Source organism: Pseudomonas sp. LPB4.O, assembly GCF_038383825.1.
Classification (GTDB): Bacteria; Pseudomonadota; Gammaproteobacteria; order Pseudomonadales; family Pseudomonadaceae; genus Aquipseudomonas; species Aquipseudomonas putida.
Genome location: NZ_CP151298.1, coordinates 2,064,442 through 2,294,251 on the forward strand (window position 1 = coordinate 2,064,442; position 229,810 = coordinate 2,294,251).

At 63.2% G+C, this 229,810-nt stretch carries 179 protein-coding genes, 2 pseudogenes and 2 riboswitches (2 of these 183 running past the window's edge); of the genes and pseudogenes, 81 read left to right on the forward strand and 100 right to left on the reverse strand.

The window, feature by feature from the left end; all coding sequences use genetic code 11:
- A protein-coding gene (locus tag MRBLPB4O_RS09360; protein ID WP_341798179.1) for an aliphatic sulfonate ABC transporter substrate-binding protein crosses the window boundary here: on the forward strand, positions 1-306 show its end. It extends 657 nt beyond the left edge of the window; the window shows 306 of its 963 coding nt (coding positions 658-963); its start codon lies beyond the left edge, outside the window; the stop codon is at positions 304-306.
- Between the two features lie 83 nt (positions 307-389).
- On the opposite strand, the gene MRBLPB4O_RS09365 is transcribed toward MRBLPB4O_RS09360, so the two are convergent.
- Positions 390-620, reverse strand: a complete 231-nt coding sequence (locus tag MRBLPB4O_RS09365; protein ID WP_016500501.1) for a hypothetical protein — start codon at positions 618-620, stop codon at positions 390-392.
- Positions 613-1,395, reverse strand: coding sequence for a VacJ family lipoprotein (locus tag MRBLPB4O_RS09370; RefSeq protein WP_341798180.1), 783 nt, complete (start codon positions 1,393-1,395; stop codon positions 613-615). Before MRBLPB4O_RS09370 ends, MRBLPB4O_RS09365 begins: the two co-directional genes overlap by 8 nt.
- A 167-nt stretch (positions 1,396-1,562) precedes the next feature.
- Between MRBLPB4O_RS09370 and MRBLPB4O_RS09375 the strand changes: the two genes are divergently transcribed.
- On the forward strand, positions 1,563-2,273 hold the full coding sequence (locus MRBLPB4O_RS09375; protein ID WP_341798181.1) for a response regulator: 711 nt from the start codon (positions 1,563-1,565) through the stop codon (positions 2,271-2,273).
- Entirely contained in the window at positions 2,270-3,625 is a 1,356-nt protein-coding gene (locus MRBLPB4O_RS09380; RefSeq protein ID WP_341798182.1) for an ATP-binding protein, read from the forward strand. The genes MRBLPB4O_RS09375 and MRBLPB4O_RS09380 overlap by 4 nt, the downstream gene beginning before the upstream one ends.
- A gap of 63 nt (positions 3,626-3,688) precedes the next feature.
- On the opposite strand, the gene dkgB is transcribed toward MRBLPB4O_RS09380, so the two are convergent.
- Entirely contained in the window at positions 3,689-4,492 is an 804-nt protein-coding gene (gene dkgB / locus MRBLPB4O_RS09385) for a 2,5-didehydrogluconate reductase DkgB (RefSeq protein WP_341798183.1), read from the reverse strand.
- Between the two features lie 203 nt (positions 4,493-4,695).
- Between dkgB and MRBLPB4O_RS09390 the strand changes: the two genes are divergently transcribed.
- Positions 4,696-8,730 carry an NEL-type E3 ubiquitin ligase domain-containing protein gene (locus tag MRBLPB4O_RS09390; RefSeq protein ID WP_341798184.1) on the forward strand — a complete coding sequence of 1,345 codons (4,035 nt, stop codon included), beginning with the start codon at positions 4,696-4,698 and terminating at the stop codon, positions 8,728-8,730.
- Positions 8,731-8,776: 46 nt separating this feature from the next.
- Here MRBLPB4O_RS09390 and MRBLPB4O_RS09395 read toward each other — a convergent pair whose 3' ends face one another.
- Complete coding sequence (locus MRBLPB4O_RS09395; RefSeq protein WP_016485947.1) at positions 8,777-9,271, reverse strand: DUF934 domain-containing protein; 495 nt, start codon at positions 9,269-9,271, stop codon at positions 8,777-8,779.
- The gene (locus tag MRBLPB4O_RS09400; RefSeq protein ID WP_341798185.1) at positions 9,255-10,907 is read right to left on the reverse strand and encodes a nitrite/sulfite reductase; all 1,653 of its coding nucleotides are present in this window, start codon (positions 10,905-10,907) and stop codon (positions 9,255-9,257) included. Before MRBLPB4O_RS09400 ends, MRBLPB4O_RS09395 begins: the two co-directional genes overlap by 17 nt.
- Before the next feature lie 213 nt (positions 10,908-11,120).
- On the opposite strand from MRBLPB4O_RS09400, the gene MRBLPB4O_RS09405 reads away from it, so the two are divergent.
- Positions 11,121-12,197 (forward strand): ABC transporter substrate-binding protein, encoded by a 1,077-nt coding sequence (locus MRBLPB4O_RS09405; RefSeq protein WP_341798186.1) that lies wholly within the window; start codon positions 11,121-11,123, stop codon positions 12,195-12,197.
- 266 nt (positions 12,198-12,463) lie between these two features.
- On the opposite strand, the gene MRBLPB4O_RS09410 is transcribed toward MRBLPB4O_RS09405, so the two are convergent.
- Together MRBLPB4O_RS09410 and metH are read right to left on the reverse strand one after the other, a co-directional pair.
- Entirely contained in the window at positions 12,464-12,682 is a 219-nt protein-coding gene (locus MRBLPB4O_RS09410) for a DUF2970 domain-containing protein (protein WP_086976649.1), read from the reverse strand.
- Between the two features lie 76 nt (positions 12,683-12,758).
- The gene (gene metH / locus MRBLPB4O_RS09415) at positions 12,759-16,466 is read right to left on the reverse strand and encodes a methionine synthase (protein ID WP_016500491.1); all 3,708 of its coding nucleotides are present in this window, start codon (positions 16,464-16,466) and stop codon (positions 12,759-12,761) included.
- A 175-nt stretch (positions 16,467-16,641) separates the two neighbouring features.
- Between metH and MRBLPB4O_RS09420 the strand changes: the two genes are divergently transcribed.
- From MRBLPB4O_RS09420 to MRBLPB4O_RS09440, 5 genes are all read left to right on the forward strand, one after another.
- Positions 16,642-18,942, forward strand: coding sequence for a fatty acid cis/trans isomerase (locus MRBLPB4O_RS09420; RefSeq protein ID WP_341798187.1), 2,301 nt, complete (start codon positions 16,642-16,644; stop codon positions 18,940-18,942).
- 172 nt (positions 18,943-19,114) lie between these two features.
- The gene (locus tag MRBLPB4O_RS09425; protein ID WP_341798188.1) at positions 19,115-20,149 is read left to right on the forward strand and encodes an acyltransferase; all 1,035 of its coding nucleotides are present in this window, start codon (positions 19,115-19,117) and stop codon (positions 20,147-20,149) included.
- A 58-nt stretch (positions 20,150-20,207) separates the two neighbouring features.
- Complete coding sequence (gene nfuA / locus MRBLPB4O_RS09430) at positions 20,208-20,792, forward strand: Fe-S biogenesis protein NfuA (protein WP_016500488.1); 585 nt, start codon at positions 20,208-20,210, stop codon at positions 20,790-20,792.
- A 219-nt stretch (positions 20,793-21,011) separates the two neighbouring features.
- Positions 21,012-21,620 (forward strand): SCO family protein, encoded by a 609-nt coding sequence (locus tag MRBLPB4O_RS09435; protein ID WP_016500487.1) that lies wholly within the window; start codon positions 21,012-21,014, stop codon positions 21,618-21,620.
- Positions 21,621-22,103 carry a copper chaperone PCu(A)C gene (locus MRBLPB4O_RS09440; RefSeq protein ID WP_341798189.1) on the forward strand — a complete coding sequence of 161 codons (483 nt, stop codon included), beginning with the start codon at positions 21,621-21,623 and terminating at the stop codon, positions 22,101-22,103. It abuts the gene before it with no gap.
- 50 nt (positions 22,104-22,153) lie between these two features.
- Here MRBLPB4O_RS09440 and MRBLPB4O_RS09445 read toward each other — a convergent pair whose 3' ends face one another.
- Positions 22,154-22,381: a hypothetical protein gene (locus tag MRBLPB4O_RS09445; protein ID WP_016500485.1), complete on the reverse strand. Its 228-nt coding sequence runs from the start codon at positions 22,379-22,381 to the stop codon at positions 22,154-22,156.
- 399 nt (positions 22,382-22,780) lie between these two features.
- Here MRBLPB4O_RS09445 and MRBLPB4O_RS09450 point away from each other — a divergent pair, with 399 nt between their 5' ends.
- Entirely contained in the window at positions 22,781-23,998 is a 1,218-nt protein-coding gene (locus tag MRBLPB4O_RS09450; protein ID WP_341798190.1) for an MFS transporter, read from the forward strand.
- A gap of 42 nt (positions 23,999-24,040) precedes the next feature.
- Here the strand turns inward: MRBLPB4O_RS09450 and MRBLPB4O_RS09455 are convergent, their stop codons facing one another.
- From MRBLPB4O_RS09455 to MRBLPB4O_RS09485, 7 genes are all read right to left on the reverse strand, one after another.
- Entirely contained in the window at positions 24,041-24,886 is an 846-nt protein-coding gene (locus tag MRBLPB4O_RS09455; protein ID WP_341798191.1) for an AraC family transcriptional regulator, read from the reverse strand.
- Positions 24,883-25,197: an AzlD domain-containing protein gene (locus MRBLPB4O_RS09460; RefSeq protein ID WP_010953340.1), complete on the reverse strand. Its 315-nt coding sequence runs from the start codon at positions 25,195-25,197 to the stop codon at positions 24,883-24,885. Before MRBLPB4O_RS09460 ends, MRBLPB4O_RS09455 begins: the two co-directional genes overlap by 4 nt.
- Positions 25,194-25,886, reverse strand: a complete 693-nt coding sequence (locus MRBLPB4O_RS09465; RefSeq protein ID WP_049275400.1) for an AzlC family ABC transporter permease — start codon at positions 25,884-25,886, stop codon at positions 25,194-25,196. Before MRBLPB4O_RS09465 ends, MRBLPB4O_RS09460 begins: the two co-directional genes overlap by 4 nt.
- Before the next feature lie 264 nt (positions 25,887-26,150).
- A complete protein-coding gene (locus MRBLPB4O_RS09470; RefSeq protein ID WP_065426116.1) occupies positions 26,151-26,837 on the reverse strand; it encodes a sel1 repeat family protein in 687 nt (228 codons plus the stop codon).
- A 147-nt stretch (positions 26,838-26,984) separates the two neighbouring features.
- Entirely contained in the window at positions 26,985-28,067 is a 1,083-nt protein-coding gene (locus MRBLPB4O_RS09475) for a hypothetical protein (RefSeq protein WP_341798192.1), read from the reverse strand.
- A 39-nt stretch (positions 28,068-28,106) separates the two neighbouring features.
- The gene (locus MRBLPB4O_RS09480) at positions 28,107-28,733 is read right to left on the reverse strand and encodes a LysE family translocator (protein ID WP_341798193.1); all 627 of its coding nucleotides are present in this window, start codon (positions 28,731-28,733) and stop codon (positions 28,107-28,109) included.
- A gap of 2 nt (positions 28,734-28,735) precedes the next feature.
- A complete protein-coding gene (locus MRBLPB4O_RS09485; RefSeq protein WP_341798194.1) occupies positions 28,736-29,524 on the reverse strand; it encodes a YqcI/YcgG family protein in 789 nt (262 codons plus the stop codon).
- 159 nt (positions 29,525-29,683) lie between these two features.
- Here MRBLPB4O_RS09485 and MRBLPB4O_RS09490 point away from each other — a divergent pair, with 159 nt between their 5' ends.
- Complete coding sequence (locus MRBLPB4O_RS09490) at positions 29,684-30,604, forward strand: LysR substrate-binding domain-containing protein (RefSeq protein ID WP_019471102.1); 921 nt, start codon at positions 29,684-29,686, stop codon at positions 30,602-30,604.
- Here MRBLPB4O_RS09490 and MRBLPB4O_RS09495 read toward each other — a convergent pair.
- Entirely contained in the window at positions 30,585-31,481 is an 897-nt protein-coding gene (locus tag MRBLPB4O_RS09495; protein WP_341798195.1) for a LysR family transcriptional regulator, read from the reverse strand. The genes MRBLPB4O_RS09490 and MRBLPB4O_RS09495 overlap by 20 nt on opposite strands.
- 117 nt (positions 31,482-31,598) lie before the next feature.
- Here MRBLPB4O_RS09495 and MRBLPB4O_RS09500 point away from each other — a divergent pair, with 117 nt between their 5' ends.
- The 8 genes from MRBLPB4O_RS09500 (at position 31,599) to MRBLPB4O_RS09535 (ending at position 47,326) form a co-directional block, all read left to right on the forward strand.
- Positions 31,599-32,789 (forward strand): MFS transporter, encoded by a 1,191-nt coding sequence (locus MRBLPB4O_RS09500; RefSeq protein ID WP_341798196.1) that lies wholly within the window; start codon positions 31,599-31,601, stop codon positions 32,787-32,789.
- 34 nt (positions 32,790-32,823) lie between these two features.
- Positions 32,824-35,184 carry a DNA polymerase II gene (locus MRBLPB4O_RS09505; protein WP_341798197.1) on the forward strand — a complete coding sequence of 787 codons (2,361 nt, stop codon included), beginning with the start codon at positions 32,824-32,826 and terminating at the stop codon, positions 35,182-35,184.
- A 78-nt stretch (positions 35,185-35,262) separates the two neighbouring features.
- On the forward strand, positions 35,263-39,684 hold the full coding sequence (locus MRBLPB4O_RS09510) for an NEL-type E3 ubiquitin ligase domain-containing protein (RefSeq protein ID WP_341798198.1): 4,422 nt from the start codon (positions 35,263-35,265) through the stop codon (positions 39,682-39,684).
- A 98-nt stretch (positions 39,685-39,782) separates the two neighbouring features.
- The gene (locus MRBLPB4O_RS09515) at positions 39,783-44,276 is read left to right on the forward strand and encodes an NEL-type E3 ubiquitin ligase domain-containing protein (protein WP_341798199.1); all 4,494 of its coding nucleotides are present in this window, start codon (positions 39,783-39,785) and stop codon (positions 44,274-44,276) included.
- A gap of 227 nt (positions 44,277-44,503) precedes the next feature.
- The gene (locus MRBLPB4O_RS09520) at positions 44,504-45,064 is read left to right on the forward strand and encodes a DUF4174 domain-containing protein (protein WP_341798200.1); all 561 of its coding nucleotides are present in this window, start codon (positions 44,504-44,506) and stop codon (positions 45,062-45,064) included.
- Between the two features lie 174 nt (positions 45,065-45,238).
- Positions 45,239-45,730, forward strand: a complete 492-nt coding sequence (locus tag MRBLPB4O_RS09525) for an EF-hand domain-containing protein (RefSeq protein WP_341798201.1) — start codon at positions 45,239-45,241, stop codon at positions 45,728-45,730.
- A 74-nt stretch (positions 45,731-45,804) separates the two neighbouring features.
- A complete protein-coding gene (locus MRBLPB4O_RS09530) occupies positions 45,805-46,638 on the forward strand; it encodes a DUF692 domain-containing protein (RefSeq protein ID WP_341798202.1) in 834 nt (277 codons plus the stop codon).
- Positions 46,631-47,326 (forward strand): putative DNA-binding domain-containing protein, encoded by a 696-nt coding sequence (locus MRBLPB4O_RS09535; protein ID WP_341798203.1) that lies wholly within the window; start codon positions 46,631-46,633, stop codon positions 47,324-47,326. The genes MRBLPB4O_RS09530 and MRBLPB4O_RS09535 overlap by 8 nt, the downstream gene beginning before the upstream one ends.
- A gap of 34 nt (positions 47,327-47,360) precedes the next feature.
- Here the strand turns inward: MRBLPB4O_RS09535 and MRBLPB4O_RS09540 are convergent, their stop codons facing one another.
- From MRBLPB4O_RS09540 to MRBLPB4O_RS09555, 4 genes are all read right to left on the reverse strand, one after another.
- The gene (locus MRBLPB4O_RS09540) at positions 47,361-47,849 is read right to left on the reverse strand and encodes a DoxX family protein (protein ID WP_341798204.1); all 489 of its coding nucleotides are present in this window, start codon (positions 47,847-47,849) and stop codon (positions 47,361-47,363) included.
- 14 nt (positions 47,850-47,863) lie between these two features.
- A complete protein-coding gene (locus tag MRBLPB4O_RS09545) occupies positions 47,864-48,481 on the reverse strand; it encodes a ferric reductase-like transmembrane domain-containing protein (protein ID WP_174371138.1) in 618 nt (205 codons plus the stop codon).
- 169 nt (positions 48,482-48,650) lie between these two features.
- Entirely contained in the window at positions 48,651-49,937 is a 1,287-nt protein-coding gene (locus tag MRBLPB4O_RS09550) for a HAMP domain-containing sensor histidine kinase (protein ID WP_063427071.1), read from the reverse strand.
- A complete protein-coding gene (locus MRBLPB4O_RS09555; protein WP_016500464.1) occupies positions 49,934-50,674 on the reverse strand; it encodes a response regulator in 741 nt (246 codons plus the stop codon). The genes MRBLPB4O_RS09550 and MRBLPB4O_RS09555 overlap by 4 nt, the downstream gene beginning before the upstream one ends.
- Positions 50,675-51,193: 519 nt before the next feature.
- Here MRBLPB4O_RS09555 and MRBLPB4O_RS09560 point away from each other — a divergent pair.
- The 3 genes from MRBLPB4O_RS09560 (at position 51,194) to MRBLPB4O_RS09570 (ending at position 53,174) form a co-directional block, all read left to right on the forward strand.
- Positions 51,194-51,427, forward strand: coding sequence for a hypothetical protein (locus MRBLPB4O_RS09560; protein ID WP_341798205.1), 234 nt, complete (start codon positions 51,194-51,196; stop codon positions 51,425-51,427).
- Between the two features lie 945 nt (positions 51,428-52,372).
- On the forward strand, positions 52,373-52,648 hold the full coding sequence (locus tag MRBLPB4O_RS09565; protein ID WP_063427068.1) for a DUF2790 domain-containing protein: 276 nt from the start codon (positions 52,373-52,375) through the stop codon (positions 52,646-52,648).
- A gap of 10 nt (positions 52,649-52,658) precedes the next feature.
- Entirely contained in the window at positions 52,659-53,174 is a 516-nt protein-coding gene (locus MRBLPB4O_RS09570; protein ID WP_341798869.1) for a redoxin domain-containing protein, read from the forward strand.
- Positions 53,175-53,234: 60 nt separating this feature from the next.
- Here MRBLPB4O_RS09570 and MRBLPB4O_RS09575 read toward each other — a convergent pair whose 3' ends face one another.
- Positions 53,235-54,083, reverse strand: coding sequence for a shikimate dehydrogenase (locus MRBLPB4O_RS09575; RefSeq protein ID WP_041167787.1), 849 nt, complete (start codon positions 54,081-54,083; stop codon positions 53,235-53,237).
- A complete protein-coding gene (gene aroQ, locus MRBLPB4O_RS09580; protein WP_049275278.1) occupies positions 54,080-54,529 on the reverse strand; it encodes a type II 3-dehydroquinate dehydratase in 450 nt (149 codons plus the stop codon). Before aroQ ends, MRBLPB4O_RS09575 begins: the two co-directional genes overlap by 4 nt.
- Before the next feature lie 328 nt (positions 54,530-54,857).
- Here aroQ and MRBLPB4O_RS09585 point away from each other — a divergent pair, with 328 nt between their 5' ends.
- Genes MRBLPB4O_RS09585 through MRBLPB4O_RS09595 form a run of 3 tightly spaced genes read left to right on the forward strand, consistent with a single transcriptional unit; the run spans position 54,858 to position 60,481 of the window.
- The gene (locus tag MRBLPB4O_RS09585) at positions 54,858-56,111 is read left to right on the forward strand and encodes a TolC family protein (RefSeq protein ID WP_341798206.1); all 1,254 of its coding nucleotides are present in this window, start codon (positions 54,858-54,860) and stop codon (positions 56,109-56,111) included.
- Positions 56,104-57,318 (forward strand): efflux RND transporter periplasmic adaptor subunit, encoded by a 1,215-nt coding sequence (locus tag MRBLPB4O_RS09590; RefSeq protein ID WP_341798207.1) that lies wholly within the window; start codon positions 56,104-56,106, stop codon positions 57,316-57,318. The genes MRBLPB4O_RS09585 and MRBLPB4O_RS09590 overlap by 8 nt, the downstream gene beginning before the upstream one ends.
- A gap of 16 nt (positions 57,319-57,334) precedes the next feature.
- On the forward strand, positions 57,335-60,481 hold the full coding sequence (locus MRBLPB4O_RS09595) for a CusA/CzcA family heavy metal efflux RND transporter (protein WP_341798208.1): 3,147 nt from the start codon (positions 57,335-57,337) through the stop codon (positions 60,479-60,481).
- 134 nt (positions 60,482-60,615) lie between these two features.
- Here MRBLPB4O_RS09595 and MRBLPB4O_RS09600 read toward each other — a convergent pair whose 3' ends face one another.
- From MRBLPB4O_RS09600 to MRBLPB4O_RS09630, 7 genes are all read right to left on the reverse strand, one after another.
- The gene (locus tag MRBLPB4O_RS09600) at positions 60,616-61,953 is read right to left on the reverse strand and encodes an MFS transporter (RefSeq protein ID WP_341798209.1); all 1,338 of its coding nucleotides are present in this window, start codon (positions 61,951-61,953) and stop codon (positions 60,616-60,618) included.
- A 151-nt stretch (positions 61,954-62,104) separates the two neighbouring features.
- Complete coding sequence (locus tag MRBLPB4O_RS09605) at positions 62,105-62,863, reverse strand: hypothetical protein (RefSeq protein WP_341798210.1); 759 nt, start codon at positions 62,861-62,863, stop codon at positions 62,105-62,107.
- A gap of 281 nt (positions 62,864-63,144) precedes the next feature.
- Entirely contained in the window at positions 63,145-65,295 is a 2,151-nt protein-coding gene (locus MRBLPB4O_RS09610; protein WP_341798211.1) for a TonB-dependent receptor, read from the reverse strand.
- A 68-nt stretch (positions 65,296-65,363) separates the two neighbouring features.
- Positions 65,364-65,774 (reverse strand): DUF2946 family protein, encoded by a 411-nt coding sequence (locus tag MRBLPB4O_RS09615; RefSeq protein WP_341798212.1) that lies wholly within the window; start codon positions 65,772-65,774, stop codon positions 65,364-65,366.
- 82 nt (positions 65,775-65,856) lie between these two features.
- Positions 65,857-66,633, reverse strand: coding sequence for a ParA family protein (locus tag MRBLPB4O_RS09620; protein WP_341798213.1), 777 nt, complete (start codon positions 66,631-66,633; stop codon positions 65,857-65,859).
- A gap of 128 nt (positions 66,634-66,761) precedes the next feature.
- Entirely contained in the window at positions 66,762-68,333 is a 1,572-nt protein-coding gene (locus tag MRBLPB4O_RS09625) for a diguanylate cyclase (protein ID WP_341798214.1), read from the reverse strand.
- Between the two features lie 64 nt (positions 68,334-68,397).
- A complete protein-coding gene (locus tag MRBLPB4O_RS09630) occupies positions 68,398-68,877 on the reverse strand; it encodes a hypothetical protein (protein WP_016500449.1) in 480 nt (159 codons plus the stop codon).
- A 130-nt stretch (positions 68,878-69,007) separates the two neighbouring features.
- On the opposite strand from MRBLPB4O_RS09630, the gene MRBLPB4O_RS09635 reads away from it, so the two are divergent.
- Positions 69,008-69,505, forward strand: a complete 498-nt coding sequence (locus tag MRBLPB4O_RS09635) for a GNAT family N-acetyltransferase (protein WP_341798215.1) — start codon at positions 69,008-69,010, stop codon at positions 69,503-69,505.
- Between the two features lie 131 nt (positions 69,506-69,636).
- On the forward strand, positions 69,637-69,951 hold the full coding sequence (locus tag MRBLPB4O_RS09640; protein WP_341798216.1) for a hypothetical protein: 315 nt from the start codon (positions 69,637-69,639) through the stop codon (positions 69,949-69,951).
- A 122-nt stretch (positions 69,952-70,073) separates the two neighbouring features.
- Here MRBLPB4O_RS09640 and MRBLPB4O_RS09645 read toward each other — a convergent pair whose 3' ends face one another.
- From MRBLPB4O_RS09645 to MRBLPB4O_RS09675, 7 genes are all read right to left on the reverse strand, one after another.
- Positions 70,074-71,411, reverse strand: a complete 1,338-nt coding sequence (locus MRBLPB4O_RS09645) for an OprD family porin (RefSeq protein ID WP_341798217.1) — start codon at positions 71,409-71,411, stop codon at positions 70,074-70,076.
- Positions 71,408-71,842 (reverse strand): pseudoazurin, encoded by a 435-nt coding sequence (locus MRBLPB4O_RS09650; RefSeq protein WP_341798218.1) that lies wholly within the window; start codon positions 71,840-71,842, stop codon positions 71,408-71,410. Before MRBLPB4O_RS09650 ends, MRBLPB4O_RS09645 begins: the two co-directional genes overlap by 4 nt.
- A 17-nt stretch (positions 71,843-71,859) precedes the next feature.
- A complete protein-coding gene (locus tag MRBLPB4O_RS09655) occupies positions 71,860-72,648 on the reverse strand; it encodes an ABC transporter ATP-binding protein (protein WP_341798219.1) in 789 nt (262 codons plus the stop codon).
- Complete coding sequence (locus MRBLPB4O_RS09660; protein ID WP_016500443.1) at positions 72,645-73,661, reverse strand: iron ABC transporter permease; 1,017 nt, start codon at positions 73,659-73,661, stop codon at positions 72,645-72,647. Before MRBLPB4O_RS09660 ends, MRBLPB4O_RS09655 begins: the two co-directional genes overlap by 4 nt.
- Complete coding sequence (locus MRBLPB4O_RS09665) at positions 73,661-74,671, reverse strand: ABC transporter substrate-binding protein (RefSeq protein WP_063427039.1); 1,011 nt, start codon at positions 74,669-74,671, stop codon at positions 73,661-73,663. Before MRBLPB4O_RS09665 ends, MRBLPB4O_RS09660 begins: the two co-directional genes overlap by 1 nt.
- 109 nt (positions 74,672-74,780) lie before the next feature.
- A riboswitch (cobalamin riboswitch) is annotated at positions 74,781-74,979 on the reverse strand.
- A 28-nt stretch (positions 74,980-75,007) separates the two neighbouring features.
- A complete protein-coding gene (locus MRBLPB4O_RS09670) occupies positions 75,008-76,174 on the reverse strand; it encodes a DUF1624 domain-containing protein (RefSeq protein ID WP_341798220.1) in 1,167 nt (388 codons plus the stop codon).
- A gap of 184 nt (positions 76,175-76,358) precedes the next feature.
- The gene (locus tag MRBLPB4O_RS09675; RefSeq protein WP_341798221.1) at positions 76,359-78,485 is read right to left on the reverse strand and encodes a TonB-dependent receptor; all 2,127 of its coding nucleotides are present in this window, start codon (positions 78,483-78,485) and stop codon (positions 76,359-76,361) included.
- Positions 78,486-78,593: 108 nt separating this feature from the next.
- Positions 78,594-78,802: riboswitch (cobalamin riboswitch) on the reverse strand.
- 160 nt (positions 78,803-78,962) lie between these two features.
- Between MRBLPB4O_RS09675 and MRBLPB4O_RS09680 the strand changes: the two genes are divergently transcribed.
- Positions 78,963-79,709: an outer membrane beta-barrel protein gene (locus MRBLPB4O_RS09680; RefSeq protein WP_341798222.1), complete on the forward strand. Its 747-nt coding sequence runs from the start codon at positions 78,963-78,965 to the stop codon at positions 79,707-79,709.
- A 70-nt stretch (positions 79,710-79,779) separates the two neighbouring features.
- Here MRBLPB4O_RS09680 and MRBLPB4O_RS09685 read toward each other — a convergent pair whose 3' ends face one another.
- The 3 genes from MRBLPB4O_RS09685 to lpxO all read right to left on the reverse strand — a co-directional run bounded on the left by MRBLPB4O_RS09685 (position 79,780) and on the right by lpxO (position 81,926).
- Positions 79,780-80,349 (reverse strand): GNAT family N-acetyltransferase, encoded by a 570-nt coding sequence (locus MRBLPB4O_RS09685; RefSeq protein ID WP_138736766.1) that lies wholly within the window; start codon positions 80,347-80,349, stop codon positions 79,780-79,782.
- 78 nt (positions 80,350-80,427) lie between these two features.
- The gene (locus tag MRBLPB4O_RS09690; protein ID WP_027919898.1) at positions 80,428-80,772 is read right to left on the reverse strand and encodes a carboxymuconolactone decarboxylase family protein; all 345 of its coding nucleotides are present in this window, start codon (positions 80,770-80,772) and stop codon (positions 80,428-80,430) included.
- A gap of 254 nt (positions 80,773-81,026) precedes the next feature.
- Entirely contained in the window at positions 81,027-81,926 is a 900-nt protein-coding gene (gene lpxO, locus MRBLPB4O_RS09695; RefSeq protein WP_049275535.1) for a lipid A hydroxylase LpxO, read from the reverse strand.
- A 158-nt stretch (positions 81,927-82,084) separates the two neighbouring features.
- Between lpxO and thpR the strand changes: the two genes are divergently transcribed.
- Positions 82,085-82,630 (forward strand): RNA 2',3'-cyclic phosphodiesterase, encoded by a 546-nt coding sequence (gene thpR, locus MRBLPB4O_RS09700; RefSeq protein ID WP_341798223.1) that lies wholly within the window; start codon positions 82,085-82,087, stop codon positions 82,628-82,630.
- Between the two features lie 7 nt (positions 82,631-82,637).
- Here thpR and MRBLPB4O_RS09705 read toward each other — a convergent pair whose 3' ends face one another.
- From MRBLPB4O_RS09705 to MRBLPB4O_RS09720, 4 genes are all read right to left on the reverse strand, one after another.
- Positions 82,638-85,070 carry a TonB-dependent siderophore receptor gene (locus MRBLPB4O_RS09705; RefSeq protein ID WP_341798224.1) on the reverse strand — a complete coding sequence of 811 codons (2,433 nt, stop codon included), beginning with the start codon at positions 85,068-85,070 and terminating at the stop codon, positions 82,638-82,640.
- Between the two features lie 93 nt (positions 85,071-85,163).
- Positions 85,164-86,138 carry a FecR family protein gene (locus MRBLPB4O_RS09710; RefSeq protein ID WP_341798225.1) on the reverse strand — a complete coding sequence of 325 codons (975 nt, stop codon included), beginning with the start codon at positions 86,136-86,138 and terminating at the stop codon, positions 85,164-85,166.
- Positions 86,135-86,641, reverse strand: a complete 507-nt coding sequence (locus tag MRBLPB4O_RS09715; RefSeq protein ID WP_016500433.1) for a sigma-70 family RNA polymerase sigma factor — start codon at positions 86,639-86,641, stop codon at positions 86,135-86,137. The genes MRBLPB4O_RS09710 and MRBLPB4O_RS09715 overlap by 4 nt, the downstream gene beginning before the upstream one ends.
- Before the next feature lie 121 nt (positions 86,642-86,762).
- Positions 86,763-87,359, reverse strand: a complete 597-nt coding sequence (locus MRBLPB4O_RS09720; protein ID WP_341798226.1) for an NAD(P)H-dependent oxidoreductase — start codon at positions 87,357-87,359, stop codon at positions 86,763-86,765.
- A gap of 91 nt (positions 87,360-87,450) precedes the next feature.
- Between MRBLPB4O_RS09720 and MRBLPB4O_RS09725 the strand changes: the two genes are divergently transcribed.
- Positions 87,451-88,050 (forward strand): TetR/AcrR family transcriptional regulator, encoded by a 600-nt coding sequence (locus MRBLPB4O_RS09725; protein ID WP_341798227.1) that lies wholly within the window; start codon positions 87,451-87,453, stop codon positions 88,048-88,050.
- Between the two features lie 37 nt (positions 88,051-88,087).
- Here the strand turns inward: MRBLPB4O_RS09725 and MRBLPB4O_RS09730 are convergent, their stop codons facing one another.
- Positions 88,088-88,993 (reverse strand): AraC family transcriptional regulator, encoded by a 906-nt coding sequence (locus tag MRBLPB4O_RS09730; RefSeq protein WP_049275529.1) that lies wholly within the window; start codon positions 88,991-88,993, stop codon positions 88,088-88,090.
- A gap of 181 nt (positions 88,994-89,174) precedes the next feature.
- On the opposite strand from MRBLPB4O_RS09730, the gene calA reads away from it, so the two are divergent.
- The gene (gene calA, locus MRBLPB4O_RS09735) at positions 89,175-90,227 is read left to right on the forward strand and encodes a vanillin reductase (protein WP_341798228.1); all 1,053 of its coding nucleotides are present in this window, start codon (positions 89,175-89,177) and stop codon (positions 90,225-90,227) included.
- A gap of 80 nt (positions 90,228-90,307) precedes the next feature.
- Here calA and MRBLPB4O_RS09740 read toward each other — a convergent pair whose 3' ends face one another.
- Positions 90,308-91,624, reverse strand: coding sequence for a hypothetical protein (locus tag MRBLPB4O_RS09740; RefSeq protein WP_341798229.1), 1,317 nt, complete (start codon positions 91,622-91,624; stop codon positions 90,308-90,310).
- 204 nt (positions 91,625-91,828) lie between these two features.
- Here MRBLPB4O_RS09740 and MRBLPB4O_RS09745 point away from each other — a divergent pair, with 204 nt between their 5' ends.
- A complete protein-coding gene (locus MRBLPB4O_RS09745) occupies positions 91,829-93,028 on the forward strand; it encodes a sugar transporter (protein WP_341798230.1) in 1,200 nt (399 codons plus the stop codon).
- A 46-nt stretch (positions 93,029-93,074) separates the two neighbouring features.
- Here the strand turns inward: MRBLPB4O_RS09745 and MRBLPB4O_RS09750 are convergent, their stop codons facing one another.
- From MRBLPB4O_RS09750 to MRBLPB4O_RS09760, 3 genes are read right to left on the reverse strand one after another with little or no spacing between them, the layout of a single operon-like run.
- Positions 93,075-93,659, reverse strand: coding sequence for a LysE family translocator (locus MRBLPB4O_RS09750; RefSeq protein WP_341798231.1), 585 nt, complete (start codon positions 93,657-93,659; stop codon positions 93,075-93,077).
- A gap of 50 nt (positions 93,660-93,709) precedes the next feature.
- Positions 93,710-94,540, reverse strand: coding sequence for an AraC family transcriptional regulator (locus MRBLPB4O_RS09755; RefSeq protein WP_341798232.1), 831 nt, complete (start codon positions 94,538-94,540; stop codon positions 93,710-93,712).
- Between the two features lie 48 nt (positions 94,541-94,588).
- On the reverse strand, positions 94,589-95,512 hold the full coding sequence (locus MRBLPB4O_RS09760; RefSeq protein ID WP_341798233.1) for a LysR family transcriptional regulator: 924 nt from the start codon (positions 95,510-95,512) through the stop codon (positions 94,589-94,591).
- A gap of 104 nt (positions 95,513-95,616) precedes the next feature.
- Here MRBLPB4O_RS09760 and nfsB point away from each other — a divergent pair, with 104 nt between their 5' ends.
- Entirely contained in the window at positions 95,617-96,270 is a 654-nt protein-coding gene (nfsB, locus tag MRBLPB4O_RS09765; protein WP_341798234.1) for an oxygen-insensitive NAD(P)H nitroreductase, read from the forward strand.
- A 52-nt stretch (positions 96,271-96,322) separates the two neighbouring features.
- On the opposite strand, the gene MRBLPB4O_RS09770 is transcribed toward nfsB, so the two are convergent.
- Positions 96,323-97,258: a cyclase family protein gene (locus tag MRBLPB4O_RS09770; RefSeq protein WP_341798235.1), complete on the reverse strand. Its 936-nt coding sequence runs from the start codon at positions 97,256-97,258 to the stop codon at positions 96,323-96,325.
- A 96-nt stretch (positions 97,259-97,354) separates the two neighbouring features.
- Positions 97,355-97,897, reverse strand: a complete 543-nt coding sequence (locus tag MRBLPB4O_RS09775) for a WYL domain-containing protein (protein WP_341798236.1) — start codon at positions 97,895-97,897, stop codon at positions 97,355-97,357.
- A gap of 233 nt (positions 97,898-98,130) precedes the next feature.
- Here MRBLPB4O_RS09775 and MRBLPB4O_RS09780 point away from each other — a divergent pair, with 233 nt between their 5' ends.
- Positions 98,131-98,376 carry a type II toxin-antitoxin system Phd/YefM family antitoxin gene (locus tag MRBLPB4O_RS09780; RefSeq protein WP_341798237.1) on the forward strand — a complete coding sequence of 82 codons (246 nt, stop codon included), beginning with the start codon at positions 98,131-98,133 and terminating at the stop codon, positions 98,374-98,376.
- A 42-nt stretch (positions 98,377-98,418) separates the two neighbouring features.
- On the opposite strand, the gene MRBLPB4O_RS09785 is transcribed toward MRBLPB4O_RS09780, so the two are convergent.
- Complete coding sequence (locus MRBLPB4O_RS09785; RefSeq protein ID WP_341798238.1) at positions 98,419-99,327, reverse strand: LysR family transcriptional regulator; 909 nt, start codon at positions 99,325-99,327, stop codon at positions 98,419-98,421.
- A gap of 289 nt (positions 99,328-99,616) precedes the next feature.
- Here MRBLPB4O_RS09785 and MRBLPB4O_RS09790 point away from each other — a divergent pair, with 289 nt between their 5' ends.
- Positions 99,617-100,921, forward strand: coding sequence for an MFS transporter (locus tag MRBLPB4O_RS09790; RefSeq protein ID WP_341798239.1), 1,305 nt, complete (start codon positions 99,617-99,619; stop codon positions 100,919-100,921).
- A 31-nt stretch (positions 100,922-100,952) separates the two neighbouring features.
- Entirely contained in the window at positions 100,953-102,194 is a 1,242-nt protein-coding gene (locus MRBLPB4O_RS09795; protein ID WP_341798240.1) for a Zn-dependent hydrolase, read from the forward strand.
- Between the two features lie 132 nt (positions 102,195-102,326).
- Here MRBLPB4O_RS09795 and MRBLPB4O_RS09800 read toward each other — a convergent pair whose 3' ends face one another.
- Together MRBLPB4O_RS09800 and MRBLPB4O_RS09805 are read right to left on the reverse strand one after the other, a co-directional pair.
- Entirely contained in the window at positions 102,327-102,602 is a 276-nt protein-coding gene (locus MRBLPB4O_RS09800; RefSeq protein ID WP_063427003.1) for a hypothetical protein, read from the reverse strand.
- Positions 102,599-104,236, reverse strand: coding sequence for an S-type pyocin domain-containing protein (locus MRBLPB4O_RS09805; protein ID WP_341798241.1), 1,638 nt, complete (start codon positions 104,234-104,236; stop codon positions 102,599-102,601). The genes MRBLPB4O_RS09800 and MRBLPB4O_RS09805 overlap by 4 nt, the downstream gene beginning before the upstream one ends.
- 412 nt (positions 104,237-104,648) lie before the next feature.
- Here MRBLPB4O_RS09805 and MRBLPB4O_RS09810 point away from each other — a divergent pair.
- Positions 104,649-105,491 (forward strand): annotated as a pseudogene (locus MRBLPB4O_RS09810) (IS5 family transposase).
- A 131-nt stretch (positions 105,492-105,622) separates the two neighbouring features.
- On the opposite strand, the gene MRBLPB4O_RS09815 reads toward MRBLPB4O_RS09810, so the two are convergent.
- Entirely contained in the window at positions 105,623-107,047 is a 1,425-nt protein-coding gene (locus tag MRBLPB4O_RS09815; RefSeq protein ID WP_341798242.1) for a PLP-dependent aminotransferase family protein, read from the reverse strand.
- A 325-nt stretch (positions 107,048-107,372) separates the two neighbouring features.
- Here MRBLPB4O_RS09815 and MRBLPB4O_RS09820 point away from each other — a divergent pair, with 325 nt between their 5' ends.
- Positions 107,373-108,788 (forward strand): amino acid permease, encoded by a 1,416-nt coding sequence (locus tag MRBLPB4O_RS09820; RefSeq protein ID WP_016500412.1) that lies wholly within the window; start codon positions 107,373-107,375, stop codon positions 108,786-108,788.
- Between the two features lie 3 nt (positions 108,789-108,791).
- Here the strand turns inward: MRBLPB4O_RS09820 and MRBLPB4O_RS09825 are convergent, their stop codons facing one another.
- The gene (locus MRBLPB4O_RS09825) at positions 108,792-108,971 is read right to left on the reverse strand and encodes a hypothetical protein (RefSeq protein ID WP_341798243.1); all 180 of its coding nucleotides are present in this window, start codon (positions 108,969-108,971) and stop codon (positions 108,792-108,794) included.
- A 111-nt stretch (positions 108,972-109,082) separates the two neighbouring features.
- Between MRBLPB4O_RS09825 and MRBLPB4O_RS09830 the strand changes: the two genes are divergently transcribed.
- From MRBLPB4O_RS09830 to tam, 4 genes are all read left to right on the forward strand, one after another.
- Positions 109,083-109,619 (forward strand): RNA polymerase sigma factor, encoded by a 537-nt coding sequence (locus tag MRBLPB4O_RS09830; RefSeq protein ID WP_341798244.1) that lies wholly within the window; start codon positions 109,083-109,085, stop codon positions 109,617-109,619.
- Positions 109,616-110,458, forward strand: coding sequence for a FecR domain-containing protein (locus MRBLPB4O_RS09835; protein ID WP_341798245.1), 843 nt, complete (start codon positions 109,616-109,618; stop codon positions 110,456-110,458). Before MRBLPB4O_RS09830 ends, MRBLPB4O_RS09835 begins: the two co-directional genes overlap by 4 nt.
- A gap of 140 nt (positions 110,459-110,598) precedes the next feature.
- Complete coding sequence (locus MRBLPB4O_RS09840; RefSeq protein ID WP_341798246.1) at positions 110,599-113,004, forward strand: TonB-dependent siderophore receptor; 2,406 nt, start codon at positions 110,599-110,601, stop codon at positions 113,002-113,004.
- 162 nt (positions 113,005-113,166) lie between these two features.
- Entirely contained in the window at positions 113,167-113,943 is a 777-nt protein-coding gene (gene tam, locus MRBLPB4O_RS09845) for a trans-aconitate 2-methyltransferase (RefSeq protein WP_341798247.1), read from the forward strand.
- Here tam and MRBLPB4O_RS09850 read toward each other — a convergent pair.
- Positions 113,933-114,304: a DUF2784 domain-containing protein gene (locus MRBLPB4O_RS09850; protein ID WP_341798248.1), complete on the reverse strand. Its 372-nt coding sequence runs from the start codon at positions 114,302-114,304 to the stop codon at positions 113,933-113,935. The genes tam and MRBLPB4O_RS09850 overlap by 11 nt on opposite strands.
- A 140-nt stretch (positions 114,305-114,444) precedes the next feature.
- Positions 114,445-115,314, reverse strand: coding sequence for a LysR substrate-binding domain-containing protein (locus MRBLPB4O_RS09855; RefSeq protein WP_016500405.1), 870 nt, complete (start codon positions 115,312-115,314; stop codon positions 114,445-114,447).
- 244 nt (positions 115,315-115,558) lie between these two features.
- Here MRBLPB4O_RS09855 and MRBLPB4O_RS09860 point away from each other — a divergent pair, with 244 nt between their 5' ends.
- From MRBLPB4O_RS09860 to MRBLPB4O_RS09880, 5 genes are all read left to right on the forward strand, one after another.
- Positions 115,559-116,875, forward strand: coding sequence for an MFS transporter (locus tag MRBLPB4O_RS09860; protein WP_341798249.1), 1,317 nt, complete (start codon positions 115,559-115,561; stop codon positions 116,873-116,875).
- Between the two features lie 15 nt (positions 116,876-116,890).
- Positions 116,891-118,282, forward strand: coding sequence for an FAD-dependent oxidoreductase (locus MRBLPB4O_RS09865; RefSeq protein WP_341798250.1), 1,392 nt, complete (start codon positions 116,891-116,893; stop codon positions 118,280-118,282).
- A 97-nt stretch (positions 118,283-118,379) separates the two neighbouring features.
- Positions 118,380-119,090, forward strand: a complete 711-nt coding sequence (locus tag MRBLPB4O_RS09870) for a YebC/PmpR family DNA-binding transcriptional regulator (protein WP_016500402.1) — start codon at positions 118,380-118,382, stop codon at positions 119,088-119,090.
- Between the two features lie 136 nt (positions 119,091-119,226).
- Complete coding sequence (locus MRBLPB4O_RS09875; protein WP_341798251.1) at positions 119,227-120,171, forward strand: LysR family transcriptional regulator; 945 nt, start codon at positions 119,227-119,229, stop codon at positions 120,169-120,171.
- A gap of 139 nt (positions 120,172-120,310) precedes the next feature.
- Positions 120,311-121,723, forward strand: a complete 1,413-nt coding sequence (locus MRBLPB4O_RS09880) for a DOPA decarboxylase (RefSeq protein ID WP_341798252.1) — start codon at positions 120,311-120,313, stop codon at positions 121,721-121,723.
- Positions 121,724-121,863: 140 nt separating this feature from the next.
- Here MRBLPB4O_RS09880 and MRBLPB4O_RS09885 read toward each other — a convergent pair whose 3' ends face one another.
- A complete protein-coding gene (locus tag MRBLPB4O_RS09885) occupies positions 121,864-123,237 on the reverse strand; it encodes an MFS transporter (RefSeq protein WP_341798253.1) in 1,374 nt (457 codons plus the stop codon).
- A 287-nt stretch (positions 123,238-123,524) separates the two neighbouring features.
- Here MRBLPB4O_RS09885 and quiC point away from each other — a divergent pair, with 287 nt between their 5' ends.
- Positions 123,525-125,432, forward strand: a complete 1,908-nt coding sequence (gene quiC / locus MRBLPB4O_RS09890) for a 3-dehydroshikimate dehydratase QuiC (protein WP_016500398.1) — start codon at positions 123,525-123,527, stop codon at positions 125,430-125,432.
- A gap of 145 nt (positions 125,433-125,577) precedes the next feature.
- Here quiC and MRBLPB4O_RS09895 read toward each other — a convergent pair whose 3' ends face one another.
- The 5 genes from MRBLPB4O_RS09895 to MRBLPB4O_RS09915 form a co-directional block, all read right to left on the reverse strand.
- Positions 125,578-126,246, reverse strand: coding sequence for a class I SAM-dependent methyltransferase (locus tag MRBLPB4O_RS09895; protein ID WP_341798254.1), 669 nt, complete (start codon positions 126,244-126,246; stop codon positions 125,578-125,580).
- 109 nt (positions 126,247-126,355) lie between these two features.
- Complete coding sequence (locus tag MRBLPB4O_RS09900; RefSeq protein ID WP_341798255.1) at positions 126,356-127,219, reverse strand: sensor domain-containing diguanylate cyclase; 864 nt, start codon at positions 127,217-127,219, stop codon at positions 126,356-126,358.
- Between the two features lie 133 nt (positions 127,220-127,352).
- The gene (locus MRBLPB4O_RS09905; protein WP_341798256.1) at positions 127,353-128,681 is read right to left on the reverse strand and encodes a TolC family outer membrane protein; all 1,329 of its coding nucleotides are present in this window, start codon (positions 128,679-128,681) and stop codon (positions 127,353-127,355) included.
- A gap of 1 nt (position 128,682) precedes the next feature.
- Positions 128,683-130,023 (reverse strand): HlyD family type I secretion periplasmic adaptor subunit, encoded by a 1,341-nt coding sequence (locus MRBLPB4O_RS09910; RefSeq protein WP_341798257.1) that lies wholly within the window; start codon positions 130,021-130,023, stop codon positions 128,683-128,685.
- Positions 130,024-130,029: 6 nt separating this feature from the next.
- A complete protein-coding gene (locus MRBLPB4O_RS09915) occupies positions 130,030-131,766 on the reverse strand; it encodes a type I secretion system permease/ATPase (RefSeq protein ID WP_341798258.1) in 1,737 nt (578 codons plus the stop codon).
- A gap of 547 nt (positions 131,767-132,313) precedes the next feature.
- Between MRBLPB4O_RS09915 and MRBLPB4O_RS09920 the strand changes: the two genes are divergently transcribed.
- Positions 132,314-144,145 (forward strand): peroxidase family protein, encoded by an 11,832-nt coding sequence (locus tag MRBLPB4O_RS09920; RefSeq protein WP_341798259.1) that lies wholly within the window; start codon positions 132,314-132,316, stop codon positions 144,143-144,145.
- Positions 144,146-144,327: 182 nt separating this feature from the next.
- On the opposite strand, the gene MRBLPB4O_RS09925 is transcribed toward MRBLPB4O_RS09920, so the two are convergent.
- From MRBLPB4O_RS09925 to MRBLPB4O_RS09975, 11 genes are all read right to left on the reverse strand, one after another.
- Positions 144,328-145,137, reverse strand: coding sequence for an ABC transporter ATP-binding protein (locus MRBLPB4O_RS09925; RefSeq protein WP_341798260.1), 810 nt, complete (start codon positions 145,135-145,137; stop codon positions 144,328-144,330).
- Positions 145,138-145,148: 11 nt separating this feature from the next.
- On the reverse strand, positions 145,149-145,904 hold the full coding sequence (locus MRBLPB4O_RS09930; protein WP_341798261.1) for an ABC transporter permease: 756 nt from the start codon (positions 145,902-145,904) through the stop codon (positions 145,149-145,151).
- Positions 145,905-145,914: 10 nt separating this feature from the next.
- Positions 145,915-146,667: an ABC transporter permease gene (locus MRBLPB4O_RS09935; RefSeq protein ID WP_341798262.1), complete on the reverse strand. Its 753-nt coding sequence runs from the start codon at positions 146,665-146,667 to the stop codon at positions 145,915-145,917.
- A gap of 258 nt (positions 146,668-146,925) precedes the next feature.
- Complete coding sequence (locus tag MRBLPB4O_RS09940; protein WP_341798263.1) at positions 146,926-149,373, reverse strand: TonB-dependent receptor; 2,448 nt, start codon at positions 149,371-149,373, stop codon at positions 146,926-146,928.
- Between the two features lie 58 nt (positions 149,374-149,431).
- On the reverse strand, positions 149,432-151,675 hold the full coding sequence (locus tag MRBLPB4O_RS09945) for a TonB-dependent receptor (RefSeq protein ID WP_341798264.1): 2,244 nt from the start codon (positions 151,673-151,675) through the stop codon (positions 149,432-149,434).
- A gap of 298 nt (positions 151,676-151,973) precedes the next feature.
- Complete coding sequence (locus MRBLPB4O_RS09950; RefSeq protein WP_341798265.1) at positions 151,974-153,032, reverse strand: ABC transporter substrate-binding protein; 1,059 nt, start codon at positions 153,030-153,032, stop codon at positions 151,974-151,976.
- Positions 153,029-154,093: an ABC transporter substrate-binding protein gene (locus MRBLPB4O_RS09955; protein WP_341798266.1), complete on the reverse strand. Its 1,065-nt coding sequence runs from the start codon at positions 154,091-154,093 to the stop codon at positions 153,029-153,031. Before MRBLPB4O_RS09955 ends, MRBLPB4O_RS09950 begins: the two co-directional genes overlap by 4 nt.
- Before the next feature lie 17 nt (positions 154,094-154,110).
- Entirely contained in the window at positions 154,111-155,262 is a 1,152-nt protein-coding gene (locus MRBLPB4O_RS09960; protein WP_341798267.1) for an LLM class flavin-dependent oxidoreductase, read from the reverse strand.
- Positions 155,263-155,533: 271 nt separating this feature from the next.
- The gene (locus MRBLPB4O_RS09965) at positions 155,534-157,384 is read right to left on the reverse strand and encodes an ABC transporter ATP-binding protein (protein ID WP_341798268.1); all 1,851 of its coding nucleotides are present in this window, start codon (positions 157,382-157,384) and stop codon (positions 155,534-155,536) included.
- Complete coding sequence (locus MRBLPB4O_RS09970; RefSeq protein ID WP_341798269.1) at positions 157,377-159,152, reverse strand: ABC transporter ATP-binding protein; 1,776 nt, start codon at positions 159,150-159,152, stop codon at positions 157,377-157,379. The genes MRBLPB4O_RS09965 and MRBLPB4O_RS09970 overlap by 8 nt, the downstream gene beginning before the upstream one ends.
- Before the next feature lie 91 nt (positions 159,153-159,243).
- Positions 159,244-160,476, reverse strand: a complete 1,233-nt coding sequence (locus MRBLPB4O_RS09975; RefSeq protein WP_341798270.1) for an acyl-CoA dehydrogenase family protein — start codon at positions 160,474-160,476, stop codon at positions 159,244-159,246.
- Positions 160,477-160,814: 338 nt separating this feature from the next.
- Between MRBLPB4O_RS09975 and MRBLPB4O_RS09980 the strand changes: the two genes are divergently transcribed.
- The 7 genes from MRBLPB4O_RS09980 to MRBLPB4O_RS10010 all read left to right on the forward strand — a co-directional run bounded on the left by MRBLPB4O_RS09980 (position 160,815) and on the right by MRBLPB4O_RS10010 (position 169,238).
- A complete protein-coding gene (locus MRBLPB4O_RS09980; RefSeq protein ID WP_341798271.1) occupies positions 160,815-161,876 on the forward strand; it encodes an ABC transporter substrate-binding protein in 1,062 nt (353 codons plus the stop codon).
- An 18-nt stretch (positions 161,877-161,894) separates the two neighbouring features.
- Complete coding sequence (locus MRBLPB4O_RS09985; protein ID WP_341798272.1) at positions 161,895-162,626, forward strand: class II aldolase/adducin family protein; 732 nt, start codon at positions 161,895-161,897, stop codon at positions 162,624-162,626.
- A gap of 169 nt (positions 162,627-162,795) precedes the next feature.
- Positions 162,796-163,983 carry an LLM class flavin-dependent oxidoreductase gene (locus MRBLPB4O_RS09990; protein ID WP_341798273.1) on the forward strand — a complete coding sequence of 396 codons (1,188 nt, stop codon included), beginning with the start codon at positions 162,796-162,798 and terminating at the stop codon, positions 163,981-163,983.
- 10 nt (positions 163,984-163,993) lie between these two features.
- A complete protein-coding gene (locus tag MRBLPB4O_RS09995) occupies positions 163,994-165,568 on the forward strand; it encodes an ABC transporter substrate-binding protein (RefSeq protein ID WP_341798274.1) in 1,575 nt (524 codons plus the stop codon).
- Positions 165,561-166,637: an ABC transporter permease gene (locus tag MRBLPB4O_RS10000; protein ID WP_341798275.1), complete on the forward strand. Its 1,077-nt coding sequence runs from the start codon at positions 165,561-165,563 to the stop codon at positions 166,635-166,637. The genes MRBLPB4O_RS09995 and MRBLPB4O_RS10000 overlap by 8 nt, the downstream gene beginning before the upstream one ends.
- On the forward strand, positions 166,630-167,457 hold the full coding sequence (locus MRBLPB4O_RS10005) for an ABC transporter permease (protein ID WP_341798276.1): 828 nt from the start codon (positions 166,630-166,632) through the stop codon (positions 167,455-167,457). The genes MRBLPB4O_RS10000 and MRBLPB4O_RS10005 overlap by 8 nt, the downstream gene beginning before the upstream one ends.
- Positions 167,454-169,238 (forward strand): ABC transporter ATP-binding protein, encoded by a 1,785-nt coding sequence (locus tag MRBLPB4O_RS10010; protein WP_341798277.1) that lies wholly within the window; start codon positions 167,454-167,456, stop codon positions 169,236-169,238. Before MRBLPB4O_RS10005 ends, MRBLPB4O_RS10010 begins: the two co-directional genes overlap by 4 nt.
- Before the next feature lie 323 nt (positions 169,239-169,561).
- Here MRBLPB4O_RS10010 and MRBLPB4O_RS10015 read toward each other — a convergent pair whose 3' ends face one another.
- From MRBLPB4O_RS10015 to MRBLPB4O_RS10040, 6 genes are all read right to left on the reverse strand, one after another.
- On the reverse strand, positions 169,562-170,650 hold the full coding sequence (locus MRBLPB4O_RS10015; RefSeq protein ID WP_016500375.1) for an LLM class flavin-dependent oxidoreductase: 1,089 nt from the start codon (positions 170,648-170,650) through the stop codon (positions 169,562-169,564).
- 27 nt (positions 170,651-170,677) lie between these two features.
- Entirely contained in the window at positions 170,678-173,254 is a 2,577-nt protein-coding gene (locus MRBLPB4O_RS10020; RefSeq protein ID WP_341798278.1) for a TonB-dependent receptor plug domain-containing protein, read from the reverse strand.
- 127 nt (positions 173,255-173,381) lie between these two features.
- The gene (locus MRBLPB4O_RS10025) at positions 173,382-174,935 is read right to left on the reverse strand and encodes an ABC transporter substrate-binding protein (RefSeq protein ID WP_341798279.1); all 1,554 of its coding nucleotides are present in this window, start codon (positions 174,933-174,935) and stop codon (positions 173,382-173,384) included.
- A 4-nt stretch (positions 174,936-174,939) separates the two neighbouring features.
- On the reverse strand, positions 174,940-176,139 hold the full coding sequence (locus MRBLPB4O_RS10030) for an LLM class flavin-dependent oxidoreductase (RefSeq protein ID WP_341798280.1): 1,200 nt from the start codon (positions 176,137-176,139) through the stop codon (positions 174,940-174,942).
- A 12-nt stretch (positions 176,140-176,151) separates the two neighbouring features.
- On the reverse strand, positions 176,152-177,375 hold the full coding sequence (locus tag MRBLPB4O_RS10035) for a lipase family protein (protein WP_174371186.1): 1,224 nt from the start codon (positions 177,373-177,375) through the stop codon (positions 176,152-176,154).
- An 11-nt stretch (positions 177,376-177,386) separates the two neighbouring features.
- A complete protein-coding gene (locus tag MRBLPB4O_RS10040) occupies positions 177,387-178,460 on the reverse strand; it encodes an ABC transporter substrate-binding protein (RefSeq protein ID WP_341798281.1) in 1,074 nt (357 codons plus the stop codon).
- A 292-nt stretch (positions 178,461-178,752) separates the two neighbouring features.
- Between MRBLPB4O_RS10040 and MRBLPB4O_RS10045 the strand changes: the two genes are divergently transcribed.
- Positions 178,753-179,811: a sigma-54 dependent transcriptional regulator gene (locus tag MRBLPB4O_RS10045; RefSeq protein WP_341798282.1), complete on the forward strand. Its 1,059-nt coding sequence runs from the start codon at positions 178,753-178,755 to the stop codon at positions 179,809-179,811.
- A gap of 170 nt (positions 179,812-179,981) precedes the next feature.
- Here the strand turns inward: MRBLPB4O_RS10045 and ttdB are convergent, their stop codons facing one another.
- The 3 genes from ttdB to MRBLPB4O_RS10060 are packed head-to-tail and all read right to left on the reverse strand — an operon-like array spanning position 179,982 to position 182,871.
- A complete protein-coding gene (gene ttdB, locus MRBLPB4O_RS10050; RefSeq protein WP_003259286.1) occupies positions 179,982-180,590 on the reverse strand; it encodes a L(+)-tartrate dehydratase subunit beta in 609 nt (202 codons plus the stop codon).
- Positions 180,587-181,486 carry a L(+)-tartrate dehydratase subunit alpha gene (ttdA, locus tag MRBLPB4O_RS10055; protein ID WP_016500367.1) on the reverse strand — a complete coding sequence of 300 codons (900 nt, stop codon included), beginning with the start codon at positions 181,484-181,486 and terminating at the stop codon, positions 180,587-180,589. The genes ttdB and ttdA overlap by 4 nt, the downstream gene beginning before the upstream one ends.
- A 53-nt stretch (positions 181,487-181,539) precedes the next feature.
- A complete protein-coding gene (locus MRBLPB4O_RS10060; RefSeq protein WP_016500366.1) occupies positions 181,540-182,871 on the reverse strand; it encodes a dicarboxylate/amino acid:cation symporter in 1,332 nt (443 codons plus the stop codon).
- A 194-nt stretch (positions 182,872-183,065) separates the two neighbouring features.
- Between MRBLPB4O_RS10060 and MRBLPB4O_RS10065 the strand changes: the two genes are divergently transcribed.
- A complete protein-coding gene (locus MRBLPB4O_RS10065; RefSeq protein WP_341798283.1) occupies positions 183,066-183,977 on the forward strand; it encodes a LysR substrate-binding domain-containing protein in 912 nt (303 codons plus the stop codon).
- 113 nt (positions 183,978-184,090) lie between these two features.
- On the opposite strand, the gene MRBLPB4O_RS10070 is transcribed toward MRBLPB4O_RS10065, so the two are convergent.
- Entirely contained in the window at positions 184,091-185,134 is a 1,044-nt protein-coding gene (locus MRBLPB4O_RS10070) for an RHS repeat-associated core domain-containing protein (RefSeq protein WP_341798284.1), read from the reverse strand.
- 154 nt (positions 185,135-185,288) lie between these two features.
- Positions 185,289-185,395 (reverse strand): annotated as a pseudogene (locus tag MRBLPB4O_RS10075) (IS5/IS1182 family transposase); the annotation flags it as partial.
- A gap of 67 nt (positions 185,396-185,462) precedes the next feature.
- Here MRBLPB4O_RS10075 and MRBLPB4O_RS10080 point away from each other — a divergent pair.
- The 5 genes from MRBLPB4O_RS10080 to MRBLPB4O_RS10100 all read left to right on the forward strand — a co-directional run bounded on the left by MRBLPB4O_RS10080 (position 185,463) and on the right by MRBLPB4O_RS10100 (position 192,061).
- Positions 185,463-185,972, forward strand: coding sequence for a sigma-70 family RNA polymerase sigma factor (locus tag MRBLPB4O_RS10080; RefSeq protein WP_341798870.1), 510 nt, complete (start codon positions 185,463-185,465; stop codon positions 185,970-185,972).
- A gap of 3 nt (positions 185,973-185,975) precedes the next feature.
- The gene (locus MRBLPB4O_RS10085; RefSeq protein WP_341798285.1) at positions 185,976-186,923 is read left to right on the forward strand and encodes a FecR domain-containing protein; all 948 of its coding nucleotides are present in this window, start codon (positions 185,976-185,978) and stop codon (positions 186,921-186,923) included.
- A 176-nt stretch (positions 186,924-187,099) separates the two neighbouring features.
- Positions 187,100-189,586: a TonB-dependent siderophore receptor gene (locus tag MRBLPB4O_RS10090; protein ID WP_341798286.1), complete on the forward strand. Its 2,487-nt coding sequence runs from the start codon at positions 187,100-187,102 to the stop codon at positions 189,584-189,586.
- Positions 189,587-189,645: 59 nt separating this feature from the next.
- Entirely contained in the window at positions 189,646-190,131 is a 486-nt protein-coding gene (locus MRBLPB4O_RS10095) for an isochorismatase family protein (RefSeq protein WP_341798287.1), read from the forward strand.
- 79 nt (positions 190,132-190,210) lie between these two features.
- Positions 190,211-192,061, forward strand: a complete 1,851-nt coding sequence (locus tag MRBLPB4O_RS10100) for a DUF3857 and transglutaminase domain-containing protein (RefSeq protein WP_341798288.1) — start codon at positions 190,211-190,213, stop codon at positions 192,059-192,061.
- 70 nt (positions 192,062-192,131) lie between these two features.
- On the opposite strand, the gene MRBLPB4O_RS10105 is transcribed toward MRBLPB4O_RS10100, so the two are convergent.
- The 4 genes from MRBLPB4O_RS10105 to MRBLPB4O_RS10120 form a co-directional block, all read right to left on the reverse strand.
- Positions 192,132-194,582 carry a TonB-dependent siderophore receptor gene (locus tag MRBLPB4O_RS10105; protein WP_341798289.1) on the reverse strand — a complete coding sequence of 817 codons (2,451 nt, stop codon included), beginning with the start codon at positions 194,580-194,582 and terminating at the stop codon, positions 192,132-192,134.
- A gap of 84 nt (positions 194,583-194,666) precedes the next feature.
- Positions 194,667-195,614, reverse strand: coding sequence for a FecR domain-containing protein (locus MRBLPB4O_RS10110; protein ID WP_341798290.1), 948 nt, complete (start codon positions 195,612-195,614; stop codon positions 194,667-194,669).
- A 2-nt stretch (positions 195,615-195,616) separates the two neighbouring features.
- Positions 195,617-196,147 (reverse strand): sigma-70 family RNA polymerase sigma factor, encoded by a 531-nt coding sequence (locus MRBLPB4O_RS10115; RefSeq protein ID WP_341798291.1) that lies wholly within the window; start codon positions 196,145-196,147, stop codon positions 195,617-195,619.
- A gap of 97 nt (positions 196,148-196,244) precedes the next feature.
- Entirely contained in the window at positions 196,245-199,016 is a 2,772-nt protein-coding gene (locus MRBLPB4O_RS10120) for an amino acid adenylation domain-containing protein (protein ID WP_341798292.1), read from the reverse strand.
- Positions 199,017-199,255: 239 nt separating this feature from the next.
- Between MRBLPB4O_RS10120 and MRBLPB4O_RS10125 the strand changes: the two genes are divergently transcribed.
- Positions 199,256-200,616 (forward strand): IS3 family transposase gene (locus MRBLPB4O_RS10125; RefSeq protein ID WP_341796297.1). Its coding sequence is split into 2 segments (ribosomal slippage): positions 199,256-199,724 and positions 199,724-200,616, totalling 1,362 coding nucleotides; the frame shifts between segments, so codons are not numbered across the junction.
- 101 nt (positions 200,617-200,717) lie between these two features.
- Here MRBLPB4O_RS10125 and MRBLPB4O_RS10130 read toward each other — a convergent pair.
- Positions 200,718-201,416 (reverse strand): pirin family protein, encoded by a 699-nt coding sequence (locus MRBLPB4O_RS10130; protein ID WP_049275402.1) that lies wholly within the window; start codon positions 201,414-201,416, stop codon positions 200,718-200,720.
- A gap of 175 nt (positions 201,417-201,591) precedes the next feature.
- On the opposite strand from MRBLPB4O_RS10130, the gene MRBLPB4O_RS10135 reads away from it, so the two are divergent.
- Positions 201,592-204,108, forward strand: a complete 2,517-nt coding sequence (locus tag MRBLPB4O_RS10135; RefSeq protein WP_341798293.1) for a UvrD-helicase domain-containing protein — start codon at positions 201,592-201,594, stop codon at positions 204,106-204,108.
- Between the two features lie 6 nt (positions 204,109-204,114).
- Here the strand turns inward: MRBLPB4O_RS10135 and MRBLPB4O_RS10140 are convergent, their stop codons facing one another.
- Positions 204,115-208,911: an NEL-type E3 ubiquitin ligase domain-containing protein gene (locus MRBLPB4O_RS10140; protein ID WP_341798294.1), complete on the reverse strand. Its 4,797-nt coding sequence runs from the start codon at positions 208,909-208,911 to the stop codon at positions 204,115-204,117.
- Positions 208,912-209,186: 275 nt separating this feature from the next.
- Between MRBLPB4O_RS10140 and MRBLPB4O_RS10145 the strand changes: the two genes are divergently transcribed.
- The 4 genes from MRBLPB4O_RS10145 (at position 209,187) to MRBLPB4O_RS10160 (ending at position 213,417) form a co-directional block, all read left to right on the forward strand.
- Complete coding sequence (locus MRBLPB4O_RS10145; RefSeq protein ID WP_016500352.1) at positions 209,187-210,113, forward strand: alpha/beta fold hydrolase; 927 nt, start codon at positions 209,187-209,189, stop codon at positions 210,111-210,113.
- A gap of 75 nt (positions 210,114-210,188) precedes the next feature.
- Positions 210,189-210,608 carry a VOC family protein gene (locus tag MRBLPB4O_RS10150; RefSeq protein WP_341798295.1) on the forward strand — a complete coding sequence of 140 codons (420 nt, stop codon included), beginning with the start codon at positions 210,189-210,191 and terminating at the stop codon, positions 210,606-210,608.
- Positions 210,605-211,384 (forward strand): alpha/beta hydrolase, encoded by a 780-nt coding sequence (locus MRBLPB4O_RS10155; protein ID WP_341798296.1) that lies wholly within the window; start codon positions 210,605-210,607, stop codon positions 211,382-211,384. The genes MRBLPB4O_RS10150 and MRBLPB4O_RS10155 overlap by 4 nt, the downstream gene beginning before the upstream one ends.
- A 359-nt stretch (positions 211,385-211,743) precedes the next feature.
- Positions 211,744-213,417 (forward strand): MFS transporter, encoded by a 1,674-nt coding sequence (locus MRBLPB4O_RS10160; RefSeq protein WP_341798297.1) that lies wholly within the window; start codon positions 211,744-211,746, stop codon positions 213,415-213,417.
- A 124-nt stretch (positions 213,418-213,541) separates the two neighbouring features.
- Here MRBLPB4O_RS10160 and MRBLPB4O_RS10165 read toward each other — a convergent pair whose 3' ends face one another.
- Both MRBLPB4O_RS10165 and MRBLPB4O_RS10170 read right to left on the reverse strand, forming a co-directional pair.
- The gene (locus tag MRBLPB4O_RS10165; RefSeq protein WP_341798298.1) at positions 213,542-214,111 is read right to left on the reverse strand and encodes a hypothetical protein; all 570 of its coding nucleotides are present in this window, start codon (positions 214,109-214,111) and stop codon (positions 213,542-213,544) included.
- A 9-nt stretch (positions 214,112-214,120) separates the two neighbouring features.
- Positions 214,121-214,528: a VOC family protein gene (locus MRBLPB4O_RS10170; RefSeq protein ID WP_063422911.1), complete on the reverse strand. Its 408-nt coding sequence runs from the start codon at positions 214,526-214,528 to the stop codon at positions 214,121-214,123.
- Positions 214,529-214,743: 215 nt separating this feature from the next.
- On the opposite strand from MRBLPB4O_RS10170, the gene MRBLPB4O_RS10175 reads away from it, so the two are divergent.
- Positions 214,744-215,649, forward strand: a complete 906-nt coding sequence (locus MRBLPB4O_RS10175; protein WP_016500346.1) for a LysR family transcriptional regulator — start codon at positions 214,744-214,746, stop codon at positions 215,647-215,649.
- A 47-nt stretch (positions 215,650-215,696) separates the two neighbouring features.
- Here the strand turns inward: MRBLPB4O_RS10175 and MRBLPB4O_RS10180 are convergent, their stop codons facing one another.
- Complete coding sequence (locus MRBLPB4O_RS10180; protein WP_341798299.1) at positions 215,697-216,170, reverse strand: hypothetical protein; 474 nt, start codon at positions 216,168-216,170, stop codon at positions 215,697-215,699.
- Positions 216,171-216,315: 145 nt separating this feature from the next.
- Between MRBLPB4O_RS10180 and MRBLPB4O_RS10185 the strand changes: the two genes are divergently transcribed.
- From MRBLPB4O_RS10185 to MRBLPB4O_RS10200, 4 genes are read left to right on the forward strand one after another with little or no spacing between them, the layout of a single operon-like run.
- Positions 216,316-216,912, forward strand: coding sequence for a paraquat-inducible protein A (locus MRBLPB4O_RS10185; protein ID WP_341798300.1), 597 nt, complete (start codon positions 216,316-216,318; stop codon positions 216,910-216,912).
- Positions 216,909-217,538 (forward strand): paraquat-inducible protein A, encoded by a 630-nt coding sequence (locus tag MRBLPB4O_RS10190; RefSeq protein ID WP_341798301.1) that lies wholly within the window; start codon positions 216,909-216,911, stop codon positions 217,536-217,538. The genes MRBLPB4O_RS10185 and MRBLPB4O_RS10190 overlap by 4 nt, the downstream gene beginning before the upstream one ends.
- The gene (locus MRBLPB4O_RS10195; RefSeq protein WP_341798302.1) at positions 217,538-219,178 is read left to right on the forward strand and encodes an MlaD family protein; all 1,641 of its coding nucleotides are present in this window, start codon (positions 217,538-217,540) and stop codon (positions 219,176-219,178) included. The genes MRBLPB4O_RS10190 and MRBLPB4O_RS10195 overlap by 1 nt, the downstream gene beginning before the upstream one ends.
- Positions 219,179-219,189: 11 nt before the next feature.
- Positions 219,190-219,726 (forward strand): PqiC family protein, encoded by a 537-nt coding sequence (locus tag MRBLPB4O_RS10200; RefSeq protein ID WP_341798303.1) that lies wholly within the window; start codon positions 219,190-219,192, stop codon positions 219,724-219,726.
- Between the two features lie 18 nt (positions 219,727-219,744).
- Here MRBLPB4O_RS10200 and MRBLPB4O_RS10205 read toward each other — a convergent pair whose 3' ends face one another.
- The 3 genes from MRBLPB4O_RS10205 to MRBLPB4O_RS10215 form a co-directional block, all read right to left on the reverse strand.
- Positions 219,745-221,259 carry an MDR family MFS transporter gene (locus tag MRBLPB4O_RS10205; protein WP_341798304.1) on the reverse strand — a complete coding sequence of 505 codons (1,515 nt, stop codon included), beginning with the start codon at positions 221,257-221,259 and terminating at the stop codon, positions 219,745-219,747.
- Positions 221,260-221,269: 10 nt separating this feature from the next.
- The gene (locus MRBLPB4O_RS10210; RefSeq protein ID WP_341798305.1) at positions 221,270-221,938 is read right to left on the reverse strand and encodes a TetR/AcrR family transcriptional regulator; all 669 of its coding nucleotides are present in this window, start codon (positions 221,936-221,938) and stop codon (positions 221,270-221,272) included.
- 209 nt (positions 221,939-222,147) lie between these two features.
- A complete protein-coding gene (locus tag MRBLPB4O_RS10215; RefSeq protein ID WP_341798306.1) occupies positions 222,148-223,902 on the reverse strand; it encodes a phosphoethanolamine transferase CptA in 1,755 nt (584 codons plus the stop codon).
- A 204-nt stretch (positions 223,903-224,106) separates the two neighbouring features.
- Between MRBLPB4O_RS10215 and MRBLPB4O_RS10220 the strand changes: the two genes are divergently transcribed.
- Complete coding sequence (locus MRBLPB4O_RS10220) at positions 224,107-224,265, forward strand: DUF2986 domain-containing protein (protein ID WP_341798307.1); 159 nt, start codon at positions 224,107-224,109, stop codon at positions 224,263-224,265.
- A gap of 99 nt (positions 224,266-224,364) precedes the next feature.
- Here MRBLPB4O_RS10220 and MRBLPB4O_RS10225 read toward each other — a convergent pair whose 3' ends face one another.
- Complete coding sequence (locus MRBLPB4O_RS10225) at positions 224,365-224,739, reverse strand: hypothetical protein (RefSeq protein WP_341798308.1); 375 nt, start codon at positions 224,737-224,739, stop codon at positions 224,365-224,367.
- A gap of 180 nt (positions 224,740-224,919) precedes the next feature.
- The gene (locus tag MRBLPB4O_RS10230; protein ID WP_341798309.1) at positions 224,920-225,510 is read right to left on the reverse strand and encodes a biliverdin-producing heme oxygenase; all 591 of its coding nucleotides are present in this window, start codon (positions 225,508-225,510) and stop codon (positions 224,920-224,922) included.
- Between the two features lie 119 nt (positions 225,511-225,629).
- Here MRBLPB4O_RS10230 and MRBLPB4O_RS10235 point away from each other — a divergent pair, with 119 nt between their 5' ends.
- On the forward strand, positions 225,630-226,121 hold the full coding sequence (locus tag MRBLPB4O_RS10235; RefSeq protein ID WP_341798310.1) for a GNAT family N-acetyltransferase: 492 nt from the start codon (positions 225,630-225,632) through the stop codon (positions 226,119-226,121).
- Here MRBLPB4O_RS10235 and MRBLPB4O_RS10240 read toward each other — a convergent pair.
- Positions 226,108-227,043: a LysR family transcriptional regulator gene (locus MRBLPB4O_RS10240; protein WP_341798311.1), complete on the reverse strand. Its 936-nt coding sequence runs from the start codon at positions 227,041-227,043 to the stop codon at positions 226,108-226,110. The two genes, MRBLPB4O_RS10235 and MRBLPB4O_RS10240, sit on opposite strands and share 14 nt — an antisense overlap.
- A 93-nt stretch (positions 227,044-227,136) precedes the next feature.
- Between MRBLPB4O_RS10240 and MRBLPB4O_RS10245 the strand changes: the two genes are divergently transcribed.
- The 4 genes in view from MRBLPB4O_RS10245 to MRBLPB4O_RS10260 are tightly spaced (each overlapping or abutting the next) and all read left to right on the forward strand, a layout consistent with a single transcriptional unit that may run on beyond the window.
- Positions 227,137-228,084: a ketopantoate reductase family protein gene (locus MRBLPB4O_RS10245; protein WP_341798312.1), complete on the forward strand. Its 948-nt coding sequence runs from the start codon at positions 227,137-227,139 to the stop codon at positions 228,082-228,084.
- Positions 228,081-228,479: a VOC family protein gene (locus MRBLPB4O_RS10250; RefSeq protein WP_341798313.1), complete on the forward strand. Its 399-nt coding sequence runs from the start codon at positions 228,081-228,083 to the stop codon at positions 228,477-228,479. The genes MRBLPB4O_RS10245 and MRBLPB4O_RS10250 overlap by 4 nt, the downstream gene beginning before the upstream one ends.
- On the forward strand, positions 228,476-228,931 hold the full coding sequence (locus MRBLPB4O_RS10255; protein ID WP_341798314.1) for a MaoC family dehydratase: 456 nt from the start codon (positions 228,476-228,478) through the stop codon (positions 228,929-228,931). The genes MRBLPB4O_RS10250 and MRBLPB4O_RS10255 overlap by 4 nt, the downstream gene beginning before the upstream one ends.
- Positions 228,928-229,810: the 5' portion of a CoA transferase gene (locus MRBLPB4O_RS10260; RefSeq protein ID WP_341798315.1), read on the forward strand. Its footprint extends 350 nt past the window's final position; only the first 883 of its 1,233 coding nucleotides appear in the window; it begins with the start codon at positions 228,928-228,930; its stop codon lies beyond the right edge, outside the window. The genes MRBLPB4O_RS10255 and MRBLPB4O_RS10260 overlap by 4 nt, the downstream gene beginning before the upstream one ends.

A 229,810-nucleotide genomic window follows, 5' to 3' on the forward strand; every position in this document is an offset into this window, starting at 1 on the left:
AGCGATTACGCCAAGGCGCACCCTGAAGTGCTGCAGCAGGTGTACCAGGCGCTGCGCGAGATCGGTGCCTGGACCAAAGCCAACCCCGCAGCGGCTGCCCGGGTGCTGGGGCCGCTCTGGGGCAACCTGGACAGCGCCACGGTGCAGCAGGCCAATGGCCGACGCAGCTATGACGTGCAGCCGGTGCAGTTGGACAACCTTGGTGAACAACAACGCATTGCCGATGCCTTCTACCGCGAAGGGTTGCTGCCCAAACCGGTGGATGCGCGAGCGGTGACTGTATTCGAGCCCAAGGCTGCTGACTAAGGCTGCCCTGCAGCCCTTTCGCGACGCAAGGCCGCTCTTACAGTTGATCGCGGTGAAAGATCAATACCCGGCTCGCTTCAGAATCATCGCTCGTGCCTGGCCATCCAGCGCAGCAATGCAGCGATCGGCACGCTGCGGTGAGCCTCGTGCCGGTACGGTTTGCCTTCGGCGGTGTAGCGTTCGCGATAGCGGCTGAGGACCAGATTGCGGCCGTCGGCGGACACCCGAGCCTCCAGTTCGTGCAGCAACAACGGTTGCCGGGCGGCGCCTTCCAGGCGCCGGAACAGCAGCATGGCCGCTTGCGCATCATTCATGGCCGGTTACCTGCGGGCAATTGGCTTGCCACGTTCCGGGCTTGCCTGCCTTGCCTTCTGCTACGAGGTTGTTGCGTTGCTGCGCGGTGTAGTCGCGCAGCGCCAGGTAATAATCGGGCCAGGTTTGCAGCCAGGCCGTCAACGGTAGCGCGGCGGCGCGGCTGTCCACGACATGCCCGGCAGTGGCCACGGTACTGAGGGTGTCGACCGTATCGCTATTGTCGCCGAACGGGTCCACCGCCAGGCTCAACACGCTGCCCGTTGCGTCGCGCAGGTTGTGCGTACCCAACAGCGGCAGTTCGACGGTGGGGCCATTGGCGATGCCCCAAACCCCGAAGGTCTGGCCAAAGTCTGACCTGTGCTGGCTCAAGCCCATTTTGCCCGCCACATCGATTACGCCCGCCACACCCAGGGTGGTGTTGAAGATGACGCGTGCGAGGCTGGTCATCGCCCGATCGCCATTACCCTGCAGCAGGTCATTGACGAATACCTTGGGCTCGCCAAAGTTGTTGGCAAAGTTGTGCACGCCTTGCCGGGCAAAGCCGGGGAGCATGCCATAGCCCCGGGCGACAGGCGCCAGCAGGTAGTCGTCGACCGTGCGGTTGAAGGCGAATACCGCGCGGTTGGCCGGCTCCAGCGGGTCACTGACCTGATAGGCGAGGTTGCCGCAGGCGCTGGTGGCGTGAGCGCGTTGGCTGCAGGCTCCGGCCGCGAGCAGCGATAACACCAGCGCAGCAGAGCGCGCCGTACGGGAGGTGGATGATGAACGGGACATAGAAACATTCCTGGCAAGAACTGGCGGCGATGCTGCGCAATGTTCGTTGCCCGGTAATGTCCGGATCGTCTCGGCACTGACACTTTGTTTCCGGGTTGAAATATATGACGACCGCAGGGGCATGGCCTTAAAGTACGGCTTGTTTACCTTGTCTGTGGTGCGTGTTCGTGAGCCATTTGCTGATAGTCGACGATGATGTCGAGGTGCTTGACCTGCTGCAGAAGTTTCTTCGCCAGCATGGTTACGAAGTGGACGTGGCCCAGGATGGCCAGGGGCTGTGGCAGGCGCTTGATCGGCGGGTGCCTGACCTGGTCATCCTCGATGTAATGTTGCCCGGCGACAGCGGCCTGGTGTTGTGCCAGCGGCTGCTGGCCGAACACAAGGTGGCGGTGATCATGCTCACGGCCATGGGCGAGTTGAGCGACCGGGTTGTGGGCCTGGAACTGGGGGCTGACGACTACGTGACCAAGCCGTTTGCTGCCCGTGAACTGCTGGCGCGGGTGAGGGCAGTCTTGCGTCGGGCCGGCGAAAAGGCAGTGGGCACGGCGGGCCACACCAGTAATAGCCTTGAGTTTGCCGGCTGGCAGCTGGACGTGGTGCGGCGCGAATTGCGCTCGCCGGACAACGTCATGATCCCCTTGTCCAATGGCGAATTCGAACTGCTGCTGGTGTTTGCCGAACACCCGCGTCGGGTGCTCAGCCGCCAGCAATTGCTGGACATGGCCCGTGGTGATGCCTACGACGCTTATGACCGCAGCATTGACGTGCAAGTAAGCCGGCTGCGCCGCAAGCTTGAAACCGACAATGGGCATGAGCCCCTGATCCGTACACTGCGCAACGCCGGTTACCTGTTCACCCCCATGGTCGCGAAGCGATGAGCCTGGTTGCCCGGTTTCGCCAGGCCCTGCCGCAGCCCAGAATCACCATTGCCCGATGGATTGCGTTGACCACGCTGACAGCGATGCTGTTCCTGCTGCTGCTCAAGGGGCTGTTCAGCCTGCTGCTGAGTGTGTGGGCGCAACCACCGCTGCTGGAGAGCGGGGTGATCGAGAAGGTTGCAGCGGTGACCCGCATCCTCGATGCCGCGCCCATGGCGCAGCGTGCCAATATCGCCATTGCGGCAGGTGACGGCTCCTATTCCGTGCGATGGTTGCGACGCCATGACGAGGCGGGAGTGCCTGCGTTGGTCGATGCCGAGTTCCGCGAGGGCACGCCTATCCTGCGTGCGCTGCTCAAGCGCCCGGATGCCAGGGTCGAGGCGTTCGAGCCGTCCGATATGCCGGAATACACCTCTGAGCGTGGTTATGCCTTGATGATCGAGCTGGCCGACAAGTCTTGGGTGCTGTTTCGAGCCACAGACCGCAGCTGGGGCCTGGAGGAGCTGCCGCGCAACCTGATCGTCCTAGTGTTGATGCTGGTTTCCAGCCTGGTCGTCGCACTGTTGGCTACACGCTATCTGGCCAAGCCGCTGGAGCGCTTTGCCCAGGGGGTGCGGCGTTTTGGCAAGGACTTCAACGCCCCGCCGATTCCGGTGGTTGGCCCGCACGACCTGCGCCAGGCCATTCTTGCGTTCAATGCCACCCAGGCCCAGCTCAAGCATTACCTGAACGACCGTACCCAGATGCTGGCGGCAATCTCCCACGACTTGCGCGCACCGCTGACGCGCATGCGCTTGCGTGCCGAGTTCATCGACGATGCCCAGCTACAGGCCAAGTTGTTCAAGGACGTGGATGAGATGCAGGCGATGGTCGACGCCGCGCTGGCGTTTTTCCGTGATGATGCGCGGCTGGAGCAGACGACCGTGTTCGACCTGGGCGAGTTGCTGCTCACGGTGGTGGACGATTTCAAGGATGCGGGTGTCGAGGTCGGCCTCAGCGGGCCGCGCCGTTGTGTGTATACAGGGCGGCCGGTGGGTATCAAGCGGGTGTTGGTCAACTTGATCGACAATGCCGCCAAGTACGGTCGCGAGCCATCGGTGGTGTTGGCGCTAAGTGCCAGGCAGATCGAGATAACCGTGCAAGACCGCGGCCCGGGCATCGCGCCGGCGCTGCTGGAGCAGGTATTTGTGCCGTTTTACCGTATCGAAGGTTCGCGCAATCGGGACACGGGTGGAGTGGGGCTGGGCCTGCCCGCAGCACGGGCCATCGTGCTGGAACAAGGCGGCAGCCTGACCCTGAGCAACCGCCCCGGTGGCGGTTTGCAAGCAAGGGTCGTGCTGCCGCTGGGTTGATCAGAGGCCCAGTTAGGGGTATAGGCGAGTGCATCTTTGGCCGGGTTGCGGCCGTTCCAGCCATCAGTCCCAGGCAGGCGCCAGGCCGTCAGGGCTGACCTCGCGGCCATTGCGTTCCAGCGTGGCGATGCGTGCCATGTCGTCGGTGTCCAGCTTCAGGTCGCGGGCAAGCAGGTTGCTGGCCAGGTTTTCGCGTTTGGTCGAAGACGGGATTACCGCGTAGCCCAGTTGCAGGGCCCAGGCCAGGGCAACCTGGGCGACGGTGGCCTTGTGCTTGGCCGCGATGTCGGCCAGCACCGGGTCTTTCAGGACCTTGCCATAGGCCAGGGTCATGTACGAGGTGACGGTGACGCCTTGGTCCTTGAGAAACGCGGCCAGCTTGCTGTTCTGCAGGTACGGGCTGAGCTCGATCTGGTTGGTGGCAATTTCGCCCTTGCCAACGATTTCGATGGCCTGGCGAGTCAGTGCGATGTTGAAATTGGACACACCAATCTGTCGGGTCAGGCCCAGCTTTTTCGCTTCGGCCAGTGCGGTCATGTATTCCGGCAACGCTACGCCGTTGCCTGGGGCTGGCCAGTGGATCAGCAGCAGGTCGACGTAGTCGGTGCGCAGTTGCTTCAGGCTTTCGCGCAGGCTTGGGACCAGCTTGTCCGCCGCGTAGTTGTCGACCCAGATCTTGGTGGTAATGAAAAGCTCGCTGCGCGGTACGCCGCTTTCAGCGATGGCTTGGCCGACTTCCGCTTCATTCTTGTAGATCTGTGCGGTGTCGATGGCCCGATAGCCCAGCTCAAGGGCCGATTTGACCGAGTCGATGACGGTCTGGCCAGTGAGTCGGAAGGTGCCGAGGCCGAAGGAAGGAACGCTCATGGGCTTACTCCTGGGAAGTGGGGTTGGATCCTGTGGCAGCCAGTGTGCAGGTTCGCAGGGCAACGAATAACCGGCTGCTGCGTCAAAGTCCTTTGACCTGCGGGCAAGAATCGCGTTTTACCCTGGCCTTCATTACATAAGTAACGCCAGAACGGGGTGAGACCTTGGTCAGCTAACGCTTTTATCAAGCGGACACACTGCCCATGACCCCTTCTGTGATACCTGCCGATTCCATCGATGCACTGATTGCCAGTCATCTGCCTGGCTGGATAAAGCGCGCTCGCGTCGAACACCTGACACTGTTGCGCGCAGCTTCATTGCGTCAGCAGCGGGCGCAGGAGCAACTCCACGCCAGGTTGCAGGCCCTCAAGCCTCTGGACGAGTTCGCCGAGGCGCTGCTCAAAAGTGCGCTCGCGGCGCGCTCCATCACACAGGTAGACCTACGCCTGGCCAGGGTCAGATGGGTGACCCTGCGGGCAAATCCGCCGATATCGCCTGCTTTGCCAACTTCCTCGACGCGGGTCGAAAGTACCCAGTCGCTGCTTTCGGCGGCACTGCACAACTTCCACGAAAATGAAACTCGACCGGGCTGGTTCGCCACAGGGTCACAGCTGGTCAATGCCAGTGGAAAGAGGCTGCCATTGAGCGTTGAGGTCTTCGCCCAGCTCTGTCGCAGCCTCGATATCGGTCGACATTATCAACGCCATCTGCAATCGCAGCTGCAAACCGAAAGCATGGCCGGTATGCAGGTCGAGGCCATCATGGAGGAGGCATTGAGCGCCAGGCTGGAGCTTGACGCGGTTGTCGCCAGGGTCAAGGGTGAAATTGACGAGTTGACGTATCAGCGTATCCGCCATGTTGTCGAAGCAGCATCAGGGCCTGCCGAGGACACCGTTGTGAGGTGCCACACCCTGAGGCTGCTGGGCAAGAAGATCATTGGCGCACTGGCGATCGAAGTGCGTCAGAACGCCCGCCTGGTTGGCGTTATCGCATGGTTGCCTGAGGACCGGTACGCCGCAGTGAGTTGGCATGCCAACTGGGAACTGCTGTACCTGACGCTGGGTGTACGCATGCGTGACGAAGCGTATCGCCAGTTCTTTCAGCGCTTTGTCGCAGAACGGGATCGCGTTGCTTTCTACACGGCCCTGAACGCGCTGCTGAGGCAGGGCAATACTGTTTTACCGCTTGAGCTGGATGGCCGCTGCTTTGCGGTCGAAGGCGACGTGTTCACCGCGCTGCGCAAAGCGCTGCTCGACAAGATGCTGGATGATGCACGGGTACTGGCGGTATCAACGGAGGATGAGGATATCGCCGACCGCCAGGCCCGTCTGCAAGGCTATCTTGACTTGGGGCTCAGCGTGGCAGGCCTGGCAGCGCTGTTTGTGCCCGGGTTGGGCCAGGCCATGCTCGGGCTCACGGTCGCGCAGTTGGCGGGCGAAGTCTACGAAGGGTACGAAGACTGGCAGCTAGGTGATCGCAACGCTGCCTTGGGCCACCTGTTCAACGTGGCGGAGACGGTGGCGACAGGGGCGTTGACGGCTGCAGGGGCGGTGGCTCTCGGCAAGCTCGCCCAGCGCGTGGCACGCGTGGATGCGCTGGTGCCGGTACGCCTGGCGGATGGCCAGTTGCGTCTGTGTGATCCGGCTTTGCCAGGCTATCAGCTAGCGGGCATCGACCTGCCGCCAGGGCAGGCCATCAATGAAAATGGCCGTTCGCTGAGGCGCCTGCACGATGCCGCTTATGAGGTAAGTGAAGGCGACGATGGAGCATGGCGCATTCATCATCCGTCCAGGCCGGGGGCCTATTTACCGGCACTCGAGCACAATGGTGCCGGGGGATGGGTGCATGAGTTCGAGCAACCGCAGCGCTGGCAGGACGCCGCCTACATGGTTCGCCGGCTTGCCAGCCGCACAGCGGCTATTTCCGACGAGGCGGCAGCCTTTGGCGTGCAGGTTACAGGTTACGGCGCTGACCAGCTGCGCCGGTTGGTTCTGGAGAGCGCAGCACCACCGGCGCGTTTGCTCGATGCCATCGAGCGCTGGCACCTGCACAATGAGTTTCCGACTCTGCGGGGTGAGGCATTCGAGGAATTGTTCAATGAGCGGCAGGTCAACCCGAACGCTGCGGACCAGGTGCTGATGCGCGACTTCCCTGGCCTTTCCCATCGCTGCGCACGAGAAATTGTCGAGCAGGCCAACAGTGTCGAGCTCGAGCGCCTGAATGATGCGGGGCGGGTGCCGCTTACCCTGGCGGAGCGAGCACGTTGGGCCGTACGTGACAGCCGAATTGATCGCGCCTTGGCAGGGTTGCGTCAGCCTGCTGCGGTAAATGCTGATACCGAAAAGCTCGCGCAGGGCGGGCTGGGCGATACCCTTGGCGAGCGGGAGGCGGCGGCCCGAATGATTGGGCTGGCCCCGGTGGGGCATGGTGTTCGCCCCCCTTTGCGGTTATTCGATGGGCGCTTGGGCTACCCGCTCAGTGGCCACCTGTCGGGGACCCGCCAGGCGCTGCGGCGCACTTTGAATCATGTGTTCCCGCTGATGACCGGTGAAGAGTTGCAGGCATACCTGCAAGACCTGGCTCGGCGGGGTGTAGAGCCGTGGAACCATGTCAGCCAACTGTTACAAGCCAAGGTCAGCCTCAAGCAGGCATTGCACGCCTGGCGGAGTGAGCCAGGGCTGAACCTGGTTCGCCGCTGGCGCCGGATCAAGGTTGCCAGGCGAATCATGATGAGCTGGCAGCGCGCGACGCCGGGTGATGTAGCGGGTGATTACCACCTGAGCATCGTGGGTGAGCGGGTGGGCAATCTGCCGTCCTTGCCTGAGCATGTGTCTTTCGACCACATCACACACCTCACATTGCGCGATATGCGGGTGACGAGCGTCGAGGCGGGTTTCCTGGTTCGCTTCAGCAACGTGCGTAACCTGGATTTGCGGGGCAACCAGCTGACCCGGCTTCCGGCAGGCATCGAGCAACTGGGCGAATTGAGAAACCTGCGCCTTGCTGACAACCAGATCGTACTTACCCGCGACGACAACCTGCGCCTCAGCCAGCTCGAGGGGCTACGCCGCCTCGAACTGAACGGTAACCCGGTAGGCTTGCTGCCGCCATTGGCATCGTTCCCGCTGATGCGCCGGTTGTCCTTGCGCAACACCGGGCTGGGCGAATTGCCCGTTGATCTGGCCAGGCACGGCAACCTGGAATTGCTGGACATGCGTGACAACCAGATCCAAACGCTGCCTGAGGCACTGTCTGCGCTGCCGCTTCGCTTGTTGCAGGGCCTGGAGCTGCACGACAATCCACTCTCGGATCAGACCGTGCAGCGCCTGCAATTGGCCAGAGCGTCCGCCGGGTTATCTGCACGTCGGCTCGCACCTCACCCATCGTCGGGCCCGAGCGCTGCATTACCTTGGCTGTCGGGGTTTTCCACGGCGCAGCGCGAGGCGCGACTGGCGCTCTGGGCCCGCTTGTACCGGGAGGACGGTGCGAGTGATCTGTTCCGGTTCATTTCAGACTTGCAGGGCCTGCGTGAATACCACGCACAGCCCCGCGATTTTCAGTTGCGGGTGTGGCACATCCTTGATGCCTGCGAGCAGCACGCTGAAGTGCGTGCGAGCCTGTTCGAGCAAGCTAGCCGGCCGCGCAGTTGCAGTGACGAGTTGCTGCTTACGCTCAGCGAACTGGAGATTGGCGCGATGGTCGCCAGGGCTGGAACAGCTGGCGATGGGTTGCACAAGGAGCGGGCGCTGGTGAGGCTGGGGCGTTCTTTAGCCCGCCTGGACAAAGTCAACGCAATTGCGGCCCGGCATATTGCTGAGCAGCATTCTATCGATCCCGTCGAGGTGTATTTGACCTATCGCGTAAAGCTTGCGGATAGCCTCGACCTCCCTGCGCAGCCTGACAAACTGATGTACCAGAGTGTCAGCGGGGTGGGCCCTGACGAGCTGGACGCTGCACGCAACGAGGTTCTGCGAGAGGAAACACCACAAGTCTTGGCGCAGGCCCTGGCAGATCGAACCTTTTGGCAGGCCTACCTGCACGAACACCAGGCGGCACGCTTCAGCCAGATGGAGGTGCCTTTCCAGCAGCGCTTGGATACGTTGTTCATGCAATGGAAAACACTGAGTGACGGCGACTATCTCGCGCAAATCGAGCAAATCTGCACTGAGCGCGAGGCCGTGCGAAACCAGCTTTTGCTGGCGTTGAGCCGGGAGGCAATGCAGCGCCACGGCCTTTAAACGAAACAGCCCGCCGAGGGGCGGGCTGTTCGCTGGAGCGGGACGATCAGCGGCGGCGGAACAGCGGCAGCGGTTCGTCAGTCGCGGCCTGGTAGGTCACCGAGAAGTCCTTCAGGCTTTGCAGCGCGTCTTCCGGGTCCTTGTCGGCACGGATGGCGAACGCATCGAAACCGCAACGGGCCATGAAGAACAGCTGGTCGCGCAGTACGTCGCCGATGGCGCGCAGCTCGCCTTTGAACTTGTAGCGGTCACGCAGCAGGCGCGCATTGGAGTAGCTGCGCCCGTCGGTGAAGGCCGGGAAGTTCAGTGCGATGACCTGGAAGTACTGCACGTCTTCGCCGATTTCTTCCGCTTCTTCGTCGCTGTCCAGCCACACGCCCAGGCCGCCGTCGCGGGCCTTGAGCACGTGGGCATGGTCACGCCACAGCTGCAGCGGCACGATGTAGTCGTCGCAGTTGGTCAGCTCGTCGAACGAGGTTTCCTTGGGCAGCAGGTGCCAGGTTTCGTCGACGATCTGGTTGTTCTTAATGATTCGCTGCATAGACGCGTTCCTTGAAGGGGTCGATGCCGATACGCTGGTAGGTGTCGATGAAACGCTCTTCCTCGGTACGTTGCTCGACGTACACGGCGATCAGCTTCTCGATCACATCGGCCATGGCATCCTGGGCGAAGGACGGGCCGAGGATCTTGCCCAGGCTCGCGCCGCGCGCGGCATTGCCGCCCAGCGATACCTGGTAGAACTCCTCACCCTTCTTGTCCACGCCGAGGATGCCGATGTGGCCCACGTGGTGGTGGCCGCAGGCGTTCATGCAGCCAGAGATGTTCAGGTCGATCTCGCCGATGTCGAACAGGTAGTCCAGGTCGTCGAAACGGCGCTGGATGGACTCGGCGATCGGGATCGACTTGGCGTTTGCCAGCGAGCAATAGTCACCGCCCGGGCAGCAGATGATGTCGGTCAGCAGGCCGATGTTCGGGGTGGCGAAGCCGCCTTCGCGCAGTTCCAGCCACAGCGCGTGCAGCTGGCGCTGCTCGACGTCGGCGAGGATGATGTTCTGCTCGTGCGAAGTACGCAGGAAGCCGAAGCTGTAGCGCTCGGCCAGGTCGGCCACGGCGTCCAGCTGCTTGTCGGTCAGGTCGCCCGGGGCAACGCCGGTAGGCTTCAGCGACAGGGTTACAGCGACGTAGCCGGGGCGCTTGTGGGCACGGGTGTTACGCGAGCGCCAACGGGCAAAGCCTGGGTTTTCGGCGTCCTGGGCGGCGTAGTCGACGTTTTCGAGGGCCAGGTAGTCCGGGTCGACGAAATGGCGCGATACGCGCTGCACTTCGTCTTCGGTCAGGGTGGTGCTGCCGCCGCGCAGGTGGGCCATTTCGGCCTCGACCTTCTCGGCGAACACTTCAGGCGTCAGTGCTTTGACCAGGATCTTGATCCGCGCCTTGTACTTGTTGTCACGGCGACCGTAACGGTTGTACACGCGCAGGATGGCGTCCAGGTAGCTGATCAGGTCCTGCCACGGCAGGAACTCGTTGATGAACGAGCCGACCACCGGGGTACGGCCCAGGCCGCCGCCGACCAGTACACGGAAGCCCAGCTCGCCAGCAGCGTTGCGCACCGGCTCCAGGCCGATGTCGTGCACTTCAATGGCAGCGCGGTCTTCCTGCGAGCCGTTGATGGCAATCTTGAACTTGCGCGGCAGGTAGGCGAATTCCGGGTGGAAGGTGGTCCACTGGCGGACGATTTCGCACCACGGGCGCGGGTCGATGATTTCGTCTGCGGCCACACCGGCAAACTGGTCGGTGGTGGTGTTGCGCAGGCAGTTGCCACTGGTCTGGATCGCATGCATCTGGACGGTGGCCAGTTCGGCGAGAATGTCCGGAATGTCTTCCAGTGCCGGCCAGTTGTACTGCACGTTCTGGCGGGTGGAAATGTGCGCGTAGCCCTTGTCGTAGTCGCGAGCGATCTTCGCCAGGGTGCGGACCTGGCGGGCGCTCAGCTGGCCGTACGGCACGGCGACACGCAGCATTGGCGCGAAACGTTGGATGTATAGGCCGTTCTGCAGGCGCAGAGGGCGGAATTCTTCTTCGCTCAGCTCACCGGCCAGGTAGCGGCGGGTCTGATCACGGAACTGCTTGACGCGGTCCTCGATGATCCGCTGATCGTACTCGTCGTATACGTACATAAAAGTCCTGTCTCAGGCATGCAGCTATTCGCGCGCACGGCCGCGCACTCCGGTACGGAGCCGGGGAACGATATCAGGTTGCGGTTATGCGCTAAAGTGATGTTTTTGCATATGAAAAGAACCAAATGAACTATGTGAGACTGACTGCCATTTGTACGCTGGCGGTAGCCAGGCGTTTATAATCCGGGGTTTGCTTCGCAGAGATGTGACCCCATGCTCAAGGCCCTGTGCCAAAGCTTGTGTCTTGCCCTGCCACTGGCGGCAAATGCGCAGCCGGCCTCGGTGGTGTTTCTCAATCCGGGGCTGTCCACCGAGACGTTCTGGACCAGCTACACCCGCTTCATGCAGGCCGCTGCGGACGAACTGGGCATGTCCCTGCGCGTGGAGTACAGCGAGCGCCGCGCCGACCTGGCGCTGACCCAGGCCAGGGCGATCCTGGGTGGGGCGCATCGGCCGGATTACCTGGTGTTGGTCAACGAGCAGTACGTGGCACCCGAAATTCTGCGGTTATCGCGTGGCACCGGGGTCAAGCTGTTGCTGGTCAACAATGGCCTGACCCCCAGCCAGGCCCGCAGCATCGAGACCCAGCCCGACAAGTATGCCGAGCCCTTGGGTACCTTGATGAGCAATGACGAGCAAGCGGGCTTCCAGATGCTGCACCTGATGGTTGCGCAACTGCCTCGTGACGCAGGCCCGGTGGACCTGGTGGCCTTTGCCGGGCTCAAGACCACACCGGCTTCGCAGCTGCGCGAGGAGGGCATGCGCCGCGCCCTGGCCGACTTCCCTCAGGTCCGCCTGCGCCAGGTCGTATACGGCGGCTGGAGCCGCGAGCGCGCCTACGAGCAGGCGCAGCAATTGCTGGAGCGATACCCGGCCACTCGCCTGGTGTGGTCGGCCAATGACGAGATGGCCTTTGGTGCGATGCAGGCGTTCGAGGAGGCCGGGCGCACACCGGGGCGTGACGTGCTGTTCGGCGCCGTCAACAGTTCGCCCGAGGCCTTGCGTGCGCGCATCGACGGGCGCTTGAGCGCGCTGATGGGGGGGCACTTCACCCTTGGCGGTTGGGCCATGGTGATGTTGCACGACGATGCCCAGGGTGTCGCGCTGAACCGCGACGGCCAGCGCGTGCACAGTGCCCCGGTACTGCAGGCAATCGACCAGGCCAAGGCCAGGCGCTGGCTGAAACTGCTGGAACGGCCCGACTATGGCGTCGACTTTCTGCATTACAGCGCCGAAGGGCGGCCGGCCAGCTACCAGTACCCGTTTCTGACGTCACCGGTCGACTATTGAAAGACCTTGCTTGAGGGAAGGGCATTGCTCGTCTTAACTGCTGGTTGTGAAGTGCATTCCCATAACCACTACAAGAGGCAATGCAATGGGAAACTCAACCAAGGTCCGCAAAGCTGACAGCAGCGTCGATGCCTGGGCGATCCTCTGCCTGATCGTCCTGGTGGTGGTCACTGCCGTGTATTGGGTCAGCCACCAGTAGACTTTTCTTTTAGACCGTGATGTAGCCAGAGCGCCTGCGGGAGGGAATCCCGCAGGCGTTTTCATTTCTAGCGGGCGGTAAGGTGCAGGGCCAGCTGCACCAACCCGATCAGCACCATAATGAATATCAGGGTGAAGAGCGTGCCCAGTGCAATGAAATGGCTGGCTTTGCCGTGGGTGAAGTCGCGAGCGCGGTTCTTGCCGCTTTGCACGCCAAAGGCGGCGGCGAGGATGCTGTGCAGCATCTGCCAGAAGGTTGGGGGTTTGCCTTGGCTGGAATCGTCCATGGTGGCTCCTGAAGAATCAGAGGCAATCAAGGACAGTGTAGGTGCCCATTGGGGCTGCTGTGCAGCCCCAATAGTCTTAGTTGTCGTACCCGAGGTTCGGCGCCAGCCAGCGCTCGCTCACGCTCACATCCTGGCCTTTGCGGGCGCTGTAGCGCTCGATCTGGTCCTTGTCGACCTTGCCCACGGCAAAGTACTGCGCCTGCGGGTGGGCAAAGTACCAGCCGCTGACCGCCGCCGCCGGGAACATTGCAAAGTGTTCGGTCAGGAACACCCCGCTTGGCCCGGTTTCGCCGATGGCGGTGCCGTCGAGCAGGCGGAACAGGGTTTCTTTCTCGGTGTGGTCGGGGCAGGCCGGGTAGCCCGGGGCCGGGCGGATGCCGCTGTACTGCTCCTTGATCAGCGCTTCGTTGTCCAGGTGCTCGTCGCGGGCATAGCCCCAGTGCTCTTTACGCACCTGCTCGTGCAGCCACTCGGCGCAGGCTTCGGCCAGGCGGTCGGCCAGGGCCTTGACCATGATCGAGCTATAGTCGTCGCCTTTGTCCTGGTAGGCCTTGGCCACTTCTTCGGCACCGATGCCGGCAGTGGTGATGAACCCGCCCACATAGTCGGTGACGCCGCTGGCTTTTGGCGCGACAAAGTCGGCCAGCGACCAGTTGGGCTTGCCGTCCGGCTTGATGGTCTGCTGGCGCAGGTGGTGCAGGGTGGCCAGCGCCTTGCCGTCCTCTCCGTACACCTCGATGTCGTCATCGGCCACCTGGTTGGCCGGCCAGAAGCCGAACACCGCGCGGGCGCTGATCAGCTTCTCGTCGATCAGCTTGTCGAGCATCTCGCGGGCGTCCTTGTACAGCGAGGTGGCAGCTTCGCCAACCACTTCGTCGGTGAGGATGCGCGGGAACTTGCCGGCCAGGTCCCAGGAGATGAAGAACGGGGTCCAGTCGATGTATTCGGCCAGGGTGCGCAGGTCGATGTCTTCCAGTACCTTGACGCCGGTGAAGGAGGGCACCGCTGGCTGGTAGCCGGCCCAGTCGTACTGCGGCTTGGCGGCGATGGCCTGGGCGTAGCTCAGGCGCTCGGTGCGGGCACTGCGGTTGGCGGTGCGCTCGCGCACATCCACGTACTCCAGGCGGGTCTTCTCGACGAAGCCCGGCTTGAGCTCCTTGGACAGCAACTGAGTGGCCACGCCAACCGCACGCGAGGCGTCGGTGACGTAGATGACGGCGTCGTTGCTGTACTTCGGTTCGATCTTGACTGCGGTGTGCGCCTTGGAGGTGGTGGCGCCGCCGATCATCAGGGGCAGTTCGAAGCCCTGGCGCTGCATTTCGCGGGCAACGTGGACCATCTCGTCCAGCGACGGGGTGATCAGGCCAGACAATCCGATGATGTCGCACTTCTCGTCGCGGGCGGTTTGCAGGATTTTCTCGGCAGGCACCATGACACCGAGGTCGACGATGTCGTAACCGTTGCAGCCCAGTACCACGCCGACAATGTTCTTGCCGATGTCGTGCACGTCACCTTTTACCGTGGCCATCAGGATCTTGCCCTTGGCTTCTGGCTTGTCGCCTTTTTCTGCTTCGATGAACGGAATAAGGTGCGCCACTGCCTGCTTCATCACACGCGCCGACTTGACCACCTGGGGCAGGAACATCTTGCCTGCACCGAACAGGTCGCCCACCACGTTCATGCCGCTCATCAGCGGGCCTTCGATGACCTCGATGGGGCGTGCGCATTGCTGGCGGCACTCCTCGGTGTCCTCGACGATATAGGCGGTGATGCCTTTGACCAGTGCGTGCTCCAGGCGCTTGCCGACCGGCAGCGAACGCCAGGCTTCGTTTTCGACTTCCTTGGTGGCGCCGCCGCCTTTGTAGTCGTCGGCAATGGCCAGCAGGGCATCGGTCCCTTCCGGGGTGCGGTTGAGCACCACGTCCTCGACCTTCTCACGCAGCTGGGCCGGGATTTCGTCGTAGATCTCCAGCTGGCCGGCGTTGACGATACCCATGGTCAGGCCGTTGCGGATGGCGTGGAACAGGAACACCGAGTGGATCGCCTCGCGCACCGGGTTGTTGCCACGGAACGAGAACGACACGTTGGACACACCGCCCGAGGTCAGCGCATGGGGCAGGTGGTCACGGATATAGGCACAGGCCTCGATGAAGTCGACGGCGTAGTTGTTGTGCTCTTCGATGCCGGTGGCGACGGCGAAGATGTTCGGGTCGAAGATGATGTCTTCCGGCGGGAAGCCCACTTCGTTGACCAGAATGTCGTAGCTGCGTTTGCAGATTTCCTTCTTGCGCGCGGCGGTGTCGGCCTGGCCGACCTCGTCGAAGGCCATCACCACCACGGCGGCGCCGTAGCGCTTGCACAGGCGGGCGTGGTGCTTGAACTGCTCGACGCCTTCCTTCATGGAAATGGAGTTGACGATGCCTTTGCCCTGAATGCACTTCAGGCCGGCTTCGATCACTTCCCATTTGGAGGAGTCGATCATGATCGGCACGCGGGAAATGTCCGGCTCGCCAGCGATCATGTTGAGAAAACGGACCATGGCCGCCTGGGAATCGAGCATCCCTTCGTCCATGTTGATGTCGATCACCTGGGCGCCGGCCTCGACCTGCTGCAGGGCGACTTCCAGGGCTTCGGTGTAGTTCTCTTCACGGATCAGCCGGGCGAACTTGGCGGAACCGGTGATGTTGGTGCGCTCACCGACGTTGACGAACAGCGACTGGCGATCGATGGTAAACGGTTCCAGGCCCGACAGGCGACAGGCCTTGGCGATCTCCGGGATCTCGCGAGGCTTGTATTTGGCCACGGCTTCGGCAATGGCCTGGATGTGGCCCGGGGTGGTACCGCAGCAACCACCGATGATGTTGAGGAAACCGCTGGCAGCGAATTCCTCGACTACTGCCGCCATTTCGGCCGGGGTCTCGTCGTACTCACCGAAGGCGTTCGGCAGGCCGGCGTTGGGGTGGGCGGAAACGTGGGTATCGGCCTTGGTCGACAGCTCTTCCAGGTACGGGCGCAGGTCCTTGGCGCCGAGGGCGCAGTTCAGGCCCACGGAAATCGGCTTGGCGTGGCGCACCGAGTTCCAGAACGCTTCGGTGGTCTGGCCCGACAGGGTACGGCCGGAGGCGTCGGTGATGGTGCCGGAGATCATGATCGGCAGTTCGACAGCGTCCTCCTCGAACACCTGCTGCACGGCAAAAATGGCCGCCTTGGCGTTGAGTGTGTCGAAGATGGTTTCGATCAGGATCAGGTCGGCGCCGCCCTCGATCAGGCCACGGGTGGCCTCGATGTAGTTCTCTACCAGCTCATCGAACGTGACGTTGCGGTAGCCGGGGTCGTTGACGTCCGGGGAAATCGAGCAGGTGCGGCTGGTAGGGCCGAGCACGCCTGCGACGAAGCGCGGCTTGTCGGGCGTTTCCAGGGTCTTGGCATCGGCTACCTGGCGGGCAATGCGCGCGCCTTCCACGTTCAGCTCATAGACCAGCGATTCCATGCCGTAGTCGGCCTGGGAAATCTGTGTGGCATTGAAGGTGTTGGTTTCAAGGATATCCGCCCCGGCATCGAGGTAGGCTTTCTCGATGGCAGCAATCACGTCCGGGCGGCTGAGCAGCAACAGGTCGTTGTTACCCTTCACATCGCTTGGCCAATCGGCGAAGCGCGTGCCACGATAGTCGTGTTCCTCGAGACGGTAGCTTTGGATCATAGTACCCATGCCGCCGTCGAGGATCAGGATGCGCTCTTTGAGTGCGTTCTGGAGTGCTTGGAGACGAGCGCTGCGGTCGGACATAGGAACTACCTGGTCGGGCAAATATCAGAAGGTGCGGAATCATATCAAAGTTGCGCGGTTCTTAGGCGCATCGCCCATTTGCATGAAAACCGCTCATGTTGATGACACGGTTAACAGCACCCGGCACGACCAGGCAACAAACGTGATGGCTTTTTGAAATCAGGACTTTTCGCACATGGTGCATCGTATCCTTGCCGGCGCCTTCGCCCTGCTCATCAGCGGCGCGGTGTTCGGGCAAGCCCCCCAGTCGAGCCCGGCTATTTCGTACACCCGGGACATTCAGCCGATCTTCACCGAGAAATGCGTGGCCTGCCATGCCTGCAACGACGCCGCCTGCCAGCTGAAGCTGGAAAGCCCCGAAGGTGCGGTACGTGGGGCCAGCAAGGTCCCGGTCTACGAGGGCGACCGGAGCAAGGCGGTGCCCACCACGCGGCTGTTCTACGACGCCCACAGCGAAGAGCAATGGCGCAAGAAAGGCTTCTACTCGGTGCTCGACAACCAGGGCAGCCAGGCCGCGCTGATGGCGCGCATGCTGGAGCTGGGGCACAAGACCCCGCTCACGCCCAACGCCAAGCTGCCCGAGGAAATCGTCCTGGGCCTGAGCCGCAACAACATGTGCCCGTTGCCTCATGAGTTCGACGCCTATGCAGGTGCGCACCCCAAGGAGGGCATGCCGCTGGCGGTGACCGGGCTGACAGACAAGGAATACGACACCATGCGCCGCTGGCTGGCGGCCGGTGCGCCAGTGGAGTACCAGCCGATCAAGCCCAGTGATACCGAAGCCAGGCAGATCGCCGACTGGGAAGAGCTGCTCAACCGCCCGGGTTCCACCGAGGCGCTGGTTGGCCGCTGGCTTTACGAGCATCTGTTCCTGGCGCACATCTACTTCGTCGGCGGCGAGCAGGGCCACTTCTTCCAATGGGTGCGGTCACGCACGCCCAGCGGCCAGCCGGCCGACATCATTGCCACGCGTCGCCCCAACGACCCACCGGGCACCGACTTCTATTACCGCCTGATCCCGGTGCAGGGCGTGATCGTGCACAAGACGCACATCACCTACCCGATGGGGCCGCAGAAGCTCAAGCGGGTGAAGCAGCTGTTCTACGCCGGCGACTGGCATGCCGCCGCGCTGCCAGGCTACGGCCCGCGTCACCGGGCCAACCCGTTCGAAACCTTCGAGGCCATCCCGGCAGTGGCGCGCTACCAGTTCATGCTGGATAACGCCGAGTACTTCGTGCGCACGTTCATCCGTGGCCCGGTGTGCCGCGGGCAGATCGCTACCGACGTGATCCGCGACAACTTCTGGGCGTTGTTCCAGGAGCCGGCCTTCGACCGCTACATCACCGACGCCAATTACCGTGGCGAGGCCACGCCGCTGCTGGCCATGCCCGGGCAGATCGATGACGTGGGCAGTGTGCTGAGCCTGTGGCACGCCTACCGCGACAAGCGCAACGCGTATGAAAAGCTGCGCCGCGACGCCTATGCCGACATGCCGGCGCCGGGCTGGTCGACCTTGTGGGCCGGTAACGACAACGCGCTGCTGAGCATCTTCCGCCACTTCGACAGCGCTTCCGTTACCAAGGGCCTGATCGGTGATGTGCCGCTGACCATGTGGTTGTTCGACTATCCGCTGTTCGAACGCACCTATTACCAACTGGCGGTCAACTTCGATGTGTACGGCAATGTTTCGCACCAGTTGCAGACGCGCCTTTATTTTGACCTGATCCGCAATGGCGCCGAAGTCAACTTCCTGCGCCTGATGCCGGCCGAAAAGCGCAAGGACATCCTCGGCGACTGGTACCAGAACAGCGGCAAGGTGAAGATGTGGATGGATTATGAAGACATCGATACCGACACGCCCAGTGGCATCTCGCTGGACGCGCGTAACCCCAAGCGCGATTTTGGCCTGAAACTGCTGCAACGCACCGGCAGCCTGAATGCTGCGCCCGACCCGATAAACCGCTGCCAGGGGGCCTTCTGCTCACGGCCGCAGGTGAGCGAAGAGTTCCGCAATGCCGAGCAGTCGCTCAGCCGCCTGGTGTCGCGCCCGGCTGCCGGATTGAAAGTAATCAACCAGTTGCCCGAAGCGACCATGCTGCGCATCGAAGGGCAGGGCGGCCAGCGCCAGGTGTACAGCCTGCTGCGCAACCGCGCGCACAGCAACGTGGCGTTCCTGCTGGGCGAGGCGTACCGCTACCAGCCGGGGCTGGATACCCTGACTCTGTACCCGGGCGTGCTCAGCAGCTACCCCAACTTCATCTTCAATGTTCCAACCAACGATGTGGCGGAATTCGTCGAGGACATGGAGTATGCGAAAGACGATGCAGCCAGGTTCGAGCGCATTGTCATGCGGTGGGGGGTGCGCCGTAGTCACCCTGACTTCTGGCGCTACTTCCATGACCTGAACAGCTTCATCAAGGAGACCGCGCCGGTCGAGGCGGGTGTGCTGGACATGAACCGCTATGAGAACCTCTGATCGGGTAGGCTGACCTTTCCGAGTACCCTGCGGTCGGAAATGGTGGGTGGTCCGGGAGCTGCTATGCAGCCCGATGGCCGGTGGGCGCGGTCCCTGTGGGAGCTGGCTTGCCGGCGATGGAGCGCAAAGCGCTCCCGAAGGCCTCAATGCACCGGCAAGCGCAGGGTATTTCATGCTGTATTCGCTTCAGGCACTGCGGGCGTTCGCCGCCTGGGTAGTGGTCTGCCACCATTTCATGCAGATCTTCTTCGACTTCCACGCCACCGGCCCTGTCGGCCAACTGCTTACCGACCGTGGCGCCGTGGGTGTCGACATCTTCTTCGTCATCAGCGGGCTGGTCATCTACCTGTCGACCCGCGACAAAACCATCGAACCGCGCCAGTTCCTGCTCAATCGGGTGCTGCGTATCGTCCCTGCCTACTGGTTCTACTCAGTATTGATGGCCACGTTGCTGCTGGCCTTCAGCCAATGGATGCCGCATCAAGCGTTCGCCTGGCATCACCTGCTGCTGTCGATGCTGTTCATCCCGGCAGAAAACCCCGGTGGCTATGGCCTGTACCCGACCCTGAACGTGGGCTGGACGCTGAACTTCGAGATGTTCTTCTACCTGCTGTTCGGTTTGGCCTTCCTGGTACGCCAACGGCATCAGCTGCTGCTGGTTACCGTCGCACTGTTACTGGTCAGTGAGGTGCTGGGCCGGCTGGGTGTGCTCAGCCGCTTCTACAACAACGACATCATCTACGAGTTCCTGCTCGGCATCGGCCTGGGTGTGTTGTACCGCCGTGGCCTGATCCGCCAGGGGCGTTGGCTGCCGCTGGTGGTGCTGGGGGTGGCGGGCCTGGCCATCTATCACCTGGATGCGTCCCAACGCTTGCTGCACTGGGGCGTGCCGAGCGCGATGATCGTGCTGGCCTTCATCGCCCTGGAACCGGCCTTCCAGGGCAACCGGCTGCTCAAGGCCTTGGGCGACTGTTCGTATTCGGTGTACCTGGTCCATGTGCTGGTGCTGTACGCCGGCTGGTTCGCCAGCGAGCGGCTGCATTTGAACCCATACCTGGTGTTTGCCCTGTGCGTACCGTCCATTGGACTAATGTCGTGGTTCAGCTACCAGTGGCTGGAGCGCGGCCTGTACAGGCGCATGCAGGCTTGGCTGGCGGCGCCACGGGGGCAGGCCGCGGAATATGCGCTTTCCCGAGTCAAATGCTAGGACTTTGTTCGAGGAGCCGGTTGGCGTACACTTGGCGGCAAGTCTGTGAGGAACCTACATGAGCGATATAACCATTACCGACGCCGCCCATGACTACCTGGCCGATCTGCTTTCCAAGCAGAACACGCCTGGCATCGGCATTCGAATTTTCATCACCCAGCCGGGCACTCAGTACGCAGAGACGTGCATTGCCTATTGCAAGCCGGGCGAAGAGAAGCCTGACGACACCGCCGTGGGTCTGAAGAGCTTCACCGCTTACCTGGACGCAGTCAGCGTGCCGTTCCTGGAAGACGCACTGGTCGACTACGCCACCGACCGCATGGGTGGCCAGCTGACCATCAAGGCACCGAACGCCAAGGTGCCGATGGTCAACGAAGACAGCCCGATCAACGAGCGTATCAACTACTACCTGCAGACCGAGATCAACCCCGGGCTGGCCAGCCACGGTGGCCAGGTCAGCCTGGTGGACGTGGTCGACGACGGCATCGCGGTGCTGCAGTTCGGTGGTGGTTGCCAAGGCTGCGGCCAGGCCGATGTTACCCTGAAGGAAGGCATCGAGCGCACCTTGCTCGAGCGTATTCCGGAGCTGAAGGGCGTGCGTGACGTGACTGACCACACCCAGAAAGAGAACGCCTACTACTAAGGCTGACGCACCTGCATGGCTTGTGTAAGGGCGGCTCTCTTAGCAATAAACTGTTACGGTTTCAACCCCTGCGACAACAGGCCGCAGCCCGTATTCAAAGGGCTGCAGGCCATACCCGCGTTCGTCGGGTAGAACCGCTTTGGGTGTCATGCAAGAATGCCCCGGTTTTTCAGCCGGCCCGTCCCGAGGGCCGGCACCTTCCCTGTAAAGGATGGTTTCATGAATGATCTATTTACCCGGCGCGCGGTTGTCGCCGGGATGGGCGTTCTCGGGCTTGGCCTGCTGGCAGGCTGCAGCCCGGCCCGGGGGCTCGAGTTCAAGTACGGCAAGAACATGAGCAACGAGATCCTTGGGCGCAAGTTCCGCCTCAAGGACCCGCAAGGCAATGTGCGCACCCTGTCGAGCTTCTACGGCAGCATGCCGATGATCTTCTTCGGGTTCACCCAGTGCCCGGCGGTTTGCCCGACTACCCTGGCGCGCGCGGCACAAATCCGCAAATTGCTGCGCGGTCGTGACCGCGACCTGTTCCAGGTGGTGTTCATCACCCTGGACCCGGAGCGCGACACCCCCGAAGTGCTCGATGCCTACGTCAAGGCCTTCGACCCGTCGTTCACTGCACTCACTGGCACCCCCGAAGAAATCGCGGAAGTGGCCAAGGAGTTCAAGGTGTTCTACGAGAAAGTCCCGGCCGGTGACACCTATACCATTTCTCACTCGTCCACCAGCTACGTCTACGATACGCGTGGCACCCTGCGCCTGAGCCTGGGCCATTCCCTGAATGCCAAGGAATGCGCCGAAGACCTGGTCACCCTGATGGAGATCTGCTGAATGTCGATGCAACCGATCAAACGCGGCCTGGCTGCCCTGGCACTGATGGGTCTGGCCCTGCCGGCCCTGGCCCAGACTACCGTGAGCGATGCCTGGGTCCGTGCCAGCGTGCCGCACCAGCAGTCCACCGGTGCCTTCATGACCCTGACCGCCAGCAGCGATAGCAAGCTGGTGAGCGTGGCTTCGCCCGTGGCCAAGACCGTGCAGGTGCACGAGATGACCATGAACGGCGAGGTGATGGGCATGCGTGAGGTGAAGACCGTCGAGCTGCCGGCCGGCAAGGCCGTGACCCTGGACCCCAATGGCCTGCATGTGATGCTGATGGGCCTGAACGATCAGGTGAAGGAAGGCGATAAAGTGCCGCTGACCCTTACCATCGAAGATGCAAAAGGTGCCAAGGAAACACTGGATGTGCAGGCAGAGGTGCGCCCGCTCAACGCCGAGGCTGGCGGTGGGCATGACCACATGCACATGAAGCACTGACAGACCAAAGGGCCGCGCTTAGCGGCCCTTTTCTTTTTCAGCGGCGCCTTTCAGCTACGAAAGCGCGGCAGCGGCCTGTCGAGCGTCAGCGAGGTCAGGGTCTTTCGAACCTGGGCCTCATCGGCCTCCAGTGCCTTCAGGCTGGCGCGGATCTTGCCGGCGGCGGGCACATCGCCCTGCCGGTCGATCCAGTCGGCAATCTCCTTGCAGGCACTGTTCAGGCAGGCCTGGCGCTGGTTCATCAGCGACAGGAGGGTGGTGAGCTCTCTTTCGGACATGGCAGGATCCTCCATTCAGCGTTGTTAGTGTAGCAGAGGGTTGGCGCAGCTCCGCTGCCTCTGCCGGAGTTGCCGAAGAGGCGAAAATGAACGCTCCATTGCCCGAGTAACACCGAGTTACTGTTTTGGGCGAATAAACACAGTGTTTAAACCGATGCCGCTACGCGGCATGGGGTATCAACCTTAACTGCTTGATCTGGTGTGCTGCATCGTTCTGTCATGCAGTTTTGCAGACCTAGGCCCGCTTTCGGCATCGGTTAAAGCGTGTAGGAGTATTCTCAGCCTGACTCTTTCTGCGCTGGCCGTGCCCGCTATGGTTACAACGTCAGCGTTGAGCCCGGTGGTGGATGAACTCTAAAGTCAGTCGACCTAAACCGCTGGCTCAGGAATACAGCCATTATGCAGGCGTTGAGTCGTAACCCCGGAACACGTTCTCTGGCGTTGGGCTATTGCTTTTCCAAATGTGGTGAATTTGCCTTCGAAGCTGCGTTTGCCGTGGCAATCGTGTCCATGACCGAGGCGGATCTGCTTTTGATTGGCATCGCCTATTTCTTCCGCTACTTGCCGAGCATGGTGTTTTCACCCTTGGGGGGCTGGCTGGCGGATAACGCAGACAAGAAACGAACACTATTTGCGGTCGAGGCGGCCAAAGGCCTGCTGGCACTTGCCTTCTTTACCTTGTTCAGCTTGTCCTCACCCGTGTTGCCCGTCCTGGTCGGCCTTGCGATGCTGATGACAGCGCTCGAATGCCTTTATGTGCCTGCGTTTCGCGCGTACTTTCCGGACCTTGTCGAAAAGGCCCAGCTGGCCTCGGTGAACAGCGGTATCCAGGTGATCGAGGATGCTGCCTCTATTATCGGGCCGCTGGTGTTTTCGGCATGTGTGTTACTGCTGACTCGCGAAGCAACCTTCTTGTTCTTTGCGGGGTGCCTGGTATCGTCGGCCATTTCCATCGCTACCCTGGGGCCTGCCAGGCAGGGCGCCCGGCAGGCATTCGATGGGCGCGCCATAGTCCGGGATGCGGCGCGCAGTGTCAGTCAGCTCAGGGTCAGCAATGCGCCTTTGTTTGCTGTTATTGGCTGCACCACGCTCTGTGCGATGTTCGCCACCTCGGTGATTCGCTTCATCCTTCCTGCGTCAGTGCTGGAACACTTCGCCTCTGAAGCGGCGGTGGGCTACGTATTCTCACTGCTTGCGGCAGGCACTGTGTTGGGTGGCGTGCTCTACACACGCTTCAATCCGCGCACCACCGCACGATTGGTGGTGCGTTACTGGGTGCTGTACGGTGCACTGTTTTTTGCTGCAGCCGTGGCACTGCAATTCAACAACTGGCTGTTCCTGCTGATGTTGTTCCTGGTCGGCTTCATGGGTGCATTTGTCGATATCGCTATCGTGACCAACATCCAGTGTTTGTCGAGCGAGCATGAAGTTGGCAGGAATTTTTCCCTCTACTACTTTACTGCCGTCATTGGTGACGCCGTTTCAGGGCTGGTTGCCAGCCTGGTCTTTGTGCTTGCGGGGCCGGCCACGTTGGTCTGGATGACGTTCATGCTGTTCATCGCGCCAGTACGCTGGAACCTGAAGGCACATTCCCTGGATGGCGACAATCGTGGATAGCCCGACGCGCGCTGTGGCGCATGGGGCAAGCTTGAGTTGGCTTCAGGCGGGTAATACAGATTGAGCGCATGCCTGCCGATACGCCCCCGGCGTCACCCCATAGGCTTGCTTGAACTGCCGGCTCAAATGGCTCTGGTCGGCAAAACCAAGGTCGAACGCCACCTCCGAGGCGGCCAAGCCGCTCTTCAGCATTTCCCGGGCGCGGGCCAGGCGCCGCTGCTTCAGCCAGGCGTGCGGCGGCTGGCCGGTGGCTTGGCGAAACACTCGGGCGAAGTGGAAGGGTGACAGGTTGACGGCCGCCGCCAGCGCTTCGAGCGAGGGCGGGTCGGCCAGTTGGCTTTCCAGCAGTTCGCGGGCGCGGGCCACGGCCAGTGGTTCGCGGCCTGGGGCGGAGGGTTCGGCGCATTGCCCGTGGCGTTGCGCCAGGGCCAGCACCGCCTGGCGCCAGGCGGTCTGTTGCTGCAGGGCGCTGGCGCCGTTTTCGGACAACTGATGCAGCTGGCTGAAGGCGATGGCCAGGGCCGGGTCGTGGATCACGCTGTCCTTGAAGCTGGGCATGCCGTGGCGGCCCAGTTCCAGTTCGTCCAGTACACCGGTGACCCGCTCGTGCTCGGGGTAAAAGCCGCGATAACGCCAGCCCGCCTCATGGGCGGTAGCGCCGGTATGCAGCTCGTCGGGGTTGATCAGCACCATGCTGCCGACCGGCGCCAGGTGCTCGCTGCCGCGGTGCCAGAAGCGCTGGGCGCCGGATTCGATCACCGTGAACACATAGCCTTCATGCACATGCGGGGCGAAGCGCTGCTGGAAGTAGCGCGCGTGCAGCATCTCGACGTCGCCCAGGGCCGGCGCCTGCCAGAGGTGTGTCTGCTCGCGCAGGGGCGTGGTCATGCCAGCCAGCTGCGCAGAAGGAAGAAGATCAACATGCTCACCAGCATGCTCAGCAACACGCTGCGGGTCAACAGTACCAGGGCGATGGCCACCAGTGAACCGAGCAGGTAGGGGTTGAGCAGGCTCAGGTTGAGCTGGTGGTCGGGCATGAAGATGATCGGGCCGCAGATGGCGGTGAGCATGCCGGGCACGGCAAAGCCGAGGAACTGCCGGGCATTGGAGCTCAGGCGCAAGGGCAGGCGTGGCTCAAGGAACGCGTAGCGGTTCAGGAACACAATGGCGCCCATGGCGAAAATCAGGATCCAGGTCATGCGCGGGCTCCGGCAAATTTCTGGCAGATGAACCCGGCGCTCATGCCCAGCAGGCCTGCAGCCACCAAGGCGGCCTCCCAATGCCAGTAGCTGAACAGCACCGAGCAGAACAGCGACACGGCTACGCACACCACGGTAGCCAGGTTGCGCACCAGCGGCGCGATCAGGGCGACGAAGGTGGCGACGATGGAAAAGTCCAGGCCGAGTTGGTCGAGGTGGGGAATGTTCTGGCCCAGCAGGATGCCGGCCAGGGTGAACAGGTTCCAGGCAACGTAGAACGTCAGGCCTACCCCCAGGGCATACCAGCGGTTGAATTGCTGCTGGTCGTACTTGCTGGTCAACGCGAAGAACTCGTCGGTCAGCAGGAAGCCCAGGCCCAACCGCCAGCGCAATGGCTGGCTGGACAGCACCGGGCGCATCGACAGGCCATAAAGCAGGTGCTGGGAGGTCAGCAGCAGGGTGGTGAGCAGGATCGACGCCAGGTTGGCGCCGCCCTTGAGCATGCCAATGGCAACCAGTTGCGCGGCACCGGCGAAGACGATGGCCGATAGCCCTTGCCCCTGCCAGGCACTGAGGTTGGCCTCGATGGCCATGGAGCCGGCCAGCAGGCCCCAGGGGGCGACGGCCAGGGACAACGGCATGATGGCGATGGCGCCGTGGAGGAAGGCTTGGCGAGCGATGTGGGGCATGATGGCTGCAATGCGTGTACGAGGCAGATCAGCATGCCAGACGGGGCGGGGGATGGCTTGAACGATCTTGCTGCTCGGGTTTGATTTCAAGGCAAACACAAGCCCTGTAGGAGCAGCCTTGTGCTGCGAAGAGGTCATGGCAGCCGAAAACAATCTTTAGCCTTACCGGCCTCTTCGCAGCACAAGGCTGCTCCTACAGTGATCGCGCGGAATCCAGAGTTTGAGTGAGACAGTTGCCCAACAGGGACCGCGTCTGGCAGAGGATCACGGGTGGCGGGTCAGGTGTTGTTGCGCCGTCACGCAGCCGTTGATGTCCACGGCTTTCTGCAGCAGGCTCAGGCGGTGCGGTGGGTCCAGGTCGCCGAGCAGGCGGTACACCTCGGCCTGGTAGTCGCGCTGGCGCCCCCACAACATTTGCAAGCCTTCTGGCCGGCTGCGGCTGCAGGCCAGGCGGGTGGTCGGTTGCGGGTAGTAGGGGGCGTACACGGTGGCCATGCTGGGGATGGCCTCCAGCGCGGCACGGTATTCGCTGCTGGCATTGTAGGGCCGGCACCAGGTGGCGATCGCTGGCGCGGGTGCGGCAAACCCCTGCTTGAGACTGGCTTCGAGCAACGGGCAAGCGGCATCCGGAATCTGCGCGGCGGGCAGGTAAGTCATGTAGTACAGCGCCAGGCGGTACTGGGCGACCGGATGGCCCAGCTCTACCGACTTTTTCAACAGGGCAACCGCTGTCGGCAGCGTATGGGCCATGGCCTGGCCCTGGCGGCTGAGCTCGGGATCGCCGCCCAAGGCGGTGCGCAGGGTACTGGTATCGTCGCCCTGGTTATCGGCCTGCTCCAGCAGCGGCAAGGCCTGGCGATAGAGCAGGTCGGCGTGAGGGTCGATGCGCACCTCCAGCGCGTGCGCAGCCAGCGGCATCAGGGCGGCCAACAGCGGGGGCAGGCGTCGCATGCGGCTCACAGGCAAGCCCCGTGGGCGGCCAGGCAAGGATGGGCGGCTTCGATGTTAATGGCGGTCAAGCGTACGCCTCTGGAAAATCGGAACGACGGCCTATTCTAGCCACCCAATGGGGGTGGCCGGAAGACCAGTCGACAACTGTCAGACGAGCTTGATCGGCGTGACCTTGCGTTGAGCGTGTTTTTCCTGGGCCAGGCCAAGCTTGGCGGTAATGACCTTGGCCAGGGCGTTGTTGCCCAGGTCGTTCAGGTGCAGGCGGTCGATGAACAGGTCGGCGCCGAACACTGGCGAGCTGCTGAGCATGCCGTTCATGTCATAGCAGGGCACCGGGTCGGCCTGGCTTTTGATGCGGCGGAAGAAGGCCGAGTGCAACTGGCTGTCGAATGCGCCGTCCAGCAGCCGGTCGAAGTTTGCCGGTTGTTGTTCCAGCGCGGCCAGCATGGCCTGCTCGCCAGCGGGCAGGGTGTCCCGGCACCAGGGCAGCAACGGCTGCAGGATGAAGGTGAGGGTAGCGTGGCTGTCTGCCAGCAGCCGGTCCCACTGACGCAAGGTGCGGCCAATACTGTCGGCCGCGCGGGCCAGTCGTTTTTCCGGGGGCGAAAGCGGCCAGATGACCGGGGCTTGGGCCGCAGGCGTGGTCAGGGCCTGGCCGATGCGCCGCCACAGTGACGGCCTGCGGGGTGCTGCGGCAGGCTGCAGGCCTTCGCTGAAACTGTTGAGAAAAGCCTGGTAGGCCTTGGCGTGCAGTGGGTCGTTGGGGCTGCCGAGCACTTCACACAGCGCTTCGTGGGCCAGGCTGTTGAGGCCGCTGAGCACCACCACGTGGCCGAGCTGGCCAAGGCGGTGCTGGTGAGTCAGGAACATCAGCAGTTCCTGGCTGGCATTGAGCCCGCAACCGGCCAGGCTCAGCCAGACCTCGCCGGTGAGTGCCGACAGGTGCGAGGCCACCGTGTGTTCGTCGGAGCTGGCGCCGATGCCCAAGGCCGTGGAGCCGCCGACCAGCAGGTTGATACGTGAAGCGCCGCCGCGTTCGGCCGCCGAAAAACGCTTCCCGGCGCAATGGCTGTAGCGCAGGCCAAGGGCATCGGTGTTGATGGTGCCGGAGCGGTAGCCGGTTTCATGCACGTGCACAGTGTGCGGCGCACGGCGGCTGCCCAGCAGCAGAAAGCGCTGGTAGTCCTGTTGCAGCGGCGAAGGAGTCGTGCTCGTATCAGTCGCTGTCATGGTTTTTCCTTCTGTTGCAACGGGCACTTCGCATCAGGGTCAGGCCGCCAGTTCGTTAATGTTGTACAGCAGGCCGCCGGCGGCGATCAGCAGCAGGGCAACGCCCGAAGCCAGGCTGATCACGCGGTTGCTGCGCTGCGAGGCGATTTTGCCGATGGCGAAGATGTACAGGCTGAGCACGGCGAAATCGATGGCCACCCACAGCAGCGACAACACCACCATGCTTTTGCCGAACGACTCGGTGATCTGGATGAACTGTGGGAAGAAGGCGATGAAGAAGATGATGTCCTTGGGGTTGGAAATACCCACCATGAAGCCTTGCAGCAGCCCGCCACGCGCGGCCTTGGGCGCCTCGCTCGCCGCCTCCGGGGCCGGCGCCTGCAGGGCGTCCCTCAGCGTGCCCACGGCGATGTAGCCGATGAACAGGCAACCCAACAGGCTCATGGTGCTGAGCCATGCCTTGTCGATCGCGGCGCTGGTGAGGATGATCCAGGCCGCGGCGCCGATCAGCACCAGTGAGGCCCAGTTGGTGCCAACGGCGGTGAACATGGCCTTGCGCGAGCCGGAGGCAGCCGCAGTGTTGACGATCAGCGCCACCACCGGGCCGGGGGTGGCGATGAGCAGCAGGACGGTGAGGGCATAGGTGAAGGTGAGTGCGGTATTCACGGTCAGTTCTCGATCAGTAAGTCGGGTGTCGCAGGGTGTGCGGCATGTGCGTGGAACGGGCAGCGTGACGGGTTGAGCGAGCCCGTCTCCTGCAGTTGGTATTGCTTCCATTCGTAGTTGTCGGTATCGCCGAAAAAGCCAAGGGTGTCGGGCATGACGCCGTCGTTGTAGTGGTGCACGCGCTCGCGTATGCGCTCGCGGATGCGTTTGCCACTCTCGGTGTTGGCGTTGGCCACTTCGTCGAAGTTCGCCCGTGGATTGATGACGAAGGTGATGTGATGCCCCAGATTGCGGCTTTTCATCTGCTGGTGGCCAGGGAAGTTCATGTTGATGAACAAGGGCATGCCGGCATAGCAGAACGACCAGCCGTTGTCGTCGGGGTCGGTCGGCATGCCCTGCGGCCAGGGGTGCGGGTCGCGCGCATGCACGCCACGCAGCACCTTCCAGGCCAGCGCCTGCTGTTCGGCCAGGGTGTAATCGGCGGCGGTTTCGAGAAACACCACCAGTGGGCTGCCGATGCGCTGCTTGGGTGTGATCGGGGCGATGGTACCCACGTAGTCGGCCAGGCCCTGGGCGATGTCATCGGCCAGTTGCTCGGCGCGGGCGAAGAGGATGTGGCAGGTTTCGCCATTCACCGCCTTGCGGCCGAACAGGCAAGGGAAGTCGGGGTTGGCGAGGATACTGCGAAAGTGTTCTATGGTTTTGAAGGTCCAGTGTTGCGTATTGCATCCATGTTCAACGGCCTGCTCTAGCGCATCCAGGCGATAGCAATTTCCATATCCCGTAAACATGATTTCCCCAGGCGTTGATTAAGTGAACGTTCCAGTCATATGCAGGCAGGATCTTGGTTATGTTTATTATTTACCTGCATTTTCCGAGACGCTCTCGACGTTGTAAAACGCGTGGAACTATGACCTACTATTAGTCTTGTTCATGCTCGGGACGTCGCCATGTCGGAACGGATTCAGGCCTTGCACGCCCTGCGTGCCTTCGAGGTGGCCTCTCGCTATGGCTCTTTTACCCGTGCGGCGGAAGAACTGGCCCTGACCCAGGGTGCGGTCAGCCATCACATCAAGACCCTGGAAGCACTGTTTGGCTGCGACCTGTTCGAGCGGCGTGGCCCGAAACTGAGCCTGACCGAGCACGGGCGCCTGCTGTCGCAAGAGCTGAAGGTTGGCTTCAAGATCATCGAAAATGCCTGCGCGTTGCTGCGTCAGGACCGCTACGGCCTGCGCCTGAAGGCGCCGTCCACGCTCACCATGCGCTGGCTCTTGCGGGCGCTGGATGCGTTCAAGAAGGCCGATGACAACTGCAGCGTGCAACTGTCCAGCGTGTGGATGGATATCGACAGCGTGGACTTCTATTCCGAGCCCTATGACTGCGCCATCCTGTTGGCCAGCGGGCGTTTCCCCGCTGATATCGAGAGTTTCAAGCTGTTCGATGAATGGCTGATCCCGGTGTGCCAGCCCGATTACATGCCACAGGCTCAACCGGCCCTGGCGGACCTGGCCCAATGCGAGTTCCTGCACCCGTCACCCGACCGGCGCGACTGGCGGCGCTGGCTGGCGCGGATGGGCGCACTGGAAATCAGCATCGACCAAGGGCAAGTGTTCGATACGCTCGACCAGGGCATTTCGGCTGCCCAGCAAGGCCTGGGTATTTCGGTGGTCGACCTGGTGCTGGCCAGTGCCGACCTGCAGGCCGGGCGCCTGGCCACGCCGTTCAAGCATGCAGTGGCCACAGGTGACGGGTACTACATGACCTGGCTAAAGGCCAGCCCAAAAGCGCGGCAGATGCACAAGCTGCGCGACTTCCTGCTGGGCCAGGTGCCACCGCTGGCCTACAAGGACATCAATTACCTGTACGGTTGAACACCCGCTCGAGCATGAAATCGATGAACACCCGCAACTTCGGCGGCATCTGCCGCCCGGACGGCCACAGCAGGTAGAAGCTGCCGCGCCGTTCCATGAAGTCGTCGAGGACACTGACCAGGGAGCCATTGCCCAACTCACGACCCACGTTGAAGTCCGGCAGACAGGTAATGCCGCGGTGGTTCAAGGCAAAGCAGACGCGTGTTTCGACGTGGTTGCAGACCATCGAGATGGGGATGTCATAGGCTTGCTCGGGATGCTCCTGGCGCAGCGGCCAGGTTTCCAGCTTGCCGTTGCTGGGGAAGCGATAATGCAGGCAGGTATGCGCCGCCAGGTCGCGTGGGTGCAAGGGGGTGCCGCGTTCGCGCAGGTACTCGGGCGAGGCCACCAGGCGGTGCTGAAAGTGGCCCAGGAATTTGGCGCTGAGCCGGGAGTCCACCGGCTGCCCGCCGCGCATCACCACATCGAAGCCTTCGCCGACGATATCCACCATGCGGTCGGAGAAGTCCAGGTCCAGTTCAACCTGTGGGTACAGTGCCATGAACTCGGCCAGTGCCGGCATTACCAGTCTGGTCACCTGCGGCATGCTCACCCGCAGGCGCCCGCGCGGCGTTTCGCTGGCCTGGGACAGTTCCTGCTCGGTGGCCTCTATTTCGGCAAGGATGCGCCGGCTGCGCTCGAGGAACATCGAGCCTTCGGCGGTGAGGGTAATGCTGCGTGTGCTGCGGTGGAACAGGCGCACGCCCAGGCGGCTTTCCAGGCGCGCCACGCGTTTGCCCACGGCCGAGGCAGTGATGCCCAGCGACTGGCCGGCGGCGACGAAACTGCGGGTTTCGGCCACCCGATTGAAAACCACGAAGCCGCTGAGGCTGTCCATGTTGCATTCCTGATTGCGGACATAAATGTCCTGGGTGAGCGGCATTGTAACCGTCTTTTTCCGCAGTGGCCTTGCTTGCAGACTGTCCGCCTTGTTTTCCCACTCAAGGCAATTGCAATGTCCCGGACATCCTCCCCACCGTTGCTGGACGCCAGTAGCGAACGCCTGCCCCTCAGCGGGCTGCTGGCACTGGCCATGACCGGCTTTATCGCCATCCTCAGCGAAACCCTGCCGGCGGGCTTGCTCGACCAGATCGCCGACGGCATGCACATCAGCCAGGCCATGGCCGGGCAATGGGTCACGGCCTATGCCTTGGGTTCACTGTTGACAGCAATCCCGCTGGTGACCTTGACCCAGGGCTGGTATCGCCGGCGGGCCCTGTTGCTGGCGATCCTCGGTTTTGTGCTGTTCAACGGGCTGACGGCCTTGTCGGGCTCCAATAGCCTGACCCTGGTGCTGCGCTTTTTCACGGGGGCTGCGGCCGGCCTGGCATGGGGCCTGATCGCTGGCCATGCCCGGCGCATGGTGCCGGCACCGTTGCAGGGCCGGGCCATGGCGTTGGCGATGCTCGGGCAGCCGATTGCCTTGTCGCTCGGGCTGCCCATTGCCACCTGGCTGGGCGCTGGGCTGGGCTGGCGTGCAACGTTTGTGCTGGTCACCCTGGTGGCGTTGCTACTGGTGGTGTGGGTGCTGCGCTCGGTGCCGGAGTACCCGGGGCATGCCGCTGGCAAGCGCCCGGCGGCCATGCAGGTGCTGCGCACGCCGGGGGTGTTGATCGTGCTGCTGGTGATCCTGACCTGGATCCTTGGCCACAACATCCTCTACACCTACATTGTGCCGCTGCTGGCGGCGGCCGGCATGGCTGGGGAAATTGGCGCGGTGCTGATGGTGTTCGGCCTTTCGGCACTGGCCGGGATCGGCCTGGTGGGGATGCTGGTCGACCGACACCTGCGCAAGCTGGTGTTGCTGAGCCTGGCCGGTTTTGCCTTGGCCACGCTGGCATTGGGGCAGGCGTCGTCGTGGTTGATGTACCTGAGCATCGCCCTGTGGGGCTTGACCTACGGTGGCGCACCGACCCTGCTGCAGACCGCCTGTGCCGATGCGGCGGGCGAGGGCGGGGATGTGGCGCAATCGATGCTGGTGACAGTGTGGAACAGCGCTATCGCCTTGGGCGGGATCGTGGGTGGCGCGTTGCTCGTCGGGGGCGGGACCGAGGCTTTTGGCGGGGTGGTGTTGGCATTGATCGCGGTGGCCTTGTTGTTGACCTGGGCAGCGCGCAGAAGTGGCTTCGTGGCGGGGGCCCGCTAGCGTAGAATTGCGTTTTTCAGCAGAGGTCGACGCAGTGGAGTTGCAGCAGGGTTTTGTGCTGACCCGTCATTGGCATGACACGCCCGAAGGCACCTGCGTGGAGTTCTGGCTGGCAACCGATCAGGGGCCACGGCAGCTACGCCTGGCGCCACAGGTCTCGGTGGCGTTCATTGCGCAGACGCATGAGGCGCATGCGCGGGTGTTGCTGGCCAACGAGCCCGGCGTCGAGCTGCGGCCACTGGGCCTGAAAGACTTCGACCAGCGCCCGATGCTGGGGCTGTACTGCCGGCAGCACCGGCAACTGATGCAGTTGGAGCAACGCCTGCGTACGGCGGGTGTCGAGGTGTTCGAAGCGGATATCCGCCCACCCGAACGCTACCTGATGGAGCGGTTCATCACTGCCCCGGTGCAGTTCACCGGCCAACCCGATGCCCAGGGCGTCCTCTGCGACGCCCAGCTCAAACCCTCGCCCGGTTATCGCCCGCCGCTGCGCCTGGTGTCGCTGGACATCGAGACCAGCGAGCGTGGCGAGCTGTACAGTATCGCGCTGGAGGGCTGTGGCCAGCGCCAGGTGTACATGCTCGGCCCGGCCAACGGCGATGCCGCCGAGCTTGACTTCGACCTGGAGTATTGCGCTGATCGCGCCGCTTTGATTACCCGGCTCAACCAGTGGATGGCCAGGCATGACCCGGACGCGATCATTGGCTGGAACCTGGTGCAGTTCGACCTGCGCCTGCTGCATGAGCATGCCAAGTCGTTGCAGGTGCCACTGACGCTGGGGCGCAACGGTGCGGCCATGACCCTGCGCAGCCATGCCGGTGGTGGCCACGTTTTTGCCGATGCGCCGGGGCGTTTGCTGATCGATGGCATCGAGGCGTTGCGTTCGGCTACCTGGAGTTTTCCCTCGTTCAGCCTGGAGAACGTTGCCCAGACCCTGCTGGGCGAAGGCAAGGCCATCGACACGCCGTACCAACGCATGGACGAGATCAACCGCCGCTTCGCCGAAGACAAACCGGCTCTGGCGCACTACAACCTGAAGGACTGCGAACTGGTCACGCGCATTTTCGCCCATACCCGGCTGCTCGACTTCCTGCTTGAGCGTGCGTCGGTGACGGGGCTGGCCGTGGACCGCAGCGGTGGGTCGGTAGCTGCGTTCTGTCACCTGTACATTCCACAGATGCACCGCCTTGGGTTTGTCGCGCCCAGCCTTGGCAGCCGCCCTGACGAAGCCAGCCCCGGCGGTTTTGTCATGGATTCGCGGCCGGGGCTTTACGATTCGGTGCTGGTGCTGGACTACAAGAGCCTGTACCCGTCAATCATCCGTACCTTTCTCATCGACCCGATCGGGCTGATTGAAGGCCTGCGTCTGCCTGACGACGCACATTCGGTCGAGGGTTTTCGCGGTGGGCGTTTTTCACGCACGCAGCACTGCCTGCCAGCCATCGTCGAACGGGTGTGGCAGGGCAGGGAAGCGGCCAAGCGCGAGGGCAATGCGCCGCTGTCGCAGGCCTTGAAAATCATCATGAATGCCTTCTACGGCGTGCTGGGTTCCAGCGGTTGCCGTTTCTTCGATCCGCGCCTGGCGTCGTCGATCACCATGCGCGGCCACCAGATCATGCGCCAGACCAGCTCCCTGATCGAGGCGTGTGGCTACGATGTGATCTACGGTGACACCGACTCCACCTTCGTCTGGCTCAAGGGGGCCCACGCCGAGGAGGACGCGGCGCGCATCGGCCGCGAGCTGGTGGCAAAGGTCAACCAATGGTGGCAAGCCCATCTGCACGAGACCATGAACCTGCAGAGCGCCCTCGAACTGCAGTTCGAGGTGCATTACCGACGCTTCCTGATGCCCACCATCCGCGGTACCGATGAAGGCAGTAAAAAGCGCTATGCCGGCCTGGTGCAGCGGGCCGACGGTTCGCAAGAAATGGTTTACAAGGGCCTGGAATCGGTGCGCACCGACTGGTCACCGCTGGCCCGGCAGTTCCAGCAGGAACTCTACGGCCGTGTGTTCCGCAGCGAGCCCTACCGAGATTATGTCCGCGAGTACGTGCGGCGAACCTTGGCCGGCGAGCAGGACGAACTGCTGGTTTATCGCAAGCGCCTGCGTCGCCCGCTGGCCGATTACCAGCGCAACGTGCCGCCGCATGTGCGTGCCGCACGCCTTGCCGACGAGTACAACAAACGTCTGGGGCGCCCTTTGCAGTACCAGCGTGGGGGCTGGATCAGTTACGTGATCACCACCGCCGGCCCTGAGCCGCTGGAAAACCTGCAGGCCCCGATCGACTACGATCACTACATCAGCCGTCAGCTACTGCCGGTGGCCGACGCCATCCTGCCCTTTGTCGGTGATGATTTCGTTCGCCTTACCGACCATCAGTTACTGCTGTTCTGAATGGGTGGTAGATAGCTAGGCGTCAGCATCACGCTGCAGTCTTCAGACTCGGGCCTCCATGCTACCGCGGAGGCAGAGATGCACAACACGAGCAGTCAACCATCGGCTGCGGTCGATACCCTTGCCATGGCACAAGCATGCCAGGACCACTACATTGCACGGCGGCTGCCGGCCTGGATGAAGCGGCTGAGCATGGCCGAATTCACCCTGTTGAGCGAGGCATTGCCTGAACTGCTGGCCTGTCGCGCAGGCTTGTCCTCAGCGCTGGCGCGGCTACGCAACCTGAGTGCATTTACCCAGCCCTTGCTGCAGCAAGCGCTGGGTACCCACGGCAGCCTTGATGTAGATCGCTTGTACTTTCGCCAGTGGTACACCTTCACGTCGCCGACGATCAATTATGTAACCAGTCGGCTTCCGGTTGTCGCCAACGACTACTACGACATTCCTCTGCTCGAGGCCGCCTTGGGCAATTTCACCGCGCAACAGCAGCGCGACCAGCCGCCTGGTAATTGCCTGGTCGATGCGCATGGCGAAAAGCGTGCTGAACTGTCTGCAACGGCCTTCGCCAGGCTGTGTCGCACGCTGGACCTCGGGCAGAAATACCAGGCGCACCTGGATGCCGTACTGCAGCCCGAGGTCAAGGGGTTGCTGACACGACGGCAACGCTACAGCATGCTGGTGGATGCCTTGCAAGCCAGGGCGCAAGGCGTATTGAGCGCAGACGAACTGAAGTGGGTGGTCGCGCTCTGCCTTGAGGACACGCTCGGCAAACTTGAAGGTGCACCGGTTCGCGTGCGGCAGTTGGCGTTGTTCGGTTGCCGCCTGCAGCAGATCGTCGTGCTGGACGTGATCGACGATGGCGTGTTGTTCGACACCAGCAAGCGCGTGCTGGTCTATGTGCCGGGTGACCCGCATGGCCCCTGGAGCGTGCGCAGCGACCTGGATGAGTATGCCCGCCGGGTGCTTGGCAAACGCCTGCGCGAAGGTGACTACCGGCGTTTCTTCAACCGCTTCGTGCGCCGACGCGACAGCCAGCGATTTTTTTCGGCCGTCAGTGAGCGGCTGGATGACGTGGCCGGCTGGGCGACCAGAGACCTCGATGAGCAGACCTTCGCATATCGCCTGCCCCTGTTCGAACACCTTGCGAACGACTGGGTCGCGTGGATCAAGGACGATGCTGCCGTCATCGCCCCGCCCGTAGCCTTGCTTGATCGCGAGGTCCAGGCCGAACACGCCCGCCGTTTGCGTGCTGAAGGCTGGACGCTGTTGGGTGTTGCAGGGCTTTTCGTTCCGGCAATCGGCGCGGTGTTGTTGGGGGTGATGGCCTGGGAACTGCTACAGCAGACCTTCCAGGCGATAGGGGACTGGCAGGACAACGAACGCAACGCGGCACTTGCGCACCTGCTGAATGTTGGCAAAGGGCTGCTGGCTGTGGGGGCAACCGTTGCCGTCGTCGCCACCGCCCGACGCGCCTGGAGCGTGGTCGACAGCCTGGTACCGGCGCAGCTGGAAAGCGGGGAAGAAAAACTGTGGAACGCAGACCTCAGCCCCTATCGCGGCGAAAGCCCGCCAGCTACGGCAGTGCTGGACATGCAGGGTACGCACCGCTTTGGCGAGCGCCGCTGGATCAGCATGGACGGGTACTGGTATGAGGTGAGCTGGCACGACGCCGATGAGCAGTGGCAACTGCTCCCCTATCAGGGCTATGCGCCGCCGCTGCGCCACAATGGCGCCGGTGCGTGGCGGCTGTGGTGCGAGCAGCCCGCCGAGTGGGACGACACACGCCAGTTGTTCCGCCGCCTGGGCGGGCCATTCAGCGACCTTGACGATGCGCAGATCGACCGGTCGCTGGCGATCCATGGCCTCGATGATCAGCACCTGCGGGCATGGCATGTGTATGGACGACCAGCGGAGGCAGCGCTGGTCGACACCGTCGCACGCGTGCGGCTCGCCGGCAGGATTGGTACGTTGATCAACCAGTTGCGCGAGGGAGGGGTAACCGCAGACCCGCTGCTGATGGCGCGGGTCATGCGCCTTCCACAGGCGCCCGGGAAGCACGGGCCAGCGTTGGCCGATGTGGCTTGGGCCGGGCGACGGGAACTGCTGCAGACGGTGTACGACGAGCAGAACCCCGACACGGAAACCGGCCGCCTGTTACGGCAGGATTTCACCAGCCTGCACCGTTTGGCCGCGGATGAGGTGCTGCGCAATGCCAGCGAGGATGACGTGCAGCTGTTGCGTGAAACGGGGCGTGTACCGTTGCTGATGGGCGAGGCTGCAAGGTTGCAGGTAGCGCGAATTCGAATGGCGCGGGTGTATGAGGCGCTGTGCATCGACACGCCGCAAAACCTCGACCTGGCGCGGGTAGTATTGAACCTGCTGGTGCATGTGCCAGGCGCTGGCGGCCCGGGCTGGCGGTTGTTCGATGCAGATGCCCGCGAGCCGTTACTGACGGTCCAGGGATCGGGGCAGACGTTTGACCTGCTTCATCGCCATGGGCTGTTCCGCCTGCGCGCCCGAACGCCCAGCGTTGTCGGTGAGACGGGCGAGTTATTCGAAGCTTTGGCCGGAGCCTATGACGACGCAGCACAAGCGGCCATCGGCCAGGGTCAGCCTTTTGTGCCTGCGCTGCGCCAGGCGTTGACCAACGTTGCTTTCGACCGACGCCAGGCCGTGGTGAACCTGCTCAGGCTGGAACAGCCCAGCGGCTCGTTTCTTGCGCCGCAGCGGCTTGCGGATGGCCGGATTGGTTACCCCATGGCTGGCGGCAGGCTATGGGGGGCGCTAGGGCGAAACAGGCCTAGGGCGTTTCAGGCCCGGTTGCGAGACCTGTACCCGGCCTTTACCGACGAACAGATCGAGCGCTGGTTGGCCTCAGGCGACGCGCAGGCCAGGTTAAATAGGCTGGAGCAGCAATATGGGGTGCTGAAGAGATACTTGACCAAGTGGGCACGCAGTGCCTTGCTATCCTCGGAGCTGGTCGCACGGCGTGAATTCAGAAAGGGCCTGATCGACTGCTGGCGCTGTCTTGTGCCCGAACTGCAAGCGCAAGCGGCACTGGACGACGGGCGCTTCATGCTGACCCAGACGATCAGCCGCTTGGGCCACCTGCCGGCCCTGCCTGCGCAGGTGGGCTTTCCCCACGTCTCCATCCTGGCCCTGCGCTCCATGCGCGTGGAGCATGTTCCGGATGAGTTTCTGCAGGCATTTCCCAACTTGCGCAACCTCGAAATCACCAATTGCCGACTCAGGCGTTTGCCATTGCCGCTGGGGCTTGTCCAGAAGCTGGAGGTGCTCGACTTGTCTGGTAACCAGATCGCGCTCGACCAAGGCCAGGCATTGGTCCTGGCAGATTGCCGGTCCCTGGTGTACCTGAACCTGTCGAACAACCCGCTGCGCAGGGTATTTTCTGTCCTCGCAATGACCGAGCTGAATGCTCTTTACCTGACCAACACACAGATACCCGAGTTTCCCTACGGGCTGATGGACGCGTCAGAACTGCATACCCTGAATCTCAGCGGCAACCGTATTGCGGAACTGCCAGAGGGCTTTCATCGATCGCAGCTGTGGCGCTCGGGCAGGGTCGAGCTTTCCGGCAACCTGCTGGAGGGCGCTCAGGATGGGTTATCAACCTGGCATTTGCTTGAGGCCAGCCGCGTGCCTTACCGGTTGCGCATTCTGGATGCGTTGCCTGGCGAACGTCGGGATGAAATGGCTGCACTGTGGGCCCATCTGGAGGCCGAGGAGCGATCGGAGGAGTTCTTCAATACCCTGTCGATGCTGACAGAGTCGGGCGCCTTCAGTTTCTCATCGACCGCATCCGCGCTGGCGGCCCGGGTGTTCGACATGCTCGAGGCGATGTCTGAGCATGATGCCCTCAGGCAGGAGCTGTTCGAGCACGCTGCGGCGACCGGTTGCCAGGATAACGCCACCGCGCGTTTCGCCGACCTGGAGCTGCGAGTGATGATATGGCGCACAAGGCATAGCGGATCCGCCCGGCCTGAACGGGCCTTGCTGAAGCTCGGTGCCCGGATGTGGCGGTTGGCGGTGCTTGAGCAAATTGCCGCTGAACATGCTCAGCGGGTGGGGGCGGGGGCTGAATCGATCGAATTCGCCTTGGCCTATCGAATTGGCTTGCGCACGTCGCTGGACTTGCCTGGCCATCCCGATGAAATGCTCTATGCAGGTATCCCTGCCTTGGGTAAGCAGGACCTTCTCCAGGCCCGTGAAAGGGTTCTGGCGCGCCAGACCCGGGAGGGCATTGCTGATTACCTGTCACGCCAGTGGTTCTGGCAGGATTACCTGCGCAAGACCTCTGCGGTTCGCTTGCAAGTGCCCCCATCCATGCACGCTGAGCTGGAGCGGCTGATGGCGCTGGGGAACCGGGACGAGGAAATCGCACGGCTGCAGATCCGCAATCAGCAACGCGAGCATGCGGTGTTGCTGCAGTTGACGCTGGAGGCGCTGGACCGGAATACGGTGCAGCGTGTGCTCAGCTAGCGGGTGGCCGGTTGTCTGGCCGCAGGCATTAGTTATATAGCGCCTGGCGGGGAGCAGGCGACTTAGTCTGGCTTCTTTTCATGAAGAGGCCCCTAGCCATGGACACCACTGTGCCGTCAGATGCGCAGGCCGCCATCGATGCTTTCCAGGACGGCATCATCGGCAGGCGCCTGCCACCCTGGTTGCGTCATGCACCGGCTGAGCAACTGCCAGAGATCGGCAAGGCATTGGCAAACAGTCTTCGCTGCCGTGAGCAAGTGAATGCCGTGCTGCGAGGTATCGAGGGCCTCGACAGTTTCGTCGCATCAGCCTTGGGAAAGGCCCTCGACGAGCGTTACGGGCTTGGCCGTAACCCGTACTTGCTCAGGTTTCTGGAGGGCCGCCGGGAGCCTGTGATCAACAGTCAGCCGGTAGGCGCGCACCTGACTGACGTGGTGTATGAAGAAAAGCCGCTGCTCGAAGTGGCATTGCGCAACTTCACGGCCGCGCAGGCGCAGGAAGGTGGTCAGCCACGCGGTAACCGGCTGCTGCTTCCACGCCACGGTACGGTCAAACCCCCTACGAGCATCGAATTTGCCGGACTGTGTCGTGAGCTGGACCTGGGTGAGCGCTATCAACGTCATCTGGATGCCATCCTCAAGCCCGCTGGCAGTGGCGAGTACGTGGTGTCCCGGCTTGTGGATGCCATGCGCTACAGCATGCTGGTGGACGCCTACAAGGCCCGGCAGGAAGGAACGCTGGATGACAGCGAGCTCGGTTTGATGGTGGCTGTGTGCGAGAAGGGGAAGCTGCTGCGTCTGGCGGGGGACCTTGTCCAGGCCATGCAGCTGAAGTTGCTGGGTTGCAAGATCGAGCAGGTGACAGTGTTCGTCGTGGTTGAGCAGGGTGTGCTGTTCGACACTACGCGTCGGGTGTTTCTATACGTACCTGGGGACCCTGGTTCGCCTTGGAGCGTGTTCGAGAGCATCGACAAACTGAACCGCCACCTGGGCCGTCGCTTGCGAGACAAGGCCTATCAGCGTTTCTTCAGCCGCTTCGTGCTGCGGCGTGATAGCCAGGCGTTTTTCGCCCAGGTCGCGGAGCTCTTCGATGACTTGGCGGACTGGGCCTTTCGCGATCTCGAACCGCGTTTGCAGGCCTACCCGCATCCGTTGTTCATAAGCCTGGCACAAGCACGCATCCACCAGATCAAGGACGATGCGGCGATGATCGCAGTTCCTGTGGCCAGACTGGATCGTGAGGTTCAGCGCCAGCATGACCTACGCCTTGAAGCCGAAGGGTGGGCGCTGCTCAACCTGGCCAGTTTCTTTCTGCCTGGGCTCGGCCTGGCGCTGCTGGCCGTGACGGCCTGCGAACTACTGCGTGAGGTCTACCATGGCGTCGAGGCTTGGCATGAAGGCGCTCGCCAGGAGGCGCTCGACCATTTGACCCATGTGGCTACAGACCTTGCCGTCGTGGCGACCACGGTAGCCGGGGTGGGTGTGGCTCGACGGATTTGGGCTCGCTCTGCACAGGTCGATGCCATGGTGCCGGCTCGGCTGGAGGACGGCACTGAGAAACTCTGGCAACACGACTTGACCCCGTTTCAAAGCCAGGCCCCCGTTGCGGCCTCAAGCCGGGATGCCTTGGGTATTCGGCGTCAGGACGGGCAGGCCTGGATCGAAATGGACGGGCATCACTATCGCGTGGCAGAGGCGGGTGATGATCAATGGCAGTTGCATCCGGTCGACGGCCACGGGCCGTTGCTGCGCCACAATGGCGCAGGTGCCTGGCGGTTGTGGAGCGAGCAACCGGCTCGGTGGACCGACAAATACCGCATGTTCCGGCGTTTGGGTGAACCCTTCAATGGGCTGAATGACGAACAGATCGATCAGGTTCTACTGTTCCATGGCCTTGATGGCGACGACGTGCGGGGCTTGCATGTACACGCCCAGGCACCGAGCCCCGGGATGATTGACAGTGTGGAGCGGGTCAGGCTTGACCAACGCATCCGCAGCATGATTGGCCGTTTGCGCAGCGGCGAGCCGGTAGAAGATGCAACAGTGCTCGATCATGCTCGGCGCTTGCCAGGCGCGAGTGGCCTGACAGATCAGGCACTGGCCGCGCTGGCATGGACGCAGCGCCGAACACTGCTGCAGCACCTTTTCGAAGCCTTGCAGCCCAGCGACACCCCTGGCAGCGCAGCGTTGCGCCGGGTCTTCCCTGGGCTGAGCGTGCGCGGTGCGCAAGCATTGGTACAGGCTGCCACCAGCGTTGACCGCACACGGTTGCTATCCAGCGGCAGGGTTGCACTGGGGCTTGCCGAGGCGGCGAGGGGCAGTTTGCTGGTTACCCGGCAGGCTCGGGTATTTGAAGCGCTGTACCTTGATACGCCACAGCATGCAGACCTGGCACGGGTAGCCGTGGGCTTGTTGCGGTATTTGCCTGGGGGCGAGCTAGGGGTGTGCTGGCGGGTGTACGAAGGTTGGCTGGGCGGGCCGATGCTGGCGAAGACCGAGCAAGGGCAGGGGGCGTTCGACCTGGTGCACCTGGAGGGTTCCTTTCAGCTGCATGACAGTCACGGCAGGGCGTGTGGTGAGGCAGGTGAGTTGTTCGACGTCATGGCGCCAGCCTATACCGATGTACAACGGGAGGCGATGGGGATCGGTGATCCATTCTCGCACAACCTCAGGGTGATACTGGGGCGCGAAGCGGTACGCCATCGTGATGAGATCAGTCGTTTGCTTGGCGCGGTACGCCCGGGTGCTGTTCGAGGGCCGATGCGCTTGGCCGATGGACGTATTGGCTACCCACTGGGTGGTGGTGGAGTGGGTGGCTTTGCATCCAGGGGGAGTGCCCTGAGGGCAACGTTGCGCGAGCTCTTCCCGTGGTTGAGTGATCAACAGGTCGAAACCTTCGCCGATGACGCCAGGCGTTCAGGGCACCAACTGGAAGAAGTACTGACTAGCCTTCACAATGAGTTCGCGATGCTTCGCAGGACCATGAATACCTGGGTGGCACGAGGGCGGGGCGATGTCATGGATGATCGCGAAGCGTTGCGCCAGACGTTGTTCAATTGCTGGAGGCGGTCGGTGGGTGTGGGGGAACTGCAAATCAATGCCCAGGAAAACCTCCACGTCATGTTCTGTAATTTCAGGCCGGGCGGCTTGCCCAACATTCCCGTGCAGGTCAGCTTCAGGGGCGTTACCAGCCTGTCTCTGTTGCACCTTGACCTACTGGAGGTGCCAAGCAGCTTCCTGCTGGCTTTCCCTAATCTGCAAACCCTCGACCTGGGAGGGAATCTTCTGACGCGTCTTCCGCAACCTTTGCTGCAGATAGAGCAGCTGCGGCATCTGAGCCTGACCAACAACCGTATCGTCCTGAACATTACACAAACCGCCACACTGGCCAGTTGCGCCGGCCTGCAGTCACTCGACCTGTCCCATAACCCCCTGGGCAGCAGGTTCATGCTGGCGGGTTTGGCTGAATTGCGTTGGCTGAACTTGCGCGACACACAGATCTCACAATTTCCACTGGGCGTGTTCGACAACACTCAATTGCTGTCCGTTGACCTGCGGGATAACCGGATCCGGCTCGTTCCAGAGGGTTTCTACCAGTTGCCTCTGTGGCATCGGCGGCGATTTCGTCTGAATGCGAACCCCCTCGGCGAAGCCCAGACGTTACGCTTGCAGGCTGCGTTGAATAGTAATGGTCCTGACCTCGACGAGGAGCAAGTGCAGCTACGGATGAGTCGTGCGCGTGAAATATGGGGGGATGCAGTGGCCCCGGAGCATCGCGGCTTGATGCTTGCTGCCTGGGACTCGCTGGATTCAGGGCAGGACGCCGAGCGTTTTTTCCGTGTGCTTCGCCAGTTGTTGCTGTCCGAAGATTTTCGTGTCAATGCGCGTGCAATGGGCAATCGGGTAATGGCGGTATTGCAAGCGATGGCCATTACGCCGGAGTTGCGGCAGAACTTGCTTTCAGTGGCCAATGATGAGTGGGGGTGCCAGGATGGTGCAACCTGGTGCTTGAGCAACCTTGAACTGAATTTGCTGGTTTGGCAGGTTGAGCACGCGGCTCAGGGAGAAAGCGAGCGCGCTTTGCTAGACCTGGGCAGACGTTTATGGCGCCAGGATGCAGTCGACATGTTCGCTACCCGATGGGCGTTACAGCATGGCAGGACACTGGAAGGAAGCGAGGTGGGGTTGGCTTTCAGGATCGGGCTGAGGGAGCGTCTCGACCTGCCATTGCAGGTGGGCGAAATGAGCTTTCTTGCGATCTCGGGCGTCCTGGAGGCGGACCTTGCAGAGGCAGAGGCTGTGGTGCGGGATGCAGAAACGCCGGAAGCGATTGCCCGCTCCATGGTTGACCGCGAATTTTGGCAGGCGCACCTGGAGCGTTCCCATCCTGAGCGATTCGCTGCGGTCGACCTGCCGTTCAGAAGGCAGCTTGAAACCGTGCTTGACGACGAAGCGCTGAACCAAGGGGCCATGATCGACCAGGCGGATGCCATTCGTGATGCTCAGCGCGCTGCACGCAGAGGGCTGATGCTGGATATGACGATTCACGCGATGGAAGTTGCACCCATGGGGCCAGCGATCGATGTGCGTTGACCAGCGCTCAGATCCAGGGCTGCCTGGCCCTGCCAAAGCGGCTTTGGGCTATGCTCAATCGTGCTGACAGTGGTTTGTACCAGCGCCGTAGTCTTGGCTTCAGGTGGCTCGGAAATCGACAGTTACTTTTGCACACCCCGTTCTGGAATGAAGTGGTTTAGGCTCCCTGTCGGATTTTTCTCCGTGATCTGTAGTCATTGGTATATCGAGACAATAAGGAGATACGCATGCTTGTCCGGTCACTGACCCTCGCAACCTTGCTTGCTGTTGCCGGCCCCCTGTTTGCCGCAGACAGTGATGCGCCTCTAGCCAAGGAACTGGGCAAGGCCAGACCATTGGTGGTTATCGCTCCCAGCAGTGCCGACCCAACGTTGCGAGGGCTGAACAAGGCGCTTGAGGACCCGGCCACCCAGGCTGCGTTCAAGGAGCGCAACCTTGTCCTGTACAGCGTCGCCAACATGATGGGCAAGCGAGAGGACAAGAACCTCGAGCAGCAGACGACAATGGCCCTGATTCGGGAACTGAAGCTGGGTGCGAGCAAGGGGACCAAGGTGATTCTGGTGGGCAAGGACGGTGAGCGGCACATGCTCAAGGACGACGACACCGGCGAGACCATCGACCCACAGGTGATCCTCAAAGCGGTCGATGAACTGCCTGCCAGCGAAAAGGCGGTGGCGGCGCCCGAGCCCGTAGCGGCGGCCCCGCAAGCCAAGGACAAGGACAGCAAGTCGGCCAAGCCTGCCAAGCCCGCCAAGCCAGCGGCCCCGCCCAAACCGCTGGAAGACTGATCACGCCTCAGGGCTCCAAGGCACCTTGGGGCCCGTTGCCGGGTGGTGTGTATCGCACTGTATCTGCCTGTGCTGCAGACCTACTGCCATACAAAAGTGCGCCTGGCACGATACATCCACGACAAACCGCAACGGCCTAATGGCTCCACTTTCCAACCCCAGTGGAGCTGCATCATGACTCAAGCAAAAAACACCCTCGGCCTGCTCGGCGCCGCCCTGATCGGCAGCATGGCAATGAGCAACAGTGCGTTCGCCGTCGAGCCGCTGGCTCAAGGTTACCAACTGGCCTCGGCCAAAGTTGCCGGCGAGGGCAAGTGTGGTGAAGGCAAGTGCGGGGGGAGCGGCAAGGCTTCCCAAAGCGAAGGCAAGTGCGGTGAGGGTAAATGCGGCGCCGGCGCCAAGGCCGGGGCTGAGGGCAAGTGTGGTGAAGGCAAGTGCGGTGACGCCTCGTTCGCCAAAACCGACAGCAATCACGATGGCAAGGTCTCGCGCGATGAGTTTCTGGCGGTGGCCAAGGACCGTGCCCGTGAGTTCGACGCGATCGACCGCAACCATGACGGCTTCATCTCCGAGCAGGAAGCGGCGGATCACCTCAAGGCGATTTATCAGGCCAATGGCAAAGCCATGCCTGATGGGTTGTTCAGCCACCTGACCGGCAAGCCCTGACTTTCTACCCCATGAAACGCCACAACGCTCCTCCTGCTGGCCAGGTGGGGCGTTGTGCTGGTTGGAGAACTTTTATGTTTCCTGCGATGTTGAACATCGGGTTAGGCTTGCGTCGTGGCCTGTTGCCGGAACTGCTGGCCATGGAGGCGGGTGCGGTGGACTTTCTCGAGTGTGCGCCGGAAAACTGGATTGCCGTGGGCGGTGCCTATGGCAAGGGTTTGGCCCAGTTGGCGGAGCGCTTTGCTGTCACCTGTCATGGGTTGTCTTTATCGCTGGGTGGCAGTGCGCCGCTGGACAGCCATTTCCTTGAGCAGACCCGGCAGTTTCTCGATCGGTACCAGGTGCGGCTGTACAGCGAGCACCTGAGCTACTGCAGTGATGACGGGCACCTGTACGACCTGATGCCCATCCCGTTCACCGAGGAAGCCGTACACCATGTGGCCGCGCGCATACGTCAGGCTCAGGAGCAGCTGGAGCGGCGCATTGCCGTGGAGAACATCAGCTACTACGCCGCGCCGTATCAGGCGATGAGCGAACTCGACTTCATCCGGGCGGTGCTCGAAGAAGCGGATTGTGACCTGCTGCTGGACGTCAACAATGTCTATGTCAACGCCTGCAACCATGGCTACGACGCCCAGCAGTTCCTTGCAGGCTTGCCCCCGGCGCGAGTGACCGGGATGCACGTTGCCGGGCATTACGATGAAGCGCCGGACCTCAAAGTGGATACCCACGGGGCAGCCGTGAAGGAAGATGTCTGGACCCTGTACGCCAGCGCTTGCGTGCGCTTTGGCGTAAAGCCGACGGTGCTTGAACGTGATTTCAACTACCCGCCCTTGGCCGAACTGTTGGCCGAGACGGCGCGTATGCGTGCTGTGCAATGCGCTGCCGGAGGGCAAGCAGATGAATGAGACCCTGCGTACGCAGCAGTATGCCCTGGCCCGTCACCTGCGCGACCCACAGCGCCATGCCCCGCCGCCCGGCGTCGAGGCCCGGCGCCTGAAGGTTTACCGTGAATTGTTTTATGGTGCCATCGAAGGGTTGCTGGCTGGCAGCTTCCCGGTCATGCGCCAGGTGTTGGGCGAGCAGCGCTGGCACGCCCGAGTACGTGACTTCTACGCCAGTTACCGTTGCCAGACGCCATTGTTTACCGAAATTGCCGAGACGTTCGTCGACTACTTGCAACGTGTGGCGCTGGACACCCCTTGGCAACTGGAGCTGGCGCACTATGAGTGGGTCGAGGCGCAACTGTACCTGAGCGATGCCGAGGACCCGGCGCATGACCCGGGAGGTGACCTGCTGGCTGGAGAGCCGTTGTTGTCTTGTGTGGCGCGGGTGCTGGCCTATCGTTGGCCGGTGGAAAGCATTGGCATGGACTACCAGCCAACGGCTGCCCCAGCATCGCCGAGCTTGCTGCTGGTTTATCGCGATGCCCGGTTGCAGGTGCGTTTTGCCCGGTTGGCACCTATGGCGTACCGGTTGCTGATGGAGCAGGGGACTGGAAGAGAGCGGCTGCAGGCATTGGGCGGGGATGTGAAGCAAGGGTTGGTATTGTTGGAGGCATTGCGCGAGCAGGGCGTCATTGTCGGAACAGTTTGAAGGCATTGGGGGGCTGCGCAGCAGCCCCCGACCCTCATCTGCCGAACCGCATGCCAAGCCAATGATCGAGGCTAAGGCGCCCGGCGCCCTTGAGCAGCAGGGGTAGCAACGCCACCAGGTAGATCAATGGCAACTTGTAATTGCCGAAGCCCTGGTCGGTAATGGCATAGCCTTGGGCCAGCTCCGCCAGGCCCGACCAATGCGCCGGCCAGTGCACTGCCGCTATCGCTACAACGGTTACCACCATCAAACCCAACGATGCCAGCCGGGTACCCAGGCCCAACAGCAGCAGCAACGGCAGCACCAACTCGGCCCACATCGACAGCTGCCAGTTCAGCTCCGTGGGCAGCAGGTTGAAGGGGAACGGGAAGCTGGACTGCAGGTCGGCGAACCAGTTGCTGCCGTTTAATTTCTCCAGGCCGGATTCGAAAAACTCCCACGCCAGAAATACCCGTAATGGCACGTCGGCACTCCAGCTACCGAGGCGATCAACGGTGGTCAGGGTACGGGTCAAGGTCGTCATTTGCGGTTCTCTCTTCAGGCAAGGGCGCGGGTGCTGCGGCGTTGTTTACGGGCCACTTTGGCGGTGAGCTTGACGGCGATGGCGCTGAACATCAGGGCGAACGCTAGCGGGTACCACCCCCCCATGGGGATGCGTTTGTAGAACGACAGGCAGAACACGGCAGCCAGCACCCACATGCCGCTGCTGTGCAGCGCTTGCCAGGCACGGCGGCCCAACAGCCGCATCGGGGCCTTGAACGAGGTGGCGGTGAGCAGCATCAGGAACAGGTAGCCGAATGTGCCGGGCAGGCTGGAGGTAAATGTGCGGCCGGCCCAGAACAGCTCGGGGAATTGCTGGGCGTAGCGATAAATCAGCACGCCGTGCACGGTGTGGGAGAACGCGAATGCCAACCCCAGGTAGCGTCGCTCCTGAAGGATGCGGCGGCTTGAGGTGCCAGGCAGCAAGGTCACCAGCGACGAGGCCAGGAACGCCAGCAGAAACAGTGCGAACGAGCTACGTGCGGTGGCACGAATGGCACTTCGCAAGCCGTCCGGGTCAGGTTGGCTGGCCAGGACTACGGCGGTCATCGCCAAGGTCAGGCCGGCGAGGACGGCGAACAGCTTCCAGCCGGAGGGTAAAGTGAGGGCTTTCATCAGGGACTCCCGGGGTGTGGTTGTGTGACCGGGAGTGTGTCGAGGCGGGGTATCTGCAGTGTGTCAGGGGGATGCAGTTGTGTATCTGTTTGTAGAGGCGACCTCGCGTTTTACAGGAACGGCCCGATCCAGATCCAAGGCCGTTCCTGCCAACTATCGCAGATGCACTTCAGGAGAGTTCGATCTGCGCGCACAATCCGCCCTGTTCGCGGTTGCTCAGGGTCAGCCGCCCCCCCATGGCCTGGATCAGCTGGTGGGCAATGGCCAGTCCCAGGCCGGTGCCACCCGTGCTGCGATTGCGTGAACCTTCCACCCGGTAGAACGGCTTGAGCACGTCATCGAGCTCGTCACCGGGTATCCCCGGCCCGTTGTCGAGCACGCGGATTATGGTGGTACTGCCCTCGCGTGATACTTGCAGCTCGGCAGCACCTGCAAACTTCAGGGCGTTGTCGACCAGGTTCACCAGTACCCGGCGCAGCGCATGCGGGCGGGTCTCCAGCAGGGCACCGCTGCTGCCGTGGCGTTCAACCTGGGCGCCGCTGTCCTGGTAGTCGAATACCAGGCTGTCGAGAAAGGCATCAAGGTTGACCCGGCAGGTCGCTTCGGTGCTGCTGTCCATGCTGCGGGCGTAAGCCACGCCTTCGCGCACCAGGTGTTCCATTTCATCCAGGTCGCTTCCGAACTTGTCCTTTTCGACCCCCTCATCCATCACTTCGACCCGCAACTTCATGCGAGTGATCGGTGTTTGCAGGTCGTGGGAGATGGCTGCCAGCAACTGCATGCGTTCCTTGAGGTGGGCAGCAATGCGCGCCTGCAGGGCGTTGAAGGCCACGGCAGCGTAACGCACCTCACGTGGCCCGCTTTCATCCAGTTGCACGCCGGGTTGGTCCGGGTCGAGGTTGTCCACTGCCTGGGCCAGTCGGGTGAGCGGGCCGATGGCCAGGTGTACCGCCAGCCAGGTACACAGCATCAGCACAGCCAGCTGAATCAGCAGCACCACGGGCAACCAACGGGCTACCGGGACCGGTGCGGGTGTCACGTCGATGGTCAGTGGCGCGCCGTCGGCCAGGTTCAGGTGCGCCTGGAAGTGCGCATTGGGCCCCGGAATTTCCTGGAAGGTCAGGCGGTAGTCGCTGCCAATGGCCTTGACGATCGACGCGGCGGCCATCGGTGGGTCACTGCTGGCCATCGCTTCGCCTGCCAGGCCCTGGTCGAGGCGATAGCGGTAGGTGCGCCGTTCCAGGCGGGGCAGCCAGGCGGCACGCTCGGCTGCAGGCAGGCGATCAAGGATGGCAACCGAAGTCGCCACGTCCTGTTCGAGGTTGCTGAGCATCATCGAGCGGCTGCTGATATAGCGCTCGTAGGCCTGCAGGCCGAACGACAGACCATAAGCCAACACCAGGCCGGTGAAAAAGATCATCGCCAGACGCGAGGCCAGGGTGCGCGGCCATTTCATGAGGGGGACTCGAGCAATTGCACCGGCAGCGAAAACACGTAGCCCTCGCTGCGCACGGTCTTGATGCAGCTGGGCTCGCGGGCGTCGTCGCCCAGGCGCTGGCGCAGGCGGCTGACCAGCAGGTCGATGGAGCGGTCAAAGAGGTCAGCTTCGCGGCCTTGTGTCAGGTTGAGCAACTGTTCACGGCTGAGCACCCGCTGCGGGTGGTCAAGGAACACCCGCAACAGGCGGTACTCGGCGCCGCTCAGGGCCACCAGGGTGCCGTCGTTGTCGAGCAGGTGGCGCGCGGTGGTGTCCAGCCGCCATTGGCCGAAGCGCAGCAGGCGGCTGCTTTCGCTGATGGTGAGGTTGGGTGGCAGCATGCGCGTGCGGCGCAGCACGGCATTGATACGGGCCAGCAGTTCGCGGGCAGAGAACGGCTTGGTCAGGTAATCGTCGGCGCCCATTTCCAGGCCGATGATGCGGTCGGTTTCATCGTTGCGGGCCGTCAGCATCAACACGGGGGTGTTGCGGTGCTTGCCGGCGCGCAATTCGCGGCACAGCAGCAGGCCGTCGTCGCCAGGCATCATGATGTCGAGCACGATCAGGTCGACGCTGTTGGCTTCGAGAAAGGCGCGCATCTGCCGGCCGTCGGCGACGATGCTGGTGCGCAGGCCGTTCTTCTTGAGGTAGTTGCCGACCAGTTCGCGGATTTCGCGGTCGTCGTCGACGATCAGGATGTGATCGACGTGTTCCATGCGCAGCGTTCCTGTTCGAGTGGGGTTGGCGCAGTGTACCCGGCGCGTTTGCGCTTGCCTGCGGGGGTTTGTATTGCAGTGTATCTGGCAGGGAAGCCGAACCGTGCCCAGGGCTGGTTGAAGCGGCCCGCGGCCAGCCAGCCCAGTGCTGGCCATTGACCGCCTGGCCGATAAAAGCCGGGTACGCGGCGGGTTCCGAGCCTGATAGCACTACAGAGCGTACAATGATCGTTCGGGTAACTGTATTTCAGTGGCTCATTACCGAGTAGCCTCCATGCATCAGACATACCCCGGCACAGCCCAAAGAGCCCACGAACGCCTTTGCGAGCAAATCGAAACGTTCCTCCAGCATGGCGGCCATATCCAGCACGTAGCCAGCGGTGTCACCGGTACCCCGTATGGCGTAGCCAAAGCTCAGTGGGGCAAGGAACGTACAGCCAAGCCTTGATGGCCTGCCTTTGCTGCCTGAACCGACCACCATTCGAGCGCTTCAATACCGATTTTTGAAGGGGCACGCCCGTGAGCGAAGAGCCGAACGACTGCGTAATTGCCGTTTGCATAGGTATTTCTGAACAACAAGTGACCCAATACCGACGGGAGAGCTTTTTGCTGGGAGACGGGTCATGGCTGGTGCATTTCGCTTTTGTCATGCCCAAAGAGCTTCGTCATCAACTCACCGGCAGTTTTACACTCCTGTTGAAGGCCTCACGAGCGCGTGGCGATACCCGCCAGGCCGACGAGCTTGGATCATGAAGCGCTTTAAATACTGCAACAGTGCGCAAAGAATATCGTTGTTATTTTCCTGTTCATGAAGCGCGGCTTATAGATTGTGTCCGGTGGTCTGATACCTGCTTCTTGTTTTCAGGCAGGGCGCATACTCAGTAAGCTCAGAATATCTGGGCCTATGAGAGGTGCTTATGTACGGTAAAAACCAGACAGGGCAGGGCTCGCCGGAGAGTGATCCGGAAATTGATCAGGATCGCCAACTGTTGCGCAATGATCGGCTTGTTCAGTCTCCAACTGATGATCGGGAAAATTACATCGATCCTGACCCTGTTACTGAGGTCGAGCCAGTGCCTGCAGCAAAGCTATTGGCCTCGAATGCACCGAGATTCAGCCGCCATTCGGACGGCCCGGATACCCCGTGGAGACGCGCCTGGCTGCACTAGCCCTGTGCTGATAGATCGCATGACAAAGCATGCTTTTTTCCAGCGTTCCACATCCTGAAGAACAATATGAGCCATTGAAACAGGTGGCTCTATCGAGGTTTTTATGAAAGATAAGCAAACCGTTCAAAGCGGTAGTTGCTCGGGTGATGGCGACAATAAATCCACTCAGCGTTCCAGTAAAGGTGAAAACAGAGGACCGCTGACAGAACGTGCATCGAGGGCTGAGTTATACAGCCGTCACGATAAAGTTGAACCTGTGAGTGATAACAAGCGTTAGGTTGTAACTAATTTAATCTATTGTATCCGTTTGTACAGCCGGGGCGCCCTTCATGGGCGCCTTCTTTTTTATAACTACCTGCTTGCGAAGGGTTTTCCATGATTTTGCGATGTTTTTCCGAAAAGGATGCAGCTACAGGCGGACGCACATCCCGGGGTTGAGTGACACAGACGGGATACTTGGCAGGCGTCAAATGGCTCTCGACCGGGGAACAATACGCCCCACTGCCAAGCGTTTCACAGGAGAGATGCCATGAACTTCAAGACTTTCGCCAGCGCCAGCCTGTTCGCCGTGCTCAGCTTTGGCACCATTGCGGCCCAGGCCGCCACCGCACCCATGGGCGAGGCCGGTGCCATGCAGTACCGCTACGGTGAACACCTGGATGTGAAGAAAGTGCTGTCGGTGCAGGACGACCAGAGCAACGCCTGCGGCCTGGTGAACACCCGTATGGACTACCTCGACTCCAACGGCCATCAGCAGAGCGTGCAGTACCGCACCTATGCCACCGGTGGTTGCCATGAGAATTGATCGCCGCCTGATGCTGAAGGTGGGTGGTATTGCCCTGGCGCTGACGGGGCTGGGGTTGGCGGGGCACCTGATGGCCCGTGACAGCTACGGCGCCATGCCGTCGCTGTCGGGGGCCAGCGAGTGGATCAATTCGTCCCCGCTGGATGGGCCAGCGCTCAAGGGTAAGGTGGTGCTGGTGGACTTCTGGACCTGGGACTGCATCAACTGCCAGCGCAGCCTGCCTCATGTGAACGACTGGGCGCGGCGTTATGCCGAGCAGGGGCTGGTGGTGGTGGGCGTGCATACGCCGGAGTACGACTACGAGCACGATGTGGGCACCCTGCGAAACAAGGTGGTAGGGCTGGGTATCGGTTACCCGGTGGCGGTGGACAACGACCATAAGGTGTGGAATGCCTGGGGCAACCAGTTCTGGCCGGCGCATTACTTTGTCGACCGTAAGGGGCAGGTGCGCCATGTGCACTTTGGCGAGGGGGATTATGGCGGGCAGGAACAAGTGATACAGGCGTTGCTGGATGAGCGCGGGTGATTCGCCTGTACCGGCCTCTTCGAGGCGTCGAACCGCCGCGAAGAAGCCAACACTTTTCTATCAGGTGAAACTGGCAAAGTGCGCCTGCATCCGCGCCGCATCCGCCTGGCGCCCGCTGAACAGCTCGAACGCCTTTACCGCCTGGAACACCGCCATGTTGCTGCCATCCAGCGTGCGGCAACCCAAAGCCCGAGCCGCACGCAGCAGTTCGGTCTCCAGCGGGAAGTAGATGATTTCCGCAACCCATAATCCCGCATGCAGCAGCTCGACCGGCAGCGGTGTGCCTGGCAGCTTGGCCATGCCGACCGGCGTGGTGTTGACCAGCCCGTCCGCCTCGGCCACGGCTGCGGCCAGGTCGGTGCCGAGCACGGCACGGCCAGCGCCGAAATGGCCATTCAGGTTGTCTACCAAGGCCTGCGCGCGGGCCGCATCCACTTCGAACAGCACCAATTGCTCGACCCCTTCACCCAGCAGGGCGTGGGCCACGGCCGAACCGGCGCCACCGGCACCCATCTGTACCACCTGGCGTCGAGCCACGTCGGGCAGGCCGCGGCGCAAGCCTTCGGCAAAGCCCAGGCAGTCGGTGTTATGGCCAACGCGTTTGCCGTCCTTCAGCACCACGGTATTCACCGCGCCGATGCCACGGGCTTCGTCCGACAGTTCGTCGAGCAGTGGCAGGATCGACTGCTTGAACGGGTAGGTGATGTTCAGCCCGGTGAAGCCTGTGTGTTGCGCGGCGTCGAGCAGGCCGGGCAGGGCGCTGTCCTCCAGTTGCAGCTGGTCGGCATCAATCAGCCGGTACAGGTAGCGCAGGGCCTGGGCGTCACCTTCGTGTTCGTGCAAGGCAGGGGTACGCGACAACTGGATGCCGCGGCCGATCAGGCCGGCGAGGATGGCGTGCTGGCTCATGCCGTGCGCTCCTGGAACATTTCGGCAAAGTGGCTGAGGGCCATGCGGTAGCCATGGCTGCCCAGACCGCAGATCACGCCGACGGCGATGGACGATACGAATGAGAGGTGGCGGAACGGCTCGCGCTTGTGCACGTTGGACAAGTGCACTTCGATGACTGGCACTTCGCTGGCCACCAAGGCGTCGCGGATGGCCACCGAGGTGTGGGTCCAGGCGCCGGGGTTGATCACGATACCGGCACAACGGCCGCGGGCGGCGTGGATCCAGTCGATCAGTTCGCCTTCGTGGTTGGTTTGGCGGAATTCGATTTCCAGGCCGTTGGCATGGGCAGTATCGGCACAACTCTGGGCCAGGTCAGCAAGGGTTTCGCGGCCGTATTGGGCAGGCTCGCGGGTACCCAGCATGTTCAGGTTGGGGCCGTTGAGCACAAGAATAAGGGGCTTCATGACGAGCATCGCTTTGTTGTTGTTGGATGCATCTAGTTTTGTACCGCCTGGTTAGTTTAGTCAATTGCACTAAAACGCTGCGCCCGGAAAGTGGGCGATTATCGAACCCTCAGCATGTACATACCCCCTGTAGGAGCAGCCTTGTGCTGCGAAGAGGCCGGCAATGCCATTACATCTGCTGTGGCATTGCCGGCCTCTTCGCAGCACAAGGCTGCTCCTGCAAAGAGAAATGCAGCTGGATTACAGAATTGTAATTTTCCCGCCACCACCTCGATAACCACGGCTTCCTACAGTGCTTCGCCTACACGCGTCGACGAGGAATCTGTTCGTGCCCATCCCCCGCAAGATCGCCTTGCTCTGTCTGGTGCTGGCCAGTGCCAGCAGCGCCCAGGCCAGTCAGAGCCTGAGCCTGCCCCAGGCGCTCGCCGCCGCCTTTGCGCAAAACCCGGAGCTGGCCGCAGCCGGCCGGGAAATCGGCATTGCCGACGGCGAGCGGCGTCAGGCCAGGTTGATCCCCAACCCAGAGCTCTCCTGGGAGGTCGAGGACACCCGCCGCGACACCAGCACCACCACCGTCACCCTCAGCCAGCCGCTGGAACTGGGCGGCAAGCGCGGCGCACGTATTGCCGTGGCCGGTACCGGCCAGGCCATTGCCCAGCTTGGCCTGGAGCGCCAGCGCAATGGCCTGCGTGCCGATGTGGTGCAGGCGTTTCACGCCGCCTTGCGCGCGCAGACTGCGCTGGAGCTGGCGCAGCAATCACAGGCATTGACCGAGCGCGGGCTGCGCGTGGTGCAGGGGCGGGTGACCGCTGGCCAGTCCTCGCCCGTGGAGGCAACCCGTGCCCAGGTGCAACTGGCCCAGGCCCAGGCTGAAGTGCGCCGCGCGCAGACCCAGCGCAGTGTGGCCTACCAGGCTCTGGCACGCCTGACCGGTAGCCCGTTGGCAAGCTTGGACCCGTTGCAGGCCGCCAACCTTTCGCCTGGCATGGCGCCCAGTGCCGACGCCTTGCTCGACCGTGTCGAGCAAACGGTCGAATGGCGTCTGGCTGCTGCCCAGGTCGAGCGCGGAGACGCGTCGCTGGGGTCGGAAAAAGCTCAGCGTATTCCCGACCTCACCGTCAGCCTCGGTAGCCAGTACAGCCGCGAGGACCGCGAGCGCGTGAATGTAGTTGGCCTGTCCATGCCATTGCCACTGTTCGACCGCAACCAGGGCAACGTGCTGGCGGCTGCACGCCGTGCCGACCAGGCGCGTGACTTGCGTAACGCCGTGGAGCTGCGCCTGCGTAGCGAAACCCGCAGCGCCGTCAGCCAGTGGCACACGGCGATGGAGGAGGTGGATGCCTACGACCGCACCATCCTGCCCTCTGCGCAACAGGCCGTGGACACCGCCACCCGTGGTTTTGAAATGGGCAAGTTCGCGTTCCTCGATGTACTCGACGCCCAGCGCACGCTGATCGAGGCCCGCGGGCTGTACCTGGAAGCTTTGGCTGCGGCGACCGACGCGCGGGCGCAGGTCGAGCGGATCTATGGCGACCTCGATGACCTGAGCACCCCCTTGAACAGCAGGAGCAACAATGACTAACCCACGCAAAGTAGCCCTTCTGGTCGCCGCCATCGCCGCGCTCGGCCTGGGCGGGCTGGCTTGGACCGGCAACCTCGGCCAGGCGTCGAATGCGCAGGCCCGGCACGACGACCATGGCGAAGACAGCCACGGCCATGGTTCCGAGAAGGCGGCCGAAGGCCATGCCGAGGAAGGGCACGGCGAAGAAGAGGGCCAGTTGCACCTGTCCATCGCCCAGATCGAGGCCGCCGGCGTGCAGCTGGCTGCCGCCGGCCCTCGTGAGTTGGGCACCGCCTTCAGCTTCCCGGGGGAAATCCGCTTCGACGAAGACCGCACTGCTCACGTGGTGCCGCGTGTACCCGGCGTGGTCGAGGCGGTGCAAGCCGAACTGGGCCAGGCGGTGAAGCGCGGCCAGGTACTGGCGGTAATCGCCAGCCAGCAGATTTCCGACCTGCGCAGCGAGCAACAGGCCGCCCAGCGCCGCCTTGAGCTGGCGCGCCTGACCTTCCAGCGCGAACAGCAGCTGTGGCAGGAACGCATCAGCGCCGAGCAGGATTACCTGCAGGCGCGCCAGGTACTGCAGGAGGCCGAGATTGCCTTGGCCAACGCCCGGCAGAAGGTCGCCGCCGTAGGCCCGGCCGGCGCTGGCAACCGCTATGAGCTGCGCGCACCGTTCGATGCAGTCGTGGTGGAAAAGCACCTGACTGTGGGCGAGGTGGTCGACGAGACCAGCAACGCTTTTACCTTGTCTGACCTGAGCCGGGTCTGGGCCACCTTCGCCGTGGCCCCGCGTGACCTGGACAAGGTGGTGACCGGCCGCAATGTCACGGTCAGCGCGCCGGACCTGGGCGCTCAGGTCGAAGGCAAGGTCAACTACGTCGGCAGCCTGCTCGGCGAGCAGAACCGCGCCGCCACGGTCCGCGCCACCCTGGCCAACCCCAACGGCGCCTGGCGCCCCGGGCTGTTCGTCAATATCGCGGTCAGCGTCGAGCGCTTCAATGCCGCCGTTGTGGTGCCGGAGAGCGCCCTGCAAAGCTGGGAAGAACAGACTGTTGTGTTTGCCCGCACCGAGGAAGGCTTCGAAGCCCGCCCGGTGAAGGCCGGCCGCCGCGACGCCGGCCATGTGGAAATTACCAGCGGCCTGGCGGCCGGTACCCAGGTGGCCGCCGCCGGCAGCTTTGTCCTCAAGTCGGAACTGGGCAAGGGCTCGGCCGAGCATAGCCATTGATCACGGGGACACCTGCATGTTCGAACGCCTGATCCAATTTGCCATCGAGCAGCGCCTGGTGGTGATGCTGGCCGTTGTCCTGATGGCCGCGGTGGGTATCCACAGCTACCAGAAACTGCCGATCGACGCTGTGCCGGACATCACCAACGTCCAGGTGCAGATCAACACCGCCGCGCCCGGCTACTCGCCGCTGGAGACCGAGCAGCGCATCACCTTCGCCATCGAGACCGCCATGGCCGGCCTGCCAGGGCTGAAGCAGACCCGCTCGCTGTCGCGTTCGGGCCTGTCGCAGGTCACGGTGATTTTCGATGACGGCACCGACCTGTTCTTCGCCCGCCAGTTGGTCAACGAGCGCCTGCAAGTGGCCCGTGAGCAATTGCCCGAAGGCATAGAAGCGGGCATGGGGCCGATCTCCACCGGGCTGGGCGAAATCTTCCTGTGGACCGTGGAGGCCGAACAGGGCGCACTCAAAGAGGATGGCACCCCGTACACCCTGACCGACCTGCGGGTGATCCAGGACTGGATCATCAAGCCGCAGTTGCGCAATGTGCCGGGGGTGGCCGAAGTAAACAGCATCGGCGGCCATGCCAAGCAGTACCTGATTGCACCGGAGCCCAAGCGGCTGGCGGCCTACAAGCTCACCCTCAACGACCTGATCGCGGCCCTGGAGCGTAACAACGGTAACGTTGGCGCCGGTTACATCGAACGCAATGGCGAGCAGTTGCTGATCCGGGCACCGGGCCAGGTGACCTCGGCCGAAGACATCGCCAATATCGTCATTTCCAGTGTTGATGGCACGCCGATTCGCGTCAGCCATGTGGCCGAGGTTGGCCTGGGCGAAGAGCTGCGCTCAGGCGCGGCCACCGAAAACGGTCGGGAAGTGGTGCTGGGCACGGTATTCATGCTGGTTGGCGAGAACAGCCGCACAGTGTCCCAGGCCGTTGCCGCCAAACTGGTCGAGATCAACCGCAACCTGCCCAAGGGTGTGGTAGCGGTGACCGTGTACGACCGCACCAACCTGGTGGAAAAAGCCATCGCCACGGTGAAGAAGAACCTGATCGAAGGCGCGATTCTGGTCATCGCCGTGCTGTTCCTGTTCCTGGGCAACATCCGCGCCGCACTGATCACCGCCATGGTCATCCCGCTGTCGATGCTGTTCACCTTCACCGGCATGTTCAGCAACAAGGTCAGCGCCAACCTGATGAGCCTGGGGGCACTGGACTTTGGCATCATCGTCGACGGCGCCGTGGTTATCGTGGAAAACGCCATCCGCCGCCTGGCCCATGCACAGCAACGCCACGGCCGCATGCTGACCCGCAGCGAGCGCTTCCATGAAGTGTTCGCCGCCGCCCGCGAGGCGCGTCGGCCACTGATCTACGGGCAGTTGATCATCATGGTGGTGTACCTGCCGATCTTTGCCCTGACCGGGGTCGAGGGCAAGATGTTCCACCCCATGGCCTTTACCGTGGTCATGGCCCTGCTCGGCGCCATGATCCTTTCGGTCACGTTCGTGCCGGCGGCCATCGCCCTGTTCGTCACCGGCAAGGTCAAGGAGGAGGAAGGCCTGGTGATGCGCACGGCGCGTCAGCGCTATGCCCCGGTGCTGGCGTGGGTGCTGGGCCGGCGCAAGCTGGCGTTTGCCGCCGCGGCTAGCTTGGTGGTGCTGTCCGGGGTCATGGCCAGCCGCATGGGCAGCGAGTTCATCCCCAGCCTCAGCGAGGGCGACTTTGCCTTGCAGGCCCTGCGCGTACCGGGTACCAGCCTGTCGCAGTCGGTCGACATGCAGCAGCGCCTGGAGCAGGCGATCATCGCCCAGGTGCCGGAAGTGGAGCGGGTGTTCGCCCGTACCGGTACTGCCGAGATCGCCTCCGACCCGATGCCACCGAACATCTCCGACGCCTATGTGATGTTGCGCCCGCGCGAGCAGTGGGTAGACCCCGGCAAGCCGCGTGACGAACTGATCGCCGAGGTACAACGTGCTGCCGCCAGCGTGCCGGGCAGCAACTACGAGCTGTCGCAGCCGATCCAGTTGCGCTTCAACGAGCTGATTTCCGGAGTGCGCAGCGATGTGGCGGTGAAGTTGTTCGGTGATGACATGGATGTGCTCAACCGCACCGCCGCGCAGATCGCCAGCAGCCTGCAGGGGGTAGCGGGTGCGTCCGAGGTGAAGGTCGAGCAGACCAGCGGCCTGCCGGTGCTGACCATCGACATCGAGCGCGACAAGGCGGCCCGCCATGGCCTGAACGTGGGCGACGTGCAGGACGCCATCGCCATTGCCGTGGGTGGCCGCACCGCGGGCACGCTGTATGAAGGTGACCGGCGCTTCGACATGGTGGTGCGCTTGCCGGAAACCTTGCGCACGGATGTGGGCGGGCTTTCCAGCCTGCTGATTCCGGTACCGGCCAGTGCTGCAGTGGGCGCTGCGCAAATCGGCTTTATCCCGCTGTCGCAGGTGGCCACGTTGAACCTGCAACTGGGGCCTAACCAGGTCAGCCGCGAGGATGGCAAGCGGGTGGTGGTGGTCAGTGCCAACGTACGGGGGCGTGACCTGGGCTCGTTCGTGGAGGATGCCGAGCAGACTCTGATCCAGCAGGTGCAGATTCCGCCGGGTTACTGGACGCGCTGGGGTGGCCAGTTCGAACAGCTGCAATCGGCAACCGAGCGCCTGCAGGTGGTGGTGCCGGTGGCCTTGCTGCTGGTCATGGCACTGCTGCTGATGATGTTCAACAACCTCAGGGACGGCCTGCTGGTGTTCACCGGGATTCCGTTTGCCCTGACTGGCGGGGTGCTGGCGCTGTGGCTGCGGGATATTCCGTTGTCCATTTCAGCGGGCGTGGGGTTCATTGCCTTGTCGGGGGTGGCGGTGCTGAACGGGCTGGTGATGATCGCCTTTATCCGTAGCCTGCGCGAAGAAGGGCGCCCGTTGCGGGTGGCGGTGGAGGAGGGCGCGCTGACGCGCTTGCGGCCGGTGCTGATGACGGCGCTGGTGGCTTCGCTGGGGTTCATTCCGATGGCGTTGGCGACCGGGACCGGGGCGGAGGTGCAGCGGCCGTTGGCGACGGTGGTGATTGGCGGGATCTTGTCTTCTACCGCGTTGACGTTGCTGGTGTTGCCGGCGTTGTATCAGTGGGCGTACCGGCGCGAAGAGGCGCAGGAGGGCTGATAACTCGGGGCCGCTTTGCGGCCCTTTCGCGGCACAAGGCCGCTCCTACAGGGTCCGCGTCATCCCCTGGCTGACACGGTCCCTGTAGGAGCGGCCTTGTGCCGCGAAAGGGCTGCAAAGCAGCCCCAAAAATCTCAGACGGTACTTCGGACTCCAGCCCGTACAGCGTCCGAGCCCACCTCATCATGCAACGAAATCCGCGAAGTCTCCGGCAACGCCAACCCACCCACCAACGCCACCAGCGCAATCACCACCAGGTAAAACGCCGGTGCCAGGCTGCTGCCGGTCTGCCCGATCAGCCAGGTCGCCACCAGCGGCGCGGTACCGCCAAAAAGGGTATAGGCCACGTTGTAGGTAATCGCCGAAGCGGTATAGCGGGTGCGGGTGGGGAAGCTCTCCGACAGCAGCGCTGCGGTCACCACGCCACTGCACAAGGCCCCCACCGCCAGCAGGATCACCCCCAGCAGTGCGCCGGACATCGAGCCCGAGCTGGCCAGCCAGTACGCCGGGAACACGCACATCATCACCCACAGGCAGGTAAAGCCAATGGTCTTGCGCCGCCCCACCCGGTCCGAGAATGCCCCGGCCAGTGGGCAGCCGACAGCGGCGAACAGCAGCGCCACGGTGGTTACCAGCAGCGACTGCGCGCGGGTCAGGTTGCCCACCAGTTGGAGGTACGTGGCGAAGTAGGTGGTGAACATATAGAACGACAGCGCGGTCAGCGAGATGAAAGCCCCCAGGTTGCGAATGACCCGGCCATGGTGACGCAGGGTGTGTTTGAGCGGCGAATGCTCATGCTCCTTGCCTTGGGCGACGGCTTCGCGAAAGGCCGGGGTTTCTTCCATGCGCCAGCGCAGGTACAGGCCAACCAACCCCAGCGGTGCGGCGATCAGGAACGGAACGCGCCAGCCCCAGGCATTCATCGCCTCGGCCGACAGGCTGGCTTCCAGCCCATAGGCGATCACGGCGGCGCAGGCGAAGGCGGAAAAGGTCGAGACCGGCACGAAGCTGCCGTAGAAGGCACGCCTGTCGTTGGGCGCGTGCTCCATCAGGTAGGCGCAGGCCCCCGCGTACTCGCCACCGGCAGAAAACCCCTGCAAGCAGCGCGCCAGGGTCAGCAGCGCGGGGGCTGCCAGGCCGATGCTGGCGTAGGTCGGCAGCAGGCCGATCAGGGTGGTGGAACCTGCCATCAAGAGGATGGTCAGCGACAGGATGCGCTTGCGCCCCAGGCGGTCGCCCAGCGCGCCGAACACGATGCCGCCCAGCGGGCGAAGGGCGAAGGCCACGGCGAACACCGCGAACGTCTTGAGCAAAGCCACGCTGGCGTCTTCGCTGGCAAAGAACTGGCTGGCGATCAGTGTGGCGAGAAAGCCATACACGGCGAAGTCGAACCATTCGACGAAATTGCCGATGGCCGAGGCGGCGATCACCCTGCGCAGGGTGGCGGGGGATACCTCATGAGGTGCGGACATGCGGGTGCTCTCCGGTTCCATTGGCAGCCATGATGAAAGTGGCACGGTCGGGCCGCGCCATCATTGTTGTGCTTGCCAGTAGATAACCGGGCGCAGGCCGGTGCTTTGTCGAGGGCGACCTCGGGATACCTGATTCAACCGCTGTTGCGGTTTACAGCCGGCCCACCTTCCAGGGGGCGTATTCCATTTCACTGTAACCCTTGGCCCGGCCGTGCTCGTCGGCGCTGAAGCCTGGTAGCTTGCTCAGGTCAAGCGCCATGCAGCGGCTGTTAACTTCGGCCTGCAGCTTGCCATCGAGACGAAAGTCATCCGGCCGGTTCGGGTGGGGATAGATCTGCACCAGGCAGCCTTGGACCTTGCCCTGCGCATTCGCATCATAGTAGAGCGAGGCCCTGCCGATGCTGTCCACCGGCAGGTCGCGGAACAGGTGCTGCCAGAAAAATTCACGTTGTGCATTGGCTTTGCGCCGCGGCGTTTCAGGCGCCTGGGCCGCAGCGGGCAGCACCACGAACAGGGGCGCACTTACTTCCACCGTGCCGTCTTCGTCGCGCAGCGACTTGGGCACCACGGGGTAGATGGTCTTCCAGCATTGCGCCTCGACTACGCTGGCCAACGCCTTGAAGTCCGAGCGGGGCAGGTCGGCAGGCAGCACGGTTTCATACTTGATCGGTGCCTTGCTGGCTTTGCAACTGACGGGCGTGGAATGCTGGTCGAGTTTGACATCCAGCATGACCACGCCGATCTGCTTGTCCGTGTCTGCTGTCGCGATGCCCAGCTTCAGGGCTTGTTGCATGTCGCTGACGAATGTCTGGCGCGCCTGCTTGTCCGCCTCGGAGGCAGGCCGGCTTTGGCAACCCGCCAAGGCGATGAGTGCGGTAGCCACGAGTGCCGGAGACAACGATCTGAACACAGAACCTTCCTTGATGTGATTGAGCCGGCCCTCATGCCGGCGGTGACAAGAAATTATCACGCGAAATGCGTGAGGACTGTGTGTGGTTTTTGTGGAGAAATGTGGGACCGACTATTTTCCACCATCACCCAAGCTACCACTCACCCGGTAGGAGCAGCCTTGTGCTGCGAAGAGGCCATTGCAGCACAAGGTGATATTTAGCCCTTCCGGCCTCTTCGCAGCACAAGGCTGCTCCTACAGGTGTTGGGCCCGCTGCCGGGAGTGGGTAACCGAGCTGAAGGTTAGAAGCGCATGTCCAGTGCCAGTTCGAAGGTGCGCGGCGGCCCCATGTAGTACTGGCTGTTGTAGGCCTGCTTGGCATATACCTCATCGGTCAGGTTGCGCACCCGCCCGGTCAGCGTGGTGTGTTCATCCAGCCGGTAGCGGGCGAACGCGCCGAACAGGGTGTAGGCCGGGGCCTTGAGGCTGTTGGCGTTGTCGGCATACACCGAGCCCACGTAGCGCCCGTCCGCGCCCACCGACCATGCCGGCGACAGGCTGTAGGTCAGCCACAGGTTGGCGACGTTGGCCGGCACGTTGGTCGGCGCATTACCCTTGCGTGACACCGATTTGCCGTTGACCGCCTCGTTGAACTCATCGTACTGCGCATCGACATAGGCATAGTTGGCCTCGGCCAGCAGTTTCGGCGTTACCTGCAAGCGCCCGGACAGTTCGACGCCGCGTGAGGTCTGCTGCCCGGCCTGGACTGTGAGGTTGGCGTCGTTCGAGTCGCGCACGGCAAAGTCCTTGCGCACGATCTGGTACAGCGCCAGCGTGGCCGCACCGCGCCCGTCGAGGAAGTCGAACTTGCTGCCCACTTCCCACTGCTCGCCCTTGGACAGGTCGAACAGCCCGACGTTGGAGTAGGTCGCCGCTGCCAGCGAACCGGCCGGTAAATCGGCCGAAGAGCTGTACTGCACGTACACGCTGGCCGAAGGTGTCAACGCATAGGTCAGGCCGATGCGCCCGGACAGCGGTTCCCAGCGTCGTTCGAAATAGGCTGGCGAGGTGGGCGTTACCGCGCCGTAGTTGGTCACTTCCATGTCCAGGTAGTCGTAGCGCAGGGCGGTCAGCAGGGCCAGGCGCTCGGTCAGCTGCAAGCGGTTTTCGGCGAACACTGCGCGGTTGATGACCTCGTGGTGGCGTTGCTTGGTCAGGCCGGCATTCACCCCGGGGATGTCATCGAAGCTGCCGGGGTCGAACTGCTCGGCGTCGACCACGTCGCTCCAGCTGCTGGAGGTGGGGTAGAGGGTCTGGCGCATGCGCGAGTACTCCAGCCCCAGCGACCATTGGCTGGCCAGGCCGAGCAGCTGGTTATCGTGGCGCAGCTCGATGCGGTCGCCCAGCAGGTTCTGGTCGTGGCGCTGCAGGTAAGGGCTGCTGCGCTGCACCTTGCCATCGCTGGTATAGGCGTAGCGTTCAAGGTTGCGGTAATCGCGCTGGGCGTTGTAGTGGTACAGGGTGTTCTGCACGCTGGTGCTGTCGCTAATCTGGTAGTCGAGGATCGAGCGTAGCCAGCGCACCCGTTGCTCATAGCGGCCGTCGGCTACGTTGTAGTTTTCGAAGCGGCGGCTGTTGTCGATCTTCATCGTGCTGCGCCCGGGCAGGATCGGTGAGCCCCAGTAGGGGCTGTCTTCGCGGTCTTCCTGATACTCCAGCGCCAGGGTGTGGGTGAGGTTGGGTGCCAGGTCGCTGAGCAGCGAAAAGGCCAGGCTGTCGGTGTGCCGTTCGTTGCGGTCGACGAAGCCGTTGCCATGCCCGCGGCTGAAGTCCAGACGCGCGAAATGGCGGGCATCGGCGGGGTTGCTGGCCAGCGCCTGGTTGATACCGAATGCCACCTCGCTGTCGTCGAAACTGCCATAGCGGATACGCCCGTCAATGATCTGCTGGTCGCGGCTGGCGAGCTTGGTGATGTAGTTGATCGAACCACCCACTGCGCCCGCGCCATGCAGGAACGAAGATGGCCCACCAATCAGCTCGACGCGGTCGAGTACCCAGGCGTCCACTGGCCGTGTGGCGCTGCTGTAGCCCAGGTTGATGCCGTTGTACAACTGGGTGACCTGGTTCTGGGTAAAGCCGCGATAGGCGACGAAGCCGCCAAAGCCTGGGTTGGCGGAGGCGTTGACACCGGTCATGGCGTTGATCACGTCCTGGCTGTCTTTGGCGCCGCGTTCTTCGATCAGGCGGCGGTCCGAGACGCTGACCGAGGCGGGCGTTTCCCGCGCGGTCAGGCCAAGGCGCGAACCGGTCCGGATCGGCTCGTCCAGCTGCACGCCGCTGGCGGCGTCGCGTTCGCCGTCGATGGTGGTGGCGCCGAGTTCGACAGGGGCGGTTTCAGCGCAGGCAAAGCTGCAGGTGCCCATGAGGAGCACCAGGGAGGTCTTGCGAAGCATGTTTGTGTGTCTTCCACGCAAAGGTCATGGCTGACGGCGAACGCGCGCAAAGGCGCGCCCGGCTGAAGTCAGGCGAAATGAAGTACGGCTGCGGGGGAGACGGCGGGGGAGGCGCGGGGGTTGAGGGCGGGGCGTTGGTAGCGCGGCGGCGGTTGTGCCCAGCTGCGCACCACGATGGGCGAGGTGGCCACGACTTGCGCCGGTGTGAACGACCAGCCGCCGCTGCTGAGCGGTACGGCCAGGCCAAACGAGGAGCACACCGGGCAGTCGAGCTGGGCCATGTGCTGGTCACCGCCGGCACCGTCCAGGTCGATGGCCACGCCGTGTTCGCTGTTGACCGAGCAGAAGCCGCCTTCAAGGCCGGCCAGGCGCAGGCCACCCATCTGGCCATGGTGCATGCCGCACAGCAACAGGCTGAACAGGACGCTGGCATAGAGCGTCCAGGCAGTCAGCGTGCGAGTGTGCCGGGTGGTTTTCATGGCGGCGAATCTACCACCCTGATGAACGGTCGGGTAGTGCTTTTACTGCAAGTTTCCGGGGCGCAGAGCGCCCCCCGTTCTGTCAGGCCGCCCGCTCCAGCGCATCCAGCAAATCGACAAACTCCATCGCCAGCTTGTGCCGTGGCGCCAGGTGCACCAACGGCACTGACGCCTGGTGCGATTCACGCATCTTGATCGAATTGCTCAGGTACACCGGCAGCACCGGCAGGCCTTCGCTGCACAACTGGTCGACCAGGGTCTGGTGCAGGGCGGTGCGCCCGGCGAACTGGTTGACCACCACACCTTCTACCTGCAACGCCGGGTTGTGGTCCTGGCGCAGTTCCTCGACCTCGGCCATGACACTGTGCAGGGCCTGACGCGAGAAGCTGTCGCAGTCGAACGGGATCAGCAGGCGCTCTGCCGCAACAAGCGCGCTGAAGGTGTAGAAATTGAGGGCCGGCGGGGTGTCGATGTAGATCCGCTCGTAATCCTCGCCCAGTTCCACTAGCAACTTGCGCAGCTTGTTGATCTTGAACTTGCTCTCCAGCTTGCTTTGCAGGTCGCTGAGGTCGGGGCTGGCGGTGACCAGGTGCAGGTTGCTGTAGCGGGTTTCGGTGATCGCCACCCGGTGCTTCTTGCCGGCCGCCGTGACCGGTGACAGGGTCTGGCGGAAGAAATCGGCGATGCCGGCAGGAATGGCGTCGTTGACCAGGCCGGTCAGGTAGTAAGTGGCATTGGCCTGCGGGTCGAGGTCGACCAGCAAGGTCCGATACCCCTCGGCGGCACTGGCAGCGGCGAGGTTGCAGGCGATGCTGGACTTGCCGACGCCACCTTTTTGATTGAAAACCACACGACGCATGAGACGCTCATCCATGAAATGAAAATGTCAGGTTGAGGTCAATCCTATGACCGGAACACGACAGTTTTATGACAAAGATTGTTACAACAATCACTTTCATCGTTGGCTGTACCTGCGCAGAGGCCGGTTCAGGCAATAGCTACCCGGTTACGCCCCTCCTGCTTGGCCTGGTAAAGCGCCCGGTCCGCCTCGCTCAATGCTTCCACGGGCCCGCTGCCAGCCTCGCCATCCCAGCGTGCCACCCCCAGCGAAACCGTCACCGCGCCCACCGGCTGCACGGGCGTATCCTGCACCGTGACCCGCAGCCGCTCGGCCACCACGGCGGCCACGTCCAGGCTGGCCCCCGGCAGCAGCATCAAGAATTCCTCGCCGCCGGTGCGGCACAGCAGGTCGCCCTCGCGGCAGCAGCGGCGCATCAGCTCTGCCAGGCGGCGCAGTACCTGGTCGCCGACCTCGTGCCCATGGTTGTCATTGACCTGTTTGAAATGGTCGATGTCCAGCACGATGGCGGCAAAGGCCCGGCCTTCGGCTTCCAGCAATGACAGGCTGAATTCCAGGCTGCGGCGGTTGCCCAGGCCGGTCAGCGGGTCGGTCTGGGCGTCGCGGTTGAGCCGGCCGATGCGCTCCTGCAGCAGGTTCAGCCCGATCAACAGGGCGCGCTTGAGTTCGGCTGCCTCGAAGTACCAGGCCCGCACGCGATGCAAGCGCTCGGCGGTGCCAGCACGGTCCATCGCTCGGGCACCGGCAGCCAGTTGCCACAGCGGCCGGGCGATGGTCATGGCCAGCCACCACAGCAGCAGGCAGCCCACCAGCGCCAGGGGCGCAGAAGTGCCCACCACGCTGAGGATCAGGTGGTTCAGTGGCATCACCGTCTGCGTCAGCGGTTGCTGCGCCACCACCCCCCAGCCGGCGCTGGGCACAGTGGCAAACCCGGCGAGCATTTCCACACCCTGGCTGTTGGTCAGTTGCCGGGTACCGTTGTTTAGGGTCGCCAGCTGGTCGATCAGCGCATTGCCCTCCACCACTGTGCCGACCCGTTCGCTATCGGGGTGATACAGCAGGCGGCGGTTGCGGTCGACCACATACAGGTACGAACCGTCCTTGTAGAAATGTTCGCCCAGCAAGCTGTTGAGGATGTTGCGTTCACGCAGGTACAGGCTGCCACCGACATACCCCATGTAGCGACCGTTGCTGTCGAAAACGGGTTGCGACAGCGCCACCACCAGGTTGTCGGCCGCCGAAAGGTAGGGTGTGGAAACCAGCGGGCGGCGTTCTTGCAATGCTTCCTGAGCGCCGGGCGACTGTACGTGGCTGCCGACCAGGTGCCGTAGCGGGGCAGGGGATACTGCCAGCAGCACGCCGTTGGCATCGATCACGAAGGTGGAGTTGAAGGCCATGCTCTGGCTCAATACACGGTCGGTCTCCACCAGCAGCGCAGCGGCATCGCCCAGCTGCCGGCCTTGTACGCCGGCGCTGAAGGCCAACTGCTGCTGGGCGTTGCCGATGAAGGTTTCGGTGATGCTGGCCAGCTTCATCGCATACACCCGGTTTGCTTCCAGGGCGTGGTCGATCAGCAGCTGGCGCTGCACCCGGTAGCTGGCGAAATAGCTGGCGCACAGCATGACCAGGGCGGTGAGGGCGCAGAGCACCAGAATGAGTGTGCGTAGATCCAGGCGCAATCCGTGCTTGGCGTGTGGCAATCCTGACCTCGGGTGATTGAAAGTAGCGACGACCTTTCGCGCTAGGGGGGATGGGGCGCCGTGTTCAGGAACCAGGCCTGTCCAGTGCGTTCAGCTCGTCTTCCACCTGCTGCATGCGCCGCTCCACCAGCGCTTGCACCTTGACGTCGCGGGCGGTTTCGCGCATCAGCGCGGTGAGTTTTTCGCTCAGGCGCTTGCCGGCTTCGGTGTCTTCCAGCGCCCTGGCCTTGGCGGGGTCCTGGGTGGCGGCAACGATGGTGGCAAATTCGGCGTCGCTGAAGTTCTTTTCGCTGTACAGCCTGAACAGGTCCTGGCGCTGGTCCTCGACGGTCAGGTACTTGCGCAGTACATCCTGGATGGTGGCCTGCGACAGCTGCGGGTGAGTGCGGCCCAGCAGCGTGGCCATGCGCTCGATGTTATGGGTGTAGGCATCCTGCAGCGGCAACTGGGCGAGGATCTGATCTTCGCGGGAGGGCTTCTGGTCGCAGGCGGTGAGGGCGGCAGTCAGCAGCAGGGGCAACAGCAACTTCTGGAAGCGAGGCATGGCGTGGCCTGGTCGGGCAGTGAAGACTGCCGATTATACCGATGTCCGCCTGGCCACGACGAGCTTTGTGATTTGCCTTGAACGGCGCGCTGAGGTAGAACCGTGCCCTCCAACCACTGCCAGCAGCCCCATGCCGAACTGGACCCTGCAACCTGTGGCGCGCGTCGCCATTGCCGAAGTCGTGGCGTTTGTCGATAACGCTCGCCGCGAGATGTTCCCGATGCTTGCGAAGGCGCCATTGCCGCACGACCTTGCGCATTTTGCCGACACCTACCTGGACGGCGCGGGATGCTTTCTTGAGGCCCGTGATGACGGGCGGCTGGTCGCGGTGATCGGCTACGTGCCCTATGACCACCGCTTTGCCCAGCTTGATTATCACGCTGAGCGGGTAGTCGAAGTGGTACGCCTGTTCGTGCTGCCGGCCTACCGCCGGCATGGCCTGGCTGCCGCGTTGTTCGGCGCGTTGCGCGAGCGGGCGGAGCAGGCAGGCATCGGCTGCCTGTATTTGCATACGCATCCGTTTCTGCCGGGTGCAATTGCGTTCTGGGAGCGGCAAGGGTTCGCGGTGGTGGATGTGGAGCAAGACCCGGTCTGGCAGACCACGCACATGCACTTGCGATTGCCCTGACCTGTGGGAAATCGCCTACAACGGAGCTTTTGGCGTCATCGACGCGTTCATTTCAAAACCGGCCCGGCTTGCTTACCTTCCCCTGTGCACGGCTTGCTCACTGCACCCGAGGGAGACTCACGATGCCATACATGGCCCTGTACAAACTCAAGCTGCTGGACGAATTTGAAGAGCGTATTGACCGGTGGACCTTTGCGGATTTTGAAAAAAGGCTGATAGAACTGTGGCGGGGGGCGACCTACCATGACGCCAAGGGCATCATCAATGCGGCGCACAAGGAACGCCGTTGGCCGAGGGTGGTGAAGCGGTATCTGCTGACCAATTACAAGGTTTTTGGCAACGTCAGTTCAGAGCTGGAACGGGCGTTGGCCGAGGTGCTGGTCGCGATGAATGAACAGGAGCGGATGGAGTGGGGGTTGTTGCCTGCGGGTAGCTCGCTCGCATGATGGAGCCTGGGTGGCTCCTACAGGCGTCGCGCAGTCCGGGCTTTTCGCGATCCCTGTAGGAGCGGCCTTGCGTTGCGATGGGCTGCAAAGCAGCCCCAGGCTCCATCAGGCAACTCGGTCTATCAGAACCCCCCGGACAACGGCCACTCCACCGCCAACCGTATCTGGTCCCCGTCCAGCTCAGCCTGCGCCGTGTTCCCACGGTGCACGTTATGCCTCACCGAGAACGTCGTCCCCTTGGCCTTGCCGCTCTGCACCACATACCGCGCCTCCAGGTCGCGCTCCCAATGCTTGCCACCCTTGCCATACCCCAGGTACGCATACCCGCCATTGGGGTCGACATGCGTGCCGTCGATATCGAACCCCCGCACATATAACGCCGTCAGGTTCAACCCCGGCACCCCATAGGCCCCCATGTTCAGGTCATAGCGTGCCTGCCAGGACTTCTCGTTCGGTGCGTTGAAGTCCGACATCTGCACGGCGTTGGCAATGAAGATTGCCCCTCGCGTCACGTAGTCGAACGGGGTGTTGCCGTCGACCTGCTGCCAGCCAAGGCTGAAACCGTGCGGCCCCTGGCTGTAGCGCGAGACCAGGCTCCAGGTGGTGTTGTCGATGCGCCCGGACAGCGCCTTGCCAGTGTCTGTGGTGCGGTACAGGTTGAGGTCCAGGCTGATGCTGCGTCGGTCATCCAGCGCATGGCTGAGGGTACTGCCCAGGTAGTGCTGGTTCCAGCTGTCTTCGTAGCGCGAGGTGTACAGGCTGCCGCTGAAGGCTGCGCCGGGGTTCCACACTACGCCGGCCAGGTCGAAAATGTTGCCCTGTTTGCCGTTGGAGTAGTTCACCACGAAGCCCTGGTCGTGGCTGGAGGCATTGCGGTCGGTGCTTTCGTTGAAGTGCCCGGCCAGCAGCTTGAGCGTGTCGAACTCGTTGCTGGTGAGGAAGAACCCTGTAGCGGTCTCGGGCAGCAGGCGGCTGTCGGAAGAGCTGAATACCGGGGTCTTGACCCGTTGCTCGCCATAGGAGAGCACGGTATTGGACGCCCGCAACTTCAGCGCTGCCCCTGCACGGCTGTATTCGTTTTTCGGGTGCCCATCGTTATCCACCCCCAGCAGGCGCGCTTTGCCCGTCCGCCCGCCGCCACTGTCGAGTTGCACGCCCAGATAGGCATGGGCATCGACGCCAATACCGATCAGGCCTTGGGTGAAGCCGGACTGAAATGTCCCCATCAAACCGTAGGCCCATTCCTCAGCCTTGCCATTACGTTCGCTGCGCGGTTTGTAGGCATTGCGCGCGGCACTGTTGCGCCCACCGTGCTTGTAGTCGCGTTGGTCGAATACGCTGCGGTTGAGCATGTTCCAGCTGCTGTCTTCGACAAAACCGTTGCTTTGCGACTGGGCGGCGTCGGCCAGGGCAAAGGTCGACAACCCCAGCAACGGCAGCGCCAACAACAGCCGGTTCATCGCGCGGCCTCAAGCTTCTGCAACTGGGCCGCGAAGCGGGCTTGCGCCCGTGCAGGCAGGCTGGCTGGCAATCCGGCAGCCGGCGCATCACCCACCTGGATCAGCATTACCATGCCCATCGCCAGGTGCGGAATGCATTGGATGCCGTATACGCCCGGCACGCTGAAGGTCTGCTCGAACGGCTGGTTCAACTTGCTCTTGAAGGGCTCGGCCCCGGTCGGTAGCAGGCCGGTCACGCTGGCTGCATTGTGCCCGCTCTGGGTGGGCAGAAAGCGCACCGTGTCGCCGGGGGCAATGCGCAGGTGGTCCGGCTCGTACACCATGGCGCCCTCGCTGCCGCGGTTGAGCATTTTCACTTCATGCACCTCGGCCAGTGCGGCGGGGGCAAGCAGGGCGCTGGCAAGCAGCAGGGCGACAGGGCGCAACAGCATCAGTAGAACTTCCTGGTTCAGGGGGCGCGAAAACGCAGGATGCGGGCGCCATCGAAGGGATCGGTGAGGTAACGTGCATGCACGCCGAAGGTGCACAGCAGGCGCTCTGGCGTGAGGACTTCGAACGGTTTGCCGAGGGCGACCAGGCGGCCGTTGTCCAGCACCGCGACGCGGTCGCAGGTGAGTGCCTGGTTGAGGTCGTGCAAGGCCACCAGCGTGGTCACCGGCAAGGCTTGAACCTGCTGCAGCAGGCTTAGCTGGTGCTGAATGTCCAGGTGGTTGGTCGGCTCGTCCAGCAACAGTACCTGTGGCCGTTGCGCCAAGGCGCGGGCGATGTGCACGCGCTGGCGCTCGCCACCCGACAGCGAACCCCACAGGCGTGTGCGCAGGTGCAGGGCGTCGAGGTCAGCCAGGGCCTGCTCGACGATGGCACGGTCCTCTCCAGAGAACGGTGCCAGTGCCGACAACCAAGGCGTACGGCCCAGGGCAACGGCATCGAACACACTGATCGCATCGAGGGTGTCAGCCTGTTGCTCAACCAGCGCCAGGGCCTGTGCAACACGGCGGCGGGGCAGCTGTGCCAGCGGTTCGCCCAGCAGTTGCACGCTGCCGCTGGCCGGCTTGCGCAGCCCGGCCAGCAGCTTGAGCAGTGAGGATTTGCCGGAGCCGTTGGGGCCGACAATGCCCAGGGTTTCACCTGCCACAACGTGCAGGTCGATATCGCGCAGCACGGTATTGCCGGCCAGTTGCAGCCCCAGGCCCTGGCAGCTCAGTGGCGCAAGCTGTGCAGCGATCATGACCGTCATGAGTGCCCTCGGCGGCTGACCAGAATCAACGCGAACACCGGTGCACCGATCAGTGCGGTTACCACGCCCACGGGAATCACCTGGCCTGTAATCAAGGTGCGCGAAAGTACGTCGGCGGCAATCAGGAACAGTGCGCCGCCCAGTGCGCTGGCGGGCAACAGGCGGCTGTGCCCGGGGCCGAGCAGCAGGCGCAGGGCATGCGGGATTACCAGCCCGACAAAGCCGATGGCGCCGACGATGGACACCATCACCGCCGTGACCAGTGCCGTGCAACTGATCAGCAGTAACTGGGTGCGCCGCACCGGGATGCCCAGCGATGCAGCCGAATCGGCGCCGAAGGTGAAGGCGTCCAGCGCGCGGCGGTGCAACAGGCACACCACCAGGCCGAACAGCGCCACCGGCACAGCCAGCCACACGGAAGGCCAACGCACGCCGCTGAGATTGCCCAGTAGCCAGAACAGGATGCCGCGTGCCTGTTCGGCGGTGGCCGACTTGGTGATGAGAAAAGCGGTGAGGGCGGTGAACAGTTGCGAGCCGGCGATGCCGGCGAGGATTACCTGCGCGTTGTTGCTGCCTGGGCCGGCCGCGCGGGCCAGTAGCAGCACCAGGGCGAACGCAGCCAACGCACCGATGAAGGCGCCACCGGACATGCTCAGCGCCAGGCTACCGAGGCCCAGCAGGCCGACCAGCACTGCACCGGTCGAGGCGCCGGCCGACAAGCCCAGCAGGTACGGCTCGGCCAGCGGGTTGCGCAGCAGCGCCTGGAGAACCACACCGCAGGTGGCCAGGCCGGCACCGCAGGCTGCCGCGACCAGGGTACGGGTCAGGCGGTAATTCCAGACGATGCCGGCGTCGATCGGGTCAACCGGGTAGCCGGCCTGCCACAGGTGGTTGGCCAGCACCTGGCCGACCACGCTGGGTGACAGGTTGGTCTCACCGATGGCAGTGCCGGCCAGCAAGGCGGCCAACAGTGCCGCCAAGGCGATTGCGATGCAGGGTAACAGGCGAATCATCACTGGGCCGCTTTACCGCTGGCGAAGGCTGCCGACAAGGTTTGCAGGCCACGGAACAGGCGGATGCCGGCCTGCATGGCGTCGGCGTCGAGGACGATGATGCGGTTGTGCTTCACCGCGTCCATGTTGCGGGTTACCGGGTCGTTGCGCAGGAATTCCAGCTTTTTCTGGTAGTCGTCGGCGGGGAAGCGGCGGCGGTCCATGCGAGCGATGATCAGCCAGGTGGGGTTGGCCTTGGCCAGGGTTTCCCAGCCTACGGTCGGCCACTCCTCGGTGGACTCGACCACATTTCGCACGCCCAACGTGCGCAGCATGAAGTCAGCGACCCCTTGACGGCCCGCCACGTAAGGGTCGATGTCGAGGTCGGCGCTGGAGAACCAGAACAGTGCCGAAGTGGTGGACAGGTCCTTGCCGGCCAGTTGTGCCTTGGCGCTGTCCAGGCGGCCTTTCAGCTCGGCGTTCAACGCAGTGCCTCGGTCCTGCACATCAAAGATCTCGGCCAGCTGGCTGACGCTCTTGTAGATGCTGCTGACCTGAAACGCCTGCAGGCGGGTGCCGTCGGCGCCGACCAGGTTGTCCTTGCCTTCGCAGTCCGAAGGCAGCAGGTAGGTGGGGATCTTCAGTTCATCGAACTGCTCGCGGGTGCCGACCACACCCTGGGCGCCGACCATCCATTCGAACTGCACCGTCACCAGTTGCGGGCGCTTGCCGACCACGGCCTCGAAGCTGGGGTCATTGTCGGCCAGGCGCGGCACCTTGTCGTTCTGCGCCTGGTACTCGGGCAGCACGTTGTTGAACCACAGCGAGGTGCCCGCCAGCTTGTCGCCAAGCCCGAGTGCGTAGAGCATCTCGGTGCCTGCCTGGCCGATGGTGACGGCGCGCTGCGGCGCCTGGGCGAAGGTTTGCGGTTTGCCGCAGTTCTCGACCGTCAGCGGGTAGTGGGTGGCAGCGGCCTGGGCCAGGCCAGTGAGGCCAAGGCCGGCGAGCAGGGTGGCGAAACGGGGCAGCATGCTGGGCGATCTCCTATCGGACAGTTCGGGTGAGGAACGCACGGACAGGCATCGCCGAGCCCCGCTGATGGCAGGGGCAACACTGATGGCCAATCCCGGACACCCCGCCGGTTGGTAAATGTAGGCCGGCAGGTCTCCTGACTGGTGCGTCATGGCCCGGCTCCGGCCTTCCCGGGCGCGTGGCCCAGTGGCATCGATGGAGCAGGCTCGGCACCTACAGTTGCGGGGGCAGTTCCGTTTGGCCCGTATTGACGGCCCTGGGATTCCCTATTAATTCCGTGGTGGAAACCGGCGGCCCGCATGGTAGACCATCGCGCCGCCGGGTGAAAACGCTTTTCAGAAGTACTTCAGCCAGGTGATGTCGCGGCGGCGCGCTTTCAGGCGGGCGAACCCGCGCACCGGCAGGTACAGCGAAACCGCCAGCGCCGCTGCGCCCAGCCACACCGCCGTGATGCCGTCGAAGCCGAAATAGTCGCCATGATTGAGGCCGAACAGCGCCACGCAGGCCAGGTACAGCAGTTTCAGCACGTACAGGTGCAACAGGTAGAAGAACATCGGTGCTGCGCCAAACACTGCCAGCGCGCTGATCCACCGGGCCTGGCCGGCGCGCTCGAAGGCGCGCAGCAACAGCAGGCCGCAGCCCAGGGTCAGGGCCAGGAACAGCAGTGACGGCGGGTATTTGGTGATGTTGAAGAAGCTCATCACGGTTTGGGTGAGGGTCGGGTAACCGCTCCACGGCGCCTCGCCATAGCCGTTGAACAGGCGCAACAGGACAAAGCCCAGCAACGCAGTCAGCCCAGCCAGCAGCAGGCGCTGCTGGCGTTGGCCGGCTGTGCTGCCACGGGCGAACCAGGGGCCCAGGCCATAGCCCAGGGCGATGACGCCGATCCATGGCAGCACCGGGTAAGACGTGCGCAGGCGCAGGTTTTCGGAGAATTCAAGCCAGCCACGGTCGTGCAGGATGGCCCATGGCACGTGCAGGGCGGACTCCACGCCAAAGTGCAGGCCGTCGAGCAGGTTGTGACCGGCAATGATGACTGCGCCCAGGGCGAGCAGGGCCGCACGTGGCAGCCATACCAGCAGCGACAGGGCGATCATGCTGACGCCGATGGCCCAGATGACTTGCAGGTAGATGACGCTGGGGGGCAGTTGGAAGGTCCAGGCGAAGTTGACCAGAGTGAACTCCAGCACCACCAGGAACAACCCGCGCTTGAACAGAAACGCCGAGACATCGCCACGGCCCTGGTGTTTTTCGCCATACAGCCAGGCCGACAGGCCGGTCAGCAGGACGAACACTGGCGCGCACAGGTGGGCCAGGGTGCGGCTGAAGAACAGCGAAGGCTCTGTGGCGTCGATGGTCATCGGGTCGCTGACCTGTCGGTGCAGGAAGAACGTTTCGCGGACATGGTCCAGAAGCATGAACAGAATCACCAAGCCGCGCAGGGCATCGATGCTCTGCAGGCGCTGGGTGATCAGGGAGGGCGTGGCGCTGGCGCTTGTCATGGAGGGTCGCTGATAGGAATGAATGTCATGTGAAACGTTATCTTATAACTAATTTATGAGAGGTTGGTAGAGTTTTTGTGTTGCCTGGGCCGGCCTCTTCGCAGCGCTAGGCTGCTCCTACCGGTCGGTGGTGACTTGTAGGAGCAGCCTTGTGCTGCGAAGAGGCCGTTACAGGCAACCCAGTTCAGAAGGTGTAATCCACCGTCGCAAAGTACGACCGCGGCATCCCCATCAACCACTGCTGCCCACTGAAGGCCGACTGCACATACTCACGATCAAACAGGTTGTTCAACTGCAAGCCCAACTTCACATCCGGCAGCACCTGCCAGGCGATGTTGGCATCGACCACGGTGTACCCGGGGGCGCTCTGGGTATTGGCGGTATCGGCATAACGCTCATCTACGTAGCGCGCACCAATGCCGGCCTCTACCTGCTGGCCGAAGCCTTTGCTCAACCACAGGTTGGCGGTACGCCGTGGCACGTTGGCCGGCCGGTTGCCAGCACGGTCCTGCGCCACGCCGCCGACCATCTCGTCGAAGTCGTCATACGTGGCGCGCACCAGCGACGCGTTGGCCGACACCTGCCACTGATGCGCCAGGGCCAGTTCCAGGGTGGCCTCAAGTCCATCGGACGCCTGCTGCCCAGCCTGCTGCTTTTCGTGGGTGATCGGGTCGTCCACCAGCAGTTTCTTCTTGACGATGTGGTAGGCGGCAAGCGTCCATTCGCCACGGCCGTCCCAGAAGCGCTGCTTGAGGCCTACCTCGGTCTGCTTCGCCTCGGTCAGGTCATAGTGCATCTGGGTGGGGCTGAGGCTGATGAGGTTGTTGACCCCCTCCTGGCTAGTGGAGTACTGCCCGTACAGCGACAGGTCGTCGTTGACGGCGAACACCAGCCCGGCGCGCCAGTTGCCACCTTGCAGGCTGCGGTCGCTGCGGCTGTCGTTGGTCAGGTTGGTGCGGTCGATGTGGTTCTGGTCGCGGCGCACGCCGGTGACCAGCGACAGCCGGTCGCTCAGCTGCAGGCGGTTCTCGGCGAACAGGGCGAAGGTTTGGGTGCTGGACAAGGTTTGCGGGCGCAGCGGCGAGGCGCTGTGGAACCAGCCCGGTTCTGGTTGCCACGGGTCGATGTAGTCGCCGCCCACATCGTTGTAGGGCGCATTGCTGTCGACGTTGAAGCGGACCTTGTTGTATTCCGCGCCGATCACGGTCTTGCTGGCCAGGCCGAACACGCTGTGGTCAAAGGTGAAGGTCTGGCGGTCGCCGAACTGTTCCTGGTTGTGCTTGATTTCCAGGTAGCTGCCGCGCTGCAATTGCTGGCGCTCGGCGTCCCAGCCGTAGTCTTCGGCGTTGCGCCAGTGGCGGCGGCTCTTGATGTAGTACAGCTGGTTGCTGGCGCTGATGTGGTCGTTCAACGTCCAGTCGGTGGTCAGCCGGGTCCACTCATCGACGTAGTGCTGCACGTCGTTCTGCACGTTGTAGTTTTTCTTGCGCAGGCTGCTGCGGTAGTGCCCGTCGATCAGCGGGGTGCCATAGTAGTTGGCAGGCTCTGCATCGCCACGGTCGTGAGCAAGGGTGAAGCTGAGGTCGTCACTGGCATCGAAACGCAGCGCGGCACTCAGGGCCAGGCTGCGCGAAGTGGTGCGGTCGACCCAGCCGTTGCCGGCCTGCTGGTTGAGGGTGAGGCGATAGCTCAGGCGCTCGCTGAGGCTGCCGCCGCTGTCCAGGCCCAGCTGCTGGCGGTCCCACGAGCCGTAGCCCAGGCGCAGGTGGTTGCGCACCTCACCGGCAAACGGTTTTTTCGGGATCACGTTGATCACCGCGCCGGTGGCGCCTTCGCCATGCAGTACCGAAGCCGGGCCGCGAATCACATCGATGCGTTCGACCATCCACGGGTCGACAGGGAACGTCTGGGTGCCGGCACCGGTGTAGAGGCGGGCGCCGTCGAACAGGGTCATCACCGAGCTGTGGCCGGCAAAGCCGCGGGCGGACAGGCCGGTGCCGCCGTCGCCCGGTGAGCCGACGAAGGTGATGCCCGGCGACCGCGTTACCGCATCCTGCACGGTGAGGTTGTTGCGCTGCTGGATCTGCTCGGCGCTGATGCTGCTGGTGCTGGCCGGTGTTTCCAGGGCGCTGAGGCCAAGGCGCGAGCCTGCCGGGGTTGGCGTGGCCAGGTCGATCGCGCGGCTGTCGAGGATGTCGGTGATGGCCGTGGAGGGCAAGGCCAGGGGCTGCGGGTCACGGTCATCGGCCAGGACCGGCAGGGCGACGGCCAGGCAGGCCGCCAGGGGGTGAAGCTTGAACTTACGGGACATGTCGTTCCACTGCTGCAGGAATGAATGGATCCCGGTGGAAAACACGCAAAGGCGAACCATGCAGGCAGGCGCGCGCACGGATTCCGGCCTGCGCCCGCCCACCGCGGGTTGCCAAGTGACGCTCCAGGCCGGTCTCCGGGCTTGCGAGGGGCATGACACCTTCACCTTCCCATGCATGTGCACAGTGGTATCTCGAAGGGGTCGCTCGCTTACCGTTGCGGGGGCAGCGCCGGACTTGTCGTGGGTACCACGACGCACCGGCTTCCCGTTTCACCCTGCGCGCGGCGGCGAAGGGCACCTGAAACTGGCGCGCATATGACCACTGAAATGCTGGGGCGTCAAATGTTGGCGTGCCATGAATACTGCGATAAAACACGAGGTTGCGCGCTTTTAATGACTTTTTTTCGAACTTTTCAGCTGGCGTTTGTCTCGAACCGCACGTTCGTCTTTCGTTATCAAGTCATGGAGACTTTACGCATGCCTGCTCGTCATCTGTTGCGCCACACCTGCCTGCTCGCCCTGATCGCCGCACCGCTGGCCGCCACCGCCGCACCCAGCACTGACCCGCTGTTCACCATCGGGCTGCAGGGCGCCTACGACAAGTTCAAGTTCGAAGGTGGCAGTGAAAGCGACAAGGAACACATGGGCCAAGGCGGCGTGTTCGCCACCTTCGGCAACAAGCTGACAGCCGAATCCGGGTTCATCTACCAGCTCGGCGCCGAAGCCAAATTCGGCAAGAAGAACGACAACAAGCTCAAGGAGGCCCAGGCCGACCTTGACCTTGGCTGGCGTGCGGCGCTGGACGCTCGCAACTTTGTCGACGTGACCGTGGGCGGCGGTTACAGCTGGTCGCGCTTCGAGCCGGAAATCAACGACCTCGATACCAAGCTCACCGTGAAATCGCCCTTCGCCAAGGCGGCATTGGGCTACAACCATCAGTTCGACGCCTCGACCTTGCGCGTGGAAGTTGGGGCACGCCACACCCTGGACGGCCGCGCGCGGCTGAAGGTTGACGACTTTGGTAGCGACACGGTCGACCTGAAAGACCGCACCAACCCGTATGCCGAAGTGACGTTGCTGATGAACCAGCAGGGCGGTATGCCGGTGCAGGCGGGGGTTTATTACACCCGCACCGAATACAAGCTGGATGAAGACTCTCCAGCAGCAGACAACACCAAGCTCAAGCGTGACGAGTTTGGGGTGAAGGTGGGCCTGGCCTTCTGAAACTGAGCGTTTAGCATGCCCGACCTCTTCGCGGGTTCACCCGCGAAGAGGACTAACCTGCGAGAAAAGATCAGCGCCCGCGACGCCGTGACACCCGTGCCTCGATATTCTTGCGTCCGATCAGCAGTGGCGGCTTCTCCACCACCGGCTCATCCGCCAGCCACTTGTACATCACCAGGCAGTCCACCAGCCCCAGGCGGGCATGGCGATAAGCCTTGGGCAAGCGCCCGACCGTTTCGAAGCCCAGCTTGTGCCACAGTGCCACCGCGACTTCATTGCTGGCCACTACCGAGTTGAACTGCAAGGCCAGAAAGCCCTCTTGGCGTGCCAGCTTCTGCGAGTGCTCGCACATCAGGCGCGCCACGCCCCGGCCACGTGCCTGTTCGCACACCATGTAGCCGCAGTTGCCCACGTGCCCGCCAGGCCCGGCGGCATTGGCCTTCAGGTAATAAGAACCCAGCAGCTCGCCATCCTCTTCGGCCAGCAGCGTGTGCAATGGCAGCTCCAGCCACAGCTGGCGTGCCTGGTCGAAGCTCAGGGCTGGGTCGAATGCGTAGGTTTCACAGGCCTGGACGATGGCCTGGAAGGTGGGCCAGAAGCGCTCGAAGTCTTCGGCTGTCATGGGGCGAATGTGGATCATGCGGGTTCCTGCAAGGGCTGGGCCGCCAAGTCTGTGGGGCGCGGCGCCGTCGCGCAAGGGCGACGACGCCGTTTGTACCTAGCCGTTGGCTTTGCCCACCGCATCCATGGCCCGCGCCGAGTACACCAGCGCCGCACCGGCGTTCATCGCCACCGCCACGCCGAGGGCTTCGGCAATTTCCTCGCGGGTGGCACCGTGCTTGACCGCCTGCTGCGAATGCACGGCGATGCAGCCGTCGCAACGGGTGGTCACGGCCACGGCCAGTGAGATCAGCTCACGCGTCTTGGCGTCGAGGTGGTTGGTCTTGGCTCCCGCGCCACTGGCGGTCATGTATCCGGCCACGGTGTCCGGGGAGAGTTGCTTGAGATCGCCGATGCCGGCCATCAACTGCTTACGGTAGGCGTCCCAGTCCATCATGCTCATCGTCTTCACCTTGGGGTGGTTGCGAGTGGAGCTTTCAGGCTAGTCGAAGAGTGGCGAGAGCGAGGCTTGTACTTTGGTGGGTGTGCAGCAGTACTTGTGAGGGCAACTGTCTTTCACCATCACTCATGCGCCGCAGCACCTTGCAGGAGCAGCCTTGCGCTGCGAAGAGGCCAGTAAGGCTAAAGATTTTCTTCAGCTGCAATGGCCTCTTCGCAGCGCAAGGCTGCTCCTACAGACGGGAGCGCGCTGAGCATTCAGATGTAGATGAACACCAGCACCAGCGCCGCAACCACTGCCCACTTTTCCAGGTAGTAGCGCATGCGGTTGCGCTTCTTCAGCGCCTTGCCGCGTTCACGAATCTTGTAGATGCGGGTGAACAAGCGGTTGATACCGCCGGTCTTGTCGCCGTCACCGTTAGGCGCGGCGGCAGCGGCCATGACGTTGCGGCTGAACCAGCGGTTGAACGCAGTTGCCCAGCGGTACTTGAGCGGGCGCTCGACGTCACAGAACAGGATGATGCGGTTGTGCTCGGTGGTGTTTGCCGCATAGTGGATGTAGGTTTCGTCGAAGATCACACCCTCGCCATCGCGCCACGAATACTTCTCGCCATCCACGTCGATGTAACAACCGTCGTCGTTGGGCGTGTCCAGGCCCAGGTGATAGCGGTACGAGCCGGCATACGGGTCACGGTGGCGCACCAGCTTGGCGCCCGGTGGCAGGGTGGCGAACATGGCGGCCTTGACCGTGCCGATGCTTTGCAGCAGCTCGGTGGTGCGGGGGCACAGGGCCATCGCCGATGGGTGGCTTTCGCCATACCACTTCAGGTAGAAGCGCTTCCACCCGGTCTTGAAGAACGAATTGAAACCGACGTCATCGTAATTGTCGGACTTCTTGATTTCGCCCACGTGCAGCAACTGGCGGCCTTCCTCGCGGATTTCCTGCCAGTGGTCCTGCAGCGGCTTCAGTTCGGGGAAGGCTTCGACCGGCAAGTAAGGCTTGGCCGGGAGCTTGGAAAACAGGTACAGGAAACTGTTGACCGGGGCCAGGAAGCTGGAGTGGTCGCCCAGCTGGCGGGTCAACTTGTGGCGAACCCGACCGCGCAGGTGCACGTAGGCAATCGAGAGGGCGAAGATAAGTACGAGTGCAATTTTCATGGACGTTTACTTGTCGAAAAATGGCCATGCGCCATGGCATAAGCCCGCCAGCATAAACAATCATGGGGGTAGTTTGTACTTATTGTTACGAAACGCCGGGGCGACATTGGTGTAATGCCCTACAGTCTTGCGCAAACGTTTCACGTCATGGAGTTGGTATGGTTCAGGATATACGCCCCAGCGGTAGCCCGTTCAAACGGCTGTTTTTCGCCTTGCCGGTCAGCGATGCCCAGCGCCGGGCCTTGGCCCAGTGGCGGCGTGGGCTGGCCCTGCGCAGCGGCAAACCGGTGCCAGCGGCCAACTTCCACGTCACGCTGTTGTTCCTCGGCGATGTAGATACCGCGCAGGTGCCTGCGATCTGTGCGGCAATCGATCAACTGGCGCTGCCGGCCATGGCACCGCTGCTTTTGCTTGACCGCTTGCAGGTGTGGCAGCGGGCCGGCGCGCTGGTGCTGGAGCCACAGCAGACACCGCCAGCCCTGTTGCAACTGGTGTACGGCTTGCAGCAGGCACTGCTGCCGTTGGGGGTGGAGGTGGCCAACCGTGAGTATCGGCCACACTTGACCTTGTCCAGGGATTACCGCGGGCAACCACCCGAGGCCAGCTGCGCGCCGGAGTTCTACCTCGCGGCTCGCCATTTCACGCTCTACGAGTCGCGCAAGGGCGCTTACCGGCCCTTGGCGCAGTGGCCGCTGGCAGATTGACCCGCGGTCAGAGTTGCGGGGTGTACTTGACCGTCAGCATGAAGTTGCGTGGCTCGCCATAGTTGTTGCTGCCATTGAGCTGGTTGAAGCCTGCAACCCAGTACTTCTTGTCGAACAGGTTGTCGGCGTTGACGGCAAGGTTCAGGTCGGGGGTTAGCTGGTAGGCCAGGCGTGCGCTCCAGACGGTATAGCCAGGCACGGTGTAGGTACGCTCGTAGCCGAGGGTGTGGCTCTGGGTGGTGAAGCCCAGGCCGGTGCTCCAGCGCTGGCCGTCCAGTGGCAGGGTGTAATCGGCCCATGCACGCAGCATGTGCTTGGGTGTCCACTGGCTGAAGGTGCGGCCTTTGTCGTCAGGGTCATCGAGGAACTTGGTGGTGTTGTAGGTGTAGCCTGCGAACAGTTGCAGGCCACTCAGCACTTCGCCGCTGATTTCGGCTTCGACGCCTTGGCTGCGCACCTTGCCCGCTGCGGTGGAGCAGTACCAGTCATCGCAGGCGAAGCCGGATGCTACGTCGGTGACGGCGCGGTTTTCCTGGTCGTAGCGGAACAATGCGATCGAGGCGTTGACCCGGCCGTCGAGCAGTTCGCCCTTGAGTCCCGTTTCGTAGTTGCTGCCGATCACCGGTTTGAGCGGCGTATTGCCCACGGCGCGTTCGGTTTGCGGTACGAACACGTCGGTGTAGCTGGCGTACCATGCCCATTCGCGGGTCAAGTCGTAGATAAAGCCTGCATAAGGGGTGACTTGGCCCGTTTCGGTCATGCGGCTGGTCGGGTAGCGGGTACCGGGGTCGGTCAGGCTGTCGAAGTCGATCGAGTCCCAGCTGTAGTCGAACCAGCTAACGCGCGAGCCAAGGACCAACGTCAGGTCCTGGGTGGGTTTGACGCGCCAGGCGCCGTACAGGCCTTTCTGGCGGATGTCGTAGCTGGCCCTGTTGGCACGTGCCAGTTCGCCCTCGAAGACGCTGTCGCGGCTGGGTTCCGGGCGGTCATGGTCGATGTCGAAGATGTTGCCGCCGGCATCGAAATTGCGCCAGTAGGCGTCATCCGAAGTCAGCTTCGAGTAGTTGCCGCCCACGGTGATTTCATGGGCCAGTGGGCCGGTATCGAAGTGGCCCACCACGTTCATGTCCAGGCCCAGCTTGGTCGAGTGAAAATCGGTGAGCCAGTCGGCGTAGGTGATGCCGCTGCCGTCAGGCGCAACGCCCTGGCGGGTGCTCTGCACGCGCTGGTGGGTGGATGTGTTGGTTTCATCCATGCGCACGGCTGCGGCCTTGAAGGTCCAGTCATCGTTGAAGCGGTGTTCAAGGTCCAGGTAGTACGTGGTGACGTCGGTTTCTGCGCGGCTCCAGCGGGCGCCGGTGTAAGTCGAACGCGGCAGGTCGACCGGTTTGCCACTGGCGTAGCGTGGGAGGCCGCGCAGCATCGGCCGGGACTGCTGGCGGTTGTAGCTGATACCGCCGCCCACCGTGGTCGCGTCGTTCAGGTCGATGTCCAGGGCGCCATACAACGAATGGCTTTTGCTCCAGACATAGTCGATGAAGCTGTCGCTTTGGTCTTCGTCAGCGACAAGCCGCCCGCGCACACGGCCGTCGGTCGTCAGCGGGCCGCCGGCATCCAGCTGCAGGCCATAGTGGTCCCAGGAGCCAGCTTTGCCTGTCAGCGTAACGGTCGGCGCCGTTTGGCCACGCTTGCGCACCAGGTTGATTGCGCCACCTGGGCTGCCGGTGCCTTGCAACAGGCCTGAAGCACCGCGCAGCACTTCAACCCGGTCGAAGAACACCAGGTCCTGGGTGGCCCAGTTGCCCAGCGAATAGTTGTTTCGCGGGATGGGCACACCGTCGTATTGCCAGTCATCAATCTGAAAACCACGCGAGGTCACGACCACGCCAGGGCCAATGCCCTGCGCGCCGACAATGCCCGTGGTGTGGTTAAGCGCGTCCTGCAAGTCGGTGATGCCCTGGTCATCCAGTTGCTTGCGCGTGATGACGGTGACCGACTGGGGAATCTCCTTGAGGGTGTGCGTGCCTTTGCCCAGGGTCACCGCGCGGGCGGCATAGGACCCGGTGCCTTCGCTGGTTGCGTCCACATAGTTGTCGGTGATGCTGGTGCTGCCCAGCTCCATGACGTCGCTGCCCAGGTTGCCGGGAGCCACACTGAAATGGCCCTCGGCGGAAACCCGCAACTGCAAGCCGCTACCGGCCAGCGCAGCTTGCATGGCCTGCTCGGCACTCATCTGGCCGACCACGGCAGGTGCCTGCTTGCCGCGCACCAGTGCTGGCTCCAGCGCGATGATGTGGCCGCTCTGGCTGGCGATGCGGTTGAGCGTGTGAGCCAGGCTGGCGGGTGGCAGGTCGAACACTTGGGTTTGCGCCTGGGCAAGCACGTTGAAGCTGGCCAGGGCAGCGACCAGGGGCAGGGCGCGGGGCAAGGGGTTGTACACGGATTACTCCCGAATGAAGTGGCTGTCAGGAGGTATGTGGGATGAGCAAAGAAAACTTGCCACGATTGCGAATGATTTTGATAAATATTTTGATCAAGCGGGTTTCAGGTCGATCAACATCAGCCACGGGCCATAGCGCTCCACGCTGATTGGCAGGGCCTCGGCCAACGCCTTGAACGCCTGCTGTGGCTGGTCCAGAGGAAATACGCCCTGCACTCGCAGATCGCGTGCCGCGGGGGCGAGCCGGATGTAGCCGCGCTGGTAGGGGCGCAGCGCGTCGACCACCACATGCAGAGGCTGGTCGAGGACCTCCAGGCGGCCCTCCAGCCATGCAGCTCGTTGCTGTTGCTCGCCTGTCAGCCGCTCGATGGTGTTGTTCCGTAGCAGGGCAGCCTGCCCTTGCTGCAGCTCCGCCCACTGCCCATCGGCGAGACTGGCGCGGACGCTGTGCTGCAGCACCACGACCCGTGTGGCGTCCTGCTCCTGGCTGACCAGAAACCGCGTCCCCAACGCCTGCACTTGCCCTTGCGCGGTGCGCACGCGCAAGGGGCGCAGCGGATCGCGCGCAACCTGGATCAGCAACTCGCCGTGACGCAGCACCAGAAGCCGCTGCCCGGCATCGAACTGCACGTCGACCGCACTGGCACTGTTCAGGCTCAGGCGGCTGCCGTCTGCCAAGGTAAAACTGCGCCGCTCGCCACTGCCCGTGTGCAAATCGGCCAGCCAGTCTTGGGTGGTGTCGCTGCGCCATCCACCCCACAGCGCCGCGCCGAACAGCCCCAGACTGGCCATGGCGCCAAGTACGTCACGCCGTGAGCGAGTAGGCTGCATCAGCAATCGGCGTGCCTCTGCTGCTTGGCCAGGGGCACGTTGATCCAGGGCGAGCAGCGCGGCGAACGGATGGCCAAGGCGTTGCTCCAGGCGGTTCCAGGCTTGTTGGTGAGCGGGGTCTTGCTGCAGCCACAACCTGACTCGTTGCAGCAGCGCCGGGTCAGGCGTAGCGGCCCTGAGCTCGACCATCCAGTCGATGGCTTGCTCGCTGACCCGGTCCAGGGCAGGTCTGCTCATGCCTGCACCTCGCACAGGTAACATTGGCGCAGCGCCTGTTTCATGTAGCGGCTGACAGAGCGTTCGCTGATCTGCAGCTTTGCCGCGATGTCGGCGTAGTGCATGCCGTCGAGCTGGCTGTAGAGGAAGGTGGCTTTCACGACTGCCGGCAAGCCGTCCAGTGCCTCATCGATGCTCACCAGGGCCTCGATCAGCAGCAGTTGCTCCTCGGCCGATGGCGCTACGGCCTCAGGCAACCGCGCCAGGTGTTCCAGGTAGGCCTGCTCGAGCTGGCGACGGCGATGGCGGTCGAAGATCAGCCGACGGGCGATGACTGTGAGGTAGGCGCGAGGCTGCTGAATGCTGTCCGGGTCGACCCGTGCGCCGAGCATCTGGCAGAACGTTTCGGCGGCTGTGTCCTCTGCGTCGGCGTGGTTGCGCAGGCGTTTCTGGATGTGCTGGAGCAACCAGCGATGGTGGTCGCTGAAGAAAAAGCCCAGTTTACGGGTCGATGTGCTGTCCAACGCCTGGCTTCCGGTTGTTAGTGTGAATCGTTCTCAATGGTAGCCGGGTCGTCTGATTTCCTGCAATGGGCCGGTTACAGAACCGAGGTGCCGCTACTTGAATAGCGGCACTGCGCACAGTTCAGGCTGCGGCCTGGCAATCTGCAAACAGTTTTTGGCCCAAAGCGTGTGCGTGGTGCAAGTGGGGAAGCTGGTCAGGCCCTTCGCTGTCATCCAACAATGTGGAACTGAGTACTTCGGCGCCGCAATAGTCGAAGATGCCGTGCTCGATCTGCACGCGCATCGCCTCTCCATAGCCGTGCCGTTCGAAGGTGCCTGTATCGGCACCCGCGACGCCGATCAGGTGAACCTTCATGCCGCGCAGTTTCTTGATCGTGGTGCCTTCGTCATAGTCGAACGCCCAGCCGTTGCTGAATACCCGCTCGACCCAGCCCTTGAGCAAAGCCGGCAGTGACCACCAGTAGACCGGGTAGACCAGCACGAGGGCATCGGCGCGCTCGATGCGGGCCTGCTCCTTGAGTACATCGGCCGGCGGAGCTGCCTGCCGGCGGTGCACGGCATGGTCCGCAAGACCGAAGCGGGGGTCGAAACCCTCGCGGGCCAAATCGGCGATCTCGCTGCTGTGGCCTTCGCTGGCCAGGCCGTCGGCAACCTGCCGGGCCAGCGCGTGGGTGAGGGATTGCGGGTCATGGTGACCTACGACGATCAGAGCGTGCATGGTGGCTCTCCATTCAACGATGCAGGGTAGCCTGAAGCGTTATATACTTCAGGTAAGTTACGTTTAGTAAGTTACTTTTGGTAGGTTATCAATGTCAAGCGATGATCAAGGACGTTCGCGCAAGCGACTGAGCCGCGACGACCGACGCAGGCAGTTGCTGGATATGGCCTGGCAATTGGTGCGGGAGGAGGGTACCGATGCCTTGAGCCTGGGCCGCCTGGCTGAACAGGCGGGGGTGACCAAGCCGGTGGTCTATGACCATTTCGAGACCCGCAACGGGCTGCTGGTGGCGCTGTACCAGGAATACGATGCGCGACAGTCGCAGATGCTGTCGCAAGCCTTGGCCAGCTGTGAAGCCAGCCTGGCCAGCCGCGCCCGGGTGATTGCCGAGGCCTACGTGGACTGCGTGATGAGCCAGGGCCGGGAGATTCCCGGGGTGTCGGCAGCGCTGGCCGGGTCGCCGGAAATGGAGGCGCTGAAACGGGCGTACGAACAGCCGTTCCTGGACAAGTGCCGCGAAGCCTTGGCCGGGTTTTCGCCCAGCGGTAATGTAGGGGCTGCCGGCATGCGCCTGCTGGTGGGGGCAGCGGATGCGCTGTCCCAGGCGGCTGCAGCGGGAGAGCTGGAAGCCGGGCAGGCCAAGGCTGAGCTCAAGGCCGCCATTATCGCCATGGTCGAACGGCAAACATGAAGCGCATGCGACCATTGTGGGAGCGGGCATGGCTTCGCTACACAGGCAAGCTCTGATAGGGCTGTTCATCCCCCGGGCTGCGCTCGAACTGGCGCTTGTACTCGCGGCTGAACTGCGAGGTGCTCTGGTAACCCACCCGGTGCGCGGCCTGCGCCACCCCCAGGCCTTCGCCGATCAGCATCTGCTGCGCCTTGAGCAGCCGCAAGCGCTTGAGGTACTGCATCGGTGCCATGTCGGTGCAGCGCTTGAAGTGTTCATGGAAGGTCGAAACGCTCATGTTGGCCCGCGCGGCCAGTGCCTCCACGCTCAGCGGCTCGGCGTAGTGCTGGCGCAGGTGGGCGAGGGCGGCGCCGATGCGCGCGAAGTGCCCCTGTTGCTCCACCAGTGCTCGCAAAACACCGGCCTGCGGGCCGCGCAGCGCGGTATACAGCACCTCGCGTACGCGCGCCGGGCCCAGTACCTTGGCGTCAAGCGGGTCCTGCAGGCAGTGCAGCAGCCGTTCCACACTTTCGCGCATTGGCGCATCCAGTGCTGCGGAGGTCATCGATTGCGGTGTTTGCGCCTGTACTGCAGCGTCCGGCACCAGGCCCATGCTCTGCACCAGTTCACCTAGCACGCCACGGTCGATGTCCACCGCCACGCCCAGCAATGGCGCGTCAGGGGTGGCGAAGGTTTCGCACATGAACGGCACCGACAACGCCTGCACCAGGTAATGCCCGGCGCCGTACTCCAGGGTGCGCGGCCCCAGGCGCGCCAGCTTGCTGCCCTGGGCCAGGATCATCAGGCTGGGTTCATAGATCTGCGGGCTGCTGGCCACATAGTGGTCCCAGCTCAGCACCTGCACCTGGGGCAGGTGCGTGGGCACAAAGCCTGGCCGCGTGGCGAGGCTGCGGATCAGTGCGCAAAGCGGCGCATTGGCGTCGACGTGACGGGTCAGTTGCATGGTGAACCAAGTGCAGAGAATCAGACAGCTTGATCATCGCAGATTGAAGGCGTGGCGCCAGGTGTTGGATGACACCTTCGGAGAATCAGGCATGCATGCCGGAGAATCAGCCGTGGGCGCGGCGAAGTTGGGCGCGCAGAATGTGCCGACTGAATCGTTTCACTTTACTGCGAGGCCCTGTATGTATACCGCCATCGGTTACGCCGCCCAAACTCCGACCAGCCCGCTGGCCCCCATGACCTTCGAGCGCCGCAGCCCGCGCCCGGATGACGTCGCCATCGAGATCCTGTACTGCGGCGTGTGCCACTCCGACATCCACCAGGCACGCAACGAATGGGGCATTGCCGTGTACCCGCTGATGCCTGGCCACGAGATCATCGGCCGTGTCACGGCAGTGGGCGCCAAGGTCACCGCGCACAAGGTCGGTGACCTGGTTGGCGTCGGCTGCATGGTCGACGCCTGCCGCCACTGTGAAGCCTGCGCCAAGGACCTGGAGCAATATTGCCTTGAAGGCCCGACCATGACCTACGCCACCCCGGATCGGGTCGACGGCAGCAACACCATGGGCGGTTACTCCAGCAGCATCGTGGTCAGCGAGCACTTCGTGCTGCGCATCCCGGCCGGCATGGACCTGCCCAGCGCCGCCCCTATCCTGTGCGCCGGCATTACCACCTATTCGCCGCTCAAGCACCACGGCGTGGGCCCGGGCCACAAGGTCGGCATCCTCGGCATGGGCGGCCTCGGCCACATGGGCATCAAGCTGGCCAAGGCCCTGGGCGCGGAAGTGACCCTGTTCACTCGCTCCCAGGCAAAGGCCGAGGAAGCCCGCCGCCAGGGCGCCGACCATGTGATCGTGTCCACCGATGCCGAGCAGATGCGCGCCGCTGCTGGCCGTTTCGATTTCCTGCTCGACACCATTCCGGTGCAGCACGACCTCAACCCCTACCTGGAAACGCTGACGTTCGATGGTGTGCACATCCTGGTCGGCCTGATCGAACCGATCGACCCGCCAGTGCATGCGGCCAACCTGGTGCTGAAGCGCCGGGTGCTGGCGGGGTCGTTGATCGGTGGCATCGCCGAGACCCAGGAAGTGCTGGACTTCTGCGCCGAGCACGACATCCGTTGCGATATCGAGATGCTGGATATCCGTAACATCAACCAGGCGTATGAGCGGATGATCGCAGGTGATGTGAAGTACCGGTTCGTGATCGACATGGCCACGTTGCAGGGCTGATTGATCGGCTGCCAGTACTGGCCTATTCGCGGGTAAGCCCGCGAAGGGGCCAGTACTGGCTGCAAAAAATCCTGGTTCTGTTACCAGACCAATGCCTTGTCCCACCCCCGCCAGAACAACCACCGCCGCACCTCGCCATGTGCCCCGGTGCCGATCTGCCATTCAGGCCGCCCGCTATCCAGCGCAATCACCGACACCACCCCCGCGTGGCTAGCCGCCACCAGCGTTTGCCCGTCGGTGCTGATATCCATCGCACTGATGGTGGAGCCCAGGTAATGCTGCCAGTGCTCCGTACCGTCCTCGCCAAACGCCCGCAGGTAGCCATAGGCATCACCCACAATGTACTCGCCCTCGCGCGCCACCCCGGCGTATACCCGTGCGCCATCCTGCAGCAGTGGGGTACGTGGGTCCTGGCTGTAGTAGTCGGTCTCCAGCCCCGGCAAATCGGCGACGTTTACCCCCAGCGTGGCGCCGCTGTAGAAATGACAGGCATTGAGGGCCAGATGGTTACCGGTGCGGTTGAACAACGCAAAGTGCGGGTACTCGCTGCCAGGGCCGATGTCCGCCAGCGGCCTGAGTTGCGCGTCCAGTACCAGGTGCCGGCTGCCTTGCTCGCCCACCACGATCAGCCGGCCATCCGCCGACACCGCGCCATGCTCCATGCTCAGCCCCAGGCTGATGTCGTCCGGGTCGGTGCCTTCGGCCAGCTCATCGAGCACGCGTGCCTGCTGCGGCAGCAGGCGAGTCGCACCCTGGGTGGACAGCACGAAGATACCTTCGGCACTCACCAGCAGCACGCGCTGGCCATCCGGGAAGGGGATCAGCGCGGTCGGGGTGGGCGGCAGGTCGAACGGCTCGAACGGGTAACCTGGCGGCAACCCCTCCAGCCCCGTGGGCCAGGCCAGGCGCTGCACGTGTGGGCCGCCCCAGCCATCGGTCACACGCACGCCTTCGGCGTTGGCCAGGGCGAAGTAGCGACGGGCCGGGCAGCGGCCAAAGTGTTCGATACCGATGACCGGGGTTACCCCTTGGTGGCCGATACGCACCACCTGGCCCTTGTCGTACGGCATGCCGATGCGTGCCAGCAGGCTGCCATCCTCCAGCAGCAGGACATTGCTGATGCCTTGGCCGTGGTCTTCGAGCAACGGTACCAGAGGGTGGTGCGCAGGTGGCCAGGCCTCACGGAAGGCTCGACGCTGTTGTTCGTTGGCGCCAGGGTGATTGGCTGCCTGCAGGGCTGCCAGCCAGGCGTCCAGCAGGTGCCCGGTGGCGGGCGCCTGTGGCTCTTCAAGATTGTCCCAGCCTTGCGCACGGCCCTGCGCGACGTAGTCGTTGACGGCCTGGGCATAGGCAATGACTGCCTGCTGCCACTGCTGCTGGGGGTGCTGCTTGTCCATGAGCGGATCGGGCTCCTTGTTGCACGCGCGTTTCACACAAAGCGCGCATGGTACTCCTTCTGCCTGCCTTGCGGTTGTGAGGCCCCGGGTTGACGCGTACCATGCCGTGCATTCCTATCAATAACAGCGCGTACGTCGGCCCCCTGCAAGCGGGTGGCTGGCGTGCGAACTGTTGCCTTGTCTGCGGAGAAGCGTTTTCCACCCATGAACGGACCCATACCCACCCACACGCCGCCCACGGCGGGCAGCGGCAGTTGGCTGAGCGTCATTGCCCTGGCCCTGGCGGCCTTCATCTTCAACACCACCGAGTTTGTCCCGGTGGCGCTGCTCAGCGACATTGGCCGCAGCTTCGACATGAGCACCGCCCAGGTGGGGCTGATGCTGACCATCTATGCCTGGGTGGTGGCGCTGGCCTCGCTGCCGATGATGCTGCTGACCCGCAATATCGAACGGCGGCGCCTGCTGTTGTTCGTGTTCCTGGTGTTCATCGTCAGCCACTTGCTGTCGTGGCTGTCGCAGAGCTTTGCCATGTTGCTGGTCAGCCGTATCGGTATTGCCCTGTCGCATGCGGTGTTCTGGGCCATTACCGCCTCGCTGGCAGTGCGCGTGGCGCCACCTGGCCAGCAGGCCAAGGCGCTGGGCCTGCTGGCTACCGGCACCACCCTGGCAATGGTTTTGGGCATTCCGCTGGGGCGCGTGGTGGGTGAGGCGTTGGGTTGGCGCGTGACCTTCCTCAGCATTGCCGGGGTCGCGCTGGCCACCATGCTGTGCCTGATGAAGTCGCTGCCGCTGCTGCCCAGCCAGAACTCGGGCTCGTTGCGCAGCCTGCCAATCCTGTTCAAGCGCCCGGCGCTGGTGATTACCTACCTGCTGGTGACGCTGGTGATAACCGCTCAGTTCACCGCCTATAGCTACATTGAGCCTTTTGCACTGCACGTGGCGCAGATTGGCGGTGAGCGCACCACGCTGTTGTTGTTGCTGTTTGGCGGTGCCGGGGTATTCGGCTCGCTGCTGTTCAGCCGCTACAGCGACCGTTTCCCGCATGGTTTCCTGGTCGGCTCGATCGGCTTGCTCGCCGCGTGCCTGTTGCTGATGTTGCCGCTGTCGGGCAACTTCTATGCGTTTGCGGTGCTGAGCATGTTCTGGGGTGTGGCGATCCTCAGCTTCAGCCTGTCGCTGCAGTCCAAGACGTTGAAGCTGGCATCCGATGCCACCGATGTGGCCATGGCGCTGTTCTCGGGTATCTACAACATCGGGATTGGTGGCGGTGCACTGCTGGGCAGTATCGTCAGCAGCCAGATGGACGTGGCCGATATCGGCCTGGTGGGCGGTAGCGTGGCGTTGGTCGGGCTGGTACTGGCTGTTGCCAGCACGCGGCGCTTCCGCGAGGCGCTGACACACTGACCCAAGGCCGCTCCCCCCGTAGACGTGTGGGACACCTGCTTGGCGTTCAAGCCAGTACGGCAGCCCAGGCAGAAATCAACAGCACCGCCGCCAACACCTGGTTGAACAGCTGCAACCGGCGCGGTGCCTGCAACCAGCGGGCGCTGCCCACCCCCAGCACTGCCCACGCTGCCATGCACGGCAGGGCTATGAGTAAAAACACCAGTGCCAACTGCCACACCGGCAACGAAGGCGCGGCAAACACCCCGACCACCGCCACGGCCATCAACCATACCTTGGGGTTCACCACCTGCAACGCTGCGGCGCTCAAAGCACTGAACCTTTGCGCCGTGGCCGCTTGCAGCGGTGCGGCGGCACTGCGCAGCATCTTCCACGCCAGCCAGCTTAGCCACAACACTCCCGCCCAACTCATCACCTGTTGGGCCAAGGGGTGACGCAGCAGCAGCTCACCCAGCCCCAGACCCACCATCAACACGATCGCCGCCGCTGCGCCACAGGCCGCAACGATCGGCGCCAGGCTCGCGCGCAAACCCGCGCGCGCGCCATGGGCCAGGATCAACAGGTTGGTCGGCCCCGGGCTGATGCTGGACACCAGGGCGAACAGAATGAAGGGCAACAACGACTGCGACATGGTTCATGGCTCCGGAAATTCGAAGCACCATGCTCGCCGCCCGCAGGCGATCAGTCTGGAAGGTTTGAGCAGCGCCTGCGGTAGTCGGCAGGGGTCAGCCGGTAGGCCCGACGGAACCAGCGCCCCAGGTGGCTCTGGTCGGCGAAGCCCAAGGCTACGGCCACTTCGGCAGGCGTCTGGCCCAGGGCGAGCAGGCGCCGCGCCCGGGCCAGGCGCAGCTGGATCAGGTAGGCATGCGGTGCAATGCCGAATGCGGCCTTGAATGCACGGGTAAGGCGAAAGCGGTCGATGCCGCAGGCCTGGGCCAGGTCTTCCAGGCCGATGTCGCGCTCCAGGTTGGCGTGCAGGAAATCCCGTGCGCGCTGGGCGGTAAGCGGCAGGCGTGGGTCGGGGTTGATGCGTCGGCGCCAGTGCATGTGGCGGGTCAGGCAGGCAAGCAGGTTGTCCATGGCCGTTTGCCGGACGATGCGTAAGTCCTGGTCGTGCACGGACTGGAAGGCGAGGGCGGTGGCCCGGGCGAGGTGTTCGTCGTGGCACAGAGTGTCGGCGAAGCTGGGCAGGCTGTCGCCCGGTGCGTGCTCGAACAGCGCCCGCAGCTGTTGGTCGAGCCAATCGGGCGCCAGGTACAGCGTCGAATAGGTAAAGCCTTCTTCGGTGGGCGCCAGGCCATCGTGTATGTCGCCAGGTTCGAGCAAGAAAACTTGCCCCGGCGTGCTGCGGTGGCGCACCCGGCGGCAATTGAACTGCTGCACGCCCTGTTCGGTCACGCCGACCAGGAAGCTGTCGTGCCAGTGCGGGTCGTAGGCATGCCCGACAAAATGCGCACGGACCGACTCGATGCCGCTATCGGCGTCTTGCTTGAGGTCGATCCAGTTGCTCATGAACGTGTGCCGTTGGCTTAAATGGCTACCTTAGCGCAACCCCTCGGCTCAGTCTGGAACGATTGTGCAGCCGTTGGTCAGTGCCCGATCACGCAGGGCCTCGAAGCGCTCGCGCAGCCACAGGTGCAATTGCGAAACCGCAGGTGTGAGCTGCTTGCGATGCGGGCATACCAAGGTGACCGGGGTAGGTTCGCCGAGCAGTTCGGGCAGGACGATTTCCAGTTCACCGGCCGCAATGTTGGCGCTGACATCCAGCCACGACTTGTAGACGATGCCTTCGCCTTGAATGGCCAGGCGACGGATGACGTCGGCATCGTCACTGACCAGCGGCCCGCGCACCTGCACGGTACGGTTGCCCAGCTGCCACTTGTCGTATACCCGGTTGTGCTGCATGTACAGCAGGCAGGCATGTTGCTGAAGGGCGTCGGGGCTGAGCGGGCGGCCGTGGCGGGCCAGGTAGTCGGGCGATGCGACCAGCACTCTGCGGTTCCAGTCGGCCAATGGCAGAGCGATGTAGTTGGCATCCTGGTTCAGGCCATAGCGGATGGCCACATCCACCGGGTCGCGGTTGAGGTCGGCAATCTGGTCGGACAGGAAGAAGCGCAGTTGCAATGCCGGGTGCTCGCGGCGGAAGGCGCTGAGCCAGGGCAGCAACATGTTGCGGCCCATGTCGGAAGGTGCCGACACCTGCAGGGTGCCGCGCAGGGTATTGGGGTTGCCATGCAGGTCTTCATGGCCCTGGCGCAAGCTCTCCAGCACATTCAGCGCGGTGGGCAGGTAGCGCTCGCCCCCGGCGGTCAGGCGCAGGCTGCGAGTGGTGCGGGCGAACAGGCGTACATCCAGGTCGCGCTCCAGGCGCTTGATTGCTGCGGCCACCTGGCCCGGCAGCAGGCCGGCTTCATGGGCGGCGGCAGTGAAGCTGCCCAGCACGCTGCTGCGGGCAAACAGTTCGAGGTCGGCGATGCGCAGCATTTTCACTCCGGGGGCGAAAGTGTTGCTGCATTGTGCCGGTTTTTCTTTTCTGCGGGAAAGATAAGATACGCGACAAATCCACTGTTCATTCACGGAGTTGTTGCATGGATACCGTCTCGCTGGCCAAGCGCCGCTACACCACCAAAGCCTACGATGCCTCGCGCCGCATTCCCCAGGCCACTGTCGATGCCCTGCTCGAACAACTGCGCCACAGCCCGTCCTCGGTCAACTCTCAGCCTTGGCACTTCATTGTCGCCGATACGGCCGAAGGCAAGGCCCGCCTGGCAAAAAGCACGACTGAGGGTTACGCCTACAACACGCCGAAGCTGCTCGATGCCTCGCACGTGATCGTGTTCTGCACCCGCACAGAAATGACCGAAGCGCACCTGAATGCGGTGCTTGATCAAGAGGCTGCCGATGGCCGTTTCCGTGACGAACAGGCGCGTGCCGGGCAGAACCAGAGCCGCCGTCACTACGTGAACCTGCATCGCTACGACCATAAAGACGCGCAGCACTGGATGGAAAAGCAGACTTACCTGGCGTTGGGCACGGCCTTGTTGGGGGCCGCGGCACATGGTCTGGATGCAACACCCATCGAGGGCTTTGACAGCAAGATCCTCGATGCCGAGCTGGGCTTGCGTGAGCGTGGCTTTACCAGCGTGGTGATCCTCAGCCTGGGTTATCGCAGTGAATCGGACTTCAACGCCGGGCTGAACAAGTCACGGTTGCCGGCTTCGCAAGTGTTCACCTTCCTCTGAGATTGCCGGGGCCGCAAGCGGCCCCCATTTCGAAAGCCAACCAGTCCGGCGATCAGTGAATGGCCACCGGGTTGATGTTCACTTGGGTCGAGCCCTTGTACAGCGGCTGCCCCAGCACGAACAGGAACTCGAACGCCTTGTCTTGCACCAACGCACGCGTGTCGATCAGTTCCAGGTTGTAGATACCCCGTTTGGCCAGCATGAACTGGTTGACCGGGAACTCTTCGCCGCTCGGGTTCGGGTAGACCTCGGAGGCCCAGGTATCGCCACCAAAGGCGACGATACCCTGGTCCGCCAGCCATTCGGCCGCCGGCAGGTCGATGCCTGGCTCGGTGGCAAGGAATTGCTGGTTGTCCTTGCCGATCAGCTCCAGCCAACCGGTATTGAACAGCACCACATCACCCTTGCGCAGGGTAATGCCTTGTTTCTTCAGCACGGCCTTGATGTCAGCGACGGTAAACGCAGTGCCGCCCGGGACGATGGCCTTGCCATAGTAGGCCGTCATGTCCAGCACCACACCACGAGTAACCATGGGCGGTACTTTCTCCACGCCCAGCCTTGTCACGCCTTCGACGGTGACGAAGTCGGCCGCCTTGTTGCCGTTGTAGTAGACGTTGTCTATGCCGATATGGCCGATGCCGTTGAGCTGGGTGCCGACGCCGGTCCAGCCGTTGACCAGTTCATCGTTTAAGCTGAACTTGTTGCGGCCCAGGGTCTGGCCCGCCTGTTCGCCGGGCTGGATGTTGTAAAGGTGGAAGCTGCGGTGGCGGAATGCCGGCAAGTCCTTGCTCACGGGCACGGCCAGGGGGTAGGTCTTGCCGGCCTTGACCAGGTCGACAGCCTGCTTGACCACGTCCGGGGTGAGCAGGTTGGCCGCGCCGATTTCATCCTGTTTGCCGTAGGGCGAGGTCTGCCAGTCGGCGGCCAAAGTGGCCTGGGCAGTGGTCGCCAGGGCGACGGCCAGTAGCAAGGGCTTAAAGCATGTCATCGAGTGCTCCTGAAGGATGCGTTGTCAGGAGCGAATTCTGCGCAGGGCAGGCTTGGGGAAAAAGCGGCCCGCGGGACAATGACTTTTGCCTGCCGGTCAATAACTACCCTCGTGCAGCGCCAGGCTCTGGCGCAACTGTTCGAGCATGGCCACGCGCAGTGCCTGCGGGGCCTGGATGCGGATAGAACCTGCTTGGGACAGCAGCCAGCCCATCAGCGCCCGGTTGTCGTCAACAGTGGCCACCAGCGTGGCGCCGCCGCTCGCTTGCGGCGTCAGTTGCATGTCTGCTGACAGGGGTGATTGCTCCAGGCGCATGGCCAGCGCGTCATCAACCCAGGCATGCAGTTCAACCTGGGCCGGGGGCGTAAGCATGTCGGGTTGCAGCTGCTGCGCTTCGCCCAGGCTCAGGCCTGGTTGCCAGTACCAACCATACGGCATGCCTTTACTGTTGCACTGCAACGGGAACAACGCGGCGAGCTCGACCAGGTCGCGTTCGACGGTGCGTTTGCTGGTGGTATGGCCCACGATTGTCAGGGCGGCCTGCAACTGGGTAGAACTCATCCCGGGGTGGCGGCCGGGCAGCAACTTGAGCAGCTGCCACTGGCGGGCAATGGTGTGGCGGGTAGGGTGGCTGGGCAAAGGCTTCGTCCTTGAAGGCAGGCGTCAAACCTGCCTGGATAGTGGCGTATAGCTATTGCGCAGCATACCCTCTCATAGAATGGGATCCAAGTTTTCCCCGAATGCCTCCAGTTGAATTCAGATAGCGAGGCTGTCGACCACGCCGCCGTCGACCCGCAGGGCTGAACCAAGAACGTAGGCTTGTTTACGTCCTATATATGGACCAAAATCTGGTCTTGATTCGAGGCGGAATAATGCAAAAAATCTTTGCAAGTGTGACCGTAAGCGTATCGGAACTGAAAAAGAACCCATCTGCTGTAATGGCCGGGGCCGCTGGCATGCCTGTTGCCGTGCTTAACCACAATCGTGTGATGGGTTACATGGTTCCGGCCAAACTGTACGAATCCATGATGAAGCGCCTGGAAGATCTCGAATTGAGTGAATTGGCCAAGACCAGGCTGGGTGAAAAAGGCGTACCGGTGTCTCTGGATGACCTATAAGCAAGCGCGAGCGCGCGAGGTCTATGGAGCCGCTCAGAAGCGCTAGGTTATGACACGCTGCAACGCCTCGATAAACACCTCTTCCGCCCGGCTGAACCGCTGTTCCCTGTTCCACAGCAGGTGAATATCCACATCGGCAATCCCTTCCTGCGGCGGCAGCTTCCACAGCAACCCCGCTTCGACATCCGGTGCCACCACATGCTCCGGCAGGCAGCCGATGCCAAACCCGGCTATCACCAGCCGGCGTACTTCCTCAAGGCTTGGCGATGAGGCCACGATCCGCCCGGCAAACCCTTGCAGGTCACGGAAAATGGTCAGCGGCGACAACATGCCGCCAATCTGGTCGCTGGTGAAACTGACGAAATTCTCCCGTTGCAAGTCGCCTTCGGCCTGGCCGAACAGGGCATGGTGCTTGCCACAGAAAAACGCATAGCGCTGGCGCAGGAACAGCCGTTGCTCCAACCGTGGCTGTGCACGCCGGGTGAGGCTAAGGCCCGCCGTGGCGGTTTTTTCCTGCAGGGCGGCGACGATGTCGGAGCTGCGCATCACGTCGATTTCCAGTTCCACTCGCGGGCGCTGGCGGTGGAAGTCGGCGAGGAAGTTGTCGAAGCGTTCGCTGACGATGCGGCTGATCATCAGCAGGCGCACTTTGCCCACCACTTCGTCTGCCGGTTGCTCCAGCAATCCGCCGATCTGCGACATTTGCCCATACACCTCGCCGGCCAGCTGGAACAGCTGCTCGCCCATTTCTGTCAGCACGAAGCGCGGCCCACGGCGGGCAATGAGCTGGCGGCCGAGCTGCTCTTCAAGGCGCTTGAGCGCCTGGCTTACCGCCGGTTGAGTGAGGTGCAGGCGGGCGGCGGCGCGGCTGATGGACAGCTCCTGGCCGATGACCCGGAAGGTGCGCAGCAGGTTCCAGTCGAGGCGGTCGTTGAGCAGGCGGTCAGACATGGCGGGGACTCGATGATAAGCGTGGCTAATAGTTCGAATAATAAATAGAAAATTGACTAATCATAGCCCCGGGCCGATAAATCGCATGCATTGAAGCCTGGTGCGTCGGCGGCGGCTTCTTCGCGGGCTTGTCCCCTCCCACAGGTACTGCACTGTCGCAGACAGGGTGCGACCCCTGTGGGAGCGGGCGAGCCCGCGAAGAAGCCAGCACCGAACCAGCAGGCCAAGCGCCATGAGAGCGCCACCGTGACCAGCAACTCCTGCCAGAACAACAAGCAAAGGAGCCCCCATGAACCCCACCGCTTCCGCCCAGCCGCGCCGTGCAGCCGCCGCCGCGTTCATCGGTACCATGATCGAGTGGTACGACTTCTACATCTACGCCACCGCCGCCGCCCTGGTGTTCGGTGCCTTGTTCTTTCCCTCTGACGACAGCCTGTTCAGCACCATGGCCGCGTTCGGCACCTTCGCCGTGGGCTTCTTCGCCCGGCCGCTGGGCGGCATCGTCTTCGGCCACGTGGGCGACCGAATCGGTCGCAAGAAGTCGCTGGTCATCACCCTGCTGATGATGGGTATCGTTACCGTGTGCATCGGCCTGCTGCCGACTTACGCGCAGATCGGCGCCACTGCGCCGGTGCTGTTGATCCTGCTGCGCATCGTTCAGGGCATTGCCGTGGGCGGCGAGTGGGGCGGGGCGGTATTGATGGCGGGTGAGCATGCGCCCAAGGGCCGGCGCAATTTTTTCGCCTCGTTCGCCCAGCTGGGCAGCCCGGCTGGCCTGATTCTGTCGCTGCTGGCCTTTGGCGCGGTTACCCGCCTGCCTGAAGACGAGCTGATGAGCTGGGGCTGGCGCGTGCCGTTCCTGGCCAGCGCGTTGTTGTTGCTGGTGGGCTTGGCGATTCGCCTGGGGGTGAATGAGTCGCCCGAGTTCATCGCCAGCCGCGAGCAGGCGCAAAAGGCCCGGCGCAAGGAGCAGGCGCCAGTGTTTGAAGTGCTGCGCACCGCCTGGCGCCCGCTGTTGCTGTGCATCGGCGCCAACACCCTGGGCATTGCCGGGGTCTATTTCACCAACACTTTCATGATCAGCTACACCACCCAGCAGTTGCACCTGGAGCGCTCGTTGATCCTTGAATGCCTGTTCTTTGTGGCGATCATCCAGCTCTGTGTGCAGCCGCTGGCAGCGTGGCTGTCGGAAAAGGTCGGCGCGACGCGCTTCCTGGCGCTGGTCGCGCTGCTGGCGATGGCCTCGCCCTACCCGATGTTCGTGCTGGTCAGCTCGGGCCAGGGCCCGTTGATCGTGTTAGGCATCGCACTGGCCGCAGCCTGCATGGCCTCCTTCTATGCGGTGATTGCCGGCTATGTCAGCGGCATGTTCGCAACCCGCGTGCGCTACACCGCCATTTCCCTGGCCTATCAGATCTGCGGCGCGATTGCTGGCGGCCTGACCCCGCTGATTGGCACCTGGCTGGCCCATACCTTCAGCGGCCAATGGTGGCCGATGGCAGCCTTCTACACCCTGATCGCCTCCATTTCGCTGGGCTGCGTGCTCGCCTTGGCCCGCCAATACGCCCGTAGCCAGCGCCTGGAACTGGCCTGATCGAACCCCAATTATCCTGGAGTACCCGCATATGTTGAAAAGCAATGGCGAACGCCTGTGGGCGAGCCTGATGGCCATGGCCGAAGTCGGCGCCACCGCCCGCGGCGGCAGCTGCCGCCTGGCCCTCAGCGACGAGGACAAAGCCGGCCGTGAACTGTTCAGCCACTGGTGCCGCGAAGCGGGCCTTAGCCTGTCGGTAGATGCCATCGGCAACCTGTTCGCCCGCCGTGCCGGCAGTGATCCGCATGCCGCCCCGGTCATGATGGGCAGCCACCTCGACACCCAGCCCGAAGGGGGCCGTTTCGATGGCGTCTATGGCGTGCTGGCCGGCCTGGAGGTGGTGCGCCGCCTGAACGACCTGGACATCCACACCCGCAAGCCGCTGGAAATTGCCGTCTGGACCAACGAGGAGGGTGCGCGCTTCACCCCGGCCATGTTCGGCTCGGCGGTGTTCACCGGCAGCCTCCCACTGGCCGAGGCGCTGGCCATCCGCGATGCCGATGGCATCAGCGTCGCCGACGAACTGCACCGCACCGGGTACGCCGGCCAACGCCCGCTGGGCGGCGAGGTGGATGCCTATTTCGAGGCGCATATTGAACAAGGTCCGATCCTTGAAGACAACGCCAAGGCCATTGGCGTGGTCAGTGGTGGCCAGGCCATCCGCTGGCTGGACGTGACGGTAGAGGGCATGGCAGCACACGCCGGCACCACGCCGATGCCGCTGCGCAAGGATGCGCTGTATGGCACCGCGCGGATGATCCAGTCGCTCGAACAACTCGCAGCAGACTTTGCCCCCGAAGGCCTGACCACCGTAGGTGAGCTGTCTATTGCCAAGTCCTCGCGCAACACCATTCCCGGCCTGCTGCAGTTCACGGTCGACCTGCGCCACCCCCGCGACGACGCCATCGAAGCCATGGAGCGCGAGCTGACCCTGAAGCTGCAAGCCATCGCCAGCCAGCGCGGCCTGCAGGTGCGTATCGAGCGCCACTGGGTGAGCCCGGCGACCCCGTTCGATGCCGACTGCGTGGCTGCCGTGCAGCAAGCGGTGGACGGCCTTGGTTATGCGCAGCAATCGATTGTCAGCGGGGCGGGTCACGATGCCATCCTGTTGGCGCGATACTGCCCGACGGCGATGGTGTTCATCCCCTGCGTCGGTGGACTGAGCCACAACGAGGCTGAGGACGTGCTGCCTGATGATGCCCGACAGGGCGCTGATGTACTGCTGAACGCTGTGCTGGCACGGGCGGGGTGTCTCAAACAGGGAGATGACTGATGTGTGCAGCTTTAGGGGCGGCAGCTGTGGTGTAGCTGCCGCCCCTGAACTGCGGTTTTCGAGTTTTTGGTAGGGGCAATGAGCAAATGTATTTGTGAATAAGTCCGCAACGCTAGAATTCGACTTAGGCTGTCAACTTTGATTAAAAGTGTACTTATTCTCGAGCATGAATTTTGGTGCACTCCATTTTGGACCTTTCACATATCCGCCGGCTTTTTGTTCAATCAAGCCGTCGCTCGTCATTTTTCTGGTCAGTTCGATGAGGGCCATGCAGTCACCTAGGTGAATCCAATTGTTCTGGGTATAAAGCCTGTCTATGTGCGGGTGGGATATGCCAGTACCTCTGGTGAGAAATAAAATCACATCCGTAGGGGATTCGTTTTTAACTACGTCGTGGATCGTGTTCATGGATTTTCCCGCTCAAGTTGGATTGCATCTGCTTCTAGAGCTTCCGTTGTATACAATAGCGCGGCATCTGATCCAAGCTGATAGTCTTCTAAAGTGGCCGCGTGAGTATTGTTCCAAGCCTCGCCACGATCAGTTGGTAAAATTTTATCAGCAATGCCAAGGGCGCGGAAGCGCTCAAGCTCCCTTATTTCATGTGTGAAAAATCGCTTGTCGATGTCGGTTGTTTGTAGGGTGCCCTGTAGGATTTTCTCAAGTCTATCGATCATGACTTTGTTTGCATCCGAAGGTAGAAAGCGACTCACGTGTAGTTTGACTAACTCGACGCCGTCTGCTGTGATCCGGGCCTCTCTCCAATCCAGTCGTTCGATTGCTCCCCCGGCTTTTTCCGGGTTATAGGGACGTCCGCTGTAAATCCCTATGGTTATAGCGCCGGGATAGGGAGAATTGAAAACTACGTACAGTGGCGGTAGGCCAGACTCTGGCGGGAAGCAGTAGATGCAGTCTTTGTAATTTGGTGGCTCATGGGCAGGGAGTGGTGTCGCTTCTGTCCATGCTCGTCTGAGGTTAACACCTTCATAGGGATCAGAGGGTATCGGGATACTGGGGGTTGTAGTTGATGATCCACTTTCGGTGTGAATGGGAAAACTAAGCCTGATTGGGAAGTCACTCGATGGGATCGATGTGTAGCTATTGCTTTCTTTGTCCATTATCAGAGGGCGTACGGGTACCTCTTTTTCCGCATGGGTAGCATTTGCTTTATCCGTAAGTGTATACGTGTCGAGATTGGCATGAATCCGGAACGGGGATTCGAAAGTCCCATGTTTAAGCGCGATGTCATGAATGTTGTCAGGTAGCTCAGGAATGAGTAGTTCAGCAGGCATGCTCAGGGCTGATTCATGGTACAAATCTGCGTTGCCTAGTTCTGCTGAATAAAAAAATACCCCAATACCCAGTCTGAAAACTGGGGTGGCAGTAAGGCCAAGCCTTTTGAGGGTCTGTATTCCGCCCAGGAGGGCGCTTTGCAGGCTTTCGGTTGTTGATAGTGGGGTTAGTGTTGAGCTCAGTTGAATTGTGGTGTTAAGGCTTAAGGTGATGGATTTGCTGCTGGTGTCTCTGGAGTGGTTTTCTCGTAATGTTTTTATTGCTTCAGGGTGGAACTCTTCGAATTCATTTCGGATTTTCTCAAGGCAGCGTCTTAGCACTATTTCAATTTGCGCGGCGGTAGCGGCACTCATTAAATAATACAGTTCTTCCTCAAGCCAATAGAAATTCTGTCCGTCCTCGACTAATTCGTTTGCAATGTTTTCAACATTCAGGGCTATGTCATCGATGCTTGTGGTATAGAGGTGTGTTGCCATATATCTATTGAGCGAGTGAGGTATTTTTTTGTCGATTTCATTATAAAGAAAGAGGAGGGATTTCTTTTTGGCATAGTCATGGTTTGTCAGGTCTGGGTGTAAAAATGCTTTATGCTTAAATAGTTTTTGGTTAAATACGTTTCCAGTCCAGGGGTGTCGGCTGGGCGGGTGGCCTCGATTTCCTTTATTAGATTCATTGCAATGCGTGCTGCGTTGATACGAAGCGCTTCTGTCGATAGCGAGGCTATGTTGGGCGGTACTATAGGCAGTGTGCATGGGCTGTCCCATGAAAGGATATTTTCTAAGTCATAGCTGAAAGGTTCGGCTGAGTATATTTTTTGCAGTTCAGCGCTCGTTAACGTTTTTCGAGAGGTCACGTCTATTTCCAGTGAGGCGGATTTGAGACGGGAAGTATTGGAGAGCTTGTAGTAGAGGCTGCAGATGGAATTGATTCAGGGCTGCCGGGCGCGTTAGAGCCTGTAGCTACGAGGCGCAGGTACAGGAAAGTGACTGGGGCAAGAGCGGGTTTGAACTGTGTGATCAAAAAAATTAAGAAGAAGTGTTATGCCAGAGCGCCAAGTGCCAGGGATACTTAGGCTCTGTACGAAATCCCGAGAAACCAAATCGTCGCTCCTCTAGCGCTGAGATTTTGTAGAGTCACGCGCCATTAACGGAAAGGAATTCTGTGATGGTAAGGCGCTACGAACTCACGGACGAGGCCTGGGATGTGGTCTCCGATCTCTTCATCGAAACCCATGGCCGAGGCCGGCCCCGACTGAGCGACCGGCTGATGCTCGATGGCGTGCTGTGGGTGCTCTGCTCAGGTGCTGCATGGCGAGATATGCCAGAGCGCTTCGGCCCATGGTCAACGGTGTATCAACGGTTTCGGGGCTGGCGAAACCAAGACTTTCGAGCAGATGCTCAAACGTCTGCACCTGCGACTGAATGAGCAGGGCTTGATCGATCTGCAAACCTGGATGATCGACTCAACCGCAGTACGCGCAACCCGAGCCTCATCTGGCGCCGGGAAAAAAGGGGGCCTGACGAGCCTGCCGATCATGCTCTAGGCCGCAGTCGCGGTGGTCTGACAACCAAAATCCACATGCTCTGCGACGCCAACGGAACACCGCTGCGCTTTCTCCTCTCCGGCGGTCAAGCCAGTGACATCAGCTACGCACAACCACTATTGGACAAGGTCAGCATTGCATCGAGCCAACGTGGCCGCCCGCGCAAGCGCTGCAAATGGCTGCTCGCCGACAAGGGCTACGACGCCGAAGCGCTACGCCGCTACTGCGACCAATATCGAATGCAACCCGTCATCCAGCTGCGCTCGATGAAGCGCAAGCCCAAGCCTGGCTTACCAAGACTGTTTGACCGGCCAAAATACCGACAGCGCAACATCATCGAGCGCATGTTCAGCTGGCTGAAAGAGAACCGCCGGATCGTGACCCGCTTCGACAAGCTCGCGAAAAGTTATGCCGCCATGGTCTCACTGGCTTGCTCCATGCGGTGTTTGCGGTACAGAGCCTAGGGGCGAGAGGAGCAAGCGTGAAGAGGGTGATGGAGCTTATAAGTGCATGCCACGACGTCTTCAGGGGCTGTGAGATCGAGCGCCGCGCGGGCGGCGCTCGATCTCACAGACCCTGAAAATGTCGTGGCGAACTACATCCCACCCCGTCGCACATGCTTGACGAACACCTTCTCCAGCAACTCCCACATCGCCGGGTCCGTGCTGAACGCCACATTGAAGCGCATCCACCCGGTCGCTTTGGCATCGACCATGAACAACTGCCCAGGCCCAAGCATGATGCCTTTCTCCAGCGCATCATCCAGCAACGCAGCGCTGTCCGGAATCGCCGGGTGGCGGGTCCAGATGTACATGCCTTCATCCGATTCGGTGAACAGCTCGAAGCCCAATCGATGCAGATGCCGGCCAACTTCCTGATGCGCTTCGGCCAGCCGCTGGCGCAGGCGCTTGAGGTGCTTGCGCCAGCGGCCGTCGATGATCGCGGCGTACACCACACGCTCCATCACCTGCGAGGTGGTCAGGCCTGAGCGCATTTTCAGGTGCAGCAGTTTCTGCATCAGCTCCGGGTTGGCCAGCATGTAGCCGACCCGCACATTGGGCGAGATGCTCTTGGAGTAGCTGCCCACGTACACCACCTGCTGCAGGTGGTCGAGGCTGGCCAGGCATGGCTGCGGCTCGGCGACCATGTCGGCGTACAGGTTGTTCTCCACCAGGCGGAAGCCGTGCTGGCTGGCCAGCTGCAGCAGGCGATGCAACTGCGGCAGCGGTGTGCGTGAGCAGGTCGGGCTGTGCAGGTGCGGCTGGGTGAAGAACGCCGTCGGGCGGTGGTGGGTGAGCAATTGTTCCAGCTGGTTCAGGTCGTAGCCGGCCGGGGTGCGTGGCACGCCGACCAGCGTCGCGCCCTGGGTACGTAGGATGCTCATCAGGTTGGGGTAGCCGGGGTCGTCCACCAGCACCACATCGCCTGGGCGCACCAGGGTGCGTGCGGCCAGATCCAGGGCCTGGCTGGCGCCGTGGGTGAGCATCAGCTGCGCCGGGTTGGCGACGATGGAAAGCTCTTGCTGCAGATTCTGCGCAGTCAGCGAACGCAGCTCCATCAGGCCCATGGGGTCGCCGTAGCCCGACAGTTCCAGCGGGCTACCCGCCACCTGGCGCAGCCCCCGACGCAGGCCTTCTTCGTACATCCAGTCGTTAGGCAGCCAGCCGCACCCCGGTTTGTAGGGCAACTGGCGGATCTCGAAGATCTGCTGCAGGTACCACTCGGAGTTGAACGTTGGTCGACTGGCGTCGGCCTCGGTATTGTGCCGTTCCAGTAGTTCGCCCGCCGCACGGTTGACGAAGAACCCCGCATTGCCACGGCTCACCAGCAGCCCCTGGGCGACCAGGCGATCATAGGCCTCGACCACGGTGAAGGTACTCACCGAATAGCTCGCGGCAAAGGCGCGGATAGACGGCACCTTGGCGCCCGGCTTCAGGGTCTGGTTGTCGATCAACTCGCGCAACCCGTCGATGATCTGGTTGACCAGCGGGGTGGAGGAGTCTGGATGTAATTCGAACATTCGGGGCCTTCAGGGTGCGTATCGCCTGGCGTCTGCAGGGTGTACTGCAAGGGCGACCTGTACAGTGCAGTGCGAGATTCATGCCACTGTGCATGGCTCTCTGCGTCGGACATTTTTACATTAGGTGTCGGATATCGCCACATAAAGCATGTTCAGTTCGCTCCAGGCAGTCGTCCTGGGGCGCGTCAGCAGGCCGCCATGGAGGGCCTGCGTGTGTTCGTTCACACCATCCTGCCCGCATTAGCACTGATGTACAGGTGAAGCCGCCAGCCATCGGGGTTTCACGGTTTTCCTTGGATAAAAAGAAGCACGGGGTACACAACTGATGGACGCAACATCCACAACCACCACCGCGAAAAGCGGGCACGAGAGCAAGCTCAGTGCCTCGCTGAAGTCGCGCCACCTGACGATGATGTCGATCGCCGGGGTAATTGGCGGCGCCTTGTTCGTCGGTTCCGGCAGCGTGATCCACAGCGCAGGCCCAGCCGCTGTCCTGGCCTACCTGGCGGGCGGCATCCTGGTGGTGCTGATCATGCGCATGCTGGGTGAAATGGCGACTTCCTCGCCAGACACCGGCTCGTTCTCCACCTACGCCGACCGCGCCATTGGCCGCTGGGCCGGTTTCACCATCGGCTGGCTGTACTGGTGGTACTGGGTCATCCTCATGGCCTGGGAAGCCTATGTGGCGGGCAAGATCCTGCATGGCTTCTTCCCCGACGTTAGCGTCAATGTGTTCGTGCTGGCCACGACCCTGCTGCTGATCACCGTCAACTTCTTCAACGTCAAGCACTACGGTGAGTTCGAGTTCTGGTTCGCCTTGATCAAGGTGATCGCGATCGTCTGCTTCCTGATCGTGTGTACCGCTGCCGTGATGAACGTGTGGCAGTTCGGTGAAGTGCGTGGCATCAGCCACCTCACCGCCGAAGGCTTCATGCCCAATGGCATCACCACCGTGATCGGTGCGCTGCTAGGGGTGATGTTTGCCTTCCTGGGCGCCGAAATCGTCACCATCGCAGCTTCCGAAGCCAAAGACCCGGCCGCGCAGATCGTCAAGGCCACCAACTCGGTGGTATGGCGTGTGTGCCTGTTCTACGTCGGTTCGATCTTCCTGATCGTCTGCCTGGTACCGTGGAACGACCCGCACCTGGGCGTTTCCGGCTATGGCGCCTATCGCCGTACCCTGGAACTGCTGGGCGTGCCGTATGCCGAGCTGCTGATGAACTTCGTGGTGCTGACTTCGGTGAGCAGCTGCCTGATCTCGGGTCACTACACCGCTTCGCGCATGCTGTTCTCCCTGGCTCAGCGCGGCGATGCGCCGTCGTTCTTCAAGATCACCCGTGCCGGCACCGGAGTACCGGTGTACGCGATCATGGGCTCGTGCGCCGTGGCCGTGGTGTGTGCGCTGATCAACTTCAGCGAGACCCTGCGCCCGAAAGACGTGCTGGATACCTTGATGAACACCACGGGCATGATCGCCCTGCTGGTGTACCTGGTGATTGCCTTCTCGCAACTGCGCATGCGCCGCAAGCTGATTGCCGAAGGCAAGGAAGTGCGCCTGAAGATGTGGCTGTTCCCGTGGCTGACCTACCTGGTGATCGCGTTCATCGTGGCCGCCCTGGTAACCATGGCCTTCATGCCTGACTACCAGATCCTGGTGATCTCCACCGGTATCGCGGCGGCAGTCGTGGTGGCAATGGGTGTGGTGCACCAGATCCGCTCTGGCAGCAGCAAGCAGCACTAAGCGTCACTCGTGTCTGGAAACGGCCGGCTCCTTTGGGGACCCGGCCGTTTCGCGTTGTTGGGCCTGGGCTTTTTCTGCGGGCATGTGGAAGCGCTGGTTCATCCACGGCGAGCCGAGCAGGGCGGCGGCGGCGATCAAGGCCAGGATGGCGAGGGCGATGTAGGTCTTCATGGGCATGCGCATAAATGGACTGACTTCACGTATAGGTGGTCAGTTCCGGCGATGAGGCCATGGAGACAAACACAGGTTTATGCCCCTACAATGCGAAGCATTATCACTTGGCGCCGGCCCTCCATGTCTAACACACCGCCCAACCAGGAACTGCTCGACGCGCTGGCGTTGCACTATGACGACCTGGTTCGCTACATCCGCCAGCGCTTTCGCGACCGCCATTTTGCCCGCGACCTGGTGCACGACGTCTACCTGCAGATTCTCGACAAGCCACCCCGCCACCGCATTTCGCTGCCGCTGGCATTTCTGCGCAAGGTCACCTTCAACCGGGCCATCGACCGGGTGCGCGCCGAATCGCTGCGTGCGGCTCACCTGGCTGCCGCGAGCCATGACGAGCCCGCCCTGGACAGCTGGGACGGTGCCCGCGAGCTGGATTTCGAGCAACAGCTGCATGCCCTGCTGGCGATTATCGAAGCCCTGCCGGCACGTCAGCGCCAGGTGTTTCTGCTGCACCGCATCCATGGCATGGCTCAGCGTGACATTGCCGCCGAGCTGGAGATTTCGGTCAACATGGTCACCCAGCACTTCAATCGTGCATTGCGTACCATCGCCAGCCGCTGGGAACCGGCCCGGCGCCTGCATGGCGAGGCGCGGGCATGAGCCAGGGCAAGCGTGAAAGCAAGGCCCAGGCCGACCCGTTGGAGGCGTTCAGCGAAGCCCTGCGTGAGCGGGTGGCGTCCCGCGAGGCGTTGCTCGCCGAAGGCAAAGCCATGACCGCACGCCGGCGCAAGGCCGGCAAGGCGGCCAAGGCCAGCCTGCTGTCGTTGCTGCTGGCGGGCAGCCTGTGGTGGCTAGACCCTGCCTGGCATACCGAGCAGGTGCGGGTGGCGGTGGGCGCGCAGCGCGAGCTGGTGCTGGCGGACGGCAGCCAGGTGCTGCTGGATTCGGGTAGCCGGCTGCAGATTGAACGGCACCTGCGCAGCCGGCAGCTGGAACTGTTCGAAGGGCTGGCGCGGTTTACCGTAGTGCATGCCGATGCGCCGTTCATTGTGCGCAGCCAGGGCGTGCGGGTGCGTGATATCGGTACGGTGTTCGACGTGCGCAGCGATGTGCGTGGCGTGCGGGTAGGGGTGCTCGAGGGGGCGGTCGAGGTCGGCATTGGGCACGGCGCTGTGCAGCCACTGCGGGCCGGGCAGCAACTGCTTGCTGCTGCTGGCGAGTTGGGCGAGGTGCAGGCCGTGGCGTCAGGTGCGATGGAGACCTGGCGCAGCTCGGTGTTGCGTTTTGACGGCACACCGTTGCGCGATGCGATTGTGGATTTGCAGCGCTACAGCGAGGTGCCATTGCGGCTGGCGGATGAACGTACCGGTGGTTTGCGCTTGTCGGGTGAGTTCGACAGCCGGCAGGTGCGGGCACTGCTGGAGCAGTTGCCAGCGGTGTTGCCTGTGACGGTGGTGCGCGCGGCTGATGGGGGCTTGGTCATTGGCCGGGTTGATTGATCGCCTGCACCGGCGTTTTCGCGGGCAAGCCCGCGAAAGGGCCATAACAGGCAACCAATAATTATTTTCATTGGCACATCAACATTCACCCAGGGCCAGCCGCCATCCCCATGAAGTCACTTGAATCGTATGGGGAACACATGGGTTACCACCTTTCACCGCTGACGCTGCTGGCTGCCAGCCTGCTGACCTGCGCCACCGTCCAGGCGCAGGATGCCACCTTCAGCCTGGACATCCCGGCCCAACGCCTGGACCGCTCGCTAAACGCCCTGGCCCAGCAGACCGGCACCCGCATCCTGTTTTCCACGGATGCTGCCGAGGGCCGTCAGGCGGCGGCCGTGCAAGGGCGCATGAGCGTTGCCCAGGCCTTGCAACAGCTGCTCGCCGGCTCTGGTCTGCAGCTGCAGCGGGCGGGGGAGGGTTACCTGATCGGCGCGCCGGCCAGCGGCATGGCGCTGGAACTGGGCGCTATCACCATCGACAGCCAGCGTTATGGCAACACCACCGACGGCACCGGTGCCTACACCTTGGGCACTACGCGCGCCGGTACAGGGCTTGACCTGTCGCCACGGGAAACGCCGCAGTCGATCAGCGTGGTCACCCGCCAGCGCATGGACGACCAGGGCCTGAACGACCTCACCGAAGTGCTGCAGCAAACCCCGGGCCTGTCGGTCCAAAGCCTGGGCAGTGAGCGGTTCAACATCTACTCGCGTGGCTATTCGGTAGACAACTACCAGTTCGACGGCATTCCCACCACCCTCGATATCGTCAGCCAGGTGTCGGCGCAAAGCCTGGCCGACATGGCTATCTATGATCATGTGGAGGTGCTGCGCGGTGCCACCGGCCTGCTGACTGGCGCAGGTGACCCTTCTGCCACCATCAACCTGGTGCGCAAGCGGCCCACTGCCGAGTTCAAGGGGCATGTCAGCGCTGGGCTGGGCTCGTGGAACAAGTACCGCACCGAGGTCGACCTGTCCGGGCCGTTGACCCCCACCGGCAATGTGCGCGGGCGCATGGTTGCCGCCTACCAGCAGAACGGCAGCTTCGTCGACCACTACCACCAGGAAAAGCAGGTGTTGTACGGCATCCTTGAGGCCGACCTGAGCGACACCACCTTGCTCACCGTGGGCGCCGACTATCAGCGCAACCGGCCAGAGGGCTCGTCCTCGGTGGCGTTCCCGCTGTTCTACAGCAATGGAGAGCAAACCGACTTTTCCCGCTCCACCAATAGCGCCGCGCGCTGGAGCAGCAACCCCCAGGACGCACTGAATACGTTCGCCAGCCTCGAACAGAAACTGGGCCACGACTGGAGCCTACGGCTGGCAGTGAACCAGATGTACATCAACCGCGACGACTACCGCCTGGCCACCGCCAGCTGGGGCTTCCCCGACAAGCAGACCGGCGAAGGCGTGCGCCTGTACGGCGGCGCCGGCAGTACATGGCAGAAGCAGGTGGGTGTGGATGCGCAGCTCAAGGGGCCATTCGAGGCATTCGGCCGCCAGCATGACCTGGTGCTGGGCTACAATTTCTCCCGTTACCAGAACCACCACGACCCGTTGCGCGGCACCGCGATCGAAGGCACCCGGGTCAACTTCTACGACTGGGACAACCACACCACCAAGCCCAACACCGGTAATGGCAAGCTGTACGACGGTGACACCAGCATCTACCAGAGCGGTACCTACCTGGCCACACGCCTGCGGCCTACCGATGAACTCTCGATCATTCTGGGCGCCCGGGTCAGTAACTACCGCTACCGCTACGACCTCAGCACGCAGCCGAACAAGATCCCGGGTAACCGTGAAAGCGGCGTCGTCACGCCCTATGCCGGTGTGGTCTACGCCCTGAACGACATTCATTCGGTCTATGCCAGCTACACCAGTATCTTCAAGCCGCAGACGGTCCGTGATGCCAGCGGCGCGACGCTGGCGCCACGCGAAGGCGACAACTACGAAGTCGGCCTGAAAAGCGAGTATTTTGACGGGCGCCTGCAAACCAGCATCGCTGCGTTCGAGATCAAGCAGGACAACCTGGCGGTGGTCGACCCAGGCAGAGTTGTACCGGGTACCACCACGGCGGCCTATGAAGCGATTTCCGGTGCGACTACGCGCGGCTTCGAAGTGGAAGCCAGCGGTGAGTTGCAGCCGGGCTGGAACCTCAGCGCCAGCTACAACCACAGCATCATCAAGGATGCCGACGGCGAGCGCATCAACACGGTGTTTCCGGTCAACATGGTCAAGCTGTGGACCACCTACCGCCTGCCGGGCGAGCTGGACCGCCTGACCGTGGGTGGTGGCATGAACTGGCAGAGCGGCACGCACTTCACTGCCGCGCCTGCCGAGCTTGGCACCGTCAAGGCCAAGCAAGGGCAGTTCGCCGTGTTCAACCTGATGGGCCGTTATCAGATCACTGACCAGCTTTCCACCACGCTGAACGTCAACAACCTGTTCGACAAGAAGTACCTCAGTGCGCTGGATACCACGTTCTACAGTGGCTATTACGGCGAGCCACGCAACGTCATGGTGACCACCCGCTGGGATTTCTGAGAACGGGTCACGGCCTCATCGCCGGCAAGCCAGCTCCCACAAGGGCCTCATCGCCTTCAAGTGTTGCACTGTCCCTGTGGGAGCTGGCTTGCCGGCGATAGGGCCCTCACAGTCGACAGATGGCATATGCTAGGCACATTGCCCGCCTAAAAGGAGCCCCACATGGCCTGGTCCGCCAACCAGTATTCCCTGTTCGAAGACGAACGCACCCGCGCGGTGCGCGACCTGCTCGCCGCCATCCCGCCACGCCCGGTGCGCCATGCCACCGACCTGGGCTGCGGTCCGGGCAACTCCACCGAGGTGCTGCTGCAGCGCTACCCCGATGCCCAGGTGACGGCACTGGACAGCGACCCGGACATGATCGACAAGGCCCGCGAACGCAAGCGGCTGTGCATCCCACGGGTACGCACGGCCATTGCCGACATTGCCGGCTGGTCCGCCCCAGAGCCGCAGGACCTGATCCTGGCCAATGCCTCGCTGCAATGGGTACCTGACCACGCGGTGCTGTACCCGCACCTGGTGCGCCAGTTGAGTGAAGGCGCGAGCCTGGCCGTGCAGACCCCCGACAACCTTGACGAACCGGCCCATCGGCAGTTGCGCGAGATTGCCAGCCAAGGCCCTTGGGCGGCGAAATTCGCCGATTTCCAGTTGCCGCCACGGCACGGTGCGGCGTTCTACTACGACCTGCTCAGCCCGCTATGTGCGCGGGTGGATGTGTGGCGCACCACCTATCACCACCCTTTGGTGGGCGGTGCCGAAGCGGTGGTGGAATGGTTCAAGGGTTCAGCGTTGCGGCCTTACCTGGCCAGGCTTGGCGAGCAGGAGAAGGCCGACTTCCTGCAGATGTACCTGCAGGCCATGCAGCGCGACTACCCGCCGGCCACCGATGGCAAGGTGCTGTTACCGTTCCCGCGGTTGTTCGTGATCGCTACCCGCTAGGCCGGCGCCAGCGCCAGGCCACGTAGCTGTAGATGCCCAGGTTGAGCAGCAGCACGATGCTGCCCAACAGCAATTGAGTGTGCGCTGTCAGCCCGGCGGGGTAGATCAGTGGCCAGATGTAGTGCTCGACAAAGCCGCCCTGGTAGCCTGCGCCCCCGGCTGCGCTGCGCATGCGGTTTTCCCAGGTGGTGAGCGGGCAGCCCAGGTGCAGGCACTCCACCGCCAGGCCCCAGGCCAGGGCCGGCAAGTGGATGAACAGGGCAGGGCGCCACTTGAGCACCAGCAGGCCGCCGAACAGCACCAGCAGGATGAAGGCCAGGTGCAGCAGGACCAAGGTGTCGGCGGCAAAGCGGTAGAGCATGGATGGTATGCCGGGGGGGGAGGTTATCCCAGCATAGCCGGGTTACCTGCACTGGCCTCTTCGCAGCACAAGGCTGTTCCTACAGCTAATCGCATTCCTCTGTAGGAGCAGCCTTGTGCTGCGAAAGGGCCGGTACCGGCTTACAACCCTTCCTCGACCACCTGCAAAAAGGTCGCCACGACACGCCGCGTACGCTGCTCGCTCAGGCACACCAGCGTCTCGGTCAAATGCCGCTGACAATCCACGATCGGCAACGCACACACCCGCGCATCGGCGCCAAACTCCGCCGCTGACACCACGCCCACGCCAATCCCCACCACCACCGCTTCCCGCGCCGCCTCGCGGCCTTCCACCTGGATCGCCGGGCGAATCCGCAAACCCGCGCGTTGCATCTCTTCTTCCAGCGTCTGTCGCGTCACCGAGCCGGGCTCGCGCAGCACCAGTGGCATGTCATCAAGGTCTGCCAGGCTGATCGAGCCACGGCTGGCCCAGGGGTGGTGGTGGGACACAAACGCCACCATCGGGTCGCGGCGCAGCGGCAGGCAATGCAGGCGTTCATCGTCGACATCCCGCCCGAGCAGGGCCAGGTCGGCCTGATAGCTGAACAGCCGCGCAAGCGATTCGTCGGTATTGCCCGTTTCGATCTTCACCTGGATGCCAGGGTAGCGCTGGCAGAAGCGGGCAACCTGCGGCAGCACGTGCACTGGGGCATCCACTGCCAGCACCAGGCTGCCGGTGTGCAGCGCGCGTGAATCGTGCAGCAGCTCCTGCGCCTCGGCCTCGCAGGCGAACAGGCGCTGGCTGATGCCCAGCAGGCGCTCGCCAAGGTCGGTGAGTTGCACCGAACGCTTGTTGCGGTGGAACAGCAATACGCCGAAGCGCTCCTCCAGTTTGCGCACCTGGTCCGACACCGCTGGCTGGGTCAGGAACAGCTTTTGCGCAGCGCGGGTAAAGCTGCCGTGCACGGCCACCGCATGGAAGGCTTTGAGTTGTGCGTGGGAAACCGACATGGCTGACCTCATTAACAAGCTTGGCTTATGTGTGTAATACGATAAATCGATTTTATTTATCTTAGCGCAACTGTTTCCATAGATTTCAGCCCGGTGCCGGCATCACGAATGCCGCCAGGGCCCTGGTGCCCACACGGCGCCACCTGACCCGATGACAGCCTCGTCATCGCTGTGCGTAACACAAGAACAAGACAGGCGTTTCTTCACATTCTGCCGGCACACTTGAGCAAGAGGTCAGACACACATGAATCAATCCCTAGCCGCGTTCAAACGCTGGCGCATCCAGATTTTCGCCATTACCTGGCTGGCCTACGCCGCCTTCTACTTCACCCGCAAAGCCTTCTCGGTCGCCAAGCTGGGCATCGCTGAAGACCCAAGCTTCATGCTCGACAAGGCCGCCATGGCCAACCTCGACGCCATCTACCTGGCCGCCTACGCCGTGGGCCAGTTCACCTGGGGCATGCTCGCCGACCGCTTCGGCCCGCGGGTGGTGGTGCTTGGCGGGTTGCTGATTTCTGCTGTGGCAGCGGTGGTGATGGGCAGCTACGCCACCTTCCCGATCTTTGCCACCTGCATGCTGGTGCAGGGCCTGGCGCAGTCCACCGGCTGGGCCGGTTTGTGCAAGAACATCGGCAGCTTCTTCCCGGCCTCGCAGCGTGGGCGGGTACTGGGCCTGTGGAGTTCCTGCTATGCCTTCGGCGGCCTGGTGGCCTCACCGTTCGCGGGGTGGTGGGCCTATACCCTGGTGGGTACCTGGCACGCAGCGTTCTTCTCCAGTGCCGCCGTGGTGGCTTTGGTGGCCGTGCTGTTCTTCTTCCTGCAGCGCAACAAGCCTGAGGATGTCGGCCTGCCGGCGGTGGAGCCCGAGCCGCAGAGCATGGCCCCGGCCGACAATCTGTGCAGCGTGTGGGCGCCGCTGAGGGAGATCCTGCGCAACCGCACGGTGCTGACTTTGGGGCTTGCGTACTTCCTGTTGAAGCCGGCGCGCTACGCCATCCTGCTGTGGGGGCCGGTGATCGTGTTCGAGCAGATGCCTTCAGTAGGCAAGGTCGGCGCGGCAATCATCCCGACCGCCTTCGAGCTGGCGGGGTTGCTTGGTCCGATCATGATCGGCCTGGCCTCCGACAAACTGTTCGGCGCCCGGCGCATGCCGGCCTGCGTGATCAGCCTGGTGCTGCTGACCATGACCCTGGCGGCGTTCATGGCGGCCATGCACACCGGTAGCGTGATGCTGGTGGTGGCCTTGCTGTTCGTCATGGGCCTGACCCTGTACGGGCCTGACTCAATGATCAGCGGCGCCGCTGCCATCGACTTCGGTACCGCCAAGGCCGGTGCCACTGCCGCCGGCTTCGTCAATGGTTGCGGCTCGGTGGGGGCGGTGCTGGGTGGGCTGCTACCGGGGTACTTCGACGGCGTCACGGTGTTCATCGTGTTCGCTGGCTGCGCGCTGTTCTCGGCGCTGGTGCTGCTGCCGCACGGGAACAGCCGCCCGGCCAGCAGTGTGCAAAGCAACGACGTGGCACCGAATACCAGCATGGCAATCAAGCCACTGCGTACCTGAAAGGAAAGCGAGCGAATGAGACCCTTCTGGCTGCAACAGGCCCTGGATTCCACGCAGGAGGCGGTGTGCCCGCCGCTGCAAGGCGATGCCCGCTGCGATGTGTGCATTGTCGGCGGCGGCTACACCGGCCTGTGGACCGCATTGATGCTCAAGGAGGCGGTGCCGGCACTGGATGTGTTGCTGATCGAAGCCGACATCTGCGGCGCCGGTGCCAGTGGCCGCAATGGTGGCTGCGCGTTGTCCTGGTCGGCCAAGTACTTCACCCTGGAGCGCCTGTTCGGCATGGCCGAGGCGGTGCGCCTGGTACGCGAGTCGGAGCGCAGCATCGGGGACATCGGGGCGTTCTGCGGGGCCAACGGCATCGACTGTGACTACCGCCTGGACGGCACGCTGTACACCGCCACCAACGCTGCCCAGGTCGGCGCCACGGACGGGGTGATCGCTGCGCTGGAGCAGAAGGGCATCAATTCGTTCCGCCGCCTGCCCTTGGAACAGGTGCAGCGTCTGGCGGGTTCGGCGCGGCATCTGGAGGGCTGGTTCTCGCCGGCGGCAGCCACGGTGCAGCCGGGCAAGCTGGTGCGCGGCCTGCGTCGGGTGGCCTTGCAGCGCGGTGTGCGCATTCATGAAGGTACCGCCATGACCGGCCTGGAGCACGGCGCCCCGGTGCAGGTGCGCACCGCTCGTGGAACCGTTCGTGCCGATCGCGTGGTGCTGGGCCTCAATGCCTGGATGGCGCGGGCTTTTCCGCAGTTCGAGCGCAGCGTGGCGATCGTTTCCAGCGACATGGTCATTACCGAACCGTGCCCCGAACTGCTAAGCCAGATCGGTCTGGACAGCGGCATCAGCGTGCTCGACTCGCGTATTTTCGTGCACTACTACCACAACACCTCTGATGGCCGGCTGATGCTCGGCAAGGGCGGCAACACCTTTGCCTATGGCGGGCGCATGCTGCCGGTATTCGACCAGCCGTCGCCGTACCGGCCATTGCTGGGCGAAACCGTTGGCGAGTTTTTCCCGACCTTGGCCGAGGTGCCACTGGCGGCCAGCTGGAACGGGCCGTCGGACCGCTCGGTGACCGGCTTGCCGTTCTTTGGTCGCCTGGACGGGCAGGGCAACGTGTTCTATGGCTTTGGATACTCCGGCAGCGGCGTTGGCCCGTGTCATATGGGGGGGCAGATTCTTTCGTCGCTGGCGCTGGGGCTGGATAACCCGTGGACCCGTTCGCCGCTGGTCAAGGGGCCGCTGGGGCTGTTCCCGCCCGAACCGATCCGCTACCTGGGCTCGCTGATGGTACGCAATGCCATCCGCCGCAAGGAGCGTGCAGAGGACCAAGGTTTGCGACCGCGTCGGCTGGACGTGCGCCTGGCACGGTTTGCGGCGGCGGCGGGCAAAGCCGATAAAGGCTGATGAGATTTCTTGTCGATCCCATCCTTGAGGGCGTATAAAATGCACCCACTTTTGGCCGGTCGCTTCCTGAACCGGCCGCTGAAACAAGAGAGTCGACATGGGCGCACAGTGGAAAGCCAAACATAGAGAAACAGCGGCCAATGCCAAAGGCAAGGTCATGGGCAAGCTGTCCAAGGAAATCCAGATCGCTGCCAAATCGGGCGCCGATCCCGACATGAACCCGCGCCTGCGCCTGGCGATCGTGCAGGCCAAGAAGGCTTCGATGACCCGTGAAACGCTGGAACGGGCGATTCGCAAGGGCGCTGGTCTGGACGGTGATACCGTGCAGTACTCGGCAGTCAGCTACGAAGGTTTCGCGCCGCATCAGGTACCGTTGATCGTCGAGTGCCTGACCGACAACGTCAACCGCACCGTCGCGCAAATCCGCGTGCTGTTCCGCAAGGGCCAGCTGGGCGCCAGCGGCTCGGTGGCCTGGGACTTCAACCACGTCGGCCTGATCGAAGCTACCCCGGAAGGTGACGCCGACCCGGAAATGGCCGCCATCGAAGCCGGCGCCCAGGACTTTGAAGAAGGTGAAGAAGAGGGCTCGACCCTGTTCATCACCGACACCACTGACCTGGATGCCGTGCAAAAGGCGTTGCCGGAGCATGGCTTTACCGTGACCTCGGCGAAGATCGGCTACACCCCGAAGAACCCGGTGAGCGCAGCCAGCCTGAGTGCTGAAGCACTGGCTGAGGTTGAAGCGTTCCTCGAAGCGATCGACGAGAACGATGACGTGCAAAACGTCTACGTCGGTCTGACCGCCTAAGAAAGCCGGGGCCGCGTTGCGGCCCATTCGCGACGCAAGGCCGCTCCCTCAGGGGTTATGCACTCCTCTGTAGGAGCGGCCTTGTGCCGCGAAACGAGGGCAAAGCCCTCGCCTGCGGTCTGGAGCCGAACCCTTGATGAACCCCGCCTTCGCCTCCCTCAGCCTCGCCCACCTGCGCACCCTCGACCACCTGCTGCAGCTGAAAAACCTCAGCCACGCCGCCGAGCGCCTGGGCGTCAGCCAGTCGGCCTTGAGCCGCCAGCTGGCCCACCTGCGCGAAGCTTTCGACGACCCGTTGCTGGTTCGCCAAGGCCGCGGCTACGTACTCAGCGAATACGCTGAAGCGCTGGTCGAACCGCTACGCCAGGTTCTCGAAGAACTGCACGCCCTGCGCCAGCCCGCCGTATTCGACCCAGCCCGCTGTGAGCGCCGTTTCTGCCTGGCCGCTTCGGACTACGTGGCCGAGCACATGCTGCCGCTGCTGGTGGCCGCGCTGGAACATGAAGCCCCAGGCGTATCGCTGGAGTACCGTACCTGGCAGGCCGGCCAGTACGCGTTGCTGGCCAGCGGCGAAATCGACCTGGCAACCACCTTGTTCGACGAGTCGCCTCCCAACCTGCACGGGCGCTTGCTGGGTGAGGACCGTGCGGTGTGCCTGATGCGCCACGACCACCCGCTGGCCGCCCACTCCGCGCTCAGCCAGGCCGATTACCTGGCGCACAAGCATGTGCGCATTTCCGGTGGTGGCGACAAGGACAGTTTCATCGACCGCCACCTGCGCGCCCAGGGCCTGCAGCGGCGGGTCAGCCTGGAAGTGCCGTTTTTTTCCGCCACCGTAAAGGTCATTGCCAACAGCCAGGCCGTGGCCACCGTACCCGAGCACATCGCCCGGCAATTGTGCCGCTTGCATGACCTGGCATGGCGGCCGTTGGGCTTTATCGACCACAGCCAGCGCTATTGGGTGGTGTGGCACCAGCGGCTGCAGGCTTCGGCGGAGCACCGCTGGCTGCGCAACCGGGTGTTCGAGCTGTGGCGTCAGTCGCAGTTCGGCGTGCAGGGTGGGCATGCGGGTTTGCCATAGCAGGTATGCGCGATGCGGGGTTATTCGCCGGGGGATAGGTGCCTAGACTGGGGGCATTGTGTTGTCTGTTCCGGCCTCTTCGCGGGTTTACCCGCGAAGAGGCCAGTACAGGCAGTGGATTACCCACAGGAGAGCCCTCGTGACCCCCGAGCAATTCCGCCAGTACGGCCACCAACTGATCGACCTGATTGCCGACTACCGCCAGACCGTCGGCGAACGCCCGGTCATGGCCCAGGTCGAGCCTGGCTACCTCAAGGCTGCCTTGCCAGGCACCGCTCCCCAGCAAGGTGAGCCCTTCGAAGCCATCCTCGACGACGTCAACCAGCTGGTCATGCCCGGCCTGTCCCATTGGCAGCACCCGGACTTCTACGGCTACTTCCCCTCCAACGGTACGCTGTCCTCGGTACTTGGCGACTTCCTCAGCACCGGCCTGGGCGTGCTGGGCCTGTCGTGGCAGTCCAGCCCGGCCCTGAGCGAGCTGGAAGAAACCACCCTCGACTGGCTGCGCCAGTTGCTCGGCCTGTCGGGCCAATGGAGCGGGGTGATCCAGGACACGGCCTCTACCAGCACCCTGGTGGCACTGATCAGCGCCCGCGAGCGCGCCAGCGACTACGCACTGGTGCGCGGTGGCTTGCAAGCCCAGGCCAAACCCCTGATCGTCTACGTTAGCGCCCACGCCCACAGCTCGGTGGACAAGGCCGCGTTGCTGGCCGGTTTTGGACGCGACAACATCCGCCTGATCCCCACTGACGAACACTACGCCCTGCGTCCGGAGGCGCTGCAGGCAGCCATCGAGCAGGACCTGGCAGCGGGCAACCAGCCATGCGCCGTGGTGGCCACCACCGGCACCACGACCACCACGGCGCTAGACCCGTTGCGCCCGATCGGCGAGATCGCCCAGGCCCATGGCCTGTGGCTGCATGTGGATTCGGCCATGGCCGGTTCGGCGATGATCCTGCCCGAGTGCCGCTGGATGTGGGACGGCATCGAGCTGGCCGATTCGGTAGTGGTCAATGCGCACAAGTGGCTGGGTGTGGCCTTCGACTGCTCGATCTACTACGTGCGAGATCCGCAGCACCTGATCCGGGTAATGAGCACCAACCCCAGCTACCTGCAATCGGCGGTGGATAGCGAGGTAAAGAACCTGCGTGACTGGGGCATCCCGCTGGGCCGTCGGTTCCGCGCGTTGAAGCTGTGGTTCATGTTGCGCAGCGAGGGTGTCGAAGCGTTGCAGGCGCGGCTGCGGCGTGACCTGGACAATGCCCGGTGGTTGGCGGAACAGGTCGGGGCCGCGGCGCAGTGGGAGGTGCTGGCACCGGTGCAATTGCAGACCTTGTGCATTCGCCATCGGCCGGCGGGGGTGGAAGGGGAGGCGCTGGATGCGCATACCAAGGGGTGGGCCGAGCGGCTGAATGCGTCCGGGGATGCGTATGTGACGCCAGCGACGCTGGACGGGCGGTGGATGGTGCGGGTGTCGGTGGGGGCGCTGCCGACTGAGCGGGAGCATGTCGAGAGGCTTTGGGAGAGGTTGCAGGAAGTGGTTGCAGGCTGAGACTGCCGGGGCCGCGTTGCGGCCCGTTCGCGGCACAAGGCCGCTCCTACAGGGCAACGCGCAAGCCTGGGCTCATGCGATCCACCTGTAGGAGCGGCCTTGTGCCGCGAAAGGGCTGCAAAGCAGCCCCCTGCAATCTATCAGTGGCTCACAGCCTGAAAGCTACCTTTACGGCTAGCTTCATACGCTGCCTTTTCCATCGGCTTGGCCTCCGGGTTACCCAGGTCTTCCATCGCCAGGCGGTGGGTTTCCGGGGCGATGTAGGCTGCCAGGGCGCACACGCAGGTGATGAAGAACGCCAGGCTACCTACTACCAGCGGGATGTTGTCCGAGCCAGGTGGTGCAACCAGGGCGAACAGCGCCGGCAGCATGGCGGTCAGCATGGTGCCGATGTTCTGTGCGATGGCCATGGCCGAAACGCGGTAGCGGGTGTGGAACAGCTCTGGGTAGAAGCTTGGGAACACCGCGTTGTAACCCTGGTAGACCATGCCCCACATCACGATCGAGGCGGCGAACGCCATTGGCACGTTCTGGATGCTGATTGCATACAGGTAGACGAATGCCAGCAGGCCAGAGCCCAGGCAACCGGCGATCATGGTCGGTCGACGGCCAATCTTGTCCGACAGGTTGCCGATAAACGGGATCACCAGCACAGCGACGATGTTGCCGACCACCGGGATCCACAGGTACACGCTCTTGTCGAAGCCGATGCCATAGGCCGGCTGCACCGCGTAGGCCGCACCGAAGATGGTGGCTACCACCGGGATCACGTTCATCAGGGCCATGAACATCACCAGCACCATGTGCTTCCAGCTGTGACGGAAGGCTTCGCTGATGGGCGACTTGGCAACCTTGTCCTGCTTCTCTTCCTTCACGAATGCCGGGGTTTCATGCACTTCCTTGCGGATGATGAAGCCTGCGATCAGCACGATGGCGCTCATCAGGAACGGAATGCGCCAGCCCCATTCGGTGAAGGCTTCGCTAGGCATGAAGTAGGCCAGTGGCAGGAACACTGCCGCCGCCAGTACCTGGCCGGCCTGCACGCCTTGCAGGGTGAAACTGGCGTAGTAGCCTCTTCGACCGAACGGCGCGTGCTCCATGATCATGGAGCTGGCCCCGGAGATTTCCCCCGCCACGGCAAAGCCCTGGATCAGGCGCAGTACCACCAGCAAGGCCGGCGCGAGGTAGCCGATGTCGTGGTAGGTGGGCAGCAGGCCTACCGCCATGGTCGACAGGCCCATCAGGAACATGCACAGCAGCAGTACGTTCTTGCGACCGCGGGTGTCACCCCAGTGGCCCAGCACGAAAGCACCGACCGGACGCGCCAGGTAGCCCACGCCGTAGGTGGCCAACGAGGCGATGATGGCCATTTTCGGGTCGGTATTGGGGAAGAAGATCTGCGGGAAAATCAGTGCAGCGGCCTGGGCGTAGATGAAGAAGTCGTAGTACTCGAGTGCCGAGCCTATCCATCCACTGGCGGTCGCTTTTTTGGCTTGCGAGCTGGAGTGAGCCATCGTTGTCTCCGTTGTTATTGTTGTTTGCGCAGGTTCCGCCGTTGGTTCGCCAAGGCAGGAGGCAGTGGTCGGTGTGCCTGCGTCGGTGGTTCATGTTGACCACGGGCCAGCGGTCTAGCAATTCGTTAAAACGGGTTTTGTGCGATAATCGAACGCAAAACTAACCATTCCGTACAAAGAGATTGAAGCGACGACTTTACCTGCGAATAATCGATCGTGCCATAAACTGTGACAGTGGTTTTTTCCTGACTGGCACCGTCATTTTCTAACAACAAGGAACTCCCGCCATGCAGCGTTCGATCGCTACCGTGTCCTTGAGCGGCACCCTGCCGGAAAAGCTCGAAGCCATCGCCGCCGCCGGTTTTGACGGCGTCGAGATCTTTGAAAACGATCTGCTGTATTACGCCGGCAGCCCGCGCCAGGTGCGCCAGATGTGCGCCGACCTAGGGATAGCCATTACCCTGTTCCAGCCGTTCCGCGACTTTGAAGGCTGCCGCCGCGACCGCCTGCAGAAAAACCTCGACCGCGCCGAGCGCAAGTTCGACCTGATGCAAGAGCTGGGCACCGACCTGGTGCTGGTGTGCAGCAACGTTCAGGCCGATGCCCTGGGCGATGAACAGCTGCTGGTCGACGACCTGCGCCTGTTGGGCGAGCATGCCGGCAAACGTGGCCTGCGCATTGGCTATGAAGCCCTGGCCTGGGGCCGCCACGTCAACACCTACCAGCAAGTCTGGAATTTGGTGCGCCAGGCCGACCACCCGGCCCTCGGGGTGATTCTCGACAGCTTCCACACCTTGTCGCTGAAGGGCGACCCAAGCGCGATCCGCGACATCCCCGGCGACAAGATCTTCTTCGTGCAGATGGCTGACGCGCCGATCCTGGCCATGGATGTGCTGGAGTGGAGCCGCCACTTCCGCTGCTTCCCGGGGCAGGGCGAAATGGACATGGCCGGTTTCCTGGCGCCGATTCTTGCCACTGGCTACCGTGGCCCGCTGTCGCTGGAAATCTTCAACGACGGCTTCCGCGCCGCGCCCACCCGGCAGAATGCCGCCGACGGCCTGCGTTCGCTGCTGTATCTCGAAGAACAGACCCGCTTGCGCCTGGAGCAGGAAAACACGCCGATCGAACCTGGCGTACTGTTCACCCCGCCAGCGGCCAGCGCCTATGACGGCGTGGAGTTCCTTGAATTTGCGGTCGACGAAGCCGTCGGCGCGCGCCTGGGCAGCTGGCTGAAGCGCCTGGGCTTTGCCGAAGCCGGCAAGCACCGCAGCAAGGACGTACAACTGCTGCGCCAGGGCGATATCAACATTGTCCTGAACGCCGAACCGTACTCCTTCGGCCACAACTTCTTCGAGGCCCACGGCCCGTCGCTGTGCGCCACCGCACTGCGGGTCAAGGACCCGCAAGCCGCCCTGAAGCGTGCCACCGCCTTCCGTGGCCAGCCGTTCCGCGGCCTGGTCGGCCCCAACGAGTGCGAAGTACCGGCGGTACGCGCACCGGACGGCAGCTTGCTGTACCTGGTGGAGCAGGGCACCGCTGGCCACACGCTGTACGACACCGATTTCAGCCTGGACAAGAGCGCCACTGCCACTGGCGGCCTGCGTCGCATCGACCACATGGCCCTGGCCCTCCCAGCCGAGTCACTGGACAGCTGGGTGCTGTTCTACAAGAGCCTGTTCGATTTCGCTGCCGACGACGAAGTAGTGCTGCCCGACCCTTATGGCCTGGTCAAGAGCCGCGCCCTGCGTAGCCAATGCGGCACCTTGCGCCTGCCGCTGAACATCTCGGAAAACCGCAACACCGCCATTGCCCATGCACTCTCCAGCTACCGCGGTTCGGGGGTGCATCACATTGCCTTCGATTGTGACGACATCTTCCGTGAAGTGGCGCGTGCCAAGCTGGCTGGAGTACCGCTGCTGGAAATTCCGCTGAACTATTACGACGACCTGGCGGCGCGCTTCGATTTCGACGACGAGTTCCTCAGCGAACTGGCGTACTACAACGTGCTGTACGACCGCGACGCCCAGGGCGGCGAGCTGTTCCACGTGTACACCGAACCGTTTGAAGAGCGCTTCTTCTTCGAAATCATCCAGCGCAAGGGGGGCTATACCGGTTACGGCGCGGCCAACGTCGCGGTGCGCCTGGCAGCCATGGCCAAGGCCCGCAGCGGCGCGGCGCGCAAGCCCGTCCTCTGACCCCGACGCGGTCGGTGTAGGAGCGGCCTTGCGCCGCGAATGGGCCGCGAAGCGGCCCCAGTTTCTGTGTCGCGGCATCCATTTCTGGGGCCGCTTCGCGGCCCATTCGCGGCGCAAGGCCGCTCCTACACCGAGGGTGTATGACTCAGGGGCGCTCAGCCACCATCAACAGCGACTGCGGCACCGCACTTTGCGGGTGCTGTGGTTCCTGCAAACTGAGCAGGCGCAACCCGGCCATGTCCAGTGCATTCAGCCAGCTGGCCAACGTACGGAAGTACCACGGCATCGGTTGCCAGTCCCCGGCAAACCCGGCAAAAGACTCCTCCCGCCAGCCATCCTGATACTCCCCGTTGGCAACGCTCCAGGGGTGCAACGTCTGGATCACCAGTGCGCCACCCGGCACCAGCAAACCTTTCATGGCCGCCAGCAACGGGATGATGTCCTGGTGCAACAGCGCAAAGTTGGCACAGACCAGGTCATACCCTGTGCCCACATAAACCTGCGCATCGGCCAACTGCGCATAGCTGGCCAGGTGCACCTCGGCCGAGCCCGCCGCGCGCGCGGCCTCTACCAGCGCCCTGTCACCATCCACGCCCACGGTTTCGATACCGCGGTCATCCAGTGCACGCAGCAACCAGCCCTCACCACAGCCCAGGTCCAGCACTCGCCCAGGCTGGCGGCCGAGGATGGCGAGCAGGATGGCCTGGTCAGTGACCTGGCGACGGCTCTCGATGGCGCCGCTGCGCACGGCGTCGATCCAGGCGTGGGCGTTGTGCTGCCAACTGTCGAGCAAAGTGCTTTCAGGGTCAGGCATGGTGGTGTCCCGGTGGTTGAACTTGTGCTGTGTTGAAACGCTACCTTAATATTGAAAACAATCCTCACTTGCGGGAACAGAATCGCCCCCGAGCGCCGCAGGGGTATCGTTACCCGGTCGCCGTGTGTTTTCGCTTGACCCGGTACATATCCCCATCGGCATGACGCAGCAGCATGTCGGCATCGTTGCCATCCTCAGGGAAGCGCGCCACGCCGATGCTGCAGGACGGCGTGTCGATGCCGGACAACTCCATACCGAGTGGCTCGGCCATGACCGCCAGGATGCGGGCTACCTGCTCGGCAATGGCCACTGGCGAGGGGCAATCGTTCAACAGCACGGTGAACTCGTCACCGCCCATGCGCGCCACCGTGTCGGTTGCGCGTACGCAGCCTTCCAGCCGCCGCGCAAGCGAGCACAGCACCCGGTCACCCACAGCATGCCCGTGCACATCGTTGATTTCCTTGAAGTCATTGATATCCAGAAACAGCAACCCCAGCGTGCCATCGTGCTGCCGCGCTGTGGCAAGGGCACTGTCCAGCCGTTCATTGAACATGGCCCGGTTGGCCAGCCGGGTAAGCGGGTCGTGATGGGCAAGGAAGCGCAGCTCCTCTTCAGCCTGGCGCAGGGCCGTCACATCCCGCGCCACACCGATACGCGCTTGAGCCTCTTCGGACCAGCTGGCTGCCCACAGGATGTGCACGATACCGCCATCCTTGCGCACATAGCGGTTACGGAAATCGTAATGGGGCTGGCCGTTCATCACCCGCACAATCGACGCGCGGGTGGCCGCCAGGTCGTCGGGGTGCATATAGTCGGTGATCGGCGTGCCGATCATTTCGCAGGGCTTGTAACCCAGCAGGGCCTCGCAGGCATCGCTGACGAAGGCGATCTGGTTGTCCCTGTCTACCACGAACACGGTGTCCAGCATCAGGTGGATCAACCTGGGGTACAAGGCTTGAAGGTCTACGGGCATGGGCAGGACGTCCGCGGCAGGGTGACCGATCATAGCGCGAAGAAATGCGTCGCATCTATCGTAGACTTGTGGTCCTGGCACTGATGATCGCGCCCACCTCGGTACTCTGCAGGAGCATGCGTTCAGGTATTCATCAGTTGCTCACCATCAGTTCCGGCCCCAGGTAATCGTTGACCTGCTGGATATCATCATCCCCCAGGCTACCCACCGACGAGGCCAGGCGCAGCCGAGACATCAGGTAGTTCAGCTTCGCCTCGAACAGGTCGTGGCGGGCGTCGTACAGCAGTTCCTCGGCATTGAGCACGTCCGAGTTGGTGCTGGTGCCGCCTTCCTTGAAGCCTTTGCGGGTCGAGGTCAGCGAACGCTCGTTGGAGGCCACGGCCTTTTCCAGCGCTTGAATGCGCAAGGCGCCGCTTTGCACGCCGCGGTACTCGCGGGTGGTGCCGGAAATTACCTCCTGACGGGTAGCATCCAGCTCATCCAGGGCCTTGGAACTGTTGGCACTGGCCTGGCGGGTCAGGGCGCTTGTGCTGCCACCGCTGTACAGCGGAATGTTCAGCTCCAGGCCGATCGAGCTGTAGTGGTTGCGCTGGTTGAGCTCGGAAATCGACTGACTGCTGCCGGCGTTATAGCCCGCCACGAAATCCAGGGTGGGGTAGTGCCCGGCGCGGGCACGTTTCACTTCTTCTTCGGCCAGCTCGTAGCTGTGCCGGCGCGCGTGAATCAGCGGGCTGTCGGCCTGGGCTTTGACCAGCCAGTCCTGCAGGTTGCCCGGCATCAGCGGTGGCGTACTGAAGCCCGGCTGCAAGGTGGTCAGCGACTCTGGGGTTTCACCGATGTATTCCTCCAGCTTGCGGCGGGCGTTGACCAGGTTGTCCTGGGCCTCGATCAGATCGGCCTCGGCCAGGTCGCGCCGGGCCACCGACTCATCGACGTCGGTGATGGTACCGGCGCCCAGCTCCTTGCGCCGTTTCGCCGACGCCTGCTGCTCTTCGAAGGCGTTCAGCTTGGCCTTGGCCAAGGTGATGGTTTCGCTGGCCAGCAGCACGTCGAAGTAGGCGTCGGCCAGGCGTACCGCAGCGTCCTGGCTCTTGGCGTCGAACACTGCCACGCTGTAGTCGGCCCGTTGCTGGCCCTGGCGGTACTCGGCCATCTTCTGCTTGTTGAACAGCGGTTGGCGCAGGCGCACATTGGCGCCCTTGGAGTCATAGTCCAGGTCGTTGTCCAGGCCGTTCTGCCGCTGGCTGCCATTGACCCTGTTGAAGTAGGCCGACGCGTTGATCTGCGGCAGCAGGCCGGCCTCGCCGATGGCGCGGTTTTCGCTGCCGGCTTCTTTTTCGTGCACCGCCGCGCGGTAGATCGGGCCTTGGTATTGCAGCAAGTCCCAGGCTTGCTTCAGGTCCATGGCACTGGCCTGTACGGCCACCCCCAGCAGGCACAACATCAGGCACGAGCGTTTCATGTCATTGCTCCTTGAACGCAGCGTCGACGCGTTCGAGCATGGGTTTGAGCAGGTAGCTGAGCAGGTTGCGCTCGCCGGTCTTTATGGTGACGGTGGCGGGCATGCCGGGGCGGATGTGGTTGCTGCCCAGCAGGCCCATGCCGGCCGGCGTCACTTCTACCTGGGCCAGGTAGAAAGGCTGTTTGCTTTCTTCGTCGAGCAGGCGGTCGGCGGAAATGGTCTTCACCCGCCCCGGAATGTTTGGCGTCTGCGCGTGGTTGAAGGCCGGGAAGGCGATGTCCACGGCCAGGCCCGGGACCATCTTGTCGATGGCCTGCACCGGGATCATCGCGTCTACCTGCAGCGGTTGGTCGAGCGGCACCACCTCCATGATCTTGGCGCCGGGCTGGATGATGCCGCCGACTGTGGCGATGCTCAGGCCCTGGACCATGCCGTCGATCGGCGAGCGGATCACCGTGTGGGTCACTTCGTAGTCCAGCGCACGCAAACGGTCGGCCAGGGTGGTGTTTTCCTTGGCGGTGTCGGTCAGCTGCGATTCCACTTCCTTCAGGTAGTCGTGCTGGCGCTGCAGCATGCGCAGCTTGATTTCGGTAGCCTGGCTGCGTGCGCGGGCAATGTTGTTGAGGTTTTCGGCCTGGCCGGCGGACAGGTCGGCATTGCTGCGCTCCAGTTCAAGCAAGCGGTTGCGCGGTACATAGCCCTCGGCGGCCAGCACCCGGGTGCCTTGCAGCTCCTGGCTGAGGAAGCCGATCTGCGAGGCGCGGGCGCCGTACACCTGCTGCAGGCCCTTGAGCTGCACTGCCGAGGCCGCGAGGTTTTCTTCAAGGATGCTCAATTCACCGGCAAGGCCGGCGCGGCGGGTGTCGAGCAGGCGCTGTTGCAGGTCCATGGCCGCCAGCAGCCTTGGGTCATTGTCGTAGTGCTTGAGCAGGGCAGGGTCGAAGGTGACCGTATCGCGGCCATCGCGTTCGGCTTCCAGGCGGTTTTCCACGGTCTTGCTGACGATGTACTGGGCACTGAGTGCACCTTGCTCGGCCGCGGCGCGCAATGCGTCGAGGCGTACTACCTCCTGGCCTTTTTTAATCAAATCGCCTTCGCGCACCAGGATCGCCTCGACCGTGCCGCCGCTCAGGTGCTGCACCGCCTTACGGTTGCTGGTGACCTTGACCGTGCCGGTGGCAACCACGCCCGCGTCCAGTGGCGCCAGGCAAGACCACAGCAGGAAACCGCCAAAACCGGCGATCACCATCCATACGCCCCAGCGTGCCGGCCGGCCGGCGTCCAGGTCGATCAGGTCTTTGGCTTCGGGGGCAATCAGTTCGGAGTTTTGAGCCATTTGCATGAAGGGTTACTCCCGTACTTTTACCGAAGCCAGCGGGGCCGTATTGGCCGCTGGAATCACGCTGGCCTTGCGCAGCGCCGCGAACACTTCGTCACGGCTGCCGAGCATGTGCACGGTGCCGTCGCGCAGCATCAGTATCTTGTCTACGGCGCACAGCACATTGGGCCGGTGGGAAATCAGGATCACCGTGGCACCGCGCGTTTTCAACTCGGCCAGCGCATCGACCAAAGCCTTCTCGCCGACGTCATCGAGGTTGGCGTTAGGCTCGTCCAGTACCACCAGGTTGGGCTCGCCGTACAGCGCGCGGGCCAGTGCTATGCGTTGCTTCTGGCCGCCGGACAGCGGGGTGCCGTCGGCTGCCAGGCGGGTGTCGTAGCCCTGCGGGAAGCGCAGGATCATGTCGTGCACGCCGCTGCTGCGGGCGGCGCGGATCACTGCATCGCTGTCCACTTCGGCAAAGCGCGCGATGTTTTCGGCGATAGTGCCCTCGAACAGTTCCACGTCCTGCGGCAGGTAGCCCAACCACGGGCCCAGTTCGGCCTTGTTCCAGGTAAAGATGTCGGCCCCGTCCAGGCGCACCTTGCCCGCCTGGGCCGGCCACACACCCACCAGCAGTCGGGCGAGGGTGGACTTGCCCGAGGCCGAAGGGCCGATGATGCCCAGGCTCTCACCGGGGACCAGGCTGAAGCTCACCCCGCGCACGATGCTGGTATTGGTGCCGGGTGCGCCGGCAATCACGTTTTCCACCGCCAGCATGCCCATCGGCCGTTGCAGCGACATGCTCGGTGGCCGTTGTGGGTAGTCCTGCAGCAGGTCGTTGAGCCGGCCCCAGGCCAGACGGCAGCCCAGCAGTTGTTTCCATGAGGCGATCACTTGTTCCACCGGGCCCAGGGCCCGGCCGGTCAGGATCGAGCAGGCGATCATCATGCCGGGAGTGATCTTGCCTTCGATCGCCAGCAGTGCGCCGGTCCCCAGGATCACCGACTGCAAGGTTATGCGCACGAAGCGGCCGGTGCTGCTGATCAGCGCCGCGCGGTCGGAGGCCAGGGTCTGCATCTGCAGAATGCGCAAGTGGCCCTGGTACCAGCGCTTGCCGATTGACGGCAGCATGCCCATGGCCTCGATCACTTCGGCGTTGCGCAGGTTGTTGTTGGCGTAGCTGGCCGACGACATTGACGCCTGGTTGGCTTCGGCCAGTGGCTTTTGCGTGGCCTTTTCAGTGAGGTAGGCCAGGCCCACCAGGATCAACGAGCCGATTGTCGTGACCAGCCCGAGCCAGGGGTGGATCAGGTAGCAGACCACCAGATAGATGGGTGTCCAGGGGGCATCGAAGAAGGCGAACAGGCCGTTGCCGGTCAGAAACTGCCGCACCTGCGCCAGGTCTTGCAGGGCTTGGGCCGGGTTGCCGCCTGCGCGGCTCAGGTTGCGCTCGAAGGCGGCGCTGAATATGCGTCGGTTGAGCGCCATGTCCAGGTAGTTGCCTACCCGGATCAGCACGCGGGTACGGGTCATCTCCAGCGCCGACATCAGCAGGAACAACCCGACCACCAGCAGGGTGAGCATGCCCAGGGTGGTGACATTACGGCTGACCAGGGCGCGGTCATACACCTGCAGCATATAAATAGCTGGCGTCAACATCATGACGTTTATCACGCCGCTGAAGGCGGCCAGGGCGTAGAAGCTGCGGCGCAGGCGAAACAACACGTCGGCCAGCTCGGAGCGGGTGCGTGGTGGCTTGGGCATCGGAGGCCTCCCTTTATTACAAATCGGGAAGCCCTTGCGGCGCCCCGTACAACGGTAGTTGTGGCTTCTTGGTTGGCTCGCAGGCGGGTCGCTCTTATGGCGAATAGTCCAAAAACGCTGCGTTGCTCCCACAAGCTGGAGCGTAGGTTGCAACGAAACAATCGGTAATATCATTTTGCTCTATGAAGTCTTTGAACTTTTTATAAGTGCCGACAAAACAGCTAGTTGCATCGCATTATCATCGTTGAAGGTTTTTTTTGACGGGATATTGACAAGTTTTTGCTCTGCGACTTTAGTCTGAAGTATTCGGGCCCTGTGCGAGCTGGGGTCGATACACGTGCGTTACACCTGTTGCGCACGATTAACAGGGTCCCATCCCGGAACGGTGGGGCCGGATTGCCAGCAATGAGGCCGAGTCGCCAGCACACAAACGTTGCGCCACCGAGCCCAGAACCACGAACCAGATACTGCGCAAGTCAACACTGACTGGGCGCGGGAAGGACCCTGTTGCCCTGTGATTTCTCCGGAAAGATCGAGGGCAATTGCAATGGCCAATTTCAGCAAGTCGGACCTGGAATTCATTCTCAAACAAATCTTCATCGCCGAGGCTCATGCTGACGGCGCCAGCCTGAGTGACCTGCTGCCCAACAGCCAGGTACCGTTCGGCCTGCGCACCGTCGATGGCAGTTTCAACAACCTGGTGGCCGGGCAAAGCGAGTTCGGCGCTGCCGACAATTCGTTCCTGCGCCTGCTCGATACCTCCTACCGTGCCAACTACGTGGGCACCGGCAACGTCGTCGATTCGCAACCGCGCACCATCAGCAACCTGATCGTCGACCAGACCGCCAACAACCCGGCGGCCGTCGAAGCCAATGGTGGCGCAGCCCCGGTGATAAGCCCCGGTATCGACGGGGTGTTCGGCACCGCCGACGACAAGCCGGTGTTCTTCATCCCCAACGTCTCGCCGGACGCGGGCCTGACGGCGGGCTTCAACGCCTGGATGACCTTCTTCGGGCAGTTCTTCGACCACGGCCTGGACCTGGTCAGCAAGAGCAGCACCGACATCGTGTTCATACCGCTGCGCCCGGATGACCCGCTGTACGTGGCCGGCAGCCCGACCAACTTCATGGTGCTGTCACGCGCCGTACGCACGGCCGGCGCCGATGGCGTGGTGGGCACGGCCGACGATAGTCAGCCCAACACCACCTCGCCGTTCGTTGACCAGAGCCAGACCTACAGCTCGCACCCCTCGCACCAGGTATTCCTGCGCGAGTACACGCTCGATGGCGCCGGTGACCCGGTGGCCACAGGCCGGCTGATCACCAACCGCGACCTTGGCGCGGATGGCAAATTCGGCACCGCCGACGATGGCGACAGCGGAAACGGCGGCATGGCCACCTGGGCGGTGGTCAAGGCCCAGGCCCGTGACCTGCTGGGTATCAACCTGACCGATGCCGACGTGCACAGCGTGCCGTTGCTGGCCACCGATGCCTACGGTAACTTCCTGCGCGGGCCCAACGGCATGCCGCAGGTGGTGATGCGCGTGAACAACGGCGCCGACGGCATTGCCGGTACTGCCGATGACGTCACTCAACTGGTCGAAGGCAACCGCGCCGCGCCCATCAGCCTGGCCAATGCCGTGGGCACCGGGCATGGCTTCCTGGACGACATCGCCCATAACGCGGCCCCCGTGGTAGTGGGGGGCGTGCTGCAAGCCGACGCCGACACCGCCATTGGCAACGCGCAGCCTGTGGGCCCGGGCGGCAACAACCTGACCTACGACAACGAACTGCTCGACGCCCACTACATCGCTGGCGACGGTCGGGTGAACGAAAATATCGGCCTGACCGCTGTGCACCACGTGTTCCACTCCGAGCACAACCGGCTGGTGCAGCAGACCAAGGACACCCTGCTGGCCGCAGGCGACCTGGCGTTCCTCAACGAGTGGCTTATCGACGATGTTACCGCCATCCCCACCACGCCTGCTGGCATCGCCGCGCTGGTGTGGGACGGCGAGCGGCTGTTCCAGGCGGCCAAGTTCGGCACCGAAATGCAGTACCAGCACCTGGTGTTCGAAGAGTTTGCCCGCACCATCCAGCCGCAGATCGACGAGTTCCTCGCCCCTAATGGCTACGACACCTCGATCAACCCGGCCATCCTCGCCGAGTTCGCCCATGTGGTGTACCGCTTCGGCCACTCGATGCTGACCGAAACCGTCGACCGCTTCGACCCGTCGTTCAACCCGGTGTCTGCCGACCCCGACAACCCTGACCAGCAACTGGGCCTGATCGCCGCCTTCCTCAACCCGCTGGCGTTCGCTGGCAGCGGTGCCACCGCCGACGAAGCGGCCGGTGCGATCATCCGCGGTGTTACCCGCCAGCTGGGCAACGAAATCGACGAGTTCGTCACCGAAGCCCTGCGCAACAACCTGCTCGGCCTGCCGCTGGACCTGCCCGCGCTGAACATAGCCCGGGGTCGTGATACCGGCATCCCCAGCCTGAACGAGGCGCGTCGCGAGTTCTACGCGGCAACGGGCGACAGCCAGCTCAAGCCCTACATCAGCTGGGCCGACTTTGCCGACCACCTCAAGCACCCGGCATCGCTGATCAACTTCATTGCTGCCTACGGTACTCACGCCACCATCACCGGGGCAACCACCGAAGCGGACAAGCGCGCCGCCGCAGTGGCGCTGGTGCTTGGCGGTAGCGGTTCACCACTCGACCGCCTGGACTTCCTCAACGGCACCGGCGCCTATGCCAACGTGACGCTGGCCGGCAAAGACGGCATCGCCGGCACGGCCGACGACATTACCGGCGTGACCGTGACCGGGGTGGATGCCATCGACTTCTGGGTCGGCGGCCTGGCCGAGAAGAAAATGCCCTTCGGCGGCATGCTCGGGTCCAGCTTCAACTTCGTCTTCGAGACCCAGCTGGAAGCGCTGCAGAACGGCGACCGTTTCTACTACCTCTCGCGTACGGCGGGCATGAACTTCGGTACGGAACTGGAGAACAACTCCTTTGCCAAGCTGATCATGCTCAACTCCGACGTCACCCACCTGTCCAACACCGTGTTCCTCACGCCTACCTTCACCCTGGAAGTGAACCAGGCCAATCAGTTCACCGGGCTGGGTGCGGACGGCAAGGCCGACCCGACGGGGGGCATCGAGATAAACGGGGTTGAAATCCTGCCGCTGGTGATTCGCGACAACCCCGACACCGTGGGCCCTGACGCCAACTACCTGCACTACACCGGTGAAGACCATGTGGTGCTGGGCGGCACGGCCGGCAACGACATCATCATCTCGGGCGAAGGCGACGATACCGTTTACGGCGATGCCGGCGACGACGTGCTCGAAGGTGGCGCCGGCAACGACGCAGTGCTGGGTGGTGCAGGCGACGACATCATCACCGACTCGTTCGGCGATAACCGCCTGGAGGGTAACGCCGGTAACGACGTGATCGTCGCCGGCAGCATGCTGGCGGCTGGCAACCTGATCCTGGGGGGCGACGGCCAGGACTTCATCATCACCACCGAGGACATTTCCACCACCTTCGGTGGCCAGGGCGATGACTTCATCCTCGGCGCCAAGACCAACCTGCCACCCACCGGCAACGAGGGCGATGACTGGATCGAGAAGGGTACCCAGGACGGTGCGCCTGGTGACAACTTTGCGCCGCTGCTGGGTGACGAAGTGGTCGGCAACGACATCTTCGTCGGTGGCGCTGGCTTTGACGAAATGATCGGCGAGGGCGGTGACGACATCTTTGTCGGCAGCGATGCCCAAGACAAGATGGACGGCATGTCCGGCTTCGACTGGATCACCAACAAGAACGACAAGGTCGGCGTCACCGTTGACCTGAGCCTGGCAGCGCTGGCCCAGCCCCACGGCAATGCGCCAAACCAGAACGCCGGGGTATTCAACCCGGTCGGCGCCTCGCCGGCCAGCATCCTCGACCGCTTTGCCGAGGTCGAAGGGGTGTCCGGTTCGGACTACGCCGATGTGCTCAAGGGCGATGACGTCGATGCCGTGACCATCCTCAACCATGGCGGTGCCACGGGCAGTGCGCTGACCAACGTGGCGCTGATCCGTGGGCTGCAGCAGTTCCTGGCGGATGCCGGGTTGCCGACCACGGGCTTTGCCACCGGCAACATCATGCTTGGCGGCAATGGCAGCGACCTGATCGAGGGCCGTGGCGGCGATGACCTGATCGACGGCGACAAATGGCTGAACGTGCGGATTGCCGTGTATGCCCCGGGCGATGTCGACCACACCGGGCCCGAGATCGCCAGCTTCGACAGCATGGTGGACATGATCCCGTTCATGCTCGACCGCACCTACAACCCTGGCCAGCTGAAAGCCGTGCGGGAAATCCTGCCGGGTACCTCCACTGGCGGGGCGGCCTTCGACACGGCTGTGTATGCGGGGGTGCAGAGCGAGTACGTGGTAACCCAGAACACCAAAGGCACGGCCGATGTTGCGGACGATGTGTGGACGGTGACCGATACTGTGGACGGCCGCGATGGCGTCGATACGCTGTTGCATATCGAACGCCTGCAGTTCTCCGACAGCCAACGCGTGCTGGTGGCAGGGGTGAACGCGCAGCCCACGGGCAGCCCGACCGTCACCGATGGCAACGGCGGTGCGATCACGGTGGGCGATATGCTGACGGTGAGCGTGGCGGGCGTGCTCGATGCCGACAATATCAGTGCGGGCAACCCGACAGGCACGCTTGCCGACCGTTCAGTGTCGTACTACTGGCAATTCGAGGCCGACCCGGGCAGTGGTGTGTTCGAGGACATCATCCTGCTACCGGCCGGTGACCTGGCGTTCCAGAGCGCCGATGGCACCGCGTTCAAGGTGTCGCCAGACCTGGCCGGGCTGAGCCTGCGGGTCAAGGCGATCTACCAGGACGCCCATGGCACAACCGAGGTGTTGTATTCCGCACCCACGGCGGTGGTGCAGCCGGGCGCACCGGTGGTGCCAACGCCGGCCACTCCGGTCGTGGATGCCACGGCAGGGGGCGAGGGGCTGCACATGGTGCGCTCTGACCTCAACTTCATCCTCGACCAGATCAAGATCGCCGAGGCCGATGCCGCCGGGCAGGACATCCTCTCGCTGATCCCCAACATCCGCGCACCCTTGGGCCTGCGTGCGGTCGATGGCTCGAACAACAACCTGATGAACCTCAACGGCAACAACAACACCCAGTTCGGTGCTGCCGACAATGTCTTCCCGCGCCTGACCGACCCGGTGTTCAACCCGGCAGAAGGTGCACCGGCCGGCTTCTTCGGCCCTGGCTCGCCGGCCATTCCGGGCTCGTCGTACCAGCAGACCAGCGGCCCGGTGTTCGACTCGCAGCCGCGCACCATCAGTAACCTGATCGTCGACCAGACCTCCAACAACCCGGCAGCCTATGCCACCGCGTATGACCCAGGTGCCGATGGCGTGCTCAACTTCGGCACGCCCGGTAACGACGACGTGCTCAAGGACGGCGTGCGCATCGTCGCCAGCCCGGGCATGGATGGCCAGTTCGGCACCACGGACGACCACGATGTGTACCTGTTCGAAAACACCGCTGCCGATGCCGGCCTGTCTGCGCCGTTCAACGCCTGGATGACGTTCTTCGGGCAGTTCTTCGACCATGGCCTGGACCTGGTCACCAAGGGTGGTTCGGGGACTATCTACATCCCGCTGCAACCCGATGACCCGCTCTACGTGGAGGGTGGTTTCACCAACTTCATGGTGGTGACCCGTGCCACCAACCTGCCAGGGCCGGATGGCATCCTCGGCAACGCCGATGACGTTCACGAACACACCAACACCACCACGCCGTTCGTGGACCAGAACCAGACCTACAGCTCGCACCCGTCGCACCAGGTGTTCCTGCGTGCCTACCTGTTGACCGACGACGGCCCTGTTGCCACTGGCCGGCTGATCACCAACCGTGACCTAGGCGCCGATGGCAAGTTCGGCACTGCCGACGACACCGAGATCGGTGGCATGGCCACCTGGAAAGTACTCAAGGCCCAGGCCCGCGACGTGCTTGGCATCAACCTGACCGATGCCGACGTCGACAACGTGCCGTTGCTGGCAACCGACGCATACGGCAACTTCATCAAGGGGCCGAACGGCTACCCGATGGTGGTGATGAAGGGCCTCGACGGCATTGCCGGCACTGCCGATGACCAACAGGTCGAAGGCAACCCGCTGGCGCCGCTCGACCTGACCAACGCCGTGCGCACGGGGCACCAGTTCCTCGCCGACATTGCTCATAACGCAGTACCCGTGTTCAGTGGCGGCGTGTTGGCGCCGGATGCCGACAACGTTGCCGGCAACGCTGTGCCGGTCAACCCACAGACCGGGGCCAACCTGGCCTACGACAACGAACTGCTGGACGCGCATTACGTCGCCGGCGACGGTCGGGTCAACGAGAACATCGGCCTGACAGCCGTGCATGCGATCTTCCACTCCGAGCACAACCGGCTGGTGGCGCAGACCATGGACACCGTGCTCGACTCGCACGACCTGGCCTTCCTCAACGAATGGCTGCTCAACCCGGTAACCGCATTGCCGGTTACCCCGGCCGAGATCGGCGCATTGGTATGGAACGGCGAGCGGCTGTTCCAGGCGGCCAAGTTCGGTACCGAGATGCAGTACCAGCACCTGGTGTTCGAGGAGTTCGCCCGTACCGTGCAACCACGGGTCGACCTGTTCTTTGCCCCGACCCAGGTGTACGACGTCGACCTCGATGCATCGATCGTTGCCGAGTTCGCCCACACCGTGTACCGCTTCGGCCACTCGATGCTGACCGAGACTGTCGATCGTTACGACATCGACTTCAACGTCATCAAGGACCCGGCCAGCGCCAACCCTGACCAGCAACTGGGCCTGATTGCAGCGTTTCTCAACCCGCTGGCCTATGCGGCCAGTGGTGTTACCCCCGAGGATGCCACAAGCGCCATCGTCCGCGGGGTCACCCGCCAGGGTGGCAACGAAATCGACGAGTTCGTCACCGAGGCGTTGCGCAACAACCTGCTCGGCCTGCCGCTGGACTTGCCGGCGATCAACATTGCCCGTGGCCGCGACGTCGGCATCCCTTCGCTGAACGCCGTGCGCCGCGACATCTACGGGCAAACCGGTGATACCCAGCTCAAGCCGTATACCAGCTGGGTCGACTTGGTGCAGCACCTGAAGCACCCCGAGTCGCTGATCAACTTCATTGCGGCCTATGGCACCCACAGCACCATCACCGGGGCCACCACACTGCTGGAAAAACGCGCTGCGGCCATGGCCCTGGTGTTCGGTGGCGATGGCGCGCCGGCCGACCGCCTGGACTTCCTCAACAGCAGCGGCACCTGGGCCAATGTGACCTTGCCTGGCAAGGATGGCGTGCTGGGCACCGCCGATGACCTGAAGGCGGTAACCATTACCGGTGTCGATGCCATCGACCTGTGGATCGGCGGCCTGGCCGAAGAGAAGACCCCGTTCGGCGGCATGCTCGGCAGTACCTTCAACTTCGTGTTCGAAAACCAGATGGAGAAATTGCAGGACGGCGACCGCTTCTACTACCTGGAGCGCACCTCCGGCCTGTCGATGAACGCCGAGCTGGAAAGCAATTCCTTCGCCAAACTGATCATGGCCAACACCTCCGCCACCCACCTGCCGGGCCTGGTGTTCTCCGACCCGGGCTTCTACCTGGAAGTCGACCAGAGCAAGCAGTTCAACGCAGGCCTGGGCAACGTCGACCCACTGGGCGAAAACGGCGAGCAGGTGGTGTTCCGCGACAGCCCGCTGACGGCTGGCCCGGACACCAACTACATCCGCTATGCCGGTGCCGAGCACATCGTGCTGGGCGGCACCGACGGTGACGATATCCTGGTGTCCAGCGAGGGTGACGACACGGTCTGGGGCGATGGCGGCAACGACCGCATCGAGGGGGGTGACGGCAACGACCAGCTGCGCGGTGGTGCCGGCGACGACATCATCAGCGACATGGGCGGTGACGACAACATCCAGGGCGGCGACGGCAACGACGTGCTGCACGGCGGCAATGGCGTCAACCTGATCATCGGCGGTTTCGGCAACGACTTCATCGTCACCGGTGAAGATGCCTCCGAAGCCATTGGCGGCCAGGGCAACGACTTTATCCTGGGCAGCAAGGCCAACGAGCAGGACATGGGTAACGAAGGTGACGACTGGATCGAGAAGGGCACCTCGGACGGTGCGCCTGGCGACAACTTCGACCCGCTCGGCAACGACCCCATCATCGGCCACGACGTGTTCATCGGCGGCAACGAGAACGACAAGTTCAACGGTGAAGGCGGCGACGACATCATGGTCGGCAGCCTGGGCTTTGGCGACCGTTACATCGGTGGCTCGGGCTACGACTGGGCAACCTTCAAGGGCCTGGCCCAGGGTGTGACCATCGACTATACCGACCGCTTCTTCGACGTGCCGCCAGTACCGGGCTCTGGCGCTTCGGCGCTGGTCCGCTTCGACATCATGGAAGGCCTGTCGGGCTCGGCCCATGGCGACTTCCTGCGCGGTGACAACGAAGATGCCACTACGCTGCCCACCGCGGGTGCCACTGGCAGCGTGCTGACCAACATCAACCTGATCAATGGCCTGTCCAGCCTGCTGGCCGCCGGTGCAACGTTCTACGATGGCGGCAACATCATCCTCGGCGGCAGCGGCAGCGACCTGATCGAAGGCCGTGGCGGCGACGACATCCTTGACGGTGACAAGTGGCTGAACGTGCGCATCAGCGTGCGCGCCAACCTCGATGGCACTGGCCCGGAAATCGCCAGTTACGACAGCATGGAGCCCATGGTGCCGCTGATGCTCAACGGCACCTACAACCCAGGCCAGCTGGTGATCGTGCGGGAGATCCTCAACGGCACCGACAACTACGACACGGCGGTGTTCTCGGGGGTAGCCACCGACTACAGCGTGGTGGTCGATGGCAATGCGGTGATCGTCACCGACTTGGTGGCCGGGCGTGATGGTGTCGACCACCTGACCGGTATCGAGCGGCTGCAGTTCTCTGACCGCTCCCAGGCCTCTGGCGTGGGTACCGCCGTCAACGCTGGCCCCACGGGGCACCTGGCGATCCTGGACGCTGCCACCGGGTTGCGTGACGACACCCCGGTCAGCGGCCAGCTGCTGCGCGTTACACCCCTGGCGGTACACGATGCGGACAACGTCAGCGCGGCCAACACGACCGGCGCGGTCAACGGCCCTGTGGCCTATTACTGGCAAGTCGAGACGCTGCCGGGTTCGGGTGTCTATGAAGACATCACCTTTGTCGCCGCAGGTGAGGTCCAGCGGGCGACGGGCGCCACCTACCGGGTCACGGACGATGTGGCTGGCCTGAGCATCCGCGTACGTGCGGTGTACCAGGACGCCAAGGGCACGCTGGAAATCGTCGATTCGTCGGCGAACAGCGCACCGAGTGCCGGGCCGACCGTGACCGGGCTGCTGGTGCAGAACCAGACGCTCACTGCCAACCCGGCGACCATCGTCGATGCCGACGGCCTGAGCAACCCGCAGTTCACCTTCCAGTGGCAGTCCAACCGGGGTGTGGGCTGGGTCAACATTGTTGGCGCCATCAGCAGCACCTTTGTCCTGACCCAGGAGCAAGTGGGGCAGAACATGCGCGTGGTGGTCAGCTACGTGGATGACTTTGGTGTGCAGGAAAGCATCGCCTCCGACATCCTCGACCCGGTGGCCAACGTCAACGATGCACCGACCGGTGCACTGCTGATCAGCGACACCACGCCGGATATCGGGCAGACGCTGACGGCACTGACCGGCAGTATTGCCGACATTGACGGGCTGGGGGCGTTCAGCTTCCAGTGGCAGCAAGGTACGGGGGGCGTCTTCACCGACATCGTGGGCGCCACTGCGGCCACCTTCACCCCAGGCCTCAACCAGGGGGGTCAGCAATTGCAGGTGATCGTGCGCTACACCGATGCCTTCGGCACCGTGGAGACACTCACCTCGGCGGCGACTGCAGCAGTACCAGGCTTGACGCTGGTCGGCACCAACGGAGCCGATATCCTGATCGGGAGCGCAGGCAATGACGTGATCTCGGGCCTGGACGGAGCCGACCAGCTGTTTGGCGGGCTTGGCAACGACATCCTCGACGGCGGGCTTGGCGCGGATGCCATGACCGGCGGTGGTGGCAACGACACATTTGTGGTCGACAACGTGGGCGACACGGTGAGCGAAGCGCTTAATGGTGGTGTCGACCTCGTGCAGACCAGCCTGGCCAGCTACAACCTGGGTGCTAACGTCGAGAACCTGACCTATACCGGGGTGGGCAACTTCATCGGTGGCGGTAACACGCTGGACAACATCATGAACGGCGGTGCCGGCAACGACTTGCTCAATGGCGGTGCAGGTGTCGACCGCATGGTGGGGGGGCTGGGCAACGACATCTACGTGGTGGATAACGTAGGGGATGTGCTAATCGAGGCCGCAGGGGCTGGTACGGATAGCGTGCGCACCACGCTGGCCAGCTACACCCTGCGGGCCAACTTCGAGAACCTGATCTATACCGGCGTGGGCAACTTCATCGGTGGTGGTAACACGCTGAACAACATCATGATCGGCGGCGCCGGCAATGATTTGCTCAATGGCGGGGCGGGTGCCGACCGCCTGCTCGGTGGTCTGGGCAACGACATCTACGTGGTGGATAACGTCGCAGATGTGGTGATCGAGGCCACGGGGGCCGGTACGGATAGCGTGCGTACCACGCTGGCCAGCTACACCCTGGGTGGCAACGTCGAGAACCTGATCTATACCGGCGTGGGCAACTTCATCGGCGGCGGCAACACGCTGAACAACATCATGATCGGCGCCGCAGGCAATGACTTGCTCAATGGTGGGGCGGGTGCCGACCGTCTGGTGGGTGGTCTGGGCAACGACATCTACGTGGTGGATACCGCTTCGGATGTGGTGATTGAGGATGCAGGGGCCGGTACGGATAGCGTGCGTACCACGCTGGCCAGCTACACCCTGGGGGCCAACGTCGAGAACCTGACCTACACCGGAGCGGGCAACTTCATCGGTGGCGGTAACACGCTGGACAACCTCATGACCGGCGGCGTCGGCAACGACCTGCTCAATGGTGGTGCAGGTGTCGACCGCATGGTAGGTGGCTTGGGCAACGACATCTACGTGGTGGATAACGTCGCAGATGTGGTGATCGAGGCCACGGGGGCCGGTACGGATAGCGTGCGTACCACGCTGGCCAGCTACACCCTGGGTGCCAACGTCGAGAACCTGATCTATACCGGGGTGGGCAACTTCATCGGTGGCGGCAACACGCTGAACAACATCATGATCGGCGCCGCAGGCAATGACTTGCTCAATGGTGGGGCGGGTGCCGACCGTCTGGTGGGTGGTCTGGGCAACGACATCTACGTGGTGGATACCGCTTCGGATGTAGTGATTGAGGATGCAGGGGCCGGTACGGATAGCGTGCGTACCACGCTAGCCAGCTACACCTTGGGTGCCAACGTCGAAAACCTGATCTCTACCGGTGCGGGCAACTTCAGCGGTGGCGGTAACACGCTGAACAACATCCTCATCAGCGGCGCTGGCGACGACTTGCTCAATGGCGGTACAGGTGCTGACCGCATGGTGGGTGATCTCGGTAACGACACCTACGTGGTGGATAACGCAGGCGATGTATTGATCGAGGCCGCGGGGGCCGGTACGGATAGCGTGCGTACCACACTGGCCAGCTACACCCTGGGTGCCAACATCGAAAACCTGACCTATACCGGGGTGGGCAACTTCAGCGGTAGCGGTAATACGCTGGACAACATCATCACCTCAGGCGCTGGCAACGACGTGCTCAACGGTGGCGCAGGCAACGACCAGCTGCTAGGTGGCAGTGGCAACGACACCTTGAACGGTGGCGACGACAACGACAGCCTCGATGGCGGTCTTGGCAATGACATCCTCAACGGTGGTACAGGCAGCGACACGCTGTTCGGTGATGCTGGCAACGACATCCTGTCGGGTGGCAGTGGCAACGACTTCCTCAACGGTGAGGTGGGCGACGACACGGTCAACGGCGGTGCAGGCGATGACACGATGATGGCCACTGATGGCAATGATGTGTTCCAGTTTGCTGCCGGCTTCGGCAATGACCTGATCATCAACTTCGACAGCAATGCGACCGGTGGCCAGGACCTGCTGGATATCACGGCCTTCAACATTACCGCGGCGACCTTCGCCGCCAGCGTCACCATCGCCGATGTTGGCGACGATACGCTGGTCAGCATCGGTGCTACCGACTCCATTCGCCTGGTAGGGGTGGCGGATGCAACCACAGTGACTGCAGCGGACTTCACCCTGGTGGGTTGAGGGCCAGAGGGACCAGCTGTTGGCTTGAAATGCAGGGGCTGCTGCGCAGCCCATCGCGACACCAGGCCGCTCCTACAGGGGATCGCATACCTCTGCAGGAGCGGCCTGGTGTCGCGATGGGCCGCAAAGCGGCCCCGGCTAACCACGCCGCAATCATCCTTCGGTAGACCCGTTCCACCACCTCAGGCGAGGCGCCCGTCTCCCCCGCAATGCCCCACCAGCTCCCCCAGCAACCGCTGCTTGTACCCCTGCAACACCTGGCTGTCCCGCTGTCGTGGGTGTGGCAGATCAATGCGCAAGTCCTCGCGAATCCGCCCCGGGTGCGCGTCCATCACGATCACCCGGTCCCCCAGGTACAGCGCTTCCTCGATGTCATGGGTCACCATGATTACCGTGCAACGCTCCTGCACCCAGATGCGCTGCAGCTCCTGCTGCAACCGTACCCGGGTCAGGGCGTCCAGCGCGCCGAGCGGTTCGTCCAGCAACAACACCTTGGGCTTGTTCACCAGCGCCCGGGCAATTGCCGCGCGCTGGGCCATGCCGCCGGACAGCTGGTGCGGGTAGGCCTGCTCGTAACCACTCAGGCCTACCAGTTCGATGTGCTCGGCCACCAACCTGTTTTTCTCGGCTGCGGGTAACGCATGGTTTTTCAAGGCCAAGGCAATGTTCTTCTGCAGGGTCATCCACGGGAACAGACGATGGTCCTGGAACACGATACCGCGCTCCAGGCCCGGCCCGCGCACGGGTTGCCGGTCCAGCAGGATCTGGCCCTGGTAGTCCTGGTCGAGGCCGACGATCAGCCGCAGCAGGGTAGACTTGCCACAGCCGCTGGCGCCGAGAATGCTGACGAATTCGCCCGGGCGGATATCCAGATTGATGCCTTCGAGCACTGGCACATGCTTGCCCTTGAGCGGGTACGCCTTGTTCAGGCCGCGAATGGTCAGCGCGCCGGTGCTGGCGGTGGTGGGTAAAACGTGGGCGATGGCGTTCATGGTCGGGCCTTTCAATGGTTGGTGCGCCAGCGCAGCAGGCGGCGGGTGAGCAGGGTGCACAGCCAGGACATCAGGTAGCCACTCAGGCCGATGCACAGCACGCAGACCACGATGATCTCCATGCGCGCCGCAGCTTCGGCGTTCATCATCAGGCTGCCAAGGCCAGCCCCGGCAGACAAAAACAGCTCGCTGCCCACCGAGGTTACCCAGGCAAAGGCCAAGGCTTGCAGCACCCCGGCGGTAATGCCGGGCAGTGCGGCGGGCAACAGGATCAGCCAAAGCTGCTGCCAGCGGCCGAGCATCAGCACCCGTGCCGCTTCGCGGTGCTGACCGGCGACCTGGCGCAGGCTCTCGAAGGTGTTGAGCACCATCGGGTACAACGCTGCCAGGCTGACGATCAGCAGCTTGGCGCCTTCGCCGTTCCCCAGCCACAAGGCGATCAGCGGGATCCAGCCCAGCATCGGCACCTGGCGCAAGGCATGGAACAGCGGCGCGATCAGGCGGTTGGCGGGGGAGGACAGGGCCATCAACGCACCCAGCCCGACACCGCCGACAATGCCGATGGCAAGGCCGCTGCAGGTACGTAACAGGCTCGCCCACAGGTTGACCAGCAGTTCGCCGCTGCCCAGCAGTTCGGCCAATGCTGTGCCCACCTGCGCCAGTGGCACGAACGCATAGGCCCCGGCTGCACCTTGGCGCGAGGCGTACTCCCAGGCGCCGAGCAGCAACAGCGGCAGTACCAGGCCACGCAAATCAAGTCGTTTCATCACAGCCTCCTCAGCGGCTCTGCCAGGCGGACAAGTGTCGTTCCACGCGGCGCAGGGTGAAGTCCAGGGTGAAGCCGATCAGCCCGGTCAGCACAACGCCGACCATCACTACATCGATGCGCAGCATTTGCCGGCCCATCTCGATCATCTGCCCCAGACCGCTGTCGGCCGCCAGCAGCTCGCAAGCCACCAGCACTACCCAGGCACGGGTCAGGGCCACGCGGATACCGGTGACGATCGCCGGCACCGCAGCGGGCAGGGCGATCCGCCATACCAGCGTGGGCCAGCGCAGGCGGTATACCGCAGCCACTTCGAAATGGCTGCGAGGGATCGCGCGGATACCTTCGCAGGTGGCCAGTGCCACCGGGAAAAACGCAGTCTTGGCGACGATGATCACCTTGAAGGTTTCATCCACCCCAAACAGCAGCACGAACATCGGGATCAACGCGATGCTGGGCACCTGGCGCAGGGTGTGGAACAGCGGGGCGCAGTAGGCCTCCACGGTCTTCGACAAGGCCAGCGCCGCGCCGAAACCAAGGCCGGCCAGTGCGCCGCCGGTAAAGCCCAAGGCCAGTCGCGACAGGCTGCCGGCCAAGTGCTCTTGCAACTCGCCGGTGGCCAGCAGGTCTGTGAGGCTGTGCCACACCTCCAGCGGCGGGATAAGCAGGTTGGCCGGAAACAGCCCGGCATAAGCCACCACGGCCCAGCAGATAAGCAGGGCCAGGGGGGAGATGAACCAGGAAAGACGAGAAAGCACGCGCATGGCTGGCCTTGGGAAAGCAGAGGGTAAAGGTGTATCGCAAGAGCTGTGCCAGGGGGCGCAAGCCCCGGATTGCGGGGCTGGAGGGTGAGGGTGATGCTTGAGCAGCAGCGAGGTGCTGCCAGAGCAGCAGTCAGTCAGCAGCACCGGTGCTGGCTTCTTCGCGGGCTTGCCCGCTCCCACAGGATGGCACCTGTCTGCGAACCTGTGCAGGACCTGTGGGAGCGGGCAAGCCCGCGAAGAAGGCAACCCGGTTTCAGCTTAGAAGTCGTAACTCACGCTGGTGTAGTAGAACGCCCCCTGCGCCCCTTCCGGGCTGGTGATGGAGTATTTGGGCACGCCGTACAACTGTGCGCCCTCGAGCTTGTCCGGGTGGCTGTCGAACAGGTTGATCGCGCCCGCCGACAAGGTCAGGCCCAGGTCGAAGCGGTACGACACGTCCAGGTCGGTCACCCATTGCGGGCTGAAGGTCTGGTCCAGCGTCGGGTTGGCGGCGTTGCGGTTCTTCCATTCCCCATACCGGCGCTGGGCGACGGTGACGCTCCAGCCGTCATACAGCCAGTTGGCACTGAGGGTCAGCTTGTCCTCGGGGGTGCCGTCTTCGATCAGCCCCTGAGTGTTGCGGCCGATGATCTGGCTGCCAGGGATGCCGCCCACATCATCCAGTCCGGTTATACGGGTGTTGTTGCGCGCGTAGCCACCGTTGAAGTCCACGCGCCCCCAGTGGCCTGCATCCAGCTGGTAATGGCCGGCCAACTCGAAGCCATCGGTGCGTGTGTCGGCAATGTTGGTGTAGAACGCCGCGCTCTGGATGTTGGCGTAAGGGGTACCTGCGAAGATCGGACCCACTACCGATGCAGGTAATTGGTCGGACAGGGTGATGCGGTTGTCGATGTCGATACGATAGGCGTCGAGTGTGACCGAGGCGTTGGGCAATGGCCGCCAGACCAGGCCCACGGAGAAGTTGGTCGATTCTTCAGGTTTCAGCGCCTTGCCGCCAAGCAGGGCCGCTTCCGGGCTGTCGGCACGCAGGGTGCGCTGCTGCACCTCGACCCAGTTGCCACTGCCTGGGGGCTGTTCCACCACCTGTACGCTAAACGACGATAACCCGCTCTGCACCAGCGAAGGCGCACGGTAGCCGGTACTGGCGCTGGCGCGCGCGGCAATCTGCGGGGTGAAGTCGTAGCGCAACGACAACTTGCCATTGGTGGTGTCGCCGAAGTCCGAATAGTGCTCGCTGCGCACGGCCACGCCGGCCTGCAACTTTTCGCTCAGCTGGGCTTCGACATCAAAGTAGGCACCGATCACGCGGCGGTCCAGCGACACGGCATCGACCTGGGTGATGCCCGAGTAGTAACCGGGTATGCGCCTGCCGGAGACAGGGTCGATGGTGTTGAACAGCGGCCCGTTTGACCAGCCGGCGGCGTCACCTTCGCTGAGGTCGTAGTTTTCCTGGCGCCAGGCCAGCCCGGCGGAAACGGTCAGCGGCTTGAACAGCCAGTCGTTGGCGAAGTCGCGGGTCCAGTCCAGGGTCAGGTTGGTCTGGTCGGCTTCGCGGCGACCGGTGTAGATGGTCGACGGGCTGGCGGTGCCCCAGCTGGGATTGATGGCGTCGCGGTCGGTGGAGTCGACGCGGTTATTGCCGTAGTTCAGCGCCAAGTCGAATTTGCCCAGGGCCTGGTCCTCGAAGCGCAGGCCACCGGTGACGGCAAAGTCTTCCAGGCCGTAGCGGGTGACCGGTAGACGGCCGTCCGGGTAGCGCGCCAGGGCTACGCTGCCGTAGTTGTTGCGCAATGTGGTGGGCGGGTCGAAGAAGTTCTCGGCATCCGTATTCTTGTGCGCATAGGTGGCAAAACCGTAGGCACTTAGCCCCTCGCTCAAACCCATCTCGGCGTTGGCGGTGAAGTTGTACTGGTCCGAGACATTGCCCGAACCCCAGCGCCAGTTGCGGTAACGGTTGTTCTGCTCGCGCGCGGTGTCGATGCTGGTGGAGCCGGGGTAGAACAGGCGGTTGTCGTCGCGGGTATCGCTGGCGGGGTCTTGGCTGCCGGCGTCGAAGGCCAGGGTCAGGAAGCCGTCGTTGGGCAGTGCAAAGCCCTTCCAGCCGCTGAGCTTGCGCTGCAGGCCGTCGCCTTTCTTGTAGCCGCCGAAGCGGTAGCCGGCGTTACCGCCTTCGTCGCGCTCCTTGAGCACGATGTTGATCACCCCGGCAATGGCGTCCGAGCCGTACTGGGCGGCCGCACCATCGCGCAGGATTTCTACCCGTTCGATGGCCGACAGCGGGATCAGGCTGAGGTCCACGGCTGCCGCGCCACGGGCGTTGACCAGGCCCTGGCGGGTGACGTTGGCGCTGGTGTGGCGGCGCTTGCCGTTCACCAGCACCAGCACCTGGTCGGAGGCCAGGCCGCGCAGCGAGGCGCCCTGGGCAATCGAACCGGCAAAGGCGCCCTGGGGCGACTGCGGGAAGCTGAACGAAGGCGAAAGCGCAGTGAGTGCCGCGGACAGGTCGCTGGCGCCGGTTTCCTGGAGTTTTTCACCGCTCAGCACATCGACCGGCGCGGCGCTTTGCAGGGCGGTGACGTCGCTGCGGTGGGTGCCGACCACAACCACGGTGTCGAGGCGGTCGGCGGGTTCGGCGGCGAATGCGGGCATGGCCAGGCCGGCGATGGCCAAAGCGATGGCGCTGGCCAAGGGGGTGTGGTGGGGCATGGGGTGTTCCTGCTGAATGATGTATTGGCAGTGCCGGCGATAAGGCCGAAAGGGCAACCTAGAACCGGCTGGTAACGCTGAACCCGACGGTGCGCGGGTCGCCGTAGGTGATCACGTACTGCCCGGCGGTACCGTTGGGCCGGCCGTGCACCTGGTAGCGGCGGTCGGTGAGGTTGTTGACGAAACCGGTCACGCTCAGCTTGTCGTCGTGGCTGAACCAGCTCAGGCGGGCGTTGGCCAACGTGTAGTGCGGCTGGCTGAGGGTTTCGTCGGCACTGCTCTGGCGGTCGGCCAGGAAGTACTCCTTGTCACGGAAGCTCACGTCGCCCCCTGCCACCAGCTTGCCGCCCACTTCCAGCGCAATGGTGTAGTCGGCACCCAGCGACACCACGTTGCGCGGCGAACGCACGAAGCTGTTGCCGCTGTAATCGCCGGTTACCGCGCCAGTGGTGGGGTTGGTGTTCTTGAAGTCGGTGTATTCGGTGTCAAGGAACGACACCGCCGCGCGCAGGTGCAGGCGCTCGGTCGGCTGGCCTTCGATCTCCAGCTCCGCACCCTTGACCTTGCCCTTGGCGCCGTTGGTCAGTGCGGTGGTGAGCACGCCATTGTTCACCGTCAGCAGGTTCACCTGGATGTCGGAGTAGTCGTAGTAGAAGAGGTTGGCGTTGACGGTAAGGCGGCGGTCGAACCACTCCGACTTCAGCCCCAGCTCATAGGCATCCAGCTCTTCCGGGTCGACCGTGGTCAGCTGCGCCAGGCTGGTCGACAGCCCGGTGTTGAAGCCGCCCGAGCGGAAGCCGTGGGCGTAGCGGAAGAACACCCGCAGGTTGTCGTTGATGCGGTACTCGGGCGTCAGGTCGTAGGTCCAGGCCTCCCAGGTCTTGTCTTCCTGGCGATTGCCGTTGGTGCCCACGCCACCCAGTGGGACCAGCGGACCGTTGGCGGTGGCGCGGGTAAGCTGCACCAGGTCCAGGTCGATGTCCTTTTTCTCCTGGGTCCAGCGCAGGCCACCGGTGACGCTGAAGTCATCGGTGAAGTCGTAGGTCAGGTTGCCAAACAGCGCGTAGCTGTCGGTGCGGTGGTCAAAGCCCATGTCGCGGAAAGCCGTGGTGCCCACCTGATTCGAGCCGGTACCGTTTGGCGTCGGCCCGGGGGTGACCACCCGCTGTGCCGAGCTGTCGAGGTCTTCGTGGAAGTAGTGCGCACCCAGCAGCCAGTGCAGCGGGCGGTCTTCCGGCGAGGCCAGGCGAAACTCCTGCGACCATTGGCGGTAGCTGTTGTCGGTGATCGACGCGCCGTTGACCTCGTAGGGGGTGTAGTCGGCGTCGCTGGTGGAGCGGTTGCGGATGTAGTCGTAGGCGCTGATCGAGGTCAGCGTGTAGTCGCCCAGGTAGTAGTTGAACGTCAGCGAGGCGCCGTCGTGGTCCAGGCGGTAGTCTTCGTTGACGTTCAGCGAGATGTCGCGGCCATGCGGGCGTTCGTAGCCGACGTTGTAGTAGCGGCCCACGGGCAGCGAACCATTGCTGCCGTCGCCCTTGAACTGGCGGCTGTGGACCTTGAGCAGGGCGTCCAGGTCGGGGTTGAGCTGGCCCAGGAACTGCAGGCGGATGGCTTTCTTGTTCACATCGCCATAGGTGTTGCCGTCGAAGTCGTTGTTCTGGAAGCCGTCACGCTCCTCGGAATACAGCGCCACTCGCCCGGCCAGTTTTTCGTCCACGAGCGCGCCGCCGATGGCGCCGGTGACGATGCGTTCGTTCTTGCTGCCAAAGCCGACAGTGCCATAACCGTCGGTGTCGAAGGTGGGCTTCTTCGAGATCACGTTCACTGCACCGGCAGTGGTGTTCTTGCCATACAGGGTGCCTTGGGGCCCACGCAGTATTTCGATGCGCTCCAGGTCAAACAGCGGCCCACCGCCTGCGATGGGGGCGTTTAGGTAGACGTCATCGGCGTAGATGCCCACCGGGAAGACCGTTGCCGCGCCTGTGTCGCCGGTGCCCAGGCCGCGGATGTACCAACGCGGGCGGCCGTCGCCGTCGGGGTTCTTGGCCGAGGCGTTGGGCACGAAGGTGGTGATGTCGCCCATCGAGCGCACGCCATCGGCGGTGATGCTGGTGCCTTTGATGGCCGACACGGCCACCGGGACTTCCTGCAAGGTCTGCTCGCGGTGCTGGGCGGTGACCGTGACGGTTTCCAGGGCCGGTTCGGTTTTATTGACTTCGTTGGCGGCGATGGCCTGGCTGCCGGTACCGGCCAGCAGCAGCGCGAGGCTGATCTGGCGGGCGAGTGGATTGAGCTGGTGCATGGTGGATCTCCCCGTATGTAAAGCGTTGTTGGGGAGAGCTAGAGCAGGGACTGTGCCATGTTGTCAAATCATTGAAATATAAGGATTTTATTTGATTTTTGAGAGGGTGTTGCAGATTGGGCAGCAGTGGGGTGCTGGGCGGGTGCTGCTGGGGCAGCAGTGGTGGGGCTGAGATTGTTGGGGCCGCTTTGCGGCCCTTTCGCGGCACAAGGCCGCTCCTACAATTGTTCAGCGTAAGCCAGGCCCTTGTAGGAGCGGCCTTGTGCCGCGAAAGGGCTGCGCAGCAGCCCCAAAAATCTCAAACCGCCAACCGCGAAGTCGACCCGATCACGCTTTCAAGCACACGAAAATCAATCCACTCCCTTACATCGAAGCGCCGCGGTATGAACCCCCACCTGAACAGGAACTCGGTAAAGTCCTGCAGCGCCTCGATCGAGCGGCTGTCCAGAGTGGTGCGCAAGCGCCGGTGCGCGTCGTCGCCATAGGCCGCTGCCACCCAGTACTCGCTGGTGTTCAGTTCGCGCGCCAAAAAGCGCCGAGTGTCTTCCGGGTTGGCCCAGGCCCATTGCTCGGTGCGCAGCACCGTGTCGACCAGCGTACGGCTGGCATCGAAGTGGTTTTCCAGCAAATGCCGGTCCACGGTCAGCGTGCGCGGGGTGCCATTGTTGCTGCGGATCAGCGGGTCGGGGTGGCTGCCGGTATCGACCACCACGCGCAGGCCGAACTCATGGGCCAGGTGCACCGCGTGCGCACCCTTCAGGAAGATGGCGTCGATATCGCCCCGCAGCAGGCCGATCAGCTCATTGTTGCGGCGGCTGAAGCGGCTGGTGTCCAGGCTCACTTCGGCACCGTACAGGTGCTGCTTGGCGTCGTCGCTGTAGGTGCCGCCGTAGGGGTAGTCGACCAGCTCCACATCGGCCACCGCCAGGCCTTCGAGCTTCAGGGCGTTTTCCAGCCCGCGCAGGGCCTGGGCACGGGTGAAGTCGATCTGGACGTTGGCCCACTTGGGTATGCCGAAACGGCGGTTCTTCAGGTCGCGAATGCTGCGTACGCCGCTTTCTTCGGTGGTGAGGATCAACTGCACCTCATCACTCCACGACAGCCCCAGCACGCGGGTCTCGACGCCGCTGGCGTAGGCCCAGATTGCCGGGATGTTACCGCCGTGGCGCACCGAGTTCTGCAGGTGATGGTCGTAGTGGGCTTCGCGCACCTCGCGTTCGCTGGACTCGCGCAGCGACTGGATATTGGTGCCAAACGGCGTGAAGGCCTCGGCCAGCCGCCCCGACTGCACGGCGATGCCGAGGCCGGTGGGCACGGGGCTGTGGGTGTACCAGAGCGTTTCCAGGGGCTTGGTCATGGGGTAACGGGTTTCCTGTCCATGTGGAGGGGGGCCAGCAGTTGGTCCAGTGGTTGGCGAGTGATCCAGTCGCGCACCTCGAAGCGCGCTGGGATGAAGCGCCAGCGCTTGAGGAACTCGACAAAGTCCTGCAAGGCATCGATGGCCTGTTCGTCCAGGCGCGTGCTCAGGCGCAGGTGGGCGTCGGTGCCGTAAGCCACTTGCACCCAGTACTCGCTGCTGTTGGTTTCCCGCGCCAGGTAGCGGCGGGTTTCGTCGGCGTGCTGGTGGGCCCAGCGTTCGGCGCGCAGCACCGAGCCGAGCAGGGTGCGCACCACTTGCGGGTGCTGCGCCAGCAGGTGGCTGTCTACCGCCAGGGTGCGTGGCGTGCCGTTGTTGCTGCGGATCAGCGGGTCGGGGTGGCTGCCGGTGTCGATCACCGTGTGCAGGGCAAAGGCGTGGGCCAGTTGCACGGCGCTGGCGCCCTTGAGGAAGATTGCATCGACCTCGCCGCGCAGCAGGCCGGCCAGCTCCAGGTTGCGGCCTTCGCTCTGGGTGCTGGACACCGGCGTGCCGGCCACGTTGCGCACCGGGCGGTCGCTGAATGTGCCGTCGTAGCGGTAGTTGACCAGGTCCACGTCGCCTACTTGCAAGCCTGCCAGCTTGAGGGCGTTTTCCAGCCCGCGCAGGGCTTGCGCGCGGGTGAAGTCGATCTGTGCGGCGGCCCAGTCGGGCAGGCCGAAGCGGCGGCCCTTGAGGTCTTTTACGGTGTAGATGCCGCTGTCTTGGCGGGTCAGTATCAACTGCGCCTCATCGGCCCACGACAGGCCGATCACGCGGGTGTCGCGGCCCTGGGCGCGGGCCCAGATGGCCGGGATGCTGCCGCCGTGGCGTACCGAATTGAGCAGGCTGTGGTCGAAGTGCGATTCGCGCACCGCCTGCTGGTCGGCTTCACGCAGGGACTGCACCTGGGTGCCGAGGCCGGCCAGGTCTTCCTGCAGCCAGCCTTGCTGCACGGCGATGCCCAGGCCGGTGGGCACCGGACAACGGGTGTACCACAGGGTATCGAGGGGTTGGCTCATGTTCAGCTCCGGTCGGCTCAGGCGCTGGCCTGCAAAGGGGGGGTGGTGGCAGCCTGCTGCACCAGCGGCAACACTTCCTGGCCGATGCGCAGGGCCTCTTCCAGGTGCGGGTTGGCGGCGAGGATGAAGGTGCTGAAACCGGCATCGCGGTATTCGGCCAGGCGTTCGGCGATGTTCTGATGGCTACCCACCAGACCCACGGTGGGGCCGGGCTTGGCCTTGGCGAAGCCGGCCCACAGGTTGCGTGCCAGGATCAGTTCGTCGAAGCCCTGCAAGCCTTGGTGGTAGGCTGCCTGGCGTGCACCGCCGACAGAGTCCGAGCCGGTCACGAAGCCCTTGGCGCTGGCGCTGGCCTTGCCTTCCAGGCGCTCGAACTGCTGGCGCAGCTCGCGCCAGGCTTGCTCCTCGGTCTCGCGGGCGAACAGGTCGACACGCAGGCCGAAACGCACCGTGCGGCCCTGTTTGTCGGCCAGTTCGCGCACGCGTTCGATATGCGGCTTGAGCTTGTCGATCGGCTCGGCCCAGTTCAGGTACACATCGGCATGCCGCGCAGCCACGTCTAGCGCCGCGTCGGAAAAACCGGAAAAGTACACGCCCGGTTTGCGTTCGTGTTGCAGGCCCGGCGGCAGGCTGCCGTTTTCCAGGCGGTAGATATCGCCTTCGTAGGAGAACTTTTCCTGTGTCCATAGGCCCTGGATCACGTCGAGGAATTCGCCGGTGCGCTTGTAGCGCAGGTCATGCTCCAGGAAGTCGCCATTGGACCGTTGGCTGGCCGGGTTGCCGCCGGTGATGATGTTCCAGTCCAGCCGGCCACCGCTGAGGTTCTGCAGGATTGCCGCCTGCTGGGCGGCGTAGGCGGGCAGGGTCCAGGTGGCCTGGAAAGCGATCAGGAAGCGGATGCGCCGGGTTTCGCGGGCCAGCGCGGCGGCCGCGATCCAAGGCTCCGGGCCGGTGGGCAGCAGCGCGCCTTCGAACCCGGCCAGCTCGGCGGCCTTGGCCACCTGGGCGATGTAGTCGATGTAGGTGAAACCATCGGCCTGGCCATCGGGCAGACGGCCGGGGGCGATGTTGCCGGGGCGGTGCGCGGGGTTGCCGCGGTTGTGGCGGTCGGTGGACAGCTGTGGGCCATCGGTGCCCAAGGGCAGGCGCCAGAAGAATTCGGTGGTCATGGGGGCTCCTGAAGGGGGAGGTTGTGCGGATGGGGACGGCGGTGCAACGGCTGTGCCATGCGTGGCGCGTGGCCTGTAGGGCGGGGGTTTGAGGAGTAGACGGGCAGAGGGCTGCTGCTGTGGCAGCAGTGCGGCAGCAATGGATGCTGGGGTAGCAGCATGAACAGGCCCGGCCTCTTCGCGGGTGAACCCGCTCCCACAGGTACCTCACAGGTATTGAATGCTGTGGTGATCCTGTGGGAGCGGGTTTACCCGCGAAGAGGCCGGCAAGTCAGACTTCGATCCCCTCGGTTACAACCTCTCCAGCACTGCGCAGGTACGCGTCGTACAGCGCCGCATAGGCGCCATTACGCCCGATCAGATCGGCATGCGCCCCTTGCTCCACCACCCGCCCATGCTTCACCACGGCAATCCGGTCGGCATCGCGAATGGTCGCCAGACGGTGGGCGATGATGATTGCCGTGCGCCCCTGGCACAGCCTGCGCAGCGCGCGCTGGATACGTCGCTCGGTGTGCACGTCCACTGCCGAGGTGGCTTCGTCCAGCACCAGCACCGCCGGGTCGGCCAGGTAGGCCCGCACCAGGCACACCAACTGGCGCTGGCCATGGCTCAGGTGCGCGCCCAGTGGGCCGACTTCGGTTTCGTAGCGCTGCGGCAGGCGCTCCAGCACCTCGTCGGCACCCAGCTCACGGGCTGCGGCCACCAGTTGTGCATCGTCGGCAGATGGCGCGGCCAGGCGCAGGTTGTCGAGGATGCTGCCGCTGAACAGCACGTTGTCCTGCAGCACCACGCCTACGTTGCGCCGCAAGTCATGCTGGGCCAGCGCACGCAGGTCGATGCCGTCCAGCTTCACGGCGCCGTGCTGCACTTCGTAGAAGCGCGTCAGTAACTGCACCAGGGTGCTCTTGCCGTGCCCGGAAGGGCCGACGATGGCCAGCACTTCACCAGCGCGGATATGTAGGTCGAGCCCGTCGATCACTGGGCGCGAGCTGTTCGGGGTATAGGCAAAGCCGACCGCGTCGAAGTCCACTTGGCCGCGCGCCTTGGTCAGGGCGTGTGGTGCTGGCGGGTCGAGCACTTGTGGGCGGGTGTCGAGCAGCAGGAAAATGCGCTGGGCTGAAGCGCTGCCGGTGGCGTAGCGCTCGAACAGGTCCGACAGCTCTTGCAGTGGCCCAAGGAACAGGAACACGTAGAACAGGCTCTCGGCCACCTGGCCCACGCTGACCTTACCCTCGGCCAGGCCATGAGCACCCACCAGCAACAGTACGGCCATGCCGGCGGTGCTGAGCAATGCGGTAAACGGGGCGAACCAGCCGGCGCGCAGGCTGCCGCGGATCAGCGCCTGGTTGAAGTCTTCCAGCAGGCGTCGGTAACGTGCCTGGTTGGTCTGCTCTTGCCCGCACTGTTGGATCAGCCGCACCCCGCTCACACTTTCCACCAGGTGTGCGGTGAAGCGGCTGCGCTGCTCGGCCACCTTGGCCCAATTGCGCTGCGAAACCCGTTTGAAGCGCCAGGTGGCCACGACCAGCAACGGTACCGTGGCAGCCAGGCTGTAGAAGAAGCTGGGGTCGATGCGCCACAGCATTACCGCTGCCAGGCCGCAGCGCAGCAAGGCGCCGAGCAGCTCGGGCGGGCCCTGCACCAGCAAGGGCTCCAGCGCATCCACGTCCCGGTCGGCACGGGAAATGATGCGCCCGGCGCGGGTCTGGTCGAAGTAGCTCACCGACAGCGCCTGCACATGGGCGAACACTTTCACCCGTAAGGCGTTGAGCACGCCGATCGCTGCGCGCCCGGCAATGAACTGTGACACCCCGGCCAGCAGAAAGCGCCCCAGCCAGCTCGCGGCCAGCCCCAGGCCCAACCACAGTACCAGGCGCTCGTCGAGCAGCCAGTGGTCGGCGCTGGGCACCAGGCCCTTGTCCAGCAGTTCCCGCACGAACCACGGGCGCAGGAACACGGTAAATACCAGCAGCAGCTCGATGCCGATCACGGCAAGGATCTGCCCGCGAATGGGCTGCAACAGCGGCAGCAAGCGGTGGAACATGCCCCGGTCCAGCGCCTGGCGGGCCAGGCGTTGTTCGATGTCGATATCGCTGGCGGGGGTGTGCTGCGCATCAGTCATGGTCGATCCCCAGCAAGTCGCGGTAATGGGCGTTGTTCGTGCACAGCTCGGCATGGCTGCCGTTGGCAGTGATGCGGCCGTTTTCCAGCATCAGCACGCGGTCGGCCAGCAGCAGGGTGGAGAGGCGACTGGTGATCAGCAGCAAGGTCGGGCCTTGGCCGCTGGCGCTGTGCAGGCGGCGGATGTTGTGCAGCACTTGGCGTTCGCCCAGGGCATCCAGGGCGCTGGTGGCGTCGTCGAGGCAGAGGATGTCCGGTGCGCCCAGCAGCGCCCGGGCCAGGCACAGGCGCTGGCGCTGGCCGCCGGACAGGGTCACGCCGCGGTCGCCCAGCGGCGTGTCGAGGCCGTGGGGCAGGCGTTCCAGCACGTCCTCAGCGGCGGCCAGGCGCATACCTTCACGCAACTGGGCGTCGCTGGCTTGCGCTGCCGCCAGGCGCAGGTTGGCCGCCAGGCTGTCGGAGAACAGAAAGCTCTCCTGGGGCAGCACTTGCACGCGGCGGCGCAGGTCGGCCAGGTCGAGGTCACGCACGTCGTGCCAACCTGCAGTATCGCTGCCGACCTGGACGCTGCCGTGCTGTACATCGGCCAAACGTGGCAGCAGGCTGGCCAGCAGGCTTTTACCCGTGCCTGTGGCGCCGACCAGCGCCACCACCTCACCGGGCAGCAGGGTCAGCGAGCAATCTTGCAGGATAGGCCGGCCAGCTTCTGCTGCACTAACTTGCACCTGGTTCAGCTTCAGCCCCAACGGCCCTTCGGGCAGGGTGGCATGGCCGCCGACGATGGCCGGGCGTTCGTCCAGCAGCTGCCAGATGCGTTCGGCACTGGCGCGGGCATCGGCGAAAGTCTGCATCACCCGGCCAATGCCTTCGATGCGGAACACCAGCGTGGTGGCCACCAGCAGCGAAGTGACCAGCTCACCGATACCCAGCGCGCCGGCCGCCACGCGATGGGCACCGTACACCAGGATCCACACATGCCCCAGCGCCACCACCGCCTGCGGCAGCGGAATTCGCGAGCTGGCGTAGGCAAGGGCAGCGCGGGCATGGCCGGTGAACACCTCGACTTGTCGGGCGAAGCGGGCAATGCGCTGCTGTTCCAGGCCAAATGCCTTGATTACCCGCACACCCCCGATGCCTTCGGCGAGGTCCTGGCTGACCTGGTCATAGGCGGCGCCCACGGCACGGTCGAGGGTGACCAGGCGATCGGTCTGCACCACGAACAGCCATAGCCCGGCGCCGGTCAGCAGCAGTGGTACCAGCCCCAGCAGCGGGTCGTACCAACTCAGCAGGCCCACCGCGACGATCACCACCAGCGGGGTTTCGATGATCTGCCGCCAGAAGGTGATCAGCGCGTCGCGCACTTTGTCGGCATCGCGGGTGGTGCGGGTGACCAGTTCGCCCATGCCGTGGTGCCAGTGATAGCCCAGATGCAAGCGCTGCACCTGGCTGAGGATGCGCTCACGCAGGCGCGTGAGCAGGGCCTGGCTTAGCACCAGCGACAGCACGGCGGCGGCGTATTGCAGCAGGCCGCGGCCCAGGGCGATGGCCAGCAGCAGCCACAACCAGTGCCAGGCCACGCTGGCGTCCAGGCTGCTGTCGGCCAGGCGCAGCACGGCGCGGCCGGCGCTGACATCATCGACCGCATGGCCGATCAGCCACTGTTGCCAGGCCAGGCCGAGGTTGCCGGCAATGTACAAGGCAGCGACCAGAGCAAAGCGCCAAGGCATTTCGCGGTAGATGGCCAATGCCCGAAGAAGCGGGTGGTTCATGTAGATGCTCGATCAGAATGCGACACCGCCCTTGTAGGAGCGGCCTTGTGCCGCGAATGGGGCGCGACGCGCCCCTCGGCCCCAAATGGATTCAACGGCGGGTAGCGCCCTGGCTCTCCTTGGCATTAAGCACCGCCGTGTACTCCCCCGGGTCTGCCCCGTTCAGGTAGTAGTTGCCCACGTTATGCAGCCGCCAGCGGATCGGGTCGTGGGTGGTGTGCACCCGGGCATTGCGCCAGAAGCGGTCGAGGTTCCACTTGCTCAGCGAAGCGCTGGCCCCTAGCAACGAGAACAAGTCACTGGAAATCTTCAGCGATGCAGCATCGGAATGCGCACGGGCGGTAGCTACCGACAAGATCAGCTCATCCTGCAACGCCTTGTTCTCCGGGTCGCGCTCGTGTTCGTCGAACACCCGCGCCGCCTCGCGCAGCACCGACTCTGCACCGCGCAGCGCCACGGCATACTCACCGATCTGGCGAATGACATGCGGCTCGTCACTGGCGCGCTCTACGCCGCTCTCCACCCAGGCCCGGGCATGCTCGCGCAGGTACTCGACAGCCGCCTGCAAGGCGCCAGCGGCGATGCCGGTGTCGATGGCGGCGTGGAGGATCTGCGGGAAGGTCAGGCCGGTGCGTTTCATCGGCCCGCTACGGCGGGTCAGGTAGCGCTCATCGAGCACGATGTTGTCGAAATTTACCGTACCGCTTACCGAGTTCTGCTGGCCGAAGGCTTGCCAGTCATCGATCAGGGTCAGCCCGGGGGTGTCGCGGTGCAGCAGCACGCCGACGCCGCCGTCTTCGCTGGCGGCGGTCAGCGAGATCCACTCGGCCAGGTAGGAGCCTGTGGAGTAGAACTTGCTGCCGTTGAGTACCCACTGGCCATCGGCGCGGCGCTCGACGCGGGTCTTGAGGGCGAACTTGTTCTTGCCGCCGACTTCGGCCAGCGCGTTGCCGAAGCGCTTGCCTGCGAGCACGTCGGCAATCAGCCGGTCGCGTACTTCATCGGGGTAGCCGGTAAAAATGCCGCGCAGCATCACGTTGTGAATTTGCAGCAACTGGCCGACACCGCCGTCGGCAGTGGAGACCAGGCGCACGGTTTCGACCACGGTCTGCACCGAGGCACCGAGGCCGCCGAACTGGGCGGGCACCGCGATGGCGGTCAGGCCGCTGCTGGACAACAGCTCGGCCTGGCGATGGGGGAGCTGGCCGTTGTTGCGCGGGTCGGCGGCCAGTCCGGCGATGTGCGCGGCGACCTGTCGGGCGGTTTCGATGGCGTCGGCTTCGCTGGTCAGCCGACGGGCGGGGGAGGGTTCTATGGCACTCATGGTGGGGTCTCGGATTGTCTGAAGGGCCAGTGCGCCTGTTTCGCGGGCTTGCCCGCTCCCACAGAGGCTGCGGTCCCAACCTCCTGAGCAATATCTTTGCCACCCCTCCTCAGACCGCATCCTGCGCGGCTTCCACAGCATTTTGCTGCCTCAGCAGCAGTCATGTTGCTGCCTCAGCAGCAGTCATGTTGCTGATCTGGCAGCACCCCGCCCGCAATCCTGCTCCCAGCCAAGCACCCAACCACCTGGCGAAACAACCAATCCCAGGTAAATCAAGGCCTCCAGCGGTTGGCACGCACACTGCAATGGTGCTTGGACGACGCCCAAGGAGCCACCCCATGACCTTCGCAACCCCCACAGCAAAACGCCTGGCAGACGACCCATCCGCCCTGGAACGCATCTGGTTCACGCGTTGCCCGGTGCCCACCGCCTCAGGCCTGGCCTACAAGCTCGGCTGGCTTGAGCAAGAATTCGCTGCCGATGGCTTGCCAGTCTCGACCCTGCAGGAGGCCCGCCAGTTAGGCCATCACCACTACGATCACCAGTTGCCCGGGCTGTTTCGCGAGGGCGGCAACGTGCCAGCGCTGGCGGCACGTGCGGCCGGTTCGCCCAGCCGGCTGATCGGCCTGACCTGGATCGAGGAATGGCAAACCATCCTGGTCCGCCCGGATTCCGGCATCCGCAGCGCCGCCGACTTGCGCGGCAAGCGCCTGGCGCTGCCGGCCTGGGGCGACAGCCGGCCTGGCAGCATTGCCCGGGCCATGAGCCTTCATGGGTACAAAGGCGCCCTGGCCTCGGCGGGGCTGCACCTAGATGACGTGCAACTGGTGGAAGTGGCCTTGCTCGACCAGGCCAGTGCCGCCACCCCGGCGTTGGGCTTGCAGCGGCTATGGTCGGGGCTGGAATACCTGGCGCGCGGTGAAGTCGATGCCGTGTACGTGAAGGGCGCGGCAGCAGCCGACGCCGCACGCCGGCTGGGCCTGGTGGTCGGCGTCGACCTCGACCTGCTGCCCGATCCGCGCCACCGCATCAACAACGGCACCCCCCGGCCGATCACCGTGCATCAGCGCCTGCTCGACAACCATTTCGACCTGGTGGTGCGCTTCCTTGCCCAGACCTTGCGTGCCGCCGAATGGGCCGCCGGCAACCGCGACGCGCTCAACCGTATTCTCGAAGACGAAACCCGCGCGGGCAGCCAGGGCGTGGCCGAGGCCTACCGCGGTGACTTCCACACCACCTTGGCGCCGGACCTGTCCGCACAGCGCCTGGCCTTCCTCGGCACACAAAAAGACTTCCTGTACCTGCACGGTTTCCTCGAAGCCGATTTCGACATTGCCGACTGGGTCGACCCGCGGCCTCTGCAAGCTGCCCATGAACTGCTGGCCCAACGCCGCGCCTGACCTGACCGGAGATTGAACATGACCGTACTGATCAACGAACGCCCCGTCACTGCCGAACTGCAAGCCTTCATCGACCAGGTAGTGGCCGAAGCCGAAGCGGCCTTCAGCGTCTTTCGCGAAACCAACACCATCACCGCCAATGGCACGGTCGGTTTCATCGAGCGTGTGCCGGGTGAAGAGCTGCTGGTGTCGGTGAACTACGGCGGGCCGTGGAACCACCGCAAGCCGCTGCAGGCCACCGTCACCGACTTTGCCGGCAACGTCATCGTCGGCAAGGGCAAAGGCGGTTTGGGCCGTTACACCAAGCTGTTCCAGACCCACGCCGATGTCACCACCGTGTCGCACGTGCACAGCCCGTACCTGGGTGCCTGGGCGCAAACCCACCGCACCTTGCCGTTCCACTACGTGCCGGTGCAGCGCTACCAACTGGCCCGCGAGCTGCCGGTGTACATCGACCGGCGCCAGGCCGAGGTGGACTTCATCCTCGACAAGATCGCCGAGAACCCGTTCAACCTGGCAATCCTGGAAGCCAACGGCGGCGCCACGGTGTGGGGCAAGCAGGGGCTGCGGGCCACGGCGGAGTTCATCCTGTTGCTGGAGGAGGGGGCGCAGATCCAGTTGCTGGCCGATGCCCTGGGCGGGTCGCGGCCTTACGGGCCGGGGGTGCTGACCCAGCAGTGGAAGATGAGCGGGTTGTACGACCGTGCTACCGAATTGGGCCTGGTGCCTGGCATCGATCGGCGTAATTGACCCCGTTGTCAGCCCGCCCACGCACTCTGTAGGAGCAGCCTTGTGCTGCGAAAGGGCCCGTCCAGGCACTGCATCTGCATCGGTAGTACCGGCCTCTTCGCAGCACAAGGCTGCTCCTGCAGGACCGCGTTGGCAGCCTGATCAACCATTCCAAGCAAGGACCCGCCCCATGGCAGTAAAAATACTCTGGTACCTCACCACTCCCGACGGCCCCTATCCCTGGGAGCCCGAAGGCCGTTGGCACACCGATTTCGAACACCTCAAGCAACTGGCCATCGCCGCGGACCGCCTGGGCTACTACGGCTCGCTGCTCGGCTCCAGCCCCAACGAAAGCCTGGCCGTGTCGGCAGCGCTGATCGACGCCACCAAGCGCCTGCGCTTTCTGGTCGCCCAGCACCCAGGCGAGCTGTCGCCAGCGGTGCTGGCCAAATGGGCGCTCACCTTTGACCAGTTCTCCAACGGCCGCCTGCTGTTCAACGTGGTCAACGGCAACGACGCCGGCCTGGCTACCCTGGGCGTACATTACCCGCACGATGAACGCTACGACTTCAGCCTGGAGTACTGGCGCGCTTTTCAAAGCTTCTACGCCGGCGAAACGGCGGGTTACGACGGCCGCTACGTCAAGCTGTCACCCCGTGCACCCGCCGCTGCCCATCACCCGCTGGGCGGTTGGCACCCACCCAAGCAAAAGCCCGGCATCCCGCTATGGGGTGCCGGTACTTCCGCACCGGGCGTAGCCCATTCGGTGCAGTTGCTGGACGTGTACCTGAGCTTCGCCGACACCCCGCAAAAGCTCGGCGACAAGTTCCGCCGGGTGGCGGCCGAGGCGGCGAAGATCGGCCGTGAGCTGACCTACGGCACCCGCCTGCAAGTGATCGTGCGCGAAACCGAGGAAGAGGCCTGGGCCCATGCACAGCGCCTGTTGCAGCGCACCTCGCTGGCCACCGCGCGCGCGGCCATCGAACGCCAGTTGCCTGCCGGGCAAACCTTCGACAGCTACGTCAGCGACGACCCGCGTATCCAGCGCAATCTCGACAGCCTCCGCGCCGGGCGCCTGCCCACAGCCCGCGAGCTGGAAATCTACCCCAACGTCTGGCTGGGCCCCAGCCTGTTCGGTTTCAACATCCTCGGCCCTGCAGCCGGCACTTACCTGGTCGGCAGCGCCGAACAGGTCGCCGAACGCATTCGTGAATACGAGGCCCAGGGCACGTCGGCATTCATCCTGTCAGGCTTCCCGCTGATCGATGAGGCGCACCGGGTGGCAGACCTGCTGTTCCCGCTACTGGACCTGAACCATGGCTTCGAGGTGCCGCGCCTGGGCGCAGTCAGCAAGCCCGGCGTGGCGCAACCGGCGTAAGGAGAGGGTGATGAGCGAGTTGTTTTCGCGCCGGGTGTTTCTCGGCAACAGCCTGGCCGTTGGCGGCGGCCTGCTGCTCGGCGGCGGGCTGCTCAGTGGCTGCGACAACGGCGCGCCGGCAGCCGCCAGTGCGGCGCTGCCGGGTACGCCGGTGCGCGGTGGGCGCTTGCGGGTGGGCATTATCGATGGCGACCAGGCCGGCAACCTTGATGCGCACAAGCCGGTGGGCGGCGGCATCATCCGTGGCTGGGCGCTTTACGCCAAGTTCTGGGAATGGAACGCCGACGTCAGCACGCGCCTGGCACTGGCCGAGTTCGCCGAGCCGAATGCCGACGCCAGCGCCTGGACCATTCGCCTCAAGCCTGGGCTGGAGTTTCACCACGGCAAAAGCATCACCGCCGACGACATGCTGTTCTCGATTCTGCGCCTGACCGACCCGCAGTTGGCCTCGCCATTCGCCGGGCTGGTCGGCGCTATCGATCGGCAGGCCCTGCGCAAACTGGACGAGCGCACTATTGAAATACGTTTCAAGCACGGGCAAAGCTTCTACCCGCTGGACGAAACGTTGATCAGCTTCGGCGGCATCGTGCCCACCGACTACCACCCGGTGACCAACCCGGTGGGCGCGGGGCCATACCGGCTGAAAAGCTTCATACCTGGGCAGCGCTCGCTCTACACCCGTTTTGAAAACTACTACAAGCCTAACCGCCCCTATGCCGATGATCTGGAAATCATCGAATTCAAGGACCAGGTGTCGCGGGCCGCAGCGCTGCGCGCCGGTCAGATCGACGTGGCCAGTGGTGTGCAGGCAGAGCACAGCGCGTTGCTCAAGGCCGACCCACGGCTGCGCCTGTATGCCTCACCGAGCACCTCGTTCACCGGCTTTAACCTGAACCTGGCCAAGGCGCCGTTCCAGGACGTACGGGTACGCCAGGCATTTCGCCTGCTGGCCGACCGCCAGGAACTGGTGGCACGCGGGCTCAATGGCTTTGGACGGGTGGCCAATGACCTGTATTCGCCCCACGACCCCACCTACAACCACGCCATTGCCCAGCGCCCGTACGACCTGGACCAGGCCCGCTCGCTGCTGCGCCAGGCGGGGCAGGACGATTTGCGTGTGGAACTGACCACCACGCCAGGGCCTGGCGTCAATGCCGCGCTGGTGTTTGCCCAGCAGGCCCTGAAGGCCGGGGTGCAGGTGAAGGTCAATCAAGTGGACGGCTCGGTCTTCAACGGCCCGCAACGCGAGCAATGGCAGCTGTCGCCGGGCTCGACCCCGGCGCGCGGCTTTCTTGCCTCGGCGCTGCACAACGATGCACCGCAGGCCATTTACAACCGCAGCAACTTCCACGACCCGCGCTTCACCGAACTGTTCCAGCAGGCCCTGGCCCAGCCCGACCTGGCACGGCGCACGGCCTTGGTTCACGAAGCCCAGGCCATCCAGCATGAACGTGGCGGGTTGCTTATCTGGGGCTTTTCCGACGTGCTCGATGCGGCGTCGGCCAAGGTTGGCGGGCTTGCCCCGGAACAGACCACTTTCGCCTCCTGGCGCTTTGACGAACTCTGGTTGACCCCCAATGCCTGATCCTCGACACACGCCCCGCACGCCGGCCTGGCTGGCCTGGTTCATCGGCCGCCTCGGTTACGGGCTGCTGACCGCCTGGGTGATCAGCCTGGTGGTGTTCATCGCCACCCAGGCGCTGCCTTCGGACCCGGCACGGGTGATCCTCGGCCCGGATGCGCCGCTGGAAAGCATCCTCACCCTGCAACGGCAACTGGGCCTCGACCAGCCGATCCTGGTGCAGTACCTGCGCTGGCTAGGCGCAGCATTACGCGGGGACCTGGGCATTTCGCTGGACTCACAGGTCCCGGTGGCGCAGCTGCTGTTCGGCCGGTTGGGCCATACCCTGGCCCTGCTGGTCGGGGTGTTGACGCTGGTGGTGCCGGTGGCCCTGCTGCTGGGGGTGAGCCTGGCCCTGCGGCGTGACAGCCGGCTGGACCGCTGGGGCCTGTCGACGCTGATACTGCTCAAGGCCACGCCGGGCTTTCTGCTGGCCATCGGCCTGGTGCTGCTGTTCTCCATGCCGGGCATGGGCTGGCTGCCGGCGGTGTCGATCCTCGACCCACAGTTGCCGCTGTGGCGGCAGTGGCCGTCGCTGGTGCTGCCGGTGCTGGCGCTGAGCCTGACGGCCCTGCCGTACCTGACGCGTATGGTACGGGCTTCGATGATCGAGGCGCTGGAGTCCGAGTATGTGATCGCCGCGCGCCTGCGGGGTGTCCCCGAGCGGCGCATCGTCTGGCGTCACACGTTGCCCAATGCCTTGACCCCGGCGATCCAGGGCGTGGCACTGACCCTGCGCACCCTGGTCGGCGGTGCGCTGCTGGCCGAGGTGATCTTCAGCTACCCGGGTATCGGCACTGCATTGAACGCGGCGATACAGATGCGCGACCTGCCGATGGTCCAGGGCGCGGTGCTGGTCATTACCCTGGCGGTGGTGTTGATCAACCTGCTGGCCGACCTGTTGACGGTATTGCTCACTCCCAAGCTGCGCACGGCGCGCCGGGTGCGGATGATCCGCCGTATCCGGCGCGGCATTCGGCCCTGGTGGCGACGCGTGCGCAGCACCCCTGCCCAGGAGGCGACCCATGATTGAATCCCGTTGGCTGGCCGACCCACAGGTGCGCCGTGGCGCCGTGATCACCTTGCTGGTGGCGCTGCTGGCCGCTTTCGGCCCCTGGCTGGCACCCCATGCTCCCACGGCGATGATCGGGCCGGTGTACGGCCCACCGGCTGACGGGGCACCGTTGGGGCACGACTTTCTGGGCCATGACCTGCTCTCGCGGTTGCTCAGCGGCGGCCTGTCGGTGCTGTGGATGTCGGTGGCAGCAGCCACCCTCGCATTGCTGGTTGGCGGCAGCCTGGGCCTGTTGGCCGGGTTCTCGCGCAGGCGATTGGACCAGGCGATCAGCTGGGCGGCGGACGTATCGCTGGCGTTTCCGGACCTGATCCTGGTGCTGCTGATCGTGTCCATGCTCGGCCGTGCACCTTGGCTGATCGTGTTGACCGTGGCCATCGCCTTTACCCCGGGGGTGGTCCGTCTGGCCCGTGGCAGTGCCGTGGCGGTGGCCGGGCAGGAGTACGTCGAGGCGGCGCAGATGATGGGTTACCCGCGTTGGCGCATCCTCTTTCATGAAATCCTGCCGAACATCCTCACGCCCCTGCTGGTGCACTTCGGCAACATGCTGACCTGGGCGGTGGGCATGCTGTCCGGCTTGAGTTTTCTGGGCTACGGGGTGGCACCGCCAGCGGCCGACTGGGGCCTGATGATCAACGAAAACCAGGCCGGCCTGCTGGTGCAGCCGTGGGCCGTACTGGCACCTGCATTGCTGATCGGGGTGTTTGCCTATGGCACCAACATCCTGGCCGAAGGGATTGGCCGGGCGAGTGCCCGGATCGGGGAGAAGCAGCCATGAGCGCGCTGTTGGATGTGGCCAGTGAAGTGTTGCAAGTCAGCGACCTGCGGGTAGAGCTGGCCGGGCAGGTCGATGTGCTGGCCGAGGTGTCGTTCAGCGTTGCGGCAGGCGAAATTGTTGGCCTGGTGGGTGAGTCCGGCTCGGGCAAGACCACCCTGGCCACGGCGTTGCTGCGCCATGCCCGGCAGGGCGCGCGAATCGTTGGCGGGCGAGTGGTGGTGGCCGGGCAGTCGCTGCTCGAGCTTGAAGGCGAGGCCTTGCGCCTGGCCCGTGGCGGGCTGGTCGGCTACGTAGCCCAGGACCCGGCCACGGCGCTGAACCCGGCGTTGCGCGTGGGAGCCTTGTTGGGTGAAACCCTGTTGGCGCACCAGCCTGCGCTGTCGCGTGAGGCTGTGCGCCAGCGCATCGGCGAAACCCTGCTGGATGTGGGCCTGCCTGATGACGATAGCTTCCTCCGGCGGTTTGCGCATCAACTGTCTGGCGGGCAGCAACAGCGGGTGATGCTGGCGCTGGCGTTTGTCTTGCGGCCCCGGCTGATCATCCTCGACGAGCCCACCACCGCACTGGACGTTTCCACCCAGGCCCATGTGCTGCAGACCCTCAAGCGCCTGTGCCGTGACCAAGGTGTGGCGGCGCTGTACGTTACCCATGACCTGGCGGTGGTGCGTGACCTGGTCGACCGGGTGATGGTGATGTACGCCGGGCGCCTGGTGGAAGTGGCCGGGCGCGAAGGGTTGTTCCGCGCACCGCTGCATCCCTACACCCGCGCGTTGCTCGCGGCCATTCCCGACATCGGCCGGCGCCAGCCGTTACAGGCAATTGCCGGGCATGCGCCGGCACCAGGGCAGCGCCCGGACGGCTGTGCATTTGCGCCGCGCTGCGGCAGGCGTCGTGCAGAGTGTTCAGTGATCGAGCCGTCTTTGCTGACGCATGACGGCGGGCATCGGGTGGCCTGCCTGGTGCCGCACCGAGAGCCGCTGCCCATGGGGGAGGTGGCTGTCGAGGCTGCTGCTGCGCCGGGCGAAGCGGTGTTACTGGAGGTCCTTGGGCTGGATGTAGCTTACGATCGCCAGGTGTTGTTCGATGTGTCTTTGCGGGTGGGCCAAGGTGAGTGCCTGGCGCTGGTGGGCGAGTCGGGTTCGGGCAAGACCAGCCTGGCCAGGGCCATTGCCGGGCTGGGCGAAAACGTTCAGGGGCAAATGAGCTACACCGGCGAGCCTTTGGCGTTTGCCGCGCGCGAACGCGATGCCCGGCTGCGTCACCAGATCCAGTATGTGTTCCAGAACCCCTATCGGGCGTTGAACCCAAGGCAGACCATCGGGCAAACGCTCAGCGCGCCGTTGGCGCACTTTTTCGGGGTACGCGGCGGTGAAGCGCGCGAGCGGGTCGAGGCCGTGCTGGAGCGGGTGTCGCTACCGGCGCGTGTGGCCGACTTGTATCCGCATAGCTTGTCCGGTGGCGAGCGCCAGCGCGTGGCGATTGCCCGGGCGTTGATCTGCGAGCCGAAGCTGCTGGTGTGTGACGAGATCACTTCCGCGCTGGATGTGTCGGTGCAGGCATCGATACTGGCCTTGCTGCAGCGCCTGCAGGGGGAGGGGCTGACCTTGTTGTTCGTCACCCATGACCTTGGGGTGGTGCGGGCGATTGCCGACCGCGTGCTGGTGTTGCGCCAGGGGCGGGTGGTAGAGCAGGGTATTGCCGATCAGGTTCTGGGGCGACCGGTTGATGCTTATACCCGCACGCTGGTGGAGCATTCGCCGAGGTTGCGGGTTGGCCTCTAGGTGCTTGCCTTGGGGTATGCAGTGCCTGTGAGACCGAGCGCCGCCCGCGCGGCGCTTCGCAGCACAAGGCTGCTCCTACATTTGTTTCGGGCCAATTTCTCCTGTGAAGGTGGCGCGCGGCCCCTTTGCGTCCACCTCGATATGGTGCCGGACGAACAAGGCGGCCGCGCGCGTTGGTGCAGGCGTCACTGGCCCGAAACAGATGTAGGAGCAGCCTTGTGCTGCGAAGCGCCGCGCGGGCGGCGCTCGATCTCACAGGCGCCAAACAACCCAAGGCATGCACCCGGCAACCCAGATGCACCCCAAAGCCATACCCCCCACCTTCACCCCACAAACCGGGCCTGGCGCCGCCGAACTTCCTCGCGCACCGCTGGAATCACCCAGCGCCCGTAATCCACCGTGTCATACAGCGGGTCATAGCCCCGGTTGAGAAACGTGGTCACCCCAAGGTCGACATAATCGAGCAGCGCCTGGGCCACGGTCTCCGGCGTGCCCACCAGCGCGGTGGTATCGCCATAGGCGCCCACCGCAGTCGCCGTCGGCATCCACAACGCCCGGTCATGCCGATCGGCGCGGGCGGCAGCGGCCAACAGGCGTTCGGAGCCGGTGCCCTTGATGCGCTTCTGCCAAGGGCTGTCCGCTGCAAACTGTGGGTTGGCCTTGATCTGCGCGAGGATCTGTTCGGCACGCTGCCAGGCCTGCTCCTCGGTGGCACCCAGGATCAGCCGTACCGACAGGCTGACCCTCGGCGCCGCTACGCCTGCGGCGTTGGCGGCAGCCTTGAGTTTGCCGATCTGTTCGGCGACGCCGCTCAGCGGCTCACCCCACAGGGCATACAGATCCGCATGCTTGACGGCGATCTGGTAGGCGATGTCGGACGAGCCTCCGAAGGAAATCGGGATATGCGGCTGCTGCAGCGGCTTCACCGGTGAAAAGGCGCCCTTGATATTGAAGTAGCGGCCCTCGAAGTCGAACGGCTCCTCGGCCGTCCAGGTGCGACGGACAATCTCCAGGTATTCGTCGGCACGCCGGTAGCGCTCGGTCTTGTCCAGCAGCGTGTCCCCCTCTTGCGGCTCGGCGGTGATACCGGTGATCGCATGCAGGCGGATGCGCCCGCCGCCGGTGGTGTGGTCGAGGGTGGCGAATGCCCGTGCGGCCACCGTGGGCGCGGTCAGGGCCGGGCGGTGGGCAATCATGAAACCCAGGCGTTCGGTGTGCGCGGCAGCATAGGCGGCTATCTGCAGGCTGTCGGCGCTACCAGGGCCGCTGGCGATCAGCACCCGGTCGAACCCGGCATGCTCATGGGCGCGGGCGTGGTGACGGATGAACGGCAGGTCGAAGTCCGGTGTGCGTACGCCACGGGTCTCGGACCACTGGCGGGGGAAGATCATGCCGACAAATTCAATGGACATGGCTGAGACCTTTCAGGTTGAGGGTGATCAGAACTGGTAATCGACCTGGGCCAGCAGCGTGCGGCCCGGCATCGGTTGCAGGAAGGTGTTGGTGGAGCCAGCCAGGCCGCTGACGAAATTCAGCTCGTCGGTAACGTTGAGCATGCGCACCGTCACGCCCCACTGCGGCTGGCGGTAGTACACGGCAAGGTCGAGGTTGTATTCGTCCGGCACTTTCACCGTCTTGCTCAGGTTCAGGTACCAACTGCTGGTCCACCAGCCGGAAAGCTCGACGCCAAACCCTGAGTCGAAGCGGTAGTCGACATACCCGCCGGCGTTGTATTCGGGGATCTGCACCGCATCGAACTTGCCGGACGGGCGCTGGTTGAGGCTGTTGTTGTCGCCGAATACGGTGCCGTTGTCGGGGATGAACCCGGCCGAGGCGAACCCTGCCTGGCTGGTGAACTCGTTGTAGGCGCTGATGCGGCTGAGGTTGAGGCCGCCGCGCAGGTGCTGGTCCTGGTAGCGCAGGGTCGCTTCCCAGCCTTTGACGATCAGCCGGGCGATGTTGTTGTTGCTGTCCGGCGACTGGTCGCGGGCCTGCTTGTAGGCAGCCAGGGTGAAAAACAGCTGGTCGGGCACAGCCTCCACCTTCAACCCGACCTCATGCAACACGCTCAGGCTCTCGAAGGCGAGCGGGTTGAGCTGGTTGGCCCCCGTGCCGCTGCCCCAGCCCAGGCCGTTGGTGAAGAAACCGGTATTCACCGCCAGCGAGCGGTCGAAGGTGTAGTACAGCGTGCTGTTTTCCGTAGGTTTGAAATAGGGGCTGACCTGCACCGAGAACAGCCGGTAGTTGTCCGAGTCCTTGCGCGGGTTGCCGCCGGGTAGCACGAAGGGGTTTTCGATGCGCGCGTCGATCCAGCTGCGGCTGGCGCCCACGTTCAGGCCCACGCGCTCGCCCAGGCGCAGGTTGTGCTGGCTGAACAGGGTCTTGGTGGTCCAGGTGCTGTCGGCGGTGTAGGGCGCCACCGATTCGGCATACAGGCCATGCCCCGCCGGGTACATGGCGGGCAGGTTGAGCCAGCCGTAGTAGCTGGAAAGCTGCGGCACACCGGGTTGGCCGATCCAGGCAGCGTTGCCACCGGCGGGGTTGCGGCCGCTCAGGCCGAGCAGGTCGCCGGGGTTCTTCAAGGTAGGGTCGAGGGTCAGGTCATAGGCGTTGATGGTGCTGCCGAAGCTGTTGTTGGCGGCGATCGACTCGTTGCGCTCGCGGCGATAGATCAGCCCGGTGTTGCTGTCGTCGATCAGGGTCAGGTCGCCCAGCTGAAATTGGCCACGGCCGCGGAACTCGAAGCGGTTGTCGAAAATGTCGTCCTTGCCCTGCACCTGGAACGCCCCGACGGCATCGGTGGTGTCGGTGGAGTGCTGGTAGAAGGTGCTGTTGGCCACGGTGATCGACGGGGTCAGGTCGCCTTCGACGCGCAGTTGCGTGGTAAAGCGCCGCGAACGGTTTTCGTCCTGCGCGCGCTGGCCGGTTTGTGACGATAACGAGGTCAGGCCGTTGCCCGCCAGCGACGGGTCATAGACCCAGCCACGCAGGCTGCCGGGGTTGGCCTGGGTGTTGGGCGACGCGCCCTGGAAGCTGCCGTTGACCACCGGGTACTGGCCCTGGGCATTGCGCTGGCGCTGCACCCAGCCGAGCACCTGGGCGTCGGCTGCACCGGACGACAGCACCGGTGACCACAAGGTGTTGCCGTTCTGGATGATTGGGGTGGCGCGGCCGGCGTAGTACTTGCCGTGGTCGACCAGGTCCTGGGTGGCGCGGTTCCAGCCGTGGGTGATGTTGTAGTCGTAGTAGTCATCGTAGGCGGCGTTCCAGTCGACCCGAAGGTTGTCGTTGCGCCAGGCGAGGGCACCGTAGAAGGCGTCGAAGTTGTTCTCGACGTTGTCGTAGAAGTCTTCCTGGCGCTGGCGGGTGATGCTCACCCGGTAAGCCAGGTTGTCCGTCAGCGGGCCGGTGTTGTCGATGCTGAATTTGGTGGCATCGCGTGATTCACCATCGGGGATCCAGCTGCCGATTTCGCCGCTGAGCCTGGTGCGGAAACGGTTGAAATCGGGCTTCTTGCTCAGGTAGTTGACGTAGCCGCCACTGCCGCTGACCGAGCCGTAGGTCACCGACGAAGGCCCGGCGACGATGTCGGCGCCTTCGTAGGCGTTGAAGTTGGCCGGGTGGCGCACCCCGTAGGCGCGCTGGCCATCCTGGAACACCTCGGTATTCTGCCCGCGCATCTGCGGGGCGATGCCGGCGTTCTGGCCACCGCCGCGGGTGATGCCGGGGGCGTACTTGACCAGGTCGTCGGAGCTGCGGATCGGGTCGTTGGCCAGTTGCCCGGCGTTGATCTGGGTGACCGAGCGCGGGGTGTCCAGCACCTTGGCTTCCAGGCCGCCGTAGATCGAGGCTGGCGGGCGGCTGGGCAGGGCGTCGTCATCGGGCTGTTCGGCCTGCACGGTGACGGTTTGCAGCTGGGTGTCTTCGGCGTGGGCCAGCGGCGCGCTGGCGGCCAGAATGGCCAGCGCCAGTGCGCTGGGCTGGAATTTGGGGGGCAGCAAGGTAACGCGTGGCATTGGCTGGGCCTCGTTCAATAGCAGGAATGTGGGAGAAACGAGGGCGCAGCCGCGCCTGCGGTTGGTTTGTTTTGTGTGTTGTTTGTCCCGGCCCTATCGCCGGGACAGGCGGTAGAGGGCCTGCAGGTCAACTTCTGAGCCACAGGCTCTCGAACCGCCATGTACTGAACAGCGACTGCTCCGCCTGTGCACCACCCACACGTGTGCTGACACTGTCGAGCAGGTCGGCAAAGCCCCAGATCAGCATGCCGCCGCGCTCGTACTGAATGCGTTGCGCGCGGTGCACCAGCGCCTTGCGTTGTTCCAGGTCCGGCTGGGCCATGGCAGCGAGGAAGGCCTCACTGAATTCGGGGTCGTGGAAGTGGGTCTTGTTGGCTACTGCGAACGGCGCGTCGGTGTGGATGGCACTGGCCAGGTACGGGGCACCGATGCTGCCGCCGGTGCTCAAGGTCCAGTCGTCGCGCTGCGGGCCCTGGAAGGTGGCCAGGTCGACCTGGCGCACGTTGACGGTTACGCCGATACGTCGGGCCTGCTCGGCCAATACCAAGGCCGACGCCAGCCCCGGCCCTGGTGTGGTCACCAGGTCCACCTGCAACTGTTCATGGCCGGCTTCGCGCAGCAACTGCGCTGCCCGCAGCGGGTCGTAGGGGCGCGGGCCGATGCTGTGGTCGAAGGTGGGGTCGAACGGTGCATACAGGTCGTTGGCTACCCGGCCCTGGCCATTCAGCGCACGGCGCACCAGTTCTTCGCGGTCGGCCAGCAGGCGGAATGCCTCCCGCACGCGCGCGTCGTCGAACGGCGCCTTGGCGGTGTTCATGTCGAACGACAGCCAGTTGCCGCTCACCGACTTCAGCAGGCGCAGCCGTGGGTCGGCCTGCAGCACCTGCAGGTGCTCTGTGGACATGACGTTGGCCATGTCGATCTGCCCGGCACGCAACGCCGCCAGGCGGCCGGTCTGGTCTTTGAAATCGATGACCTCCAGTTCATCGGCATAGGGCTTGCCAGGTTTGTAGTAGTTGTCGAAGCGGGTGAACAGTGAGCGCTGGCCCGGGGTGAAGCTTTTCAGCTTGTACGGCCCGGCACCGACCGGGTTGGTGACCGGGTGGTAATCCACCGGCACGATGCCGCCGAAGTTGACCCAGGTTTCCGGCAGCGGCAGGTAGCTGCGCCCTTCGCGAAAGCCCAGGCGCACGGTGCGGTCGTCCAGCTTGACCAGGTTGTCGCGGTCCACCCAGTGCAGCAGCGCCGCATAGGGCGAGGCCAGCTGCGGGTCGGTGAGGCGGCGGATGGAGAAGATCAAGTCATCGGCGTCGATGGTCTTGCCGTGGTGGAATTCCAGCCCAGGTTTCAGCCGCAAGGTCCAGCTGCTGGCGTCGGCATTGGGCTCGGCGAACTCGGCCAGGGCCAGGCGCGGCTGCATCTGCTCGTCCCATTCCCACAGTTTGCTGTACAGGGCAAAGCCCCGCACGATGCCGCTGCCAATGGGCTTGTGGGCGTCGAGGTTGCCGCTCTGGTTGCCGTCGATGATGCCCAGGCGCAGGCGCCCGCCATGGCGGGGCTGGTCGGCAGCAGCATGGGTCGGGCTGTCGGCCTGGCCGCAGCCAGCCAGCAGCCCGCCCGCCAGCACGCCGGCGTGGCCGAGGAAGCCGCGCCGGCTCAGTGGGTAACCGTCCTTGGCCATGGCGTCAGGCCCCGTTGCTGGCGTGCAGTTGCACGGGTTCGGCTAGCGGGCGGGCAAGGGCTGCGCGCTGCGCACGGAAGTGCGGCAGGATGTGCTCGCCGATGCGGTAGGCCTCTTCCAGGTGCGGGTAGCCGGCGAGGAAGAACAGATCGACACCGATGCCGTGATACTCGCGGATACGCGCCACCACGTTGCTGTAGCTGCCCACCAGTGCGCAGCCCGGCGGGATGCCGATGTAACCGAAACCGGTCCACACATTGGGGTGGATGAAGAAGTCGTCGAAGGCCTGCTGCTCGTCCTGGTCGCTGTAGCCGTGCTCGTAGCTCAGCTTGCGCGCCGTGCGCAGGCCCGCGTGAGCGGCGCGGGCCTTGACCGTGCCTTTGGCCACGCCTTCGTCGAAGAAGCGCTTGGCCTCGGCCAGCGCGGCTGCTTCGGTCTCGCGTGCGATCACGTCGATGGACAGGCCAAAGCGAATGTCGGTACGGCCCCACTTCAGCGCACGGGCGCGGATGTCGGCGATCAGCGCGGCGATCTCGTCCGGGTGCTCGGCGCGCATCAGGTAGAAATCGGCGTGCTTGGCGGCGAACTCGCGCGCTGCCACTGACGAGCCAGCGGTGCAGATCAGCGGCAGCTCGGCCTTTTTCAGCGGGCCGCGCAGGCCTCCGCCTTCAGCGCGGTAGTAGGTGCCTTCGTAGTGGAACTGCTCGTTGTGCCAATAACCGCGCACCACGTCCATGAATTCGGTGGCACGGGCGTAGCGTTGGTCATGCTCTTCAAAGTCGCCGACCTGGCGCTGAAGGGCATCGGAGCCGCCGTTGATGATGTTCCACACCAGGCGGTTGCCGGTGGCGCGCTGGTAGGTCGCGGCCTGTTGCACAGCCACCCACGGGGTGTAGTGATAGGGCTGGAACGCGGTGACGAATTTCAGCGTGCGGGTTTCCCGGGCCAGCAGCGAGCACACCGTCCATGGCTCTTCGCCGGTGGGGGCGTTGACCATCAGCGCGCCGCCAAAGCCGTTTATTTCTGCGGCCCGGGCGATTTGACCGAGGTAGTCGATATAGGTGAAGTGATCACCCACGGCAAACCCCGACACCGCGCCGGTGCTGGCCCCGCCCGCATGCCAGTCGCCGCGGTTGCGTGGGTCGCCGGGGAGGAACTGGGTTTCGCCATGCAAGGGCAGGCGGGTGAAGAATTCGATGCTCATGGGCTGGCCTCCTTACTGGACGCTTGGGCTGCAATTGGGGGTAACTGGCTGGCCGCTGATGACCTGGCGGGCGAAGGGGATCGAGTCCTTCAGCGAGGCATTCACCGTTTCGCTGTGGCCCAGGCCCTTGTACAAGTGGCCCTGCACCACCGAGCCGGCCTTGCAGGCGTCCTGCATCAGCGCCACCTGGGTGGCGGCGGCGGGGGTCTTGTCCTCGGCGCCGGTGCCGATGAAGATCGGCTGGGCCAGTTTCAGGGTCGGGTACGACACCTGCGCCAGCCATGGCTTGAGCTGGTCGCCCTTATAGTCTTTCTTGGCGTTGGCCGGGGTCAGGCCTGTGCCCACCACGTCGCTGACCAAGGCTGACAGGCAGCTGGTGCGCGCCTGTTCGAACAGCGGCAAGGCCTTGTCGGTGTAGAAGTCGCGCGGGTCGATGCTCGGGTCGTACTGCTGCGCTGCCAGCAGGGTGTAGAAGCCATAGGCCAGGGCCGGGTCGACCTTGTCCTGGTCCTGTTCACCGACATTCTTCGAGCCCACGGTGTAGATCACCCCCGTGCCGATACTGCCCTTGACGCCCAGCTTGGGCGCGTAGGTCGCCGCATAGGCACCCGCGGCAAAGGCCCCCGCGCCACCTTGCGACTGGCCTATGATCAGCACTTTGTCTGCCAGCCCTGGCACACCGGCTACCACAGCCTTGGCAGCATCGAGAATGCCGTAGGCCGCCATGCGGTTGTTCAGCAGCGGGTGGCCGCCCGGTACACCGAGGCCTTGGTAGTCGGTGGCGACGATGGCGTAGCCTTCATCGAGCCAGCGGTTGAGGTATTGCACGTCGCGGTAGCTGCGGCCAGCCCAGGACGGCGCGCAGATATCTGCCACGCCGACGGTGCCGTGGCCCCAGCTGGCGACCGGCCAGCCGCCCGCAGGTGCCTTGCCTTTGGGTATGAACAATGCGCCGGAAACCACGATCGGGGTCTTGCCGTCGATGCCATCCAGCGAGGTGTAGAGAATGCGTTGCGCGCTGGCCGCATTGGGCAGGCTAAGCGCCTGGTCCAACGGCTCGCTGCGCAGCAGTTTCCCGGGAGTGGCGGGGATGGCCTTGCTCCAGGTGTAGAAGGCCGACACACGGCCATCGCCCTGCTGCGGGTCGGGTTTGGGCGCGTAGGTTTCGGCGGCCATGGCACCGACGGACAGGGCCAGGGCGCTGAGGCCGAAGACGAGCGAAGCAGGCAGTTTCATGGGTAAGGCTCTCAAGGTTGTTGGCTGATCTGGGCGTCGAGGGACGGCCAGTAGTGGGTCAGTTGCAGGTCGATCAGCGCCTGGCGGGTAAAGCCCGTGGCCAGGTCGCTGGTGATGTCGTAGGGCGTTCGGATCAGCCGGTTGGCAAGGGCGTACTGGCCCAGGGCGTCGTAGTGGGCCTTGAGCTGGGCATCGCTTTTCGGCGCCCAGCGTGCCTTCCACGCGACCGGGTCGTCCTGATCGTCCCGGCGCAGCACGCTTTCGCTCACACCGGCACGCGAAGACAACCCGTAGTAGGCGTCGCGGTTCTGCTCCTGGGAGATCCACCAAGCCGCGCGCACCCAGGCGGTGGCCACCAGTTGCGTCAGGTCGGCGTGCTGCTGCACGAAGCGGTCAGTGCCCCACAGGTCCGACACCAGCCGCCAGTCGTTGGCGCCTTGCTTGGTCGACCAGAGGATGCGCGCCACGCCTTTGTCTTCCAGGGCATAGGCTTCGTTGAGCAGCACGGCGGCGTCGACCTTGCCGGCGGACACCGCAGCGGCGCCTACTTGCGGGTTGAGGTTGGCGATCTTGAAATCACTGAGTGCCAGGCCCTGGCTTTGCAGGAAATTGCTGAAGGCGAACTCCCACGGGCGGCCGCGGTGCAAGGCCAGGCGCTTGCCTTTGAGGTCCTGGATGCTGCGCACCGTCGAGTTGCTCGGTACTACCAGGTAGATGTTGTTGCCGCTGCCACCCGGTACCACCAGCTTGCCCGGCACCTGGCCGGCACCAGCGATGACCGAAGGCAGGTCGCCGCGCACGGCAAAGTCCAGGCTGTCGTTGCTGAAGCCTTCGTTGATTTGCGGCCCGGCGCCGGCATGGGGCAGGGCGGTCCATTGCAGTGTCACGCCGCGGGCGGCCAGTTGCTGTTCCAGCCAGCCTTCTTCGATCACCCGCCCGGGGATACCGCCGAACACCGGCGCACCGCCCTGGGTGAAGGCGACGATGGCGATGCGCACCGCCGCCGGTGGCTCGGCTGCCAGCGCAGCCAGGCTGAGGAACAGGCCGCCCAGCAGGGCGAGGGCATTACGCCAGGGATTGATCATGTGCAGCTCCAGGCAAAGGTTCTACAGGCCAGGAGCGAAATGCATGCCAGCATGCCTTGAAGTGGCTGAAGCCCCCTATTTACAAGGGCTCCCGCCATGAACACGTTGGTGTGCGAGGAAAGGTCTGCTGATCGACGGGCAGGGAGTGCTGACGGGTTGCTGCTGTGGCAGCAATGGGTTGCTGAAAATTTCAATATTCTTAATTCGAATATCTAAATATTAATTAATAATTTTTTGATCTAATTTGTTTCATGCACTATGGGCCGGCGCGTCAACTGCCAGGAATGCCCCAATGTCGCTGATCACCCACCCCAATGCCCGCGAGCTGACCAAGTCGGTACGTGCCACCGTGCTCGTGTTCAAGGACCCGCGCTCCCAAGAGCTGCTCAGCCGCATCGAGCGCCTGGCGCCCAGTGAGGCCAACACCCTGATCATCGGCGAAACCGGCACCGGCAAGGAGCTGGTTGCCCGTCATATCCACCACCTCAGCCGCCGTGGGCGTGAGCCATTCGTGGCGGTGAACTGCGGTGCCTTTGCCGAAACCCTCGTGGAGAGCGAGCTGTTCGGCCACGAGAAAGGCGCGTTTACAGGCGCCACCAGCAACAAGGCCGGCTGGTTCGAAGCGGCCAATGGCGGCACGTTGTTCCTTGATGAAATCGGCGACCTGCCGCTGAACATGCAGGTGAAGTTGCTGCGGGTGCTGCAGGAGCGGGAAGTGGTGCGCCTGGGCTCACGTACGCCGATCCCGATCAACGTGCGGCTGGTGGCGGCGACCAACGTCAACCTGGCCGATGCGGTGGTGGCGGGGCATTTTCGAGAGGACCTGTTCTACCGCCTGCATGTGGCGACGATTCGCTTGCCGCCGCTGCGTGAACGGCCGGGGGATATCCTGCCGCTGGCGGAATTTTTCATCGAGGAGCATTGCCGACGCCTGGGTTACGAGCGTGCTGCGTTGAGCCCGGATGCCGAACGCAAATTGTTGGCGCATAGCTGGCCGGGCAACATCCGCGAACTAGAAAATGCCATTCACCATGCGTTGCTGGTGTGCCGGTATCAGGTGGTGGCGCCGGCGGACCTGCACCTGGTCGATATGCGGCCACAGGTGTCGGCGCCGGTGGCGCATGCGTATCTGCCGGCAGCGAGCGCGGCACCGCCTGACCTGGAAAGCGCGTTGCTGGCGTTGTTCGAGCAGAATGTGCCGAATTTGTATGAGCATATCGAGGAGACGGTGTTCAGGGCGGCGTATCGGTACTGCCACGGTAACCAGTTGCAGACAGGGCGGTTGCTGAACATCAGCCGCAACATCGTGCGGGCGCGGCTGGAGAAGATCGGCGAACTGACAAAAGCGTAATGGGCGCGGCCCACCCCTGTAGGAGCAGCCTTGTGCTGCGAAGAGGCCGGTACGGATCATACTGTTATGTGATCTTTACCGGCCTTTTCGCAGCACAAGGCTGCTCCTACCGGGCCTGTGTTTGCCTTGAAATACAGGTCAGGTGGAACCGCGTAGCCAGCAGCCGAGGTTTATTTGATGAAGCGCACCTGGCTGTTGATCTTCTCGATCACTGCCCCTTTACGCTCGTTGAAGCGGGCCTTGTTCTGCTCGAACAGGTTGTTGCCTTTGGTATCGATGGAGATGATCAGCGGCCCGAACTCGCGAACACGGTTCACCCAAAGGGTCTCCGGCATGCCCAGGTCCTGCCACTCCGCACGCTCGATCTCTTCCACCTGGGTTGCTGCCAGCACTGCGCAACCGCCCGGGAACACCGCATGCACCGCCTTGTTTTCCAGGCAGCCGGTGGTGGTTTCCGGCCCCATGCCACCTTTGCCGACAATCAGCTTCACACCGGTCTGCTCGATGAACTGCTTCTCGAACTTTTCCATGCGCATGCTGGTGGTCGGGCCAATGGAAACCATCTCGAAGCTGCCATCATCCTTCTTCCTGACGATGGGGCCTGCATGGAAAATCGCACCGCCACGCAGGTCAACCGGCAGTTCGCGGCCCAATTCGATGAGGCGCCGGTGTGCCACGTCACGGCAGGTCACCAGTTGGCCGGTGAGGTAGACGACGTCACCGACGTTGAGGTTGGCCAGGTCTTCGTCGCTGATCGGTGTGCTCAGGATCTTTTTCACAGTACTACCCCTTCGTGCGAGAGGATGTCGTAGGTCAGGTCGGCGTTGATGCGGATCTTGCCGCGGCGGTGCGCCCAGCAACCGGTGGACACTGCCACGCCGATGGTGGAGGGGTGGCGGGCCGAGGACTCGATGTTCACGCCCATTACGCTGCTGTTGCCGGTGAGCCCCTGCGGGCCGATGCCGATTTCGTTCAGCCCGTCCTCCAGCAGCTTTTCCATCATTGCTGCGCTTTCGTTGGGGTGGCTGGAGTCCACCTCGCGCAGGATGGCCTTCTTCGACAGGCGTGCTGCTGTCTCTACCGAGGTCGAAACCCCGACCCCCACCAGCAACGGCGGGCAGGCGTTGACCCCGCGAGAGGTGATCACATCGAAAACGAACTCGGTCACCCCTTCATAGCCTTGCCCCGGCATCAGCACCTTGGCCGAACCTGGCAAGGTGCAGCCGCCACCGGCCATGTACACATCGACGATGGCGTAGTCGGCATCGGGGATGATTTCCCAGTCCAGCCACGGGATTTTCGAGCCGGTGTTGGTGCCGGTGTTCTTCTCGATGAAGGTTTCCACCGCGTTGTGGCGCAACGGCCCCTGGATGGTGGCTTCCTTGGTGGCGTTTTCGAGGATGCTTTCCATCTCACCCAGCAGCGGGAAGCGCGCCCCGGCCGAGACGAAGTACTGGATCACGCCGGTATCCTGGCAGCTGGGCCGGTTGAGCTTGTCGGCGTACTCCTGGTTGTCGGCCATCGAGTCGTACACGGCGATGGCCAGCGGGTTGGTTTCGGCGGCGCGTAACTTGGCGGTCTTTTCCTTCACGTCTTTGGGCAGGCGTTTGCCGATATAGGCGGTGAACTTGGCCATCACGTCGGTAAGCGATGACACGGCGGTTTCTTTGTCCATGATTATTTCCTCACTGCATCACAAGGCGGGTTCTTTTTGCTGTTATCGAAAGGTCAGGGTGTGGGCGTGCCGGCCTCCAGTTGTGCAAGGGCAGGGCGGGTATCGGTGGGTTGTGGTTCTGCCGGTAGCTGGCCGTCCAGGGCCTGGGCCATGCGTTGCTTGTCCAGTGCACCGACCCAGTTGGCGATAGCCACGGTGCCGACGGCATTGCCGATGGTGTTGGTGATGGCGCGGGCCTCGGACATGAAGCGGTCCACGCCCAGCAGCAGCACCATGCCGGCCACCGGGATGTTGTCCATGGTCGCCAGGGTTGCGGCCAGGGTGATGAAGCCCGAACCGGTCACCCCTGCGGAGCCCTTGGAGGTGAGCAGCAGCACGCCGAGCACGAGCAGTTGGTCCATCAGGGTCAACGGGGTGTTGGTGGCCTGGGCGATGAAGATGGCGGCCATGGTGTAGTAGATGCACTGGCCATCCGGGTTGAAGGTAAGGCCCGAGGGGATCACCAGGCCCACCACCGGTTTGGACACGCCGACCTTTTCCAGCTTGTTCATCAGTTGTGGCACCACCGATTCGGACGAACTGGTGCCCAGCACCGTGAACAGCTCTTCCTTCAGGTACTTGAGGAACTTCCACAAGTTGAAGCCGGACAACCTGGCAATGGTGCCCAGCACGATCACCACGAACAGGAAGCAGGTCAGGTACATGGTTGCCATCAGCTTGCCCAACGACACGATGGAGCCCAGGCCGTATTTGCCGACGGTGAAGGCCATGGCGCCGCAGGCTGCCAGCGGGGCTACACGCATGATCATGCCGACGATGAAGAACATGCCGTGGGAGAACGCCTCCAGCACATCCACCATGGGCTTGCCACGAGGGCCCAGGTGCGAGAGGGCGATGCCGAACAGGGTGCTGAACAGCAGGATCGGCAGGATCTCGTTCTTGGCGAAGGCGTCGGTCACGCTGCCGGGTATCACATGCAGCATGAAGTCGATGAAGCCGCCGCTGTTCCCGGCTGCGGCAGCGGTGTAGGTCGAGATGCTCTTGGCGTCGAGGGTGGCAGGGTCGACGTTCATGCCTTGGCCGGGCTGTACGATGTTGACTACTACCAACCCCAGTACCAGGGCAAAGGTGGAGAGCACTTCGAAGTAGATCAGCGCACGCACACCCACGCGGCCGAGTTCCTTCATGTTTTCCATCTTGGCGATGCCCAGCACCACCGTGGCGAAGATGATGGGGGCGAAGACCATCTTGATCAGTTTGATGAAGGCGTCGCCGATGGGCTTCAAGTCTGCGCCCACCTGTGGCCAGAACACCCCGATCAGCACCCCGAGGGTTACGCCGATCAATACCTGTACATAAAGCTTGCCGAACAATCGCTTGGCCATTGCCGTCTCCGAATTATTGTTGTGAGTCGGATTTATCTGGCGGCCGGGCTGATCGTGGGGTGCAGGTCACACCTGGCCTTGGCGGCCGAAAAGCCCAGCTTCTTTGTGGTTAATCACGCAGGGCAAAAGGTAATGGTTTTTCAAAAATGCTGTAATACAATGAAATTCAACTCATTGTTTCCCTCAGGTTAATTATGAATCCGGTATCGGAGCTGGCGTTCTTCACCCAGCTGATCAGGGTGGGCAGCCTGGCGGGTACTGCGCGCGAACTGAACCTGACGCCGCCTGCAGTCTCCAAGCGCCTGGCGCAGCTGGAACAGCGCCTGGGTGTGCGTTTGCTTAACCGCACAACACGCAGCATCAGCCTTACCGCCGAGGGCGAGACCTACCTGGTGAATGCCCGGCGGATACTGGGTGAGATCGAGGAAATGGAGCGCCAGGTTTCCAGCAGCCGTGCCGAGCCCAAGGGCCTGCTACGGGTCAATGCACCGCTGGGTTTTGGTCGTACGCATGTGGGGCCGGCAGTGTCGTCGTTTGCCAGGCGCTACCCCGAGGTGGAGGTGCAGTTGCACCTCACCGACCGCCCAATCGCCCTGCCGAACGACGCTATCGATGTGGCCATCCGCTTTGGTGAGCTGCCTGATTCGCGTCTGATCGCCCGCAAGATCGCTGCCAACCGCCGCCGGTTGTGCGCGGCGCCCGCTTACCTGGAGGCCCACGGCACCCCAGAAGCGCCAAAAGACCTGGCCAGCCACAACTGCATCGTGTTGCGCCAGAACGATGCCGCGTTCGGCATCTGGCGGCTCAGCCGTGGCAAGCAGAGCGAGTCGGTGAAAGTGCGCGGCAGCCTGAGCACAAACGATGGCGAGGTCGCCCTGAACTGGGCCCTCGACGGGCAGGGCATCCTGATGCGGGCCGAGTGGAACCTGGCTGACCACCTGCGCAGTGGGCGGCTGGTGGAAGTGCTGGGTGATTACCACACCCCGCCTGCGGATATCTATGCGGTGTACCTGGAGCGCCTGAACCTGTCGGCCAAGGTGTCGTGTTTTGTCGAGCACTTGAGAACGTTCTTTTGCCAGGGAGAAACCTTGGCAGCGTGGAACTGAGCCGGGTTACCCATTCGTACCGTCGACTCAGTATTCTTGGGCCTTGCTGAAAAACTTGGTTTCCCATACTGCCAAGAAATGCTCGTACAGCTTGATTAAATCAAATACGATGCTTAAACGACTACACCGCCAAAACGAACAAATTTCCCGTTTCTAATCCTTGCCTCTGGATGCGGCCAGTTCTCTCGAATAGTTTTAGGAGAAAAGTTTGAATTCACAGCTTCACGCGGCAGGACCCCCATTAATTGGCCGGTCCCAGCTTTGTCAATTACGGTGATTTGATGATAGAAAACGGGCGAATTTGGCTTATCTTTAACGTGTTTTATCAAGCCTTGACGTGGTTCTTGGTTAAACGCAATGGCAAAATTTGCCTCTGACGCCTGGTATACAGAGGCTTTCAATGATCTGGAGGTTCCGGCGAGACTGAGTGCATCTTGGCTAGACAATTGCCCGATTATTTTACGCTGAACATGCCATGGCATATGGTCGAGTTTAGGTAGTGGCTTTTGTCCGACATCGCTCTGCATGTGCCCTTTGCCAGTGGAACTGGATCTCGACGATAATCGCAGTTTCGCGGCCGCATTACCTGCCCACTGGGTAAGAGTATTTATAAATTCCGTAAATTTTGAGTGGCCCGTTGGGTCGCTATAGTTAATGGGATCACCTAGGCAATACGCATATAAATTTAACCCCCCATTACCAAACGGACTCCAACTGTCAGGACTGTTGAAACGCATCAATACCGGATTAAACGCTCGGTATCCATTACCCAATACGTAATGCCCGGTTACCGGGTCTGGACATTCTCCATTGAAGCCCAGCATGCTCAGTAAGTCGCCTTCCGCTGTTCGGTGGCCATAAGGTGTGTACACAAGGGTATGAAGCTGCATTGCGTCGAGTACATTTAACCCCGAGCGTTGCTGATCGGTAGCGAGCAAGGTCGATTTAATCCCATCGCCCTGGCTCTGATGCTCGGCCAACAGTTGATCGTCGTGCTGGAAGATCGAACGCGTCAGCAAGCCTTGTACCTCGGTGGCCAGGCGGCTTTTCTGGTAAAAGCGTTGAATGTTCGCCTGCTTCGATGGCCTACACGCTGTCAGACGATCCGGTGCGTCATTACGGTAGAAGGAAAGTACGGTATCCGGGTTCGTCGGCATGGGTTGGGCTCCCTGAAAGCTCCCTGTACTTGACTATTATCCTTGCCCAGTTGTCCCACGCTGTCTACCTAGCAGAACTGCTAGGCATCTGTACGATGCGCTTCATCGAGCGCATGGGGATGATGGGTTGCCCGGCTAGCGCCTCGGCGTCCTAGCCCTTGTCGGTAAGCAACCACTTACAGCGTTTACGCGGGCGACCACGCTGGTCGATGGAAAGCTGACGTCGTCAAGCAGTGGATGGCCGTAGCTGATGTCAGTGGCTTGCGAAATCCGGTCAGACTCGGGTTAAATGAGAGTCATTACTAAAGACGCCCTGATCGGTTCTACCATGTCCTGTGCTGACCCTTCCCTGCAAAAAGCCGTGCACACGCTCTACGAGGACCATCATTCCTGGCTGTGCGGCTGGCTGCGCAGCAAGCTCGGGTGCATGGAGCATGCGGCCGACCTGGCCCAAGACACGTTCATACGGGTGCTGACCCTGCGCAAGGCCGCGGAGCTGCAACAGCCGCGGGCGTACCTGAGCAGTGTCGCCCGTAGCCTGATGATCGACATGTTCCGGCGCCGTGCCGTGGAGCAGGCCTACCTGGAAACCCTGGCGGCACGGCCCGAGCCTGTAGAGGTTTCGCCCGAGGCGCGCCTGCTGATTATCGAGACCCTGCTGGAAATCGATCGGCTACTCGATGGCCTGGGCACGCGCCCCCGCGAGATCTTCCTGATGGCCCAGCTCGATGGCCTGAGCTATGTGGAAATCGCGCGGCGCCTGGATGTTTCGCTCACTACCGTCAAAAAGCATGCAGTGCGGGCGCTGACCCATTGCCTGATGCTGGCCGAGGCGTGAACGATGGCGGGGGCTGAACCGTTGGACCGCAATACCCTGGAGGCTGCCGCACGCTGGTATGTCGAGCTGCGCTGCCAAGCGGATGACAGCACGCGAGCGGCGCATCAGCGCTGGTTGTTGAGTGACCCGCGACACCTGCAGGCCTGGGAGCGCCTGGCACGCTTGCAGGGCAAGCTGGCGCAGGTCACACCCGGTATTGCACGGCCGACGTTAAGCAGTGCCAGGGCCAAGCGGCGTGAGGTGCTCAAGGTGTTGTCGCTGTTGTTGGTCACGGGCGCGACAGGCGGTGTGGTGTTGCGTGATGGCGGCGTTGCGCGGTTGATGGCCGACGTGCGTACAGGCGTTGGCGAGCAGCGTTCGTTGCGGCTGGACGATGGCAGCCAGTTGCAATTGAACACCGACACTGCTGTTGATATTCGCTACGACGGCCAGTGGCGCGCACTTGAGTTGCTGAAAGGGGAGATCCTGGTGCAGACCGCATCGGATGCATTATCCCGCCCGTTCATCGTGCATACCGGCCAGGGGAGTGTCCGCGCACTGGGTACGCGTTTTATCGTGCGCTGCGACGCCGACGTTACGCGGGTGTGCGTGCTGCAGCATGCGGTGCAAGTGCGCAGTGCACAGAGCATGGCGGCTGTGCGGGTAGAGGCCGGGCAACAGTTGCAATTCAGCACCGAAAAGATGGGCAACGTGACACCGCTAGCGGTGATGGCAGACGCCTGGTCCCGCGAGATGTTGATCGTGGATGACTGGCGCCTCGCCGATGTGGTGAGCGAGCTGCAGCGGTATCGGCCCGGGTACCTGGGCTGCGATGAGGCCGTGGGCGGGTTGCGACTGTCCGGGGCCTTTCACTTGGGCGACATCGATATCGTCCTGCAAAACCTGACCACCACGCTGCCTGTGCGCATTCGTCGCTTCAGCCGCTACTGGACGCGCGTCGAGGCTGCCTGAAGCCTGATGCCGGCGATGGGCCGCAACGCGGCCCCAAAATGCTTGATTGAGTGTCATGGCCTGAAGGCTGGCGATTTTTTTTCCTGGGGGGTTATCGATTGTCGTTCTCGTTCGACTTGTAGGTAGACGCGCACCAAGCGCAATGAAAAAACTGCCGCAGGGCGAAAGGAAACCGCATGCTCGCTGTCAACGATTGCAACCGCATCCTCTTGATCAACTCGACCAAAACCAGACTGGCGCGTGCAGTGCATCGCGCATTGTTCAGTGTGGCGCTGGCCGCGCCATTGGCAACGGTGATGGTCGCCAGCCCTGCGGTTGCGCAAAGCCAGGCTGAAGCTTCGTTTGATATCGCCGCCGGCCCGCTGGCCACGACGCTTACCCAATTTGCTTCGGCAGCGGGGGTAACGGTGTCCTTTGAACCGTCTTCGGTGCAGGCGCTGAAGTCGCCCGGCCTGCATGGCCGCTACAGCCCCGATGCCGGCCTGCGCCAGTTGCTGGCGGGTAACCGGTTGCAGGTATTGAAGCAGGCCAATGGCAGCTACTCGCTGCTGCCCATGGTCGGTGACGATTCGACCCTGCAGCTTGATACCACCAGCGTCACCGGCGCGGCCGTGGAGTCCGCCTATGGGCCGGTGAATGGCTACGTTGCCAGCCGCAGTGCCACCGGCACCAAGACAGACACGCCCATCCTGGAGACCCCCCAGGCCATCAACGTGGTCACCGCCGACCAAGTGCAAGCCCAGGGCGCGCGCAACCTGACCCAGGCGCTGCGCTACACCCCGGGCCTGGCTACCGGCGGCTTTACCGATCGCAACAGCATTGCCGACGAAATCACCAGCCGCGGGTTTGCCCCGACCCCGCTCTACCTGGACGGCGCGTACCTGCCGTATGCCGGTAGCCTTGGGGGCGCACCTCAGATCGACCCCTACACGCTGGAGCGTATCGAAGTGCTCAAAGGCCCTTCTTCGGTGCTGTACGGGCAAAACCAGCCGGGCGGGCTGATCAACATGGTCTCCAAGCGCCCCACCCGCGAGCAGCGTAGCCAGGTGAAACTTGGCGCTGGCAGCTACAACAGGGTCAACGGTGCCTTCGATACCAGCGGCCCGCTGGACGAGCAGAAGGCGTTTACCTATCGCCTGGTCGGCGTTGCTGACAAAGGCAACGAGATGGTCGCTCACTCGCACAGCGAGCGCTTGTTGCTGGCGCCGAGCCTGACCTGGGCGCCAAACGAAGACACGTCCCTGACGCTGCTCGCACAAATCCAGCGTGATGATGGCCTGCCCGATTATCAGACGTTGCCGATGATCGGCTCGCTCAAGCGTGGCCCGACAGGCCAGCATATCGACCGGGACTTCTTTTCAGGGGACTCGCGGTACAACGATTACAAGCGCAACCAGTATATTTTTGGCTATGACTTCAGCCACCGTTTCAACGAAGACCTGGCCTGGCGCTCAACGGCGCGATACACCGATGTGCGCGACCGCTACAAGGGCTTCTACCTGCGCAGCTTTGTGACGGATGGCGATGTGGTCGACTACACCCGCGCCAACCGGGTCAAGCTTGACTGGCGCCAGCACAACATCGCCTACACCATCGATAACACCCTGGAGTACACCTTTGACACGGGCGCACTGCGGCACACTTTGCTGGCCGGCGCGGACTACCGTCACTTCTCGCGCAAGTACGATGGTTACAACGCCTACAACGTGTTGCCGGTCGACCTGTATGGCAAGAACAACTACCCCACCAGCAACGTAACGCCGGTGCTGGATACCCGTTGGGACAACACCCTGCGCCAGACGGGGCTGTACGTGCAGGACCAGATCAAGCTGGACAACTGGATCCTGACGGTAGGCGGGCGCCAGGACTGGGCGGAAGTCGACAACAAGGACCTGCTGGCGCACAGCATTGCCTCCCAGCGCGACACCAAGTTCACCGGGCGCATCGGCCTGACCTATGTCACCGAGTTCGGCCTGGCGCCGTATGTCAGCTATTCCCAGTCGTTCTTGCCCACCGTGGGCACGGCAGCGCCCGAGCGCGGCGGCAAGGCGTTCGAGCCAAGCGAAGGCGAGCAATACGAGGTGGGGCTGAAGTACCAGCCAGTCGACGGCACCTTGTTCACGGCTTCGGTGTTCCAGGTGAAACAGAAGAACATGCTGACGGGTGATACCGAGTACCCGCAGTACCAGGCGCAAAATGGCGAGGTGCGCTCGCGCGGGGTGGAGCTAGAACTCAAATCCAGCATCGAGCATGTCGATGTACTGGCCGCTGCCACCTACATCGACTCGTTCTATACCAAGAGCACCTATGGCGACCAGGGCAACCGCAACGAGGCGCAGGCCCCGGTGTCTGCCACATTGTGGGTGGATTACCACTTCACCCAGGCCACTCTCAATGGCCTGACGTTTGGCGCCGGCGCACGTTACACCGGCCGCAAACAGGGTAACTCGGCCAATACCTTCGAAGTACCGGCTTATGCCGTGTATGACGCCACCGTCAGCTACGACCTTGCCAAGCTCGACCCAAGCCTGCGCGGCCTGCAGGCCAGCGTGAATGTGCAAAACATCTTCGATCGCGAGTACGTATCCGACTGCAACTATGCGTTTGGCTGCTATTACGGACAGGAGCGGGTTGCGTCGGTAGAGATGACCTACGACTGGTGATCAAGCCCCCGCGCCACGCGGTATACTCCGCGCCATTTTGCCAATGGCGGGAGAACGCTATGCGCCAGATTTTGCTCATCGTCGATGTCCAGTCCACCTTCAGCCCGCCCGAGTGGCTGGTCGATGGCTTGCGGCGGTTGTCAGCGAACATTCCTACCATTGCCTCGGTCGAGTTGCACGACGAACAGGTCACGCCGTTCGAGCGGCAGCTCGGCTGGCACCCGGCGGCCGAGGACGAAAGCCTGGTCGAGGCCGACCAGGTGTTCATCAAGCATGGCTACGGGCAGAGCGCCGAAGCCATCGAGTACATCAGGCAACTGGGTGTGGAGCGGGTGCTGGTGTGTGGGCTGCAGACCGAAACCTGTGTGCTGGCCGCTGGCTTTGCCCTGTTCGATGCGGGGCTGACGCCCACCCTGGTGACGGACATGACGGTAGGGTCTTCGCTGGACCGGTCGGCCAAGCTGGGTATCGAACTGTGGCAGCATCACTTCCGCCAGGTCACGACCTCGGCTGAAGTGCTGGCCGAACTGGCGGGGCAACGCTAGGCAATATTGTCACTTTGCCATCATGCAGTGCCAATGCGTATCATTGTTGATTGCATTCCGCTGATCGAGAAGGATCTCCATGCTTAAAAAGCCATACCTGGCAGCTGTTCTGCTGCCTGTCACAATGCTCTGGGCGGGCCTTGCCCATGCCTTTACCGATGGTATCGACCGTTCAATCACCCTGGAAAAGGTCGCGCAGACGTTCGTCGTGCAGAAGGACGGCAGCTTCCGTCTTGATGTCGACAGCGTCATGCTGATCAACGAAGAACGCGCCATCAAGACCAATGCCCAGCACCCGTTAAGCTACAACCGTTCGCTGGAGACACTGGAGGTGGTCGAGGCCTACACGCAAAAGCCCGACGGTCGCAAAGTGCAGGTGGATGCCGCGCACATCAAGGAGCAGCAGGAGCAGGCTTCTGCGCAGGCGCCGATGTTCCAGGACTCGGTCAACAAGGTGGTCATCTTCCCCGAGGTTGCGGTGGGGGACCGGCTGGTGCTGCGTTATCAACGTAACCGCGCTACGCCGCTTTTCCCTGGGCAGTTCGAAGACATCACCGTGCCGCAGTTTTACCCGGTCGGGCAGTTTTCGCTGACCTACGACCTGCCCCAGGGCATGCCGCTGCAGGCCGATGCCCGTGGTTTCAAGGCGTCGTCACCCGCCAGCGGGGAAGGGCGCACGGTGTATCGCTGGGACTATGTACCGGCGGCGCGGGCGCGGATCGAGACAGGTGCAGTGTCGTACCTGGACTACGGCCACTACCTGGCGGTTTCGACGTTCTCCGGCTTCAAGGATTTCGCCCAGGCCTACCAGGCCAGGGCCACGGTCGAGGTCACTCCGCAGATCAGTGAACTGGCGAAGCGCCTGACGGCCGGCTTGCCCACCGCGCGGGAAAAGGCGCTGACCCTCAGTGACTGGGTACGCGAGAACATCCGCTATGTGGCGGTGTACGTCGGCGCTGGCGGGGTGGTGCCGCATGCCGCGCAAACCGTACTGGACAACCGCTACGGGGACTGCAAGGACCATGTTGCGCTGCTGGAGGCGCTGCTGGGCGCGGCAGGCATCAAGAGCACCCCGGCGCTGGTGAACCAGGGCACTGCCTATGTGTTCCCCAAAGTGCCGACCTTGGGTGTGCTGAACCATGTGATCACCTATGTGCCGGGCCTGGACTTGTACCTGGACTCGACTGACCCATCGGTTGCTGCCGGTTACCTGCCCTTGACCGTGCTGAACAAGCGAGTGCTGCTGACTGCCACTGGTGAGTTTGGCAAAACCCCGGCCATGCAACTGAACCAGGTTTCCAGTGACTTGCTGTTCAAGGTCAAGGCCGATGGCGGTGCCGACTTCACCAATGTTTCGACGGTGAAGGGCTGGGCCAGCGAGATGAGCCGCTTCGGCTTGAAGTTGATGAAACCGGAAGACCGGGAAATGCTGGTCGAAAGGGTGCTGGCCGCCTATGGGCAGCGTGGCAGTGGTTCGATCAAGATCGAGCCGCCCACCGCCAACGGCGACTTTGTCAGCAATGTGGATGGGCACACGGAAAACCTGGTCAACCTGCCGGGGCCGGTGGGTGTGGCGACCCTTACCAGCCTGGCGGGCGGTATCTCGCAGAACGTCTACAGCTTCACCCTGGAGAAGGAACGCAGCCAGAGCTTCGTGTGCATTGGCAACGACACGGTGGAGACCTCGCGCTTCGAGTTCCCCGCCCAGGTCAACGTGCTGGCAATCCCGAAACCTGTGAAGCTGCATGACAGCAATGTCGACTACAGTGCGCGCTATTCCCAAGAGGGCAACGCAGTGTTGGTGGAGCGGCGTTTCAAGTTCAGCCACCCGGATGTAGTCTGCTCGCCGGAGGACTTCACGGCCATGAAACCGGCGCTGGAGGCAATGATCCGCGACCTGCAAAGCCAGATCATCGTGCAGGCAGGGTAGCTCTGACACCGGCCGGTTAAGCAATCAGGGCCGCTTTGCGGCCCATCGCCGGCAGCACAAGGCAGTAGCTCTAGAAGTCCCAGCGCGTCGTCACCATCATGTTGCGTGGCTCGCCGTAGTACGTGGTATCGAAGTTGCCAAGCCCGGTCAGGTAGACCTTGTCGAACACGTTGTTGGCATTGACCGTGAAGCTCAAGTGCTCGCTGTACTGATAGCGGGCCATCAGGTCCACCAGGGTGTAGCCGCCTTGTTTGATGCGGGTATAGTCGTTGGCGATCGGGCTGTAGATGTTGCCGTAGAAGCCGCTCTGCCAGCGCAGCCCACCGCCCACGGTCACCTGGTCGAATGCGCCAGGCAGGCGGTAGGTGTTGAACAGCCGCACTACGTGCTCAGGCTTGGTGGTTGCCAGAGGGAAGCCGAAAATCCGTTGGTCGTCGGCGTCGCGGGTACGGGCGTATGTGTAGCCGGCGGTGACGTTCCAGCCGGGTGCCAGTTCGCCGGCCAGCTCCAGTTCGACGCCCTTGGTGGTGGCGCCGTCGATGGCCTTGTAGATGCCTTCGTTGGTCACCGGGTTGGTGCCGATGTTGGAGGCGACGTTGTCTTGCTCGATGCGGAAGAACGCCAGGGTGCCGTTCAGCCTGCCGTCGAACCAGGCAGCCTTCAGCCCGGCTTCATAGCCGTCACCTTCGACGGGGGCGAGGGTGGCGCCGTTGATGTCCTTGTAAACCTGCGGCTGATAGATCGACGTGTAGCTGGCATACACCGAGTAGGTGTCGTCCAGGTCATAGACCACGCCCGCATAAGGGGTGACCACCCCGTGTTCCTTGTAGCTTGAGTGGGTGTCGCTCAACGAAGACGTTGGGTAATAGTCCTGATCATCGTTGTACTTGAAGGTACTGACCCGGGTGCCGAGGATGAGCGAAAGCTTGTCGGTCGGCCTCAAACGGGTGGCCACGTAGGCGCCGCTCTGGCTTTGCGTGGTGGTGTAGTCGCCGTTTTTCGGGAAGTTCTGTTCCGGCAGTTTGCCATTCCAGTCGAAGATGGAGCCGGGCACCATGGCGAACGCGCTGCCGTCGTAGGTATCGCCGGTCTGCTTCGAATGCGAGGTCATGAAGCCTGCCACCAGGTCGTTCTCGCGGCCGAACAGGGTGAACGGGCCGGAAATATTCACGTCGGCGGTGTTTTGCACGCGGTGACCTTCCCAACGCCCCCAGTACAGGAACATGCCCTCGCCGGTTGCCGGGTTTGGGTTGCCGCCGCTGGCAGACGCCAGGCGCGTGTCATGGTCGCTGATCATGTGGTTGAGGCTGAGCTTGACCTTCCAGTTGTTGGCCAGTGCCTGCTCCAGCGAGCTGAAGTAGGTGGTTGACTCGAAGTCGCGACGGCTCCAGTCTGCCGCCGGGTTGTGCGCTCGCGAGAAATCGGTGCGGCTGCCGTCGGAAAAGTAAGTCGGGTTACCTGTCCAGGACGAGCCGCGCGGGGTGGTGGCCTGGTTGTCGATGCCGAAGGTGAGCAGGGTGTCTGGCGTCAGGTCGGCTTCAAGAATGCCGTAGTAGACATCCTTTTTCTGCTTGTAGTGGTCCAGGTACGACTTGCGGTCCTGGTAGGCACCCACCAGGCGGCCGCGTACGCTACCGCTGTCGTTGAGCGAACCCGAAATATCCCCTTCGGTACGGTAGTTGTCCCAGGACCCTGCGCTGGCGGTGATCGACGCCTTGAAGTCGTGGGTGGGCTTCTTGCGCACCAGGTTGACCGTCGCCGAGGGGTCGCCAGAGCCGGTCATCAGGCCGGTCGCACCCTTGATGACTTCGATGCGGTCGTAGGCGGCCATGTCGACGTGGGTCACGCCCTCATCGTAGACGCCGTCGTAGATGGTGTTGATGCCATCGTACTGGTAGTTGGTAATGGCAAACCCGCGTGCGGAGTACTCCATGCGTTCGCTGTCGTACGCCTGAACCGAAACCCCGGGGGTGTTGCGCAGCACGTCGCCGATGTCTTGCGAGCCATGGTCGTCGATCACCTGGCGGGTGATCACGCTGACCGACTGCGGCGTTTCGCGCAGGGTCAGCGGCAGCTTGGTTGCGCTGGTAGAACCGCCGGTGGTGTAGGCGCCGGTACCCTCGGTGACGTTACCCAGCCCCAGCGCATCGACACGGCTGGGGGCCAACTCCAGCGCATCGCCCCGTGGGGTGCTTGACAGCAGCGAGTAGCGCCCATCGCTTTCCCGAGTGGCCTGCAACCCGGTGCCACTGAGCAGAATCTGCAAGGCTTGGTCGACGTCATAGCGCCCCTCGAGGGCAGGCGAACGTTTACCGCGCGTCCAGTGGGTGTCGAAAGACAACACGATGCCAGACTCGGCAGCGAACCGGGTAAGCGTTTCGCCAAGGTCGCCCTGCGGTAGGTGGTAGTCATGGGCTTGCGCGGCGCTGGCAGCGCCAGGCCCCGCGAGCAGTGCAGTCAGCAGCAGGCAGGTGCGCAGGCCTGGCGCAGTGAAAGGCCTGGTGTTGAAGCGGCAGGTCATCGTCGCGTTTCTCTGATAGGTAAAAGTCGGGATACCTATGAGTCGGATAAGCCCTGGCAAAGTGATCAGGCGCTCAGCATTTTTTTACGCCGCCGTGATGGTGACCCAAAAACGCGTACGCACCTGTACCTGCACCGGCAGTGAGGTGGTCAGCGCGCGCAGTATCTGGTCGGTATCGTCGAGCCGGTAGGTGCCGCTGATGCGCAGGCCTGCCACGGCTGGTGTGCAGCGCAGCCAGCCCGGGCGGTAGCGTGAAAGGTTGCTGATGAACGCGTCGAGGCGCTGGTCATTCACGATCAGCAACCCCCGGCCCCAGGCATCTGCGGCCACGGGGACGGTTTCCAGCGCGGCGAAGCCTTGGTCATTGAACCGACAACGCTCCCCGCTGTTTACCAGCAGGGCCTGGCCCGAGCTCAGGGTTACACGCGCCTGCCGGGCAAATACCTCCAGGCTGCTGCCGTCATCGAACAAACGCAGGGCGAAGCGGCTTTCGCCTGCCTCGACCGTGCCGTTTCGGGTGCTGACCGTGCAATGCTGGCGCGCTGGTACCGTGACCATGACTTCACCTTGGCGCAGCAGCAAGCGTGCAGGGCCGAGGGTGTCATCCACATCGACTGCAGAGGCGGTATTGAGGATCAGCGCAGTGCCATTGCTCAGCATCAGCGAACGCTGTTCGCCCACGCCGGTGCGCACGTCTGCCAGCAGTGGAGACTGCTTGACCTCCCGGTATCCCCCCAGGCCCAGCGCGCCGCCCCCCAGCAGTATCAAGCCAGCCTTGACCACCCGCCGACGGCTGGCGTTCCGGCCGTGGGCTGCCAGCGCCAGTACGCGCGCTGACGCCGGGTTTTCGCTGGCTGCCATGCGCGTTTGCAGGCGCTCTGCCTGCTGCCAGGCCCAGGCATTGACGGGCGTCGCATTCAGCCACAGCTGCCAGGCCGAGTAATCACTGGCCTGCACCTCACCGCTGTTGAGCTGGCTGAACCAGTGCGCGGCCTGGCGTAACGCGGCCAGTTGCTCGGCATTCAGGTTCATGCTCAGTGGCCATGGCCAAGGCTGTAGATCATGCAGTGCTCGGCGGCCTTGGCAATGTAGCGGCGCACGCTGACTTCGGAAACACCCAACTGGATGGCGATGTGCTTGTAGGGCATGCCGTCGATCTGCGAAAGCAAAAATGCTTCACGTACCTTGGGCCCGAGCGAAGCTAGCATGGCGTCGAGTTCGAACAAGGTTTGCAGCAAGGCCAAACGTTGCTCAGGTGAGATATCCATTACTTCGGGTTGCTCGGCGAGCACCTGAAGCCAGGCCCTTTCCAGGTGCACCCGGCGCAGGTGATCGATCATCAGGCGGCGAGCGATGGTTGCCAGGTAGCCTTTGGGTTCGCGCACGGCGTCCAGCCTTGCGGCGGCGTCGGCTGCAGACATCACACGCACGAACACATCCTGGACGATGTCTGCTGCCAAGTGGCTGCAGTTCACCCGCGGTTTCAGCCAGTTATGCAACCATTTGCTCTGGGCGCGGTATAGCTGGCTGACTTGAGAAGTAAAAGCTATATCCGGGATGCTCATCCATGCCGCCTGAAAATGTTTACAAATGTTAATGGTTCGCATTTTAGGCAGAGTGTTTCAGGGTTTGCAATCACAGCGCCATTGCCGGCAAGTCAGCTCAAGCAGAGGTAGCACGCTCGGCCGCATCGGCTCCACGCGCCTGGTTTTGCTTGTTCCATCGCGTAAACAGCAGACGCAACAGGGTGTTCCAGCAGTAACCCACCAGTACCCCTCCCGCCAGTGCCAGGGCGACCTCGAACAGCGGGTGCCTGAAAACATGGTCCGCCAGCGACTGGAACTGGAAATGCGTCAGGTAGATGAACAAGGTTGACGATGCAATGACCGCACCTTCCCGTGCTACCAGGGCGGGCACTGGCACCGAGCGGAACCAGATAAGGGCCAGCATCGCCGGCAGGGCGATATCGATATAACGCAAGAAAGCCTCCCAGCCAACGCCGGCAACCGCCATCAGGTCCAGCTCGCCGACCACCAGCACGGCCACCGCGCTGGCCACCCACTTGCGCGCGGTGGTATCGGCATGGTGCACGGCCATGCCCAGCACCATGACCGCCAGAAAGTGCTGCGGTACCCGGTTGAGCAGCGCACTGGCGTCGAACACGAAGCGGCTGAGCAGCACATCCAGGGCCACCAGCGCACAGGCCGCAATGATCAGGCAGCGGAACGGGTCGGCGAGGACGGCCTGGCGCACGCGCCTGATGGACAGCACCACACCGATGATCAGGATCATCTGTACCAGCACTTCGATGTACCAGTAATTGAACAGGCTGACCTCGCTGGTCGGGAACCAGTTGGACACCAGCAGCAGCGATTGCCAGTGCAACCGGTCGAACACCAGCTGGATCAGCGCGGTGTACAACAGGGTGGGCACCACGATGGCCGCCAGCGACCTGAGCAGCGTGCGCGCATCGCCACGCTCTTCGATAGCTTTGAGCTGGAACCGCGCCAGGCTGATGCCGGAGACCAGGAACAGCACCGACGTTTCGCCAACGATCAACCAATGGTCGAACTCGCTGAGGTGGCCGACCACGATCAGGACGATGGCCAGCATCCGCACGAACACCGGCATCTCCATCACCCGCCACGCGCTTTTCGGCGGCGCATTCAGCTCGGCCAGCTGGCACACCGGCAGCGTTTCCCAGCGCTGTGGCAGGTGGCCGATCAGCTCCTCCAGCACCCGCGAGGCTTGCACGAACGACAGCGAGTCGCCGCCCAGTTCGACAAAGCTCAACCTGGCGTCCAGGCGCGGCACCTGGAGGATGCGCGCCCAGGCCGTGCTCAGTTTTTCCGCCAAGGGGGACAAGGGAAGGCTGGCGCTGTCGTCAAATGGCGCAGGCAAGGCGCGTTTGTCGACTTTGCCGTTAGGGGTGAGCGGCAGGGCCTCGAGAAACATGAACAGCGCCGGCACCATGTAGTCCGGCAGCTGGCCGGCGAGCGCCTGGCGCAGTTCATCGGCGCTGGTGGGCTTTTGACCAACGCAATAGGCCACCAGCCGGATCGACGCGCTGTCGTGGTTGGCCACGACCACGCATTGGCCGATGTGGGGGTGACGGGTGATGGCGTTCTCGATTTCCGCCAGCTCGATGCGGTGGCCACGGATTTTCACCTGGCTGTCACCGCGCCCCAGGAAACTGGCGCTGCCATCGGCCAGGTAGGTGCCCAGGTCACCGGTGCGGTAACAGCGGTCGCCTGCGTCCCCGGTGAACGGGTTGACGATGAACTTGGCCTCGGTCAGCGCCGGGTCGCCCCAGTAACCCTGCGACAGATAGGGGCTGCGGATCAGGATTTCACCGGTTTCGCCCGCGCTGACCAGCTGGTTGGTCGAGTCGACCACCAGCAACTGCGCATTGGCGATGCCTTTGCCCAAGGGCACCCGAGCACTGTCCGAATCAGGGTCGAGGGTATGGAAGGCCATGGCTTGTGGCGTTTCGGTGGTGCCGTAGAAGTTCACATTGACGGCATGGGGCGCAATGGCGCGGATCTGCTGGTACAGCGCCGGGCTGAGCGCATCGCCGCCCCAGAACAGGTAGCGCAGTTGATCGAGTAGCTGGCCATTCATGTGTGCGCCGGTCTCGATCAGCTTGCCCAGCGGCGGGGTGAGGTGGATTACGCTCACGCCGTGCTGTTGAATCCAGCCTGCCAGCTGTGACGGGTCGGTCAGGGTCGGCTGGGCGGGGCAGGCGATGGTCGCGCCAATCGACAGGGGCGTGAACACGTCGCGGTACACCGGGTCGTGGCCCAGACCGGAAAGCAGGGAGAAAGTATCAGCCTGGGTAAAGCCATGCTGGCGCACATGCCAGTCGATGAAGTGCACCAGGGGCGCGTGGTGAGTAACGATACCCTTGGGTTCACCGGTGCTGCCCGAGGTGAAGGTGATGTACGCCGGTTGCTCGGGGTTGACGCTGGGCAGCGCGACCTGTTGCCAGGGAAAGGCTTGCAGTGCCTCGGCGGGGGCTTCCGGCACCGTAACCACAATGGGGCCGGAGGCGTCGAGGGATGCATCACCACAGCGCAGGACGACCGCAGGCGCCAGTGTACTGATGATCTGCCCGATGCGCGCGGGAGGGTATGCAGCGTCGGCCACGGTAAAGGCCAAGCCGGCACGCAGGCAGCCGAGCATGGCGTACACCAGGGCGGCACTGCGGCTGGCGACGATGACCACACGATCGGTGCCACTGGCAGCGTTTTCTACCAGATACGCTGCAATGCCCTGGCTTATCTGCGCCAGTTGGGCATAGCTGCAGCTGGTGTGCCGGGCAAGGATGGCGGTGGCATCCGGGCAGCGGCCGGCCTGCTCGAGGAACGCGTGGTGAATCGGCTGGTCGGCACAGTACTCCAGGCGCAGCGTCGGGTTCGGGCGCAGGTCCGGCATGATGGGTGAGGGCTCCGCATGAACGTTGGGGCTGGCTGGTAGCACAACGCTAGTGCAGGGTGGCCGATGGCGCCAATGTTCAGCGGGATTGGGAGGTGCTTGTCGACAGTCGGGTGCGCTGCGCGCCGCTCTCGTGACACAAGGCGGCTCCCACAAATATGGCGTGGGCCCGAAACCGGTGCGGTCCCTGGACTGCCCCCAGGAAGTTGGACACCAATCCAATTTCTTGGGGTGTTCACATGAGCAAGTACTCAGATCAATTCAAGCTCACCGCCGTCCAGGCCTACCTGGAGGGTGGTGAAGGATTTAGAACAGTAGCTCGGCGATTTGCAGTGGACTTCAGCCTGCTGCGGCGCTGGTTCTCCGCTTTCCAGAAGCATGGTCAGTTCAGCCTGCGCAAAACCGGCCAGCGGTACAGCACGGCCTACAAGCGCTCAGTCCTTGAGTACATGCACAAGCATCAGCTTTCCTTGCGCCAGACCGCCGCCCATTTTGGTCTTGGTCAGTCCTCGCAGATAGGCATTTGGGCGCGGCAGCACTACAGTGGGAGTCTGGATTTACCTGCTCCCAAGAGAAGAAAACCCGCTGCCATGTCGAAAAAGCCTTACCCCATAAAACCTACGACGTCCGATGACACCGATAAAAGCCGCGACCAGTTGCTGGCTGAGCTTGAGTGGCTGCGTATGGAGAACGCTTACCTAAAAAAGCTGGAAGAACTGAAGAAGCAGGAGCGAAGTCAGCCCAAAAAGCCCTGATCGTGTCGGCGCTCAAGGACAGGTTTCCCTTGGCCGCCGTTCTGCAACTGGCTGACTTACCTCGCAGCACGTTCTATTACCAACTTCAGGCGCAGGCCAAACCTGACAAGCATGCTGTCCTGAAACAGCTGATTCAGCGTGTCTATCACGAGGAAAAAGGGCTCTACGGTTACCGGCGTGTGACGGCGGTGATCCGCAACGCCGGCACCTTGGTTAACAAGAAGGTCGTAGAACGCTTGATGGTCGCGCTTGATCTTCGCTCACTCGTACGGCCCAAAAAGTATCGGTCGTACAAGGGCGTCGTCGGCACTATCGCGCCTAACCTGCTGGAGCGAAACTTCCTCGCGCAGCGCCCGAATCAGAAGTGGGTGACCGATGTGACCGAGTTTAAAGTAGCTGAGAAAAAGGTCTATCTCTCTCCTGTGATGGACTTGTACAACGCCGAAATCGTGGCATACGAAGTGGCCAGCAGGCCTTGCCTCGGGCTGGTTACCAACATGCTGGACAAGGCCTTCAAGCGCCTGGGAAACAAGCCGAAGCTGGTGCTTCACTCGGATCAAGGGTGGCACTACCAGCACTCCCAGTACCGCCATAAGCTGGCAGAGCGAGGACTGAACCAGAGCATGTCACGCAAAGGAAACTGCCTGGACAATGCGGCAATGGAGAGCTTTTTTGGTACGCTTAAGTCCGAGTTTTTCTACCTGAAGCGTTTCGAGAGCGTTGAAGAACTGAAAGCCGGTCTGGACGAGTACATCCACTACTACAACCATGACCGCATCAAGCTAAAGCTCAATGGCATGAGCCCTGTGGAATACAGGGCCCATGCTGCTGAGTCTGCTAGCTGAAACTGTCCAACTTTTGGGGGGCAGTCCACCCTGTGGGAGCTGGCTTGCCGGCGATGAGGCCAGTACAGGTATTGCAAGGCAGCCTGCACCGGCCCGATCCATCAGGCCACATCCACCAGCACGATCTCGCTGTCCTCGATGGCGGTCACCCGCAGCACGTCTTCCTGCTCGATCGCTACACCGTCCCGCGCCTTGGCCCGCAGCCCGTTGACGTCCACCAGCCCCTTGGCCGGCACCAGGTAACCCCTGCGGGCGGCATCGAAGCGGTACTCGGCGGTTTCACCTGCACGCAAGGTGGCGGCCACCAGGCGGGCATCGGTGCGAATCTGCAGGCTGTCTTCATCACCGGCACGGCCGCTGGCCAGGGTCACGAAGCCTTCGCCACGTTCGCCTTTGGGAAACGGCCGGCTGCCCCACTGCGGTGCTTCACCCGTGCGCTCCGGCACGATCCAGATCTGGAAAATACGCGTATCGACGTCTTCCAGGTTGTACTCGCTGTGCACGATACCGGTACCGGCGCTCATCACCTGCACGTCACCGGCTTCGGTACGGCCTTTGTTACCCAGGCTGTCCTGGTGGCTGATCGCGCCTTCACGCACATAGGTGATGATTTCCATGTCGCGGTGCGGGTGCGGCGGGAAGCCGTTGCCAGCCGCGATCAGGTCGTCGTTCCATACCCGCAGGTTGCCCCAGTGCATGCGCGCCGGGTCGTAGTATTCGGCGAATGAGAAATGGTGGTGGGCATCGAGCCAGCCGTGGTTGGCGTGGCCGAGGCCTTCAAAGGGTCGCAGTTGCAGCATGGTCGTGCTCCTTGAATCAGTGGAATGACGCCATGATGCGCTAAAGAAACATCGAAAATAAGCGTAAATATCGGCTTAAAACAATCATATTGTTCGATATCAATTGCTGGCCTGCTTTATTCGCTTCATCGCCTAATCCACTGATCTGCAAGCATTCGCTGGCGATTTTCCGTCGATGCGGCGAACATGCCAGCTGTTTTTGTTTTTCAACGGAGTGACCGTGGCCCACGAGCAACCCCAGGCCCCCGCCGACCTTACCCCTCCCGCGCAATTGCCCTGGTTTCGGCGCCTGGTCGCCCGCCTGCTGGGGCGTGGCCTGACCCGTCTGCAAGCCCAGCACCGTGACTCCTGGTTCCTCGGCCACGCCACCGGCCAGCGAAGTGGCCACGCCGATGGCGTTCGTGAAGGGTTCGACCGCGGGCGGGTGGAGGGTTACGAAGCCGGGCGCCAGGTGCTGGTGATCCGCGATACCCGGCCTGACATCGCTGCCGTGCCCGGTCAGGACGACAACCTGTTCGACGACTGGCGCCTGCCGTTGACAGCCGAGCTGAAAAAGCGCTTCAAAGCCGACGTCGCCCAGCGCCTGCCCGCCGAGGCGCAACCCAGCGCCGCGCAGTGGAAGCTGATCTTCAGTGACACCCCGTCCACCTGTGTGGTGGCCGGCGCCGGGGCAGGCAAGTCCACGTCGCTGGTGTTGCGCATCCTGCTGCTGCGCCATTATCTGGGTTACGAGCTGGACGCGATGACCGTGGTCACGTTCACCCGCGAGTCGCGCAAAGACTTCATCAAGCGCCTGGTGCAGGTATTCGCCCTGTGGCAGATCAGCCTGCAACCGGTGCAGGCTCGCGAGCTGGTGCGTACCTTCCATTCGCGCATCCTGCCGCTGGTACGCAGCCTGCCGGGCTTCGGCCAGGTGCGCGCCTTCGAGACGCTGGGCAACGAGATGCCTGCAGGGCGTGAGGCCGAGGCCGACAGCAACCCGTTCGACCTGCGCCTGAACGATGCCCAGCGCCAGCAACTGAACCAGTGCTATAGCAGCGTGCTGGGTGAGAGCCCGCGTTTTGCCGAGCTGGTCGGCTTGTTGCGCAGCGAAGCCTTGCAACTGAAACCACTGGACCCGAACAACCCTGACGTGCAGAAGCGCGCACAGGTGACCCAGTTGGCCGCCCAGCGCGACGAAGAACTGTGCGACGTAATCGAGGACCTGTGGTTCGCCGCCGGCGCCTGGCCGATCAAGGGCATCGAGCCTTGCCGCGAAACTGTCGACATCCGTGGCAGCCGCTTCCATGTGCATGGCCGCCTGGCTGGCCAGGGGCCGTTGGTGGTGCTGGGCTTCGACCCGGCTGAAAGCGCGCAGTACCAGCGCCCCGGCGCCAAGTTGGCGGTGCGTGCCGAGTGGGCGGTCAAGCGAACCCTGTTGCAGGCCTTCTGCGACCGGCCGCTGATCTGGCTCGACAACTATGCCATGGCCCGGCGCCTGGCGGCCTCGTTGGCTGGCGATGCCGTGGCCGGCCCGGGGTTCGAGTACAAGGTCAAGGGCGAACTGGCACCGGCGCCGTTGCTGGACGCCTTTGTCGGCGCGGCCAACTTCATCGAGAACCTTGGCCTGGACGTGAACAACGCGGTGGCGGCGATGAGCTTCCCGTCCGGCGACAGCGATGCCTTGTTTTTCGAGGCCCTGGCCCTGTACTGGAAGGCCCTGGAAGCACACTTGCTGGACCAGTCGCCGCCGGTGATGAGCTACAACCGCATGTTCGCCCTGTTCAGCGAGAACAACCCGGAAAACCTGCAACTGTTGCCCGACCCGTTGTTGCGGCCTCTGGCGCACCTGATGATCGACGAGTTCCAGGACGTGTCGCCGCAGATCGTCAGCTGGCTGCGCGCCAGCCTTGCTGAAATCCGCCGACGTGGCCCGACCATGCACACCGGGCGCCATGCCCAGCATTCGTCTCTGCTGTGCGTGGGTGACGACTGGCAGTCGATCTATGGCTGGCGGGGCAGTTCGCCCAAGTACTTCATGGAATTCACCAAAGCCTTCCCGTCGCCGGCCAACACGCGGGTGATGCTGGTCGACAACTACCGTTGCCAGCAGCAGGTGATCGACGCGGCAGAGCACCTGGTCAAAGGCACCCCGGCGATTGCCGGCAAGAAAGCCCGCGCCAGTGGCCCGGCAGCCGAATTGCCGGGCTCTGCGGTCAAGGTGTTCGACCGTGACGAGGCAGCCTTGGGTGAAACGCTGATCGAGCACTACCAACGGGGTGAGACGGTCATGATGCTGTACCGCAAGGGCAGCGACAGGGCCTTGATGAACGACCACCTGCAAAGCGTGCTGCATGCCGAGGCGGCGTTGCCGGCCGAGCAGCGCCGGCTGCGTCAGTTGACCTACCACAGTGCCAAAGGCTTGCAGGCCGATGCGGTGTTCATGCTGGGCGACTGCCAGTACCTGACCAGCTCGCCCTACAAGAACCAGGTGTACCGCCAGGCCGGTCTGGGCAAGGCCGGGGATGCCCAACCGTTCGATACGGCGCAGAAGGAAGAAGTGCAGCGCCTGGCCTACGTGGCGGTGACCCGTGCAGTACAGCACTGCTATTGGCACGTGGAGGCCGCCAATGGTGACGCCGCAGCGGCCCCACGGGCGTCCAGCCAGGTGGACGGCAAGCAGGCCTTCTTCGAAGACCTGCGCGGGCAGTGAATGGGGTCAGCGGCCGATTGTTTGCGTCTGGCGGGTGAGGCTGGTCAGCAGACCGGTTTCAACCTGCTGCTGCTCGGCAGTCAGCGCGTCCACGCCCTGGCGATACTGCTGCTCGTTGAGCACCACGCGACGTAACCTGCCGTCAGCATCCACCGGGCTTTCAGGCATGACCCTGGCCAAGGCTCGTCGCACCGAGCTGTCCAGGGATGTCACCGGTTCGGCGGTTTCATCCAGGCAGTAATAGAGGTAGTCAAGGCCTGGCCGCCAAAAGTCGGTGATCAGGCTGAACTGGGCCGCATGCTCTCGTTTCAAGTACTCGATCCAGCCCGGCTGCTGGGTCAACCACTGCTCCCGGGCGATGGCATCCCTGTCCAGGGAAAGGACCGCAGTTTTCACCCTTTCGATGATTGTGTCGTTGATTCTGGCCGTATTGCGGTACAGCATGCCTCGGCTCGGCTCAGGGTAGTCCAGCGCGTTGGCCAACGACTGGCGCAAGGCCAAACGTACCTCCACATCGTCCACCAGCCCCGTTTGAAGTTCGCTGTCCGGGAAGGCTGAGGGGTCGTCGAGCTCATCGTAGGGGGGGAGGTTTTCATCGAAGGCCTCGTCGAGCAGCGCCTGTTTGCGCAAGGACCTTCTCCAGCTGATGCGATCAGCCAGTTGATTGACCTGACTGCGTCGATACAGCTTGCCATACAGGCTCAGTAGATCAGCCGGCCGACTGCCGGCGACGGCTGCAGATTCGTGGGCCAACACTTCTATCTCCAAGGCACTGAATGCGTCGGCACCTGCGTCGCCGCAGGTTGGGGGGAAGTCCCCGGCCACGGTGGCGAGGCGTTCGCGCAGCGCGGTGTCGTGGGCAGCGGCATCCAGCAGGTCCCATACACGCTCCCTAAGGGCCTCGGCATCACGCCGCGCCTCTGCCGACTGGGCAACGCGTTCAAGCACCCCCAGCAACGCTGCGTTTTCACCTTGGTCAAAGAGGCCGCTCCACAGCTGCTCTTCGGCACTGCTCGCGCCGCCACGGAAAAAACCTTGCCACGGCGGTACGTCTTCTGCGTGCTCGAATACATTGACGCCACTACTGCCCAGGCGCGCACGTGCCTCGGCTTCCAGAGTGTTGTAGTTGAACAGCCAGCGGCGCTCAGGCAAGCGAGCGGCGACATCGCGGGCAAACGGGGTACGCAGCACACCAGGCAAGTCTGGCAGGGTACGAATGCGGTTGGACGACAGGTTCAGATAGCGCAGTTGGTACTGGGGCTGGCTCATCAGGACGGTCAGGCTGTCGGGCCACTGCTGCAGTTCGCAACGCTCAAGCTCCAGGTGGACAAGACGGGCCATGAAGCGTAGGTCGGGTGCCAGTTGCAGTGGGTTGTCTGATAAGTGCAGTAGTACGGGGTGGATCATGTCCTGAAACTGGGCGGCAAGGCTTTCGTCGAGGGTGATTTGATTGTGGGCCAGGCCGAGGGCATCCAGGGGCAAGCGCGTCAGAAAGCCCAAACTGGTGGTGTCGAGTTGCAGCCGGTTGCGGCTGAGCCACAGGAGTCGCAAGCCGGGCATTGCTCCGATGGCCTGTTGGGCGGCGGGTGAAAGGGTGGTCAGGCCATTGTCTTTCAGGCCCAGCTCGCGTAGTCGCGGTGCCGACCTGAGCGCCTCGAACAATGTTTCGGCATCGATGTCCGGGTTGCCGACGATGTCCAAGGTTTCCAGATTAGGGAAGTTCGTCAGGAAGCTGCCCTCCAGGCACCGCATCTGCAGCCCCTCGAGCCTGAGATTGCGAATATGCGGCATGCGTGCAGTGAAAGCGGGTAGCGCTTCGAGCTGCATACGGTCCAGTACCAGTGTTTCGGCTTGCGCGCCGCCTTCACGGCGGGAAGCACTCATCAGCCGCTCGGTGCATTGCTGGCGATCAAAGCGCTCTTCAAGGGTGCGGGCGGTGCTTACCCAGCGGTTGAGATCTCGGTTGAGGGTACGCTGCTCGACCTCCAGCTGGTTGATCGCACTACCCAGGTCGCCTCCTCGAGCCAGTTCGGCTTGTAGCCCACTGATTTGCTCGGTGCTGAGTTCGGGGTAGAGCGTCCGGAGTCGACGTGCAGCCGGCAAGGCTCGTCCTTGCAGGCCTCGGCCGCTCAGGGGATAGCCCAGCTGGCCGTTGGCCAACCGCAAAGGGGAGCGGAACCTGGGGTTGATGGGTTGCTGGCCGAGCAGTGAGGCGCAGTGCTGGCGATCGCCGAGGGCGAGTTCCAGCAACTGGGCAGGGTCAGCCTGCGGGTGTTCGGCTTGCAGCGCCTGTTGCAGGCGCAGGCTGTCGTCGTTGGCCAGGCTGGGCCTGAAAATACCGAGGATGGCGCGGTCAAGCCGCACTCGAGCTTGCAGAAGGCGCGCTTCCTCGGCAATGCGAAGCGGCACCCGCCCGTTTGTCAGGCGTTGCCGTTCGGCGTTGCTGATGTTGCCAAGCAATGCTTCAAGCGCGCTGTCCGGCAGCCCGGGAAACTGCCGGGCGAGGGTTTGTGCGGTTGCTGGGCGTGTGAGACGGTGTCTTTGTTGCAGGCTCTCGAACAGCGCCTCGCGATGCTGTTCCAGGTGTTGCGCAAGCTTGTTGTTCAGTGCGGACGATCGGTGCTCGGCTGGTGTGTCACCGAGCAAATGCCCGATGGCTTGTTCATCCATCTGATCCAGCACGGTCTGGCTCAATTGGCCATTGTCCAGGTCGGTACGGGTAATTTCGATTTCCACTTGGCCCAGCGTGTGCGGGGGGCCGTAGCGCACTGATTCGCCCCAGGGTTCTGGCCCTTGGTAAACCTTGAGCACGTTCCCCTCGGGCCACCCCGGCAGGCGCAGCAACTCAGGCAAGGCGAAGTTCTTGTACGCAGCGAGCGGCAACCCATGGCGTACGCAGTTGATGATCTGTTGAGTTTGATTGTCCAGTTGCAACCGCTGCAGCGTGTCGATCAACAAAGCGGGTGGACGCAGGCCCGCTGCCTGGGCACGGCGCAGCACGTCTGGATCGGTACCGGTAGTGCGCATGGCATGGTCCAGTTCGCTGTCGTCCAGGCCTGCGCTATGGCTGCCGAGTCGGCGCGCAAGCTGTTCGCGGTCCCATTCCAGAGGCTGTTCATGGGCCAGTTGCCAGCGGCCGTTACCATGATGCAGCAAGCGTGGGGCATAGGCCTGCGCGTCATCGGGGTGGCGCACGCGCCATTGCTGATCAGCGCCCTGAAACACCTCGTACAGGGTCCCATCCAGCTTCAGGTAGGTCTTCCCATCGACGTGTACATGGCCGAGCAAATCGGGTGGAGCCCCCTCAGGAATAGCCGCCGTGCTCGCATAGGGTTTCATGTCGGGGTGCCAGAGTACCTCCTTGTCTTCATGCCATACACTTTTCAGTGCATCGACAAAGCCGGACGCCTGGACGATCCTGGTGCCCACTGCAAAGCCGGCGATCACGCCCGCGTTGATGGCCAGCGATTCCAACTGCGCCAGTGCCTGCCGGGTATCACCTGCCTCCCAGGCCTCGAACCCGGTGAAAACAGAGCTCATCAGGTCGTAAGCAAAAACGCCTAGCATGACCGTGTTCAACCCCGGCACGAAGAACGCGGCGACATTCAGCACGTTCATCCCCAGGTCGAACCAGTATTTCAGACGCTCGTTGCGGGCGTTGGCGTCGACTTCGGCGGTAGGCACAGCGATGGTTTTTGCGTCGGCCTTCATGCGCGCAAGGTGTGCGTTGTACAAGGACGTCCAAGGGTCGGTCCAGATTGGCGAGAGCGTGAAAGCGATCACTGGCATGATGCGGGGTTTGCGTGTGCCCGCTTCATCCTCTTCGAACAGCGCGATTTCCAGTTTTACGGCGAGTTCTTTTTGCCTGTCCTTGTAGGCGAAATGCACCAAGGCGCGGCGAAACTCGCTTTGCAATAGCCGGCTGCGCAGGTGCTTGCCCGCCTCCTGACGAGAAGCGAACTCCCTTACCGGGTGCTCGTTGTCGCCAGGGACATACACAATGCAGGGGTTCTTGCGATAAGGGTTGTCTGGCCCGATGAACAGTATTTCGTGGACGGGTATATCGAACAGGTTGAAGTGCCAACAATGCAACGCCTCGTTTTCATAGGTGGGGTGAGGGTTGCCGTCGCACAGTTGCCCAAGTGCATCGAGCCCGGCCGGGCTCAGCAGGCCTTTGAGTTTGGCGATCAATGCCTGGACCCTCAAGGCCTCACGGTTCGCTGCAATCGACAGGCGCTGGATTTCAGCGCGATTGGCGCCTTCATGGGTTGCAAGCAAATGGTCTTGATAACGTTTGCCAAGGTCCAGCGCCCGACAATGCCTGACGAAGTCCGCCATCGTCAGGCCTGCCAGGGGCGTGTCGCTGCCAGGGGCGTTGGTGAGCCTGCTGTAGGGGCCGACTTCGTCCAGCCCCTCGAAGTTGTGCAGGGCAGCCTCCAGCACGCTGCGTGTTTGCGGCTGGCCTACGGGGCGGGTGGCCAGAACGTCCACTTCCACGTCCGGTACCAAAGGCGTTTCCACATCGGGAACGCCGACCCAGATGTTGGCCTCTGACTCAAAGGGCTGGAACACATACTGCGCCCTGTCTACAGGCACATTCAGCTTCAACCGCTCGGTCAACAGAGGGCCGCAGAACGCGATGATGTCCTTGAACTCGCCTAGCGCCTTTTTGACTTGCGCCAGCCGTTTGTTACGGGTTTGCAACGCGTTGTGCAACTGCTCACGCATTGGCCCATCGGCAGTGGCATACCACGAGTAAGGGGCGCCATCTTCATCGAGGTACTCCTTGTACAGGCTCTGCACCACTTTGCGTGTATGCGTGGGTTGGAGCGCCTTGCTCCATTTCGGTAACGATCGGGTTATCTGGCTTTGATGTAACGGTGTCGGGGTTGTCATGGTCACCATCTCTTTTGTGGAAGGAGATAGTCCACGCTGATCAAGGCGTCGGGGTGCGGTAGATAGTTGTTGGCCGCGGTCGGTCCTGCGTATGCGCGGGTCGGTGGGGGGCTGGCAGCGAGGGAGCATCTGCGAGAGGGTGAGGCAGGTCATGTTGCAGGCTTCAGCCAAGGAGAATTGCAATGCGTTCGCTGTGCAGTCCGAAAGATCACCTGCTCGACCTCGATGGTATTGAAATAGCGGTCCGCACCTGGGGCGCCGAAGACGGTATTCCCGTACTGGCCTTGCATGGCTGGCTGGATAACGCTGCCTCGTTCGAACGCCTGGCACCGATGCTGGACGGTTGCTTTGTGGTGGCCCCCGACCTGGTCGGCCATGGCCGTTCGGACCATCGCCGCCGCGACAGTGGCTATTACCTGTGGGAGCATGCCGAAGACATGCTGGCGGTGACCGACAGCCTGGGCCTGGCGCAATTCCATGTGCTGGCCCATGGCATGGGCACCGGTGTGGCGTCGCTACTGGCGGCCATGACCAGTGGCATTGCCAGCATGACCTTCCTCGACGGCATGGGTGCCCCGTTCACGGTGGCCGAGGATGACCGCGTGCAGCACCTGGCGCGGGCCTACCGGCTCAAACGTATGGTCCAGCGCAGCCAGCTGCCGGGCTTTGCCGAGCCGGACGTCGGCCGCTTCGACGACCTTGACACCGCCCTGGCGCAACGGCGCGAGCGCCTTGACACCGAACTGTCGGAAGGTGCCGCACGGCTGCTGGCGTTGCGCGACCTGCTGCAACTGGGCGATGGCTATTGCTGGCGCCACGACCCGCGGCTGGTGTTGCCCGAACCCATGCCGCTGACCGAGCGCGACGCATGCGACCTGCTCAACCAGATCCGCTGCCCGCTGTACCTGCTGTTCGGCCGTCAAGGGGCATTCACCGGCGAGGCTTTTACCCGGCGTCAGGCAGCCTTGCCCAGCCATGCTAAGGTTTCCTGGCACCCCGGCGGGCACCACTTCCACCTGGATGCCCCGGACCGGGCGCTGGTCGACCAGCTGCTGCGGATCCTGGCGCACCATGAAGGGGGCGTGCTGCAACGCTTGGTAAACGAGTAGCTGGTTCTGTTCACTCCGGGCGAAGCTGGGCTATGGTGGCGAAACTATTCGCACTCACGGCACAAGGAGCCCGGTATGCGACCGTTCGCTATCAAGCACATAGATCATCTTGTTCTGCGGGTCAGCGACCTGCCGCGCAGTGTTGCCTTCTACACCGAGCTGCTCGGTTGCCATGTCAGCCGCGTGCGCGAAGACCTGGGCATGGTGCACCTGGCCACGGGCACGGCGATGATCGACCTGGTGACCCTGGATGGCCCGCTGGGGCGGCCAGGCGGGGCGGCACCGGGGGTGGAAGGGCGCAACCTGCACCATTTCTGTCTGCGTATCGAGCCGTTCGACGAGGCCGCCCTGATCGCCTACCTGGAAGCCGCCGGGGTAAAAGTGGAGCCGGCAGAAAAGCGTTATGGCGCTGAAGGCGAGGGACTGTCGCTTTACTGCTACGACCCGGATGGCAACCAGGTCGAGTTGAAGGGGCCGGTAGCGGAGGCGGTATGAGCGACCTGCACATGCGCGAGCACTGGATCGACACCGCGCAAGGCAAGTTGTTCGCCCAGGATTGGACGCCGTTGCAGGCACAGGGGGCGCCCATTGTCCTGCTGCATGATTCGCTAGGGTGTGTGGCGTTGTGGCGCGACTTCCCAGCGCAGTTGGCGCAAGCCACCGGGCACCGGGTAATCGCCTACGACCGCTTGGGCTTTGGCCGTTCGTACGCGCATCCGGGCAGTTTGCGCCTGGGCTTTGTCGAGAGCGAGGCACAGCAGGGTTTCGCGGCGCTGCGCACGTATTTCGGCATCAGTGATTTCATTGTGTTTGGTCACAGCGTCGGCGGCGGCATGGCCGTGGCCTGCGCGGCGGCGTTCGCCAGCCAGTGTGTGGGGCTGATTACCGAGTCGGCACAGGCGTTTGTCGAAGCACGCACCCTTGAAGGCATTCGCGCAGCCGACCTGCAGTTTGCCGAGCCCGGGCAGTTGCAACGGCTGCAACGCTACCACGGCAACAAGGCCGAATGGGTGCTGCGCGCCTGGGTGGACAACTGGCTGTCCGAGGACTTTGCCGACTGGAACCTGGATGCTGCGTTGGCGCAGGTGCGCTGCCCTTTGTTGAGCCTGCATGGCGATGACGACGAGTTTGGCTCGCCCGCGCACCCCGAGCGACTGCTGGCGCTGGCGGGCGGGCCGGCGGCGATGCAGTTGCTGCAAGGGTGCGGGCATGTGCCGCATCGGGAGCAGGCGGAGGCAGTATTGAAGGCGGTCGCACGGTTTTTGCGGTGATGCCTTTGCGGACATAGTCGGTCTTGACGGCTGGCGCTCCCACAAAAGTCGGTGATGTGCCGCTACAGCTTCTGCATGCGCACCCTCTACGCCCCACTGTTCTTCATTGGTTTCATTGCCGCAGCACTGTCATTGGCAGCCCACCCGGTGATGCCGTATCGTTCATGCCGCCCTCTTGTGTATGGCCAGGCGGGTGGATATCCCGGCAATCCCGATTATGCTTCATTTACCTTGCTGCGATCCGAGGCGGCCCGCCTCGTCGTGCTTCGCGCAACCAAAGCAAGCCCCAGGGCCTGGGTGCGACGGTGAAGTGGTTGTGAGGTACTCCGGCCTGTATGACGACATGACGGAGGCAACCCATGGCGGTTCTCGACAGCGCATCCACGGGCAGTAGCGCGCCCCAACGCGGTATCACCAAGGAGGAGCGCAAGGTCATCTTCGCCTCATCCCTGGGCACGGTGTTCGAATGGTACGACTTCTACCTGTACGGCTCCCTCGCCGCGATCATCGCCAAGCACTTCTTTGCCGGTGTCAATGAAACCACCTCGTTCATCTTCGCCTTGCTGGCCTTTGCTGCCGGTTTTGCCGTACGGCCGTTCGGGGCAATCGTGTTCGGCCGCCTGGGTGACATGATCGGGCGCAAGCATACGTTCCTTATCACCATTGTGATCATGGGCCTGTCTACCGCACTGGTGGGCCTGCTCCCGAGCTACAGCGCGATCGGCGTGGCCGCGCCGGTCATCCTGATCACCTTGCGGTTGCTGCAGGGCCTGGCCCTGGGGGGGGAGTACGGCGGCGCGGCCACCTATGTGGCCGAGCATGCGCCCAAGGGCCGTCGCGGCTTTTTCACCGCCTGGATCCAGACCACCGCCACGTTGGGGCTGTTCCTGTCGCTGCTGGTGATCATGAGCTGCCGCACGGTCATGGGTACTGAGGTGTTCGAGGCCTGGGGCTGGCGCGTGCCGTTCCTGCTGTCGATCCTGCTGCTGGCGATTTCGGTGTACATCCGCATGCAGCTCAACGAGTCGCCGGTGTTCCTGAAGATGAAGGCCGAGGGCAAGGCATCCAAGGCACCGCTGACCGAGTCGTTCGCCCGCTGGGAAAACCTCAAGGTGGTGATCATGTCGCTGCTGGGCGGCACCGCCGGGCAGGCCGTGGTCTGGTACACCGGGCAGTTCTATGCACTGTTCTTCCTGTTGCAGATGCTCAAGATCGAGCCGCAGACGGCCAACCTGCTGATTGCAGGCTCGTTGCTGATCGGCACGCCGTTCTTCATCATCTTCGGTAGCCTGTCCGACCGCATTGGCCGCAAGAAGATCATCATGGCCGGCTGCATCATCGCTGCGCTGACCTATTTCCCGATCTTCAAGGCGCTGACCGAGTACGGCAACCCGGACGTGTTCGTCGCCCAGGAGCAGAACCCGGTCGTGGTAGTGGCTGACCCTGGCCAGTGCGCGTTCCAGTTCGACCCGGTGGGCAAGGCCAAATTCACCAGCTCCTGCGACATCGCCAAGAGCCTGCTTGCCAAGCGCGCCATTCCCTACACCAACCAGGCGGCCGAACCTGGCAGCGTGGCGCAGATTCGCATTGGTGAGCGGGTGCTGCCGAGCTTTGAAGGCAGCAGCATGGCCGCAGCGGACTTCAAGATGCAGAGTGAGGCGTTTACCGCCACCTTGAGTGGTGCGTTGAAAGAAGCCGGCTACCCGGAAAAGGCCGACCCGGCGAAGATTCACTACCCGATGGTGCTGTTGCTGCTGACCATTTTGGTGATCTACGTGACCATGGTCTACGGCCCGATTGCTGCCTGGCTGGTCGAACTATTCCCGGCGCGTATCCGCTACACCTCGATGTCGCTGCCTTACCACATCGGTAATGGCTGGTTCGGCGGCTTCCTGCCGACGGTGGCGTTTGCCATGGTGGCGGCGACTGGGGATATCTATTACGGCTTGTGGTACCCGATTGTGATCGCGGTAATGACGGCGGTGCTGGGGATCCTGTTCCTGCCCGAGACCAAGGACCGGGATATCAACTGATGGGGCAGCTGTGCTGGCCTCTTCGCGGGCTCGCCCGCTCCCACAGATACAACACAGATTTCACGGCTTGTGTTGTACCTGTGGGAGCGGGCGAGCCCGCGAAGAGGCCGGTACAGCCCATTAATCAATCGAAGTAGCCGCGCAGGCCAAAGGCATACCCGGTATCCACCTGCGCGGCCTCACCCCGGCTCCAGCGCTTCTTCAGCACGAACTCGAACGCTGGCTCGTACAACCCGTCGCGCACCAGCGCCCCCGCCAGTACCTCCACGTCATACCAGCCATTGTCCAGCTCGATGATCGGCCGCCCCGGCACCTGGTAGCGGGCAATCAGGTCACCCAGGGTCTTGGGCGTGAAGTGCTGCAGGATGCGCCAGGTGTACAGCATCAGCGCACCGTGCTCGACCCGCAAAACATAACCATTACGCCGGTGCTTCAGGCGGCTGCCAGCTTCGCGCAGGGCCGGGGTATGGCCATCGAGGGTGAACAGAATGCGGTAGGGCAGGTTGTCGACCCCGGCCAGCGGCAGCACGACGCCTTCGCGTACCGCCTTGTCGCCGCTGTCACCATGGGTGAAGGCGTAGGCGAGGTCGTCCGGTAGCTCATGCTCCTGCTTGAAACGTTCGAGCAACTGGATATCGCCAAGCAGAAAGTAATCGACCAGGTCGTTGAGTACTTCGCTGAATTCGTGGCGCATCTGTTTTCCTTATTGGTGCGCGTGGGGCTGTCTGTGTTTCTGGGCGATCTGGATCAGGTTGCCACAGGTGTCATCGAACACGGCCACGGTGACGGGGCCAATGTCGGTGGGCGGCTGGGTGAACTGCACGCCCGCCGCGCAAAGGCGGGTGTATTCGGCCTGTATATCGCGCACGCCAAACGAGGTGGCGGGGATGCCATCCTGCTTGAGCGCGGCTTTGTACACCTTGGACGCTGGGTGCGCGTCGGGTTCCAGCAACAGCTCGACGCCGTTGGGATCGTTGGGGGAGGTCAGCGTCAGCCAGCGGTGCCGGCCCATGGGGATGTCGTGCCTGGGCTCGAAACCGAGTACGTAGTGGTAGAAGGCCAGGGCCTTGGCCTGGTCGTCGACGAGAATGCTGGTGACCACGATCTTCATAGGCGTACACCGTAATGCTGAGGCCGTTGGGTATCAGTAAAGACGTTCGGGAGTATTTGGCCAGCAGCTGTTGCCGGGCTCGGGCCATCGCTCTACAAAAAAACTGCTCAAGCCATAGGTAAATCCTTCATCACCCGGCCCCCGTCCGCCAGCGAGCGGGGTTAAAGTGTCAGGCATGATCCCTGCGCGCCCAGACCGGCGTCAAAGAGGTGCCCGTGGCTGCCTATACCCTGCGACAACTCAAGTACTTCGTCACCACCGTGGAGGCCGGTAGCGTTGCCGAGGCTTCTCGCCAGCTGTACATCGCCCAGCCGTCCATTTCCACGGCCATCAAGAGCCTGGAAGAAAGTTTCGGCGTGCAGCTGTTCATTCGCCACCATGCTCAGGGTGTGTCGCTGACGCCCAGCGGCAAGCGTTTCTACGCCAAGACCCGATCGCTGCTGCAGATGGCCCACGAGTTCGAGCAGAACGCCCTGGCTGACAACGACACCGTCGCCGGGCAGATCGACATCGGCTGTTTCGAAACCGTGGCACCGTTGTATCTGCCGCGCCTGATCGCCGCCTTCCGCCAGCGTTACCCAGGCGTGGATATCCGCCTGCGCGACGGCGAGCAGCAGGAGCTGATCCAGGGCTTGACGGCCGGAACGTTCGACCTGGCGTTTCTCTACGATCATGACCTGGACGGCACCATCGAAGCTGAGCCGCTGATGCCGCCGCAAAAACCTTACGTGCTGCTGCCAGAAAACCACCGCTTTGCCGGCCAGGCCCAGGTATCGCTGCGTGACCTGTGCCCGGAGCCGATGATCCTGCTGGACGTGGCTCCCAGCCGCACCTACTTCGTCAGCCTGTTCAACGAGATGGGTTTGACGCCGAACATCGTCTTCAGCTCGCCGTCGATCGAGATGGTGCGGGGCATGGTCGGGCAGGGTTTCGGTTTTTCGCTGCTGGTGACCCGACCGCATTCGGAATACACCTACGACGGCCAGCGCCTGGCCCTGCTGGATATCGCCGAGCCGGTGGCGCTGTCGGGGCTGGCGGCGGCGTGGTTGAAGCGGGTGCAACTGACCAAGCCTGCACAGTTGTTTGTGGAGTTTTGCCGGGAAGAACTGGCGAAATTCTGAAAGCGGCACGCCATGCTGTACATCTAGGGGCATGGCGTGCCCGCTGATCAAGGATTGATCTGATAGCCGCGCCCTTGCAGGCAACCGCTGTAGGCACTGGCATGGGCCTGGGTTTTGGCCTCGCCTTCGCTGCGCCGATCCTGGCGCCGGTCCTGACGCTGGCGCATGCCGCCTACCGCTGCACCGGCGGCGGCCGTTTCGCTGGCACGGTTCTGCCGGTATTGCTGTTTGGCATCGTCACTGGTCCGGTCATACAGCTCCTCGTGCTGGTTGCCGCGCACTTGCGCGCCCACGGCACCGGCGGCGGCGCCTGCTGCTGCCCCACGCACCCGGCCACCGACATGGGCTTCGCTGGACGTCGCGGTGCTGTTCGCGGCGTTGGTAGCGACGGTATTGCAATCGTTGATGTCCAGTTGCATCTGCTGGCTGCTCTGGCCCTTGAGCGGCACTACCGACTGCGCCTGGGCTGCGGATGCGGCACACAGCAGCACCAGCAGGTAACTCCACGTGAACGTACGCATGGCACACCTCCACCGGGCAGAAAGCCCGTTTCACAGGATAGTCCGTCATCGGTTAGGGATGGCGTATTTGTCTGCATGGTCTACACCGGATAACAGAGTTCGCCATTGCATGTGACCCTCACGTCGGGCTAACCGTGGACACGCCATGACCCAGCCCCAGGATCTGATCATCTGTGAGTACTGCGACACGGTGTACCAGCGTGCGCCTTTGCTCAAGCACCAGCGCGCCCTTTGCCAGCGCTGTGGCGGGGTGCTGTACCGGCATACGTCTTTGACCATCGAGCAGCGGCTGGCCTTGAGTGTAACCGGCGGCATCCTGCTGGTGTTCGCCAATGCCTACCCGGTGATGACCATCGGTATGCAGGGCCTCACCCATTCGGCAACGTTATGGGATGCGGTGCAGATCCTCAGCCACGGCAGCATCACTTTCATCGCCCTGGTCATGGCGCTGTCGATCATCTTTGCGCCGGTGCTGCAGATTGCCCTGTTGTGCTGGGTGTTGAGTTTTGCCCTGGCCGGCCAGCGTGCCCCCGGTTTTGCCCTGTGCATGCGCGGCCTGGAAAGCCTGCGGCCGTGGAGCATGCTGGAGGTGTGCCTGCTGGGGGCGATGGTGGCGGTGATCAAGCTGGCCGGGCTGCTCGATGTTATCCCCGGTATCGGCCTGCTGGCCCTGGCCGCGCTGAGCATGCTGATTATCCATATCGCCGGTAAGGATATTCGCGACCTGTGGGTGCAGGTATGAATTACGCGGCCAACGCCGACCAGCTGGGGCTGTGCCTGTGCCATGGCTGCGGTCAGGCCTGTGACCTGAGCAGCAGTGCACACACCTGCACACGCTGCGGCGCCGCCATTCACCGGCGCAAGGCCAACGCCATCGCTCGGGGTTGGGCGTTTCTGCTGGCGGCGCTGGTGTTCTACATTCCTGCCAACCTGCTGCCGGTGATGCACACCGAAATGCTTGGCAGTGGCAGCGAAAGCACCATTGGCGGTGGTGTGCTGGAGTTCTGGGAGGCCGGCGCCTGGGACATCGCGCTGATCATCTTCATTGCCAGCGTGGGGGTGCCAGCGATCAAGTTCTTCTCGCTCGGCCTGCTGCTGTTCACCGTCCAGCACCGTTCCACCTGGGCTTGCCGGCAGCGCTCGCAGCTGTACCGCCTTGTCGAGCTGATCGGGTATTGGTCGATGCTCGATGTCATGGTGGTGGCGCTGGTGGCGGCGCTGGTGCAACTGCGCGGGCTGGGCACCATCGAGCCGCGGGTGGGCATCCTGTTCTTCGGCCTGGTGGTGGTGCTGACCATGCTTTCTGCGATGAGCTTCGATCCACGCCTGATCTGGGATAGCCATGCCAACGAGGGGAGGCCGCACTGATGGGGCAGCAGACTGACGAGCGCGAAGGCGCGGGGCAGGTTGAGGTACGCACCCGGCGCTGGAGTGTGTCGCTGGTGTGGATCGTGCCGATCCTGGCAATCCTGATTGGCGCTTCGCTGGTGGTGCGCAACTGGATGCAGCAGGGCCCGGTCATTGCCATTTCCTTCCACTCCGGGGAAGGGCTGGTGGCGGGTAAGACCCAGGTCAAGTACCGCAGCGTGGTGATTGGCGAAGTCACTACGGTGGACCTGGCTGATGACAAGAAAAGTGTGGTCGCCAAGGTGCAGTTGACCGATGATGCCCGCGCGTTCGCCGCTCAGGGCGCGCGCTTCTGGGTAGTGCGCCCGCGCATCGGCATGGGCGGGATTTCTGGGGTGGATACGTTGCTGTCAGGCAGTTTCATCGGGGCCGATTCCGGCGAATCGAAAGTACCGGAAAAGACCTTTGTCGGCCTGGAACTGCCGCCACCTATTACCTTCGACGAAAAGGGCAAGCGCTTCTTCCTCACCGCCAGTGACCTGGGTTCGCTGGATGTCGGCTCGTCGATCTACTACCGCAAGATCCCGGTCGGTGAGGTGGTGTCCTTTGCCCTGCAAGACGATGGCAAGGGGGTGGAGATTGGCGTGTTCGTGCAGGCCCCCTACGACAGTTTCGTCACCGCTGATAGCCGCTTCTGGAATGCCAGTGGCGTCGACATGCAGATTGGCGCCAACGGCCTGAAGGTCGATACCGAATCGCTGTCATCGATCCTGGTGGGCGGGTTGGCCTTTGGTTCGCCCGATTTTGCCCCGCAGGCCGAGCCTGCTGCCGATCAGGCCCGCTTCCAGCTGTTTGCCGACCGAGACTCCGCCTTGGCCCCGCCCAATGGCCAGGCGCAATACCTGCAGCTGCGCTTCGACCAGGCCATGCGCGGCCTGTCGGTGGGTGCGCCGGTGGAGTTCAAGGGCGTGGAGTTTGGCCGGGTCACCTCGATCAAGCTTGACTACGATGCCGAGCGGCAGTCCTTCCCGGTGGTGGTCGATGCGGTGGTCTACCCGCAGCGGCTGGGGCCGGTGCACCGCAAGATGCTGGCGGTGTTCAAGCACACCGAGGGCGATGTGGATGGGGCGCGGCGGCTGATCGGCACCTTTGTCGAGCATGGGCTGCGGGCCCAGGCGCGTAGCGGCAACCTGATCACCGGGCAGATGTTCATATCCCTGGACTTTTACCCGGATACCCCCAAGGTGGCCTTCGACATGGCCGCCAACCCCATCACCATCCCCACATTGCCGGGCAGCCTGGAGCAGTTGCAGGAGCAGCTGCAACGGGTGGTCGAGCGCATTGCCAAGTTGCCTCTGGAAAGCATCGCCAGCAACCTGGACGGTAGCCTGCGTGAGCTGCGCGCCAGCCTGAAACAGTTCAATGGCCAGACGCTGCCGGATGTGAAAGTGGCGCTGGATGAAGTGCACAAGACCCTGCGCACGGCCAATGCGGCCATTTCCGAGGACTCCCCGCAGCGCGAGCGGATGGGCGAAACACTGGACGAACTGGAGCGCATGTCGCGGTCGCTGCGCGACCTTGCCGACTACCTGGGCCGGCACCCCGAGTCGCTGATTCGCGGGCGGCCGAAAGCGGCCGGGGCCGCAGAGCTTGAACCCTGAGGAGACAGCCGATGCAACGACTGCGCAATGTGTGTGTGGCCAGCCTGCTGGTGTGGCTCGGGGGCTGCAGCAGTACGCCGAACAACTACCACACGCTGGTGCCGAACGAGCCGATGCGTGACAGCGGGCAGCACATCCGGGTGACCCGGGTGGTCGTGCCGCCCCAGGTGGATCGCCCGCAACTGGTGGTGCGGCAAGGGCAGAGTGGCCTGGCCATTCTGGAGACGGAATGGTGGGGTGCCAACCTGGTGGATGAGTTTCGCAGCGCCTTGCAGGACCAGCTGGGTGGGCCGGCGGGTGACGCCAAGGCGGCAGTGCGGGTGGACGTACAGCGCTTCGATACGGTGCCGGGGCGCTATGCCTCGCTGGAAGCCGTGTGGCGCCTGAAGCTGGTGGGGCAGGCTGAGCTGACCTGCCGCACCTCGGTGCAGACTGCGGCTGACAACAGCATTACCAGCTTGGTAAATGCGCACCAGGCCAACCTGCGCAAACTGGCCGAGGCAGTGCGGGGCAGTGCCGCTCGGGGTCGCTGCTCGCCATCTGCCTGAAGGCCTGTCGACCTGTGTTCACGCCTGCGTGGCCTTGCGCAGCGGCACCTCGCGCAGCAGCCAGGACAGTGCGAAAGCCACGCTGGTGATCACCCCGGCCAGCAGGAACACACCATGCATTGCCCCGGAAAACGCATGCAGGTAACTGTGCTGCAGGGCAGTGGGCAGGGCATGCACGGCGGCCGGCGAAAGGCTCGCGGCACCCCCGGCACTGGCGGCGAAGTCACTGTCCAGGCCGCCCAGCAAGCTCTGAGAGAACAAAGCGCCGAACAGCGACACCCCGATGGCGCCGCCAATCGAGCGGAACAACGTGGCCCCGGAAGTCGCCACGCCCATGTGGCGTAACTCGACGCTGTTCTGCACAGCCAGGATCAGCACCTGCATGACCATCCCCAGGCCGGCACCCAGCAAGCCCATGTACAGGTTCATCAGCGCCATGGGGGTGTCCAGCTCCAGCCGGCTGAGCAAGCCCAGGGCAATGACTTGCAGCAGGGTGCCGAGGATCGGGAACACTCGGTAACGCCCCCAGCGGCTGATCAGTCGCCCGGTAATCGCCGACACTACCAGCAGGCCACCCATCAGCGGCAGCATCTGCAGCCCGGCGCTGGTGGGCGTGGCGTTCTTCACTACCTGCATGTACAACGGCAGGAAGGTGACGGCGCCGAACAGCGACACCCCGACGATGAAACCGATCAGCCCGGCAAGCACGAAGGTCCGGTGACGGAACAGGTGCAGCGGCATGATTGGCTCGACGGCGCGGCGTTGTTCCAGGACGAAGCCGACCAGGCCGATCAAGGCGAACAGCGAAAGGCACAACATGTCCAGCGACTGCCACGCCAGCAGGCTGCCGCCGAGGCTGGTGATGAGCACCAAGGCAGCCAATGCCACGGTAAGGAAAAACGCGCCGATGTAGTCCACCGTATGCCGTACCAAAGCCACGTGCGGGCGGAACACGCTGCCGATCACCAGCAGCGCCAGCAGGCCCAGGGGCAGGTTGATGTAGAAGATCCAGTGCCACGACAGCTGCTCGACCAGAAAACCGCCGATCAGCGGCCCTACCACGGTGGCCAGGCCGAACACGCCACCGAACAGGCCCTGGTAGCGGCCACGTTCGGCAGGCGGGATGACATCACCGATGGCGGCCATCGCTACCACCATCAAGCCGCCGCCACCCAGCCCTTGCAGGGTGCGGAAGGCGATCAGCTGGGCCATGTCCTGTGCTGCGCCACACAAGACCGAGCCCAGCAGGAACAGGACGATGGCCACCTGCAGCACACGCTTGCGGCCGAACTGGTCACCGAACTTGCCATACAGCGGTACCACTACCGTGGAGGCCAGCAGGTAGGCGGTGACCACCCACGACAGCCAGCGCAGCCCACCGAGGTCGCTGACGATGGTTGGCAGTGCGGTCGAGACGATGGTCTGGTCGAGGGCGGCCAGGAACATCACCAGCATCAGCGCTGCCAGCAGCAGTGGAATGGAGGTTTGCGCGTCCGTTGCGGCGGGGGAGGTATCAGTGGATACAGGTTGCACGGTGCTTACCTCAGCTGGGGGTGGCGTTGGCCTGGGCATGCTGCTGGCCAGCGTCTTGCAGGCCTGCAAGGGCAAAGCGGTAAAGCTGCGCTGCAACGGCCTCGCTGGGCATCTGCAGAATCTCGTGCAGCGCCCCGGAGCCGCCGCGCGGGCCGATCAGCAGCATTGCCCACGGTGCCGTGACGCACAGGATGCAGCGGGTCAGGGCCGGTTCGTCGACGGGGATGGTGCTGACCTCGCTGAACAACCCCTTGAGCAGTGACAGGCGCAGTGGCGCGGCGGCCTGCAGATGCGCCTGGCCGTGAGGGCTGGGGGCGAGGATTTCTGCGGCCAGTACCCGCAAATGCCAGTTGTCCCGAGCCTGGGTGGCCTTTTGCACCACCAGTTCCACCAGCACGCGCAGCTTTTCGTTCGGTGTCTGGCTGCCTTGGGTGATGCGTTGCAGGTCGCTAAGGTCGAGGAAGCGTTGGCGGGCCTCGTCGAGCACGGCCAGGTACAGGCCGTTGCGGCTGCCGAAGTGGTAATTGATCGAGGCCAGGTCGACTTCGGCCCTGGCCGCGACGGCCTTGTTGCTGGTTTCGGCGTAACCGAGCGCGGCGAACAGTTCGCCGGCGGCTTGGAGGATGCGCGTGCGGGTGATGGCGCCGTCCTTGCGGGGTTCGCGGGGGGCTGCGGACATGGTGGGATGCTCTGCAAACCAGGAATATGGGCAGAGCGTGGCTGAGGCTTAATTTAAAATCAATTTAAATTTAATTTATGCGGCCTACGGCCTATCGCGATTCTGGTAGGAGCAGCCTTGTGCTGCGAAGCGGCCGGTACAGGCCACACATCCGTATGCCTCCAATACCGGCCTGTTCGCAGCACAAGGCTGCTCCTACACGTGGCGATCTACTGGCGATTACTGGCTGTTTCCTGCACCCGCTCGGGCTTGTCCAACGGCAGGTGGTCGAACTCGCGCAAGCCATCCTTGCGGTACGGGTCGCCAATCCAGCGCGGTGCCACCACAAATTGCGGGCTCACCAGGCTCTTGGCCGGCTCGAAGCGGTCATAGCTCAGCCCGGCCAGGTCGGACAGGGTATGGATCAGGTGCGAGCTGCTGTAAGGGCGGTTGGCCATGGCCTGCAAATCACGTGGGTGCTCGGCCTGCCAGCTGGGCGAGGTCCACAGCAGGAACGGGATGGTGTACATCGGCCGGGTCGGCGCGCCTTCGTTGCGCCCCAGGCGGTCGTGGTTGCCGGAGCTGTACACGTCTTCGCCATGGTCGGACAGGTACAGCAGGAAGCCATTGGGGCTGCCGGCCGAGTAACGCTTGATCAGGCTCGATACCACGTAGTCGTTGTAGCGCACCGCGTTGTCGTAGAAGTTGTAGGTTTCTACCTGGTCTGGCGTCAGCTCTTTCGGTACGCCCTGGCTGTCGGTGAAGTGCGCGTAGTCGTTCGGGTAGCGAAAGCGATAGTCCATGTGCGTGCCCAGCAGGTGCACGATGATGAACTTGTTCGGCGCAGGGTCTTGCAGGGCCTTCTCGAACGGCGCCAGCACCACGTCATCGTACTGGCTGGCGTTCTGGTTGCGCTGGTTGTTCAGGTATACCGGCGCGTCGGTCTGCTGCGAGAACGTGGTCAGCATGGTGTTGCGCTTGGTCATGGTCTGCTGGTTGGTGATCCAGAAGGTCTTGTAGCCTGCCTGTTTCATCAGGTTGATCAGTGACGGGTCGGTTAGGAAACGGTCCGGGTTCTGCTCGTTGCCAAAGGTGAGGATCTGCTGCATCACTTCGATGGTGTACGGGCGCGGCGATACCACGTCGCGGAACACCGTCAGCCCCTTGTCGCTGGCGGCCAGCGCGTCGAGGTTGGGCGTGGTGTCGCGGTTGTAGCCATACAGGTGCATGTGCTCGCGGGTCGTGGACTCGCCCAGCACCAGCACCAGCGTGCGTGGCGCCGTACCGCTGCTGTCACGCAGGTTTTGCAGGGGCGGCAACGCGGCGTTCTGCGCCAGTAACTTCTGCATGTTGTCCAGTTGCTGAAGGTACTGACGGTAGCCGACCAGCAGTTGCCAGGGCACTGCGGGCTCCATGCGCTGCTGCACTTTTTCGGCGGCATCGGCGAAGTTGCGCTCCTGCGTCACCATCTGCTTGTAGAACGGGTACACCAGGTTGGCGACCAGCAACAGGGCCACCACCGGCAGGCGCCTGCGCAGGGGCAGGCTTACCGGGCGCACGCGCTTCCACAGCAGCAGCGCCACCAGCGTGTACAGCAGCAGCGCCAAGCCCAGCCACACGCTGAAGTACTGGCTGAAGTACTCACCGGCTTCAGCGGTGTTGGACTCGAACATCACGAAGATGACGCTTTGCGAGAACTCCTGGCGATAAATGCCGAAGTAGCTCAAGCCCACCAGCGATGCAGCCCAAAGCACCAGGCCGATGACGGCCGCCGTGGCGCGGGTGAAGCGGGGCAGCAGCAGCACCGGGGCCAGCCACAGGCTACTGAGGAAGAACGCATCGCGAAAACCGGCAAAGCCGGTAGTGCCGCTGAACAACAGCAACGCCTGGGTGACGCCGGAGAAGTACCAGAAGAACAGCAGCAGCCAGCCCAGGCCGGCCCAGTCCACGCGCGTGTGCGCAGCGGGGGATGTAGTGTGTGACACGTATGCCTCGTCGTACCTTGGAGGCCAGCGGATGTGCCCGTGACCTGAAAGGGCGTGACGCTAATCTGCGGCGTGTGAAAATAACGTCAAGGTGGCGAGGAATAGGGGCCGGCGGGTACCCCAGCGCCATGTTTACTGGCGCAATGCGCAGGCCGCACAGGTATGATGTGGTCAGCAAAACCGCACTGACAGGCCCTGTGGACTATGAACCGTCGTAAGAAGATCAAGCAGCTATTGGACGCGCATGCCAAAAAAGCCAATGCCAAACTGGCGCCGCGCAAGCCCAAGTACATCTGCAAGGCAGACCGCTTGAAGATGGAAGCAGAGGCGGCGGGGGATACCCCTGATGCAGCGCTAAGCTGACGCTGTACCTGTGGGTGCTGGCTTGCCGGCGATGAGGCCAGATCAAGCAGCACCAGACCGCTGTCCCACAGAGCGTGCGACCCGCATCAGGCGTGATGGTCAACGGCGGTAATATCGGTAGTCGTCATGGTGGCGCTGGTGCATGGCCCGCTCATGGCGGCGCTCCCAATCGCGGCGCCGTTCCCAGTCACGCCGCCGCTCCCAGTCCCGCCGGGCTTGCTCGCGCCGCCACTGCTCACGGCGCCAGTCGCTTCTGTGGTCATGCCAGCGGTCGTCGTCGTGCGCCAGCAGCGTGGCGGGCTGTGTATCTGCCACGCTGGCCACCCTCGACCACGGGCTGCCGGCAGGCTGCAACGGTGACTGAACGGCCGGTGCCGGCGCCACCGGTGCTTTCATTTGTGTTGCCGATGCCGTGCCCACCGCCGCGAACGAGAACAGGCCGAGCAGCACCAACCTTGCGACATGTATTTTCATGAGCGAAGCCAACCTCTGATAACAATTGAGCCATCTGGCCAGCAGGTGTGGGGCGAACCTTGTCTCGCGTGCCGCTACCTTTCTGTGCCTCCCAGATAGACCGGTAAACGGGAAAAAGTTCGCTGCAGCAACAACTTGTAGAACTTTTGACGCCTGATTACCCCTGTACATACCCTATGCTCATTGGCCTGCGAACACTTCTCGCAGGTGTGCCCGATAACTGTCGAACGCAGCAATCGCCCCCGTCACAACTTCTGCTTCTTCCTCCTCGTCCAGCACCAGGCCATCAAGCCTGGCCACGAACTCGCGCCAGTGCAGTGCACGACCATCGGGGTGCGGCGCCAGGTGGCGGGCACCCTCATTGCCATTCAGGCCCAGGCGCTGGGTCTGCTTGAACAGGAACGCTGCACCCAGGTTGGAGCCTTCACTGCAATACAGCCACCCCAGGGCCTGGGCCGGGCTGGCACTGACCGGTTGGGGAGGCGTTGGCAGCGGCAGACCCAGATCGAGCAGGTCTTCCTCGACTGCGGCAAAACGCGACAGCTCAACCAGCCCCGGCAGCCACCGGTTCAGCTGCTCGTCCTGATACAGCGCCAGCAGGCTGCCGTGAAAGCGGTGCTGTACCTGCAGGAAGTGGCCATAACGCTCACGGCTCTCGAAAGGTCGCGCCGCCATCACCAGTTCGTCGACGTTGTCATGGTCGCTGCTGCTGGCCGCTTTCAGGCGTTTGCAGCGTCCTGGCGCTGTGAGAGGGAGTAGGGCAGCGGTCATAGGCGTTTCCGTGAGCGAGTAGGCAATGCGCCCATGATGCGTGCCATCCCAGGTAGGCGGCAAGCACAACGCTACTGGTTTACCATGCCTGACGCTTTCACGTTTCCAAGGAGTCAGCCATGAATACCCCGCAGTTCCGCACCCCCACTGTTGCAGACGCCGAGCGCTGCTACGCCATTGAAATCGGCGCCTATGAAGGGGATGAAGCGGCCACGCTGGAGAAGATCCGCACCCGCATCGCGCAGTATCCGCAAGGCTTCCTGATCCTGGAAAACGCAGGTGAGATCGTTGGCTTCATCAATAGCGGTTGCGCCCACGAAGTCGTCATGTCTGATGAAGACTTCAAGGAACTGATCGGCCATGACCCGGCAGCACCGAACGTGGTGATCATGTCGGTGGTGGTGGACCCGGTGCACCAGGGCAATGGTTACGCCAAGCGCATGATGGACGAATTCATCGCCCGCATGAAGGCCTCGGGCAAGCAGACCATTCACCTGATGTGCAAGCAGCAGCATGTGGCGCTGTACCAGAAGATGGGGTATCAGTACGTGAAACCGTCGCCGTCGGATCATGGCGGCATGGCTTGGCATGAGATGGTCATGGCGCTGTAACCACACGAATATGTCCGGCCGGTCGACCGAACAGGCCGTGGATCACTTCCCTGAGCCAGCGGTTGCCGCTGTCCTGGTGGTAGCGCGCATGCCAGTGCTGTTTTACAGTGAAACCCTCTACCGCAAATGGGCAATCGTGTACCTGCAGGTCATGCATGTCGGCAAGGGTGTGGCCGATATGCCTTGGCAGAGTGGCGACCAGGTCGGTGCTGCCGACGATCATCCCCAGCCCCAGAAACCCTGGTAGCTCCAGCACGATCCGGCGTTCGATACCGGCCCGGGCCAGGCCGGCCTCCAGCAACTTCTGGCCGGTCCCCGCGCTGATCTGTACATGGCCCTCGGCGTGGTAACGGGCCACGTCCATGCCGTGTGCCAGGCGCGGGTGCTGGCGGTTGCTCAGGCACACCCAGTCCTGCTCGAACAATACCTGCTGGTACATCCCGCCACCCAGCCAGGGCACAAAGCCAATGGCCAGGTCGGCCTCGCCCGACTCCAGGGCACTTTCGCTATTGCCGTCGATGCGCGCTGCCTCCAGGCGAATGCCTGGGGCATGGTTGCGCAGGTGGTTGAGAATACTGGGTAGCAAGGTGATATGGCTGGCATCGCTGACACACAGGCGAAAGCGCCTCTGCGCAGTGGCAGGGGTGAACTGTGGTTCCCAAGCCGTCAGCCGACGCAGTGATTCAAGCACCTCGCGACAAGGCCCGATCAACTGGTCGGCGCGCGGAGTTGGGGCCATACCACCTGGGGTGCGTACGAATAACGGGTCGTTCAGTTGCTGACGCAGGCGGGCTAGCCAGATGCTGACGGTTGGCTGGCTCTGGCCTAACTGTTCTGCTGCGCGGGTGACGCTGCGGCAGTGATAAAGCAGGTCGAACAGTTGCAGCAGCTTAGGTTCAGGCAGTACGTCGGCGGCACTCATTATTGTAAATCTCAATGGGCGTATTAAGGTCATTGTATAGCCCCAATGAGCTGCCCTGCATAAGGTAATCGCAAACCACTGGAGGTCTGCGATTTGAAAATCTGCATTCTGGGTGCCGGCGCCCTGGGCTGCGCGATTGGCGCGGCATTGAGCGAGGCAGGGCACCAAACCTGGCTGCTCAACCGTAGCCGCGAGCACGTCGAAGCCATCAACCTGCACGGTTTACAGGTGCAGGACGAACACGGCGAGCGGCAAGTGCGTGTCAATGCCACCACCGATGCCAACCACGTGGGCGTGACTGACCTGGTCGTGGTGCTGGTGAAGTCGTTCCACACCGCCGAAGCGATTGCCGGTGCCACGGCGCTGCTCGGCCCGCAAACGCTGGTGCTGTCGCTGCAGAACGGCCTGGGGCACGAGGACATTCTGGCCGAGGTGGTCGGGCCGCAGCGAGTACTGGCTGGCAAGACCTATGTGGGCGGTGTGCTGCTGGCACCGGGGTCGATCCGTGCTGGCGTGGCGGGCAAACACACATACATCGGCGAGCTGGACGGGCAACTGACACCCCGCGTGCAGGCCATCGCCGAAGCCTTCAACGCTGCCGGGCTGGCCACCACGGTCAGCGACAACATCCTCGGCACCATGTGGGACAAGCTGCTGGTCAATGTCGCTACCGGCGCGCTCAGCGGTATCACCATGCTCAGTTATGGCCAGCTCTACAACGAGCCTTTGCTGGAGCAAACGGCCAAGGCCGCCGTGGCCGAGGCCATCGCCGTGGCCCGCAGCGCCGGTATCCGTTTGAGCCTGAACAGTCCCGATGCCGCCTGGCATCTGGCTGCCGAAGGTCTGCCATCGAGTTTCCGTACCTCGATGCTGCAAAGCCTGGAAAAAGGCTCGGTCACCGAAATCGACTTCATCAACGGCTCCGTCGTGCGCTGGGGCCAGCGTCATGGCGTCGCTACACCCGTCAACGCCACCTTGGTGGCCTGTATCAAGGGCATCGAGCGCGCGATGGCCGATCACCAGAAAAGGGACAACGCATGAGCCAGCCAAAAGCCTACCTCGAACACGTCGCCTTCTGGGTGCGTGACATCCAGTGGCACATCCGCTTTTTCAGTGAAGTGTGTGGCATGACCCTGCGCGAAGTGCAGGGCAGCATCGAGCAGCCCGTTCAGTACTGGACGATGGGAGGCCTGCAATTCATCCATCAGCCCGATTTCGACGGCCCGGAAGGGCGCATGGCGCACCTGGGCATCATGTGCGAAGACCTGGAGGCGGCGCTGGCTGCGGCGCAGCGCTTCGGTGTCAGCGAAATGCCCCAGGGCCGCAACTGGTTGCGCCTGCCTGATGGTCTGGCAGTGGAATTCATCCAGGCGCTGCCCAGGGCCTGTGTCGCGCAGGCATTGGCGATTGACCCACGCGCGGAGGTACAGGCATGAGCGTGATTGAAAAGTACTGGGACGATGCCCGCGAAGGCGATGAGTGCATCAGCCCGACCTACACCGTGACCCGCGAGCGTATCCTGGCCTACGCCGAGCTGACCGGTGACCACACCCCGGTGCATGTGGACGAGGCCTACGCCAATGCCAGCCACTTCGGCTGCCTGGTCGCCCATGGCCTGTTCGGCCTTTCGATTGCAGATGGCTTGAAGACCCAGTGCGCCTACCGCTTCCTGCCGGGCATGTCGCTGGGTTGGACCTGGGACTTCGTGTTACCCATCAAGGTCAACGATGTGCTGCACGTGCGCATGCGCGTGGGTGCGATGCGCCCGAGCAACAGCCGCCCAGGCTGGGGCATCGTGGTGCTGCCATCGGAACTGATCAACCAGCATGGGCAGGTCGTGCAGCGTGGCGAGCACCGGTTGATGGTGCCGCGGAGGGTGCAGGCATGAGCCAGGCATTGCCATTGGCGGGTATCCGCGTCATCGATTACAGCCACTTCCTTGCCGGCCCTTATGTCGGGCGTTGCCTGGCGGCGCTGGGCGCCGAAGTGATCAAGGTCGAACGACCGGGTAGCGGCGATGCCGGCCGCCAGCACGCGTTTACCCTGGACGATCAGCAGAGTGGCTACTTCCTGCAATTGAACATGGGCAAGCAGGGCGTCAGCGTGAACATGAAGGACCCGCGCGGCAAAGCCTTCATGCAGCGCCTTGCCGACTCGGCCGATGTGTTCATCGAGAACTACCGGCCGGGCGCGCTGGACAAGCTTGGGTTGGGCCATGCCGAGCTGTCGGCGCGTAATCCGCGCCTGGTGTATTGCTCGATTTCCGCCTACGGCCACACCGGCCCGGATGCCCATCGCGCCGGCTTCGGGCTTATTGCCGAAGCCAAGAGCGGGATCATGCAGATGGTCGGCGTGCCGGGTGAAGCGCCGCCACTGCTGCGCATTTCGCTGGGCGACATGTACACCGGCATCCACGCTGTCGCGGCTATCAACGCGGCGTTGCTGGGGCGGGTGAGCAGTGGTCGCGGCCAGCACATCGACATGGCCCTGTACGACACGCTGGTGTCGATGCATGAATACGCCGTGCAGTGTTTCACGCTGTCCGACGGCACTGTGCTGCCCGAGCAGACCGGCCATGACATGCCCACGTCCACCTTGTATGGCGTATTCCGCGCCGCGGATGGCGACCTGGTGATTGCTGCCCAGGTCGATGATGCCTGGCAGCGTTTTGCAGCCATGCTCGAAGCCAACGGCGGCCCTGCAGGTTTTGGCAACGACAGCCGTTACCACAGCCTCAACGGCCGCAATGCCCACCGCGAGGCGATTC

Excerpts from the sequence above, each read along its gene's own strand:
- MRBLPB4O_RS09570 (WP_341798869.1), top strand. The coding sequence starts at position 52,659 with ATGCTGAAGGTGGGTGGTATTGCCCTGGCGCTGACGGGGCTGGGGTTG.
- MRBLPB4O_RS09840 (WP_341798246.1), top strand. The coding sequence starts at position 110,599 with ATGGGTTACCACCTTTCACCGCTGACGCTGCTGGCTGCCAGCCTGCTG.
- MRBLPB4O_RS09975 (WP_341798270.1), bottom strand. The coding sequence starts at position 160,476 with ATGAGTGCCATAGAACCCTCCCCCGCCCGTCGGCTGACCAGCGAAGCC.
- quiC (WP_016500398.1), top strand. The coding sequence starts at position 123,525 with ATGCAGCGTTCGATCGCTACCGTGTCCTTGAGCGGCACCCTGCCGGAA.
- MRBLPB4O_RS09610 (WP_341798211.1), bottom strand. The coding sequence starts at position 65,295 with ATGCTTCGCAAGACCTCCCTGGTGCTCCTCATGGGCACCTGCAGCTTT.
- MRBLPB4O_RS10085 (WP_341798285.1), top strand. The coding sequence starts at position 185,976 with ATGGCGGGGGCTGAACCGTTGGACCGCAATACCCTGGAGGCTGCCGCA.
- MRBLPB4O_RS09545 (WP_174371138.1), bottom strand. The coding sequence starts at position 48,481 with ATGAAAGCCCTCACTTTACCCTCCGGCTGGAAGCTGTTCGCCGTCCTC.
- MRBLPB4O_RS10190 (WP_341798301.1), top strand. The coding sequence starts at position 216,909 with ATGAATTACGCGGCCAACGCCGACCAGCTGGGGCTGTGCCTGTGCCAT.
- MRBLPB4O_RS09665 (WP_063427039.1), bottom strand. The coding sequence starts at position 74,671 with ATGCTGCCCCGTTTCGCCACCCTGCTCGCCGGCCTTGGCCTCACTGGC.
- MRBLPB4O_RS10045 (WP_341798282.1), top strand. The coding sequence starts at position 178,753 with ATGTCGCTGATCACCCACCCCAATGCCCGCGAGCTGACCAAGTCGGTA.
- MRBLPB4O_RS10020 (WP_341798278.1), bottom strand. The coding sequence starts at position 173,254 with ATGCCACGCGTTACCTTGCTGCCCCCCAAATTCCAGCCCAGCGCACTG.
- MRBLPB4O_RS09680 (WP_341798222.1), top strand. The coding sequence starts at position 78,963 with ATGCCTGCTCGTCATCTGTTGCGCCACACCTGCCTGCTCGCCCTGATC.
- MRBLPB4O_RS10220 (WP_341798307.1), top strand. The coding sequence starts at position 224,107 with ATGAACCGTCGTAAGAAGATCAAGCAGCTATTGGACGCGCATGCCAAA.
- MRBLPB4O_RS10200 (WP_341798303.1), top strand. The coding sequence starts at position 219,190 with ATGCAACGACTGCGCAATGTGTGTGTGGCCAGCCTGCTGGTGTGGCTC.
- MRBLPB4O_RS09595 (WP_341798208.1), top strand. The coding sequence starts at position 57,335 with ATGTTCGAACGCCTGATCCAATTTGCCATCGAGCAGCGCCTGGTGGTG.
- MRBLPB4O_RS10180 (WP_341798299.1), bottom strand. The coding sequence starts at position 216,170 with ATGCGTACGTTCACGTGGAGTTACCTGCTGGTGCTGCTGTGTGCCGCA.
- MRBLPB4O_RS10090 (WP_341798286.1), top strand. The coding sequence starts at position 187,100 with ATGCTCGCTGTCAACGATTGCAACCGCATCCTCTTGATCAACTCGACC.
- MRBLPB4O_RS09865 (WP_341798250.1), top strand. The coding sequence starts at position 116,891 with ATGAGACCCTTCTGGCTGCAACAGGCCCTGGATTCCACGCAGGAGGCG.
- lpxO (WP_049275535.1), bottom strand. The coding sequence starts at position 81,926 with ATGAAAATTGCACTCGTACTTATCTTCGCCCTCTCGATTGCCTACGTG.
- MRBLPB4O_RS10165 (WP_341798298.1), bottom strand. The coding sequence starts at position 214,111 with ATGCGCCACGAATTCAGCGAAGTACTCAACGACCTGGTCGATTACTTT.
- MRBLPB4O_RS09390 (WP_341798184.1), top strand. The coding sequence starts at position 4,696 with ATGACCCCTTCTGTGATACCTGCCGATTCCATCGATGCACTGATTGCC.
- MRBLPB4O_RS09540 (WP_341798204.1), bottom strand. The coding sequence starts at position 47,849 with ATGACGACCTTGACCCGTACCCTGACCACCGTTGATCGCCTCGGTAGC.
- MRBLPB4O_RS09500 (WP_341798196.1), top strand. The coding sequence starts at position 31,599 with ATGTCCCGGACATCCTCCCCACCGTTGCTGGACGCCAGTAGCGAACGC.
- dkgB (WP_341798183.1), bottom strand. The coding sequence starts at position 4,492 with ATGAGCGTTCCTTCCTTCGGCCTCGGCACCTTCCGACTCACTGGCCAG.
- MRBLPB4O_RS09995 (WP_341798274.1), top strand. The coding sequence starts at position 163,994 with ATGAGCGAGTTGTTTTCGCGCCGGGTGTTTCTCGGCAACAGCCTGGCC.
- MRBLPB4O_RS10155 (WP_341798296.1), top strand. The coding sequence starts at position 210,605 with ATGAGCGACCTGCACATGCGCGAGCACTGGATCGACACCGCGCAAGGC.
- tam (WP_341798247.1), top strand. The coding sequence starts at position 113,167 with ATGGCCTGGTCCGCCAACCAGTATTCCCTGTTCGAAGACGAACGCACC.
- MRBLPB4O_RS09450 (WP_341798190.1), top strand. The coding sequence starts at position 22,781 with ATGCAGGCGTTGAGTCGTAACCCCGGAACACGTTCTCTGGCGTTGGGC.
- MRBLPB4O_RS09965 (WP_341798268.1), bottom strand. The coding sequence starts at position 157,384 with ATGACTGATGCGCAGCACACCCCCGCCAGCGATATCGACATCGAACAA.
- MRBLPB4O_RS10095 (WP_341798287.1), top strand. The coding sequence starts at position 189,646 with ATGCGCCAGATTTTGCTCATCGTCGATGTCCAGTCCACCTTCAGCCCG.
- MRBLPB4O_RS09535 (WP_341798203.1), top strand. The coding sequence starts at position 46,631 with ATGAATGAGACCCTGCGTACGCAGCAGTATGCCCTGGCCCGTCACCTG.
- MRBLPB4O_RS09905 (WP_341798256.1), bottom strand. The coding sequence starts at position 128,681 with ATGAAACGCTCGTGCCTGATGTTGTGCCTGCTGGGGGTGGCCGTACAG.
- MRBLPB4O_RS09405 (WP_341798186.1), top strand. The coding sequence starts at position 11,121 with ATGCTCAAGGCCCTGTGCCAAAGCTTGTGTCTTGCCCTGCCACTGGCG.
- MRBLPB4O_RS09725 (WP_341798227.1), top strand. The coding sequence starts at position 87,451 with ATGTCAAGCGATGATCAAGGACGTTCGCGCAAGCGACTGAGCCGCGAC.
- MRBLPB4O_RS10025 (WP_341798279.1), bottom strand. The coding sequence starts at position 174,935 with ATGGCCAAGGACGGTTACCCACTGAGCCGGCGCGGCTTCCTCGGCCAC.
- MRBLPB4O_RS09870 (WP_016500402.1), top strand. The coding sequence starts at position 118,380 with ATGGGCGCACAGTGGAAAGCCAAACATAGAGAAACAGCGGCCAATGCC.
- MRBLPB4O_RS09470 (WP_065426116.1), bottom strand. The coding sequence starts at position 26,837 with ATGCGACGCCTGCCCCCGCTGTTGGCCGCCCTGATGCCGCTGGCTGCG.
- MRBLPB4O_RS09410 (WP_086976649.1), bottom strand. The coding sequence starts at position 12,682 with ATGGACGATTCCAGCCAAGGCAAACCCCCAACCTTCTGGCAGATGCTG.
- MRBLPB4O_RS10185 (WP_341798300.1), top strand. The coding sequence starts at position 216,316 with ATGACCCAGCCCCAGGATCTGATCATCTGTGAGTACTGCGACACGGTG.
- MRBLPB4O_RS10170 (WP_063422911.1), bottom strand. The coding sequence starts at position 214,528 with ATGAAGATCGTGGTCACCAGCATTCTCGTCGACGACCAGGCCAAGGCC.
- MRBLPB4O_RS10225 (WP_341798308.1), bottom strand. The coding sequence starts at position 224,739 with ATGAAAATACATGTCGCAAGGTTGGTGCTGCTCGGCCTGTTCTCGTTC.
- MRBLPB4O_RS09970 (WP_341798269.1), bottom strand. The coding sequence starts at position 159,152 with ATGAACCACCCGCTTCTTCGGGCATTGGCCATCTACCGCGAAATGCCT.
- MRBLPB4O_RS09945 (WP_341798264.1), bottom strand. The coding sequence starts at position 151,675 with ATGCACCAGCTCAATCCACTCGCCCGCCAGATCAGCCTCGCGCTGCTG.
- MRBLPB4O_RS09930 (WP_341798261.1), bottom strand. The coding sequence starts at position 145,904 with ATGAAACGACTTGATTTGCGTGGCCTGGTACTGCCGCTGTTGCTGCTC.
- nfsB (WP_341798234.1), top strand. The coding sequence starts at position 95,617 with ATGGATACCGTCTCGCTGGCCAAGCGCCGCTACACCACCAAAGCCTAC.
- MRBLPB4O_RS09815 (WP_341798242.1), bottom strand. The coding sequence starts at position 107,047 with ATGTTCGAATTACATCCAGACTCCTCCACCCCGCTGGTCAACCAGATC.
- MRBLPB4O_RS09550 (WP_063427071.1), bottom strand. The coding sequence starts at position 49,937 with ATGAAATGGCCGCGCACCCTGGCCTCGCGTCTGGCGATGATCTTTTTC.
- MRBLPB4O_RS09990 (WP_341798273.1), top strand. The coding sequence starts at position 162,796 with ATGGCAGTAAAAATACTCTGGTACCTCACCACTCCCGACGGCCCCTAT.
- MRBLPB4O_RS09830 (WP_341798244.1), top strand. The coding sequence starts at position 109,083 with ATGTCTAACACACCGCCCAACCAGGAACTGCTCGACGCGCTGGCGTTG.
- MRBLPB4O_RS09645 (WP_341798217.1), bottom strand. The coding sequence starts at position 71,411 with ATGAACCGGCTGTTGTTGGCGCTGCCGTTGCTGGGGTTGTCGACCTTT.
- MRBLPB4O_RS09755 (WP_341798232.1), bottom strand. The coding sequence starts at position 94,540 with ATGAGCAACTGGATCGACCTCAAGCAAGACGCCGATAGCGGCATCGAG.
- MRBLPB4O_RS09900 (WP_341798255.1), bottom strand. The coding sequence starts at position 127,219 with ATGCCCGTAGACCTTCAAGCCTTGTACCCCAGGTTGATCCACCTGATG.
- MRBLPB4O_RS10100 (WP_341798288.1), top strand. The coding sequence starts at position 190,211 with ATGCTTAAAAAGCCATACCTGGCAGCTGTTCTGCTGCCTGTCACAATG.
- MRBLPB4O_RS09495 (WP_341798195.1), bottom strand. The coding sequence starts at position 31,481 with ATGGACAGCCTCAGCGGCTTCGTGGTTTTCAATCGGGTGGCCGAAACC.
- MRBLPB4O_RS09750 (WP_341798231.1), bottom strand. The coding sequence starts at position 93,659 with ATGTCGCAGTCGTTGTTGCCCTTCATTCTGTTCGCCCTGGTGTCCAGC.
- MRBLPB4O_RS09555 (WP_016500464.1), bottom strand. The coding sequence starts at position 50,674 with ATGGAACACGTCGATCACATCCTGATCGTCGACGACGACCGCGAAATC.
- MRBLPB4O_RS10160 (WP_341798297.1), top strand. The coding sequence starts at position 211,744 with ATGGCGGTTCTCGACAGCGCATCCACGGGCAGTAGCGCGCCCCAACGC.
- MRBLPB4O_RS09785 (WP_341798238.1), bottom strand. The coding sequence starts at position 99,327 with ATGTCTGACCGCCTGCTCAACGACCGCCTCGACTGGAACCTGCTGCGC.
- MRBLPB4O_RS10080 (WP_341798870.1), top strand. The coding sequence starts at position 185,463 with ATGTCCTGTGCTGACCCTTCCCTGCAAAAAGCCGTGCACACGCTCTAC.
- MRBLPB4O_RS10240 (WP_341798311.1), bottom strand. The coding sequence starts at position 227,043 with ATGAGTGCCGCCGACGTACTGCCTGAACCTAAGCTGCTGCAACTGTTC.
- MRBLPB4O_RS09740 (WP_341798229.1), bottom strand. The coding sequence starts at position 91,624 with ATGGACAAGCAGCACCCCCAGCAGCAGTGGCAGCAGGCAGTCATTGCC.
- MRBLPB4O_RS09875 (WP_341798251.1), top strand. The coding sequence starts at position 119,227 with ATGAACCCCGCCTTCGCCTCCCTCAGCCTCGCCCACCTGCGCACCCTC.
- MRBLPB4O_RS10040 (WP_341798281.1), bottom strand. The coding sequence starts at position 178,460 with ATGATCAATCCCTGGCGTAATGCCCTCGCCCTGCTGGGCGGCCTGTTC.
- MRBLPB4O_RS09675 (WP_341798221.1), bottom strand. The coding sequence starts at position 78,485 with ATGTCCCGTAAGTTCAAGCTTCACCCCCTGGCGGCCTGCCTGGCCGTC.
- MRBLPB4O_RS09380 (WP_341798182.1), top strand. The coding sequence starts at position 2,270 with ATGAGCCTGGTTGCCCGGTTTCGCCAGGCCCTGCCGCAGCCCAGAATC.
- MRBLPB4O_RS09490 (WP_019471102.1), top strand. The coding sequence starts at position 29,684 with ATGTCGGAACGGATTCAGGCCTTGCACGCCCTGCGTGCCTTCGAGGTG.
- MRBLPB4O_RS10015 (WP_016500375.1), bottom strand. The coding sequence starts at position 170,650 with ATGTCCATTGAATTTGTCGGCATGATCTTCCCCCGCCAGTGGTCCGAG.
- MRBLPB4O_RS09425 (WP_341798188.1), top strand. The coding sequence starts at position 19,115 with ATGCTGTATTCGCTTCAGGCACTGCGGGCGTTCGCCGCCTGGGTAGTG.
- MRBLPB4O_RS09365 (WP_016500501.1), bottom strand. The coding sequence starts at position 620 with ATGAATGATGCGCAAGCGGCCATGCTGCTGTTCCGGCGCCTGGAAGGC.
- MRBLPB4O_RS09685 (WP_138736766.1), bottom strand. The coding sequence starts at position 80,349 with ATGATCCACATTCGCCCCATGACAGCCGAAGACTTCGAGCGCTTCTGG.
- MRBLPB4O_RS09710 (WP_341798225.1), bottom strand. The coding sequence starts at position 86,138 with ATGAGCAGACCTGCCCTGGACCGGGTCAGCGAGCAAGCCATCGACTGG.
- MRBLPB4O_RS09575 (WP_041167787.1), bottom strand. The coding sequence starts at position 54,083 with ATGAGCCAGCACGCCATCCTCGCCGGCCTGATCGGCCGCGGCATCCAG.
- MRBLPB4O_RS09960 (WP_341798267.1), bottom strand. The coding sequence starts at position 155,262 with ATGACCACCGAATTCTTCTGGCGCCTGCCCTTGGGCACCGATGGCCCA.
- MRBLPB4O_RS10235 (WP_341798310.1), top strand. The coding sequence starts at position 225,630 with ATGAATACCCCGCAGTTCCGCACCCCCACTGTTGCAGACGCCGAGCGC.
- MRBLPB4O_RS09955 (WP_341798266.1), bottom strand. The coding sequence starts at position 154,093 with ATGAGCCAACCCCTCGATACCCTGTGGTACACCCGTTGTCCGGTGCCC.
- MRBLPB4O_RS09730 (WP_049275529.1), bottom strand. The coding sequence starts at position 88,993 with ATGCAACTGACCCGTCACGTCGACGCCAATGCGCCGCTTTGCGCACTG.
- MRBLPB4O_RS09400 (WP_341798185.1), bottom strand. The coding sequence starts at position 10,907 with ATGTACGTATACGACGAGTACGATCAGCGGATCATCGAGGACCGCGTC.
- MRBLPB4O_RS09465 (WP_049275400.1), bottom strand. The coding sequence starts at position 25,886 with ATGCCCCACATCGCTCGCCAAGCCTTCCTCCACGGCGCCATCGCCATC.
- MRBLPB4O_RS09620 (WP_341798213.1), bottom strand. The coding sequence starts at position 66,633 with ATGCGTCGTGTGGTTTTCAATCAAAAAGGTGGCGTCGGCAAGTCCAGC.
- MRBLPB4O_RS10250 (WP_341798313.1), top strand. The coding sequence starts at position 228,081 with ATGAGCCAGCCAAAAGCCTACCTCGAACACGTCGCCTTCTGGGTGCGT.
- thpR (WP_341798223.1), top strand. The coding sequence starts at position 82,085 with ATGGTTCAGGATATACGCCCCAGCGGTAGCCCGTTCAAACGGCTGTTT.
- MRBLPB4O_RS09855 (WP_016500405.1), bottom strand. The coding sequence starts at position 115,314 with ATGTCGGTTTCCCACGCACAACTCAAAGCCTTCCATGCGGTGGCCGTG.
- MRBLPB4O_RS09835 (WP_341798245.1), top strand. The coding sequence starts at position 109,616 with ATGAGCCAGGGCAAGCGTGAAAGCAAGGCCCAGGCCGACCCGTTGGAG.
- MRBLPB4O_RS09760 (WP_341798233.1), bottom strand. The coding sequence starts at position 95,512 with ATGCTGCGCATCGCCGACCTCGAACTGTTTGCCCGCAGCAGCGTGCTG.
- MRBLPB4O_RS09520 (WP_341798200.1), top strand. The coding sequence starts at position 44,504 with ATGCTTGTCCGGTCACTGACCCTCGCAACCTTGCTTGCTGTTGCCGGC.
- MRBLPB4O_RS09655 (WP_341798219.1), bottom strand. The coding sequence starts at position 72,648 with ATGACGGTCATGATCGCTGCACAGCTTGCGCCACTGAGCTGCCAGGGC.
- MRBLPB4O_RS09635 (WP_341798215.1), top strand. The coding sequence starts at position 69,008 with ATGCCGAACTGGACCCTGCAACCTGTGGCGCGCGTCGCCATTGCCGAA.
- nfuA (WP_016500488.1), top strand. The coding sequence starts at position 20,208 with ATGAGCGATATAACCATTACCGACGCCGCCCATGACTACCTGGCCGAT.
- MRBLPB4O_RS09935 (WP_341798262.1), bottom strand. The coding sequence starts at position 146,667 with ATGCGCGTGCTTTCTCGTCTTTCCTGGTTCATCTCCCCCCTGGCCCTG.
- MRBLPB4O_RS09615 (WP_341798212.1), bottom strand. The coding sequence starts at position 65,774 with ATGAAAACCACCCGGCACACTCGCACGCTGACTGCCTGGACGCTCTAT.
- aroQ (WP_049275278.1), bottom strand. The coding sequence starts at position 54,529 with ATGAAGCCCCTTATTCTTGTGCTCAACGGCCCCAACCTGAACATGCTG.
- MRBLPB4O_RS10120 (WP_341798292.1), bottom strand. The coding sequence starts at position 199,016 with ATGCCGGACCTGCGCCCGAACCCGACGCTGCGCCTGGAGTACTGTGCC.
- MRBLPB4O_RS09795 (WP_341798240.1), top strand. The coding sequence starts at position 100,953 with ATGTTGAAAAGCAATGGCGAACGCCTGTGGGCGAGCCTGATGGCCATG.
- MRBLPB4O_RS10255 (WP_341798314.1), top strand. The coding sequence starts at position 228,476 with ATGAGCGTGATTGAAAAGTACTGGGACGATGCCCGCGAAGGCGATGAG.
- MRBLPB4O_RS09530 (WP_341798202.1), top strand. The coding sequence starts at position 45,805 with ATGTTTCCTGCGATGTTGAACATCGGGTTAGGCTTGCGTCGTGGCCTG.
- MRBLPB4O_RS10150 (WP_341798295.1), top strand. The coding sequence starts at position 210,189 with ATGCGACCGTTCGCTATCAAGCACATAGATCATCTTGTTCTGCGGGTC.
- MRBLPB4O_RS09940 (WP_341798263.1), bottom strand. The coding sequence starts at position 149,373 with ATGCCCCACCACACCCCCTTGGCCAGCGCCATCGCTTTGGCCATCGCC.
- MRBLPB4O_RS09790 (WP_341798239.1), top strand. The coding sequence starts at position 99,617 with ATGAACCCCACCGCTTCCGCCCAGCCGCGCCGTGCAGCCGCCGCCGCG.
- MRBLPB4O_RS09660 (WP_016500443.1), bottom strand. The coding sequence starts at position 73,661 with ATGATTCGCCTGTTACCCTGCATCGCAATCGCCTTGGCGGCACTGTTG.
- MRBLPB4O_RS09455 (WP_341798191.1), bottom strand. The coding sequence starts at position 24,886 with ATGACCACGCCCCTGCGCGAGCAGACACACCTCTGGCAGGCGCCGGCC.
- MRBLPB4O_RS10145 (WP_016500352.1), top strand. The coding sequence starts at position 209,187 with ATGCGTTCGCTGTGCAGTCCGAAAGATCACCTGCTCGACCTCGATGGT.
- ttdA (WP_016500367.1), bottom strand. The coding sequence starts at position 181,486 with ATGGACAAAGAAACCGCCGTGTCATCGCTTACCGACGTGATGGCCAAG.
- MRBLPB4O_RS09805 (WP_341798241.1), bottom strand. The coding sequence starts at position 104,236 with ATGCACACTGCCTATAGTACCGCCCAACATAGCCTCGCTATCGACAGA.
- MRBLPB4O_RS09565 (WP_063427068.1), top strand. The coding sequence starts at position 52,373 with ATGAACTTCAAGACTTTCGCCAGCGCCAGCCTGTTCGCCGTGCTCAGC.
- MRBLPB4O_RS09600 (WP_341798209.1), bottom strand. The coding sequence starts at position 61,953 with ATGTCCGCACCTCATGAGGTATCCCCCGCCACCCTGCGCAGGGTGATC.
- MRBLPB4O_RS10130 (WP_049275402.1), bottom strand. The coding sequence starts at position 201,416 with ATGCTGCAACTGCGACCCTTTGAAGGCCTCGGCCACGCCAACCACGGC.
- MRBLPB4O_RS10110 (WP_341798290.1), bottom strand. The coding sequence starts at position 195,614 with ATGAACCTGAATGCCGAGCAACTGGCCGCGTTACGCCAGGCCGCGCAC.
- MRBLPB4O_RS10060 (WP_016500366.1), bottom strand. The coding sequence starts at position 182,871 with ATGGCCAAGCGATTGTTCGGCAAGCTTTATGTACAGGTATTGATCGGC.
- MRBLPB4O_RS10070 (WP_341798284.1), bottom strand. The coding sequence starts at position 185,134 with ATGCCGACGAACCCGGATACCGTACTTTCCTTCTACCGTAATGACGCA.
- MRBLPB4O_RS09720 (WP_341798226.1), bottom strand. The coding sequence starts at position 87,359 with ATGCACGCTCTGATCGTCGTAGGTCACCATGACCCGCAATCCCTCACC.
- MRBLPB4O_RS10230 (WP_341798309.1), bottom strand. The coding sequence starts at position 225,510 with ATGACCGCTGCCCTACTCCCTCTCACAGCGCCAGGACGCTGCAAACGC.
- MRBLPB4O_RS10105 (WP_341798289.1), bottom strand. The coding sequence starts at position 194,582 with ATGACCTGCCGCTTCAACACCAGGCCTTTCACTGCGCCAGGCCTGCGC.
- MRBLPB4O_RS10035 (WP_174371186.1), bottom strand. The coding sequence starts at position 177,375 with ATGAAACTGCCTGCTTCGCTCGTCTTCGGCCTCAGCGCCCTGGCCCTG.
- MRBLPB4O_RS09510 (WP_341798198.1), top strand. The coding sequence starts at position 35,263 with ATGCACAACACGAGCAGTCAACCATCGGCTGCGGTCGATACCCTTGCC.
- MRBLPB4O_RS09850 (WP_341798248.1), bottom strand. The coding sequence starts at position 114,304 with ATGCTCTACCGCTTTGCCGCCGACACCTTGGTCCTGCTGCACCTGGCC.
- MRBLPB4O_RS09650 (WP_341798218.1), bottom strand. The coding sequence starts at position 71,842 with ATGCTGTTGCGCCCTGTCGCCCTGCTGCTTGCCAGCGCCCTGCTTGCC.
- MRBLPB4O_RS10065 (WP_341798283.1), top strand. The coding sequence starts at position 183,066 with ATGAATCCGGTATCGGAGCTGGCGTTCTTCACCCAGCTGATCAGGGTG.
- MRBLPB4O_RS09910 (WP_341798257.1), bottom strand. The coding sequence starts at position 130,023 with ATGCAAATGGCTCAAAACTCCGAACTGATTGCCCCCGAAGCCAAAGAC.
- MRBLPB4O_RS09525 (WP_341798201.1), top strand. The coding sequence starts at position 45,239 with ATGACTCAAGCAAAAAACACCCTCGGCCTGCTCGGCGCCGCCCTGATC.
- MRBLPB4O_RS09395 (WP_016485947.1), bottom strand. The coding sequence starts at position 9,271 with ATGCAGCGAATCATTAAGAACAACCAGATCGTCGACGAAACCTGGCAC.
- MRBLPB4O_RS09590 (WP_341798207.1), top strand. The coding sequence starts at position 56,104 with ATGACTAACCCACGCAAAGTAGCCCTTCTGGTCGCCGCCATCGCCGCG.
- MRBLPB4O_RS09435 (WP_016500487.1), top strand. The coding sequence starts at position 21,012 with ATGAATGATCTATTTACCCGGCGCGCGGTTGTCGCCGGGATGGGCGTT.
- MRBLPB4O_RS09915 (WP_341798258.1), bottom strand. The coding sequence starts at position 131,766 with ATGCCCAAGCCACCACGCACCCGCTCCGAGCTGGCCGACGTGTTGTTT.
- MRBLPB4O_RS09640 (WP_341798216.1), top strand. The coding sequence starts at position 69,637 with ATGGCCCTGTACAAACTCAAGCTGCTGGACGAATTTGAAGAGCGTATT.
- MRBLPB4O_RS09420 (WP_341798187.1), top strand. The coding sequence starts at position 16,642 with ATGGTGCATCGTATCCTTGCCGGCGCCTTCGCCCTGCTCATCAGCGGC.
- MRBLPB4O_RS10005 (WP_341798276.1), top strand. The coding sequence starts at position 166,630 with ATGATTGAATCCCGTTGGCTGGCCGACCCACAGGTGCGCCGTGGCGCC.
- MRBLPB4O_RS10210 (WP_341798305.1), bottom strand. The coding sequence starts at position 221,938 with ATGTCCGCAGCCCCCCGCGAACCCCGCAAGGACGGCGCCATCACCCGC.
- MRBLPB4O_RS10010 (WP_341798277.1), top strand. The coding sequence starts at position 167,454 with ATGAGCGCGCTGTTGGATGTGGCCAGTGAAGTGTTGCAAGTCAGCGAC.
- MRBLPB4O_RS09820 (WP_016500412.1), top strand. The coding sequence starts at position 107,373 with ATGGACGCAACATCCACAACCACCACCGCGAAAAGCGGGCACGAGAGC.
- MRBLPB4O_RS09485 (WP_341798194.1), bottom strand. The coding sequence starts at position 29,524 with ATGTTTACGGGATATGGAAATTGCTATCGCCTGGATGCGCTAGAGCAG.
- MRBLPB4O_RS09770 (WP_341798235.1), bottom strand. The coding sequence starts at position 97,258 with ATGACATGCTTTAAGCCCTTGCTACTGGCCGTCGCCCTGGCGACCACT.
- MRBLPB4O_RS09950 (WP_341798265.1), bottom strand. The coding sequence starts at position 153,032 with ATGACCAAGCCCCTGGAAACGCTCTGGTACACCCACAGCCCCGTGCCC.
- MRBLPB4O_RS09920 (WP_341798259.1), top strand. The coding sequence starts at position 132,314 with ATGGCCAATTTCAGCAAGTCGGACCTGGAATTCATTCTCAAACAAATC.
- MRBLPB4O_RS09690 (WP_027919898.1), bottom strand. The coding sequence starts at position 80,772 with ATGAGCATGATGGACTGGGACGCCTACCGTAAGCAGTTGATGGCCGGC.
- MRBLPB4O_RS09475 (WP_341798192.1), bottom strand. The coding sequence starts at position 28,067 with ATGACAGCGACTGATACGAGCACGACTCCTTCGCCGCTGCAACAGGAC.
- MRBLPB4O_RS10030 (WP_341798280.1), bottom strand. The coding sequence starts at position 176,139 with ATGAGCATCGAATTCTTCACCCGCCTGCCCTTGCATGGCGAAACCCAG.
- MRBLPB4O_RS09630 (WP_016500449.1), bottom strand. The coding sequence starts at position 68,877 with ATGCCTCGCTTCCAGAAGTTGCTGTTGCCCCTGCTGCTGACTGCCGCC.
- MRBLPB4O_RS09895 (WP_341798254.1), bottom strand. The coding sequence starts at position 126,246 with ATGCCTGACCCTGAAAGCACTTTGCTCGACAGTTGGCAGCACAACGCC.
- MRBLPB4O_RS09515 (WP_341798199.1), top strand. The coding sequence starts at position 39,783 with ATGGACACCACTGTGCCGTCAGATGCGCAGGCCGCCATCGATGCTTTC.
- metH (WP_016500491.1), bottom strand. The coding sequence starts at position 16,466 with ATGTCCGACCGCAGCGCTCGTCTCCAAGCACTCCAGAACGCACTCAAA.
- MRBLPB4O_RS09440 (WP_341798189.1), top strand. The coding sequence starts at position 21,621 with ATGTCGATGCAACCGATCAAACGCGGCCTGGCTGCCCTGGCACTGATG.
- MRBLPB4O_RS09445 (WP_016500485.1), bottom strand. The coding sequence starts at position 22,381 with ATGTCCGAAAGAGAGCTCACCACCCTCCTGTCGCTGATGAACCAGCGC.
- MRBLPB4O_RS09985 (WP_341798272.1), top strand. The coding sequence starts at position 161,895 with ATGACCGTACTGATCAACGAACGCCCCGTCACTGCCGAACTGCAAGCC.
- calA (WP_341798228.1), top strand. The coding sequence starts at position 89,175 with ATGTATACCGCCATCGGTTACGCCGCCCAAACTCCGACCAGCCCGCTG.
- MRBLPB4O_RS09745 (WP_341798230.1), top strand. The coding sequence starts at position 91,829 with ATGAACGGACCCATACCCACCCACACGCCGCCCACGGCGGGCAGCGGC.
- MRBLPB4O_RS09670 (WP_341798220.1), bottom strand. The coding sequence starts at position 76,174 with ATGACAAGCGCCAGCGCCACGCCCTCCCTGATCACCCAGCGCCTGCAG.
- MRBLPB4O_RS10000 (WP_341798275.1), top strand. The coding sequence starts at position 165,561 with ATGCCTGATCCTCGACACACGCCCCGCACGCCGGCCTGGCTGGCCTGG.
- MRBLPB4O_RS09885 (WP_341798253.1), bottom strand. The coding sequence starts at position 123,237 with ATGGCTCACTCCAGCTCGCAAGCCAAAAAAGCGACCGCCAGTGGATGG.
- MRBLPB4O_RS09800 (WP_063427003.1), bottom strand. The coding sequence starts at position 102,602 with ATGAACACGATCCACGACGTAGTTAAAAACGAATCCCCTACGGATGTG.
- MRBLPB4O_RS09925 (WP_341798260.1), bottom strand. The coding sequence starts at position 145,137 with ATGAACGCCATCGCCCACGTTTTACCCACCACCGCCAGCACCGGCGCG.
- MRBLPB4O_RS09860 (WP_341798249.1), top strand. The coding sequence starts at position 115,559 with ATGAATCAATCCCTAGCCGCGTTCAAACGCTGGCGCATCCAGATTTTC.
- MRBLPB4O_RS09980 (WP_341798271.1), top strand. The coding sequence starts at position 160,815 with ATGACCTTCGCAACCCCCACAGCAAAACGCCTGGCAGACGACCCATCC.
- MRBLPB4O_RS09780 (WP_341798237.1), top strand. The coding sequence starts at position 98,131 with ATGCAAAAAATCTTTGCAAGTGTGACCGTAAGCGTATCGGAACTGAAA.
- MRBLPB4O_RS09460 (WP_010953340.1), bottom strand. The coding sequence starts at position 25,197 with ATGACCTGGATCCTGATTTTCGCCATGGGCGCCATTGTGTTCCTGAAC.
- MRBLPB4O_RS09825 (WP_341798243.1), bottom strand. The coding sequence starts at position 108,971 with ATGCGCATGCCCATGAAGACCTACATCGCCCTCGCCATCCTGGCCTTG.
- MRBLPB4O_RS10115 (WP_341798291.1), bottom strand. The coding sequence starts at position 196,147 with ATGAGCATCCCGGATATAGCTTTTACTTCTCAAGTCAGCCAGCTATAC.
- MRBLPB4O_RS10195 (WP_341798302.1), top strand. The coding sequence starts at position 217,538 with ATGGGGCAGCAGACTGACGAGCGCGAAGGCGCGGGGCAGGTTGAGGTA.
- MRBLPB4O_RS10135 (WP_341798293.1), top strand. The coding sequence starts at position 201,592 with ATGCGGCGAACATGCCAGCTGTTTTTGTTTTTCAACGGAGTGACCGTG.
- MRBLPB4O_RS09370 (WP_341798180.1), bottom strand. The coding sequence starts at position 1,395 with ATGTCCCGTTCATCATCCACCTCCCGTACGGCGCGCTCTGCTGCGCTG.